This window comes from Providencia sp. Marseille-Q8014, from assembly GCF_965112055.1.
In genome coordinates this window covers 1,672,473-1,903,158 of the sequence record NZ_CBCOPT010000001.1, presented here as the reverse complement: position 1 = coordinate 1,903,158, position 230,686 = coordinate 1,672,473, and the positions used below count along the sequence as shown (strand labels likewise).

Annotated in this window: 188 protein-coding genes, 11 tRNA genes and 6 pseudogenes (1 of these 205 running past the window's edge); 80 read left to right on the top strand and 125 right to left on the bottom strand. The window is 40.4% G+C overall.

Going from position 1 to position 230,686, the window contains the following annotated elements; translation table 11 throughout:
* Both rne and ACWPW6_RS08295 read left to right on the top strand, forming a co-directional pair.
* On the top strand, positions 1 to 52 hold the 3' portion of the coding sequence (rne, locus tag ACWPW6_RS08300; protein WP_163861351.1) for a ribonuclease E. Its footprint begins 3,224 nt before the window's first position; only the last 52 of its 3,276 coding nucleotides appear in the window; its start codon lies beyond the left edge, outside the window; its stop codon occupies positions 50 to 52.
* Positions 53 to 188: 136 nt separating this feature from the next.
* Entirely contained in the window at positions 189 to 815 is a 627-nt protein-coding gene (locus tag ACWPW6_RS08295) for an NAD(P)H-binding protein (protein ID WP_154624454.1), read from the top strand.
* A 45-nt stretch (positions 816 to 860) separates the two neighbouring features.
* On the opposite strand, the gene tmaR is transcribed toward ACWPW6_RS08295, so the two are convergent.
* From tmaR to ACWPW6_RS08280, 3 genes are all read right to left on the bottom strand, one after another.
* The gene (tmaR, locus tag ACWPW6_RS08290) at positions 861 to 1,193 is read right to left on the bottom strand and encodes a PTS system regulator TmaR (protein WP_154624455.1); all 333 of its coding nucleotides are present in this window, start codon (positions 1,191 to 1,193) and stop codon (positions 861 to 863) included.
* A gap of 288 nt (positions 1,194 to 1,481) precedes the next feature.
* Positions 1,482 to 2,750, bottom strand: a complete 1,269-nt coding sequence (locus tag ACWPW6_RS08285; protein ID WP_250000384.1) for an MFS transporter — start codon at positions 2,748 to 2,750, stop codon at positions 1,482 to 1,484.
* A gap of 264 nt (positions 2,751 to 3,014) precedes the next feature.
* Positions 3,015 to 3,212: a hypothetical protein gene (locus ACWPW6_RS08280; protein ID WP_272682917.1), complete on the bottom strand. Its 198-nt coding sequence runs from the start codon at positions 3,210 to 3,212 to the stop codon at positions 3,015 to 3,017.
* Between the two features lie 409 nt (positions 3,213 to 3,621).
* On the opposite strand from ACWPW6_RS08280, the gene sbcB reads away from it, so the two are divergent.
* Positions 3,622 to 5,049 carry an exodeoxyribonuclease I gene (gene sbcB / locus ACWPW6_RS08275; protein WP_154624457.1) on the top strand — a complete coding sequence of 476 codons (1,428 nt, stop codon included), beginning with the start codon at positions 3,622 to 3,624 and terminating at the stop codon, positions 5,047 to 5,049.
* A gap of 45 nt (positions 5,050 to 5,094) precedes the next feature.
* Here sbcB and dld read toward each other — a convergent pair whose 3' ends face one another.
* The 9 genes from dld to yieE form a co-directional block, all read right to left on the bottom strand.
* Positions 5,095 to 6,828, bottom strand: a complete 1,734-nt coding sequence (gene dld, locus ACWPW6_RS08270) for a D-lactate dehydrogenase (protein ID WP_154624458.1) — start codon at positions 6,826 to 6,828, stop codon at positions 5,095 to 5,097.
* Positions 6,829 to 7,052: 224 nt separating this feature from the next.
* Complete coding sequence (locus ACWPW6_RS08265) at positions 7,053 to 8,435, bottom strand: APC family permease (protein ID WP_154624459.1); 1,383 nt, start codon at positions 8,433 to 8,435, stop codon at positions 7,053 to 7,055.
* Complete coding sequence (locus ACWPW6_RS08260) at positions 8,425 to 8,640, bottom strand: hypothetical protein (RefSeq protein WP_154624460.1); 216 nt, start codon at positions 8,638 to 8,640, stop codon at positions 8,425 to 8,427. Before ACWPW6_RS08260 ends, ACWPW6_RS08265 begins: the two co-directional genes overlap by 11 nt.
* A gap of 387 nt (positions 8,641 to 9,027) precedes the next feature.
* Positions 9,028 to 11,001, bottom strand: a complete 1,974-nt coding sequence (locus ACWPW6_RS08255) for a ligand-gated channel protein (RefSeq protein WP_163861347.1) — start codon at positions 10,999 to 11,001, stop codon at positions 9,028 to 9,030.
* A 254-nt stretch (positions 11,002 to 11,255) separates the two neighbouring features.
* The gene (locus ACWPW6_RS08250; RefSeq protein ID WP_154621899.1) at positions 11,256 to 12,044 is read right to left on the bottom strand and encodes an ABC transporter ATP-binding protein; all 789 of its coding nucleotides are present in this window, start codon (positions 12,042 to 12,044) and stop codon (positions 11,256 to 11,258) included.
* On the bottom strand, positions 12,041 to 13,135 hold the full coding sequence (locus tag ACWPW6_RS08245; RefSeq protein WP_154621898.1) for a FecCD family ABC transporter permease: 1,095 nt from the start codon (positions 13,133 to 13,135) through the stop codon (positions 12,041 to 12,043). The genes ACWPW6_RS08250 and ACWPW6_RS08245 overlap by 4 nt, the downstream gene beginning before the upstream one ends.
* A gap of 22 nt (positions 13,136 to 13,157) precedes the next feature.
* Complete coding sequence (locus tag ACWPW6_RS08240; protein ID WP_230085770.1) at positions 13,158 to 14,258, bottom strand: ABC transporter substrate-binding protein; 1,101 nt, start codon at positions 14,256 to 14,258, stop codon at positions 13,158 to 13,160.
* Between the two features lie 471 nt (positions 14,259 to 14,729).
* Complete coding sequence (locus ACWPW6_RS08235; protein ID WP_154624241.1) at positions 14,730 to 16,220, bottom strand: amino acid permease; 1,491 nt, start codon at positions 16,218 to 16,220, stop codon at positions 14,730 to 14,732.
* A gap of 220 nt (positions 16,221 to 16,440) precedes the next feature.
* On the bottom strand, positions 16,441 to 17,304 hold the full coding sequence (gene yieE / locus ACWPW6_RS08230) for a DNA-binding transcriptional regulator YeiE (protein ID WP_154624863.1): 864 nt from the start codon (positions 17,302 to 17,304) through the stop codon (positions 16,441 to 16,443).
* Positions 17,305 to 17,531: 227 nt separating this feature from the next.
* Here yieE and ACWPW6_RS08225 point away from each other — a divergent pair, with 227 nt between their 5' ends.
* Both ACWPW6_RS08225 and nfo read left to right on the top strand, forming a co-directional pair.
* Complete coding sequence (locus tag ACWPW6_RS08225; RefSeq protein WP_250000380.1) at positions 17,532 to 18,611, top strand: YeiH family protein; 1,080 nt, start codon at positions 17,532 to 17,534, stop codon at positions 18,609 to 18,611.
* Positions 18,612 to 18,716: 105 nt separating this feature from the next.
* The gene (nfo, locus tag ACWPW6_RS08220) at positions 18,717 to 19,559 is read left to right on the top strand and encodes a deoxyribonuclease IV (RefSeq protein WP_154624865.1); all 843 of its coding nucleotides are present in this window, start codon (positions 18,717 to 18,719) and stop codon (positions 19,557 to 19,559) included.
* A 66-nt stretch (positions 19,560 to 19,625) separates the two neighbouring features.
* On the opposite strand, the gene fruK is transcribed toward nfo, so the two are convergent.
* Entirely contained in the window at positions 19,626 to 20,561 is a 936-nt protein-coding gene (gene fruK / locus ACWPW6_RS08215) for a 1-phosphofructokinase (RefSeq protein ID WP_154624866.1), read from the bottom strand.
* Between the two features lie 161 nt (positions 20,562 to 20,722).
* Here fruK and ACWPW6_RS08210 point away from each other — a divergent pair, with 161 nt between their 5' ends.
* From ACWPW6_RS08210 to yeiP, 3 genes are all read left to right on the top strand, one after another.
* The gene (locus tag ACWPW6_RS08210) at positions 20,723 to 21,160 is read left to right on the top strand and encodes a nucleotide triphosphate diphosphatase NUDT15 (RefSeq protein WP_163861334.1); all 438 of its coding nucleotides are present in this window, start codon (positions 20,723 to 20,725) and stop codon (positions 21,158 to 21,160) included.
* A 163-nt stretch (positions 21,161 to 21,323) separates the two neighbouring features.
* Entirely contained in the window at positions 21,324 to 22,568 is a 1,245-nt protein-coding gene (gene mtr / locus ACWPW6_RS08205) for a tryptophan permease (protein ID WP_154624868.1), read from the top strand.
* Between the two features lie 132 nt (positions 22,569 to 22,700).
* Positions 22,701 to 23,273, top strand: coding sequence for an elongation factor P-like protein YeiP (yeiP, locus tag ACWPW6_RS08200; protein ID WP_154635581.1), 573 nt, complete (start codon positions 22,701 to 22,703; stop codon positions 23,271 to 23,273).
* A 97-nt stretch (positions 23,274 to 23,370) separates the two neighbouring features.
* On the opposite strand, the gene ACWPW6_RS08195 is transcribed toward yeiP, so the two are convergent.
* Positions 23,371 to 23,709, bottom strand: a complete 339-nt coding sequence (locus ACWPW6_RS08195) for a hypothetical protein (protein WP_250000376.1) — start codon at positions 23,707 to 23,709, stop codon at positions 23,371 to 23,373.
* A gap of 318 nt (positions 23,710 to 24,027) precedes the next feature.
* Between ACWPW6_RS08195 and ACWPW6_RS08190 the strand changes: the two genes are divergently transcribed.
* Both ACWPW6_RS08190 and mepS read left to right on the top strand, forming a co-directional pair.
* On the top strand, positions 24,028 to 24,651 hold the full coding sequence (locus ACWPW6_RS08190; protein ID WP_154635579.1) for a YrbL family protein: 624 nt from the start codon (positions 24,028 to 24,030) through the stop codon (positions 24,649 to 24,651).
* A 574-nt stretch (positions 24,652 to 25,225) separates the two neighbouring features.
* Positions 25,226 to 25,807, top strand: a complete 582-nt coding sequence (gene mepS, locus ACWPW6_RS08185; protein ID WP_154624342.1) for a bifunctional murein DD-endopeptidase/murein LD-carboxypeptidase — start codon at positions 25,226 to 25,228, stop codon at positions 25,805 to 25,807.
* 88 nt (positions 25,808 to 25,895) lie between these two features.
* Here the strand turns inward: mepS and ACWPW6_RS08180 are convergent, their stop codons facing one another.
* From ACWPW6_RS08180 to rsuA, 3 genes are all read right to left on the bottom strand, one after another.
* Complete coding sequence (locus ACWPW6_RS08180) at positions 25,896 to 26,237, bottom strand: YejG family protein (protein ID WP_163861328.1); 342 nt, start codon at positions 26,235 to 26,237, stop codon at positions 25,896 to 25,898.
* 680 nt (positions 26,238 to 26,917) lie between these two features.
* The gene (locus tag ACWPW6_RS08175) at positions 26,918 to 28,105 is read right to left on the bottom strand and encodes a Bcr/CflA family multidrug efflux MFS transporter (protein ID WP_196713197.1); all 1,188 of its coding nucleotides are present in this window, start codon (positions 28,103 to 28,105) and stop codon (positions 26,918 to 26,920) included.
* A 105-nt stretch (positions 28,106 to 28,210) separates the two neighbouring features.
* Positions 28,211 to 28,915 (bottom strand): 16S rRNA pseudouridine(516) synthase RsuA, encoded by a 705-nt coding sequence (gene rsuA, locus ACWPW6_RS08170; RefSeq protein WP_154622296.1) that lies wholly within the window; start codon positions 28,913 to 28,915, stop codon positions 28,211 to 28,213.
* Between the two features lie 225 nt (positions 28,916 to 29,140).
* Here rsuA and ACWPW6_RS08165 point away from each other — a divergent pair, with 225 nt between their 5' ends.
* Positions 29,141 to 30,901, top strand: a complete 1,761-nt coding sequence (locus tag ACWPW6_RS08165; RefSeq protein ID WP_454209565.1) for a DEAD/DEAH box helicase — start codon at positions 29,141 to 29,143, stop codon at positions 30,899 to 30,901.
* Between the two features lie 163 nt (positions 30,902 to 31,064).
* Complete coding sequence (rplY, locus tag ACWPW6_RS08160) at positions 31,065 to 31,346, top strand: 50S ribosomal protein L25 (protein ID WP_154622298.1); 282 nt, start codon at positions 31,065 to 31,067, stop codon at positions 31,344 to 31,346.
* A gap of 87 nt (positions 31,347 to 31,433) precedes the next feature.
* On the opposite strand, the gene yejK is transcribed toward rplY, so the two are convergent.
* The gene (gene yejK, locus ACWPW6_RS08155) at positions 31,434 to 32,435 is read right to left on the bottom strand and encodes a nucleoid-associated protein YejK (RefSeq protein ID WP_163861321.1); all 1,002 of its coding nucleotides are present in this window, start codon (positions 32,433 to 32,435) and stop codon (positions 31,434 to 31,436) included.
* A gap of 242 nt (positions 32,436 to 32,677) precedes the next feature.
* Between yejK and ACWPW6_RS08150 the strand changes: the two genes are divergently transcribed.
* The 3 genes from ACWPW6_RS08150 to ACWPW6_RS08140 all read left to right on the top strand — a co-directional run bounded on the left by ACWPW6_RS08150 (position 32,678) and on the right by ACWPW6_RS08140 (position 34,794).
* Positions 32,678 to 32,905 (top strand): YejL family protein, encoded by a 228-nt coding sequence (locus ACWPW6_RS08150; RefSeq protein WP_154622300.1) that lies wholly within the window; start codon positions 32,678 to 32,680, stop codon positions 32,903 to 32,905.
* Between the two features lie 21 nt (positions 32,906 to 32,926).
* Positions 32,927 to 34,645: an LPS biosynthesis-modulating metalloenzyme YejM gene (yejM, locus tag ACWPW6_RS08145; protein ID WP_163861318.1), complete on the top strand. Its 1,719-nt coding sequence runs from the start codon at positions 32,927 to 32,929 to the stop codon at positions 34,643 to 34,645.
* Positions 34,646 to 34,717: 72 nt separating this feature from the next.
* A tRNA-Pro gene (locus tag ACWPW6_RS08140) sits at positions 34,718 to 34,794 on the top strand.
* Between the two features lie 197 nt (positions 34,795 to 34,991).
* Here the strand turns inward: ACWPW6_RS08140 and ACWPW6_RS08135 are convergent.
* Positions 34,992 to 35,318: a hypothetical protein gene (locus tag ACWPW6_RS08135; RefSeq protein WP_154622302.1), complete on the bottom strand. Its 327-nt coding sequence runs from the start codon at positions 35,316 to 35,318 to the stop codon at positions 34,992 to 34,994.
* Positions 35,319 to 35,764: 446 nt separating this feature from the next.
* Between ACWPW6_RS08135 and ACWPW6_RS08130 the strand changes: the two genes are divergently transcribed.
* Positions 35,765 to 35,968, top strand: a complete 204-nt coding sequence (locus ACWPW6_RS08130) for a thiamine biosynthesis protein ApbE (protein WP_163861175.1) — start codon at positions 35,765 to 35,767, stop codon at positions 35,966 to 35,968.
* A gap of 15 nt (positions 35,969 to 35,983) precedes the next feature.
* On the opposite strand, the gene ACWPW6_RS08125 is transcribed toward ACWPW6_RS08130, so the two are convergent.
* A complete protein-coding gene (locus tag ACWPW6_RS08125; RefSeq protein WP_154635578.1) occupies positions 35,984 to 36,403 on the bottom strand; it encodes a hypothetical protein in 420 nt (139 codons plus the stop codon).
* A 251-nt stretch (positions 36,404 to 36,654) separates the two neighbouring features.
* Here ACWPW6_RS08125 and ACWPW6_RS08120 point away from each other — a divergent pair, with 251 nt between their 5' ends.
* Positions 36,655 to 37,332, top strand: a complete 678-nt coding sequence (locus tag ACWPW6_RS08120; protein WP_250000374.1) for a DUF1345 domain-containing protein — start codon at positions 36,655 to 36,657, stop codon at positions 37,330 to 37,332.
* A gap of 294 nt (positions 37,333 to 37,626) precedes the next feature.
* On the top strand, positions 37,627 to 38,043 hold the full coding sequence (locus ACWPW6_RS08115) for a GNAT family N-acetyltransferase (RefSeq protein ID WP_250000373.1): 417 nt from the start codon (positions 37,627 to 37,629) through the stop codon (positions 38,041 to 38,043).
* Positions 38,044 to 38,064: 21 nt separating this feature from the next.
* Here the strand turns inward: ACWPW6_RS08115 and ACWPW6_RS08110 are convergent, their stop codons facing one another.
* Positions 38,065 to 38,598: a GNAT family N-acetyltransferase gene (locus ACWPW6_RS08110; protein ID WP_250000371.1), complete on the bottom strand. Its 534-nt coding sequence runs from the start codon at positions 38,596 to 38,598 to the stop codon at positions 38,065 to 38,067.
* 258 nt (positions 38,599 to 38,856) lie between these two features.
* Here ACWPW6_RS08110 and ACWPW6_RS08105 point away from each other — a divergent pair, with 258 nt between their 5' ends.
* The gene (locus tag ACWPW6_RS08105) at positions 38,857 to 39,117 is read left to right on the top strand and encodes a DinI-like family protein (protein ID WP_154623476.1); all 261 of its coding nucleotides are present in this window, start codon (positions 38,857 to 38,859) and stop codon (positions 39,115 to 39,117) included.
* An 84-nt stretch (positions 39,118 to 39,201) separates the two neighbouring features.
* On the opposite strand, the gene ACWPW6_RS08100 is transcribed toward ACWPW6_RS08105, so the two are convergent.
* Both ACWPW6_RS08100 and ACWPW6_RS08095 read right to left on the bottom strand, forming a co-directional pair.
* Entirely contained in the window at positions 39,202 to 40,002 is an 801-nt protein-coding gene (locus tag ACWPW6_RS08100) for a MipA/OmpV family protein (protein ID WP_154623475.1), read from the bottom strand.
* A 22-nt stretch (positions 40,003 to 40,024) separates the two neighbouring features.
* Entirely contained in the window at positions 40,025 to 40,267 is a 243-nt protein-coding gene (locus ACWPW6_RS08095) for a hypothetical protein (RefSeq protein WP_250000369.1), read from the bottom strand.
* A gap of 175 nt (positions 40,268 to 40,442) precedes the next feature.
* On the opposite strand from ACWPW6_RS08095, the gene ACWPW6_RS08090 reads away from it, so the two are divergent.
* The 3 genes and pseudogenes from ACWPW6_RS08090 (at position 40,443) to ACWPW6_RS08080 (ending at position 43,149) form a co-directional block, all read left to right on the top strand.
* Positions 40,443 to 41,120: a response regulator gene (locus tag ACWPW6_RS08090; RefSeq protein WP_154622388.1), complete on the top strand. Its 678-nt coding sequence runs from the start codon at positions 40,443 to 40,445 to the stop codon at positions 41,118 to 41,120.
* A pseudogene (locus ACWPW6_RS08085) lies at positions 41,110 to 42,470 on the top strand (ATP-binding protein). The gene ACWPW6_RS08090 and the pseudogene ACWPW6_RS08085 overlap by 11 nt, the downstream one beginning before the upstream one ends.
* Before the next feature lie 97 nt (positions 42,471 to 42,567).
* On the top strand, positions 42,568 to 43,149 hold the full coding sequence (locus ACWPW6_RS08080) for a cysteine hydrolase family protein (RefSeq protein ID WP_250000366.1): 582 nt from the start codon (positions 42,568 to 42,570) through the stop codon (positions 43,147 to 43,149).
* Positions 43,150 to 43,168: 19 nt separating this feature from the next.
* Here the strand turns inward: ACWPW6_RS08080 and ACWPW6_RS08075 are convergent, their stop codons facing one another.
* Positions 43,169 to 44,017 carry a D-amino-acid transaminase gene (locus ACWPW6_RS08075; RefSeq protein WP_250000497.1) on the bottom strand — a complete coding sequence of 283 codons (849 nt, stop codon included), beginning with the start codon at positions 44,015 to 44,017 and terminating at the stop codon, positions 43,169 to 43,171.
* A 318-nt stretch (positions 44,018 to 44,335) separates the two neighbouring features.
* On the opposite strand from ACWPW6_RS08075, the gene ACWPW6_RS08070 reads away from it, so the two are divergent.
* The gene (locus ACWPW6_RS08070) at positions 44,336 to 44,911 is read left to right on the top strand and encodes a DUF308 domain-containing protein (RefSeq protein ID WP_154622390.1); all 576 of its coding nucleotides are present in this window, start codon (positions 44,336 to 44,338) and stop codon (positions 44,909 to 44,911) included.
* A gap of 309 nt (positions 44,912 to 45,220) precedes the next feature.
* Here the strand turns inward: ACWPW6_RS08070 and ACWPW6_RS08065 are convergent, their stop codons facing one another.
* The gene (locus tag ACWPW6_RS08065) at positions 45,221 to 45,724 is read right to left on the bottom strand and encodes an anti-virulence regulator CigR family protein (RefSeq protein ID WP_250000364.1); all 504 of its coding nucleotides are present in this window, start codon (positions 45,722 to 45,724) and stop codon (positions 45,221 to 45,223) included.
* Between the two features lie 335 nt (positions 45,725 to 46,059).
* On the opposite strand from ACWPW6_RS08065, the gene ACWPW6_RS08060 reads away from it, so the two are divergent.
* From ACWPW6_RS08060 to ACWPW6_RS08045, 4 genes and pseudogenes are all read left to right on the top strand, one after another.
* A complete protein-coding gene (locus ACWPW6_RS08060; RefSeq protein ID WP_163861162.1) occupies positions 46,060 to 47,325 on the top strand; it encodes a mechanosensitive ion channel family protein in 1,266 nt (421 codons plus the stop codon).
* 293 nt (positions 47,326 to 47,618) lie between these two features.
* Positions 47,619 to 50,046 (top strand): annotated as a pseudogene (locus ACWPW6_RS08055) (DMSO/selenate family reductase complex A subunit).
* A gap of 11 nt (positions 50,047 to 50,057) precedes the next feature.
* The gene (locus ACWPW6_RS08050; RefSeq protein ID WP_154621931.1) at positions 50,058 to 50,675 is read left to right on the top strand and encodes a DMSO/selenate family reductase complex B subunit; all 618 of its coding nucleotides are present in this window, start codon (positions 50,058 to 50,060) and stop codon (positions 50,673 to 50,675) included.
* A 1-nt stretch (position 50,676) separates the two neighbouring features.
* On the top strand, positions 50,677 to 51,453 hold the full coding sequence (locus tag ACWPW6_RS08045) for a dimethyl sulfoxide reductase anchor subunit family protein (RefSeq protein WP_250000362.1): 777 nt from the start codon (positions 50,677 to 50,679) through the stop codon (positions 51,451 to 51,453).
* A 251-nt stretch (positions 51,454 to 51,704) separates the two neighbouring features.
* On the opposite strand, the gene ACWPW6_RS08040 is transcribed toward ACWPW6_RS08045, so the two are convergent.
* Complete coding sequence (locus ACWPW6_RS08040; protein WP_154621933.1) at positions 51,705 to 52,247, bottom strand: DUF924 family protein; 543 nt, start codon at positions 52,245 to 52,247, stop codon at positions 51,705 to 51,707.
* Positions 52,248 to 53,527: 1,280 nt separating this feature from the next.
* On the opposite strand from ACWPW6_RS08040, the gene ACWPW6_RS08035 reads away from it, so the two are divergent.
* Positions 53,528 to 53,797 carry a hypothetical protein gene (locus ACWPW6_RS08035; RefSeq protein ID WP_154621934.1) on the top strand — a complete coding sequence of 90 codons (270 nt, stop codon included), beginning with the start codon at positions 53,528 to 53,530 and terminating at the stop codon, positions 53,795 to 53,797.
* Between the two features lie 46 nt (positions 53,798 to 53,843).
* Here ACWPW6_RS08035 and ACWPW6_RS08030 read toward each other — a convergent pair whose 3' ends face one another.
* Genes ACWPW6_RS08030 through ACWPW6_RS08010 form a run of 5 tightly spaced genes read right to left on the bottom strand, consistent with a single transcriptional unit; the run spans position 53,844 to position 60,035 of the window.
* Positions 53,844 to 55,589, bottom strand: a complete 1,746-nt coding sequence (locus ACWPW6_RS08030) for an acetyl/propionyl/methylcrotonyl-CoA carboxylase subunit alpha (protein ID WP_250000361.1) — start codon at positions 55,587 to 55,589, stop codon at positions 53,844 to 53,846.
* Positions 55,576 to 57,189 carry a 5-oxoprolinase subunit B/C family protein gene (locus ACWPW6_RS08025; RefSeq protein WP_250000359.1) on the bottom strand — a complete coding sequence of 538 codons (1,614 nt, stop codon included), beginning with the start codon at positions 57,187 to 57,189 and terminating at the stop codon, positions 55,576 to 55,578. Before ACWPW6_RS08025 ends, ACWPW6_RS08030 begins: the two co-directional genes overlap by 14 nt.
* Positions 57,190 to 57,198: 9 nt before the next feature.
* Complete coding sequence (locus ACWPW6_RS08020) at positions 57,199 to 58,005, bottom strand: putative hydro-lyase (RefSeq protein WP_163861161.1); 807 nt, start codon at positions 58,003 to 58,005, stop codon at positions 57,199 to 57,201.
* A complete protein-coding gene (locus ACWPW6_RS08015; RefSeq protein WP_250000357.1) occupies positions 58,002 to 58,775 on the bottom strand; it encodes a LamB/YcsF family protein in 774 nt (257 codons plus the stop codon). Before ACWPW6_RS08015 ends, ACWPW6_RS08020 begins: the two co-directional genes overlap by 4 nt.
* A gap of 15 nt (positions 58,776 to 58,790) precedes the next feature.
* Positions 58,791 to 60,035 (bottom strand): NRAMP family divalent metal transporter, encoded by a 1,245-nt coding sequence (locus ACWPW6_RS08010; RefSeq protein WP_154621939.1) that lies wholly within the window; start codon positions 60,033 to 60,035, stop codon positions 58,791 to 58,793.
* 391 nt (positions 60,036 to 60,426) lie between these two features.
* Here ACWPW6_RS08010 and ACWPW6_RS08005 point away from each other — a divergent pair, with 391 nt between their 5' ends.
* The 3 genes from ACWPW6_RS08005 (at position 60,427) to ACWPW6_RS07995 (ending at position 64,280) form a co-directional block, all read left to right on the top strand.
* The gene (locus ACWPW6_RS08005) at positions 60,427 to 61,089 is read left to right on the top strand and encodes a GntR family transcriptional regulator (RefSeq protein WP_247047768.1); all 663 of its coding nucleotides are present in this window, start codon (positions 60,427 to 60,429) and stop codon (positions 61,087 to 61,089) included.
* A gap of 525 nt (positions 61,090 to 61,614) precedes the next feature.
* Entirely contained in the window at positions 61,615 to 62,922 is a 1,308-nt protein-coding gene (gltP, locus tag ACWPW6_RS08000) for a glutamate/aspartate:proton symporter GltP (RefSeq protein WP_250000355.1), read from the top strand.
* Positions 62,923 to 63,326: 404 nt separating this feature from the next.
* Complete coding sequence (locus ACWPW6_RS07995; RefSeq protein ID WP_154623201.1) at positions 63,327 to 64,280, top strand: glycoside hydrolase family 6 protein; 954 nt, start codon at positions 63,327 to 63,329, stop codon at positions 64,278 to 64,280.
* A gap of 112 nt (positions 64,281 to 64,392) precedes the next feature.
* Here the strand turns inward: ACWPW6_RS07995 and catA are convergent, their stop codons facing one another.
* Positions 64,393 to 65,034, bottom strand: a complete 642-nt coding sequence (catA, locus tag ACWPW6_RS07990) for a type A chloramphenicol O-acetyltransferase (protein ID WP_250000353.1) — start codon at positions 65,032 to 65,034, stop codon at positions 64,393 to 64,395.
* Positions 65,035 to 66,727: 1,693 nt separating this feature from the next.
* On the opposite strand from catA, the gene ACWPW6_RS07985 reads away from it, so the two are divergent.
* On the top strand, positions 66,728 to 67,015 hold the full coding sequence (locus tag ACWPW6_RS07985) for a DUF2645 family protein (protein ID WP_154635564.1): 288 nt from the start codon (positions 66,728 to 66,730) through the stop codon (positions 67,013 to 67,015).
* 287 nt (positions 67,016 to 67,302) lie between these two features.
* On the opposite strand, the gene ACWPW6_RS07980 is transcribed toward ACWPW6_RS07985, so the two are convergent.
* Positions 67,303 to 68,226: an SEL1-like repeat protein gene (locus tag ACWPW6_RS07980; protein ID WP_250000351.1), complete on the bottom strand. Its 924-nt coding sequence runs from the start codon at positions 68,224 to 68,226 to the stop codon at positions 67,303 to 67,305.
* A gap of 35 nt (positions 68,227 to 68,261) precedes the next feature.
* Between ACWPW6_RS07980 and ACWPW6_RS07975 the strand changes: the two are divergent.
* Positions 68,262 to 68,741: pseudogene (locus tag ACWPW6_RS07975) on the top strand (Hcp family type VI secretion system effector).
* On the opposite strand, the gene ACWPW6_RS07970 reads toward ACWPW6_RS07975, so the two are convergent.
* Entirely contained in the window at positions 68,738 to 69,655 is a 918-nt protein-coding gene (locus ACWPW6_RS07970) for a hypothetical protein (protein ID WP_163861156.1), read from the bottom strand. The pseudogene ACWPW6_RS07975 and the gene ACWPW6_RS07970 overlap by 4 nt on opposite strands.
* A gap of 82 nt (positions 69,656 to 69,737) precedes the next feature.
* Positions 69,738 to 69,997: pseudogene (locus ACWPW6_RS07965) on the bottom strand (ISNCY family transposase); the annotation flags it as partial.
* A 1-nt stretch (position 69,998) separates the two neighbouring features.
* On the opposite strand from ACWPW6_RS07965, the pseudogene ACWPW6_RS07960 reads away from it, so the two are divergent.
* Positions 69,999 to 70,550: pseudogene (locus tag ACWPW6_RS07960) on the top strand (site-specific integrase); the annotation flags it as partial.
* 58 nt (positions 70,551 to 70,608) lie between these two features.
* Here ACWPW6_RS07960 and ACWPW6_RS07955 read toward each other — a convergent pair.
* Both ACWPW6_RS07955 and ACWPW6_RS07950 read right to left on the bottom strand, forming a co-directional pair.
* Positions 70,609 to 70,684: transfer RNA gene (locus ACWPW6_RS07955), tRNA-Thr, on the bottom strand.
* Between the two features lie 5 nt (positions 70,685 to 70,689).
* Positions 70,690 to 70,777: transfer RNA gene (locus tag ACWPW6_RS07950), tRNA-Ser, on the bottom strand.
* A 215-nt stretch (positions 70,778 to 70,992) separates the two neighbouring features.
* Here ACWPW6_RS07950 and rcsD point away from each other — a divergent pair.
* Together rcsD and rcsB are read left to right on the top strand one after the other, a co-directional pair.
* Entirely contained in the window at positions 70,993 to 73,704 is a 2,712-nt protein-coding gene (rcsD, locus tag ACWPW6_RS07945) for a phosphotransferase RcsD (protein WP_196713207.1), read from the top strand.
* 1 nt (position 73,705) lies between these two features.
* Positions 73,706 to 74,356 (top strand): response regulator transcription factor RcsB, encoded by a 651-nt coding sequence (gene rcsB, locus ACWPW6_RS07940; RefSeq protein WP_154624744.1) that lies wholly within the window; start codon positions 73,706 to 73,708, stop codon positions 74,354 to 74,356.
* Between the two features lie 89 nt (positions 74,357 to 74,445).
* Here the strand turns inward: rcsB and rcsC are convergent, their stop codons facing one another.
* Positions 74,446 to 77,226: a two-component system sensor histidine kinase RcsC gene (gene rcsC, locus ACWPW6_RS07935; RefSeq protein WP_250000495.1), complete on the bottom strand. Its 2,781-nt coding sequence runs from the start codon at positions 77,224 to 77,226 to the stop codon at positions 74,446 to 74,448.
* A 194-nt stretch (positions 77,227 to 77,420) separates the two neighbouring features.
* Positions 77,421 to 80,018 (bottom strand): DNA topoisomerase (ATP-hydrolyzing) subunit A, encoded by a 2,598-nt coding sequence (gene gyrA, locus ACWPW6_RS07930; protein ID WP_163861152.1) that lies wholly within the window; start codon positions 80,016 to 80,018, stop codon positions 77,421 to 77,423.
* 241 nt (positions 80,019 to 80,259) lie between these two features.
* Between gyrA and ubiG the strand changes: the two genes are divergently transcribed.
* The 4 genes from ubiG to yfaE all read left to right on the top strand — a co-directional run bounded on the left by ubiG (position 80,260) and on the right by yfaE (position 85,023).
* Positions 80,260 to 80,982, top strand: a complete 723-nt coding sequence (ubiG, locus tag ACWPW6_RS07925) for a bifunctional 2-polyprenyl-6-hydroxyphenol methylase/3-demethylubiquinol 3-O-methyltransferase UbiG (RefSeq protein WP_247047129.1) — start codon at positions 80,260 to 80,262, stop codon at positions 80,980 to 80,982.
* A gap of 335 nt (positions 80,983 to 81,317) precedes the next feature.
* The gene (gene nrdA / locus ACWPW6_RS07920; protein ID WP_154624740.1) at positions 81,318 to 83,609 is read left to right on the top strand and encodes a class 1a ribonucleoside-diphosphate reductase subunit alpha; all 2,292 of its coding nucleotides are present in this window, start codon (positions 81,318 to 81,320) and stop codon (positions 83,607 to 83,609) included.
* Between the two features lie 11 nt (positions 83,610 to 83,620).
* Complete coding sequence (gene nrdB, locus ACWPW6_RS07915; protein WP_154624739.1) at positions 83,621 to 84,757, top strand: class Ia ribonucleoside-diphosphate reductase subunit beta; 1,137 nt, start codon at positions 83,621 to 83,623, stop codon at positions 84,755 to 84,757.
* 2 nt (positions 84,758 to 84,759) lie between these two features.
* Entirely contained in the window at positions 84,760 to 85,023 is a 264-nt protein-coding gene (gene yfaE, locus ACWPW6_RS07910; protein ID WP_154624738.1) for a class I ribonucleotide reductase maintenance protein YfaE, read from the top strand.
* A 61-nt stretch (positions 85,024 to 85,084) separates the two neighbouring features.
* Here the strand turns inward: yfaE and ACWPW6_RS07905 are convergent, their stop codons facing one another.
* A complete protein-coding gene (locus ACWPW6_RS07905; RefSeq protein WP_163861148.1) occupies positions 85,085 to 86,425 on the bottom strand; it encodes an anaerobic C4-dicarboxylate transporter in 1,341 nt (446 codons plus the stop codon).
* A 486-nt stretch (positions 86,426 to 86,911) separates the two neighbouring features.
* On the opposite strand from ACWPW6_RS07905, the gene tyrP reads away from it, so the two are divergent.
* Complete coding sequence (gene tyrP / locus ACWPW6_RS07900) at positions 86,912 to 88,072, top strand: tyrosine transporter TyrP (RefSeq protein WP_281506360.1); 1,161 nt, start codon at positions 86,912 to 86,914, stop codon at positions 88,070 to 88,072.
* A 79-nt stretch (positions 88,073 to 88,151) separates the two neighbouring features.
* On the opposite strand, the gene ACWPW6_RS07895 is transcribed toward tyrP, so the two are convergent.
* A complete protein-coding gene (locus ACWPW6_RS07895) occupies positions 88,152 to 88,700 on the bottom strand; it encodes a YfaZ family outer membrane protein (protein WP_154622143.1) in 549 nt (182 codons plus the stop codon).
* 299 nt (positions 88,701 to 88,999) lie between these two features.
* On the opposite strand from ACWPW6_RS07895, the gene ACWPW6_RS07890 reads away from it, so the two are divergent.
* The gene (locus ACWPW6_RS07890) at positions 89,000 to 90,439 is read left to right on the top strand and encodes a catalase (RefSeq protein WP_154622142.1); all 1,440 of its coding nucleotides are present in this window, start codon (positions 89,000 to 89,002) and stop codon (positions 90,437 to 90,439) included.
* Positions 90,440 to 90,541: 102 nt separating this feature from the next.
* Here ACWPW6_RS07890 and menE read toward each other — a convergent pair whose 3' ends face one another.
* From menE to ACWPW6_RS07860, 6 genes are all read right to left on the bottom strand, one after another.
* A complete protein-coding gene (gene menE / locus ACWPW6_RS07885; RefSeq protein ID WP_154622141.1) occupies positions 90,542 to 91,957 on the bottom strand; it encodes an o-succinylbenzoate--CoA ligase in 1,416 nt (471 codons plus the stop codon).
* Positions 91,945 to 92,916, bottom strand: coding sequence for an o-succinylbenzoate synthase (gene menC / locus ACWPW6_RS07880; protein WP_154622140.1), 972 nt, complete (start codon positions 92,914 to 92,916; stop codon positions 91,945 to 91,947). The genes menE and menC overlap by 13 nt, the downstream gene beginning before the upstream one ends.
* Positions 92,916 to 93,773 carry a 1,4-dihydroxy-2-naphthoyl-CoA synthase gene (gene menB / locus ACWPW6_RS07875; RefSeq protein ID WP_154622139.1) on the bottom strand — a complete coding sequence of 286 codons (858 nt, stop codon included), beginning with the start codon at positions 93,771 to 93,773 and terminating at the stop codon, positions 92,916 to 92,918. The genes menC and menB overlap by 1 nt, the downstream gene beginning before the upstream one ends.
* Before the next feature lie 2 nt (positions 93,774 to 93,775).
* Positions 93,776 to 94,549 (bottom strand): 2-succinyl-6-hydroxy-2,4-cyclohexadiene-1-carboxylate synthase, encoded by a 774-nt coding sequence (gene menH, locus ACWPW6_RS07870; RefSeq protein WP_250000349.1) that lies wholly within the window; start codon positions 94,547 to 94,549, stop codon positions 93,776 to 93,778.
* Complete coding sequence (gene menD / locus ACWPW6_RS07865; protein ID WP_250000348.1) at positions 94,549 to 96,222, bottom strand: 2-succinyl-5-enolpyruvyl-6-hydroxy-3-cyclohexene-1-carboxylic-acid synthase; 1,674 nt, start codon at positions 96,220 to 96,222, stop codon at positions 94,549 to 94,551. The genes menH and menD overlap by 1 nt, the downstream gene beginning before the upstream one ends.
* A 118-nt stretch (positions 96,223 to 96,340) precedes the next feature.
* Positions 96,341 to 97,675, bottom strand: a complete 1,335-nt coding sequence (locus ACWPW6_RS07860; protein WP_163861139.1) for an isochorismate synthase — start codon at positions 97,673 to 97,675, stop codon at positions 96,341 to 96,343.
* Between the two features lie 872 nt (positions 97,676 to 98,547).
* On the opposite strand from ACWPW6_RS07860, the gene ACWPW6_RS07855 reads away from it, so the two are divergent.
* Positions 98,548 to 99,753, top strand: coding sequence for an alpha-xenorhabdolysin family binary toxin subunit A (locus tag ACWPW6_RS07855; RefSeq protein ID WP_154635739.1), 1,206 nt, complete (start codon positions 98,548 to 98,550; stop codon positions 99,751 to 99,753).
* 10 nt (positions 99,754 to 99,763) lie between these two features.
* On the top strand, positions 99,764 to 100,771 hold the full coding sequence (locus ACWPW6_RS07850; RefSeq protein WP_250000346.1) for an alpha-xenorhabdolysin family binary toxin subunit B: 1,008 nt from the start codon (positions 99,764 to 99,766) through the stop codon (positions 100,769 to 100,771).
* A gap of 65 nt (positions 100,772 to 100,836) precedes the next feature.
* Here ACWPW6_RS07850 and nuoN read toward each other — a convergent pair whose 3' ends face one another.
* The 14 genes from nuoN to ACWPW6_RS07780 form a co-directional block, all read right to left on the bottom strand.
* Positions 100,837 to 102,300, bottom strand: a complete 1,464-nt coding sequence (gene nuoN, locus ACWPW6_RS07845) for an NADH-quinone oxidoreductase subunit NuoN (protein WP_154622112.1) — start codon at positions 102,298 to 102,300, stop codon at positions 100,837 to 100,839.
* 6 nt (positions 102,301 to 102,306) lie between these two features.
* The gene (nuoM, locus tag ACWPW6_RS07840; protein ID WP_154622111.1) at positions 102,307 to 103,827 is read right to left on the bottom strand and encodes an NADH-quinone oxidoreductase subunit M; all 1,521 of its coding nucleotides are present in this window, start codon (positions 103,825 to 103,827) and stop codon (positions 102,307 to 102,309) included.
* A gap of 19 nt (positions 103,828 to 103,846) precedes the next feature.
* Entirely contained in the window at positions 103,847 to 105,709 is a 1,863-nt protein-coding gene (gene nuoL / locus ACWPW6_RS07835) for an NADH-quinone oxidoreductase subunit L (protein WP_154622110.1), read from the bottom strand.
* Positions 105,706 to 106,008, bottom strand: coding sequence for an NADH-quinone oxidoreductase subunit NuoK (gene nuoK, locus ACWPW6_RS07830; protein ID WP_004921109.1), 303 nt, complete (start codon positions 106,006 to 106,008; stop codon positions 105,706 to 105,708). The genes nuoL and nuoK overlap by 4 nt, the downstream gene beginning before the upstream one ends.
* Positions 106,008 to 106,553, bottom strand: coding sequence for an NADH-quinone oxidoreductase subunit J (gene nuoJ, locus ACWPW6_RS07825; protein ID WP_154622109.1), 546 nt, complete (start codon positions 106,551 to 106,553; stop codon positions 106,008 to 106,010). Before nuoJ ends, nuoK begins: the two co-directional genes overlap by 1 nt.
* Before the next feature lie 12 nt (positions 106,554 to 106,565).
* The gene (gene nuoI / locus ACWPW6_RS07820; protein WP_154622108.1) at positions 106,566 to 107,108 is read right to left on the bottom strand and encodes an NADH-quinone oxidoreductase subunit NuoI; all 543 of its coding nucleotides are present in this window, start codon (positions 107,106 to 107,108) and stop codon (positions 106,566 to 106,568) included.
* A 14-nt stretch (positions 107,109 to 107,122) separates the two neighbouring features.
* Positions 107,123 to 108,100, bottom strand: coding sequence for an NADH-quinone oxidoreductase subunit NuoH (gene nuoH / locus ACWPW6_RS07815; RefSeq protein ID WP_154622116.1), 978 nt, complete (start codon positions 108,098 to 108,100; stop codon positions 107,123 to 107,125).
* A complete protein-coding gene (gene nuoG / locus ACWPW6_RS07810) occupies positions 108,100 to 110,823 on the bottom strand; it encodes an NADH-quinone oxidoreductase subunit NuoG (protein ID WP_154622107.1) in 2,724 nt (907 codons plus the stop codon). The genes nuoH and nuoG overlap by 1 nt, the downstream gene beginning before the upstream one ends.
* A gap of 102 nt (positions 110,824 to 110,925) precedes the next feature.
* Entirely contained in the window at positions 110,926 to 112,284 is a 1,359-nt protein-coding gene (gene nuoF, locus ACWPW6_RS07805) for an NADH-quinone oxidoreductase subunit NuoF (RefSeq protein ID WP_154622106.1), read from the bottom strand.
* Positions 112,281 to 112,823, bottom strand: coding sequence for an NADH-quinone oxidoreductase subunit NuoE (gene nuoE, locus ACWPW6_RS07800; RefSeq protein ID WP_154622105.1), 543 nt, complete (start codon positions 112,821 to 112,823; stop codon positions 112,281 to 112,283). The genes nuoF and nuoE overlap by 4 nt, the downstream gene beginning before the upstream one ends.
* Before the next feature lie 2 nt (positions 112,824 to 112,825).
* A complete protein-coding gene (gene nuoC, locus ACWPW6_RS07795; protein WP_257759822.1) occupies positions 112,826 to 114,625 on the bottom strand; it encodes an NADH-quinone oxidoreductase subunit C/D in 1,800 nt (599 codons plus the stop codon).
* A 73-nt stretch (positions 114,626 to 114,698) separates the two neighbouring features.
* Positions 114,699 to 115,373, bottom strand: a complete 675-nt coding sequence (locus tag ACWPW6_RS07790; protein ID WP_154622104.1) for a NuoB/complex I 20 kDa subunit family protein — start codon at positions 115,371 to 115,373, stop codon at positions 114,699 to 114,701.
* 18 nt (positions 115,374 to 115,391) lie between these two features.
* Positions 115,392 to 115,835 (bottom strand): NADH-quinone oxidoreductase subunit A, encoded by a 444-nt coding sequence (locus ACWPW6_RS07785; protein ID WP_070929231.1) that lies wholly within the window; start codon positions 115,833 to 115,835, stop codon positions 115,392 to 115,394.
* Positions 115,836 to 116,596: 761 nt separating this feature from the next.
* The gene (locus ACWPW6_RS07780; protein WP_154622114.1) at positions 116,597 to 117,526 is read right to left on the bottom strand and encodes a LysR family transcriptional regulator; all 930 of its coding nucleotides are present in this window, start codon (positions 117,524 to 117,526) and stop codon (positions 116,597 to 116,599) included.
* 771 nt (positions 117,527 to 118,297) lie between these two features.
* On the opposite strand from ACWPW6_RS07780, the gene ACWPW6_RS07775 reads away from it, so the two are divergent.
* Positions 118,298 to 119,512: a pyridoxal phosphate-dependent aminotransferase gene (locus tag ACWPW6_RS07775; protein WP_154622103.1), complete on the top strand. Its 1,215-nt coding sequence runs from the start codon at positions 118,298 to 118,300 to the stop codon at positions 119,510 to 119,512.
* 541 nt (positions 119,513 to 120,053) lie between these two features.
* Here ACWPW6_RS07775 and ACWPW6_RS07770 read toward each other — a convergent pair.
* On the bottom strand, positions 120,054 to 120,428 hold the full coding sequence (locus ACWPW6_RS07770; RefSeq protein ID WP_244316494.1) for a hypothetical protein: 375 nt from the start codon (positions 120,426 to 120,428) through the stop codon (positions 120,054 to 120,056).
* 211 nt (positions 120,429 to 120,639) lie between these two features.
* Between ACWPW6_RS07770 and yfbR the strand changes: the two genes are divergently transcribed.
* Positions 120,640 to 121,221 (top strand): 5'-deoxynucleotidase, encoded by a 582-nt coding sequence (gene yfbR / locus ACWPW6_RS07765; RefSeq protein WP_154623041.1) that lies wholly within the window; start codon positions 120,640 to 120,642, stop codon positions 121,219 to 121,221.
* 43 nt (positions 121,222 to 121,264) lie between these two features.
* On the opposite strand, the gene ACWPW6_RS07760 is transcribed toward yfbR, so the two are convergent.
* The 5 genes from ACWPW6_RS07760 to yfbV all read right to left on the bottom strand — a co-directional run bounded on the left by ACWPW6_RS07760 (position 121,265) and on the right by yfbV (position 125,515).
* The gene (locus ACWPW6_RS07760) at positions 121,265 to 121,681 is read right to left on the bottom strand and encodes a hypothetical protein (protein ID WP_195848629.1); all 417 of its coding nucleotides are present in this window, start codon (positions 121,679 to 121,681) and stop codon (positions 121,265 to 121,267) included.
* A gap of 143 nt (positions 121,682 to 121,824) precedes the next feature.
* Positions 121,825 to 123,654 (bottom strand): SLC13 family permease, encoded by a 1,830-nt coding sequence (locus ACWPW6_RS07755; RefSeq protein ID WP_154622731.1) that lies wholly within the window; start codon positions 123,652 to 123,654, stop codon positions 121,825 to 121,827.
* Between the two features lie 87 nt (positions 123,655 to 123,741).
* Positions 123,742 to 124,416, bottom strand: coding sequence for a sugar phosphatase (locus ACWPW6_RS07750; RefSeq protein ID WP_163861130.1), 675 nt, complete (start codon positions 124,414 to 124,416; stop codon positions 123,742 to 123,744).
* A gap of 21 nt (positions 124,417 to 124,437) precedes the next feature.
* Positions 124,438 to 124,932: a YfbU family protein gene (locus ACWPW6_RS07745; protein WP_154622734.1), complete on the bottom strand. Its 495-nt coding sequence runs from the start codon at positions 124,930 to 124,932 to the stop codon at positions 124,438 to 124,440.
* 127 nt (positions 124,933 to 125,059) lie between these two features.
* Entirely contained in the window at positions 125,060 to 125,515 is a 456-nt protein-coding gene (yfbV, locus tag ACWPW6_RS07740) for a terminus macrodomain insulation protein YfbV (RefSeq protein ID WP_154622732.1), read from the bottom strand.
* A 606-nt stretch (positions 125,516 to 126,121) separates the two neighbouring features.
* Here yfbV and ackA point away from each other — a divergent pair.
* The 3 genes from ackA to ACWPW6_RS07725 all read left to right on the top strand — a co-directional run bounded on the left by ackA (position 126,122) and on the right by ACWPW6_RS07725 (position 130,834).
* The gene (gene ackA, locus ACWPW6_RS07735) at positions 126,122 to 127,324 is read left to right on the top strand and encodes an acetate kinase (protein ID WP_163861128.1); all 1,203 of its coding nucleotides are present in this window, start codon (positions 126,122 to 126,124) and stop codon (positions 127,322 to 127,324) included.
* 83 nt (positions 127,325 to 127,407) lie between these two features.
* On the top strand, positions 127,408 to 129,552 hold the full coding sequence (pta, locus tag ACWPW6_RS07730) for a phosphate acetyltransferase (RefSeq protein ID WP_163861126.1): 2,145 nt from the start codon (positions 127,408 to 127,410) through the stop codon (positions 129,550 to 129,552).
* 181 nt (positions 129,553 to 129,733) lie between these two features.
* Complete coding sequence (locus ACWPW6_RS07725) at positions 129,734 to 130,834, top strand: hypothetical protein (RefSeq protein ID WP_163861124.1); 1,101 nt, start codon at positions 129,734 to 129,736, stop codon at positions 130,832 to 130,834.
* A 169-nt stretch (positions 130,835 to 131,003) separates the two neighbouring features.
* On the opposite strand, the gene ACWPW6_RS07720 is transcribed toward ACWPW6_RS07725, so the two are convergent.
* The 4 genes from ACWPW6_RS07720 to yfcD form a co-directional block, all read right to left on the bottom strand.
* On the bottom strand, positions 131,004 to 132,458 hold the full coding sequence (locus ACWPW6_RS07720; protein WP_154622642.1) for a sodium:solute symporter family protein: 1,455 nt from the start codon (positions 132,456 to 132,458) through the stop codon (positions 131,004 to 131,006).
* On the bottom strand, positions 132,455 to 132,652 hold the full coding sequence (locus tag ACWPW6_RS07715) for a DUF3311 domain-containing protein (RefSeq protein WP_154622643.1): 198 nt from the start codon (positions 132,650 to 132,652) through the stop codon (positions 132,455 to 132,457). Before ACWPW6_RS07715 ends, ACWPW6_RS07720 begins: the two co-directional genes overlap by 4 nt.
* Positions 132,653 to 132,670: 18 nt before the next feature.
* Positions 132,671 to 133,906, bottom strand: a complete 1,236-nt coding sequence (locus tag ACWPW6_RS07710; RefSeq protein WP_154622644.1) for a M24 family metallopeptidase — start codon at positions 133,904 to 133,906, stop codon at positions 132,671 to 132,673.
* Positions 133,907 to 134,121: 215 nt separating this feature from the next.
* Entirely contained in the window at positions 134,122 to 134,664 is a 543-nt protein-coding gene (gene yfcD / locus ACWPW6_RS07705; RefSeq protein WP_163861122.1) for an NUDIX hydrolase YfcD, read from the bottom strand.
* A gap of 297 nt (positions 134,665 to 134,961) precedes the next feature.
* Between yfcD and ACWPW6_RS07700 the strand changes: the two genes are divergently transcribed.
* Together ACWPW6_RS07700 and ACWPW6_RS07695 are read left to right on the top strand one after the other, a co-directional pair.
* Positions 134,962 to 135,864 carry a TIGR01777 family oxidoreductase gene (locus ACWPW6_RS07700; protein ID WP_154621982.1) on the top strand — a complete coding sequence of 301 codons (903 nt, stop codon included), beginning with the start codon at positions 134,962 to 134,964 and terminating at the stop codon, positions 135,862 to 135,864.
* 275 nt (positions 135,865 to 136,139) lie between these two features.
* Positions 136,140 to 136,874, top strand: a complete 735-nt coding sequence (locus ACWPW6_RS07695; protein WP_163861118.1) for a methyltransferase family protein — start codon at positions 136,140 to 136,142, stop codon at positions 136,872 to 136,874.
* 113 nt (positions 136,875 to 136,987) lie between these two features.
* Here ACWPW6_RS07695 and ACWPW6_RS07690 read toward each other — a convergent pair whose 3' ends face one another.
* From ACWPW6_RS07690 to ACWPW6_RS07635, 12 genes are all read right to left on the bottom strand, one after another.
* The gene (locus ACWPW6_RS07690) at positions 136,988 to 137,560 is read right to left on the bottom strand and encodes a UbiX family flavin prenyltransferase (protein WP_154623566.1); all 573 of its coding nucleotides are present in this window, start codon (positions 137,558 to 137,560) and stop codon (positions 136,988 to 136,990) included.
* A gap of 73 nt (positions 137,561 to 137,633) precedes the next feature.
* A complete protein-coding gene (locus ACWPW6_RS07685) occupies positions 137,634 to 138,458 on the bottom strand; it encodes a YwqG family protein (RefSeq protein ID WP_250000342.1) in 825 nt (274 codons plus the stop codon).
* Between the two features lie 763 nt (positions 138,459 to 139,221).
* On the bottom strand, positions 139,222 to 140,739 hold the full coding sequence (purF, locus tag ACWPW6_RS07680; protein ID WP_154635736.1) for an amidophosphoribosyltransferase: 1,518 nt from the start codon (positions 140,737 to 140,739) through the stop codon (positions 139,222 to 139,224).
* Between the two features lie 14 nt (positions 140,740 to 140,753).
* A complete protein-coding gene (gene cvpA / locus ACWPW6_RS07675; RefSeq protein ID WP_154624027.1) occupies positions 140,754 to 141,257 on the bottom strand; it encodes a colicin V production protein in 504 nt (167 codons plus the stop codon).
* Positions 141,258 to 141,436: 179 nt separating this feature from the next.
* Positions 141,437 to 142,111, bottom strand: a complete 675-nt coding sequence (dedD, locus tag ACWPW6_RS07670) for a cell division protein DedD (RefSeq protein WP_250000340.1) — start codon at positions 142,109 to 142,111, stop codon at positions 141,437 to 141,439.
* Between the two features lie 5 nt (positions 142,112 to 142,116).
* The gene (gene folC, locus ACWPW6_RS07665) at positions 142,117 to 143,406 is read right to left on the bottom strand and encodes a bifunctional tetrahydrofolate synthase/dihydrofolate synthase (RefSeq protein ID WP_250000493.1); all 1,290 of its coding nucleotides are present in this window, start codon (positions 143,404 to 143,406) and stop codon (positions 142,117 to 142,119) included.
* Positions 143,399 to 144,382 (bottom strand): acetyl-CoA carboxylase, carboxyltransferase subunit beta, encoded by a 984-nt coding sequence (accD, locus tag ACWPW6_RS07660; RefSeq protein ID WP_154624025.1) that lies wholly within the window; start codon positions 144,380 to 144,382, stop codon positions 143,399 to 143,401. The genes folC and accD overlap by 8 nt, the downstream gene beginning before the upstream one ends.
* Positions 144,383 to 144,534: 152 nt before the next feature.
* The gene (locus ACWPW6_RS07655; RefSeq protein WP_154624024.1) at positions 144,535 to 145,221 is read right to left on the bottom strand and encodes a DedA family protein; all 687 of its coding nucleotides are present in this window, start codon (positions 145,219 to 145,221) and stop codon (positions 144,535 to 144,537) included.
* 47 nt (positions 145,222 to 145,268) lie between these two features.
* Positions 145,269 to 146,084: a tRNA pseudouridine(38-40) synthase TruA gene (gene truA / locus ACWPW6_RS07650; RefSeq protein WP_154624023.1), complete on the bottom strand. Its 816-nt coding sequence runs from the start codon at positions 146,082 to 146,084 to the stop codon at positions 145,269 to 145,271.
* Positions 146,084 to 147,094 (bottom strand): aspartate-semialdehyde dehydrogenase, encoded by a 1,011-nt coding sequence (locus ACWPW6_RS07645; RefSeq protein WP_154624022.1) that lies wholly within the window; start codon positions 147,092 to 147,094, stop codon positions 146,084 to 146,086. Before ACWPW6_RS07645 ends, truA begins: the two co-directional genes overlap by 1 nt.
* A 94-nt stretch (positions 147,095 to 147,188) precedes the next feature.
* Positions 147,189 to 148,319 (bottom strand): 4-phosphoerythronate dehydrogenase PdxB, encoded by a 1,131-nt coding sequence (pdxB, locus tag ACWPW6_RS07640; protein WP_247046786.1) that lies wholly within the window; start codon positions 148,317 to 148,319, stop codon positions 147,189 to 147,191.
* Between the two features lie 126 nt (positions 148,320 to 148,445).
* On the bottom strand, positions 148,446 to 149,240 hold the full coding sequence (locus ACWPW6_RS07635) for an AraC family transcriptional regulator (protein ID WP_154624021.1): 795 nt from the start codon (positions 149,238 to 149,240) through the stop codon (positions 148,446 to 148,448).
* Positions 149,241 to 149,339: 99 nt separating this feature from the next.
* Here ACWPW6_RS07635 and ACWPW6_RS07630 point away from each other — a divergent pair, with 99 nt between their 5' ends.
* Together ACWPW6_RS07630 and ACWPW6_RS07625 are read left to right on the top strand one after the other, a co-directional pair.
* A complete protein-coding gene (locus tag ACWPW6_RS07630) occupies positions 149,340 to 150,269 on the top strand; it encodes a DMT family transporter (protein WP_154624020.1) in 930 nt (309 codons plus the stop codon).
* Positions 150,270 to 150,567: 298 nt separating this feature from the next.
* The gene (locus ACWPW6_RS07625) at positions 150,568 to 155,235 is read left to right on the top strand and encodes a tetratricopeptide repeat protein (protein ID WP_250000337.1); all 4,668 of its coding nucleotides are present in this window, start codon (positions 150,568 to 150,570) and stop codon (positions 155,233 to 155,235) included.
* Between the two features lie 87 nt (positions 155,236 to 155,322).
* Here ACWPW6_RS07625 and ACWPW6_RS07620 read toward each other — a convergent pair whose 3' ends face one another.
* Together ACWPW6_RS07620 and tctD are read right to left on the bottom strand one after the other, a co-directional pair.
* Complete coding sequence (locus tag ACWPW6_RS07620; RefSeq protein ID WP_163861103.1) at positions 155,323 to 156,756, bottom strand: sensor histidine kinase; 1,434 nt, start codon at positions 156,754 to 156,756, stop codon at positions 155,323 to 155,325.
* A complete protein-coding gene (tctD, locus tag ACWPW6_RS07615; protein WP_154624017.1) occupies positions 156,753 to 157,421 on the bottom strand; it encodes a transcriptional regulator TctD in 669 nt (222 codons plus the stop codon). The genes ACWPW6_RS07620 and tctD overlap by 4 nt, the downstream gene beginning before the upstream one ends.
* Before the next feature lie 291 nt (positions 157,422 to 157,712).
* On the opposite strand from tctD, the gene ACWPW6_RS07610 reads away from it, so the two are divergent.
* From ACWPW6_RS07610 to ACWPW6_RS07595, 4 genes are all read left to right on the top strand, one after another.
* Positions 157,713 to 158,687 (top strand): Bug family tripartite tricarboxylate transporter substrate binding protein, encoded by a 975-nt coding sequence (locus tag ACWPW6_RS07610; RefSeq protein WP_163861102.1) that lies wholly within the window; start codon positions 157,713 to 157,715, stop codon positions 158,685 to 158,687.
* A gap of 12 nt (positions 158,688 to 158,699) precedes the next feature.
* Positions 158,700 to 159,131 carry a tripartite tricarboxylate transporter TctB family protein gene (locus tag ACWPW6_RS07605; protein WP_163861100.1) on the top strand — a complete coding sequence of 144 codons (432 nt, stop codon included), beginning with the start codon at positions 158,700 to 158,702 and terminating at the stop codon, positions 159,129 to 159,131.
* A 10-nt stretch (positions 159,132 to 159,141) separates the two neighbouring features.
* Positions 159,142 to 160,662 (top strand): tripartite tricarboxylate transporter permease, encoded by a 1,521-nt coding sequence (locus tag ACWPW6_RS07600; RefSeq protein WP_154624015.1) that lies wholly within the window; start codon positions 159,142 to 159,144, stop codon positions 160,660 to 160,662.
* Between the two features lie 193 nt (positions 160,663 to 160,855).
* Positions 160,856 to 161,284, top strand: a complete 429-nt coding sequence (locus ACWPW6_RS07595) for a hypothetical protein (protein ID WP_154624014.1) — start codon at positions 160,856 to 160,858, stop codon at positions 161,282 to 161,284.
* Between the two features lie 63 nt (positions 161,285 to 161,347).
* Here the strand turns inward: ACWPW6_RS07595 and fabB are convergent, their stop codons facing one another.
* On the bottom strand, positions 161,348 to 162,562 hold the full coding sequence (gene fabB / locus ACWPW6_RS07590) for a beta-ketoacyl-ACP synthase I (protein ID WP_154624013.1): 1,215 nt from the start codon (positions 162,560 to 162,562) through the stop codon (positions 161,348 to 161,350).
* Between the two features lie 204 nt (positions 162,563 to 162,766).
* On the opposite strand from fabB, the gene mnmC reads away from it, so the two are divergent.
* Complete coding sequence (gene mnmC, locus ACWPW6_RS07585) at positions 162,767 to 164,818, top strand: bifunctional tRNA (5-methylaminomethyl-2-thiouridine)(34)-methyltransferase MnmD/FAD-dependent 5-carboxymethylaminomethyl-2-thiouridine(34) oxidoreductase MnmC (protein WP_250000335.1); 2,052 nt, start codon at positions 162,767 to 162,769, stop codon at positions 164,816 to 164,818.
* A gap of 203 nt (positions 164,819 to 165,021) precedes the next feature.
* Here the strand turns inward: mnmC and ACWPW6_RS07580 are convergent, their stop codons facing one another.
* The 9 genes and pseudogenes from ACWPW6_RS07580 to hutU form a co-directional block, all read right to left on the bottom strand.
* The gene (locus ACWPW6_RS07580; RefSeq protein WP_250000333.1) at positions 165,022 to 165,543 is read right to left on the bottom strand and encodes a GNAT family N-acetyltransferase; all 522 of its coding nucleotides are present in this window, start codon (positions 165,541 to 165,543) and stop codon (positions 165,022 to 165,024) included.
* Between the two features lie 58 nt (positions 165,544 to 165,601).
* The gene (locus ACWPW6_RS07575) at positions 165,602 to 165,874 is read right to left on the bottom strand and encodes a YfcL family protein (protein ID WP_154624010.1); all 273 of its coding nucleotides are present in this window, start codon (positions 165,872 to 165,874) and stop codon (positions 165,602 to 165,604) included.
* Positions 165,875 to 165,903: 29 nt separating this feature from the next.
* Positions 165,904 to 166,452, bottom strand: coding sequence for an elongation factor P hydroxylase (locus ACWPW6_RS07570; protein ID WP_154624009.1), 549 nt, complete (start codon positions 166,450 to 166,452; stop codon positions 165,904 to 165,906).
* A 16-nt stretch (positions 166,453 to 166,468) separates the two neighbouring features.
* A complete protein-coding gene (locus ACWPW6_RS07565; RefSeq protein ID WP_163861094.1) occupies positions 166,469 to 167,272 on the bottom strand; it encodes a TSUP family transporter in 804 nt (267 codons plus the stop codon).
* A 177-nt stretch (positions 167,273 to 167,449) separates the two neighbouring features.
* Positions 167,450 to 168,544, bottom strand: coding sequence for a chorismate synthase (gene aroC / locus ACWPW6_RS07560; RefSeq protein WP_154624007.1), 1,095 nt, complete (start codon positions 168,542 to 168,544; stop codon positions 167,450 to 167,452).
* A gap of 74 nt (positions 168,545 to 168,618) precedes the next feature.
* Positions 168,619 to 169,551: a 50S ribosomal protein L3 N(5)-glutamine methyltransferase gene (prmB, locus tag ACWPW6_RS07555; RefSeq protein WP_250000331.1), complete on the bottom strand. Its 933-nt coding sequence runs from the start codon at positions 169,549 to 169,551 to the stop codon at positions 168,619 to 168,621.
* Positions 169,552 to 169,708: 157 nt separating this feature from the next.
* The gene (locus ACWPW6_RS07550) at positions 169,709 to 171,106 is read right to left on the bottom strand and encodes an amino acid permease (protein WP_250000329.1); all 1,398 of its coding nucleotides are present in this window, start codon (positions 171,104 to 171,106) and stop codon (positions 169,709 to 169,711) included.
* Positions 171,107 to 171,301: 195 nt separating this feature from the next.
* Positions 171,302 to 172,834 (bottom strand): annotated as a pseudogene (gene hutH / locus ACWPW6_RS07545) (histidine ammonia-lyase).
* An 11-nt stretch (positions 172,835 to 172,845) separates the two neighbouring features.
* Positions 172,846 to 174,531 carry a urocanate hydratase gene (gene hutU, locus ACWPW6_RS07540; RefSeq protein WP_154624003.1) on the bottom strand — a complete coding sequence of 562 codons (1,686 nt, stop codon included), beginning with the start codon at positions 174,529 to 174,531 and terminating at the stop codon, positions 172,846 to 172,848.
* Between the two features lie 375 nt (positions 174,532 to 174,906).
* Between hutU and ACWPW6_RS07535 the strand changes: the two genes are divergently transcribed.
* A complete protein-coding gene (locus ACWPW6_RS07535) occupies positions 174,907 to 175,476 on the top strand; it encodes a hypothetical protein (protein WP_250000327.1) in 570 nt (189 codons plus the stop codon).
* 47 nt (positions 175,477 to 175,523) lie between these two features.
* Here the strand turns inward: ACWPW6_RS07535 and hutC are convergent, their stop codons facing one another.
* Both hutC and hutI read right to left on the bottom strand, forming a co-directional pair.
* Positions 175,524 to 176,267, bottom strand: a complete 744-nt coding sequence (gene hutC / locus ACWPW6_RS07530) for a histidine utilization repressor (RefSeq protein WP_154624001.1) — start codon at positions 176,265 to 176,267, stop codon at positions 175,524 to 175,526.
* A gap of 566 nt (positions 176,268 to 176,833) precedes the next feature.
* Positions 176,834 to 178,072: an imidazolonepropionase gene (hutI, locus tag ACWPW6_RS07525; RefSeq protein ID WP_154624000.1), complete on the bottom strand. Its 1,239-nt coding sequence runs from the start codon at positions 178,070 to 178,072 to the stop codon at positions 176,834 to 176,836.
* A 336-nt stretch (positions 178,073 to 178,408) separates the two neighbouring features.
* Here hutI and smrB point away from each other — a divergent pair, with 336 nt between their 5' ends.
* Positions 178,409 to 178,951, top strand: coding sequence for an endonuclease SmrB (gene smrB / locus ACWPW6_RS07520; RefSeq protein ID WP_154623999.1), 543 nt, complete (start codon positions 178,409 to 178,411; stop codon positions 178,949 to 178,951).
* A gap of 88 nt (positions 178,952 to 179,039) precedes the next feature.
* Here the strand turns inward: smrB and sixA are convergent, their stop codons facing one another.
* From sixA to ACWPW6_RS07500, 4 genes are all read right to left on the bottom strand, one after another.
* Positions 179,040 to 179,522: a phosphohistidine phosphatase SixA gene (sixA, locus tag ACWPW6_RS07515; RefSeq protein ID WP_154623998.1), complete on the bottom strand. Its 483-nt coding sequence runs from the start codon at positions 179,520 to 179,522 to the stop codon at positions 179,040 to 179,042.
* Positions 179,523 to 179,894: 372 nt separating this feature from the next.
* On the bottom strand, positions 179,895 to 182,072 hold the full coding sequence (gene fadJ / locus ACWPW6_RS07510) for a fatty acid oxidation complex subunit alpha FadJ (RefSeq protein WP_163861081.1): 2,178 nt from the start codon (positions 182,070 to 182,072) through the stop codon (positions 179,895 to 179,897).
* The gene (gene fadI, locus ACWPW6_RS07505; protein ID WP_154623996.1) at positions 182,072 to 183,391 is read right to left on the bottom strand and encodes an acetyl-CoA C-acyltransferase FadI; all 1,320 of its coding nucleotides are present in this window, start codon (positions 183,389 to 183,391) and stop codon (positions 182,072 to 182,074) included. Before fadI ends, fadJ begins: the two co-directional genes overlap by 1 nt.
* 413 nt (positions 183,392 to 183,804) lie before the next feature.
* Entirely contained in the window at positions 183,805 to 184,101 is a 297-nt protein-coding gene (locus tag ACWPW6_RS07500; RefSeq protein WP_250000325.1) for a YfcZ/YiiS family protein, read from the bottom strand.
* Between the two features lie 352 nt (positions 184,102 to 184,453).
* Between ACWPW6_RS07500 and fadL the strand changes: the two genes are divergently transcribed.
* Positions 184,454 to 185,779 carry a long-chain fatty acid transporter FadL gene (gene fadL / locus ACWPW6_RS07495; RefSeq protein WP_250000324.1) on the top strand — a complete coding sequence of 442 codons (1,326 nt, stop codon included), beginning with the start codon at positions 184,454 to 184,456 and terminating at the stop codon, positions 185,777 to 185,779.
* Between the two features lie 843 nt (positions 185,780 to 186,622).
* On the opposite strand, the gene mlaA is transcribed toward fadL, so the two are convergent.
* Positions 186,623 to 187,375, bottom strand: coding sequence for a phospholipid-binding lipoprotein MlaA (gene mlaA / locus ACWPW6_RS07490; protein WP_154623994.1), 753 nt, complete (start codon positions 187,373 to 187,375; stop codon positions 186,623 to 186,625).
* Positions 187,376 to 187,928: 553 nt separating this feature from the next.
* On the opposite strand from mlaA, the gene ACWPW6_RS07485 reads away from it, so the two are divergent.
* Positions 187,929 to 188,003: transfer RNA gene (locus ACWPW6_RS07485), tRNA-Arg, on the top strand.
* Between the two features lie 675 nt (positions 188,004 to 188,678).
* Here the strand turns inward: ACWPW6_RS07485 and ACWPW6_RS07480 are convergent.
* The 3 genes from ACWPW6_RS07480 to ACWPW6_RS07470 all read right to left on the bottom strand — a co-directional run bounded on the left by ACWPW6_RS07480 (position 188,679) and on the right by ACWPW6_RS07470 (position 190,792).
* A complete protein-coding gene (locus ACWPW6_RS07480) occupies positions 188,679 to 188,945 on the bottom strand; it encodes a MafI family immunity protein (RefSeq protein ID WP_196713244.1) in 267 nt (88 codons plus the stop codon).
* Between the two features lie 444 nt (positions 188,946 to 189,389).
* Positions 189,390 to 189,992, bottom strand: coding sequence for a DJ-1/PfpI family protein (locus ACWPW6_RS07475; protein WP_154624807.1), 603 nt, complete (start codon positions 189,990 to 189,992; stop codon positions 189,390 to 189,392).
* Positions 189,993 to 190,285: 293 nt separating this feature from the next.
* A complete protein-coding gene (locus ACWPW6_RS07470) occupies positions 190,286 to 190,792 on the bottom strand; it encodes a P-loop NTPase family protein (RefSeq protein ID WP_163861055.1) in 507 nt (168 codons plus the stop codon).
* 871 nt (positions 190,793 to 191,663) lie between these two features.
* Here ACWPW6_RS07470 and ACWPW6_RS07465 point away from each other — a divergent pair.
* The 4 genes from ACWPW6_RS07465 to ACWPW6_RS07450 all read left to right on the top strand — a co-directional run bounded on the left by ACWPW6_RS07465 (position 191,664) and on the right by ACWPW6_RS07450 (position 197,233).
* A complete protein-coding gene (locus tag ACWPW6_RS07465) occupies positions 191,664 to 192,896 on the top strand; it encodes a YjgN family protein (RefSeq protein ID WP_250000322.1) in 1,233 nt (410 codons plus the stop codon).
* The gene (locus ACWPW6_RS07460; RefSeq protein WP_196713247.1) at positions 192,893 to 193,933 is read left to right on the top strand and encodes a M48 family metallopeptidase; all 1,041 of its coding nucleotides are present in this window, start codon (positions 192,893 to 192,895) and stop codon (positions 193,931 to 193,933) included. Before ACWPW6_RS07465 ends, ACWPW6_RS07460 begins: the two co-directional genes overlap by 4 nt.
* 853 nt (positions 193,934 to 194,786) lie before the next feature.
* The gene (locus tag ACWPW6_RS07455; protein ID WP_163861049.1) at positions 194,787 to 195,452 is read left to right on the top strand and encodes a hypothetical protein; all 666 of its coding nucleotides are present in this window, start codon (positions 194,787 to 194,789) and stop codon (positions 195,450 to 195,452) included.
* Between the two features lie 467 nt (positions 195,453 to 195,919).
* Positions 195,920 to 197,233, top strand: coding sequence for an NAD(P)/FAD-dependent oxidoreductase (locus tag ACWPW6_RS07450; protein WP_250000320.1), 1,314 nt, complete (start codon positions 195,920 to 195,922; stop codon positions 197,231 to 197,233).
* A 126-nt stretch (positions 197,234 to 197,359) separates the two neighbouring features.
* Here ACWPW6_RS07450 and ACWPW6_RS07445 read toward each other — a convergent pair whose 3' ends face one another.
* From ACWPW6_RS07445 to ACWPW6_RS07430, 4 genes are all read right to left on the bottom strand, one after another.
* The gene (locus ACWPW6_RS07445) at positions 197,360 to 198,079 is read right to left on the bottom strand and encodes a hypothetical protein (protein WP_250000318.1); all 720 of its coding nucleotides are present in this window, start codon (positions 198,077 to 198,079) and stop codon (positions 197,360 to 197,362) included.
* Positions 198,080 to 198,377: 298 nt separating this feature from the next.
* Positions 198,378 to 198,908, bottom strand: coding sequence for an MltR family transcriptional regulator (locus ACWPW6_RS07440; RefSeq protein WP_154621775.1), 531 nt, complete (start codon positions 198,906 to 198,908; stop codon positions 198,378 to 198,380).
* A gap of 104 nt (positions 198,909 to 199,012) precedes the next feature.
* Positions 199,013 to 200,164: a mannitol-1-phosphate 5-dehydrogenase gene (locus ACWPW6_RS07435; protein WP_250000316.1), complete on the bottom strand. Its 1,152-nt coding sequence runs from the start codon at positions 200,162 to 200,164 to the stop codon at positions 199,013 to 199,015.
* 10 nt (positions 200,165 to 200,174) lie between these two features.
* Positions 200,175 to 202,130: a PTS mannitol transporter subunit IICBA gene (locus ACWPW6_RS07430; protein ID WP_154621777.1), complete on the bottom strand. Its 1,956-nt coding sequence runs from the start codon at positions 202,128 to 202,130 to the stop codon at positions 200,175 to 200,177.
* Between the two features lie 597 nt (positions 202,131 to 202,727).
* On the opposite strand from ACWPW6_RS07430, the gene ACWPW6_RS07425 reads away from it, so the two are divergent.
* Positions 202,728 to 203,972 carry an ArsB/NhaD family transporter gene (locus ACWPW6_RS07425; protein ID WP_247047618.1) on the top strand — a complete coding sequence of 415 codons (1,245 nt, stop codon included), beginning with the start codon at positions 202,728 to 202,730 and terminating at the stop codon, positions 203,970 to 203,972.
* 43 nt (positions 203,973 to 204,015) lie between these two features.
* Here ACWPW6_RS07425 and ACWPW6_RS07420 read toward each other — a convergent pair whose 3' ends face one another.
* The 4 genes from ACWPW6_RS07420 to ACWPW6_RS07405 all read right to left on the bottom strand — a co-directional run bounded on the left by ACWPW6_RS07420 (position 204,016) and on the right by ACWPW6_RS07405 (position 207,626).
* Positions 204,016 to 204,810, bottom strand: a complete 795-nt coding sequence (locus ACWPW6_RS07420; protein WP_250000314.1) for a MoaF C-terminal domain-containing protein — start codon at positions 204,808 to 204,810, stop codon at positions 204,016 to 204,018.
* 9 nt (positions 204,811 to 204,819) lie between these two features.
* Complete coding sequence (locus ACWPW6_RS07415) at positions 204,820 to 205,599, bottom strand: SDR family NAD(P)-dependent oxidoreductase (RefSeq protein ID WP_250000312.1); 780 nt, start codon at positions 205,597 to 205,599, stop codon at positions 204,820 to 204,822.
* A gap of 190 nt (positions 205,600 to 205,789) precedes the next feature.
* Positions 205,790 to 206,527, bottom strand: coding sequence for a cyclase family protein (locus tag ACWPW6_RS07410; protein ID WP_154621781.1), 738 nt, complete (start codon positions 206,525 to 206,527; stop codon positions 205,790 to 205,792).
* Between the two features lie 211 nt (positions 206,528 to 206,738).
* Complete coding sequence (locus tag ACWPW6_RS07405; RefSeq protein WP_154621782.1) at positions 206,739 to 207,626, bottom strand: MetQ/NlpA family ABC transporter substrate-binding protein; 888 nt, start codon at positions 207,624 to 207,626, stop codon at positions 206,739 to 206,741.
* 171 nt (positions 207,627 to 207,797) lie between these two features.
* Here ACWPW6_RS07405 and ACWPW6_RS07400 point away from each other — a divergent pair, with 171 nt between their 5' ends.
* The 5 genes from ACWPW6_RS07400 to ACWPW6_RS07380 all read left to right on the top strand — a co-directional run bounded on the left by ACWPW6_RS07400 (position 207,798) and on the right by ACWPW6_RS07380 (position 214,279).
* The gene (locus ACWPW6_RS07400) at positions 207,798 to 208,922 is read left to right on the top strand and encodes an alkylhydroperoxidase domain protein (RefSeq protein WP_250000310.1); all 1,125 of its coding nucleotides are present in this window, start codon (positions 207,798 to 207,800) and stop codon (positions 208,920 to 208,922) included.
* A gap of 4 nt (positions 208,923 to 208,926) precedes the next feature.
* The gene (locus tag ACWPW6_RS07395; protein ID WP_250000309.1) at positions 208,927 to 210,387 is read left to right on the top strand and encodes an NAD(P)-binding domain-containing protein; all 1,461 of its coding nucleotides are present in this window, start codon (positions 208,927 to 208,929) and stop codon (positions 210,385 to 210,387) included.
* Positions 210,388 to 210,390: 3 nt separating this feature from the next.
* Positions 210,391 to 211,404, top strand: coding sequence for a methionine ABC transporter ATP-binding protein (locus tag ACWPW6_RS07390; protein ID WP_163861037.1), 1,014 nt, complete (start codon positions 210,391 to 210,393; stop codon positions 211,402 to 211,404).
* A complete protein-coding gene (locus ACWPW6_RS07385) occupies positions 211,401 to 212,069 on the top strand; it encodes a methionine ABC transporter permease (RefSeq protein ID WP_154622346.1) in 669 nt (222 codons plus the stop codon). Before ACWPW6_RS07390 ends, ACWPW6_RS07385 begins: the two co-directional genes overlap by 4 nt.
* 482 nt (positions 212,070 to 212,551) lie before the next feature.
* Positions 212,552 to 214,279: a potassium/proton antiporter gene (locus tag ACWPW6_RS07380; RefSeq protein ID WP_154623655.1), complete on the top strand. Its 1,728-nt coding sequence runs from the start codon at positions 212,552 to 212,554 to the stop codon at positions 214,277 to 214,279.
* A 317-nt stretch (positions 214,280 to 214,596) separates the two neighbouring features.
* Here the strand turns inward: ACWPW6_RS07380 and ACWPW6_RS07375 are convergent, their stop codons facing one another.
* The 7 genes from ACWPW6_RS07375 to ACWPW6_RS07345 all read right to left on the bottom strand — a co-directional run bounded on the left by ACWPW6_RS07375 (position 214,597) and on the right by ACWPW6_RS07345 (position 217,660).
* Positions 214,597 to 214,890 carry a helix-turn-helix domain-containing protein gene (locus ACWPW6_RS07375; protein WP_154635756.1) on the bottom strand — a complete coding sequence of 98 codons (294 nt, stop codon included), beginning with the start codon at positions 214,888 to 214,890 and terminating at the stop codon, positions 214,597 to 214,599.
* Between the two features lie 1,943 nt (positions 214,891 to 216,833).
* Positions 216,834 to 217,064 (bottom strand): hypothetical protein, encoded by a 231-nt coding sequence (locus ACWPW6_RS07370; RefSeq protein WP_250000307.1) that lies wholly within the window; start codon positions 217,062 to 217,064, stop codon positions 216,834 to 216,836.
* A 63-nt stretch (positions 217,065 to 217,127) separates the two neighbouring features.
* A tRNA-Lys gene (locus tag ACWPW6_RS07365) sits at positions 217,128 to 217,203 on the bottom strand.
* A gap of 30 nt (positions 217,204 to 217,233) precedes the next feature.
* Positions 217,234 to 217,309: transfer RNA gene (locus tag ACWPW6_RS07360), tRNA-Lys, on the bottom strand.
* Between the two features lie 52 nt (positions 217,310 to 217,361).
* Positions 217,362 to 217,437: transfer RNA gene (locus ACWPW6_RS07355), tRNA-Val, on the bottom strand.
* Positions 217,438 to 217,471: 34 nt separating this feature from the next.
* Positions 217,472 to 217,547 (bottom strand) — tRNA-Val (locus tag ACWPW6_RS07350).
* A 37-nt stretch (positions 217,548 to 217,584) separates the two neighbouring features.
* Positions 217,585 to 217,660 (bottom strand) — tRNA-Val (locus ACWPW6_RS07345).
* A gap of 456 nt (positions 217,661 to 218,116) precedes the next feature.
* On the opposite strand from ACWPW6_RS07345, the gene gltX reads away from it, so the two are divergent.
* The 3 genes from gltX to ACWPW6_RS07330 all read left to right on the top strand — a co-directional run bounded on the left by gltX (position 218,117) and on the right by ACWPW6_RS07330 (position 219,946).
* The gene (gltX, locus tag ACWPW6_RS07340) at positions 218,117 to 219,538 is read left to right on the top strand and encodes a glutamate--tRNA ligase (protein ID WP_154625124.1); all 1,422 of its coding nucleotides are present in this window, start codon (positions 218,117 to 218,119) and stop codon (positions 219,536 to 219,538) included.
* A 218-nt stretch (positions 219,539 to 219,756) separates the two neighbouring features.
* Positions 219,757 to 219,832: transfer RNA gene (locus tag ACWPW6_RS07335), tRNA-Ala, on the top strand.
* Positions 219,833 to 219,870: 38 nt separating this feature from the next.
* Positions 219,871 to 219,946 (top strand) — tRNA-Ala (locus tag ACWPW6_RS07330).
* A gap of 46 nt (positions 219,947 to 219,992) precedes the next feature.
* Here the strand turns inward: ACWPW6_RS07330 and gcvA are convergent.
* Positions 219,993 to 220,895 (bottom strand): transcriptional regulator GcvA, encoded by a 903-nt coding sequence (gcvA, locus tag ACWPW6_RS07325; protein ID WP_250000305.1) that lies wholly within the window; start codon positions 220,893 to 220,895, stop codon positions 219,993 to 219,995.
* 113 nt (positions 220,896 to 221,008) lie between these two features.
* On the opposite strand from gcvA, the gene ACWPW6_RS07320 reads away from it, so the two are divergent.
* On the top strand, positions 221,009 to 221,632 hold the full coding sequence (locus ACWPW6_RS07320; protein WP_154625126.1) for a glutathione S-transferase family protein: 624 nt from the start codon (positions 221,009 to 221,011) through the stop codon (positions 221,630 to 221,632).
* A 9-nt stretch (positions 221,633 to 221,641) separates the two neighbouring features.
* Entirely contained in the window at positions 221,642 to 222,661 is a 1,020-nt protein-coding gene (locus ACWPW6_RS07315; protein ID WP_231131775.1) for an LLM class oxidoreductase, read from the top strand.
* A gap of 68 nt (positions 222,662 to 222,729) precedes the next feature.
* Here the strand turns inward: ACWPW6_RS07315 and ACWPW6_RS07310 are convergent, their stop codons facing one another.
* The 4 genes from ACWPW6_RS07310 to zipA form a co-directional block, all read right to left on the bottom strand.
* Positions 222,730 to 222,945 carry a DUF3820 family protein gene (locus ACWPW6_RS07310; protein ID WP_163861035.1) on the bottom strand — a complete coding sequence of 72 codons (216 nt, stop codon included), beginning with the start codon at positions 222,943 to 222,945 and terminating at the stop codon, positions 222,730 to 222,732.
* Between the two features lie 67 nt (positions 222,946 to 223,012).
* Positions 223,013 to 224,197 carry a NupC/NupG family nucleoside CNT transporter gene (locus tag ACWPW6_RS07305; protein WP_154625128.1) on the bottom strand — a complete coding sequence of 395 codons (1,185 nt, stop codon included), beginning with the start codon at positions 224,195 to 224,197 and terminating at the stop codon, positions 223,013 to 223,015.
* Positions 224,198 to 224,514: 317 nt separating this feature from the next.
* Positions 224,515 to 226,530, bottom strand: a complete 2,016-nt coding sequence (gene ligA / locus ACWPW6_RS07300) for an NAD-dependent DNA ligase LigA (RefSeq protein WP_154625129.1) — start codon at positions 226,528 to 226,530, stop codon at positions 224,515 to 224,517.
* Between the two features lie 57 nt (positions 226,531 to 226,587).
* The gene (zipA, locus tag ACWPW6_RS07295; RefSeq protein WP_195848206.1) at positions 226,588 to 227,601 is read right to left on the bottom strand and encodes a cell division protein ZipA; all 1,014 of its coding nucleotides are present in this window, start codon (positions 227,599 to 227,601) and stop codon (positions 226,588 to 226,590) included.
* Between the two features lie 348 nt (positions 227,602 to 227,949).
* Here zipA and cysZ point away from each other — a divergent pair, with 348 nt between their 5' ends.
* The 3 genes from cysZ to ptsH all read left to right on the top strand — a co-directional run bounded on the left by cysZ (position 227,950) and on the right by ptsH (position 230,579).
* Positions 227,950 to 228,714, top strand: a complete 765-nt coding sequence (cysZ, locus tag ACWPW6_RS07290) for a sulfate transporter CysZ (RefSeq protein ID WP_154625131.1) — start codon at positions 227,950 to 227,952, stop codon at positions 228,712 to 228,714.
* Positions 228,715 to 229,015: 301 nt separating this feature from the next.
* Entirely contained in the window at positions 229,016 to 229,969 is a 954-nt protein-coding gene (cysK, locus tag ACWPW6_RS07285) for a cysteine synthase A (protein ID WP_154625132.1), read from the top strand.
* 352 nt (positions 229,970 to 230,321) lie between these two features.
* Complete coding sequence (gene ptsH, locus ACWPW6_RS07280; RefSeq protein WP_008910625.1) at positions 230,322 to 230,579, top strand: phosphocarrier protein Hpr; 258 nt, start codon at positions 230,322 to 230,324, stop codon at positions 230,577 to 230,579.
* Positions 230,580 to 230,686 lie beyond the last annotated feature (107 nt).

Genomic DNA, 230,686 nt, shown 5'->3' with positions numbered 1-230,686 from the left:
GGCAACTAACCATGCAACATCTGGAATGGCAAAACCCGCAAGTTTTGAATAACCCTTCTCTTTACGACAAAAAGCCCTGCTAATTGCAGGGCTTTTTTTATTTGTAGATAAATATTAATGCATTGTTAATAATACCAACCTAAACCATCACATTCCTATTTAATGAATATTACCGCAAGGAAAATGACATGGCTCATTGGGTAATTTTTGGTGCGACAAAAGGTATTGGTCTGTTATTAGCAAAATGGGGCGTAGCTCAGGGTCACCGCGTTTCCGTCTTAGTTCGTCATCAAGTAGATGCTGAAACATTAGCAGCAGCAGGCATGCAAGCCTTTATTGGTGATGCCACTGATATCGCCTCTTTAGAGTCTCTTTTCGCTGACACAACAACCGATAGCATTATTTTTACTACGATAGGCGGTGGCCAAGCCGATTTTTACGGTAACTACAATATCATCCGCAAGGCAGAACAATCTCAGATAAGTCGTTTATTACTTGTCACGTCAATCGGTTGTGGTGACAGTTGGTCAACCTTATCCCCTAGAGCAAAATCACTTTTTGGTCAGTCAGTTCGCCAAAAAACCATGGCTGAATCTTATTTAAAAACAAGTGAGATAAACTACACTATCTTAAGACCGGGTGGCTTAATGAATACAGCAGCGACTTATAACGCCAAGCTAGTCAAAGGCGAAGCTCATGGTGTTGTCAGTCGAGAAGATGTGGCGATGTTACTCGCAAATCTTGTGGATGATAAACATAGCTACCAGCAAGTATATGCGGTTATTGACCCCGATTTGCAGCCGAATTGGCGCTAAGGCCAATATCAAATGAGCCGAGTTAAACTCGGCTCTCATACGGTATTATTTGACGTCTTTTTTATTCAGCTCGCCCATCTCTTTGAGTTTATTCGAGATCTCACGGCGTTCTTTAGAAAGCTCTGCGTTTTTAATAATATAGTCGTCAACGCGGTCATCGTAGTCACTGCGCATATTCGCAATAATGGCTTGAATTTCCTCAATCGTCATACCTGGCTTAATATAGTCACTCAGGTTATCAAGCAATAAAACACGTTTTTGGTTATCACGAATTTTCTTTTCATTATCCGTAATTTCACGGCGAATTTTATTTTTACGACGATACATACGCACAAATTCCAACACATTTTGGAAAGACGGCTTGCTAGCGTTGTCCATGTTTAAAAACCCTCTGTTAGAAAAACAAAACGCATTTATTTCTATACCCTAAATAATTCGAGTGATATGTCAGCAACACATAAGGCTATTCGATGAACATCGATCATATTCGCTATTCCAACCCACTGGATATTGCTAGCTAACATACAACTAAAACTACGATAGATATAACACAATACCTTCTAACAGCCTTATGTGACAACCCTATTTCACATATTCATTGATATAAAAACAGAGAAAATGGCATTTTTACTCAATGAATGCTATCAATAGGCTGAATTGTTTCAGTTAAACCTTTTGCGTTAATGTTTCCGAATGGTTTTCTTGTAAATTGACAGTTTGCTCAACAGGCTCCATTTTGTCGCTACGTAAACAGAAGACAGACAATATGGTTGTCATTACCACAAAGCCACCCATGATTAAGTAAGTCTCCGCAAAACCAATTTTATCATAGCCCCACCCGGCTAATGGCGACAGAATACTGGCAACAATTGAGGTGATACAACTAAATCCAACTAAATACAGGGTAGAAGATAGACGTTTATCAAAATGGCGGCTGTTATATTTAAAAATGGCGATCAATAATATCGGTAACTCAACAGCATGTAGGAGTTTCATAATAGAAATCATAAGCGGGCCTTCAACGAGTCCGGAACCAATGATTCTTAACGCCATGACACTACTCGCAAACAACAAACCATTTTTAGCACCTATACGATTAACAATATATGGCGCAAGAAACATTCCCCCAGCCTCTAAGAAAACCTGTAATGAATTCAGATAGCCATACATTTCATTACCGGTTTTTTCGTCTTGGAACTGATGCGCAAAATAAACCATAAATTGCTGATCATAAACACTATAAATACAAGTACCCAGCACAAATAGAATCAGCGCCCAAAACCGTGGAAGGACAAATAATTGCAAGGCATCGTTGATAGTAATATTTGAAGGCTTACCATGTTCTAAATCGTTAAATGCATTGGCTTTTGCGGTTTTTAGCCTTAAAAGAATAACGAAGAAACATCCACCGGAAACCATGGCCATAATAAAATTATAGTTAGGATCGATATTAATATTGCGCCCAGCAAAAAATGTGGCAACAGCCCATCCTAATGACCCCCACATCCTTGCTTTGCCATACTCAAAATCGCGCAGTCGGCTGATACGCTCAGTATAAGACTCGAGTACGCCAATCCCTGCATGAAAAGTCATACCAATAAATAACCCACCAACCAAACTGCCAACGACCACATTCCATTGTAGTAATTGACCAAATACCATAAAAAATGGTCCAGATGATATTAATAATACGGCAATGAATAGCAGTAAATTTTTGCGTAAGCCGAGTTTATCTTGTAAGAAGCCATAAAGAGGTTGGGCACAAAGTGCAACTATTGAAATACAAGAAAAAATTATTCCTGTATCTGTGCCTTCTAAACCCACATATTTTCGAAGCCAAATAGCAACAACAGAAAATGTGGATGACCAAGTAAAGAAGAAAAAAAACAGCAGCGCACTCAATGAAGCATAATATTTTTTCGATTCACTATTCATTAAAATTTTGCCTACACGTTCCCTTAATTAACTAAAATGTTAAGGTTAACATTCTTAATAGACTACTGATTCACCGTTATATTGTGATGTTAAGCACAAATGTTAACGTTAACAATTATGTTTTGTGAAATAGATCACTAAAACTAGCTGAATGATTTACACCTAACGGTGGCATTGCTTTTATTATGGTTCCGATATGTTAGAGAATATCAAGGAAAACGCAGGCGATACTATCCCTAGCCCTCATTTGAGGGCTCGTGTTATCTAGATTTGGCTATTAAGGTAGTTGACGGCATCATCAAGGATACTTTTGCGAGCCGGGTTATCTTCTTCTTTTGCATCATTTTTCAATTTATCTACGATACTCTGTTTAGTCACTCCATCGCTAGCCAGCAGCCCCAATGTGACTCGACCTATTTCAGCTAAAATTAAGCGCGTTCTTTCATCATATGTATTCATCATACGTTCCTTTTTTGTCTATGATCTTAAAAATAATAGATCAAAAAAACCGCATTTACGCATATTTTTACGCTGATTTACCGACTTTTTAAATTTCCAAAAACAAATTTTTATTATTAATTTCATTTGAAATCAAAAAGATAAATAAAAATAAAGCGTCGATAACTGAGATATAAATTAAAAGTTAATACAGTGATTAACATTCTCTGATTTGCAGAGCCGACGATAGCTTAGGTTCAGGTTTTGTCACGTATCAGGTATGATAGGCCATAAAATATTTGTGTAGTGTGAAGTTACAGTGTTCCTTCTGAGCAGTATTGTGACATACCGCTTTTAGCGTATATTTTCTGTAGATAGCCATCACAAATTATTTTCATCGCTAAAATAGCAATAAGGCTAACGGAGAATCACGTTGCAAGATACTAAAAAACAGCCTACATTTTTTATTCATGACTATGAAACCTTTGGCAAGCACCCTGCACTTGATCGCCCAGCACAATTTGCGGGTGTAAGAACAGATCTCGATTTCAACATCATTGATGAGCCAGAAGTCTTCTATTGCGCCCCATCTGATGATTATCTCCCCCAACCTGAAGCTGTGATGATCACAGGTATTACTCCGCAAATAGCATTAGCCCAAGGGGTTAATGAAGCTGAGTTTGCGAAACGTATTCATCATCAATTTAGCCAGCCGAACACCTGTATCATGGGCTACAACAATATTCGTTTTGACGATGAAGTCACTCGTCATATTTTTTATCGTAATTTTTACGACCCTTACGCCTATAGCTGGCAACAAAATAACTCACGCTGGGATTTATTGGATACATTGCGTGCTTGCTTCGCACTTCGTCCAGAAGGCATTAATTGGCCTGAAAATGAGGATGGACTGCCGAGTATGCGTCTTGAACACCTTACTAAAGCTAATGGTGTTGCCCATGAAAATGCTCATGATGCTATGTCTGACGTTCTAGCAACAATCAATATGGCTAAGCGACTCAAAGCAGCGCAACCGAGAATGTTTGATTATTTCTATCAATTGAGAAATAAAAACAAAGTTAGCCAATTAATTGATATTGTCGAAATGACTCCATTAGTGCATGTTTCCGGTATGTTTGGCGCATTACGTTCTTATGTTAGCCTTGTCGCACCGTTAGCATGGCACCCTGATAATCGTAATGCGGTTATTATGTGTGATTTATCCGCTGATATTTCACCACTCATCAATTTAACTGTCGATCAGCTTCGTGAACGCCTGTATACGCCAAAAAGTGAATTAGGTGATGCATTACCCGTGCCGATAAAGCTAGTGCATATCAATAAGTGCCCAATACTTGCTCCCGCTAAAACGTTGCGTAACGAAGATGCCGAGCGAACAGGCATTGATCGTGACATCTGTTTCCGTAACTTAGAAATCTTACGCAAACATCCTGACATCCGTAATAAGGTCATTGAAATTTTTGCTCAAGCTCAACCATTCGATGAACCTGACGATGTCGATGCTAAGCTTTATAGTGGTTTCTTTAGTAGTGCTGACCGCGCTACCATGGAAATCATTCGAAAAACATCGCCACAAAACCTACCAGCCCTTGATCTAACCTTTGAAGATCCACGGATGAAAGCGTTATTCTTTCGCTATAAAGCACGTAATTATCCAAGCATTCTCTCATATGAAGAGCAACAACGCTGGTTGCAGCACCGCAGGGAGTACTTTACCGAAAGCCGGTTAATGGAATACATGCAATCCATTGAATTATTGATGGTAGAACACCAAGAGGATGTTGAACGCTGTAAGCAATTAAAAGCGCTCGTCAATTACGCCGCTGATTTAGCAAGCTAATAATAGTTGGGCAGGTTACCTGCCCAACTAATCAATAACGCTCAGTTAGTGGTCATGTGGGCAGCCACAATCCCCTTCCCAATGTTTGCGTTTCGTGGTCTTACCTAAACCAGGATTCATGGTATTAGTCGGATCCGCTTGTTTATAAAATGATTTCAGCTGAGGCTGAGCTTTATATAAATGACCGACATTATGCTCAGCTGGATATTGCGCCCCGCGCTCATCTAACAAGGCCAACATTTTTTCTTTTAACTCTTTAGGGTCAACCCCTTTTTTCAATACATAATCTTGGTGCATGACATGACACATAAAGTGGCCACAGTACAGTTTATGCACTAACAATTTCTCAATTTCTGGTGGTAATTTTTCAAACCAATCACGATCATTTCGACGTAAAGCAATATCCAATGGTAATACATCTTCTACGTCTTTATTATGAACCGCATGGTAACGCACAGCAGAGCCAGCCGCAGCAAAACGATGTAAAAACGCTTTTGCTCCTTCTTCTGCCGTACATTCGAAATAATCGCCATCCGCCGTTGCAAAGAATGATTTTAACCACACCTTCGCTTCTTCAATCCCGTCGCCTGCCATTTTCAGCATTAAATGGTGCTCATATTTATCGCGGAATTGTTTCATACGAGGTGGTAAATGAGATGGCCATAGCTTGCTTAGCGCTTGCATTGTACGGTCTACCAGATTGGATGGTAACAATGGCACTTTATTCAAGACCGCATCAATGCGCCCTTTGATGGTAAAAAAGAGCGGCATTTTATCTGTACCAAACTTATCTATCATCAAGAAAGTATCTTTACCGTAAACTTCGGCAATATCAAAGCAGCCACGGTGCATATATTCACCCGCAACAGGCAAGTTTTTAAATTCACTCAAAATATGGCGTCGAATATCTTCAAGTACGTCTGGGTTATTGGAGCCAATATAAAATACCTGTGTTGAGGTATCCGCGGGGAAAGTATCAAGACGCACAGCAAAAACAGCTAATTTACCGGCACAACCCGACGCTTCAAATAAACGTCGTTCATCCGCATTAAATCGTGATGGTGTATCCGCATCAACATCACGCACTCGTTCTGCATATTCGTGATCTGAAGCCAGTTTTTCACTCAGTTCGATATCTTCTGTGCGGTAACGTCGATTTTGCAAATTCGTTAATATTTCTTCTGGTGTCTCACCTAAATGAATACCTAGATGATTAATTAATTCAACATTACCTTCCTCGTTGACACGGGCATACAGCGCTAACTCGGTATAGGCTGGCCCCCGACGTACTAATGAACCTCCGGAGCTATTACAAATCCCTCCAACAACAGAAGCACCAATACAGGATGACCCAATCAGTGAATGTGGCTCACGACCTAATGGTTTTAATAATTTCTCAAGGTCATATAACGTACTTCCAGGCATAGCAACGACTTGGTTAAACTCAGGTAATACTTGAATCTGATTTAATTTTAGTGTGCTGATAATGACAATATCACGGTCATAATCGTAACCGCTGGGGGTTGAACCTTCGGTCAAGCCTGTATTAGCTGCTTGCATAATGACAATTTTGTCAGCTTCAACACAGGCTTTGAAGACATACCATTGTTCTAATAAGGTTGTCGGAAAGACGACTGCAATAGCATCACCGAAACCCGAGCGAAAACCTTTACGATAACGTTCCGTTTTGTGCGGTTCAGTCAGGATATTTTTTTTACCTACAATATTTTTCAATGTAAGCAATAATCGTTGATTTTCAGGGCTGTTTACTGCATTCATTTCTACGCCTTCTTGTCAGGATGATTATCAATAAATTGTGAATAGCTTGTCATGTTATAGTGATCTACTCACCATACCACATTATGAAAAGTTTTAGTTTGGGATATTAATGCAGTTTTACGATTAGTTGTTGAATAAATTTGCGGGAAAGACAGATAAGTGCATTGATTTATACATAAAAAAAACAGCGCTTAACAGCGCTGTTTTTTATTCTATTGACTCAATTAATAATCACTCATTTGAGGCATTGGTCGACGGAACATACGCGTCAAGATAGCCATATAAACTAGGCCTACCGCGGTCCAAATTAAGCCATATACCATTGAATCTTCTTCGATATTTAACCAGAGTACACATACCGTTAGTGTACCAATAACAGGTAATATCAAATAATTTAGAATGTTTTTAATTCCATTGATACGGCGTTCACGAATAAAGAACTGGCTGATCACGGAGATATTCACAAAGGTAAAGGCAATCAATGCACCAAAGTTAATCAATGCCGTGGCGAAATCCATCTCAAACCAGATAGCGCCGAGTGCGAGCACCCCAACCATCAGGACGTTATAAGAAGGTGTACGCCATTTTGGACTTACATGACCAAAAATTTTCTCAGGGAATACACCATCACGCCCCATAACGTACATCAAGCGAGCACTACCTGCATGAGCTGCCATTCCTGAAGCCAATACTGTAACACATGAGAAAACCAAAATGATTGACTGGAAAAATGCGCCAGCAACAAATCTCATAATATCAGGCTGAGTTTCATTAATGTTCTTAAAGCGTGAAACATCAGGGAAAAACTGCTGCAAGAAAAATGATACTGTAATGAATATAATCCCACCGATTAATGCGGTTAAGAAAATAGCGCGCGGGATCACTTTACCTGCATTTGGCGTTTCTTCTGATAGCGAACTTAATCCATCAAAACCTAAGAATGAGAAACAGAGTATCGTTGCTCCTGCAATCAAAGGGATAAGTTCGGTATGCTCATCAGCAAATGGACGGAAGGTCCACACCTCTCCCGTCCCTTCACCGTTAGATACACCATGAATAACGATAAAGGTAAAGACAACCATTACCCCTACTTGAATAATTGCGATCACGGTACTTAGGTTTGCAATAACGTTGATGCCACGTAAGTTAGCCGCTGTCATTAAAATGACTAATCCCACAACAAAAATAGCAGGTTCAACGGTTGGGAAGATGTCTTGTAAATAAATCTTCGCTAATAATATGTTGATCATTGGCATAAAGATGTAAGACAGCAACGAGGTCCATCCTACCAGAAAGCCAATATGTGGGCTCATTGATTTTTGAGCATAAGTATACGCTGAGCCAGCAGATGGAAAACGTTTGACCAGTTTACCGTAGCTCAGCGCAGTAAATAGTATCGCAGCAAGTGCAATAATATAGGAAGTCGGGACGTGACCACCGGTTTTATCCGATACCATGCCAAATGTATCGAAAATCGTCATTGGCTGAATATAAGCAAGACCAATCATCACCACTTGTAATAAGGTGAGTGTTTTTGCTAGTTCAACACGGTTGTTGGCACCTGTTTGGTTGCTACCGATGGATAATGGCGTTGAATTATTTGGCATGATAAAGCCCTCCCATAACTTTCGATTGAGTATTATTTGACCTACTTAATCGACAGTTACTGGGAAGACTTTGCATCTGCCTATAGGCAGAAAAGAACGATGAAAGGTTGAATGGTGAAGTTGCGAAGCAACCAACTGCTCCGTAGTCATCAATGCGGCAACCACGGCCACCAGGCCCTGCTGCGAATGCGAAAAAGTAAGCCATGCAAGCATTCCTCAAATCGGTAGCATATTTTCTTTGCTACACGTAAAAATATAAATTTATCTATCCGGCCTATTATCCGGCCCCGCGAAATAGTTCGAACTTAACAAGCAAAAAAAAACCGATACCAGAATTAAGGTATCAGTCATTTTTTTAGTTCGCGCATTTTGCACTTCACTTGCTGAAATAGCAATAGCTATTGTAAAAAAACGGCCAATATTTAATGAGAATTTTTGATAAATTCCCAGATTTTGCTGCATGCGCTAATAACTTAGTTTTTTCTATAAAAATTAGCGATTAAAAGGCATTTTTTATGTGCATTTATCCTAAAAACAATAAGGCCTTCTTAATCAAGATAAGAAGGCCTCAATCAGTCAATTACGGTATCGATTAGAAGTTATAGTTAATACCAATATTGTAACGACGACCTTCTAATTCAGCACCATAGTTTGTCGAATCAATACGACGGTCAAGAATGTTATAAACACCACCAACAATGTTTGCATTCTTATTCAACTTATAGCTTGCGCCTAAATCAAACAGTGCATAGGATGCTGTACCGTTATTCATGCTTTCACCACGGCCTTGGTAATCAGACGTTTTACCGCGAAAATTCATACGAGTCCACGTTTGCAACTCTTCTGTGGTATCCCATGTTAACGTCGCATTCCCCATATGTTTAGGTTGTTTGTTTAACGGCTTACCTTTATTGACACCACTTTTTTGCTCTGTATCAGTGTAAGTATAGTTTGCAGCAAAGGCTAAATTATCCAGAATTCCCCAGTTGAATGTTAATTCAACACCACGCATTCTTGCCTTATCCACGTTTGCACGATCGCTAACAAAACGATATGGTTTACCATTATCACCAATACCATCATCTAATGTACAGTCTCTGATATTCGGATTGCTATTATCACAACGTCTCACTTCTGTAATTTTATCTTTGAAATCTGTATTATAGATCGTGATTCCGGCGGTAATATTGTCTTGGTTATTCCAAATAACCCCGATCTCTTCTGTAACACTTTTCTCCGGTTTCAAATTCGGGTTACCGTAAATAACCGCGTTACCTGCGCGTCCACCCGTTGATTGTCCCCATTCTGCGGAAGATTGGCGTAAGTCAGGTGCTTTATAACCAGTAGACACACCACCTTTGATGGTCCATTGGTCATCTGCATGCCAAACACCGTAAAGACGAGGAGTCCAATGAGAACCATAGTTTTCATCTTTATCCATACGGATCCCGCCAGTTAATGCAAAGTCATTAGTCATTAACCATTCATCTTCTGCAAACAGTGCCCAGCTATAGCGGTCAAGTTTGTTTAGTGCAAATTTATTATCACCTGCTTCTAATTTTTCTTTACGGTATTGACCGCCTAAACTTAAGCTGTGATCACCTATTAAGAATACACTTTGATTACGTATGACGAGATCATCAAATTTCATCTTACGAGTTGGGTTTTTAGTTTCATCGTATTGAATATAAGTATCAGTGTTAGCTAGGTCATAAACCCCTGTATGAGTTAATGCTGTATGGGTCATCTCATATTTACTAAAGCTGCTACTGTCACCTTCTTTATACGTATAGCCTTCACGATAATCCCTATGCTGACTATCTTTTTTGAAATCCAAATCAAAGGTATTCTTTTCATCTGGTGTTAATGAAAGTGTTCCACCGCCACTTGCAATGATTTGACGACCGAAACCATCAATAATTTTATCTTCACCACGATGTGAATATTGGCCGTTAAGTTTCACGCCTAATAATCCATCAATCAGTGGACCAGAAGTATAGAAACTGCCTTGTCCTGTATTTCCTGAATCTCTACGTTCAGTAATTGTCGTATCTGCACGTAAACTTGTCGTCCACTCTTGCTGCACACGGCGAGTGATAATGTTAATGACCCCGCCCATCGCATCTGAACCATAAAGAGAAGACATAGGACCACGAACAACTTCGATACGTTCAATAGCAGGCAGTGGTGGCAACCAACCTTGCTCAATACCAGACCCATCACTATTTGGTCGAGTTGTACGCGTATCAACACGCTTACCGTCAATCAAAATCATCGTATACTTAGCATCCATACCACGGATACTAATATCGGAGCTACTACCACCACCAGTTACAAGAACACCAGGAACATCTTTCAGTGCATCCGTGACATCACGGTAAGCTTTATTTTCAAGTTGCTCACGAGTCACCACTGAAATCGATGCAGGCGCATCTTCGATTTTCTGTTGGAAACCAGATGCGGTGGTCACCATGATGGTATCCTTGCTATCATCCGCAAATGCAGGTGCTGCTGTAATTGCTGCGATAATACTCATTGCAATTTTTCTTTTATTAAAAACTACCATTCCCAACTCTCCAAGAGATAATTTTGATTTGAATTTATTGATATGACATCAGCTCAATATTCAGGTATATAACCTTATACTTACTGTTATTATTTTTTTGATTATTAGATAATATCAATTACCTATAGAAAATTTACGGTTATTACTGTTTTTCATAAATTTTCTATAATTAATGACTATTCCAAAATATCATCTTACTTGTCTATAAGATGCCTATTGATATTATTTAATAGACATCTTTAAGACTTATAAAATTAACTCGCTAATTTCTCAACTAACCCATCAATAAGGACTTGTGGCACACCTTGCGAACAACGCTCTATACGACCACGCACGCCATAGACATCGGCTAAGCTGCTTGGCGTAATGACGTCCTCAGGTTCTCCTTGAGCAATTAACTTACCTTTTTTTAGCATTAAAACATGCTCAGCGTGTCTTAAGGCTATATTAATATCATGCACCACTACCACCGTAATAATATTACGTCGTTTTGTTTCTTTCGCGACTAAATCCATTACATGATATTGATAATTTAAATCTAATGCACTTAATGGCTCATCTAATAACAATAAATTAGGCTGACGAATTAATGATTGTGCCAAACCCACTAATTGTTTTTGCCCACCAGATAATTGGTCTAAATAACTTAATGCTAAATGTTCAATACCTAATTGGCGTAATAAACGCATCACTTCATCTTTACTATTTTCATTACTGAGTCCGCCTGACGCTCTTTGAGCAACAATCACTGACTCTAAAACATAAAGATGTACTCCAGCAGGCAGGCTTTGTGGTAAATACACCACATTTTGAGCTCGCTGAGCAAAATTCTGTTTTGTTAAATCCACCCCATCTAACAATAACTGTCCCGTTGATTTATTTAATCCGGCCAACGAACGTAATAAGGTTGATTTACCGCTGCCATTCGGCCCTAACAGCACCGTTATTTTGCCTCTAGGTAAAGCATGTGTGCTCAACCCTTCAATCACAGGATTTTTCGGATAACCTGCATTAAATTGATCAATAATCAGGCCATCTGTCATGACACGTTACCTCTATGACGCAAAATAATACTAAGGAAGAACGGAACACCAACCAATGACGTGACAATTCCAACTGGAATAATGACACCCGGTATAATATTTTTAGATGCAATAGACGCCATTGATAAAACTAATGCACCGATCAATGCACTTGCCGGCAAATAGAAACGATGGTCTTCACCAAACATGAGTCTTGCAATATGTGGAGCGACCAAACCGATAAAGGCAATCGGCCCAACAAATGCCACGGCTAAAGCAGACAGAATACTGATACGAAGTAACGTGGTTAAACGTAAACGACGTACATCAATACCAAAGCTGATTGCGCGATCTTCCCCGAGTCTTAACGCTGTCAGTTTCCACGAGCTCATCATCGCTATAGGGAAAATCAATGCGAAGACTAATGCCATTACACCCAGTTTTACCCATGTCGCTTTGGATAAACTTCCCATTGTCCAAAACACTAGGCCTTGCAGCGTATCTTCTGTCGCAATGAATTGCATCATGGATACGAGTGCGTTAAACGTGAATACCAGTGCAATACCAAATAACACAACACCTGACGTTGCAACACGCGTCCAGCGGGTCACGGCATCCAGCATCAATGCAGCCAACAACGCAAAAATAAACGCGTTGGCAGAAATGACCCATTGATCAGGTACACCTGGGATAGCAATACCTGAAACAATAGCTAATGCCGCACCAAATGCCGCAGCATTTGACACCCCCAGTGTAAATGGACTGGCTAATGGGTTATTCAAGATGGTTTGCATTTCAGCCCCTGCAAGGCCAAGTGACATACCAATAACCACAGCCATCAGAGCATATGGCAGGCGAATATCCCACACAATCACTCTTGTACCTGCTTCAACAGATTCCGGAGAGATAAGCGTCTGCCAAAGTTTTTCTAAGGATAAACCTGATGGACCTAAGGTAAAATCAATAACCAGCGACAATAAAATTGCAGCGATGATAACGGCTATCCATGCAATTCGACGTCGTAACATGTGTTGATAATGTTGTTTTACACCATTATCACTTTCTTGAACTGACTGCTTAACAGTTGACATTGTCTCGGTAGTAAGACTCATTATTATAATTACCTAAAAAATTTTACTTCTCACTGACCCAATAAACGCCTGACGGCTCAACGGCAAGGAATTGACGATGCAATTCATTTAACGTTTTTTGTGGATCAAGTTCAGCGAACTGTTCTGGATAAAACCATTTCGCAAACACCTGAGTCGCTAGCACGTTATAGGGTGAGTTATAGTAGTTATGCCAAATCGCATAATCTTTACCGTCTTTCACGGCAGATAATGAGCTAATCCCCTTGCGTTCAGTAATTTTTTTCAGGCTTGCTTTCGCTTCTTCGATGGTGCCTTGTGCACCTAACTGCACGCCAACATCCTGACTTCCCGGTGCTTTAGCACCTGTTGCAATATAGATTTGAGGATCTACCGCAATAATTTTTTCAAGATTCATGTTACCCAAAGCCCCCGGTAACACCTCTTTAGCAATATTCTTACCACCCGCTAGATCAATAAAATTGCCCATATTTCCATTGCCTGCGGTTCCACAACAGTCTTCAAACGCACCTGCTCGTAGATCAATAAATACCGTTGGTTTTTTATCTTCAGGGATCTTACTGGTGATATCAGTCACTAACTTTTGATTTTTTTCATAAAAATCAGCGAATTTCTCTGCTGTTTGCTCGCGATTTAATGCTTTCCCAAGCATGCGGATACTTGGCAAGGTATTTTGTAATGGGTTATCCCTAAAATCGACAAAAACAACAGGCACCCCCGCTTTTTCAAGCTGGTTCACCAATTCACTATTTTTACCGGGACCATGACCAGATAGACCAAAAATGGCAATGTCAGGGTTAAGTGTTAAGACTTTTTCAGCACTGACGCTGTCTGCACTTGTATTGCCAATCAGGGGGATATTATCGATTTGAGGAAATTTTGCTTTATAGGTCGCGTAAGTTTGTGGGTCAAGTTTACGTAAGTCACCTTGCCAACCAACGATTCTATCAAGGGGTTTGTCACCTTCAAGTAAGGCTATCGCACTCAATAAACGGCCTTCACCAAGTAAGATGCGATTCACATTGTCAGGAACTTCAACAGTCCGCCCAGCAACATCTGTCACTGTTGCTGACAGAGAATGGAAGCTAACACTCAACATTGAGCTTGCAAATAAAGCTAACCCCATTCCCTTCCCTAACGATTTCATCATCAACTTCACAACGTACCTCTTTATCCCCATTTTTTGTGCCATAACAATAAAGCAAATAAGAATACTTATCAATACGATTGCCAATTTAATTCCATATTGGTATTGAAGTGTGATCTTACACGAACTTTTTGTTAATTAATTGAAAATTAATATTTTCATTTATGAAATAAGAATAAAAAGGACCAAATATTGACTCTATCACCCAAGCACTTAGTGACAATTGGGCAACCCTACTTTCAGTGCCATTAGGCTAAACACCTCTTCCTTGTGCTATCCAAACGACGATGGCTTGTTACTCATTTCACGACCCGTCGTAAGTCAGTCATAAGAACGCGCGTTTTCTTACACCTCAAAAAATGACCATTTGATATCGCTTCTCAAGCTCATAAAAAAAGAGCCAACCTATAACTAGGTTAGCTCTTTCTTTGGCTGCCAACGCAATCTTAATTATTTATTCAAATTTTCGCGATAGCTTGGGAAATCCATGTCTTTATAGCGAATGAATGAGGTTTTCTTGACAATCTTATAACCAAACCAAATTGCTAAGAATAATGGAATACCGATATACGTCGCGGTCACCCCTACCCAATCAATCTTATCTTCTAAAAATGCTTGATAGTTTTGCCCTAACGTAATGATTAAGCAAAGTACGAAAGCAAAAATAGGTCCAATTGGGAAGAAGCCTGAACGGTAAGGCAAATCCTTGAGATCTTTACCTTGCGCAATATAACCTTTACGGAAACGATAATGGCTAATCGCGATCCCCAACCAAGCAATAAATCCTGTCATACCGGAAGTATTCAACAACCACAAATAGACGGTTTGGTTACCAAACATGGAACTTAAGAAACACAAACCAGCAATCACCGTTGTCGCAACTAGGGCATAACGTGGCACGCCGCCTTTTGAAAGGCGAGCAAAAATACGTGGCGCTTTTCCTTCACGCGCTAAGGTATACAGCATACGCGTCGATGCATACATCCCTGAGTTACCCGCCGATAATACCGCGGTCAAAATAACGGCGTTCATTACCGCTGCTGCCGATAGTAACCCTGCATTCTCAAAGACCAATGTGAACGGGCTGACACTAATATCTTTAACATCATTACGCAGTAAGTTTGGATCAGTATAAGGGATAATCAAACTAATGATTAAAATCGCAAAGATATAGAATAGAAGGATACGCCAGAAAACTTTACGCACCGCTTTAGGGATATTTTTCGCGGGATCTTGTGACTCACCTGCTGCAATACCGATCAATTCCGTTCCTTGGAACGAGAAGCCGACGATCATTGCAACACCAATCATCGCAGAGAATCCCCCCGCAAAAGGAGCGTCACCAATTTCCCAATTGTGCCACCCTGCATTTTCAGCGCCGCTCATGATGCCAAAAATCATCAGCACACCAACAACAATGAAAATAATAACCGTGGTAACTTTAATTAAAGAGAACCAATATTCTGCCTCACCGAATCCTTTTACTGAGATATAGTTCAGCAAGAAGATAATGGTTAAGAAGATTGCACTCCAAATCCAACCTGGGGTGTCTGGGAACCAATAGGTCATCACAAGTTGCGCAGCAACTAAGTCAACGGCAATGGTGACAGCCCAGTTATACCAATAGTTCCAGCCTAATGCGAAACCAAATCCTTCATCGACATACTTAGCGCCATAGGTTGCAAAAGAGCCTGAGACTGGCATATAAGCCGCAAGTTCTCCTAAACTGGTCATCAAGAAATAGACCATTAAACCAATAATCGCATAAGAAAGAAGTGCCCCGCCGGGGCCAGCTTGTGCGACGGTCGCACCAGATGCAACGAAAAGGCCTGTACCAATCGAACCACCGATAGCGATCATTGCTAGGTGGCGGGCTTTTAACTCGCGGCGTAATTTTTGAGGTCCGCTACTTTGTACCGTAGTGGTATGTTGTTCTGACATCTGTTCCCTGTATTTCTTTATTTAATCAATATTAAGAGAATTCTAGCAAAACATCCTGTCAGAACTAAGTAACTCTTAGCTGTTATAAGATACCTTCATAATCCACACAGAATTATTAGTAAAACACTTATACTGAATGAAGGTAATCTTTGTTCAAATAGTCATCGCATTTGGCATAACACTGATATAAACCCTATATTTTTATATAATATTCAATATGTTATTTGCAATATGCCAATAGATTTTTTATCGCGTTCGATAAATGTTTCTGACGGTGATAAATCAAATACAGTGTACGTTGCAATTGCAGATCGGCAACTTGTAGCTCAACTAAAGAACCATTTGCCAGTTGTTCATCGATAACACGCCTTGATAAACAGCTAATTCCCATACCAAAACGCACGGCATGCTTAATCGCTTCGGAATTTCCGAGTTCCATGAAAATATGAAAACCAGGGAGATGAGCAAACAAAAGCTGGTCAAGGACATCACGCGTTCCAGAACCCCGTTCACGCAATACCCAAGGGGCATCACGCAACTCTTTTAATGTTAACGGTTTGCCAGCTAAAGCGTTATTTGGTGCAGCAAAGATAACTAGCTCATCTTTTAGCCATGGCTCTGTGATTAATTCTGGGCTATGGCATACCCCTTCAATTAACCCGACATCGGCACGAAATTCCATTACCGATTTGATAACTTCTTCCGTGTTACTAATGTTCAGCTCGAGTGGGATGGTGGGGTGATCATGACGATACTCTGCCAACAAAGGCGGTAGCATATAGTTGCCGATAGTGGTACTGGCGGCAAGGCGCACAGCCCCCATCTCTTTTTTAAAGAGTTGCTCAACTTCAAGGGCTTGTTCAAGTAATGCTAGCGCTTTTGGATACAATAACCGCCCATGCTCATTCGTTACAAGACGTTTACCAACACGATCAAAAAGTTGCACTCCGAGTTGCCCTTCCAGATCAGTTAAAGAAGCACTCACTGCTGATTGTGACAAAGCGAGTAACTGAGATGCCTGCGTGGTGGAGCCACTTTTCAGTACTTCCGTAAATACTTCGAGTTGCCTAAGTGTTATTCGCATACAGGTAGCTCCCACATTGTTCACTTGAGTTTGTAATAATATTGTTAATATTAATGATTTATTACCAACTTACCAGAAGAAACTTATAACCTGTTTTTTAGATTGATTATATACAAACAATCAATTTAAATTATTAAAAGTTTTGTTATATGCTTATTCCAAAATTATCTATACCCATAATTAGCAGCTTTTGTTAATGGGTATCAGTAGTAACAAAAGGTAAAGTTATGGATAAAAGCAATACAAAAACATTAGTACAGAGCACAAGTCATCCCGCTCTCAAGCTAATTCCAGGTGTTATTTTAGCGGGGATCTTAACCGCTCTTTCGATGTATCTTGGTGAACAGCAATGGTTTATTGATGTGGGTTTAGGGGCGCTAACTCTCGCAATCCTCTTAGGTATTATTGTGGGTAACACCGTTTACCCTGTGATGAGTGCGCGTTGTGATAACGGTATAAAGTTTGCCAAACACTATTTTTTACGAGCCGGTATCATACTGTATGGCTTTCGCTTAACTTTTCAACAAATCACCGATGTGGGTGCCACAGGGCTACTCATTGATGCTTTAACGCTTACCTCCACTTTCCTCTTGGCTTTCTGGTTAGGTAAAAAAGTCTTTGGGCTCGATGATGAAACGACCTTTTTAATCGGTGCGGGTAGTAGTATCTGCGGGGCTGCGGCGGTAATGGCGACAGAGCCTGTCGTAAAGGCTTCTGCGAGTAAAGTTGCCGTTGCAGTGTCTACCGTGGTCATTTTCGGTACTATTGCGATTTTTGTATACCCATGGCTTTATCAGCTTAACGCACATTTCGGTTGGTTTACCCAAACACAAGATACTTTTGGCATTTATGTAGGCTCAACAGTCCATGAAGTCGCTCAAGTGGTTGCTATCGGCCATACTATCGGTCCTGATGCTGAAAATGCTTCCGTCATTACAAAAATGATTCGTGTCATGATGTTAGCGCCTTTCTTAATTCTTTTATCCGCCTATTTAAGCCGTCGTTCAATCGTCACTAACAGTGAAAATACACAAAAAAGCAAAATTACTATTCCTTGGTTTGCGGTGATTTTTATCTTAGTGGCTGCATTTAATTCCTTTGATTTATTACCTACAGTCATCGTGAAACACATTATTACTTTAGATACTGTATTATTAGCAATGGCAATGGTAGCACTCGGCCTCACCACACACGTTAGCGCAATACGTCAAGCAGGTATTAAACCTTTATTAATGGCGCTGATCCTATTTGCATGGTTGATTGTTGGTGGCGTCATCATCAACGCGATTATCCAAATGATACTTTAATTACCTTCCCAGCTCTTCTCTAAAGGCCGCTATTTATGCGGCCTTGTTTGTTCATTTCATTTATTCCCCTATTAATGGCATACTTCCTTAAAAAAGGAGTCAATAATGAAATATATTGGAGCACATGTCAGCGCCTCCGGAGGTGTTGATCAAGCCGTCATTCGCGCCCATGAAATTAACGCCACGGCATTTGCGTTATTCACAAAGAATCAGCGCCAGTGGAAAGCCCCTCCACTGACCGAAGAAATCATTGAAAAGTTTAAAGCTAACTGCACCAAATATGGCTATGGTAAGCATCAAATCTTACCTCATGACAGTTACTTAATTAATCTAGGTCATCCAGAAGTCGAAGCCTTAGAAAAATCACGCGCTGCCTTTATTGATGAAATGCAACGCTGTGAGCAGTTGGGCATTGATTTACTCAATTTTCACCCAGGTAGCCATCTCAAAAAAATTGAAGTTGATGATTGTTTGGCACGTATTGCGGAATCCATCAACATCGCATTAAATGAAACGCAAGGTGTTATCGCTGTTATTGAAAACACCGCGGGCCAAGGCTCAAATTTAGGTTATCGGTTTGAGCATTTAGCAAAAATTATTGAAGATGTGGATGATAAAAGCCGCGTTGGCGTTTGTATTGACACTTGCCATGCCTTTGCCGCTGGTTACGACTTACGTACGGAAGACGCTTGCGAAGACACCTTTCAACAGTTTTCAGACATTGTCGGGTTTCAATACCTTAAAGGCATGCATCTCAATGATGCAAAAAGTGAATTTGCCAGCCGAGTCGATCGCCACCACAGTTTAGGTGAAGGCAACATTGGCTATACCCCTTTTAGTTATATTATGAAAGACCCACGTTTTGATGGCATTCCTCTGATTTTGGAAACCATTAATCCTGATATTTGGCCTCAAGAGATTGCGTGGTTGAAGTCACAGCAAAACTAATCAATAGAATCAAGGCGGTAAGTTTCCTTAACCGCCTTGAAATTATGCATCTTGTAATGGGGTTATTTACAAAGACTCCATTTCAATTTTTGCCATCATATCCGCAAGTTTATTACGATTTTTTAAGCCAACATCCGGTTGTGAGACCGATAGTGCTGAAATTGCCGTTGCCATACGGAGTGTGTGTGCGCTCGACTCACCATTTAACAATCCATACGCTAGGCCCGCTACCATCGAGTCACCAGCACCAACGGTACTGACAACTTCACAATGTGGTGGCTTAGCCAACCAAGAGCCTGAGGCATTGACCCATAACGCGCCTTCTTCACCTAACGATATCACCACATGAGAGATGCCTTTATCGCGAAGTTCATGTGCCGCTTCAATGACATCTTTCAGATCGGGTAACTTGCGCCCAACCCACATTTCCAATTCATGGCGATTGGGTTTAACTAACCATGGCGATGCTTTCAAACCCGCTTTTAATGCTTCACGGCTGCTATCAAAAATAATACACGGGCACAATTGACGCAGTCGGCTCATCCAGCGAGTGAATTCCTCAGCTTCAATACCATTCGGTAAGCTTCCACTGACCACCACCATATCAAAATGGCCTAACCAATTGAGTGATTCCGTTGAGAAACGATTCCAGTCTTCTTTACTAACATCAAAACCAGAAAAATTAAAATCGGTCGATTCACCGTTATTTTCCGTCAATTTAACGTTAATTCTTGTCCTACCTGGCACCATATGAAAACGGTTTGCCATTCCGTTATCACTGAAAAAATGTTGGAACTCTTCTTGGTTATCTTTTCCCATAAAACCACTTACGGTGATATCGATTCCAAGGTCTCGTAAAACTTTTGCGACGTTAACCCCTTTGCCTCCTGCATTGAGGCTAGCTGTTTTCACTAAGTTGACTTCACCGACTTCGATTGATGGGCACAGCCCAACAAGATCATAAGCAGGATTTAATGTAATTGTAGCAACCCGGCGAGTCATAACCTCGAATCTCCCTTATCGTTATTGTCGTATACATGCTAACCATAGTTATACCATTAAAACACAATGGCTTCAGTGATATTTGTAGTTTTTCCTGATTGTTTTTCTAGACTAAACTGGCAATATTAGCCGGCTTAAAATAAAGAATATAAGGAGAACTCATGTCTATTGTTGATGGTGTTGTCGTTGGTGTGGGAGTCATTATCACGAATCAACAAGGCCAAATTTTAATGGGGAAACGCAGCAGCCAACACGCACCGTACTGGTCTATTTTCGGTGGGCACGTCGATGCGGGTGAATCATTCGAGGCATGTGCTATTCGTGAAATAAAAGAGGAAATTGGTATTGATATTACTACCCCAACTGTTTTTGGTATTAGTAATAATGTGAATACCTATCAACAGGAAGGCAAGCATACCGTTTCTATTTGTATGCATGTTGAATACAACGGTGACGTAGAGCCGCAAATTATGGAGGCTGATAAGTGTGAAAGCCTAATGTGGGTTGCGCCTAATGAGTTGCCTGAACCACACTTTGAAGCTAGCCGCAATGCTATCGACCTATGGTTGAACCAACAATTTTATCACCATCCCGCTTAAGGCTTCCTTTTGTGCAAATGGCATTGCGTCATTTGTACAATAATCATCCAACTCATTATAATTACTCTTAATTTTTTACATTTGTCCGTTAATTATTATTTACATCAACACACACCGCCTGTATCATTAAGCTAGTACAAAGAAACATTAATCGGGAGTTCCCATGTCTGTTGATACAACAAAAACAATCAAACAGCCCTCCATCTTAGGTGGCGCAATGATTATCGCGGGTACAGCCGTTGGCGCTGGTATGTTTTCAATCCCCATGGTGACCTCTGGTGTTTGGTTTACAGGCTCTATCGTGCTTTTAATCTATACCTTTGTTTGCATGCTGCTTTCAGGGTTAATGATTTTAGAAGCCAATATGAATTACCCTGCTGGTGCCAGCTTTCATACTATGGTCAAAGATTTATTAGGACCGATATGGAACTCACTTAATGGTCTATCCATTACTTTCGTGCTGTATATTTTGACTTATGCTTATATATCCGCGGGAAGCTCCATTATTTCTGAGAACTTATCTAGTTACATGGCGGTTCCTCAAGCCGTTTCTGGGTTGTTCTTTGCGCTTCTGGTCGCTTTCTTTGTTTGGTTATCGACACGTGCCGTTGACCGTTTAAGCACGATTTTAATCGGCGGTATGGTCATCACCTTTGTGATGTCTATTGGTGGCATGGTCACAACAGCATCCCCTTCAATTCTACTCAACCAAGTCGATCAAGGTAATGCCCACTATTTACCGTATGCACTCGCTGCATTACCTTACTTATTAACGTCATTTGGTTATCACGGTAATGTTCCAGGTCTAGTTAAGTATTACAATAAAGATAGTCGTTCTGTTGTACGTAGTCTTGTGTATGGCGCTATTATTACTGTTGCGATTTATATCCTGTGGCAGTATGCGGTTCAAGGTAACATCCCACGCTCCGCGTTTATTCAAATTCGTGAAGAAGGCAATAACATTGGTGCATTATTGAAACAAATGAATGCATCGACGAATAGCGATTTCATTTCCCAATTTTTGACGCTATTTTCCTATATGGCATTGGCAAGTTCATTTTTAGGTGTATCACTTGGTTTATTTGATTTTATTGCTGACTTCTTTAAATTTAATGACAGCAAACAAGGTCGCTTTAAATCTGCCCTAATCACATTTTTGCCACCAACTGTCTTTGCACTCGTTTTCCCTAATGGTTTTATCTACGCGATTGGTTTTGCTGGTCTTGCCGCAACAATTTGGGCTGTCATCGTACCTGCATTAATGGCTAAAGCGAGTCGTAAACGTTTTCCAAACAACAGCTATCAGGCTCCTGGTGGTATCAGTATTATTCTGTTTGTCATTCTATTCGGTGTCATTAATGCTGTAGCACACATACTTTCCTTATTTGGGTTACTCCCAGTCTATTAATTGAACATCCCTCCCCAGCTAAGTCACTGGGGAGATTTTTTTGCTGAAAAATGTGTTTACTATCTTGCCTAATCGCCTATCTGCGAGTAATTTTGTCGCACTCTTTTATGAAGACAATCAAGAAGGTTATATATGGCAAAGGCCAATGAAATCAAACGCGGTTTTGCAGTGAATTACAATGGCAAACTGTTGTTGGTTAAAGACATTGATATTCAAGCGCCAAGCGCTCGTGGTGCCAGCACTTTATACAAAATGCGCTTTACTGACATTAAAACAGGGCAAAAAGTCGAAGAGCGTTTTAAAGGTGATGATATTTTAGAGACTATCTCACTCACTCGCCGAGCTGTTAGCTTCTCTTATATCGATGGTGATGAATATGTCTTTATGGACAATGAAGACTATACGCCTTATCTATTTAAACGTGCGGATATCGAAGAGGAATTATTGTTTATTCCTGAAGAAGGCCTACCTGGCATGCAAGTGCTAACAATGGATGGTCAAGTCCTTGCACTCGAATTACCTCAAACTGTCGATATGGTCATCGTAGAAACCACTCCCGCCATTAAAGGGGCTTCTGCGAGCGCACGTACAAAGCCTGCAACAATGGCTACCGGTTTAACGGTTCAAGTTCCTGAATACCTCACCAGCGGCGAAAAAATTCGTATCCATATTCCTGAGCGTCGTTATATGGGTCGCTGCGATTAATTGTTGTTATCACCTATGGGCGGACGCCCATAGGGCTTTCGAACTTTATACAATTTGAATTCGCTTTCCTGCTTTAAATCATATGACTCTTTTCAAATCAGTTATATATCAGTGTATACACACCCAGAGTCTGTGCTTTATCTATCCATTTAAAGCTTTGAGTCCCTTTGTTATTTGGCAGCTCTTGAGTGCCTTTTTTTAAGGTCTTTAGGGAGATTTGCGTTGTCACGGGCTTACCGCTATCGTTCCAGCAAGTGGTTTGAACATTTTCCTGATATGTCCCGATTTGACATGGCGATGCAACGATAGCCCCCGTAAATGTAATCGTGCCACTACCGATTACTGTTTTTTCTTTCGCTTGTGCTATTGGTAAATAGTTAATGACTGTGATTGCCAATATTGCTGCTATGGAAATTTTATTGACTATAAGTTTCATAAAAAGCATCCATTAAAAATTAAGTTATCGTCATTTGTAATAAATTATTTATATTTAAATTGTTTTTTATTTTTATCACTGAATGACGAGATTCTAATTTGAATGAATGAAATGATATTTAACTGATAGCCGTAGTTTTTTATTTTTCTTTAACTCTAAGAAATAAAATATAATAAGATAACCTGATCACAAAATAACAAGCGATCACACAGATTGCCACTTTCCTTCTTTCTTATCCATTAAAATTAGCCTGTTTATTTTTATAAATAAGGCAACAGCCTTAGTCGACCTAATCCACATTCACTTAATGGCTATAATATGAAGACATTACTTGCAAAGCCTATCGTACTTAGTCCATCGCAATTGATTGCCAGTGGACGGCAACGAGCGTGTTATCATCATCCTGAACGTGAGGATTTATGCGTAAAAGTGCATCATGCAGATAGAGATGATAAAGAGACGATACGCGAAATAAAATATTACAAACGGATTTATCGAAATAAATCGTCGTCAGAGACAATCTCCGATTATTATGGTACTCAGGAAACTAACATGGGGACGGGTTATGTATTTCAGTTAATTAAAGATAAAACAGGGGCTGTATCTAATACACTTGATTATTTTTTTAAAAATAAAAACTATTTTTTAAAACATCAAAAAAATATGCGAATTGCGTATGATATTTTTAAAAAAACGATATTTAAAGACGCCATAGTGACAATGGCATTAAAGCCTTACAATATTGTCTACCAATTAGGTTATAAGCCTCATGGTCAATTTGTGATCATTGATAACCTCGGCAGTGCGAATTTAATTCCCGTCGATTATTTTTCGTCAACGCTAGCGCGAACAACACTCTCTCGCCGATTTGCTGATTTTGAACGACGAATATATAACGAATACCATATTAAACTCGCCAACATGCAGATACTGACTCGCTAACTTGGTATGCCTACAGTATAGTGATGGTTAACGATAATGAGTTTGCCATCACTATTTAAGTTGGTCAGCTTAAGTAAATTTAAACTTCTTTACATTTAAGAGTGTCTTAATCGTTAATAATTGCAGCAAGCCAGCTTAAAATGTGATCTAGATCGTTATTTTTATTATATTCTTTGTTCACTTAACAGTTAAAGTTCTATTTTTTTAACAAAAAGCCGCCAAAACCCTTACTCTATTCGTATTTAATATAATGTTTTGTAAATTATCCCCTTATTAACTCGCCATTTCAGTTCTGTTTATGTATGCTCTCTATGTTTGGCGAAATAAGTATGCAACTGCCAAATTTTAACGATGAGTGTCTGCCTAGCTGGCTGTTATTGTGTTTACATATCACACATCTTCTTCTACGGCGTGCAGTTTATTTACATTCATATACAAAGTTTAGTTGTTCTGTATTAAACACTTTCTGTGAAAAGCTAGTGTTGCATTTGATAAAATGCGTTTTTCACAGGGATAAGTTTACGTTTATTGTGTGGAAAAACACAAAACAAAATGGCAAGGGATATCGAGAATAATGGCAACATCTGAAAAATTTAAGCGCAACATTTTGCGCATTATACCAGCAATCGCGATTGCCGCGGCACTTTCAGCTTGTACTACCCCTAATTCTTCAAAGAATGCTCAACGTACTCCCCACTCTGAACCTCGCATGTTAAATGGTTCTTCTGACTCTTTAGCGATGGCTTCGCAAGATGAGTTTGAACAACTCGTCCAGAGCGTCGATACCAAATCGAAAATTATGGACCAATACGCTAACTGGAAAGGGGTCAGCTATCGCCTAGGCGGTACAACAAAGAGTGGTATTGATTGTTCAAGTTTTGTTCAGCGCACCTTTATCGAACAATTCGGTGTTGCTTTGCCTCGCACCACCTCGGAACAAGAGTCTTCAGGACAGAGCGTCAAACGCAATAATTTAAAAGCAGGTGACTTAGTTTTATTTAAAACAGGTCGTCGCATGAAACACGTTGGCATTTATATCGGCGATAATAAATTTGTTCACGCTTCTACCAGTAGCGGTGTTATCGTTTCTGAAATGACCAATGAGTATTGGAGCAAAAGATACTACGCGGGCCGTCGTGTTATTAATGGCTCATAAGCTGTAAAATCTCATTAATCCCTTGCCAATAAAAAAGCTTCCAAGTTTACAAACTGGAAGCTTTTTTATTGTATTCAATACGGTTTTATTAAGACGAATAGAAACCTGATCCAAGCTCGGCAATAGCAACGCCATCGGCCTTTAAGCGACACATTGCCGCAAGCTCATCATTTGCATGAATAAAGAGGCAAACTTCTTTTTGCCACTCTAAAATTGCACTTTCAATTTGCAATTCAGACAATGATTCTGATAACTGCTTCATTGCGATGCAATCTGTCGCACAGTCATGACTGAGTAATTTCAGCCCCACAAGTTTATCGCTACCAAAATCATCTGTAGGTACCACTTCAACATCAGTCCCTATTTTTCCAGATAACCAGCGGTAGCTTTGCGGCAGCCTGTGCACTACCGAAAGACCTGATTTTTCCACAACAAATTCCTATTGCTACCTAACCATCATATTATTTGCTGAACGAGATCCATTTACCTAATCAACGCTGAGTAGAGTTTTTTCCATAAATCCCCCCTACTCCTAAGCAATTTGATTCTCCCTCCTCTAAGTTAATCCTTAGAGCTCAGTAAACTTCATCAAACCTCGTTCAAACCGAATTCGCTACAACTCACAAAAGTAACGTGTTTGTTAAATTATCATACCTAAATATAACATTAATTATTGCTCGTGTCGTTAAATTTTTGTGACACAAATCCTTGCATACGAATTTTTTTACCCAGAATGTTAAACTTTAAATTTTTTTTACTATTGAAATTCAACATTAAGACTAACTATTAGCCATTTTTTTTACATTACTAAACGGAGGTTAATAATAAACTGAGTTATTTTGAATAAAAATCATCATCTCAACCAATTTTTCACTTAACTCCAATCAGCTTAGTTTAATACATAAATTTAACAAACGTTAATCAAATGATAGTTGACCCAGATCATTTTTATACAGAAATTCTAATTTTACTGAGGATGAATTCGGTTTTATCGAGTAGTTAATTTTTACTTAACACTATTCAAATAAATATGGTGACTAACTGAAATTAATGCGGGTAAGCGGCTTAAAACAACAGAAGCCGCTTGACATGATAGAAACTGATCGTCGTTTATTTTTTAGCGCGTTTAGCTAATAAAACAAATAACATAGAAAAGGCAACACAAGCGACCATCGAGCCAACCATCGGCCACGCGGATTTAGCCGGAATCAACGATATCAATGAGCCAATTAACGCCGCAATCGAAAAGCGAATCGTTCCCGCTAATGAAGATACGGTTCCTGCAATATGTGGGTAGTTATCCAAAATCACCGCCATCGCATTAGACGTGATCATCGCAATGCCACTGACATAGACAGCAACACCAAGCACTAAAGCCCAGAAACCGACATCAAGTGCTGTTGTGGCTAATAACCAAATACCCATGGTAAATTGCACAATAATTCCAAGGTAGAGCATATGCTCCGCACCAAAGCGTCTTACATAACGGCTATTTAAAGTTGTCATTAAAAATAAGAAAACAATATTAACACCAAAAAAGTAACCGAAATCTTGAGGAGATACACCGTTAAGCTCAATATAGACAAATGGCCCTGCATTCAAGAATGAAAACATGCCTGAAAATGAAAATGAACTTGCGAGGATATAAAATAGAACCTGCTTTGCACGAAACAAGGTCGCAAATTGTTTTAAGGTATTACCTAAATGGAATGGCTGACGTTTCTCAACAGGCAACGTTTCACGTATAAATAAGCTAACTAGAATAACAGCTAAAACAGCAGCAATCGCAATACTCCAGAAAATAGCGTGCCATGAGAACCAACGCATCATTTCTCCGCCGAGAATTGGCGCAAGTAAAGGCGCAATCGTCATCACTAACACGACAAAAGACATACTTCGCGAAAATTCATCGCGTGTAAACATATCTCTCATTAATGCGTTAATCACAACACTCGCTGCCGCTGCCGCAAAACCATGTAGGAATCTAAACAGAATGAGTGAATCGATGGATTCAGAAAGTGCACAAGCTGCCGATGCGATAGCAAATACAATAACACCACCTAAAATGACAGGCTTACGTCCTAGGCTATCCGCCATTGGTCCATAAAACAGTTGCCCTATCGCAAAGCCAAATATATAGCTATTTAGCGTCATTTGGATGCGCCCTTCATCGACATTGAAGTACTCACCCATAGCTAAGAAACTCGGTAGGTACATATCAATGGCCAAAGGCATAAGCATCGATAATAAACCTAATATTAATATCAATCCTAAGTAGGATGATGTCTGCTGTTGCACTCTTTTAAACTCCTATCTCGTTCCGCTTAAGGCGCACGAGCCAATGACACAGTAAGCGTATATAAACTGCGCATGACTAAACTTCTTTTGTATTACGTTTGGTATTTAGCGCGGAACTGTCACGCTATTAATTTCATCTTCTGTCAGCACTCGATATTCCCCCGGTGCCAACTCAGCATCTAGCCATATATCACCAATACGTTCGCGATGTAGGCCACAAACATGATTTCCAACAGCCGCAAACATCCTTTTGACTTGATGATAGCGACCTTCGCTGATCGTCAATAAGACTTCTTTGGGCGTGATTATTTCTAATTGTGCAGGTTTAGTTGGATATTTTTCACCATTAAGCATGACGCCTTCAGCAAAGCGCTGTGCGACATCATCGGCAATATCGTGTTCTAATTCGACCCGATAGGTCTTTTCACAATGATGTTTAGGTGACGTTATACGATGCGACCATTGACCATCATCCGTTAATAGCACAAGCCCTGTTGTATCGATATCAAGGCGTCCTGCCGAATGCAGCTTATCGGCTAACGGTTCATCAATAAAATAGAGAATAGTCGGGTGTGTCGGGTCGTCAGTTGAACAGACGTAGCCTTCAGGCTTATGCAGCATAAAATAACGAGGACCTGTAACATGGACTAAAACACTGCCTTCATAAGCAACCGACTGTTCAGGGCTAATCTGTAGCGCACCTGATTTAACAATTTCATCGTCGACAGTGACTTTTCCTGCACGTAGCTCGCGAGTTACCAGACTCCGACTAATCCCTAATTGCTGGGACAAAAACTTATCCAGTCGCATAAATTCTCTTAATTTGATGGAATAGCAACTCAACCCTATAAAGCGGCCAAGTTGTTAGAAATAAAATTGAAAGGTTATTGTGATTATGTTCACATCTTTTATTATATCAATAACTAATCACAAGTGATAGCGTCTCAAAATTATGTGGTGTTTTTAGCTCATGCCATTGTGTTAACCTAAATTTAACACTGAGAGACTCACTATTTTTAATTAATGCTGAATAATATGCCTTTTGTTCTCCGCCCCTATCAACAAGATGCTGTCGATGCGACGATTCACTACTTTCGCCAGCACACGCAACCTGCTGTTATTGTGCTACCTACAGGCGCAGGAAAAAGCCTAGTGATAGCCGAACTTGCTCGCTTAGCTCAAGGAAGAGTGCTTGTGTTAGCTCACGTCAAAGAGCTTGTTGAACAAAATCATGCTAAATATAGGGCTTATGGCCTAGAAGCGGATATTTTTGCTGCGGGTTTAAATCGTAAACAATCCCACAGCAAAGTGGTCTTTGGCAGCGTACAATCTGTCGCGCGCAACCTAGAAAGCTTTCATGACAACTTTTCACTGGTCATTATTGATGAGTGCCACCGTATTAGCGGAAATAAAAAAAGCCAATACCAACAAATTATCAATAGCCTTAGCCAATATAATCCAACGCTAAAAATTCTAGGGCTGACCGCTACGCCTTATCGACTAGGTTCAGGCTGGATTTACCAATATCATTATCATGGCATGGTCAGAGGTGATGAAAATTGCTTTTTCCGCGAATGTATTTACGAATTACCGTTACACTATATGATTAAAAATCATTTCTTAGTACCGCCTGAACGTCTCGACATGCCTGTACTGCAATATGATTTTAGCAAGGTGTCACTCAGTTCCGCGGGCATTTTCAATGAACATGAACTCAATCTTTCTATCCAAAAACAAAAACGCATTACGCCGAAGATTGTGGCTCAAATCGTTGACTATGCGACACCACGACAAGGCTGCATGATTTTTGCTGCAACTGTCGAACACGCAAAAGAGGTACTCAGCTATCTCCCCCAAAATACTGCCGCCTTAGTCACCGCAGACACACCGGCGATGGAACGTGAAGCGATTATCCAACAATTTAAAAATAAACAATTGCATTTTTTAGTTAACGTCTCCGTATTAACAACCGGTTTCGATGCCCCTCATGTGGATGTTATCGCCATTTTACGCCCTACTGAATCGGTTAGTTTATACCAACAGATTGTTGGACGTGGTTTGCGATTATCACCTAATAAATCTCAGTGTTTGATTTTAGACTACGCGGGTAATCCTCATGACTTATTTCGCCCTGAAGTTGGTTCAAGCAAACCTAATTCGAATAGTGTGCCTGTACAAGTTTTTTGTCCACTCTGTCAATTTGCGAATACTTTTTGGGGAAAATGCACAGAAGATGGCCAAATTATTGAGCACTATGGCCGCCGTTGCCAAGGTTGGGAAGAAAATGCGTTAGGACACAAGCAACAATGTGAATTTCGTTTTCGTTTTAAGCAATGCCCTCACTGTGGAGCAGAAAATGATATCGCTGCACGACGCTGTCAAAAATGTGATGAGGTGCTATCGGATCCTGACGATATGCTAAAAGCCGCATTGAAACTAAAAGATGCTTTAATTTTACGTTGTGGTGGAATGGAGATGACAACAGGTCGCGATAATAAAGGTGAATGGTTAAAAATCACCTATTATGATGAGGATGGTACTTCTGTCTCAGAACGTTTTCGCCTTCATACAACACCACAACGTCGTGCATTTGAGCATCGTTTCTTGCGTGAACACTTACGAGCGCCTGGCGTTCCTTTCAAATGGTCGTCAGCCCATGATATCGTTACCCAACAGTCCGCATTACGATACCCGCAATTTATTGTTGCTCGTAAAAAAGAAAGTTATTGGGAGATCCGCCAAAAAATATTCGATTATCAAGGACGCTTCCGCGTTGCTGACCAACTCTATTCTTGATGTTAATTAGATTATGATTGCCGTTGTAGGCATTTTCCGTTAAAATGCCGCCCGCTTGGATGTTTCGCATTAGCGTATTTCAACAACACCAAGCCAAATATCGAACCTGCTGCTGGGTCGCCTGTAGCAGGATTTTATTTTTTTCTTGTATAGAGAAATAGTAATGTTAACTATCAATGCAATTGCACGTAAAGAGCAGGGTAAGGGTGCGAGCCGCCGCCTGCGCAGAGCAAACCAGCTTCCAGCTATCGTTTACGGTGGCAACCAAGAAGCTATCTCTGTGACTCTTAGCCACGATGAAGTGATTAACCAAGAAGGTAAAGCAGAATTTTATGAAGTTCTGAACCTGGTTATCGATGGTAAAGAAACTAAAGTCAAAGTTCAGGCTGTTCAACGTCACCCGTTCAAACCAAAAGTGACGCACATTGACTTCCTGCGCGTTTAATTAAAGCCACAAGCCGAGCTTTAGAATTTATCGGGACGCCGAGTAAATAACGCCGCAATTGCGGCGTTATTTATTTTCAACATACGCTTATTTTCCACCACGACGCTGTAGCTGATCACGTAAATTCGGTGGTGTACCACGAATAGTCAGAGTATCCGTCACCGGATCCCAAAAAATACGTTCTCCCATCAACATCGCATCAAAACTGATCGTGATTCCCCCGCCACTCCCCGAGAATTTAGTCAGCTGTTTTAATGTGCCTCTATCCGCAGGAAAACTGTCTTCTAACTGATAATCATTTTGACGGGCAAAATCACCAAAACTCTGTTCTTCTACTATTGGTAATTCATTAGACAGTGCTTGTAACTCAATTTCTTCGCCGGATTGTAACTGTTCCGTACAATATGCATGCACTTGCTGACGATAAGCTTGACGTGTGTTCTTATCCATTTGCGCATTATCGCAAAAATCATCGAGCGCCTGCACTAGCCCTTTATTCTGTACTTTTGCATTCAAGCCTTCTGACGCAGCCAAGAAATCCATAAAAAAATCAGATACTTTACGACCAACACGCCCTTTTAAAAAGGTTAAATAGCGTGTAGATTCGGGATTGGTTTCCCATTCCGTTAAATCGATACGAGCAACAATGTCTGCATGAGGAATATCGAGATAATGCGTGGTCGATAAATCGAGGCTGTCGGTTACAAACATACTATCGCAACTACTGAGCACCGCGATTAATAAATATTCAACAGCAAGATAACGGTATTGGCAAAATAACACGACCCCACCTTCAGCAAAGGGATATTTAGCCAATTCATCTTTTAAACGCACGGTCATTGCTCGACTAAAGCCAAGAAATTCTTCTTCACCTTTACGCAACAGTTTCAACGCATCGGCCAGTTCGCTTTCTTCATTAAACTCACCAAAAGCTTTACTTTTTGCGCTATATACTCGGTGTAATTCTGCCATCATGTCTTGTACAACGTTATCGGTTGACAATAAAGAATCGCGCAACATCACTTCAAGTGTCTGTTCATCACGTTTAATCAACTGATGTAAAGCTATCTGGGAAATTTCCAGACTCATTGTAGGCTCCTTATTCAAGCAGAAATATTCTCGCGCGTATTCAAACACTGATACTATTTATCTGCAACCGAAACTGTCATTTGCGCCTATTTTTACACCTAAATGCTGAACTAATACTCATTCGAATAATCTTAATAAGCATTATTATCACTCAAAGATAAATTTCTTGCTAAGAAAGAAGAAAATCATCCCGCTATACGCTATCATAGGTGGGCTTTTACTAATTTAGGATGTCAGAATTTATGCCACAGTCATCTCGCTATAGCGATGAAAAAGTTGAAACTCTACTTGCTGAACTTGTCAGCGTGTTAGAAAAAAACCATACTCCTGTAGATCTCTCACTTATGGTGTTAGGCAATATGGTGACCAATCTGCTCAACACGTCAGTTGCACCAGCACAGCGTAAAATGATTGCAGACTCTTTCGCCAATGCTTTACTGTCTTCTGTTAAAGATGACAAATCCCACTAAATAGATAATGAAATAAACAGTATGGTGACCCATCAGCGCTACCGTGACAAAGTCTCCCAGATGATCAGTTGGGGGCACTGGTTTGCTCTTTTCAATATCCTACTTAGTCTGGGACTAAGTAGTAGCTATCTGTTTATTTTTGATTGGCCCGACACACTTGCTGGGCGTATTTTTGCCTTCGTCAGTTGGATAGGACATTTTAGCTTCGTTGTCTTTGCTTGCTACTTACTCATCGTTTTTCCACTGACCTTTATTGTCATGTCTCAGCGGTTGCTGAGGCTAATTTGTGTTGCCCTTGCGACTGCTGGCACCACATTGCTAATCTTTGATATTCGTGTCTTTAGCCAATTTGGCCTGCATCTAACACCACAAGTATGGGATCTCGTCATTAACCCTGAACAAGGGGAAATGGCACGTGAATGGCAACTTATGTTTATTGTTATTCCGATCATCTTCTTAGTGCAAATGTTATTCGCAACTTGGAGTTGGCAAAAATTACGTAGTCTGAACCGACAAACTTTTGGTAAGCCTTTAGCCGGATTTTTCATCGCGACCTTTGTTATGTCTCATTTGATGTATGCATGGTCAGATGCCAATTTTTATCGTCCTATCACGATGCAGCGCTATAACTACCCACTGTCTCAGCCTATGACCGCCAGAAAACTCCTTGACCGATATGGACTGTTAGACTTATCCGAACATCAAAATCGTGTATTCCAACAAGGTAGCCCTACGGCGTTAAAAGTCCAGTACCCATTGAAACCACTTAGCTACTATGACCAAGGTATAGGCTATAATTTACTGCTCATTGTGGTGGACGATTTAGGCGATAAAAAGCAGCAAGATGACATGTCATCGTTGAACGCCTTTAAAGATATGAGTACCGAGTTTACTAACCATTATACGACTGGTTTACGTAATGATACGGCTCTATTCGGCCTGTTCTACGGTATTTCAGCTAGCTACTTTGATAATATTCTGAATGAACGTAATGCTTCTGTACTCATACAGGCGTTACAACATCAAGGCTATCAATTCGGTCTGTTCTCTACCGATGGGTTTAATTCACCGCTGTTTCGTCAAGCTATCTTGGCGGATTATTCGTTGCCAGCAAAAGCAGCCGATAGCGACGCGCAGACCATTACACAATGGACGTCATGGCTGACTAATTTGAAAAACGAATCGCCTTGGTTCTCATTTTTGAACATAAAAGGCCAGCCAGGTAGTCAACAAACGGATGCCCAAATCAATCAAGTTATTGAAACATTGATACGTGATGGGCGGATGAAAAATACTATCGTGGTGATTACCGCGAATTATAATGGTGCTGAGCAATCCGAAACCACTGACTGGTTTAATCAGAAACGTTTTGCACGTGAAAAAATGCAAGTTCCATTATTTATCTATTGGCCGAATACACCTAGCCAGCAAATTGATAAGCTCACCAGTCATCAAGATGTATTGACAACAATTATGCAACGGTTGCTGCATGTCTCTAACTCCCCAGATGACTACAGCCAAGGCGAGGATTTATTCAGCCCAGAACGTAAATTCCCTTGGATCATTACTGGGGATGATAACGATGTCGTGATCACAACGGATGATGCAACCTTATATATGGATAAAAATGGTCAATTTAGTATCTATGACTTGCAGGGTAAAGAAATGAAAGACCAAAAACCGGATCTTGCTCAGCTACTAAAAATCTTTACTGAGCTTAAGCGATTTAATGAAAATTAACGTTTAAAAATCAATCAGTCGTGCAACTCAAGTCTTGCTTTAATGGGGAAAATGAGTACTATTATGGCAGTTCGGCATGTAGCGCAGCTTGGTAGCGCACCGTCATGGGGTGTCGGGGGTCGGAGGTTCAAATCCTCTCATGCCGACCAGAATTCCCTAAAAAAACCAACCGTAAGAGGTTGGTTTTTTTGTGCCTGAAATTTTCAAAAGGTAAAATGGCGGCAAAAGTCCTGACATGATTACACCAACGTTTCATCCCACTCAGCCCAAGGACAGACTAGCCCCCACTCAGTGTTAGCTTGGCGGGAATGCAAATTGAAGTAAATAAAAAGCCTGCCGGAGTGGATTATTCATTAGGGCTTAAGTCACTTATTAGATTCTCAGCTTTCCCACAAAATTCATCAATCTTTGGTACTTTCTTGAACTCAGGATCATCAGCTTTTTGCTTGCACTTCACACTCACCTGCCCTTGGAAATATGCCATGGATACCATGTTATCAACCAAGCGCTTGCAGGTACGACTTTTAACCGCTTCCTTAAATTCACCACAGAGGAGCGCTTTTTGACGATTAATACTTGCAGCCATGTCTGGCACTTTGTCATCTTCTGTGATTTCAGCAACTGAGCCAAATGAAAGCAAACCTAAAAATAAAATGACTAATCTCTTTTTCATACATCACCATCTTTAAGTTAAGTATGTGAATATTAGGATAAATGCAGAGCTCAGGCAATAAAACACCAGCGCCTATTTTGGATGATGAGTCGTGACTTTAATAATTATAGAAACCACGCCGTGAGATCATCAAAATAAGATAATCCTCGTTATCCATCATTATGAATATCAATTTTTATTTTCACTAAACACTTAACTCAAATAAAAATTATTGAACCACTTTTATGCCCTTTATTATTTTTTTCATTTTAATATACTCATCATATTAAAATGACTACAATAAGTTGAATAAGCGTATTGCATCATCTAAATATATAGTCAGAGCAAGGCTCTTATTAAGATGGTCATTATTGTTTAGTTGATTTTTATTAAAACTAACAATATATTTTTCGATTTATTAAAGTATTTATAGCAAATTTATTACTTCCATTGAAAGAGTCAAAACCGTGAATATAAAAACTTCATGCATTCTAATTGCAGTAACCCTAATGTTAGGTTGCTCAACAGCAACGAAACAAGTGTCTGATCAAAATGGATGCACGATTCAAATTGATCCTCCCGAAGGAAAGTTACCTGCCAAAATTGAGCAAGCAACAGGGACTTCCCCTGTCTGTAAATCGATTGAAAAATCAATTGATAAAGCTATTTAGAGATAACTATCGCCATCACGCAGGTAAATCTGTTGACGGTCCCTTGCAGAACTTATTCCATAAATTATCAATTTGCTCTTCCGTCAACATTTCATCTACCCCATCAATAATTGGGATGGAAATATGGACTGTGCCGTCAGGGCGTATATAGGTTTTTACGATAAAGCGCTTATCTTCTGTTTCTCTTGAAAAATCATAGTGTCGTGATACAAAACCACAAACATACCCTACCTCGCCACCATTATGTGATATTTTGTCAAAATAATAGGTGACGTTTTTAAACGATTCCGCTTTAGGGTTATCTAAATAACCTAATACTGCACGCTCGACCCGTTCTATCATACTAATTTCATTTTTATAGACGACTGACATGCCAAATAAAAATGCCGCACCGAGCAGGAATAATCCAATGATGATATAAAATATTTTATTCATAAAATGATCATCTAAATAATAATAAAATAACGATACTGACGATTCAAAATAGCAAATAGATTCTGCTATCGATAAATTTATAACGTAACACAGTCCTATTTTCCACATAAAGTAAATTTAATGTGTCGATATAGTTTATTGGCAATGTATTTACTTGAAATCCCCCCCTATTATGGGCTTGTATTATTGCTACATAGGCTCAAACATTTGATATAATAAATATTATTTTTATATTTATTAAGGTATGTGTCATGTTACATTACGCGATACGCGTTATGCGCCTTTTTCGTCATGTGTTTCTCTCTCGCCCACGCTTTATTATTTCATTATTTGTTGCCTTCGCTACTTTTATCGCACTACTCTCTTATCAAAATACTATGATGAGTTTGATCATCAGCTGGAATGCTTTTGCCTGGATGTATTTATTATTTCTTTTTGTGCGTATTATGAATCACAAAGCTAAAAACATCCGTGAAATCACGAAAGTTGAAGACGAAAGTGCTCAAATGGTTATTTTCTTTTTGGTTGCAGGATGCTGTGTAAGCTTATTAGTTTTATTTTTTGCATTAGGCGGTCATGGTGATTTCTCTAAGTCAGATAAATTCATCCCTTATGCACTCACAGCGTCGACTTTAATTTCATCATGGCTACTTCTTCCCACCGGTTTTACGATGCACTATGCACACTTATATTATAGTAATGCTAATCCGCAGCAGCCATGGTTACGTTTTCCAGATAAATTACTCGAACCGAGCTACTCTGACTTTATGTATTTTTCTTTTACTATTGCTGTTGCATCACAAACAGCAGACATTGAGGTTGCATCGACACCTATGCGCCGTGCTGTTTTATTACAATCTATCATCTCTTTTATTTTCAATATGGCTATACTCGGATTATGTATCAATATCTCCGCAAGCTTGTTCTAACTGATTTAAACTGAAAATGCGAAAACATCCCCAAACTGAGCAAGTAGTCAGTGCAACACAATTTTATTTATCGTTTTGCATCTCTTTTTCACATTCAGATGGCGGCACACCAAAGATGACTATCATAAAGACAGTAAGACAATAACCAACATATTGACTAGTTTTTTGATTATTTTCATAGAAATAACCCATTGTGTTTTATTTATTCACTAAATTAGCACTGTTTATCATCGCAGCCATACCTCATTTAAGCACATTTACAATTCAGTCATGTTTATCAATAAGGAATACTCATTGCACATATTTCGACTAGCAACCCCCCCTGATATAGCATCCCTCATTCAGCTTGATAGTGTCACAACGGCAGAACGAGCGCAAAAAATATCTCAATGGGTCAACAACAAACATTGTTACCTGATTGAACAACAGAACCAAATTATCGCTTATGGGGTATTACACTACCAGTTTTTTGAATGTGCTTTTATTGAAATGATAATGGTTAATCAAGCCTTTCGACAGCAAGGTGCTGGTCTTTCATTGCTACAACAACTTAAACAGACTTGCCTTACTCAAAAAATATTTACATCGACTAACCAGTCAAATACTCCGATGCAACGATTACTCGATAAAGCCCAATTCAAACCAAGTGGCTTCATCGATAATCTTGATGAGGGGGATCCCGAACTTATTTACTTTTGCCAATTAACCTAGTTAATTGGCAACATCTTATTTTTAGAGTAAAGAAGGTTGCATAACAACATTGATTAATTTTTGATAAAATCGTTGATATATTTGCGGGTTGATTTTTATTGGATAACTCAATATTTCCAACTGATGAGGTTTAAACTCTGGGTGATAACTAGGATGAATATGTGCATATTCATTTTGTTTAAATCCACAATGCAGATAAAAACGTAATCGCTTTTGACTAATTTCATCAATGACAGGATCAATTTCCAAGATAATGTTGTTCACCTGTTTAGCAAATAACTGTATGACCTTTTGACCATAACCCTGCCCCCTTAGAGCCGATGAAACTGCAAGATGTTCAACATAAAAGAAATCATCGACTCTCCAACTGCCTATAAAGCCAATAAAAATACCGTTATCAGAAAAATAGTATAAATAATAATCCTCATGACTAAGGATACTTTGCCGCCCTTGATAACTTCTTTTTTCATGAGCGGGGAATGCTGAATCATACAGTTGGTTTACATTTGCTATTTCTAAAACGTTTCTGCTAGTCAACCTTGTTACTGTGAGCATGCGACCTGAACCTATCCTATCATCTTAAAAAAACCTATTTAGCATACTTATTCTCTTTTTCTAGGCAACTCATTTTAAGTTTTTATCCAGTGTTAACCCTTACTAGCGCATTGTTTTATTTTAACTTTAAAAAGTAAAAAACCGTGGTTGCACATATTCTATGTGTCATTGAAAAAATATTATCGATCTGATATTGACTTTATTCGTGACTCAATCTAAAAATACTGTATACAAACACAGTATTAGTTAGAGGCGACTATGTTACGCATTGAAATTTTATTTGATAAAAATGCACCACAAAAACCTAGTGATATTATGTTGCAAGCTCTTGAGTCTGAGATAACGCGCAAACTCAGCCCACAATACCCAGATATGGTGACTCGGGTAGGTTTTAGCTCTGGTCAACGTATTAATATTTCTGGAACCAAACTTGCCCAAGACAAGGTTCGTATCGAAGAGATATTAGAAGAAATATGGATGGATGATGGCTGGATCCCAGAACAAACGTTAGAGGATTAAGCATGCATAAAATTAAAGGAATGTCTGGATATCGTCTATCGTGTCCAGCATTCCTTTATTGTTTATCATCAACAGAATGATAAATTAAAAAGTATACCTTACTCCACCTAAACCTACCCAACCTAGGCGTTGCTCCGTGATGGAACTTTTTGCTGCATCACCGACAAGATAATAAGCCCCAACCCCCGTGTAAAAGGTTATATTTTCATTCCAGTTATAGTTTAGGATAGCGCCTCCATGAACATCTTTAAATCCACTCCCCGCATCATATTCACTAAAACGGGAACGGCTCGCCTGTAGTGGAGAAACGCCAAAATAAGCTTGATTGTAAGCTTTATTCCCCCAGGTGGTTGCTAGCGTATATTCGATATCCCACCGATGACTAAACTGATAATAACCAATCCCACCCATTTCAACATTGACAGTTCTACCAATATTTCGTCCACCATAATGGCGATCTTTCGTTGCCATATTGGCAGAAAGGTAAAGCTGAAAATTATTAATAGAATAATTAATTTCTGCCCCCACGAGCATGGAGCTATCTAGGTCCCCCATACCTTTTAAATCTTCATTCTTATGACCCAAAATACCTATTTTTTCATCTCGTCCTGCGTCATAACCTAACCGACTGGAAACCGTTAAGTTTTCGGTTAAACCAATAGCCCATTCTGCTCCCTCTAACCCTAAGCTAAATACGCCGTAATCATCGGAAATATATCCGTAGTTCACATCAACGGTTGGCGAAAATAAGTATTTATTAGATCCTTCATAAGCAGGCATAACAGAACCCCCTGCCCCCAAAACTATGACACTCTCCCCTGCGACGACAACACTGTAGGGTGACAAGGCAGTGACTAATATTGCCGCTGAACACAAACGTTTCATTAAAATATCCTATCTGGTTCTGTTAATAAATTTTTTGTCGAATAAATGCTTTAATTTCTTTTATGGGCTTCAAATTCTTTTTAAATTCGTCTTTTATCCTTTCGTTTTCAATACCATTTCTAGTATGTGTATTCTCAGCTAACTGATTAAATGAAAGCGTTGGCATGAGCATTTTCTTTGAAGGACTAAAGTTTTTTCCCATTAAAAACATTGAGATAAGAATAACAGTAACGAAAATAGGGAGTTCAATTAATTGTAATTTCATTTTAGTTATTCCAAGGATTGCAAAGATGTTAAAATAGTAATCCTATTCGCGCTTCGTACCTTAAAAATGGGTTAAACAAACCTTAAGAGATCATTAAATCTCTCATTGAATTTACCTTAGTTATATTGTCGGAAAAATATTAGCTGCTTATACTGCACGCTAGAGAGGTGATAAAATGAATATCTTATTAGTTGAAGATGATCTCCAACTAGGCAAAGCATTATGTCGTGGTCTAGAACTTGCTGGTTTTAATCCCCTTTGGGTACGATTACTTAACGATGCTAAACAACAATTAAATTCACGTAATTTTGATCTCATGTTATTAGATTTAGGTTTACCTGATGGTGATGGATATGAGGAATTAATTGCTTGGCGTCGTTCTGGCCAATCAATTCCAATTATTATTCTGACCGCTCGAAACCAGATGGATAATTTAGTGGCCAGTTTAGATTCCGGTGCCGATGATTTTTTAACAAAACCGTTTGCTATGCCTGAGCTTATTTCTCGTGTTAAAGCCGTAAGTCGTCGTATGGCAGGATTTTCTTCAGAAATTTGGCAATTGGATAATTTGCAACTAAACCCAATCAACCATCAAGTTCTATTAGATGATCAGCTATTAATGCTTTCAGGAAAAGAATATCAGCTATTATATGAATTAGTAAAAAATGCAGATAACGTGGTACGTAAAGCGGATCTCGAACAACGTTTATTTGGGTTAGATGATAAAATAGAAAGTAATTCACTTGAAGTTCATATTCACAATTTACGGCGCAAGATAGGTAAAGATCGTATTATTACTATTCGCGGCATCGGTTATTTACTTAAAAAAGAAGCGCAATCAAGTGAAAGTTAAATCCTTTTTTATCTATACTTTTTCTTACAGATAAGCTCAGTGATTCTGTTATGGGTATTATTAGTAGGTTGGTTACAATTTTTTTATTTACCTGATATTGATGATGATTTTAACCTCCAGCAGCAAATCGTTACTGAAGGTTTTGCGTCTACTTTAGGTACCGTTGCTAATAACCCAGAATATTTTGAACGTATCATGACCTCATTGCAAAAAATGTATACTGACGCAATGGAAAATGGTTTAGAGGTATCCTATAGACCATTTGTTGCCGTGCGTAACCAACATGGTGATGTGTTATATCGCAATAGTGACCAAATCAAAATAACCGATAATATTTTGTTCAATGACCTCAAAAAACAGTATCCTAATTGGCACTTTACCTTCGCATGGAATGATGAACACTCCATCGAGGTGATCCTTGGGGAGTCTTACTTTGACAGGAAATCAATAATAGGTAGCCCCGCTGAAGGTACTGCAATACCTTTATTATTTATATTAGGCATCATGCTAATTGCAATTATCATCACCGCTTATTTTAGTTTAAGACCGCTAAGACAAGCTGCAACGATTATCGCTAGCCGCAAACCGGGGAATTTAACTCCCATCTCAGTAAAAGAGCAGTATAAAGAAATTCGTCCTATTATTACGGCAATCAATAATCTCATGTCACGCGTTGATGCTGCAAACCAACGTGAAAAACGATTTATGGCAGATGCTGCACATGAACTCCGTACCCCCATTGCCGCGGTCATTGCTCAGCTTCATTTATTGATGCAAATACAGAATGTAAAAGAGAAAGAAGAAATCGTTAACGACATGCAGGCAGCATTAAATCGAGCGTCGTCGTTATCACACCAGCTTATCGATTTAGCACGCTTAGAGGCTGAAGACTTTTCTGTGAATAAAGAGCAGATTAACTTACCTGTATTAATTTCTCATATTACTTCATTGCATGTACCACATGCTATAAACCAAGATATCGATATCGAACTACAAAGTGCAGATAATGTCTTTATTACCACTGATAAACTAGCATTAACAACAATTTTTACCAACTTACTGGAAAATGCGATTAAATATAGTGATAAAAAAGGAAAGATTAAAATCACAATTAAAGATTTATCGCCTTTCGGCGCAACGATTACCGTACAAGATAATGGTCGAGGCATTCCAGAAGAAAGCCGCCAATTAATATTTTCACGTTTCTATCGTGTTCCGGGTACATCAGAAACAGGTAGTGGACTTGGTCTATCCATTGTTCATAACCTCGCAACAAAAATAGATGCAGCGATACGTGTCACCGATGGACTAGATAAAAAAGGGGTTGGTTTTATTATCGATTTGCCTTAACGCCCTTTTTGCAACTAGGTTAACAGAGTCTTAAACAGTGTTTAGTCTATACTTAAACACTGTAAGTCTTTTTACTTATTTGTTTGAAGGAAAGCTCATGTCCCAAGCACTCATTATTATCGACCTAATTCAGGAAATCGTTGGCAAAAATGGTTTATTAAATACCAGCTATCCACAAACTCAAGAACGCCATATTATCGACAGAGCGAATCAAGCCGCCGATTTTGCCCGTAAAAATAATATCCCTATTATCTGGGTAAAAGTGGGCTTTGCGGATGATTATCATGATATCCCAGCGGGTTCCCCTATGTTCCATCATGCAAAAGCGATCGGTGCATTAAAATTAAGCTCTGCTGGCTGCCATTGGGCTGAAAAATTAGATGTTCAACTCCGTGACGTCATCATAGTAAAAAAAGGTGTCAGCGCATTTACAGGTAACCAACTCAACCATTGGTTAAAAGAAAATAACATTAAACATGTTATTTTTGGTGGGGTCAGTTCAGTGATGACCATTCAAAGCAGTGCTCGCCAAGCTCATGATTTCGGTTATCAAGTTACAGTCATTGATGAACTATGCGCCGCAGCAACATTAGAGCTACATCATCAAAGTATGCAAGCATTACAAGGAATGGTCACCGTTTCCTCCCTAGCCGATTTCCTGCAAGGAAAACTAAAGTGAATTAACTCTTTTTCATGTCTTATACAACTAACATCTTTTGTATATAAATTTCACGCAACCGGTGTGTTAGTGGTCCAGGCTTTCCGCCGGCCACTTTCCGCCCGTCAATTTCAATAACAGGCCAAACGAATGTCGTTGATGAAGTAATAAAAGCTTCTTTTGCTGCCATTGCCTCTTCAACAGTAAAAGTACCTTCTTCAATAGCTAAATGCTGCTCCCGAGCAAGCGTTAAAATTGCTTGCCGCGTAATACCGGGTAATATTTCATAACCTAAAGCACGAGTTTTGATTATATTTTCATGTGTAATGATAAAAAAGTTGCTTGAACTCCCTTCTGTGATATTGCCATTTGACACAAAAAGTGCATCATCCGCCCCTTGAGAATGCGCATAGTCTTTTGCTAAACATGCCGCCAGCAAAGCAACGGTTTTAATATCGCATCGTTGCCAACGAATATCGTCAAATGTTACGACACTAATCCCTGTTGTAGCGCGTGGATTATCAATAATCGAAGCTTGTTGGGCAAATATCACTAATGTGGGTGTAATCGTTTTATCGGGAAACAAGAAATTGCGCTGTCCAGCATTGCCCCTTGTGAGTTGTAAATAAATTAACCCTTCAGTGAGATTATTTTTTTCAATGATCTGTTGGTGAATTTTTAATAACGACTCTTCTGTATAAGGTAAAGCTAATTGCAATTCATGACATGAACGTTGCAAGCGTGTCATATGATTTTTAAAATCAACCAAACGACCATTAACAACAGCGGTAACTTCATAGACTGCATCAGCAAACAAGAAACCACGGTCGAATACGGATATTGATGCTTGTTCTTCTGGCACAAATTGACCATTTATGTAGGTAATCATAATGTTTACTTCCTTTTCAAGCTTATAAATACCAAGTTTCACGATGCGATATATCTGTTTTCACTCATTAGTATTACAAAAACACTATTATTTGAGTTATTGACTTAACCACTCATTATTTGAGTATTGTATTGTTCAATTTTATTCTTGCCACTTTAATTCATCATATTTGGACTTAATCGCTAGTATTAACAATAGCCACGATTAGTGTTTTTGTGAAATAGCTATTGAATTAAACACTAATGGTCTATATTTTGGATATTAACTCAAATCGACCCATACAGTTGCCACTCATTTGATTTAAGGGGAAATTTTATTATGCTTAATCTCAATCAAAATCAACTTAAAAATCTTGCAGATTCACAATTAAAAGGTCATAGAACGCTTATCTATTTGGTCGCCTTATTGCTTCTCATTGGGGGGGTGGTCTGTATAACTAACCCGATTGTCTCTGGTATCGCATTTAGTTCATTGATCGGTGTTATGTTATTGATTAGCGGTATAGCCGTCATTTTAAATATTGTATTCAATCGACTGTATGCAAATGTATCTGTCTTATTCAGCTTAATTGCAGGTATTGCTTACTTAATCTTAGGCTATGCTTTTATCACTGACCCCTTACAAAGCTTATTATTCTTAGCGGTATTTGTCGCTATTCTCTTCATAATTGGTGGTGTGATCCGTATCTTCGTTGGCGCTAAACTTTTCAGCTCTGCGGCGGGAATGATGAATATTTTAATTGGTATTCTCGATTTTATCATTGCCTACATGCTGTTAAGCGGTAATGCGCAAACGTCAATCACATTGTTAACGCTCTTTATTGGTATTGAATTACTGTTTAGTTCTTTTAATTTATTCCTACTGGCTGGAGCGCTAAAAAATAGCAGTAAGTGATTGATAATTCAAAAATATTGAACTGAAAACTGCTGATATCAAAATTTTTTTAAAGATTCAAAAAATGTTTAGCTAGGTGCTTGACATTCTACAGCCAAAAGCTAAAATGCATTCAAGTGATCTAGATCACACTTTAACTTTTGGAGTTTCCATGAATAGCATCAAAGAATTTATTAGCAACGTTCAAGAAGTTATTGAATTACTTGCTAAGCGTTTTATGTAAAAAACGAAAGCCTTTATTACCTCACCTTTAGCGTTCTATGCATATTATTTAGCAATACAGCCTTAAATTGTTTTAAGGCTGTTTTTTTATTCAAATACATCTTGAATCACTTTAACCACAACCGCTGTGCTGACTGCGACGAGTAGCAAATCGCGTCCACTTATACGCCATTCATACCCTTCATAAACAGGTAATTGGGATACAAACCCTCTCGGTAAATGATGCCTCCCTATACCAGCAGGTAATGGCTGACCAACAATAATTTGTCTTGCCATTTTAGGTGGTAAACGTGAATAGCCTGTAATTCCATAATCAATTGCAATCGGTCTAATCGACGCAACATTTAAATTAACACTTAAAACTGGTATAGCAGGACTTGGTATTATCATTCCGTAATTAGGATAATAACGAGGCGCATTAGGGTGTTTTCTATGCTCTTTATACTTATGTTTATGCGGTCTATCGTCATAATATTGATGATGACTATGACCTTCCCAGTGGTGATTCCGAGCATCTGCCTGAATGCTATAAGGTATTATCATTAATAAGATAGAAAGAGTGCATCTTCCCATTTTCAGTTTTTTCATCATTGCAACTCCGCCGCTAATCATCCCGCTTAAAGTAATCAGTCGTTCGAAATTCAACAATCGGAAATTGTCTTATATTAGGTAATTATACGTAAATTCGCTATTGGTGTTTTTTATTAATTTATAATATTCTATTAAATACATAATTTTTTTATTTAAAACTTAATTTCATCCATTGAATTGTACTTTCAACTTAATTTTTTGCCTATCCCAGTTTTTTTATCCACTATAGATGAGATTGAGTCACATTTATGTTATTGTCTATGCGTAACTTATAGTGAAATACTTTAACCAAAACATTTATTTGTACGTTTGATGTCAATAAAAAAGGAGAGCACATGCAGCAGCAACTGCTAGACTGGGTACGCCAGTTTAATCAAGAATATGCCGATATTGCTTCGCTTTTAATGGTCTTAGGCTTAATTTTAATCGTTGCCCTCGTTTTGCATTTTATTTTGCATAAAATTATTCTTCCTCGTATCGAGAAAAGTGGACAGCAAAAAGACAGTGGATGGCAGCGCCAATTAACCCAATTCAATTTATTTAACCGCATCGCTTTTGTTATCCAAGGTGTTGTTGTTAATATTCAAGCCGTGTTATGGCTACATGCTGGCTCAACCGCACAGCAAATATTAACCGTGGCATCACAGGCTTGGTGTTTACTTTTCGGTTTGCTCACCTTTTATTCTATTCTCGATATCTTATTAAGTATCTTACAACGAGCAGCAAAAACAGCCCATTTACCATTACGAGGCATTTTTCAGAGCATAAAACTGATCGCTACCGTGCTCATTGCCATCATGATCATTGCATTATTGATCGGTAAATCTCCACTTATCTTACTTAGTGGTTTAGGTGCAATGACGGCCGTCATGATGTTGGTCTTTAAGGATCCCATCATGGGGTTAGTTGCAGGTATCCAACTATCTGCAAATAATATGGTGAACATTGGTGATTGGCTTGAAATGCCAAAATATGGCGCTGATGGTGCAGTCGTCGATATTGGTCTAACAACAGTTAAAGTTCGCAATTGGGATAACACCGTTACCACAATTCCAACTTATGCTTTGATTTCGGATTCATTCAAAAACTGGAAAGGCATGACTGAATCAGGTGGTCGCCGTATTAAACGTAGTATTCGTTTAGATACCACCAGCATCCATTTTCTTGAACCTGAAAAAATTACCGCTTTAGAAAAAGCGAATTTACTTGAGCCCTATATGGGACAAAAAATATCTGAGATTCAAGTGTTCAACTCTGCGATTCCAGACGATAAAGCAACACCATTGAATCAACGCCGGCTGACCAATATCGGTACGTTTCGTGCTTATGTTGAGGCGTATATGAAATCGCATCCGAATATTCATAAAGGGATGACAATCATGGTAAGGCAGCTTGAGTCTGACTCAAATGGTTTGCCGATTGAAATTTATGCCTTTACGAACACAACGGCATGGGTTGAATATGAACGTATTCAATCGGATATTTTTGACCATATTTTTTCCATCCTGCCACAATTTGATCTACGCGTTCATCAATCACCAACGGGTACAGATATGCGCGCGATTGGTCAAACCATAGCAAATTCAAATACCCAAGAGTAACTAATTAATTTATCTAATGGTATTACAACTTTGGTAGTACAGTAAAAGAGGGAAAACACCCTCTTTTACTGCTTTTAGTACGCCTCATTATATAAACAAATACATATCGATAGATAATGTAAATCGCTATATTTCCCTAAATTGCCGAAAAAACCCTTTTAATATTAATGTGATAAAACATGATAGCCTTTGATTTATCATGGATATTGTTGATGTAGGTCATGTTGCTTTGTTACAACTTTTTTTAACATACATAGGAAAGTGATATCGAACTTTACATATAGGCAATGTCAATGCATAAAACAAATAAAAATACTCATTTTGGAGAACTGAGCAGAAGGGAGTTTATTCAAACTTCCGCAACAGTGGCTACCGCAGCTGCTGTCGCAGGCTCAATCACCTTACCTTTTGCTGCTCAAGCAAAAACACCAGAAATCATGCCTGATGAAATCAACGAAAAAATCAGTTATAGCGCTTGCTTAGTTAACTGTGGTAGCCGTTGTCCACTCAAAGTCCATGTTAAGGATGGTGTTATCAGTCGTATTTCTAACGAAACCATGTACGACGACTCTACATTAGGGGAGCACCAAATTCGCCCATGCTTACGTGGCCGTTCAGTACGTTGGAAAACCTACAATCCTGATCGCCTGAAATACCCAATGGTGCGCGTTGGTAAACGCGGTGAAGGCAAATTCAAAAATCAGTTGGGATGAGGCAACAACCATCATTGCTGAAAAACTCAAATACACCATTGATAAATATGGCAGCGATGCAATTTATTACCAATACGGTACAGGTTCAACAGGGGCTAACTTGCATGGTCGTGCGGCATGTAAACGTCTTCTCAGCCTGACGGGTGGGTTCCTTGGTGACTACGGTACCTATTCCTATGCTCAGTTAATGGAAATCACACCATATGTTTATGGTAGTGTGGAAGAATCCCTGCTTTCTGAGATCCAAAACTCAGACCTCGTTGTGATGTTTGGTCATAACCTTGCTGAAACACGTATGTCTGGTGGCGGTCAGTTCTATGAAACATTGAACGCATTAGACAAGAGTAAAGCGAAAGTCATCATCATTGACCCTCGCCGTACTGATAGTGTGACCACACTTGGCGCAGAATGGATCCCTATCTATCCGGGTACCGATGCTGCACTAGTTGCAGCGCTAGGCTATGTCATGATCCAAGAAGGCTTAACCGATGAAGAATTTTTGAAAAATTACTGTGTCGGTTGGGATGAAAGCACACTGCCCGCTTCCGCACCACGTAATGGTTCTTACAAGGATTATATCCTTGGTAACGGTCCAGATGGCATCGCTAAGACTCCTGAATGGGCTAGTCAGCTAACCGGTATTTCGGTTTCACGTATTATCCAATTAGCTCGCGAAATTGGTAATTCAAAGCATGCGTGGATTTCACAAGGCTGGGGTTTACAACGTACTGAAAATGGCGAACAAGCCTGCCGCTCTATCATGATGCTTCCTATCATGTCAGGTAATATTGGTCGCCCAGGTACCAATACAGGCCTTTGGGGCAATAGTATTGCTTACCCTGTTGCTGGTTTCGCTTTACCAAACCCTGTTAAAGCGACATTACCTTCATTTATGTGGACTGAAGCTATTGTCCGCGGTAAAGAGTTAACTGCTGAAAATGGCGGTATCAAAGGGGCAGATAAGCTCAATAACGACATCAAATTTATGTGGTGCTACTCAAGTAACGTGATCGGTAACCAGCACGCTGACTTGAATAAAACCCACGATATTTTATCTGATGAATCAAAATGTGAATTTATCTTAGTTTGGGATAACCACCACACGCCATCGGCACAATATGCTGATTTGCTGCTGCCGGATGTTACCCCCGTTGAGACAAATGATCTTATCAATAACTCCTATGCAAGTGGCGCCTATCACTATTTAGTCCGTTTGCAAAATGCGATTAAACCTCTGTGGGAAAACCGCCCTAACTATGATGTATTAGCTGACATTGCAGAGAAAATGGGAGTAAAAGAACAATTCACTGAAGGTCGTACTTATGAAGAGTGGATTGAATATTGCTACAACAAAACCCGTGAAAAAATGCCTCATTTACCTGAGTTCAGTGAAACCGATGGTGGTGGCATTATCGACCGTCAATTTGCCGATACGTCAAAATACATTGCACTGAAGGATTTCCGTGATGATCCTGTCGCAAATCCATTAAAAACACCTTCTGGAAAAATTGAAATTTATTCAGAGCAATTAGCAGAGCGTGTTAAAAATTGGGAACTTCCAGAAGGCCAGCGTATACCGGCAATTCCGGAATATTGCGTCAATAAAGAAGGCGTTGAACAGCAACGTAGCCAACAAAAATTCCCATTATTAATGACGGGCTTCCATGATAAAGGTCATGTTCACTCAAGCTATTTTAATGTTGAGATGTTACGTGAAGCTATTCCACACCAATTCTGGCTCAACCCTATTGATGCCCAAGAACGTGGATTAAGCAATGGTGATGTCGCTGAAATATTCAATGACCGTGGTCGCATTCAGATTAAAGTTAAAGTGACTGAGCGCGTATTACCGGGTGTTATCGCTGTTCCACAAGGTGCATGGCGTACCTTAGATACAGCGGGATTAGATACGGGAGGCTGTATCAACACCCTAACCTCACAAGTTCCTTCTCCACTGGCAAAAGGAACACCACAACATACTAACCTTGTTGAAGTGAAACGCGCTTAAGGAGTTAATTGATGAAACAGTATGGCTTTTATTTTGACTCCACAAAATGTACTGGCTGTAAAACGTGTCAGGTCAGTTGTAAGGACGAAAAAGATCTCGATTTAGGCCCTAAATTCCGTCGTGTATACGAATTTGGTGGTGGTAGTTGGCAGAAACAAGATGGTATTTGGCAGCAAAATGTTTATAGCTACTATTTATCCATCTCTTGTAACCACTGTTCGAACCCAACCTGCGTGGAAGGTTGTCCAACAGGAGCGATGCACAAACGTGCAGAAGATGGCCTCGTTGTTGTCGATCAATCCGTCTGTGTTGGCTGTCGTTATTGCGAATTGCGTTGCCCGTATGGCGCGCCTCAATATGACGAGAAGAAAAAGCTGATGAGCAAATGTGATGGTTGCTACGAGCGTGTCGCTAAAGGTATGAAACCTGTTTGTGTTGAGTCATGCCCACAACGAGCGCTGGATTTTGATGATATCAATGTCCTTCGTGAGCTTCATGGCACGGAATGCGGTATTGCACCAATGCCAGACCCAAGCCTGACTAATCCAAATATCGTCATTAAGCCACACAAAGATGCCAAACCATCTGGCGATAAAAGTGGCGAACTCAAAAACCCAGCGGAGGTGTAAAATGCATGAATTACCATTAGTCTTTTTCACCGTCCTAGGGCAATCGGCGGCAGGTCTATTTTTATTTGCGTATTTGAGCAAAAAAATGGGATCTATTGATGAAAAACAATTGAAAAATGCCAATATTCTCGCATTTGTGGTGATGATTATTGGATTAGCTATTGGTGGCTTACACGTTGGCCAACCGCTACGCTTTTTCAATATGCTACTCGGTGTTGGTCGTTCGCCAATGAGTAATGAGGCGTTCTTAAGTGGTGTTTTTGTCACTTTTGCCGCAGCAACACTGTTTTTCACGTTATTTTATAAAAAACCGCTGTTACGCGAACTCGCGAACATTGCTGCGGTGATCTCTGGACTCGCTTTTGTTTGGTCAATTCCACAAGTTTATAATATTGCGTCCATTGCAAACTGGAATACTAGCTACACCACATTACAAATGTGGATGACCATGTTAGTCGGTGGCGGAGCCTTGGCGATTGCTATCGGTGCTCGTGGTTTAGGTATTACGGCTTTCTTAGTCGGTGCTGTCGTTATCTTCGCAAGCCGTGCTGGTTATCAGGCCTTTTTATCCGAAACAGGCCCTGCACTTAGCGCAGAACAGACTGGTTTTTGGGGATTCCAAGTTGTTGTACTGGTGATCGCATTAGCTGGTTTTGTCGGCATGGCATTAAAACAACGTGCCCCAAAAGCGACTCTCGCAACCTGTGCGGGTGCCGTTTTACTTGCAGAACTTGCTGGGCGTATCGCTTTTTATAACCTGTGGCAAATTACGATGTAATTCATCATTACACCTGTTTTCCCACTAAAGAGAAAGCCTGCAAAATTGCAGGCTTTCTCTTGTCGTTGCCCATTATACAAAATAACACTGACAATTTTATTCTGTGAGCTTTGTAACACTGAGTATGAATTACAGATTATCAACGTCAAATCACCGCCAAGTCATTTCACTCACCCAAACAGAATTGAAGCTAAGCGAACGCTATTAATACTGCGGTTAGAGAGCCTCAAGCACAGCACTACAATTGATGATTAAAAAGATGAATTAGGTTGCTGTAAAAATGCAATTTCTTCTTTCGTTGATACCCGCCCTAATATCTCATTACGATGCGGATAACGCCCAAAACGATCAATAATGGCTTTATGCTGCATTTCATAATTCAATGTATTGTCGTCGCCTAATCCTCGAAATAACTCCACCGCTTGTTGATGAATAAAGCTGGATTCCGAATGCATAAACGGCATGAGAATGAATTTTCGTTGAGATAAAGGCAATAAATTATAGTCTGGCTGTTTGATCGCTTCTTGAGCTAACACTAAAGCCATTTGGTCTTGTGCAAACGCTTTTGCCGTATCACGCCAAATATTTCTTGAAAACTGGTCTAGAACGATAATTTCAGCGAGTCGACCACGGATAGAAATTCGCCAGTAAGCAAGTTCGCCTTTTGCCGCACGTTCTAAGGTTCCGGCAAAACGTTGGGTAATGACCGCATCAAATTTTGCACTTTTTTCAAACCACTGTTTTGGTGTCGATTCTTCGAACCAAAATGTCAAAACGTTCTCCATGGTATTCATAATCGTTAGATACCCAATTTCTGTAGTGATAAGTTATTTTTTATCGTAAATAAAACCCATTATCATTGTTATGAGCTAGCTCTTAAAACAACAATCATAAGACAAATATTTTACGTTTTTGCGAAGCGGTTCCAAAATTAGCGACCAATCGTGGTTATAAATCAATCAGCCTGATAGGGTTCTCCTATCGCTATTCAATAAAAATAATTAAAATCTATCAATCCACATAGCCTAAGTAAATTAACCTAAAAGATACCGATGCCTTCATTAAAAAATGAACAGTTAAATGATTTAGTGAATACATCGCTATTTTTCACGACAAATAACACCAAACCAATATTATATTCGTATAGGCTATAAACTCAGTTATCCATATTTACATGCGCCAGGTGTTCTCGTTTGAGAAATTGATTATTATCATAGTGTTGTAATTAATCAACTAGCTAAAATGAGTCATAGTACTTTATCAATTCATCAGTATTTTTTAAGAAACCTTTATTTAAAACAAAACAGACAAGTCTATATTTTAATATTCAACCCATTGCCTTTATCGATTTTCATTCTAATTTAGAGCGTCTATTGTGGACTTTACATTTCCCCATAAAAGATTTGACATTATTGATATATCATAAATAAAAATGGTTAATAATAGTGGTGGACACTCAACACAGTCTAAATAAGACATTACCGAACGCAATTTGTGACTATCCCATGATATTTGTTACTTTCGATATCAAACAGGCTGAACAACAATAACGAATATAAGCAAAAAACATCTTATAGAATAATGCTACTCCGCCTCATCCATCCCCTTCCATTTAGCCTATTACCTATTTATTTTCTTACACCAAGTCCAAAAATGTCTTTGGGGGGTGACATTAACTGAATCATAATTAGAATGCTTATTATTTAGATAGTGATAATAACATCTATTTTGTATTGCTAATTTTGAAAAAATATTTTTTACGACATCATGACGCATTATTAACGCCTTTTAATTCATAATATTAACAATGATAGGTCTCTAATAGAGATTATTACTTGTTACAATCTTAACTTATTGATTTGCTATTTAATGCCAATTTACAATGATTATTCACGACATTACATACATTTGCTGAATCCAATGATAACATTTGTGTTCAATCTATTAATTAATGCTCGCTTTTTACACTTATCGTCGCTAACAGATGCCGTCAAGTGAGTTAATTTGTCATCGTTAGTGCAGCCACTCGCTGTGGCCCAGTGTTACTTTCATACTTGTTGGAGGAGCAGTTCGAATGGCAGGACATATGGTACTCATTGGATGGGCCTTATGGGTAAGCCCTTGCGGCACAGATGCATGTGATGCGCTACCTGTTACTGAGACCATTTTTACGCAACAAGAATGTATCAGCCGTAAATCTTACCTCGAATCCAAACGCCCAAACCTGTACTTTATGTGTGGTGAAGTCTATCGAGATAGCGACGAAATTAAAAAAGAGGACCAACACAGTGTGCCTGCGCCTAATCCTCCACTACGTTCATTACCAACGCGTATTTCTCGATAACATTGGCAAACGTGGGAGCCCGTTGTAACTTGCTCCCATCAAACAGCTAGGCAATTTCAGCGATGGCACAATCTGCGTTAATATAATCACCTTTTTTAGCAATATATTTCAATTTACCTGCACGGTGTGCTATTACCTGAACCTCCATCTTCATGGCTTCCATCACACCAATCACCTCCCCTTGAGCCACCTCATCACCTTCAGCAACTAACCAGTTAAATAACACACCTGAAATTGGCGCATTCAGCAAATGATCCTGCTTGTCATTGGCTTGTGTTGTCGTAGAGGCTTGCTCAGTAGATTGTAACGATAACCCTGCTAATAATTGTGCGGGCAATCCTAATTGGCAACGTTTACCATCAATTTCAATAAAAGTATGAGTTAACGGCTGCTCATTTTGAGGGAGCTGACGTTTTGCTGGCGGAATTTGTACCCTAAACTCGGTTTCAATCCAACGTGTATGCACGTTAAATTGCTCACAAAAGTCCATTTGTTCTATCACTGCACGATGAAAAGGCAATACCGATGCTACACCTTCAATAGTAAATTCGGCTAAAGCACGGCGAGCACGCTGAATGGCCTGTTCTCGTGTGCGGCCAAACACAATCAATTTCGCCATTAGTGAATCAAATGTGCTTGGTATAGTTGACCCTGCCATAACACCACTGTCTAAACGAACACCTGGGCCAGATGGTGGTTCAAAACGCTGGATCACGCCCGGTGTAGGTAGAAAACCATTTCCCGCATCTTCAGCATTGATACGAAACTCAAAAGCATGACCTCTGGGCTTAGGTGTTTCATTGATGCTTAATGGTAACCCTTGGGCAATACGTAATTGTTCAATGACTAGGTCTATACCTGTCGTTTCTTCCGTCACAGGGTGTTCTACTTGTAAACGTGTATTCACTTCAAGGAAAGATAATTTACCATCTTGGCTAAGTAAAAACTCGACTGTAGCAGCGCCGATATAATTTGCTTTCGCACAAATATCGACAGATGCTTGAATGATTTGTTGCTGTAACGCTTGCGAAAGAAAAGGCGCTGGCGATTCTTCCACCAACTTTTGATTACGACGCTGTAAAGAACAATCACGAGTCCCGACGACGACAACATTGCCATGCTGATCAGCAATCACTTGTGCTTCAATATGGCGAGGATTATGCAGAAATTGTTCAAGGAAACATTCTCCGCGTCCAAATGCTGCTGTCGCTTCCCTCACTGCCGAGTGGTAGAGCTCTTCCACTTCCTCCATCTGCCATGCCACTTTTAAACCTCGTCCTCCGCCACCAAATGCAGCTTTTATAGCAATGGGGAGACCATTCGCGTGAGCAAACGCCACGACTTCCTTCGCCTCTTTCACTGGCTCTTTTGTTCCTGCGACCAATGGCGCGCCCACTTGCATGGCCAGTTGGCGAGCTTTTACCTTATCACCTAATATTTCAATAGTTTCTGGATTAGGTCCAATCCAGATAAGGCCATTCTCTTGCACGGCACGTGCAAATTCTGCACGTTCTGAAAGAAATCCATAACCAGGGTGAACCATCGTAGCCCCTGATTTTTTCGCGATCCTAATCAGTTTGTGCATATCCAGATAACTGTCAGTGGGGGTATTACCCGCTAAACCATAGGCCTCATCCGCCATTTGGACATGTAATGCCGCAATATCTGCATCTGCATAAACGGCCACAGACGTAAACCCCATATCACGACAAGCACGAATAATTCTTACCGCTATTTCACCGCGATTCGCGATCAACACTTTATGTTGAATATTATGATTAATTGTAGGCATAAGTGTCCCGACTCCCTTCAAATTCGTTGAATACCTTTATTGGATTAAATTGTATTTTTGCGTTAACAGGGATTTGACCCGCTAGGTCTAAATGATATTCACACACTGCCCCGATAACCGGATAGCCCCCCGTTAATGGGTGATCATTCAAAAATAGGACCGGTTGACCATTCGCGGGAATTTGAATTGCACCAACACAAGTCCCTTCACTCGGTAATTCTTGATGTTTAGCGCGCTCGATCCCCTTATCCCCAGCTAATCGCAAACCGATACGATTCGATGCCGCAGTCACTTGCCATAATTGCGATGTTAATAATCGTACCGCTTGCTGTGTAAACCAGTCAGTTCGAGGACCTAAAACAATATCTAATACAACAATTTCATGAGCGCTTGGATAATTTAAAACGGGCAGTTCATTGAGTGAAATGACAGTTTGCTGCTTAAGGCTTTTTACGGCTAAGCACTGCCCCGCCTTGAGTGGCGCTGGGCCAACTTGAGCTAAGGTGTCGAAAGAACAACTTCCTAAAATAGGTGTCATCTCAATGCCACCGCGTATAGCCAAATAACTACGAACCCCTTTAGTCGCCGTCCCCAAATGGATAATGTCGCCCTTGGCGAGTTGAATTGGCTGATATTGCTGCGCAAAATAGTGGATCCCTTCCGCTGTGGTGATTTCAACATCACAACTGGCTCCGGTTACCCCGACTAATAAAGGTCTGTTTGCCTGCGCTTTAAAGCCACCTTGAGTGATTTCTAATGCAGCTTCATGAATATCATTCCCAACAAGGCGGTTAGCGCTACGTAATGCCCCTTTATCCATCGCTCCCGACTCGGAGATCCCCAAAGCCGACAATCCCATTCGTCCATAGTCCTGTACTAATGTTTGTAAGCCTGTTGCTAGCACCGTCAAATCATCACTCAGGACCATTTTTTCATGACTTTTATGGTGATGAGTCGGCTGAGGTAAACTGTAAGTCGTCTCTGCTCTGGCGGCATCAACAAAATTGACTCGATAACCCGGTTTTAACAGCGCGGGTTCCTCTCGATACAAATCCCAAACAGCCGTTTCCGTGACACCGATGAGCTGCCATCCCCCAGGGCTAGCCTGCGGGTAAACACTACTAAACTCTCCCGCTAATGCCACTGAGCCGGCTGGAATACGGATCCTCGGCGATGGCCTTCTAGGTACATTCAACTGTGCATTTTTCGCCACCATATAAGCAAATCCGGGAGCAAAACCACAAAATGCCACTTGGTATTCATTCTCCGTATGTCTCCTTATGACATCTTCAATCGATGTACCAAGATGCTCAGCCACATCAGCAAGATCTTCCCCATTATAATGAACGGGGATCGTCACGAGCGGCCCCGATTTCAGCTCCGTTGCTGAAATGTCTAAACGGCCAATTTGGTCAATTAACTTATCAATATTGGTGAGCATTGAATTAAAACGAACAAGCACTGTTCTTGCCGCTGGCGTTATCTCTTCAATTGCCAGTTTGTGTGCCCTATTGCGCAGTAAATGAGTCAATGCCATCGTCTCTTCAAGACTGTGTAGCTCGATCATAAAAGCGCTTAAATTGACCGGTAAGAATCGCATTAACCCCTCCTATACATGGTAGGCAGCATCAGGTATATCAGTAATAAACATATGTCCCGGTGCATGGCTAAGCGCAAAGGGAACTCCCGATTTCATCACCGCAGCTTGCGGCGTCACACCACAAGCCCAAAATACGGGGATCTCACCATTTTCAATACGGACTGGGTCGCCAAAATCAGGTGCCATCATATTTTTGATGCCTAATTGTTCAGGCGCCCCGATATGAACAGGAGTGCCATGAACCGATGGAAAACGCCCTGTAATACTGACGGCATCGGCTACCCGCTCCGCCAAGATAGGTCTCATCGAGACAACAAGCTCACCTTGTAAACGCCCTGCTGGGCGGCATAAGCGATTCGTTTTATACATGGGTACATTGGTGTTATCCGTAATATGGCGGACATCAATCCCCGCTTCCATTAATGACGTTTCAAAGGTAAAGCTACAACCAATTAAAAAGGTTACTAAGTCCGGATGTTCCTGATAAATATGGGTCGCGTCCGTTACTTCATCAACTAAATTGCCGTTTTGCCATACACGATAACGTGGGATATCTGTTCGTAAATCAGCGCCTTCAGCTAAAATTGTTTGCCAACTTCCCGCTTCGCACACGTCTAAAACAGGACAGCTTTTGGGGTTACGCTGGGCATACAATAAAAAATCAAATGCCCAATCACGAGGTAATGCGATCATATTAGCTTGTGTCAAACCTGCCGCTAAACCTGCTGTTGGCTTGTCAAAACCTTGGCGGATCGCCTCCCTTGCTTCTCTCGCCGCGGCGATTGCTTTTTCTGAGGCTTTAAATAACCTAGTCATTGCCCTCTCCCCGCAAAAGCAGTAATTTCAACGCCATTTTGTTGCAACAGTTCTCGAACCTTTTGCGCCATAGCCAGTGCACCGGGGCTATCGCCATGTACACAGATCGAACCTGCATCAATCGGTGTAAAGGTTCCCTCAATCGACATCACGCCACCTTCATTGACAAATTGCAGCATACGCTGTGCTACTTGCTCAGGATCATGTAGAACTGAACCGACTTCTTTACGCGAAACTAAGGTACCATTCGCGTGATACGCTCTATCTGCAAACGCCTCTGCAACGACAGTAAGCCCACTTTCTTTCGCCCATTCAATCAACGGTGAGCCAGCAAGTGCAACCAAGACCAATTGAGGGTCAATAGCGCAGATCGCTTCAATAACTGCCATTCCTTGACGTTTATCATGGGCGATGGTGTTGTACAGTGCACCATGAGGTTTGACATAATCAACGTGACAACCCGCAGCTACCGCTAACCCTTTCAGCGCCCCGATTTGATAAATCACATCTGCAATCAGTTCATTCGATGAGATATCCATATTCCGACGGCCGAAACCAACTAAATCTGGATATCCGACATGAGCACCAACTACAACATGGTTGGCTTTAGCCTCAATTAACGTGTTAAAGATCCCTTCAGGAGAGCCAGCATGAAATCCGCAGGCAACATTGGCGCTGCTAACCACTTTCAGCATGGCGTGATCATTACCCATTTGCCATTGACCAAAACTTTCCCCGAGATCACTGTTTAAATCGATAATTTTTTTCATTGTTCTATTTGACCTCTACTTCAAATAATTAAAGATAGCTTCAACCGACATGGCGCCCATATACCATGTCAGGGCACAAATAATAACGCCAGACCATAGCAACCAACGCGGATAATGATATCCGGACATCAAATCAGCACGCTTCCACCCGATATAAACAAAGATAGTTAAACCAATCGGTAAAATTAATCCATTGAAGCCACCAGCAAATACCAATAAGGCTGCTGGTGCCGTTCCCATCATTAAATAAACAGCTAATGAAATTGCAATGAATATGATTGTGGCAATGTTACGCTGCCTTTCTGTAATGGATTTTTTAAATGCGGTAATAAAGCTCATTGAGGTATAAGCAGCGCCTATTACACTCGTCAAAGCCGCTGCCCATAAAATCAATCCAAAAATACGCAATCCAAAATTACCCGCAGCAGCTTGAAACGCTTGAGATGCAGGATTTGCAGCCTTACCTGAAATATCAATGGTCACACCGCTTGCTACCACGCCAAGAATAGCGAGGAATAAGATGTAACGCATGAGGCCAACAACTAGGATCCCCTTAGTCGCAGCACTTGAAACAACATGAATATTTTCAACACCCACCGCACCTTTATCTAATAAGCGATGCGCACCTGCATAGCAGATATACCCCCCTACTGTACCGCCCACAATCGTTGTGATCATTGCAAAATCAACAGTATCTGGCAGGACACTTTGGCGTAATGCTTCCCCAACTGGTGGATTAGAGGCAAAGGCCACAAATAGTGTCAGCCCTATCATGACTAACCCCAACACAATTATTACACGGTCAATGAATGTACTCGCCTTACGAGAAGAGAAAATATAAATCGCTAATAATGCACTGATTAGTCCTCCCCATTTAGGATCTAATCCGACGAGGGCATTTAACCCTAACCCAGCGCCCGCAATATTTCCGATGTTAAAGATGAGCCCTCCGAATATGACTAATACAGCTAACACATAGCCACTGCCAGGAATGGTCGCGTTGGCTATCTCAGAGGAGTGCATTTTCGTTAATGTCACTACTCGCCAAATATTTTGTTGGACAACAAAGTCAATAATAATTGACGCGAGGATCCCGAAAGCAAATGCAGCCCCTAATGTAACGGTAAAGGTTGCAGTTTGAGTGATAAAACCGGGACCAATTGCGGATGTTGCCATTAAGAAAATCGCACCAATTAATGAAGTGCGCCTATTTTTTACAAATTCAGCACTGCTGGTGGTTGTGTTTTCTTGAGCTGCCATATGCATACTCCTTTCGAATTGTTTTTGTCGTTATTGATGTTGTGATAGTGATAAAGGCAAAAAACGTGCCATTGTTCTACTAATAAAATTAATTGTTAATCTATCTTTAATGCATTGTTGAACAATTAATAGTGAATGGCGAATAAGTAAGCAATAAAAATCGTGGTTGGTAGGTTAAAAATCAAATGGTGATCACTTTTTTAACAAAACGTGCAAATAATTAACATAAGTTGAATGCGTTCCAAGAGGTAGATGCACCAATCAAGTGCAAAATAATGGGTTACCATGTCATAGTGCACCAAAAGGAACCTTGAAGCCCTTTAGGGAATATGTGAAGATATTCTTTTATGGCACGCTTTATTGGCTATTCATCCATAACAAACCGACTTATATGACTAAACAACCTGTTGCGCAGACCTTATCCGTCACTATCGCCGAAACGATCCGCCACAAAATTACGGTTGGAGAACTCACGCCAGGCCAACGCTTATCAGAAGCGGCTCTTAGTGAAGAATTAGCGATTTCTCGAAACACATTACGTGAGGTATTTCGGGTTTTAACGCAAGAAGGATTACTGACTTATGCACCAAATAAGGGAGTATTTGTTTCTATCCCTGACATGGCGGCAATCATCGATATTTACCAAGTTCGCCGATTGATTGAATGTGATTCATTAAGGCAAGCATATGCAATGCATCCAGCTGTACAAAAAATGAAACAAGCCGTCAGTGAAGCTCACGAACAAGAGAAAATTGAAAATTGGGTTGGCGTTGGAACTGCAAATATGAAATTCCATACCGCTATCGTTGAATTATCTGATAGTGAAAGACTGATTAAACTTTATCGTAATATCGCCGCTGAGTTAAGACTGGCTTTTGGTCATCTGAATGACCCTAAAATTTTATATGCGCCTTATATTGATAAGAATCAGTCCATCTTAGAATTATTGAATGCAGGTCATAATCTTGAAGCCGCTGAAAAATTACACCAGTATTTAGATTTATCGGAGCGTACCCTACTTGCGGCCTACAAGCGTCGTCAATCCGGTTATTAATTTTTGCTCTATTAATTTTTGTTCTATTAATCCATCCCTATTAGCGAGGCTTTTCAGAGCATAAAGAGCTAATGACTCTATTTTATGAAATATCCCCTTCATGTCATCACGATACTGATATCCCACCAATTTATTTAGAATATTAATTATAAAAATAGTTTCTATTTATAGATTAATGGCGCCTTCATTTATTTAATATCTCCATTCTATTAATGTCTTTTTTTAGAATACTTTTCATCCATCTAATAACATTTAAGTTACAGAATGAAAACAATAAAAAAACATTATCTGTTTAAAGTTCGTATTATCGATTCTCCATACAATCCCTTTCTTTATGAGTAACTGAAAGATACTGTTACAAATATATACAAATCAAAGATAAAAAATGATTGCTAACATCAATCACTCAACTAAATGATTCAATATTTACGAATCAATAGTTGTAGTTTTAACGAATATTAGTTATAAGAATTGCGATCGTAAAAACACAAACATAAAAAATATTAATATATTTGAGATTTCATTATGACTTCAAACCACATTTCCACGAAGAAAACATTTAAGTTTGGCCTAGGATGGCAAATATTAATTGCACTGATTTTAGGGGTTATTGTCGGCGCCTTTTTGCATGAAAGCGTAGAATATAAAGATTGGTTAATTGTGAATGTTTTATCCCCAGCGGGAAAAATATTTATTCAGTTAATTAAAATGATCGTCGTGCCAATTGTTATTTCAACGCTTATTGTGGGTATCGCTGGTGTTGGTAATACTAAACAACTCGGCTCATTAGGATTTAAAACGATTCTCTATTTTGAAGTGATTACAACGATTGCGATAGTTGTCGGGATCAGTTTTGCCAATATCTTTCAACCCGGTGTTGGCATTGATATGTCACAACTCACGCAAGTTGATATCTCACAATATGAGAAAACCACGCAAGAAGTAGAAAGTCACCCTTCCGGTATCATTAATACCATTTTAACCATGGTACCAAGTAATATATTTGCTTCTATGGCGAGTGGTGAAATGTTACCCGTGATCTTCTTTGCCGTATTATTCGGATTAGGGCTCTCTTCATTACCTAAAGAGAAAAAGCAACCCTTACTGGATGTGCTACAAACGTTCTCAGAAACGATGTTCCGCGTCACTAACATGATTATGCTGTACGCTCCTATCGGGGTATTTGCTCTTATTTCAGTCACCGTTGCCAACTTTGGTTTTGCCTCACTCGTTCCATTATTAAAATTAGTGATCCTTGTACATTGTGCAATCTTATTTTTTGCAATCGTTGTGTTAGGACTCGTTGCTCGCTATTGTAAAATTAATATTTTTACTTTAATGAAAATCTTAAAAGACGAGTTATTATTAGCCTATTCAACAGCAAGTTCTGAAACCGTATTGCCACGTATTATGGATAAAATGGAAAAATACGGGGCGCCTAAATCTGTTACCAGCTTTGTTATTCCTATTGGTTATTCATTTAATCTTGATGGTTCAACACTTTATCAGAGTATTGCGGCTATCTTTATTGCTCAGTTATATGGCATTGAATTATCTATCGGCCAAGAGTTAATTCTTGTATTTACGTTAATGATTACATCAAAAGGAATTGCTGGTGTACCGGGTGTATCTTTCGTTGTCCTACTCGCCACTTTAGGCAGTGTAGGTATCCCATTAGAAGGATTAGCCTTTATTGCGGGCGTTGACCGTATTCTTGATATGGCACGAACCGCCTTGAATGTTATCGGTAATGCCCTTGCTGCATTGGTTATTGCTAAATGGGAACATAACTATGATGAAGTCAAAGCTCAAGAATATGAAAAAACATTCTAACTATTGAGTGTATATGCGAAAACACCAAGCTAACACTTGGTGTTTTTTTAGTTATATCCAATCTATCTTTAATAACTGAATTAAGACATCATTATTATTGATAATTTCTATTAATATAAACAATGAGAACTCAGTTCAAGAATCACCACACCAAAATAACTAAGTATATTTACTTTATCACTCCGTCATGTTAAAAATTCATCTTATTAAAATAATAATATTGATACTGTCTATTATTCCTTTTCGTTACAGACCATATCAAATCATGTTGTTAATCTAAATTATTCAATCCGGTTTAGCAGGGTAAAACTAAATGATTAAGCAGCTAATGCATTAATAAATATGTTTAATATTTATATCAACTGATTACGCTATTACATCTTATTAAAACCGGAGTTGATACTATGAATAAAATCATTTTTCCATTTTTAATTTCAGCTTGTTATATAGGTAAGCTCATGGCAGCAGACTATTTTATTGACCCAAAATCTTCAGCTGCATTATGGGTAGAAAAAAATAAGCATGACCCAAGAGCCGTACTCATCAATACAAAAATTGCCTCTGTTCCTACCGCAATTTGGCTATCCAAAATTCAAGAAAATGAAACAGAATTAACTCAGCAAATTTCAGGCTATATCACGCAGGCCAATAAACAAAAAACTCAATTGATGCTTGTTCTATACGGGTTACCTAACCGAGATTGCTCTGGACAAGCGTCAGCGGATAACAGTGCCAACACTCAAAAGTATCAAACATGGATTAATACACTCGCTAAAACAATTTCAGATACTAAGGTGACGATCATTCTTGAGCCTGATGGCTTAGCCGATATGAGCTGTTTAACGCCATCACAACGTAAAGAAAGGATTGAATTACTCAATTATGCTGTCACTCGCTTTAAAACACTAAGTCCGAATGTTTATCTATATATAGATGCTGGTCATATGCGATGGCAGCCAGCAAAAGAAATGGCAACACAGTTGGTCAACGCGGGTATAAAAGACGCTTATGGTTTCTCATTAAATGTTTCTAATTATCACCCTACCGAGCCAACTATCAAATATGGCGAAGAGATAAATCAATTTATCGCCGCACTTTCTAATGCTCGCCCGAATATCATTATTGATACTTCTCGTAATGGTAATGGAGCCTCATCACTACCTAACCAATGGTGCAATCCAATGGGTCGTAAAATTGGTGAAGGCCCGAAAGATATCTCTGCTACTGTTAAAACAGCATGGATTAAACCACCTGGAGAATCAGATGGGGATTTTTCACCTAAAGCAGATTGCCATGGTGGCCCTAAAGCGGGTGTATTCAGTCCTGATTTAGCCGTGCGATTAGTTAATGGGGATTAATCTACAATCAGAAGCACCGTGATGATGAGTCAGTTTCTCTAGAAATATAGAAAGTGCCGATAATCATCGTTATCAGCACTTTCTTTTATACTAATGAATAACGACAGCGATACTAATATTCAACGTTATCACACAGTGTTTGTATTTGATTCACCATTCTCGCCATATGAAAACCATCAATAGTTGCATGGTGTACTTGCACTGAAAGAGGCAATAGCACCTTTTCACCTGAATAATGATATTTTCCCATCGTAAAAATAGGTGGAAAATAATCAGTGAAATTAGCCACATTTAAATTGAACCCTTCAAAGCTCACCCATGGGATCATCGAAATGCAAAAATGATTTTCCGGGTAGTCTGGTTTAGCCATCAAATCGAGACAATCTTTATATAATAATTGGTCTTGCTGGTAATGAGATAAAAATATCGACCAGTCATCATTATATTCAGTCCATAACTGTGAAAATGTTTCTGTCTGCTGATGAAAAACCGTATAAGCAGGGTTGACCTGATCCCACAGTACAAGCTCCCCCTCTTTTATGGCCATACGTGATTCAGGGTAATGGTTGACCGCTTTAGAGATAAGGTAAATCATAACAGGATAAAGTTTATAACCTTGCTTAACAATTACCGATTTTAGCGTACTAATATCTAGCTGAGTCGTTAAACTAAACCCACATGGCATCGCCTGACGGTAAAATGAGAAATGTTGTTTTCTATTCCACTCATCAATATTCACTTTAGTATAATTCATTTTATTGCCCTTCTCGTTGATTAATAATGTTTTTTAACGAAGAAGGGCGACTCTCTCTGCTTTACTAAGCAACATATTTTCTGCTCCATATCATGACATAATGCATACATTTATTGCTGTCAGATCCGATTAACTCGGAACCACTCAAATAAGGTGTTTATTATAATAAAGCTAGTCTCTAAAAAATGCATCATTTTTGCCCTATAGAAAAAATTTATAACATTTACCCCCGATAAAAAGCACAATCAACGATGTCTACTATTTCAATCCAATAACATTTACATTATCTTTTTAATCAAAGAGATAAAAAATAAACACCAGAATTTAATGACTGTTTTATAACAATGATGCCCCTTTCTGTCATCATTTCCCCTATAAAAATTTGACTTAATACTGTAAAATTATTCGAAATAGAGAAATGATGGAAATAAGGAATAAATATGGACTCTCTTATAGAAGCTATTGTGGGAATTTTTAGTTTTCTTTTCGAGTTACTCTACTCTCTTTTTAATCTTTTCGGCTTTAGAATAACCGCACTAATTATTAGCTTTGTTGGTGTTTATGCCCATGACTTCCAATTGAGCTGGATATTCGGGTATATCGCTTTAGCTATTATCCTATATAGCCCATTAATCTATCAGCGAATTATAAAAAAATAACCCGCTTATCACTAAACGCTTTATCCAGAGCTCATAAACTGACGTATTAACCATACGTCAGTTTAAAACTGTCATGTATTATCTATATTAAAGCCAAAAATATTGTCACCTGCTGGTGATTGTATTCATAAATAAATGAAAATATCCCAAAGCGGCATGCTACCCGCTGCTAATCTGCACTAAAAACGCTCAAAACAGCACAGTCGTTGTTTTTGATTGCGCCAATATACTCATAAATAATGTTAACTATCACTAATACCGGCAAACCGCCGTTCTATTCTCTTTAACCTAATATCGCCTACAGAGCATTAAGATACTTCGGGGGGCATTTTTGTTTGAGCCGTTTACTCCTGAAAGTGTGTATCTTTAGTGATATTTAACCCAACCATCTATTTTCGATGCTCAATAACCTTTATTGGATAAATGTTTCTATTTGTTACAATAGGTATTAAGATTAAGTCATTATAAATATGGAAATAATGTAGATATGTTTTTTAAACTTGGAAATTTTTTTATCTTTTTAGTTTGTACTTCCATTCTTATGCATGATGACGTTTCGGGTGTAATTGATGTTCTCATTAGATATTTAAGGAATGAAGTCATCTAAACCTACAGCGAGGAAATGGCCTGTTTATTGACAATTACGCATTTACCATTCTGACCCTACACTGCTAATTGGTAACGCTTCGTTTCGAGATGAGAACTGTGATTTGCAAAGGTTTCATACTGCCAACGGTGATCTGCCACCCATTGAGTATGAACAAAATTCCTTAAGAAAAGTGTCCTGATTCAGTTGTGCAGAACAATTTTCCTGATTACCCTAAATGGGATTTACTAGACACAGTATGGTGGAAAACATTTGGTGGTGCTGATTATTTAACCAAATATAAAGAGAGGAACGGCTAGAAAACTAGATGATTTTATTCAACCTTATTACTCAAACAAAGGAGAACCTATTAGAGAGTGGACATCTTATGGTAGGAGGATTTTAGAAAATAGAGATAGAATTAGAAAGCTTCTAGGAATTCCTTGATATGAAAATAATACTAAAAATAGGCGCGTTTCTGTATTTAATCTTTTTATTACTATTAATTAATATCCTTTCAACATCTGACTATGAATGGATGGTTGGTGATGGGGATGTAGATAATCTTTGTCAACTTCCCCTTGGAGGTAGGTATATAATTGAGCCTATTTTAATATTAATACCATGTATCTTATTGTTCTTTTTTGAAAGAAATAAAAAATTAAGGTGGTCCTATGTACTAATTGTCATTATATATATTATATGGTCATTTTTTCTTCGGTTTACTTTTTGCTAAGAAATATTCTACCAGTTCCTCCAAGATCCATGATGTTAAACAGGCAATGCTGTTAATCGAATCCAAGTTACCGCCCCTCCCCCCCGAAACAGCCACACCTATACCAACCCAAAAATCTTGGCAATTCTGGAAAAATAGCCGGTTGGCGTTATTTTTACCGTGAAACCGAAACCGCCATTTTGATAACAAATGAGCAACACAAAATGGTCTTTTTTACGGTAGGAAGATGGGAATTTTGAGTGCCTAAGCATTGGGTAGCTTAAGCACCTTTATGTTAAATTCATACATTAGTTATTTTTTTTATGCATTTTTTTATCTAAGTAGTCAATCCGTAATTGAATATCGGTGTAACCTAGTTGATAAGCTCTTTTGTATAATTTGACAGCTTTCTCATAACTTTGAGGCACACTAAGTCCTTCCTCATACATCAATCCCAAGTTAATTAAACCACCAAGACTATCTTTATTGGAAGCATCTTGATAGAGTTTTACTGCTTTATTGATATCACGTTGAACACCAAAACCATGCTGATAAAGCAACCCCATTGAATTCATTGCCGCAGGATCCCCTTTGATGATGGCTTTTTCATAGCATTTTATTGCATCATCATAATTTTCTAAATCACCGTACAAATAACCTAATCGAGTAATCGCAAAATCATTACCGAATTTTATCGATTCTTTATACCATTTTTCAGCTAAATCAGTGTTTATCTCTCCCCCACGACCATTACGGTATAGGTCACCCAGACTCATCATTGCACTACTTGATTTATGTTTTTTAATTGCAATTTCATACATCTCTTTCGCTTTGGTATAATTATTATCCAACTCGTATAATATGCCTAAATTATAGTCAGCCGAAGATGATCCAAGCTCTGCCGCTTTTTGATAAAGCAAAATAGCCTCATTTTTTTTTCCTTGGTCTTCTTTTAGCATCGCTAAACGATTCATCCCGTTTGCATCGTTCTTATCCGACAGTCTCTGATAAATTTCTTCTGCCTTTTCGATATTTTTTTCGACACCAGTGCCCGTTTCATAAAAACGCCCGACAATTAATAATGCCTCATCATCCCCTTGGTTTGCTAAAGCCTCACACGCCGGAAAATTATTTTCCTCAGGAATACATTTGATCGTTGGTTCAGAATAAGACCATACGGGATTGCATAAGAGTAGGAATACAGTGACCATTATAATTTTATTACTTAGCATAACCAAAATTCACCTAATTATGGATTTATTTATTAATGGCTAATTTAATCTATCTAACGTTAGAAGGAAAACAACAAGCTTTGATATCACGCGGTTGTGGAACTTTAGATTCAATCGGAAACCGTTATCAAACAGATAAAAAAGATGCGATATTTGTCACTGAATTAAATTTTTCCATATCCAGATCGCAAAATTTGCCGCACCAACCTATCCAATTTACCAAATAGATAGATAAATCATCGCCATTATTGTTAATTGCGGTTTCAAATAATGAAACGCTCAATCTCGTCTTCAATTATTATCGAACAGCTCAGAATGGCGGAATTGAAAAATATTTCACGGTAAAATTAAACGAAGCATCGATTATTGATTACTCTCATCAATGCTCAAACAATATTTTACGTAATGATATCGAACCGGAAGAGCGATTGACGATCCGATATCGTGATATTACAACAGCTCAAATTATGGCTGGCACATCTGGCTACAGTATATCTAATGATAGTGTATTCTAATTTTTATACTTATTAATTAAGTGTCGAATTTCAGCAACAAAAGCATCATCACTCGCGGCATTACTTGGGCTTGCAGCTAACGTGATTAATGGGCTTAATTCCTCTTCAACGAAATAATAGGCCATGGTAATTTGACTTTTGTCCATCGCGTCATAGACGGCGCGATTCTTATTCTTCAGTCGCTTTGCCGCTTCCGCCATTTTTTCAATGGTCCCATAGCTGTATATCAGAGTGGCTACAATGACTGTTCGACTGATCACCGCACGGGGACCACCTAAAGGTTTAAAAAAAGACGGGGACTTTGTGATAATGAACGCAACAATACGCGTGATTATTGCTGCCACAATAAATTTCCGAATCTGTGATTCCGTCATGATATCAATCGTCACGCCTTCGGCAAAATTTCTAACCGATACATTCACTTGTTCATCAATTTTAAATCTATCATTAAAATTAATTGGTTTATTTATATTAGAAATAGCACCTGCCATTTGAATATAATCCGATAGCTTTCGTTTTCTCGTTGGCGGCATTTGGTTAACGATAGACCCAATGATAATATTGATAACCTCAGAAAGATTTTCATAGGGGTCATAAACAAACCGCAATAAATAGATAGCTTCAACATTTTCTTTCATGATGCGAGGACTTTGAGATACCCGAGATTTAAGAAGAAAATTCATACCTTGCAAAGGCGGAGGTAACACACCAAGTTCAGCAGCAGTATTTATCGAACGTTTAACACCTTTTGTTGAGGTTATGGCAAAATCCTCAGTTCCTTTTACCCAAGGATTACTGAGTGCCGTTTTAACCGAAGGTTCATCACCCTCACTCCGATAATAAATTGATTCATCTAATCCTCTAGGAGGTAAACATTCATTGGAGCGATTATGTACACTTTTAAGGTTTTTCAAAATTCGACGATAATAGCCAATCGTTTTTCCATGGCTTCATTAGCATCCATGATTTCACCGTTATAGCACGCATAATATTATTTTAAACTTTGCTTCCAAATATTTCTTCTGAACGAATCTGAAGTTTTGTTAAAGTCTCAAGCATATCGTCGTTATTGAGTGTACATTGGGGTTTCTTTTCTGTCGGTTTTTTATGTCTTCGAGATGGGCGATTGCCTGCTGGGACGGCTTGAAAGCGGGTATTATCACGCTTATCTTGAACCATTTTTACTAGTTCTAATGTGCGGCCTAAGCGTTTATTATCAACGATAGCGCCTGGTCAACCTCTGACAGCCGATCATATATGCCTGAAATATTTAGACCGGTTGTTATCTTTGTATTAGCTACAGTGTTAAGACGTTCAAACATACTCCATCTTGAATGATCACAGATAGATCTAGCTTGGATCCACCCTGAAGATGCAAAGGGAGGGAAAGCGATAGGTGTTGCCCTAAATAATACCGCCTGCAAGGTATTGAGAGAACAAATAGGAAAACACCAGCGCTTTGTATTTGTTCATACTGAAGCATGGCATAGGTCAGATGGAACGCCCACAGCTAAAGTTAGCAAAATGAGAATTAACCATAATACAGCTTGGAAAACAGGATTGCGCAGAGCTGGCATAGAAAACTTTCGATTTCATGACTTGAGGCATACTTGGGCGAGTTGGCTTGTTCAGTCCGGAGTGCCATTATCTGCACTTCAAGAAATGGGCGGCTGGGAATCCATAGAAATGGTCAAGAGATATGCGCATCTTGCCCCATCCCATTTGAAAGAACACGCAATGAAAATTGATGCTCTTTTTGATGAAGATGTCCCAAATATGTCCCATCAGTTATTAGAGGTGGTTAAATGACATGAATTACAAAAAAGAAAAAACCCGCTATCTGGTTGAGAGATAACGGGTTCTTATTTGGTGCCGGCTACCGGAGTCGAACTGGTGACCTACTGATTACAAGTCAGTTGCTCTACCAACTGAGCTAAGCCGGCGAATATGGCGGAAGGATAGAGATTCGAACTCTAGGATGGTTTCCCATCGGCGGTTTTCAAGACCGCTGCCTTCGACCGCTCGGCCATCCTTCCATGGGGCGCGATTATGGAGGAATCGACGCAGCTTGTCTACCCCTGAAAGTAAAAAAATTGATTTTTTTATTCTGTTTGGCTAATCTTCACTCAATTGTTCTCTATTTCATAATAAAAGTGTTAATATCTGTGCAAAATCGGTGTCTCACATTTTCATAGGCGTATGATTTTTAATCAATTAATATATTTTTGCCGACAGGACTGCTCACCATAATATGTACAGACAATTACTAATAAAAACGACATTGCTTTCACGCCTATTTTACGTCTTTATCCTGTTACTGGTCGTGATGCTATCTCTGTCGCTTTATAATTCATATCATTCATGGGTTATCAGCCGTAAAGCCGCGTTGGATACCATGGCAAAACAGTTGGCCTATCAGATTGAAGATTACCGTTATCAAGCCAATTTGATGTACAAGCTGGTTAATGAGAAGTTGACGCCACTTTCTGAAGTCACAACGCTTCCCTCGCCCCCTCACCTTACAAAAATCCGCCACGATGTTTTTTGGCTAAGCAGTTCAAACCAAACTATCGATGCCATTTTATTTGGTAATGATAAGGAGCAAAATATTCAGTTAGCAAGTAAGCTTGCCGACTACATGGAAATTGTTTGGGGGGCACGCAATGAATACAACTCAATGTATTTTCTTAATGGTTCTGATAACACACTAGTCTTGGTAACCACACATTCTATTTTAAAACCTGAATTGCGCTTTAAAGAGAGCTATCTCACGTTAACCGCGGAAGAAAAGCGTACAGACATGTTAACCCAGTCGACACTGTTAGATAGAAGAGAGATTATTTCTAATCTACAAAAACTGACACCTGAGCATATCTATTACTATACCTACCGTTTGATGTTTAACTCGCCTGGGCAGTTAACCAGTGTTATTTCTTTTGATATATCAATCAACTCTATACTGCCAACCAACCTTAAAGGCGATAATATTTCCTTATCACTACGCAACAGTGACACAAATAAGCTTTCTAATGTTGAACTTCGAGGCACTAGTATCGTTTTTGCACAACAGATAGAAGGTAGCAATTATCAGGTTTATTATCGTGTTCCCTTAAAAGATCTGGTTGTTGGTATCATTGGTTATAACCTTTGGCTGTTGACTTGCATCATTATTGTGACATTACTGGCTTTCTTTACCAGTATCTTTATTCGTAAACGGATTATTTCACCTAACTCGATTATGCAACATGAGTTGAAGCTGAAAGATACGCTTAATCACGACATCATTAACAACATTAGTTACGGTATTTTGGTGTATGACTTTACAACCAATAAAAAATTGCTCAGTAATAATGCGGCCAACTCCTTATTACCGTCTATGGATCTTAACCATATCAAGGAATTGGCTACAAATAACCATGACATGATCCAAATCTCGATTGAGAACAACGTTTATGAAGTCATTCTCGTTAAAATTAATATGCTAGAAGATACTTATCTTTTCATTATTATTGATAAAGATAAAGAAGCATTGACACAACGGCGACAAGAACTCGCTAACCGTGAGTATAAGAAAAATATTCAGTTAAGAAAGGTTGTCTTTGAGAATATGCAGAAGGAAATTCAACCTTCCTTAACGCTGTTAAATAACGCCGTTGAAGGACTTATTGAATCTCCGACAGCAAATAAGCAAGATTTCATTGATACCATCGTCCTGCAAACAACTCATATTAGCCGCTGGTTTAATAATATTAATTTATTAAATTCACTTGAGTCATCTGCCAGTAAATCATCTGCTGAGAAAATTTCCGTTAGTTCACTACTCACTCAATTTTTAAAACAAAATCTTTTTCGTCTTAGAAGTAAAGGATTAACGCTTTATTTTTATAATAACATTAATCCTGAATCTATGTTTTCATTAGATCCAACCTATCTAAGACATCTTTTACAACTCATTTTTGAGTACTCCATCGATACCACCTCTTTTGGAAAAGTGTCTATTACCCTTAATTATCAAGAAGATAAAAACCATATTATCATTGATATCAGAGATAGTGGTATGGGGCTCACCAAACACGAACTGAGTAATCTTCAGCATCCATTTTCGGGGCAAGTACTTACCTCATCACGATTTAGCCGTTCCGGCATTACCTTCTATTTATGTAAAGCAATCAGTAAAAAGATGAATGGGACTTTTACAATTAATAGTAGCCCTGCTATTGGCTCTCATTACCAACTTATTTTGCCTGTTAAATCAGCAACAATGGCCGATAGCTATCCGACTTTACTTGAAGATATACATATTCGTTTAGCTATTCATAATGCTGATGCTTCAAGAATAATCAGAAACACACTAACACATTACGGCGCTGACTTTTTAGACTTACATGAAAGTTCGCCACACTCGGATTGGGATTTATTGATCACTGATAATGATGAAAACCAGTTTAAAAACATCATAAAAGTTTCTGGAACGGTGCTAGGTGTCAACTCAATCACATCACAGCATTTAGAAGTTAACTATAACTTTGCAGATGAGCTGATTGATGCTATATCTTTGCTTATCGAACACGCAGCATCTGATGATAATAATTTAGAGTCCATTGGTCATATTCCATTTGCTAGCCAAGAGCTTGCTCAAACCAATGATGAATCAATGGAAAGTATACTTCACACTTATCAACATATTTTATCAAAAAGCGATTATAAGGAATTGTTCATAACAACAGTACCGATAGATATTAATAAACTGTATAATAGCGAAAGTGTTGAGGATTTGACCGAATTGAAAAACACAGCACATCGTTTAAAAGGAGTTTTTGCTATGCTAGATTTTGGGTTCCTTCACAAGCTTTGTGAAGATTTGGAACTTTACATAGCAGAAGAAAATAGCTTAAAAATAAGTAATTGCATTAGAGAACTGGATATTTCAGTGAAAAAACTAATGCTAGAAGGTAACCAATAATATGAATAACCTAAATGTCATTGTTGCCGATGATCATCCTATTGTTCTTTTCGGTATCAGAAAGTCACTCGAACAGATAGAATGGGTCAATATCGTTGGTGAATTTGAAGACTCAACATCTTTAATTAATAATTTAGCACGTTTAAATGCTGATGTTTTAGTCACTGATTTATCGATGCCAGGTGATAAATACGGTGATGGTATTACATTAATTAAATACATTAAACGCCACTATCCGGACCTTTCGGTTATCGTTCTGACAATGAACAATAACCCTGCTATCTTAAGTGCTATCCTTGAATTGGATATTGAAGGGATTGTTCTGAAGCAAGGTGCTCCCGCTGACTTACCTAAAGCATTAGCCGCATTACAAAAAGGTAAAAAATTTACCCCTGAAAGTGTGAGTAAACTGCTTGAGAAGGTCAATGCAAGTGGCTACGGCGACAAACGCTTATCACCAAAAGAAAGTGAAGTTTTACGCCTATTTGCAGAAGGCTTTTTGGTGACAGAAATTGCTAAGAAGCTGAATCGTAGTATTAAAACAATCAGTAGCCAAAAGAAATCAGCGATGTTGAAGCTTGGTGTTGATAATGATATCGCATTGCTTAACTACCTATCTTCTGTCAGTATTGATAATTCACCTAGCGATTAACCTATTGAATTATCTTTATATTATTGATGAAAAACCCTATAAAATGGGTTTTTCTCTTCTCTCTCGATACCGCTAGCTTCATTCTATACCTATTGGGCAATCACATATTTTAATAATGTTTCTTTCAGTATTGTGATTTTTGTCGGTTTTGATAAACAATCATTCATTCCCGAATCTATACAACGCTGCTTTTCATCTGCCATTGCATTCGCCGTTAATGCAATAATCGGGACCGCTGAACCCCGTTTTCTGAGTTCCTTAGCAAGCTCATAGCCATCCATATTAGGCATATTGACATCTGTCAAGACAATATCAACCGTATGATTTTCTAAGTATTTTAGCGCATCTAGGCCGTCAACCGCAGTCGATATACAAAAGCCAATATTGGCAATCTGGTCGCTCAATAACACCCTATTAATTGGATGATCATCAACAATTAATACTTGATAAGCAGATAGTGAACCATCAATTTCAAGTGAATTCGCTTTGATTGACTCTGCTTTTGCGACTTGCCCCTCAACTGTTTTTGAAATCACTTTATCAATAATAAAGGGTAATTTTTCATTTTGATAAGTGTTATATAGCCATTTATTAGGCGCTATTTCACGTAAGTCACCCACATAAAAACCACTGAGTTGGATTTCCTTTTTCACATTACACTTATGTGGCTCTTCACTATCAGTAATAAGCAAATCATAACTTTCTGTTTTTTCTATTTCATCACCGGAAAATACCACAAAATGATGGTATCTGAGTAATTTGGCTAAAAAGTCGGCTAAAAATTGATTTTGGCAATTAATTGCTATCCGATAACTAAAACGATACTCCGGTGTTTTTTGTTCAATATATTTTTGCCCATAAAGAGGTATTCGAATAATAAATGAACTACCTAGCCCCGTTTGTGAATTAACTTCGATATCACCATCCATCAAGCTAATCAATTTTTCACAAATGGCTAAGCCTAGACCAGTCCCTTTATGACCCACATTATTCTGATCATAAACTTGAAAGAAAGGGTCGAATAGTTGCAAAACAACCGCCTGAGACATCCCTATTCCAGAATCTTTAATTTCAATCTTTAAATAGTTTTCATCACGCCAAACATAAAAAATCACAAAACCTGAGTCTGTAAATTTAATGCTGTTATTAACAATATTAGAGATGACTTGTTGTAGCCTAACAGAGTCATTCAGCAATAAATCCGGTACATTGGGTTCAATAAAGGAATAGATTGCAATCTGTTTTTTGGCAATTAAAGGCAAATAATTGGCTAAAACAAAAGCAAAAACGTCACGGCAATTAAATAGTTTATTTTCAATTTTTAACTGTTTGGATTCTATTTTAGAAAAATCCAAAATATCGCTGATAATCTGTAATAACAGTGATGATGAATTATCCATCGTTGTAACCAACCGACTAGCTTTATCTGATAATTCAGCTCGCTGTAATAATTCAATATTACCAATAATTCCATACAACGGTGTTCGTAATTCATGGCTTACCGTCGCTAAAAACATTGATTTGGCATGGTTCGCTTGCTCTGCGGCATCCGCGACATCTTGCAACGATTTTTCCATTTGCACACGAATGCTAATATCGATAAGCACGCAAATCGCCACATCTTCGTTTTGATAACGTGAATTCACAAAGCTAATTTGTAGATGTGTACTACTCGTTGTCACCACATCAATATAATTACTCGATTTTTGTCGAATAATCGTCAGTATACGCTGCTTATCATCTTCACTTAATAAACGGAAATAGTCATGAGCCAGTTCATTACTCAAGATATTACCACCATCACTGAGCCTTAGAATAATAATACCGACAGGTGCTGAAGCTACGATTTTATGATTAAATTGTTCGTGTTCTTCGAGGCGAATAGCCGTATTCGCCGCGGGTATTAGCATTTTTCGTTCTAACAGCAAAATTAAGAAAAAGATCATCCCTCCTGTAATAATGTTAATAATCACACTATAAAAGATGGCTACCTTGTGCTCTGCTAATATCTCACTGGTTGGTACTGCATAAATAACCGTCATTAAGGAAGGCGTTAAGCGCTTTTTAAAAATTAGCTTTGAATAATCGGAATTAAAACCAAAAAAGCTTGGCTCTGAAATAGATAATAGACTGGAATTTTTTGGGTTAGAGTCCGCAGTGCTGTATAAAACGGGTTGGTTATAGGCGTTAACGACAACCGATTCAATTGACTTATTAGAACGCTGATTAAATTGGTTTAAGCTAATCGTTCTTTCTAAACCGATAAATCCATACAAACGGCCGTCAACATAGATAGGTTGGATTAAATAAAGTTGTCCTGAATCCGTTTGTGCGCCATGAACCACCGTATATAAATTGCGTTCTTGCCCTTGTAATCTAAGGCTTTGGTATGACCTGATATTCTCATAGCCAATTTTCTTAAGCATTTCGATATCTGATACTGTCGTTCGGATCGAAAAATCCATCATACAGTAGCTCTTAGAACCAATCACAAACACGTGATTTAACCCTTGAGGCGCAGCAATACTGTCTTTCCAAAAATAAATTAATTGCTCGAATGCCGTAAGATAATTCGTTGTGCTATTTTCGAAATATACACAATCGGCTTCAGGGGATAAGGGATATAAGGTATAAGAGCCGGTCACAGGTAGTGTCGGATAATTAGGTTGATTAACCAGTTTCTCCTCATGCTGTTCCGTCATAAACTGAATAGAACGTAAAGTTGTTCCTGTCTGTAAGATAAATGCCTGCATATTCTCAAAACTTGAATAGAATTGCTGGCGTATATCGGATTTACTTTCGTTGAATTGAGTGTAGAGAAAGAACAGAGTAATAAATACCCCCATTCCCCATAGCATTAAACCAAGGATACGAAATAAATCACGTGATAAACGTAATGATGTTCTAAATGATGGTAAGTATCTCAAGTTTTATCCTACACCAGCTATGTAACGACGATTAAGTATACTCGATACAACTGATAAAAAGCGATAAATGTCAGACCTGCTAGTTATAGATAGCAAAACGGGCGGTAAACCGCCCGTTAAATTATTCAGCTTCACATTTATTCGGCTGAATCTGTATCAGCATCCGCACTATTCTCTATACTATCTTCATCAGAGGTTTCATCCTCTTCCGTTTCAGCGACACGTTGTAAACCAACAACTTTTTCATCTTCAGCTGTTCTAATCAGAGTGACACCCTGAGTATTACGGCCGACAACACTCACTTCTGAGACGCGTGTACGCACTAAAGTTCCGGCATCGGTAATCATCATAATTTGGTCGGTTTCATCCACTTGGATAGCCCCGATCACATTACCGTTACGTTCACTCACTTTAATGGAGATAACACCTTGAGTGGCACGAGATTTCGTTGGGTATTCTTGCTCAGCCGTACGTTTACCATAGCCATTTTCAGTCACCGTTAAAATATGACCTTCACCGCGTGGAATAATCAATGAAACCACTTTATCTTCATCCACTAAACGGATACCACGAACACCTGTTGCGGTACGCCCCATTGGACGAACAGCATCTTCAGCGAAACGAACGACTTTACCTTGCGCCGAGAACAGCATCACTTCATTTGAACCATTGGTTAAATCAACACCAATCAGCTCATCACCGTCATTGAGGTTAACCGCAATAATACCGGCACTTCTTGGGCGGCTGAAGTCTTGCAGAGGGGTTTTCTTCACCGTACCGCTAGCGGTTGCCATGAAGACATAATACCCTTCTTCGTATTCGCGAACTGGCAAGATCGCTGTAATACGCTCATCCTGCTCGAGTGGCAGCAGATTAACGATTGGACGACCACGAGCCCCACGACTTGCTTCAGGTAATTGATAAACCTTCATCCAATATAGGCGACCACGGCTGGAGAAACACAAAATCGTATCATGGGTGTTAGCCACCAGCAGACGTTCAATAAAGTCTTCTTCTTTAATACGTGCCGCAGATTTACCTTTACCACCACGACGTTGTGCTTCGTAATCAGACAATGGCTGATACTTAACATAACCTTGGTGAGATAAGGTAACGACCACATCTTCTTCACTGATTAAATCTTCAATATTGATATCAGCAGAGTTTTCAGTGATTTCTGTTCGACGAGCATCGTTATAGATTTCGCGAATAGCTTCTAATTCTTCGCGAATGACCTCCATTAAACGCTCAGGACTACGTAGAATATACAGTAATGCTTCAATTTGTTTCAGAAGATCACGATACTCTTCCAGCAGTTTTTCATGCTCAAGGCCAGTCAGTTTTTGCAGACGCAAATCCAAGATAGCCTGAGCTTGTTGTTCTGTCAGGTAGTACTTACCATCATGAACACCAAATTGCTCTTCTAACCATTCAGGACGTGCAGCGTCATCGCCAGCGCGTTCTAACATGGCAGCGACATTACCCAGATCCCAAGGGCGTGCAACTAAGCCTGCTTTCGCTTCAGCAGGCGTTGGTGCCTGACGAATGAGTTCGATAATAGGGTCAATATTCGCTAATGCTACGGCTAATGCTTCAAGGATATGAGCGCGTTCACGTGCTTTGCGTAATTCAAAGATAGTACGGCGTGTCACCACTTCACGACGATGGCGAACAAACGCGGCAATAATATCTTTTAAGTTAAGGATCTTCGGTTGGCCTTGATGCAAAGCAACCATGTTGATCCCAAAAGAGACTTGAAGTTGTGTGAGTGAATAGAGATTATTAAGCACAACCTCACCAACCGCATCACGTTTAACTTCAATCACAATACGCATGCCGTCTTTATCCGACTCATCACGTAATGCACTGATCCCTTCGACGCGTTTTTCTTTAACGAGCTCAGCAATTTTCTCGATAAGACGTGCTTTATTTACCTGATAAGGAATTTCGCTAACAATAATGGTTTCACGACCATTTTTCTCATCGACTTCAACTTCTGCACGGGCACGGATATAGACTTTGCCGCGGCCAGTGCGGTAAGCATCAATAATTCCACGACGGCCATTAATGATGGCAGCGGTCGGGAAATCAGGCCCAGGAATATGCTCCATTAAGCCTTCAATGCTGATATCTTCATCATCTATATAAGCAAGACAACCACTAATGACTTCCCCTAAGTTGTGTGGAGGAATATTGGTTGCCATCCCTACAGCAATACCCGACGAGCCATTAACCAATAGGTTAGGTATTTTTGTCGGCATTACTTCTGGGATTTGCTCTGTACCATCATAGTTTGGGACGAAATCAACGGTTTCTTTTTCAAGATCCGCTAACATTTCATGGGCAATTTTCGCCATACGGATTTCCGTATAACGCATTGCAGCTGCGGAGTCTCCGTCAACTGAACCAAAGTTCCCCTGACCATCTACCAGCATATAACGCATAGAGAAAGGCTGCGCAAGACGAACAATCGTCTCATAAACAGCGATATCACCATGTGGATGGTATTTACCGATAACGTCCCCGACTATACGGGCAGATTTTTTATAGGGTTTATTCCAATCATTTCCCAATACATTCATCGCAAACAGTACTCTGCGGTGTACTGGCTTCAGTCCATCTCGAACATCTGGAAGTGCGCGGCCGACAATAACGGACATCGCATAATCCAAATACGAACTTTTTAGTTCTTCTTCGATATTGACCGGTGTGATTTCTCTGGCAATGTCGCTCATGGAACCACTGTCCCTCATAACTTCGGATTCAAAGGTTTAGAACTATACCACAATTCGCCAATTTAATAAAAAAAATGAGAAGTGAGTATTTGTCTTTCAAGCTATGTATAATAGCGGAAAAATGTCTTTATGTGTCCGGATACTTTGAGTTTATTGCGTAAGAGCAACAAAAATGTTTCATAGTCACCATAAATTCACGTATTACGGCTCGGACACCTATTTCGTAACAGGAGCTCCACTCATGAATGATACTTCAACTTCAGCGTATCAAAATGTCGATAAGCAGGAAATTGAGAAATTTGAAGCGATCGCCTCTCGCTGGTGGGATCTAGAAGGTGAATTTGCCCCACTTCACCGCATTAATCCTCTGCGCCTCGGCTATATCATGCAACGCATCGATGGTTTATTTGGTAAAAAAGTCTTGGATGTTGGTTGTGGCGGTGGGATCTTATCAGAAAGTATGGCACGAGAAGGAGCCGAAGTGACAGGCCTTGATATGGGAGCAGAACCCTTGATGGTCGCACGCTTGCACTCATTAGAATCAGGTATCCCTGTTGAATATGTGCAAGAAACCGTTGAACAGCATGCTGACAAGTATCCACACGCTTATGACGTGGTGACCTGTATGGAGATGTTAGAGCATGTCCCTGATCCTCAATCCGTAGTGCGTGCATGCGCTAAATTAGTGAAACCGGGTGGACATGTTATTTTTTCGACCATTAATCGTAATAAAAAAGCATGGTTGATGGCGGTGATCGGGGCCGAATATGTGATGAAAATGGTACCTAAAGGAACTCACGATGCGAAAAAATTCATTCGCCCTTCTGAGCTGATAGGCTGGATCGATGAAACCCAATTAAAAGACAAACATATCATTGGGTTACATTATAATCCCTTGAAGGATAAATTTTACTTAGGCCCTAACGTTGACGTCAATTATATGCTCCATACTGTAAGCGAATAAATAGCAAGCGTTACGTTTAAGAAAGCAGCAAACGATCTCATTTTACAAAATTAATTTTTATCACCATGTGGCGAGTTTCGATTAATAGAATTCCTTTTATATTGCAGCTTACCGACATGGTGATCATTTTTATCCCTAAAGTTATCCACAGAAGACTCAGATTTGTGCACTTGCTAAAGCTGCACATTAACATTATCTTGTTATAGTAAAATCAACAAACCACTACATATAGTATGTAATTTAAATCTAACACTACAAGTCTCATGGAGTTAATCTATGAGCTTTTTTATGTTAGCGATATGCTATTTTGTAGGTCAACCAAGGTGTACTTGCTCATGAACCAGAGTCTGTTAGTCACAAAACGTGATGGACATAAAGAACGCATTGATCTCGATAAAATCCACAAAGTGATAACTTGGGCTGCGGAAGGCCTAAATAATGTCTCAGTTTCTCAGGTGGAGTTACGTTCACAGATTCAGTTTTATGATGGGATCAGAACCTCTGATATCCACGAAACCATGATCAAAGCAGCGGCTGACCTGATTACAGGTGATACCCCTGACTATCAGTATCTTGCAGCGCGTCTTGCGATATTTCACCTACGTAAAAAAGCGTATGGTCAATTTGAGCCACCAGCGCTGTATAAGCACGTCCAACGCCTAGTCGAAATGGGTAAATATGATAAGCATTTGCTGGAAGACTACTCACAAGAAGAGTTCGAGCAAATGGACAGTTTCATTGACCATTGGCGTGATATGAATTTCTCCTACGCTGCGGTGAAGCAACTTGAAGGTAAGTATTTAGTGCAAAACCGCGTTACGGGTGAGATTTATGAAAGTGCTCAGTTCCTGTATATTTTAGTTGCTGCTTGCTTGTTCTCTCATTATCCGAAAGAGACGCGTCTTGACTATATCCGTCGCTTTTATGATGCCGCATCGACATTTAAAATTTCGCTACCAACGCCAATTATGGCGGGGGTTCGTACACCAACCCGTCAATTCAGCTCTTGTGTGTTGATCGAATGTGGCGATAGCTTAGATTCTATCAATGCGACATCCAGTGCAATTGTTAAGTATGTTTCTCAACGTGCGGGTATCGGTGTGAATGCAGGCCGCATTCGTGCATTAGGCAGCCCAATTCGTAGCGGCGAAGCCTTCCATACAGGCTGTATTCCGTTTTATAAGCACTTCCAAACTGCGGTAAAATCTTGTTCGCAAGGTGGTGTTCGTGGTGGTGCAGCGACACTCTTCTACCCACTATGGCATTTAGAAGTAGAAAGCTTATTAGTGCTGAAAAACAACCGTGGTGTTGAAGGTAACCGTGTTCGTCATATGGACTATGGTGTTCAAATCAATAAGTTGATGTATGAGCGCTTAATCAAAAACCAAGATATTACCCTGTTTAGCCCATCCGATGTGCCAGGCTTATATGATGCCTTCTTTGCTGATCAAGAAGAGTTTGAACGCCTGTATACCACTTATGAGCAAGACGATAATATCCGTAAGTCTAGTGTTAAAGCGGTTGATCTGTTCTCGTTAATGATGCAAGAACGTGCTTCAACAGGCCGTATCTATATTCAAAACGTTGACCACTGTAACACTCACAGCCCATTCGACCCACAGATTGCGCCAGTGCGTCAGTCAAACCTATGTTTAGAGATTGCACTACCAACGAAGCCATTGAATAACATCAATGATGAAGAAGGTGAAATTGCACTCTGTACGCTATCTGCCTTTAACTTAGGTGCAATTGAAAGTCTTGATGAGTTGGAAGAACTTGCGGTGCTCGCTGTACGTGCGCTAGATGCCCTGCTCGATTATCAAGATTACCCCATCATTGCAGCTCAGAAAGGCGCCATGGGCCGTCGTACTTTAGGTATCGGTGTCATTAACTATGCTTACTACTTGGCGAAACACGGTGTCCGTTATTCTGATGGTAGTGCCAATAATTTGACCCATAAAACGTTTGAAGCGATCCAATACTATCTATTGAAAGCCTCTAACGAATTAGCAAAAGAACAAGGCGCATGTCCTTGGTTCAATGAAACAACCTATTCGCAAGGTATTCTACCTATTGATACCTATAAGAAAGAGTTGGATAAGTTAACCAATGAGCCGCTGCATTATGATTGGGAAGCGCTACGCAAAGATATTCAACAATATGGTTTGCGTAACTCAACCTTGTCTGCTTTGATGCCGTCAGAAACATCATCACAGATTTCTAACGCAACTAATGGTATTGAGCCACCTCGTGGTTATATCAGTATTAAAGCATCGAAAGACGGTATTTTACGTCAAGTTGTTCCTGATTATGAAAATCTAAAAGGCGCGTATGAGCTGTTATGGCAAATGCCTTCAAACAGCGGTTATCTACAATTAGTCGGTATTATGCAGAAGTTTATTGATCAATCGATCTCTGCAAACACCAACTATGACCCTACACGCTTTGCAACTGGCAAAGTACCAATGAATCAATTGCTAAAAGATTTATTGCTCGCCTATAAGTTTGGTGTGAAAACACTTTACTACCATAACACTCGCGATGGCGCGGAAGATGTTCAAGGTGATCTGGAAGAAGTTGTTGAGTCAGCGGATTCAGATTGTGAAGGCGGCGCGTGTAAAATTTAATAGGAATTGTTATGTCACATACTTACACCATCTTCTCACAAAAGAGAAATGACCAACTGTTGGAGCCGATGTTTTTCGGCCAACCGGTTAACGTTGCTCGTTATGACCAACAAAAATACCCGATTTTCGAAAAGTTAATCGAAAAGCAATTGTCATTTTTCTGGCGTCCAGAAGAAGTTGACGTTTCTCGTGATCGCATTGACTATAATGCATTGCCTGACCATGAGAAGCACATCTTTATCAGTAACCTGAAATACCAAACGCTACTTGATTCTATTCAAGGTCGTAGCCCTAACGTGGCATTATTGCCACTCATTTCAATCCCTGAGCTGGAAACTTGGGTTGAAACTTGGTCATTCTCAGAAACAATTCACTCACGTTCTTATACGCATATTATTCGTAATATCGTCAATGACCCAGCGATTATCTTTGATGATATCGTTGAAAATGAGGAAATCCTCAAACGTGCGCGTGATATCTCTGCTTATTATGACACCTTGATTGAGATGACGAACTATTATCATATGTTCGGTGAAGGGACTCATACCTGTAACGGCAAACAAATCACAGTGTCACTGCGTGCCCTAAAGAAACAACTGTATTTGTGTCTGATGAGTGTTAATGCGTTAGAAGCTATCCGTTTCTATGTTAGCTTTGCATGCTCGTTTGCTTTTGCAGAACGCGAACTAATGGAAGGCAATGCTAAAATCATTAAACTGATCGCTCGTGATGAAGCGCTACATTTAACAGGCACTCAGCATATGCTGAATCTGTTACGTTCAGGTCAAGATGACCCTGAAATGGCTGAAATTGCAGCAGAGTGCGAAGACGAGTGTTATAAACTGTTTGTGGATGCGGCAGAGCAAGAGAAAGAGTGGGCAGAATATCTCTTCAGTGAAGGCTCAATGATTGGCTTGAACAAAGATATTTTGTGTCAATACGTTGAGTATATTACTAATATTCGTATGCAAGCTGTTGGGTTAAAACTGCCATTCGAGACTCGCTCAAACCCAATACCTTGGATCAACGCATGGCTGGTCTCTGATAACGTGCAAGTCGCCCCACAAGAAGTTGAAGTCAGTTCCTATCTGGTCGGTCAGATTGACTCTGAAGTCAATACTGATGACTTGAGTGATTTCGAACTCTAATCATGGCAAGCCATAAAGTCACCCTGCGCTTATCGCAGGGTGTACAAGTCCCCTATCACACCGAAGTCCATGCTAGCTTACTTGATGCTCTTGAAGATAGCCGCATTCCTGTGGAGTATCAGTGTCGAGAAGGTTACTGTGGTTCGTGCCGAGTGATGCTGCTGAAAGGAAAAGTCGGTTATAAACAAAAACCACTTGCCTTTGTTCAAGAAGGTGAAATTTTGCCTTGTTGCTGTCACCCCCTTTCTGATATCGAAATCGGCTAACAATAGCAGCGATAACGCTAACACAATGTCATCGCTGCTAATGACTTAACCTGCTCAGTTGTTATAAATAGCCATATAATCCAGCAAATACCCAACCGAATACACAGGACACACCAACCCCAATCAAACCCGGCAAGATAAAGCTGTGATTAATGACAAATTTACCTATTCGTGTTGTACCTGAACGGTCAAATTGGATAGCGGCTAAGTCACTGGGGTAAGTTGGCAGTATGTAGTAGCCGTAACAAGCAGGCGCTGATGCAATAATATACGCAGGGTCAACACCAATGCCTAACGCAATCGGAACGACAGCAGCCAATGCAGCCGCTTGTGAATTCACAAATTTAGAAACCAATAATAGGATCACCGCATAAGCCCAAGGGTAATCTTTTACCAATGCCCCTAAAGTCCCTTTGATCTGATCCATGTGGGCACCAAACATGGTTTCAGCCATCCAAGCAATCCCATAGACCGCCACAATCGCAATCATCCCAGAACGGAAGACTTCATTTTTCGAAATTTGCCCTGGGTTAGTTTTACAAATAATGATGATCAGAGCACCCGCCAATAACATAAACATCTGGATTACAAGCACCATCGATAATGGCTTACCATTCACCAGAGGTCTTAACTCAGAGAATGCGCCCAACACAGCCACCACCGCTATGGATGCTAAGAAGATCCACATTGCTACCCAATTAATTTTTGGCAATTTTTTATCGAGCAGTGTGGCACTATCGCCATATACATACTCATAGTTTTCATGCACTGAAATAAATTTTTGAAACTCTGGGTCCTTATCGAGATCCTTCCCTCTAAACCAGCTAAAAATACCGATTGCCAATATACCAATCAGAGTCGATGGGATAGTGATGGCTAATAAGTCTAAAAACTCAAGAGATTGACCATTAATGGTGATGCCATTCAGCATTGCGACGAGCGATACCACTGCAACAGAAACGGGGCTAGCAATGATCCCCATTTGTGCACCAATACTACTTGCTGCCATTGGTCTTTCAGGACGAATATTATTTTTAATCGCGGCATCATAGATAATTGGCAGGATGGTATACACCACATGCCCTGTACCACACAAAATGGTTAAAATGCAGGTGACAAAAGGTGCCACAATAGAGATGTATTTTGGGTTTTTACGTAGTAGCCGTTCTGCAATTTGTAGCATGACATCCAAACCGCCTGATGCTTGTAACGTCGCTGATGCTGCAACAACAGCGATGATGACAAGCATGACATCAACAGGCGGTTTTCCTGGAGGTAAGCCAAAGCCGAAAACCAGTATCACAAGACCGACACCGCCTAACAGCCCTAATGCCATTCCTCCTTTTCTCGCGCCATAAAACAAGCAGACGAGAATAATGGCGAGTTGTATCAAAAAGTCCATAAGTTCATCCTTTTCATTAATGTATCCTTACATTATCCGGATGAAAGATTGACAGATTTTTGATTTATATTAATGAGTGAAAAAATTTAATATTATTTTTCCACACTATTTTCCTGCCTTGTCACAAAATTAATTTTAATTTATTGAGACACTGTCCCGTTAAATCAAAAACCACATTAAAATCAATTCATTAATTAACACCATTAACATAGTTAACCACATAAATTCACTTTTGATAGTTAATATTCATAACTGAAATTAATTAACAATCAAAATTTATTCGCTGTTATTTTCAGCAGTCATAATAAAAAAAACCGATCGCTGTAAAATTATATTTACACTCATTGTAATTTAGATTTGACAGATAAATCATGATCGCATAACCTGCACAACTTATTAATCTACGACTTTTAATCAGAGGAATTTGTGAAAAATCGTACGCTAGGTAGCGTTTTAATCGTTGCAGGAACAACAATCGGTGCAGGGATGCTGGCTATGCCACTTGCCGCAGCAGGTGTCGGTTTCACAGGTATCATATGCCTACTTATCGGTCTCTGGATGTTAATGAGTTATACCTCATTACTTCTCGTGGAAGTCTATCAATATAATCCACCCGATATGGGTTTAGGTTCAGTCGCTAAAAAGTATCTCGGTCCCGTAGGGCAGATTGTGACTGGGTTAAGTATGTTATTATTAATGTACGCTCTTACCACAGCCTATATTGGCGGTGCTGGCGTACTGATCTCTGATAGCTTACTGTCTTGGTGGGGATTACATCTCTCAACAAAATCCGCAATTATTTTATTTACACTCATCGGCGGCGCCGTGGTATGTATCGGTACCCATTCCGTCGACTTTATTAATCGTCTCTTATTTACAGCTAAAATTATCTTTTTAGTGATTATGTTGGCGGTAATGTTACCCCATGTCGAAAGCGTCAATTTAACCAATATGCCTGTCGAGAAAGGCTTACTGCTTGCGGCCGTTCCGGTTATCTTTACCTCATTTGGTTTCCATGGCAGCGTTCCAAGCTTAGTGAACTATATGAATGGTGATGTCCGTAAACTGCGTATTATTTTTATTACAGGTAGTGCAATCCCTCTCGTCGCTTATATCTTATGGCAAATCGCTACGTTAGGTTCCATTCCAGCCAATACCTTTTTAGGCATTTTAGCGCAAGAAGCTGGGTTAAATGGCTTACTGACGGCTATTCGTGATGTTGTCGCAACTCCACGGGTTAATATTGCGGTAAGTTTATTTATGGATCTTGCTCTAGCGACTTCATTTTTAGGGGTGGCTCTTGGGTTATTTGATTACCTTGCGGATCTCTTTAAACGCAGTAATCGTCTATTTGGGCGTCTACAGACAGGCGTATTAACCTTTTTACCGCCTCTACTTTCTGCCTTGTTTTTCAGTAGTTTTGTGCAAGCCTTAACCTATGCGGCAGTGGCGTTGTCTGTATTGGCGCTTATCATTCCTGCTTTACTGACTCTACGTGTCAGAGCGATTGAAAAGCCTACCACTAATCAAGCCCACTACCAAGTGAAAGGTGGCTCTGTTGTGTTGGGTATTGTGCTACTTTGTGGTGTCGCTGTTATTGCGATTCAATTCGCTATTGTTGCAGGATTCTTACCTAATGTCGGGTAATTTTGAGCCTGCACTAGCCAACAAAAAACCCGTACCATGTACGGGTTTTCTCTATTTAGCTCAATAAAGTGCTAACTCATTAGAAGCTTAAACCTGCTCCAACATACCAACCATCCGCAATTTTGTTGCTTGGATTGTTATGATTGCCTTTAATGTCAATGATACGATAGCCCGCATCAATTGATAATGGTTTAAACACAGTATAAGTCGCCCCTACTTTCGCTTCAGTATAAGCATCACTACCTGAAGTCAGTGACGCTGGCGCACCGTAAGCTTCACCATAAATGTTCAGTGACGGCATAACTTGCCAACCTAACCCTGCACCCGCGGCAAGAGCCATACCATCTTTGTTGTCTTCAGGTGAAAGATATAATGCTTTACCACCAACATAGGCTGAAAACGGCCCTAAAGGCAAACCAAAGGTTGCGCCTAAGCTCCCCATTTGGCCATCATGGTCACTACGCGCCCATGAGCCATCAAATGCAAGCCCTGAACCTTTAGTTCCGATCCCAGCACTTAATTCAGTGTAATGCTCACCAGCACTCGCATTGACAGATATCGCTTGAGCAGTGCCCACAAACATAAGTGATGATGCCGCTGCGGCGACAAAGAATAATCCTTTACGCATATTATTGCCCCAATAAATAGAAATTATGCGTTAATATTACAATATATAAATCCTATTCTCAGTAGTTATTACTGTTTTTTACTTTTCATGCCACCAAGGCGACTTTTCTACAACATAGGCGGGTGTTTCTATTTATTTTTAATCAGTTATCACAGCAATCGGTACCATGTATTAGTTATTATCCAACCAATCAACTATAATCGAATGATAATACGGAATTATCTGCACTTACCGTTTATTTTGATGCATATTAAATGCATTTTATAGTTTTATTGTCTGTAAATTACTGGAGTATTGTGATGAAAAAGAAAGGTCTCACTACCGCATCTGGCGCCCCTGTTGTGGATAATAATAACGTAATGACAGCTGGCCCACGTGGTCCAATGCTATTACAAGATGTGTGGTTTTTAGAAAAACTCGCTCACTTTGACCGTGAAGTCATTCCTGAGCGTCGTATGCACGCTAAAGGTTCAGGTGCATTTGGTACTTTTACGGTTACCCATGATATTACTCGCTATACCCGAGCAAAAATATTTTCTTCTGTAGGCAAAAAAACGGATATGTTTGCTCGCTTCTCAACGGTAGCCGGTGAGCGTGGTGCCGCAGATGCAGAACGTGATATCCGTGGCTTTGCATTAAAATTCTATACAGAAGAAGGAAACTGGGATTTAGTTGGTAACAACACCCCAGTATTCTATCTTCGTGACCCACTGAAATTCCCTGACTTAAACCACGTCGTTAAACGCTGCCCTTATAGCAATATGCGCTCAATGGCCTATAAATGGGATTTCTTCTCTCACTTACCTGAATCACTCCACCAATTGACCATTGACGTCAGTGACCGAGGCATTCCACGTAGCTATCGTCACATGCACGGTTTTGGTAGTCATACCTATAGCTTTATCAATGACAAAAATGAACGCTTTTGGGTTAAGTTCCATTTCCGTTGCCAGCAAGGCATTGAAAATTTGATGGACGATGAAGCAGAAGCGATTATTGGTAAAGATCGTGAAAGCTCTCAGCGTGACCTATTTGATGCAATCAATAAAGGTGACTATCCGCGTTGGGCGCTACAGATCCAAGTCATGCCTGAAAATGAAGCGTCAAAAGTGCCTTATAACCCATTTGACCTCACTAAAGTATGGCCACATAAAGATTACCCATTGATTGATGTTGGTTATTTTGAGCTAAACCGTAACCCTGCTAACTATTTTTCAGATGTTGAACAAGCCGCATTCAACCCAGCCAACATTGTGCCTGGCATCGGATTTTCTCCTGATAAAATGTTACAAGGACGCTTATTCTCTTATGGGGATACTCAACGTTATCGCTTAGGTGTGAACCACTATCAAATCCCAGTTAACTCACCGCGTTGCCCATTCCATAACTACCATCGTGATGGGGCAATGCGCGTTGACGGTAACAGTGGTAACGGCGTAACTTATGAGCCGAACAGTGCAGGTATGTTCCAAGAACAACCTAATTTCAGTGAGCCTCCATTAACCCTTGAAGGTGCAGCTGATCATTGGAACCATCGTGAAGATGAGGATTATTTCAGCCAGCCCCGTGCATTATACGAGCTGTTGGATGATGCAGAGCATCAACGCATGTTCCAACGTATTGCTGGTGAATTGATTGAAGCCTCTGAAGAAACCCAGAAACGTCAAATCGACCTCTTTAAGCAGGTACATCCTGAGTATGGCGCGGGTGTCGAAAAAGCACTGAATAACCTTAAATAATTTGGTTATCTAATCGAAAAATCAGGCTTTATTGCTAGAGCCTGATTTTTTTATTACAGACGCCAATGAAGCTGATTGACTCTCCATAACAATCGGTTGTTATTAAGAGGAGAATATTTGTTGGTGTACCCAACTTTTTACCTGCTGACGAGAGACTTTAATACCGGTATTTTTTAATTCGGCGTCTAAAGGATAAAAGTGCACAGGATATTGGTATGGAGCCAGTTTATCTTTTAACCAATCAGCAATACCCGCTAATACGCTTTTGTCGATTAACTCAATGACGGCAACAGGCCTTTGACCAAACTCCGCATCATCAATAGGAATAATAAAACTCTGGCTAACTGCGGGGTGGCTATTGATAATGCTTTCAATGTCTTCAGGTTGTACGCATTCACCACCACTAATAAACAAATTATCCAAGCGCCCAATCACATGGTATTCTCCATCGATATATGCACCTTTATCATTGGTTTTAAACCAACCATCTTGGGTTTTTAACGGTTTGATTTCCCCATCAAACCAATACCCCATGGCTTGACTCTGTGATTGGATTTGTATTTCACTATCCATCAAGCGAACCTGTTTACCTATCAGGGGCAATCCTACGCCCTTTTTGCCATCAGCGCGTTTTGCACAAACGGTTGAAGCCATTTCGGTCATGCCATAACCACTCCAGCACTCAATACCTTGGCTTGATGCCAAATTGGTTAGTGAGGTGGGTATTGTCGCCCCGCCAAGTAATACTTGCCGTAGCGTTAATGGCGGATTTTCCTCCTGATTGAGAAGTCGCCACAGTTGTGTTGGTACCAATGAAGCATGGGTAATACCTTGCAACGCTTGTGTTAATGGAGAAGATTTAATCGCTAATCTCGCCCCTCTTCCTAACCATCGCCACAATATTCCTTGCCCTGAAACATGAAATAACGGTAAAGAAAGTAACCAGCAGTCACTCTGTTGATAGTCCATCGCCTGTAATACGCCATTAGCACTATCAAGATGAGCAAACATGGAATGAACCGCGGCCTTCGGTAACCCCGTAGAGCCGGATGTCAGAATTAAGGTTGCAGGTTGCCGAGTTAATTCACAAAAGCATGGCAGATCATAGTGTGTTAATTTTTGAGAAACAGTGAGATCAGGCGGCAGCGTTAAAGTCGAATAATGAAATGCATTTAGCAGGCCATCTGCAAAATCAATCACAAAATCAATATTCAGATGCGGTAGCAATTCTTCAAGCAATAAGATGGGCAGGCGAGGATTGAGCGGCAAAACTTTCGCCCCACAGCGCAAAATAGCGAGTTGACTTAATAACAATTCAACACTGTTTTTGCCCCGTAAAATGACCGTTTGGCCTTTTTTGAGTCCTTGTTTATCAAAATGATAAGCAAGATTTATGACGTTTAAATTCAATTGTTGCCAAGTCAGTGAAGCAACATCGGTTATCAACGCAATTGCATCAGGTTGATGGCTGGCCCAGTGTTGCCAAGGCCAGTCTTTAAACGGTGTTAACTCTGCCATTCGATAATAAGTTCATCTAGTTGCATAACAGGCAGCGTGCTATTTGGCCAAGTACGTATAAGTTGAGACTGGATAAGATCTAACGTATCGAGCCCAGGTATCGTATTCGGTGTTAGTTGATGAGCAATTCGTGCCAACTGGGTTAACCCAAAACTGGTCTCAATTGATGAACTGATCACCGCTTGCAAACCATGGTGATGAGCTTCTTGAACCAGCTGCCGACAATAGGCAAGGCTTCCCGTTAACGTCGGTTTGATCACAATCGCTGCTACGCCCGGTTGCGCTTCGACTTTAAAACCTTCTTCGCGAACGCTCTCATCCCATGCGATCGCAATACCGGTATCCGCGGCATATTGCAGTGATTCTTCACGGGTTTTGCACGGTTCTTCGAGAAAAGCGATTCGATCACGATAGTCTGGGTTCACATATTTGGCAAAGCCATCGGCTTTCGCTCGCGTCCAACTACGGTTAGCATCAAGGCGTAACGTTAAGTCAGGTACAGCTTCCAGCAACAAATTAGCGACCATGCCATCACGTACCGCTTCATACAATCCAACTTTAACCTTGGCGATTTTTTCACCTTCCATAGCATCAAGGCGTAAGATTAAATCGTCCGGATCGCCACTACATAATGGTGCTTTTCGATAATCAGCTTGTTCAGGCAATTCACCTGATAATTCCGCCAATGCACAGCTACAACCGAAAGCAACTGAGGGTAATGCACTATCCGCCAATGGCTGACCGCTGACCCATTCAGTCAGTCTCTGCTTGGCTTCCTCAGTCGCTTCTAGCAATGTTTCTTGACTAAATTCGGGGAGAGGAGAAATTTCTCCCCATCCTTCGTTATCCCCATCTTGTAAGCGAACCAGCAATCCATCACGAGTTTTCAGACGTTGGTAACGCAGGATAACGCCTGCCTCCATCGGCAGGCTAAATGTATAAAGTGTTGCTTTACGCATTACGGATTACGCTTATATTTAGAAAAGTCTGGCGCACGTTTTTCATTAAATGCGTTACGCCCTTCTTGGCCTTCCTCTGTCATATAGAACAACATAGTTGCATTACCGGCCAATTCTTGCAGCCCTGCTTGACCATCACAGTCTGCATTCAGTGCCGCTTTCAAACAACGCAGTGCCATTGGGCTATTTTCAAGCATTTCACGGCACCAACGGACTGTTTCTTTTTCGAGATCAGCGTAAGGCACTACGGTATTCACTAACCCCATATCCAAGGCTTCTTTTGCATCGTATTGACGGCACAGGAACCAAATTTCACGTGCTTTCTTTTGTCCAACAATACGCGCCATATAAGATGCACCCCAACCCCCATCGAACGACCCCACTTTAGGCCCAGTCTGACCAAAGATCGCATTATCGGCTGCTATTGTGAGGTCACACATCATATGCAAGACGTGACCGCCACCAATAGCAAAGCCTGCTACCATCGCAACCACGGGTTTCGGACATGTACGAATTTGGCGCTGGAAATCTAGAACATTCAGGTGATGAGTGCCACTCTCGTCACGATATCCGCCGTAATCACCGCGAATTTTTTGGTCACCGCCTGCACAGAATGCTTTTTCCCCTTCACCCGTTAGAATAATGGTACCAACTTTATCGTCATAACGCGCATCAGATAAGGCTTGGATCATTTCTTTAACGGTTTGTGGACGAAACGCGTTACGCACCTGTGGACGATTAATCGTAATTTTTGCAATCCCTTCCGGTGACTTGTGATAAAAAATATCATCAAACCCTTCAGAGCAATCTTGCCATTCGATTGGGGCATAGAGTTTTTCTTCGTTAGGATAAATCATTATCAAGTTCCTTTAACCACAGATGATAGAAAATACTGAAGTGCAGTGGCATAGCCATTCGGGTTTTCCCGATGCGCATTATGCCCTGCATTCTTAATTAGCGTAATCGGCAAAGCATATTGTTGCGAAACGCCTCGAAATTTTTGGTCTTGTTCACCACAAAAATAGCGAAATGGAAGTGTTAACTGTTGCAGTTTATCGGCTAAAAATGGTTGTTTAGACAATGACGTGCCTTCTAGCATATCGGCAATACGACGGGGATCATTGGCTTGTCGTAATAAAATTAATTGCTGACGTTGGCTATCGCTTAAACTAGCAAATACAGGTTGTTGATACCAATCGTACAATACGCTTTCGATTGGCTCATGGCGAAACCGTTGCGCCCAAGAGTGGTCATTCAGGTAACGGGCATCACGTTCTGATTGTGTCTTCAGGCCAACACTTCCCCCTTCAACAACTAAGCCACATAAACCTGTAGGCTGACGGTAACATGCCGTGTGCATAGCCAGCCGCGCCCCTAAAGAATAACCAATGAGGTAATAATTTTCGATACCATGGTATTGCAGGAGCTGGATGAGGTATTCATCAAAATCAGCAAAACTTGAGCAAGTTATCTCCTGAGATCGCCCATGTCCAGGTAAGTCGATACATAATGATGGCAAATGTGGATACAGTTTAATAATCGGTAGCCACTCATCCGCGCAACCCAGTAATCCATGTAACCACACTAGCCAAGGCCCTGTTTGGTTCTCATTGTAACGATATGCCGCTAACATCAAAGATTACCGACTTCATCGAGTAATTGTTTTAATGTACGAGCGCCCTCGTCACTATCAACAATCAATTCGATTAACAAACAACCTTGTTGGTTAAACCAAAATTGTTCAACCAAGGTTTTGAGTGATAACCAGTCTTTAGGCGCCGCATACTGTAACCCAAACATCAAGGCCGCATGCTCAAAATTCACATTCTGCGGCATGCAGTAATAAGGTTCCCTCGCCTCTTCTGGTGTAGGTAACATCGAAAAAATTTGTCCGCCATTGTTATTCACCACGATCAAAATAGTCGGTGCTGAAGGCGCACGTAAGAGGGCAAGACTATTGAGGTCATAGAGGGCGGAAAGATCACCGACAATCCCTAATGTAGGTTTTATTGTGGCGCGTTGCACACCAGCCATGGTGGATATCAATCCATCAATACCACTTGCCCCACGATTACTATACACAGGGTAACCTTCAGGCAGCTGTGCCAAAGCATCAACCAACCGTACGATCAGGCTATTACCAACAAATAATTGTCCTTTAGGGGGTAACAGTTGAGGTAATTGATGAGCGACCGCCGCCTCAGAAAACTGGTTGTGTAACTTCGCGGTGACATGCTGTTGAGTGCGTTTTGTCAAAGCCCATAGCTTTTCACACCATGGGCTTCTAGGCTGGGCGGGATGAGCATCCAACCAACCTTTAATTGAACAAGTCAATTTGCGTCCATAATGGTTTGCTGGGTCAAGGCGTCCTGGGATCATATCAATAATCCAGTACTCTTGTGGTTGGCATTGTGCTTGCCACTGTAATAACCGTTTGCCAGTTAAACTCGAACCAAATTGTATCACTAACTCAGCCTCATCGAGCCACGCTTTAGCTTGCGGATGGGCGAGCCATAAATCAGCACAAGGATGAATTTGCCCTGTTTGTGATAAAACATCACTAATCAATGGCCAACCTAATGTTTTCGCCCAATTCGCGACATGCTCACCCTCTTGGGCGTTCATTCGCCCCGCAATCACAACCCCTTTTTTTTGTCGCCAAAAATACCAATCCGCAATATGCGCTACTGTATTCGTTAAGAGTTCGCTTAACCAAGGTAACTGAGAGTTCCACCAATTACCGAGCTGCTGCTGCCAGTCATAATCGCCTTCCGTCTCGCCATATAAAGGCTCCGCAAACGGACAGTTAATATGGAAAGCGCCATGACGCAATTGATTCATACCATTATCAATGGCGCTTACCAGCCATTTGGGTGAAATATCACGGGTTGGTCGTGGCAACATCAAGCTTTGAGCTGGGTGCGATGCAAAAATATGCGTCTGGCGAATCGCTTGATTAGCACCACAATCGATTAACTCAGGCGGCCTATCCGCCGTCAAAAAAATGACTTTCTCTCCCGTCAAGCCTGCTTCAATTAATGATGGATAGAGATTTGCCACCGCCGTGCCCGATGTCACAATGACGCCTACAGGTTCAAGACTTGCCTTCGCTAACCCTAACGCTAAGTGTCCTAGACCTCTTTCATCAAAATGTGTATGGCAATGCAACTTATTATTCTTTGCCGCGGCAAGAGTTAAAGGTGTGGAACGCGAACCAGGCGCAATACAAATATGTTTCATGCCATGACGAGTGAGCGCTTCGATAATAATCTCAGCCCAACGCAGATTAAAAACAGAATTCGACATAATGAGCTCAATAAGTTATTTATTATCAGTTAGTGTAATGCGCTTAATATAAATTTCTTGATCTTAGAACAATTTTTAATGAACTAATTGAAACCAAAAGAAAATAACCCTGTTATGACTAAGGTTTTTCGCTACGCTCCAGCAGAGATTTCAACCCAGCTGCTTTATTTTCAATCTCGATCCACTCTTGCTCAGGATCTGAATCGCTGACGATCCCTGCTCCTGAAAATAACGAGAGTTGTTGATTTTCAATTTGCGCACAACGTAGCGATACCGCAAACTCGCTTTTATTTAGACTCACAAAGCCACCAGTACCTGCATACCAACGACGTGAGAAAGGCTCGTGTTCACTTAAAAATTGCCGAGCCACCGTACGCGGTAAACCACAGACTGCTGCTGTTGGCTGTAAACGCTGTAAGCATTCGCTGTCGGATGGAGAAATCAGCGTCGCAGCAATCGACCGGTAAAGATGTTGAATTTTACGTAAACGAATAACTTTTGCCGCAGAGACATCGATACCCGTCACCACGCCTTGTAATTGTTGGCAAATATCATCCACCACCACTAAATTTTCATGTTGATTTTTACTATCTTCCAATAACCACTTTGCATTTTCTGCTGCAATCGTATCATCAAGATGATTCGCCACCGTACCAGCAAGTGCTTCAGAGTGTAATTGTGTGCCTTGACGTAAATACAAACGTTCAGGCGTCGATGATATAAAACCCGATTCTTGACTAAACGCCATCATAAAATGATAGCACTGAAAATTGACTTGTTGACTCGCAGACAAAAATTCAGCCGCAGCGATTGGTTGGGATAAGCTCAATTTTGTTTCACGGGCCATCACCACTTTTTCCATATGACCCGCTTTCATTCGTGTAATGGCCTCGGTCAATAAGCTGCACCACTGCTCTTTTTCAGGAAAATGTTCATGACCGACGATTTCCGTATGTAATGTAAGAGGTTGTGTTGGTGCGGGTTTTATTTGCTGTAAAAATTCAATAGCCGATAAACGGTCTTGTTCCCCTTGGATATTTAGGTAAACAGATACCGATGAACGGACACGATAAATTTCTAAACGAGGTAAAAAATAAAAAGTGGCATGTTGCTTATCTTCAAGCGAAATACCTTCACCTACGGCATTCCAGCCGTTGAGTCCCCATAAACGCATGTCGGGATATTCAGTATGCTCAGATAAAAATTGTTCAGCATCAACAATGGAATGAAAGGTTTTTACTTTGCCTATCGTGCTGCATTCATCACTTCCTGTACGGTGATACCAATAAAATTGAGGATAGCAGGATTGTTCAGATAGCCAAGCTAACCCAGGAAATGTAGCAGACTCACCTAGTTGCCAGTGTAAACGAATGAATTCTTGGTTGCCCAATGCCAAAGTTGACAGTTGATGAAGAATTTCAGTTATTAAATTATCTATTTTTTTATGTACCACTTTCGATCCCTACTGCCACACTCAACAAAGACTATTCATAATTATATAGTGCAATATAATTTATTAATACATTGATTATTTCTGACAATAGATGTAACTCATAATAAAATCAAATTTGTCTTCGTTATTGATGATAAACACAGCAATAAAAACATACTTATCTTATTGTACAATATAATAAATTTAACTTTAAATACCCCTTTAGTAGGTATCAAACGCTTGCGCTGTAATAGCTTAAAAGATAAACAAATTTATGTATGCTGATCATTTATTAAACATATTTATCTATAATAAAGCCACTCATAGTAACCTCGTCATATTACAATATGCTTAAGACAGCACTTTATGTGAAATGCCATTGATTCTTGTTAATTGATTAAAATAAAAATAGCGCTTGATAAGAATAATGATCATCCTTTATGGTGAACAAGCTAACTCAAATAGCAATAAGATTAAAAATAATCGCTTAAATTTAATTCTATTCTTAATAGGATTTTTTGATTCTGCTAATCACCCTAAACCGTGAATAATTAGCAGCAATTTAAATAGAGTCTTACTGTATAACTAAAAACAAAAATAATTATTTATCGTTTAATATTAAAGCTAAAATCGATAATAAACTTCACATTAATTATATTAACATATCAATTTCTAATATATTTTTTCATATTTTAGTATCTACTTTTACCGCATGCTTCAAGTAGCTTATTCACTCTTACGCGGGTAAATGAAAATCTAATGTTGTTAAATGGACCATTTGATTAGAGATTATATTATTTCTATTTTATCTTTCTCAACGTGGCAACCATTTAGTGATTTTCTGTTGTATACCTTTTATTTAACCCCTAATGTTAAATTGGAAATTAACCATTATGAGTGACATAGCTTATGATAAAATAATTGAAAAAGAGAATATTGGAACAGCAACTCTTGCATTATTAACTAATCAAGATCCCTATTCTGCAAGGTCAGCCGGTATTTTTACTCACCAAGACCTGTCAAATATCCATAAATATATTCACTTTGCGCTATCATTACCCACTTCTACACTAGAAATATTATCTTGGCTTAAAATTGGTGAGTCCACAAACTTACCTATAGAAACGAATGTTCTGACTGAAACTATCCAATTGATTCACCGTCATGCAAGTCATTGGGACAGTATTGAACAAGAGGTTAAACAGCAATCTGTTAATTTATCATTAATTAGCAGAAATATTGTCCAGACTGGAAATCAAATTATTCATTATATAAATGACATGCCTATTATCCAACAAATAGCGAATAGTGTTGAGGGCCTTTCTAATGAAGATCTTGATGGCATTACTTACCAAAATGACGACCAGCAAATTGCTACTGAGCTATTAAGTATACTCGGTCTTATCCACGATGATATTAAAATACAAGCCAATAAAACAGCGAGCATAAAAAATAGCATTTCAGATTTTCGCATTCACATTATTGGTGGAAATCTATCCAATCGACAACATGTTGACTCACTCCTTTTTAAGGTAAAATCTATTTATATGCAGCTAGACTCCACAGATGCAACTGACTCTGAAACCTATCATCTTGAAAAAATAGCGTTACTCAAAAAAGAAATTTTTCAATTAGAAAAAGAATATAGCCATTTTGTTAAATTGAGCTTTACAGGGCTTGCGGGTGGACTCATTGGTTTAGTGATTACTGGCGGAATTTTTGGTAGCAAAGCAGAAAAAATCCGCCATCAAAAAAATGAATTATTAAAAGAGATAAGCAACATTAATGACAAAATAAATCAGGACCGTTTTATAAAGAAAACTATCTTTGACATTCAAATTAACCTACAAAAAATTGAAAGTCATTTTAAAGATGCTCGCTTAGCAATTGATCACTTAGATTATATGTGGCTAGTGATTTTAACTGAAATCAAGCAATCGATAGAGACCTTCGCTCGCATTGATAATGCCGCTAATCTTTTAAAATTTATTACTCGTTTTAAAAAAATTATCACCGCCTGGGCTTCTGTGCAAACTTATTCAGAACAACTCATTGAGTTATTTGACATTCAATTAACAAAAAACACTCATCTATATTAAAGGTCACATTATGAAGCTCACTGCCAAATCCCCAACCTTACCTTCTATTGAATTTTATCAGATGAGGATGTGTATTAATAAACTCAGTGCATTTAATCAAAACATTCTAGATTATGACCCTGTTATTTTTAATCGTATAAAAAACATCTCTGATAAAGCAGAAATACTTAATGAGTTAGTGAGAGACTCATTACCTATAATGAAGTTAAAAACACGTTATATAATCAATAGCACAATTAACGAATTATCTCCCATAAATACAACGTTTGAACTTCATCATAAACATCATGATTTAATACTTACAGAATTTATCGATGATTTTTCTGAAGTTAAGACTGAAATAGAAAAACTAAAATTATCAATGCGAAGTATCACCGATTACCTAACAGCGGTACAACTTAAGGAGGAAAATCAGTTAAAAAGTGAATATTATCTAGCTCATCAAAACAAGCTTATCGGGTTAGCGACCAAGAATAAAAAAAAGATACAAGAACTTAATCAAGAAATTAATGCGATTGTAGCCGCCGAAGAGATCATTTTAAACTATAAATTATCTGATATGTTTGAAAAGTTTTTTCCAGAAATAGCGTTTATTGAATCGTTAAATATTCCGCCGTCCAAAAAAGATTTATTAAAAATCGCTATTGATTGTGCAAAACGCTTACTGGTCATTCTTGATAATGGTTTGGATTTTATGAAATTAGTGGATGTGCGTTTATATTTAATCGACCAAATGGCTATCTTACATGAAAAATCAAAACAGTATGAAGAAAGAAATAACCGATTAACCTATTTTCTTGTATTAGGTAAAGAAGTCACGCAAATCGATCATCAGCGGCAGGAGATTGCTGCTAACTTTCAACAGCTACAACGCTATTTTCAGCAATGGATCGATTATATGGCTGATTGTTTACATGAAGAAACATTCAATGTCTATAATGCAATAGAATCCTGTGAAGTATTAATGGAATTTCTTGTAGAAACTGAGTACCAATATCAACGCCAGTTAGCAGATTAAAAAATAAAGAGCGGTAACCTTTCGATTACCGCTCTTTTACATGCTATGTCTGTGCTACGTTGTTATTACAGACTAATGACTGCTAATGCACTTGAAGCGATATTGATCAGCGGCTGTGGCCATACCCCCATTAAGATAACGATGATGGCGCAGATCACTGCCACGACGGTACCAAATGTTGCCTTTTCTGGGCCTGTATAGCGGTCAGCGTGCTCTGCATCACGGCTATATAAGCTAGCCATAAAGCGTAGATAATAGAACAAGCCAATTGCACTCCCCACAACCACGGCTCCGGTTAACCACCACAATTCAGCATTCACAGCAGAAATGATCACATAGAATTTACCAATAAACCCTAATGTGATTGGCACACCTGCCAATGAAAGCATCATCACTGTCAATACCGTTGCCAGTACTGGCTTGTGCCAGAACAGACCACGGAAAGCACTCATGTCGTCTTGGTCATCACCACGGTATGGGCTAGAGACAATACTAATCGCGCCGAATGCACCTAAGCTTGCAAACAAGTAACCTGCTAAATAAATCGCTACGGTAACTTGTGATGCTATGGGGTCGACTCGTAGTGCTACCAATGCAACTAATAAGTAGCCCATATGTGAAATCGATGAGTAACCCAGCAGGCGCTTTGCACTTTTCTGAGTGATAGCCAGAAGGTTACCAAACAGAATCGACGCAATCGCAATAACACTGACAACAATCGCCAATGTATGACTTTGTGCCGCTGGTGCTTCCATAAAGATACGCATTAGTACCGCGAAGATACCAATTTTACTGCCTGTCGCAAGGAATGCAGATACAGGGGCTGGCGCACCTTGATACACATCCGGAGTCCATAACTGGAATGGAAACAGTGATAGCTTAAAGCCAAAACCAACAATCAGCATCCCCAAACCAACCAAAATCAATGGAGCATGAATTTGGCTATCTGTTAGGCTTTGACCAATCGCGGCAAAACTCAGGCTACCTGATTCCGCATACAGTAATGCAATACCAAACAACAAGAAAGAAGAGGCGGCAGCAGATAGCAGCATATATTTAATGCCTGCTTCTAATGAGCGTTTGCGTTCAAAAGTATAAGCCACTAAGCCAAACAACGGCAGAGAGATTAGCTCAATACCGATGAACATTGACGCCATGTGGTTTGCCATTGAAAGTAGCACACCACCTGCTACAGCGATAGACAGCAGTAAGTGAAACTCTTCTTTATTATCCTTGAAGCCTTCCAACCAATGAAAAGCAAAAATACTGGTCGCCATACCCGCAATGAGGACTAACGCGGTGTAAAACATGGCGTAGCCATCAACACGAATAAGCGGAGTGACTTCCATTGGTAAACTCCCTGCAATAAAGAACAGAGAGAGTAACGCAACTGCGAAGCCGAATACTGTCAAAGTGGCACTTGTTAGATGATCGCGTCGCCACGCAATGGACAGCATCACAACCACCGCGGTCAATCCGACGATCAACAGCGGGAGTATTGCGATCAATTGTTGAGGTGTTATTGTCATGGCGAATTACGGCCTTAATGTTGTAAGTGAAACAGTGTACAGGTTATGTAATGTTTCCATCGCACCCGCTGAAGTATCCAGCAGTGGCTGCGGATAGAAACCGATAATAACCAGTAATACAGCCAGAGCCAGCAGCACACCAAATTCGCGCGCTGTTAACCCTTTCATTTCGCTATCTGATTTCGGTGTTCCGTAATAAGTTTGCTGCATCATCCACAGTGAGTAGACCGATGCGAACACAACACCGAAGACCATTATGCAAGTCACGAGAGTGAATTGGCTGAATGTTCCAAATAGGATCATGAATTCACCAATAAAGTTACCGGTTCCTGGCATACCTAATGTTGCAGCGGCAAAGAACAAAGACAGGCCCGGTAACCACTTAATACGTTTCCACAATCCTCCCATCATGCGCATATCACGAGTTTGCGTACGCTCATACAGCTGACCACTGATAATAATCAATGCCGCACCCGATAAACCGTTCGTGATCATTTGGATCACCGCCCCTTGGTACGCAAGCACTGAACTTGCATAGATAGCAACGGTTACAAACCCCATGTGAGACAAGCTACTGTATGCCGCTAAGCGTTTGATGTCAGTCTGTTTGAAGGCTAACCATGCACCGTAGAAGATACTAATTACACCAAGTGTCATGGCAATTGGTGTGAACTGGATAGACGCTTCAGGGAATAGAGGCAAGGTAAAACGCAGCAAACCATAAGCTGCTGTTTTCAACATGATACCTGAGATATCAACAGAACCCGCTGTAGGCGATTGCTCTTGGGTATCTGCCATCCAACCATGGAATGGAACTAACGGCATTTTCACTGCAAAGGCAATAAAGAAGCCTAACATTAGCATAAAGCTAACCGTGCTAGACATCTGAGTACCAAGCAACTCATTGTAGTTAAATGTCCACACGCGAGTATCATTGAAGTGGACTAATGCTAATCCAACAATCGACACTAACATAATCAAGCCACTGGCTTGCGTGTAGATAAAGAACTTAGTTGCTGCATTAATGTGTTGTCTGTTTTCTGCCCCTTTGTGCCCCCAGTTAGCAATCAGGAAGTACATTGGGATCAACATCATTTCCCAGAAGAAGAAGAATAAAAACAGGTCAACTGCCGTAAAGATCCCCATCACCCCTGCAATAATCCACAACAGGTTAAAGTGATAAGCACCTTGGTTAGCTTGGTTTTCGCTCCACGAACTGAGAACTGAGAAAGCGCCCATAATCGCGGTCAATACCACCATCAGTAGCGATAACCCATCAATAGCAAGATGGAAATTAATACCCAGCGATGGGATCCATGGCATAAAGAATACGGCTTGCCATTGTGGAATACCTTGTGGGTTTGCCAGAGAGTAATTTCCCTGTAGCCACAACTGGATTGATAATATTAATGTTATTCCCATTGAAGCCAGCGCAACCCAACGAGGTGCGCGATGGCTGAACCGGTCAGCCTGCCAACTTAGCAGGCCACCGATGAAGGGAATGAGTATTAGCCAAGGTAATAGCATGGCGCAATGTGTCCCTTAATTAAACCAAAAGCAGCAGAGCAAGAATCAGCACTGCACCCAGCCCCAATGAGGCAACATACCAACGGACTTGACCGTTCTCACTTACTGCTAACCCTTTGTTTGCCCAACGAGACAAGCAAGCTGGCAAGTTCATCAGTGAGTTAATAGGATCGCTTTCCAGTAGCCATGCAACCCCTTTGAAAGGTTTCACAAAGACCACGTCATACAACCAGTCGAAGCCCCATGCATGGTACCACCACGTAGAGAAGAAACGACCCGGTGCACTTTTCGCGATTGCTGTAGCGATAGAACGTCTGAACAGATAAATGAATGTCACAATCAACAGACCGATAACGGCTAGGCTACCCGACAGAATTTCCAGCTGTAACTTACCTGCTTCATGTTCCAGTGGATTAACCGGGAATACCCCCTCTAACGGCTGGTGAATCTGTGCACCAACGAATGTCGCTAAAACGGCCAGAATGCCCAAAGGTACAGAGTGAGTAAAACCTTTGACCTTGTGCGCTTGGATTTTCGCTTCGCCATGGAATGCGATGAAAATCATACGGAAGGTATACATTGCAGTCAGTAGTGCCCCGATGAGACCTGCCCATAACAGTACAGTTTGCCCATCCACTTCTGCTCCCCATAAAATTGCGTCTTTACTGTAGAAACCAGCGGTAAACAGAGGCAATGCAGCCAATGCGCTTCCACCGATTAACATCACCGCGTAGACGTAAGGGATTTGCTTACGTAACCCACCCATTTTGAAAATATTTTGTTCATGGTGGCAAGCAATAATCACAGAACCTGCGGATAAGAATAACAACGCTTTAAAGAATGCGTGTGTCATCAGGTGGAAAATTGCCGCATCCCACGCCTGTACGCCAAGAGCCAAGAACATATAACCAATTTGGCTCATGGTTGAGTAAGCGAGTACCCGTTTGATGTCGGTTTGTACCAATGCCGCACAACCTGCAAACAGCAGTGTCACACCACCAACGATGCCTACCAGATGTAAAATTTCAGGTGCCATCAGGAACAAGGCATGAGTACGAGCAACAAGATAAACACCCGCGGTTACCATGGTTGCTGCGTGGATCAGTGCAGAAACAGGTGTTGGACCCGCCATCGCATCGGCCAGCCATGTCTGTAGTGGAAGCTGTGCAGATTTACCTACCGCACCACCTAAGATCATTAAGGTTGCCCATGTAATTGCCGTGCCGCCTTCAGCCATTTTCTGAGGTGCCAAAATCGCCATTTCACTGAAGTTCAGAGTACCCAGTTCATTCCACAGAATAAACATACCGATAGCTAAGAACACATCACCAACACGGGTGACAAAGAAAGCTTTCATCGCCGCTTTGCCATTATCTGGATTGGTGTAATAAAAACCAATCAACAGATAACTACACAGCCCTACCCCTTCCCAACCGAGATACATCAGCATCATATTATCGGCGAGAACTAAAACCACCATACTCGCGATAAACAGGTTCGTGTAGGTAAAGAAACGTGAATAGCCTTCTTCGCCACGCATATACCAAGAAGCATAAACGTGGATCAGGAAACCCACTCCCGTCACTACGCCAAGCATAGTGAGAGATAGACCATCAAGGTGCAGTGTGAATGGGATGGTAAAATCACCCACTGACATCCAAGTCCACAGCGGTTGTGTATAAACATAAGCATCATTGGCATTTGCCATCAACGCCTTGTGTTCTAGGAAATCAATGCCTGCATAAGCGGCGACAATAGCAGCCAAACCGACGGCACTAATACCAACAATTGCTGAAACATTTTCTGACCAGCGACCACGGGAAAATGCTAATAACACAGACCCCAGTAGCGGAAACAGAATTGTTAAATAGAGTAAGTTCATCCGCGCATCTCACTGACTTTATCAATATTCAGGTTCTGACGATGACGATGGAGTTGCAGTAACAACGCCAATCCAATACTCGCCTCCGCTGCAGCCAGTGCAATGGCCAAAATATACATAATTTGACCGTCTGGTTGCCCCCAGAAACTCCCTGCAACGACAAATGCCAAAGCAGTTGAGTTAATCATGATTTCCAGTCCGATCAGCATGAAAAGCAAGTTACGGCGAATAACAAGACAGCTTAGTCCCATTACAAATAAGATCGCCGCTAAAATCAGACCATGTTGAAGAGGTATCATTATTGTTCCTCCGCATTCGCTTTGGTGCTACTCACAATATCAGCACCATTTTCATTACGGTCACGACCGACGTGGAACGCCACCACAAGACCAGCGAGTAGCAACAGTGATGCTAATTCAACGGCTAGGACATAAGGTCCAAACAAGCTGATAGCCACTTCTTTCGCACTAATCATTGTGCCAGCAATACCCTCTTGGTATGACAGACTCATGATGCCGTAAACCAGAAGTGCAAGAAGTACTGCTGATAAAATAGCAGGACCAATCCAGTTCTTCGGCGTTAGCCACTCACGCTCTTGTTCTTGTACAGAGCGACCGAGGTTAAGCATCATCACTACGAAAACGAATAGCACCATAATGGCACCTGCATAAACGATGATCTCCAACGCACCCGCAAAATAAGCGCCAAGCGAGAAGAACACCATCGACAGAGCCAGTAGAGAAACAACCAGATACAACAACGCATGTACCGGGTTAGTATTGGTTATCACCCTCAAAGTTGCTAAAACAGCAACCAGACCGGCGATATAAAATGTAAATTCCATGAATATCGCTCCTTATGGCAACAGGTCTTTGACGTTAATTGGTTTGGCTTCGTTATCCGCTTCACCTTTGTCTTTACCTGCAATCGCCATACCCGATTTACGGTAAAAGTTATAATCAGGATATTTACCCGGACCTGAAATTAATAAGTCATCTTTCTCGTAAACAAGATCCTGACGACGCCATTCACCCATTTCAAAGTCAGGCGTTAATTGAATGGCTGTTGTTGGGCAAGCCTCTTCACACAACCCACAGAAAATGCAGCGAGAGAAGTTAATGCGGAAAAATTCAGGATACCAACGCCCATCTTCATGTTCAGCCTTTTGCAGTGAGATACAACCCACAGGACAAGCAACTGCACATAAATTACAGGCAACGCAACGCTCTTCGCCGTCAGGATCGCGGGTTAATACGATACGACCACGGTAACGGGGCGGCAAGTAAACCGGTTCTTCGGGATACATTTGCGTTTCACGTTTTTGGAACGCATGCAAACCGACCAACCAAATACTGCGTACTTGAGTGCCGAAACCGACCAATAAATCTTTCAATGTCATGGTTCAATCACCCCTTACTGAGCGTTGTATAAAATGACTGCTGCGGTACCCAGCAGGTTAAGCAAAGTCAGTGGCAAACAGACTTTCCAGCCAAAGGACATCACTTGGTCATAACGCGGACGCGGTAAAGATGCACGGATCAAGATGAACATCATCATGAAGAAGGCAGTCTTAATGGCAAACCACAAGAATGACGGCAAGAACGGCCCATGCCAGCCACCAAAGAACAGTGTGACAATCAATGCAGAGACAGTAACAATACCGATATACTCACCGACGAAAAATAGGCCGAATTTCATACCTGAATATTCAACGTGGTAACCATCCGCAATTTCTTGTTCTGCTTCTGGTTGGTCAAACGGGTGACGGTGACATACCGCAACACCTGCAATCGCAAACGTCACAAAACCAAAGAACTGAGGAATGACGTTCCACATGCCTTCTTGAGAATTGACGATATCAATCAAATTGAAGGAGCCAGCCTGAGCCACAACCCCCATCAATGAAAGTCCCAAGAACACTTCGTAGCTCACTGTTTGAGCCGATGCACGCATTGCGCCCAGCAGTGAGTATTTGTTGTTACTTGACCAACCGGCAAAGAGCACCGCATAGACAGCAAGACCCGCCATCATTAGGAAAAATAGGATCCCAATGTTTAGGTCTGCAACATGCCATGTCGGGCTAACAGGAACGATAGCAAACGCAAGGAACAGTGAACAAAACGCAATCACGGGTGCCAGCGTAAAGATTTTTTTATCGGCAAACTGTGGGATCCAGTCTTCTTTGAACAGCATTTTGAACATGTCGGCCATTAACTGCCCCATGCCAAACGGTCCAACACGGTTAGGACCATAACGATTTTGGAATAAACCGAGAATACGGCGTTCCCCCAAACTCATGTATGCCCCACAGATCACAACAACCAATAGGATGACAATCGACTTTAGGATAGAAATCAGGATTTCCATCACTTCTGGGGATATCCAATCCATCATGCCCCCCTCCGTAGATTATTGACTGACACACCCGCCATGGCTGGTGCAATACCCGGCATACCTAGAGGTAGACCAATTTGGCCACAAGACAAGTTTTGACTAACACGAACTGTCAAATTGAAAGTTTGCCCTTCGTGACTAAATTCAGCTTTAGTCCCCGCCGCAAGCCCTAGCGTTGCGGCATCTTGTGCATTCAACATAATGTAAGGTTCAGGCATACGCTGTTGGATCACATCAGAACGTTGTGACATTTCATCACTACCGAACAAGTGATAATAAGGCGCAACAACCCACTGCGCTTCAGTCGCTTGATACGCGGTTGGAATGTCAGTGAAGTAGCCTATTTTACTTTCTGTTGAATTGAACAAACGAACACCAGGGTCACCAAAACGCAAGTGCCCGCCTACCTCGCTTTGGAACTTGTTCCAAGCTTGTGGTGAGTTCCAACCCGGAGCCCATGCAAATGGAATTTGCTGGCGCGGTGCGGTTGGACTATTGTTCCCTTCCATAGAGAAAGCAAATGCCGTGTCTTTATCCTGAGGTTGACGCTGCTCATGAACAGATTGGTTCGCTAGCATCGCGGTACGACCGCTGTAGCGGTGCGGTTCACGTGCTAACTTCTGACCACGAATACGGAAAGACGCTTTTGGTGCAGCATCGACTATACCGGCGAACTGAGGTAAAGCGTTCACGCATTCCGCAATGACATGATCAAGTTGTGACCAATCCGCATCGCGCTCTTGTGCTTCGGTTTGTAGTGAGTGCAACCAACGCCAACTTTCGTTCATCACGATAGCTTTATCGTAGAAAGATGGGTCAAAGACTTGGAAGAAACGTTGTGCACGACCTTCTTGGTTAATCAGCGTACCATCTGCTTCAGCAAAGCTTGCTGCTGGCAGGATCAAGGTTGCTTTATCCATGATGGCAGTATGTTGATGGTCAACCACAATCAAATGCTTCAACTTAGCCAGTGTGCTATCAACCTTATTGACACTACTGTGACGGTAAAGGTCATTTTCCATCACGATAGCCACATCCGCTTCATCTGCGTTGATACGCGCAAAAGCACTATCGAGTGAAGGCGCTTTCATCATCGCTAAACCAAAGCTGTTCGCGTGTGAAGCTAGATAAGATAAGCCAACTTGTGCCCCTTTCGCTTTCAGCGCAAAAGCAACGTTAGCGGCTGCTTGGATCATTGCATCACTTGCCGAATGGCTACCACTGATAATCAATGGTTTCTTGGCACTCGCCAGCGCGTCTGCGATGGTTTGTACTTTTGCTTTTAACTCGCTCGGTAAATCCGCGACTGCGGGCGCATCACCATTAATCATATTCGCAATAGCAAAACCAAAGCGAGCTTGATCAGCAACAGGCGCACGGTAGTTAAATGCCGCGATATCATCTAAACGTGTATCATCTACGTTAGTGATAAACAGCGGATACTTGGCATGTTGACCAATATTCATGATCGCCGCGATTTGCCAATCAGCCACTTTTTGAGCTGCTGCCATTTCACGAGCTTTACCTTTCACTGCTTGACGAACAGACAGAGCCATACGAGCGCCCGTCTGAGTGAGGTCTTCCCCCAGAACCAAAACAGCATCATAACCTTCTACTTCACGTAGGCTTGGTGTATAAATACCGCCGTTTTCTAGGATATTTTGCATCAGTTCAAGACGGCGTTGCTCATCCGCTGATACACCTGAGTAGAAGTTTTCTTCACCCACTAAGGCACGTAATGCATAATTACTTTCAATGCTTGCACGAGGAGAGCCAATACCAATCACCTTCTTCGCTTGATTGATAATCTGAGCACCACTTTGCATTGCTTCGATAGCGGAAATAACTTGCTTAACACCATCTTTATTCAGTAATGGCTGACGAGGTCTATCTTTACGATTCACATAACCATAACCAAAACGACCGCGATCACATAAGAAATAGTGGTTTACCGAACCATTATAACGGTTTTCAATACGGCGTAGCTCGCCATAGCGTTCACCTGGGCTGGTATTACAACCGAGACTGCACTGCTGGCAGATACCCGGTGCAAATTGCATATCCCATTTACGGTTATAGCGCTCTGAATGCGTCTTATCTGTAAACACACCTGTTGGACACACTTCAACTAAGTTACCTGAAAATTCGCTTTCCAGTGTGCCATCTTCAGTACGACCAAAGTAGACATAGTTGTGTGCACCATAGACACCCAAGTCGGTACCATCTGCGTAATCTTTATAATAACGAACGCAACGATAACAGGCGATACAGCGGTTCATTTCATGATTAATGAATGGCCCTAAGTCCTGATTAACGTGTGTACGTTTAGTAAAACGATATTTACGCATATTATGACCGGTCATCACCGTCATATCTTGCAAATGGCAGTTGCCCCCTTCCTCACAGACTGGACAGTCATGAGGGTGGTTGGTCATGAGCCATTCAACAACACTTTCACGGAATTGTTTGGCTTCTTCATCATCAATAGAGATGTAAGTCCCTTCCGTTGCCGGTGTCATACAGGACATAACAAGGCGACCACGGGTGTCATCCGCGTTTTGATACTGCTTAACCGCACACTGGCGGCAAGCGCCAACGCTTCCCAGCGCTGGATGCCAGCAAAAATAAGGAATATCTAGCCCCAGAGAAAGGCAGGCTTGCAACAGGTTTTCAGACCCGTTTACATCATATTCTTTGCCGTCTACATATATTGTAGCCATAGTCAGCATGCTTCCCAAAGGCCCGCTTCACAGCAGGCGTTAATCAAAAATACGTTCTTCGTGAAAAATCGATTTTTTGTGGTTGCTCATTCACAAAAAATATTACCAACGCTGTTTTAACAGGTTGGGCTGAATACCTGCTATCTGGGCTATATTGCGCAGATCTTTTTGCGAGATACCCGCTTCAAACTCTTCACGGAAATATTTGATAGCGCTCTGTAATGGCTCAACCGCACCCGGTGCGTGAGCACAGAAAGTTTTGCCCGGACCTAAGAAACGGCATAGCTGTTCCAGCGTTTCAATATCACCCGGTTGCCCTTCCCCGTTTTCCAACGCTTGTAAAATTTTTACGCTCCATGGCAAACCATCACGGCAAGGCGTACACCAACCACACGATTCACGAGCGAAAAAGGTTTCAAGGTTACGAACCAGAGACACCATATTAATTTCGTTATCAACGGCCATTGCTAATGCAGTACCTAAACGGCTTCCTGCTTTACCGATAGATTCGAAATCCATAGGTAAATCAAGGTGATCTCCCGTTAAAAAGTCAGTACCTGCACCACCTGGTTGCCATGCTTTAAGCGTGAGGCCATCGCGCATACCGCCCGCGTAATCTTCCAGCACTTCGCGCGCTGTCGTACCAAACGGTAATTCCCATAATCCCGGATTTTTGACGCGACCAGAGAAGCCCATCAATTTAGTACCTGCATCTTTACTTTTGCCTGCACTGAGATTGATATACCACTGCTCTCCATGCTCTAAAATGGCAGGAACGTTACAGATAGTTTCCACGTTATTAACGCACGTTGGCTTACCCCATGCGCCAGATGTTGCTGGGAAGGGTGGTTTTGAACGAGGGTTCGCACGGCGGCCTTCAAGGGAGTTAATCAAGGCGGTTTCTTCACCACAGATATAACGTCCAGCGCCAGTATGTACAAACAGTTCAAAATCAAATCCTGAACCTAAAATATTTTTACCGAGTAAGCCCGCGGCTTTCGCTTCTTCGATAGCGTGTCGTAAATGCTTTGCCGCTTCGACATATTCACCACGCAAGAAAATATAACCACGGTAAGCTTTTAGGGCATAAGCCCCGATGATCATACCCTCAACTAATAAATGTGGTAATTGCTCCATCAATAGACGGTCTTTATAGGTGCCCGGCTCCATTTCATCCGCATTACATAAGAAGTAACGCAGTTTCATGTTTTCGTCTTTTGGCATCAGGCTCCATTTCAGCCCGGTGGAGAAACCTGCACCACCGCGTCCTTTTAATCCAGCATCTTTAACTAGATTCACCACTTCATCCGGTGCCATGCCTTTAAGCGCACGTTCCACACCTTTATATCCATTTTTACTGCGATACTCATCCAGCCAAACAGGCTGTTTGTCATCACGCAAACGCCATGTCAACGGATGTGTTTCCGCAGTACGGATCACTTGTTTAAAGGAGTTTGTCATGGATACTGCTCCAGTAACTTTTTAATATCTTCAGGCTGTACGTAACTGTGCGTGTCCTCATCAATCATCATGGTAGGACCTTTATCACAGTTCCCCAGACAACAGGTTGGCAACAGCGTAAAGCGGCCATCTTTTGTTGTCTGGCCTGGGCGAATATTCAGCTGATTAATGATTTCAGCTTCTAACCCTTGATAACCTGTAATATGACAAACCACACTATCGCAATAGCGAATAATGTGACGACCTACAGGCTGACGGAAGATTTGGCTATAGAATGTCGCCACACCTTCAACATCACTCGCGGGAATACCCAGCACTTCAGCGATAGCGTGGATGGCACCATCTTCAACCCAGCCACGGTTTTTTTGCACAATTTTCAGTGCTTCAATGGAGGCAGCGCGCGGGTCTTCATAATGGTGCTTTTCACCTTCAATTTCTGCACGTTCAGCTTCCGTTAACACAAAGCCGTGCTGTGCTTCTTGAGGCTCAAAAACATTGACTCCATCAAGACTGGTCTGCTTATTATGTTCATTATGCATGGTTAGCGATCCACATCCGACATTACAAAATCGATACTACCCAGATAGACAATCAAGTCGGAAACCAGACTACCCCTAATCACCGCTGGAATTTGCTGCAAGTGTGCATAGCTCGGTGTACGGATACGAGTACGGTAGCTCATCGTGCTGCCATCACTCGTTAAGTAGTAACTGTTAATTCCTTTGGTTGCTTCAATCATCTGGAATGATTCATTGGCTGGCATAACCGGACCCCATGACACTTGTAAGAAGTGATTGATCAGGGTTTCGATATGTTGTAGCGTCCGCTCTTTTGGTGGCGGCGTCGTCAATGGGTGATCGGCTTTGAAAGGCCCTTCAGGCATGTTCTTCAGACATTGCTCAAGAATACGCATACTTTGACGCATCTCTTCCACTTTAATCATCACACGGTCATAGCAATCACCGTTATGTGCGATTGGAATATCAAACTCAAAGTTTTCGTAACCTGAATATGGACGCCATTTACGTACGTCAAAATCAATTCCGGTAGCACGTAAGCCTGCCCCTGTGACTCCCCAAGCTAAAGCTTCTTCTTTAGTGTATGAAGCAACACCGATTGAACGGCCTTTTAAAATGGAGTTTTTCAGGGCTGTTGTCACATAGGAATCAAGACGTTTTGGCAGCCAATCTAATAATTCACGTAATAATTTATCCCAACCTCTCGGTAGGTCGTGCGCAACCCCACCAATACGGAACCAAGCTGGGTGCATACGGAAACCCGTAATAGCCTCAACGACGTTATACACTTTTTGGCGGTCGGTAAACGCAAAGAATACCGGTGTCATCGCTCCCGTATCTTGAATATAAGTACTGATGTATAGCAAATGGCTATTAATACGGAACAATTCAGATAGCATGACACGAATCGTTTTAACACGATCAGGGACTTCAATACCGGCCAGCTTTTCAACGGCCAATATGTATGGCATTTCATTAACGCAACCACCGAGGTATTCGATACGGTCGGTATAAGGAATGTAGCTATGCCAAGACTGACGTTCACCCATTTTCTCTGCACCACGATGGTGATAACCAATGTCAGGTACACAGTTTACGATTTCTTCGCCATCAAGCTGTAATACAATACGGAAAGCACCATGCGATGAAGGGTGGTTCGGTCCCAAGTTCAGGAACATGAAATCTTCATTTTCGTTCCCACGAGCCATGCCCCACTCTTCTGGTTTGAAAGTCAACGCTTCCATTTCCAGATCTTGTTTTTGCTTGGTCAACTCAAATGGGTCGAATTCTGTTGCACGGGCAGGATAGTCTTTACGTAATGGGTGGCCTTCCCAACTCGGTGACATAAGCAGGCGACGTAAGTTCGGATGACCTTGGAAGATTATACCAAACATATCCCAAACTTCACGCTCATACCAGTTAGCATTTGGGAATAATGACACCATGGAAGGCACATTTAAGTCTTTTTCACTTAATGCGACTTTCACCATAATATCACGGTTACGATCGATAGAGATGAAGTGATAGAAAACACTAAAGTCTGCCTCTGGCAAACCTTGTCTATGTATTCTTTGACGTTCATCCACCCCATGTAAGTCAAATAACATCACATAAGGTTTTGGTAGTTTTTTCAAAAAGTCTACGACTTCCAGTAGCTGCTCGCGCCGCACCCAGATAACTGGCATGCCAGTACGGGTCGCTTGAACAGAAAAGGCATCCGGGCCAAATTGGTTGCGCAGTTCCAGAAGTACAGGATCATTTAAGTGATCCTGTGTCTGCCATCCAGGCAGGGTACTTTCTTGCGCTATCTGATCTGTCATCATTCTTCACCATAACGCTTGATCAGGTTTATTATTTCGCAACACATTGCTCTGTTACGCTGTATGGCTTTAAGCCTTAAATTTCGTCTGGGGTACGCAGGTTAGTCACTGCAATACGTTCACCGTGCTTTCTTTCTCTTTCTGATTGCATATTGGCACGATAAACCCCTTGGTCACCCACAACCCACGAAAGCGGACGACGCTCTTTCCCGATAGATTCTTGTAATAGAAGTAATGCTTGCATATAAGCTTCGGGACGTGGTGGGCAGCCTGGAATGTAGACATCCACAGGGATAAACTTATCTACTCCCTGAACAACGGAATAAATATCATACATACCACCAGAGTTAGCGCATGCCCCCATGGAGATAACCCATTTTGGTTCCAACATCTGATCATAAAGACGCTGGATTACCGGAGCCATTTTAGTAAAGCAGGTTCCTGCAACGACCATAAAGTCGGCTTGACGAGGTGAAGCACGGAGTACTTCTGCCCCAAAGCGGGCTACGTCATGAACTGCTGTGAACGACGTTACCATTTCAACATAGCAACATGAGAGACCAAAGTTATATGGCCAAAGAGAATTTTTACGTCCCCAGTTAACGACATCATGTAACGCATGAGAAAGTTTTCCCATGTAAACACTGTTTTTAACTTGCTGCTCAAGTGGATCTGTTACAATTTCTTGAGTTTGCAGGGGGTAACGGTCGTTCTCACCGTTCGGATCTATGCGGGTGAGCGTATAATCCATTGTATAATGCCTCGCTTTTTACTGCGGATGACGATTGCTGATTTTAATAACTTCACTAGGACCTTTTACTGCGCGACGTGAACGGACAGGAGTCCAATCCAATGCACCGACGCGAATCAAGTAAAACAGTCCCGCCAACAATACCAGAATGAAGATTGCTGCCTCGATAAAGCCCAACCAACCTACTTCACGGACTGCGACAGCCCAAGCAAAGAGGAACATAGCTTCAACATCGAAAACAACGAAGAACATGGCAACCAGATAGAATTTGGCTGACATACGAAGACGGGCACTACCTACTGAATCGATACCTGATTCATAAGGTACATGTTTTGTTCTGGCTTTGGCACGGCTGCCGAGAAAATGACCAGCAACCAACATAAACGAACAAAGGGCGATGGCGCCGACAAAGAATATCGCAAAGGCCCAGTTGTGGGCTAACGCTAGGATAGATTCAGACATACTCGTTGCTTACTCATTACACATGGTGCGTAATCTGCTCTTATCAACATCACGGCAGTATTGCACCATAATTGCCCAGTTAACCGAGAAGAAAGACCAAAAATCATCACCAAACATAAAAATCAGCCTGAAGACTGCGTTTGGTTTGTCCTCTCTCTGACTATTTACTTTGCTTAAATTAAGCAAAATAACCCGTAATTGTTACAATCCACCAACCAGTAAAAAACAAGATTGCAACAAAAAGTACTCAAAAGCAGCTAAAACGTGTCAGTGTGATAATACACCTAGTAAACACAATGACTAGTCTAACTGATTATTCGCTTTTACTACACTATTATCTCAGGAAAAACCTGTCTTACTAGATGAAAACTTGCTCTTTTTTTTTGATCTAGCGCACATTTTTATTGAAAATATGCGCATACTGTTTACAGAATATTCAAATTTAGGCTAAGTCATATTAACGATTTTTTATTCACTAAATCAAGTAACTGCCTGACCCAGCAGCGCTATTTTATCAATTCAGCAAAATATGATTGTTAACAACATAACAATTTCGTAACTAAAAAACGAAATTCATGTTCTGCCATCTACATCACAATTATTTCACGTTACATGCTTTTTAACCATACTTATTAAGTGGTTAATACGTTCTTTTTTTATTCTTTTTTGGCTTTTTGGGCCTAAAAAAAACCGCGAATTTTTCGCGGCTTTTCTCTTGAGTACATATTAATCATTTAATAATCATCAATAATGATTAATGCTTAAAATGCCCCTTCATTTTCATTTACAACGGCTTCATCATTCATGGGTGCAACAGCATAAGGAATTTTCTTGTTCTCAATTGCACTAAACACCGTGAGGACAAAATCCTTTTGCTCATCCGCATTTTTGTATAACCAATACTGAATGTCGGGTAAGCGAGGTAAACCGTCAGCTTCACCAAGAATACGCAAATCCGCATTTTGCATTTCCATCGGACGTGCTGTGACCCCTACTTCCGCATTGACTGCTGCTCTCACGGCTGGCAGCGATGCGGCTTCATAAGCGACATGCCATGCAAGACCCGCATCATCCAAAGCATCGGTGCTCAATTTGCGGAATGGATTCGTCTCATCCATCACCACCAGGGGAATAGGTTCATTTGTTCTTAATTGGAAATCAGGTGCACTGTGCCATAACACAGGAACTGTTCTGAGCGCTGTTTTCGGATGGTGACTAATACGTGCCGTTGTCAACGCCAAATCGATTTCATGGCTATCTAGCATGGACTCAATAAAGTGTGCACGCTTGATTCGGACTTCTACCGCAAGGCGAGGGAAAATAGATGCGATACGGTTAAGTAAGAATGGAAGTAAGATATCAACAGTGTCATCGGATGCACCGATTCTCAGCTCACCTTCTGCATCGTTATAAGTCAATGATGCTGTTGCATCATCATTAGCTCGTAAGATCTGTCTTGCGTAACCTAGCAATTGTAAACCATGAGCCGTTAATAACTTATTCCTACCGTGACGAGCAAATAATTCACGGCCAACTAATTGTTCTAAACGTTGCATTTGCTGACTAACAGCAGACTGAGTTCGACATACCGCAGCGGCTGCCGCGGCGAATGTATTCAGATCGGCAACTGCGACAAATGTCCTCAGTAAATCCAGATCAAGGTTCATTATTGGACGATTGGAATTTATCATCATGAATTCTCTTATATAATTTTATGATACCTGGTGTTCCTGCTCTCCTCCCTGAGATCAGATTATTTAATAACTTAAATAACTTGTTTAATGCTTATCAATCCTTAGACTCGCATTTATTGCACTTTATCTTAATAGGCACCTCCAAAAACGAAAGCACCACCAAATGACAAAAAAAGCTTTTTAAACAGTCGATTTAATTGAAATCACAAATACAACCTTCTTTTTTTGCCATCCTCTAAATAGTAACATATTTAATGTAATTGCAATTATTTTAATGTAAACGCCTTTATACACATACACCCAACTTGATAAAAATATCCTTATTTCAATGCATTAAGATAAATTCTTTCATTTTTATTCATTATTCTCTCACTAGAATAATCAATATTGCTAACAAAAAGAGCTTATTTTCGTTAAAAAACCGCGGAAATCTATGAATTTTTATTTCTATACATCCAATTTCGTCATCAATCTTACAATTTGATACAATGTTTTTATGATTTGCCTTTATCTGTACATTATTGATATTTTTTCCTCCAAAACAGCCCCAATTGTTAATATTAAATTCCAAATTAACCGATACAATTGAATGTAAAACCCAAACTAAGTTATATCTTTAGATATCAACAATTGGATTACAACATAAACCAACCTTTTACACCAAAAATTATCTACTATCTTCAAAAGCTTCCGAGGTAGGAGTAGAGTAGATGCTAAGCCGGAGTTCCCCCTACTTATGTCTTCCCAAATAGGGTAATGAGAGAAAGAATGAATAATGTAAAGAAATCCAATAAGCTTGATAATGTCTGCTACGACATACGCGGGCCTGTATTAAAAGAAGCAAAACGTTTAGAAGAAGAAGGTAATAAAGTTCTCAAGCTTAATATTGGTAATCCGGCACCATTTGGTTTTGAAGCCCCTGATGAAATTTTGGTAGATGTGCTACGTAATCTCCCTAGCTCACAGGGTTATTGTGATTCAAAAGGATTATATTCTGCGCGTAAAGCGATTGTTCAGCATTATCAAGCACGCGATATTCGTGAAATGACTGTTGAAGATGTCTATATCGGTAACGGTGTTTCTGAATTAATCGTGCAAGCAATGCAAGCGTTACTCAATAATGGCGATGAAATGCTGGTTCCAGCACCTGATTACCCTCTTTGGACAGCTGCGGTTTCCCTGTCTGGCGGTAATGCCGTACATTACATGTGTGATGAGCAACAAGGGTGGATGCCTGATATTGACGATATTCGTAAAAAAATCAGCCCTCGTACTCGGGGTATCGTGATTATCAACCCAAATAACCCGACAGGCGCGGTCTACAGCAAAGAGCTTCTACTGGAAATTGTTGAGATTGCTCGCCAGAACAACCTTATTATTTTCGCCGATGAAATTTACGACAAAATTCTTTACGATAATGCCGTTCATCACTCTATTGCCGCATTAGCTCCAGATTTACTTACTGTCACTTTTAACGGTTTATCAAAAACCTATCGTGTAGCCGGTTTCCGACAAGGCTGGATGGTCTTAAACGGACCAAAACAACAAGCTAAAAGCTATATCGAAGGACTTGAAATGTTAGCATCTATGCGTTTGTGCGCTAACGTTCCAATGCAGCATGCTATTCAAACCGCTTTGGGAGGCTATCAGAGTATTAGTGAATTTATTCAACCTGGTGGTCGTCTATATGAGCAAAGAGAGCGCGCATGGCAGCTAATTAATCAGATACCTGGGGTCTCTTGTGTCAAACCACAGGGGGCACTTTATATGTTCCCTAAAATTGATATTAAACGCTTTAATATCCATGATGACCAAAAAATGATCCTTGATCTGTTACTACAAGAAAAAGTTCTTTTGGTACAAGGAACGGCATTTAATTGGCCTGAGCCAGACCACTTTAGGATCGTCACCTTACCTTATGCAGATGATCTTGAAATGGCGATTAATAAATTTGGCCGTTTTATCGAGAATTATCGTCAGTAATGGACAGTGACTGTGCAACTTCCTCTTGTGAGGGAGTTGCCATTTTTATGGCAAATAGCACGATAAGCAAATGCAATAGTGGATAATAAATAACAAGCTCTCACTCACTATCAAAGCAAATAAGAGCCCCGTCTCATCAAATAATGTTGAGTAACAATCTAAAATCATCTCATCATGATTGTACTATCTTTCTCATTGGTATTCTTTAAAAGACAATACACATAAATTGATTGTTGATGACTAATCGTTAGATAATGGAAATAAAATAAACAGCAGCTAAGAAAAACAGCAATAATATAATTGGAAAGTATTTCATGATGTCCCCTACTATTATTTATTAAGAATGTTTATGCTGATTATAGATTTTTATCACCGCAGATCAAACAATAATTAAAAACAAATATACAGGCAATTAAAGAGCATCCATAATAGAAGCTCTATAAATGATGTTTTTAATTTATTATGAACCCAACATTCGCTATCTTTTTTAGATTGGTATCACACCATTGATTTATTTTTATAACAATTTAAATTAACATCATTAAACTTTTAATAATTTAGTTTTACATCCACTAGAGTGAGAAAATGCAACATACATTGTTCTTGCATCACCATTAATACCGATAATAACTTCCGGATCATCTTCTTCTGTTATCGTACAATAGAAGTTATTTTTTGTTATAAACTTCTCTCCTCTCTCTGTAATAATTTCTAATCGCCAATAATTTAGCTGACCATCATATTCAAATGAACCTGCTTTTTTGATAATACTCCCATGTTCAACATGATACAGTGTCATATCTGTTGGCTTACCATTATCCGTCGTGTGATATAATCTCACATATTTTAATTTTTCATGCCAAAAATTTTCAAATGTGATAAACCCCAAATTCCAGCCTAATTCAACCCCCATCATTTACCTCCATTAATTTAACAACAATGAATTGACTCCGTGAGATTAAACAGTGTCACGTTTAAACAATAATAAAATAAATGAATGATGATATTCGTAAAGCATTTTAATTATTAATTAGATTTGATTTTCATCTTATTAAGCTTTAATAAACCAATATCTATTTTAAATAAACTATATTATAATTCCCTTTTTACCTGTTTAATGAGGTTATATGAGCTACTTCTTTGCCCACCTTGCACGAATGAAACTCATCCATCGTTGGCCACTCATGCGTAACGTACGCACTGAAAACGTCTCAGAGCACAGTTTACAGGTAGCGATGGTCGCTCACGCACTGGCCATCATCAAAAACCGTAAGTTTGGTGGTCATGTCAATGCTGAGCGCATCGCCTTGTTAGCCATGTATCATGACGCAAGTGAAGTGATTACGGGCGATCTCCCAACGCCGATTAAATATCACAATTCACAAATTGCCCATGAATATAAAAAAATCGAGCAATTTGCTCAGCAAAAGCTATTAGATATGTTACCTGAAGAATTACAGGAAGATTTTAAACCGCTGCTTATCGAAGAATTACAATCAAATGAAGAACATAGTATAGTAAAACAAGCAGACTCACTCTGTGCTTACTTGAAATGTCTAGAAGAATTATCCGCTGGAAATAGTGAATTTAAATTAGCCAAAAAGCGTCTTGAAAAAATTCTTGCGCAAAGAAAAAGCCCTGAAATGGATTATTTCATCGACATTTTTGTTCCGGGATTCAAACTTTCACTGGATGAAATTAGTCATTAACTTTCTAAGCTGGAATGCGTCTTACCATTCCAGTTTTGTTTGTTTAATCCGCTTCATTTAAGGCCGTTGAACAATTCGATGAACTCGGAAAATCTAAATACAGTCTTCTCGACTCACCGTTAACGCCCAATATCACTTTTCCATGGTCACTTTCTCTAATAGAACAATAGAAATTAGTTTTTGTTTTATATACTTTGCCACTTTTAGTCTTAATTTTGACATACCAATAATCATAAGAATTATCTATTCCTATTTCATATAAAAAATAAAACACATTCTTTAATATTGTTTTATCGGGTATATCATGATAAACCTTCTCAGTTAATAGTCGGCTATTATTATAAATAGCATGGCTTTCTACATGATGCCGTATGACTACTTCACTTAATTCCTCTCCCCAAAAATTTTCAAAATCCGCTTCCCCATAATAGGTATTTCGTCTATGTGCGCTATTTCTCATTCTCCCCTCCGTAGAATCGCTATTTATTTTCAATAGAGAATATCGCCTTCTCCGGTGATGAGAAAATCTTTAAGGTGTTAAACATTAAGTTTTTTCATTAATATAAGAAACTAGCAGCCCTCGTTAAGAGGGCTTCATTATTATTAGAAAGGAAAAAGAATAGGTACAATCAATACACTGATTATCATTACCACTATCGTGAAAGGAACACCTATTTTAACGAAATCGCCGAATTTATAGCCTCCTGGGCCAAGTACTAATGTGTTGACTGGTGAGGAAACAGGCGTCATAAATGCAGCAGAAGCCGCAATACCGACAATCATAGCAAAGGGTAAAGGAGAGACTTCCATTTGACGAGCTGCCGCGATAGCGATAGGCGCCATTAAAACAGCGGTCGCGGTATTTGAAATAAACAAACCTATAGAGGCACAAAGTATAAATAAACACAGTAACATCACATGTGGTCCCAAATTACCGGCTATTTCCATCAATGCATCTACTGCTAAGGCGATCCCTCCAGTTTTTTGTAATGCTAGCGCAAATGGCATCATCCCGACAATCAGTATGATACTTGGCCAGTGAATCGATTTATAAGCACTTTCCATATCGATACAACGAAATTTTCCCATCAATAAACAAGCAATTAATGCGGCAATAAAGTTGGGAATTTCATTAGTGACCATCATGGCAACCATTAAGGCCAAACAAAATAAAGCATGCGGTGCTTGTGACGAAGCAGGAGCGACGGCTTCAACCTCTGCGGCCAGATTCAATACAATAAAATTACGAGGTTTGGTTGATAAAATACGAATTAATTTCCAATCCCCAATGACTAATAAGATATCACCAAGGCGTAAAGGTTCATCAACGAGCTTACCATCCATCGCTTTACCATCACGACGAATCCCCACCACATTGAGGCCATAGCGAGTACGAAACTTAATATCGCGTAAGCTTTTACCCAATAATTCAGAGTCAGGGTTCATAGAAACTTCAGCCATGCCAACATCACGGGACTGATCTGAAAAGTAATCACCACGTAATATCATTGGTTCTAATTTCTGCTCAAAACAAAATTGACGTAGTTCATCGTCACTCACAGAAATGTCCACCAGCAATACATCTTGCTCTCTAAGTTCTGTGCCACCAGTTGCACTCACCATAACACGGCGGAATTTACGCCAACGCTCAATCCCAACGACGTTAGCTTCATAGCGAGAACGCAAATGTAGTTCATCGAGAGAATGTCCGATCAAGGGGGAACCTTTACGAATAGCCAGACGACGCGCCCTACCCGTTAATTTATAGTCACGAATCAAATCACGGAAACTACGTTGGTAACGCTCAGGAAGTTTGTCTGGTTCACTGCTACCTAACCAACGGCGCGCAACCCACATATACGCGATACCGGCCAGTAAAATCACCAAACCAATCGGTGTAATTGAAAAGAATTGAAAGCCTTTGATACCTTCTCTGACCAACTCACTGTTAACCACCATATTCGGTGGTGTTGCGACCAACGTCATCATACCGCTGATCAGGCCGGCAAAGCCTAAAGGCATCATTAATCGACTTGGAGAAATTTTCATTCGTGCTGCAACACTCAGCACGACAGGAATAAAGATAGCGACGACACCAGTAGAGCTCATAAAGGCACCAAGCCCAGCAACGGTGATCATTAAAAAAACTAACATCTTGCTTTCGCTGCTACCAGCCACTCGTACTAGCCAATCCCCCATTTGATAGGCGATACCGGTTCGTACTAAACCATCACCAATAACAAATAAAGCCGCTATCAATAATACGTTAGGGTCCGCAAAACCCGCGGTCGCTTGCTCTAAAGTTAAAGTATCACTTAGAACAAAGGCCACTATAACGAGTAATGCCACCACATCCATCCGAATTTTGTTTGTGGTGAACAGTACAATTGCGATCAACAGGAGGGTTAACACCCACAACAATTCTCCGTTCAAAATATCCCCTTTTGACGAAAAAAATAGTGTTAGTCATTTTCCTTAGTTAATCATGTTTTACGGGGAAATTCCTTGATTAATTCGCTGTTAAACATTTTTTGACACTAATAGTGTAAAAACACCATTTTTGTCTGAGTGAGTTACCGAAACTTGCGTTAATGAACTGATTATCGCATGAATTTGTTCTCTTCTTGGCATACTCTCTGGTGCATGGACCGCCACCACTTGACAACCGGCATCAAGAGCTGAATAAATCCCAGCTTGAGCATCTTCAAACGCAATACAGTCTTTTGGATCTAAATTTAAGGCTTTCGCCCCTAATAAAAAAGGTTCAGGGTCTGGTTTACCTTTAGACACTTTTTCAAACGTAACCCAGTGTTTAGGTTCTGGTAATCCTGCGGCCTGTTGACGACCATGGGCAATCGGTACGGTTCCCGATGTCACAATGGCCCAAGGTACCGCTAACTCATCTAATCGCTGAAGTAATGCCACAGCACCAGATAGGGCTATAACACCTTCAGTATCCGAGGCTTCCATCTCTTCTAACCAGCGAAAACGCGCTTTAATTTCATCTTCGCTGGCTTCAGGCATAAAGTGTCGTAAACTCGTTAAAGCAGGCTTTCCATGGATAAAATGAATAATTTCATCACGACTTACGCCTATCTCTTCACCAAATAAACACCAGCAACGCTCTACAACGGCTAATGAATCGACTAAGGTACCATCGAGATCAAATAAAAAACCTTTTGCTTTTAACTCCACTTTTACCCCTTAAACAACACATTATGCATTGATAATTTGACTAATTTCGACTGCCGATAAGTGGTATTGACGAGGACATGCACGCCAGATTCCCAACATTCGCACATATTTATCCCACATAGGCGTTTGCGAGTTGAAACCATGAGTTCCACTATCGAAATGCGTGTAACGACCTTCAGTGTTCACCATAAAACGAACATAACTCAAATAACGCGCTTCTGTCGCAGCATCAAAGCCTAAGAATTGTACACGACGAGGGTCAACGCCTTGAGCGTCGCTCATATTACCATATGACACCTGCAATGCGTGATACATCTCCATAATATCAATTACCGTGCGGCAAGTACTTTCACTTAACTCACCAAAGTCTCTATCAAGCTCACGCATTTGTAAGCCAAAGCCACGCTCAATAATCGTTTGTAAACGGCGATAACGATCCGCGTTTTCAGGATCAAGCATAGTCATCATTTTATATTGATTGGATAGAATTAAGCGTTGTGCATTGGTCATTTCCATCATGATTCTCCTCGGAAAATGTTTAACTTATCTTCGCATTCAATATTCATGATGGACAGTGAAAACATCACTTTTATTGATCTAGACAACCTTTTTTCATTACTTGTTGTTAAATCGAGCTTTTCACTTAAACGTCATCCATGAATGACTTGTCTAATTGCTTAAATGCTCGCTTTAATAATTGCGCTAACGCCAAGTAATCAGGCTGCTGTTCGATAGGGGCTATTGCGATACCTGCTTGAGTAAATTTCTCACGAATTTCATGAAACCAATTCAATAAACTGGCAGGAAGCGGCGTTGATGCTCTCTTACCTAACCACCACAATCCTTGCATAGGTAAACTACAAGCAAATAAGGCTGTCGCCACTGCTGGCCCGAGTTCCCCCCCTAAGGCTATTTGCCAAGTTAAGGTAAATATCGCAATTGGCGGCATAAAGCGGATGCCAAAACGTGTCGCTTTGATCATACGCAGCTCAGGAAAAACGGGAGATAATTTTTTCTCCATAGGAAATGTTTTTAGGTACAGGTTCCCCAACCTAAAGCGTTTAAAAAAACCTGGCGGTGAGTTTTGCAATGTACTCATAATGACCTTCCTGCAACTAACAAATCTATATCACGAAATAACAAGTCTTGTTACCTACCTTACGCTATTTTATCAATAATGCCTATGTATACACACTAAGAGATAATTTTGAATTATTTAAGCATAAACATGACCATTTTCGGCGAAATCAGCTATTCTGATTGATAGGTAAATTTGCATAAAATGCGTATTTTTCACGATGCTTATGATTTTAATCAATCAAAGCGGTTATTTCTAAAAAAAACGTACAAAATATAAAATATTTTTAGTAGAATTGCCGCGTTTAGCATTGCTGGAGAATTTTTGTAGCTAATATTTGGCTTTTATTCATCGACAGCTTTGATATAGATTGGGGTTTTTGCGTATTATTTCAACACCTGGCGTTAAGTTAACTCAAGAAAACTTAGCACCATAACAACATCGCCTTTTAACCCCTTAATTAGACATCGATATCTTTATGTATTCATCATTATCATGATATCAATCATGAAATATCAGGTGTTAAATGCGCTAGGCTCTACTAGCTGCTCATAATTTTTTACAAAGTCTTTTTATGCAGTCTGCTAATTAAAGGCTTCACAACAACAATTAACGATAGGTATTTCCATGTCAAGTAAGCTGGTACTGGTTCTAAACTGCGGTAGCTCCTCACTGAAATTCGCCATCATCGATCCAACTAATGGCGATGAATATTTATCTGGATTAGCTGAGTGCTTTAATTTGCCGGAAGCCCGTATTAAATGGAAAATGGATGGCGCTAAGCATGAAGCGGAATTAGGTGCAGGTGCTGCACACAGTGAAGCGCTAAATTTCATTGTTAACACGATTCTTGCAGCAAAACCTGAATTGTCTGCTCAAATTTCATCTATTGGCCATCGTATTGTTCACGGCGGCGAAAAATTCACTTCTTCTGTGTTAATTACTGATGAAGTTGTTGAAGGTATTAAAGCAGCCATTCCATTTGCACCTTTGCATAACCCAGCTCACTTGATTGGTATCGAGGAAGCGAAAAAGGCATTCCCTGAATTAGTGAATAAAAACGTCGCGGTTTTCGATACGGCGTTCCACCAAACAATGCCTGAAGAAGCTTACCTCTATGCACTGCCATATGAATTATATGAAGAGCATAGCATCCGTCGTTATGGCGCTCACGGCACGAGTCACTACTATGTGTCACGTGAAGCGGCTAAAAAACTCAACAAACCTGTTGAAGAACTTAACGTTATCACTTGCCATTTAGGTAATGGCGGTTCAGTCACTGCGATTGTTAATGGTCAATGTGTAGATACTTCTATGGGGCTAACACCATTAGAAGGCTTAGTTATGGGAACGCGTAGCGGTGATATCGATCCTGCTATCATTTTCCATCTGCATGACTCATTAGGCATGAGTGTCGATCAAATTAACAAAATGCTGACTAAAGAGTCTGGCCTTTTGGGCTTAACGGGGGTCACCAGCGATTGCCGTTATGTTGAAGATAACTACGAAACTAAAGCAGACGCAAAACGTGCAATGGATGTTTTCTGTCACCGCCTAGCGAAATATGTCGGTGCTTATAGCGCACTGATGGAAGGTCGCCTTGATGCAATTATCTTTACTGGTGGCATCGGTGAAAACTCAGCACAAGTACGTGAATTAACACTGAAAAAATTAGCGCTACTTGGATTCGAGTATGATCATGAACGTAACTTAGCAGCACGCTTCGGTAAAGAAGGCTTAATCACCACTGATAACAGCCGACCAGCTCTGGTTATTCCAACCAACGAAGAGCTCGTAATTGCCCAAGATTCTGCTCGTTTAACAGCTTAAGATCCCATACCGCCAGCCTAACCCGCTGGCGGTACTACTTTATAATACTGTTGTTTATTAGAGTAACCGATAAAGAGGTTCCCGTGTCTCGTACAATTATGTTAATTCCTACCGGCACTAGCGTTGGTTTGACTAGCGTCAGCTTAGGTGTCGTTCGTTCAATGGAACAAAAAGGTGTCCAGTTGAGCGTGTTTAAACCTATCGCTCAGCCACGCATTTCTGGTAACAAAGATCAAACCACTGAAGTTTTACGCTCTCATTCCAGTCTTACTACCATCGTCGAACCATTAAAAATGGAATATGTTGAGTCATTATTGACCTCTTCAAAAAAAGACATTCTGATGGAAGAGATTGTTGCGCGTTATCATGAGCAAACTAAAAATGCTGAAGTGGTCTTAATTGAAGGTTTAGTGCCGACCCGCAAACACTCTTTTGCACAATCACTAAACTATGAAATTGCGAAAACACTGGGAGCTGAAATTGTATTTGTCACAGCGCCAGGTAATAGCAATATTACTCAGATGAAAGAGCGTCTTGAGTTAGTACGTAACGAATTTGGTGGTCAACGCAATAAAAACATTATTGGTGTGATTGTCAATAAAGTGAATGCCCCTGTCGATGAACAAGGCCGTACTCGCCCTGACCTTTCTGAAATCTTTGATGATTCAACGAAAGCAACTGTCGCGAATATCACGCCTAAAGATTTAGAGTGCTTAACCCTACCGGTTTTGGCTTCTATTCCTTGGAACTTTGACCTGATTGCGACTCGTGCCATCGATATGGCAAAACATTTGAATGCTGAAGTTGTTAACGAAGGTGAGATTACAACTCGTCGAGTAAAATCAGTCACTTTCTGTGCCCGTAGTATTCCTCATATGCTTGAGCATTTCCGCCCAGGCTCACTGCTCGTTACCTCAGCAGATCGCCCAGATGTTCTCGTATCAGCGTCTTTGGCTGCGATGAATGGCGTAGAAATTGGTGCGATCCTATTAACTGGTGGTTATCAAATCGACGAACCTATTCGTCAACTTTGTGAGCAAGCATTTGAAACTGGCTTACCGGTATTCATGGTCAAAAGCAACACTTGGCAGACGTCACTGAACCTACAAAGCTTCAGCTTAGAAGTCCCTGCCGATGACCATGAGCGTATCGAAAAAATTCAAAACTACGTCGCTCGCCACATTAGCAGCGAATGGATTGAGTCTCTGGTCGCTGATTCTGAGCGCCCTAACCGCCTGTCTCCGCCTGCATTCCGCTATCAATTAACTGAGCTTGCACGTAAAGCAGGTAAACGTATCGTTCTACCTGAAGGTGATGAACCACGTACTGTTAAAGCGGCTTCTATCTGCGCTGAACGCGGTATCGCAACTTGTGTTCTGCTAGGTAACCCAGAAGATATTCGCCGTGTAGCGGCTGCTCAAGGTATTGAATTAGGTACAGGTATTGAGATTGTTGATCCTGTTAAAGTTCGTGAAAATTACGTTGCTCGTTTGGTTGAACTACGTAAGAACAAAGGGATGACTGAAGTTGTTGCTCGTGAGCAACTCGAAGATAACGTTGTATTGGGCACACTGATGCTAGAAAAAGGCGAAGTTGATGGCCTTGTTTCTGGAGCAGTCCACACCACAGCGAATACTATCCGTCCACCGCTACAGCTGATCAAAACAGCACCTGGTAGCTCATTAGTCTCATCGGTATTCTTTATGCTGTTACCTGAGCAAGTTTTTGTTTATGGTGACTGTGCGATTAACCCAGACCCAACCGCAGAACAGCTGTCTGAGATTGCTATCCAGTCAGCGGATTCAGCCAAAGCATTTGGTATCGAACCACGCGTTGCGATGATCTCTTACTCAACCGGTAATTCAGGTGCGGGTAGTGATGTTGAGAAAGTGCGTGAAGCAACACGTTTAGCACAAGAAAAACGTCCTGATTTAATGATCGACGGTCCATTACAATATGACGCCGCTGTAATGGCTGATGTGGCTAAATCAAAAGCACCAAATTCGCCTGTTGCAGGTAAAGCAACGGTGTTCATCTTCCCAGATCTGAACACCGGTAATACCACCTATAAAGCTGTTCAGCGTTCAGCTGACCTTGTTTCTATTGGTCCAATGCTGCAAGGTATGCGTAAACCAGTTAACGATCTGTCTCGCGGTGCGCTGGTGGATGATATTGTTTATACCGTTGCACTGACTGCTATCCAAGCCGTACAAAATGAAAACGCTTAATATCAAATAGTCTTTTTATTTTAATACGCAAGTCAGCCAAATAACATTGGCTGACTTTTTTATTGGCCAAAATCTGCATTCTGTTTAAGCGCCCTTCTTATAACTGCTGAAAATTGCAAGACTAATTACTATAAATAACAATAATAAAGGCACTTAAGACATTAATAACATGGAGATTGATATGTTAGGTGCTACCGCATACCCAATAAAATTTGATCAAGCTAATATTATCGATTATTACAAAGATACGCATAAAAATATTTTCACTAGAAAAATAGTGGGAGTTAATAACGTGAATAGCTTCAAAAAAGGCATATGTTACGGATTAACGAATGCATTTTTATATTATGCTCATGCAGGACAAGAAGAAACGTACATCACAGAAACCTATAAAGCCTATAAAAATATCACGCAGAAAAACCCACTTAATTACTTAAGGCCGTCCTATTACAAATCGTTAAAAAAACATAGCAAAGCGGTATTAAACCAAAATTTCAATAAAGCTTACAATATTCAGAAGCACTACCAAATAGCTTATTTTATCAATAATATTATCTCTGAATTCAACAGGTCAAGAAAACACTCACATGAGAGTGTTCATGAGTACATCAATAGATTATTTAAGATCAATATATCGTCAGTTAAGGAAGATGAAGCAGAGGCATATTTTGAACTATATGAGTTCACTAATAAACTTTATCAAGATACTCTTAACCCTACTGATGATAAAGTAGATAATAATAAATATTATCAGTTAGTTAAGAATGTCCAAGACTTTTGTTTCAATGAGAGAAATGAGATAGATACCGGTTTGTTTTTTATGTTTTTTTCTTTAATAAAGAATTATTACCTAGACCTTACAAAAAATAGATTCATGCAAGCTGAAAACCTTAATAGCATAAATTACGATTCAATTGAACTTATTGATGATAATATAAAGTTCACCTCAAAAAGTTTAAAAAAACACATTGACCACTGCCTGGAAAATAAAAAAAATATTATTGGAAATATGAGTAGTAATACTCACTCTATGGGAATAGTCGTTAAATACAACAATGGCAATCCCCTCTTTGAATTTTTTGAACCTAATGAAGGTCTCTTCAAAACCACGAATAAACAGCACTTTTTTAAGTTTTTAGATAAGTTTTTTCATAATAAATCTTATTCATTTATGACATTAGATGGGGAGAATGCTGTCAGTTTATCCAGCTCATTAGTGGCAGATAAAACATTCGATGATATTCAAGCGCCTAGAGTAGAAAAAAGCTTGATAGCCAATTAATGGCAAATGCCCCGTGAAGAACGCTATGTAAAAAAATAAGAAACAGCTTAACCAGTGAGTGCTAAGCGTAACCTTGTCATCGCGATTTAAATAAAAAACCGTTTCCAATACGTTTGAGAATATAACATTAGCGATAGAGCAAACATGTTTGCTCTATCGATTCTAACCTTTAAGCGGCTTTGTGTTTTTTACCCACGGCTAACGATACAATAGTGGCAACAATAATGTTCAATATAAAGGCAGCAATACCGATATTCATAAATTCAAACCCTTTCCCTAACCAAGGAAACAGTTGTGATAATGAAATATGCTCAATATAGGTTACTGCAAGGAAAATAACACCCGCGATGATTCCCGCAATAGCGCCTACCGCCGTCATTGGGTTATTTTTCCTAAAGCTCATCAATAATGCAGGGAAGAATTGCGCAACTATATTAACCCCTAACAGCATGATAGCCACTAAGGTGTCATTACTGTGGAAAATAAAATACAAGCTAACTAATGCAACCAACGGTACCATAAACCGTGCATAAATACCTGATTGACGTTTTTCTTCACTCACATTCAATGCTTTTTGTACAACACCTGCTAACATATTTGATGTCGTCAACAATAACATTGAACCTGGCACTAAGGCAGTTAACATACCTGCTGCCCCAATAAAGCCAACAATAATAGGTGAGAATGTCGATTTAGAGATCTCGAATAAAGACAAATCAACCATTGAACCATCAAGGTGCGGTATTTGTAATATCGCTGCATAACCGACAAAAAAAGCGAATAGCATGATCAGACTGTATGCCGGAATTAAAATACTATTACGTTTTAATGATTTTTCATCTTTAGCGGTAAATACAGCGGCCATATAGTGCGGCCAACAAAAATAAGCCACCACAGATAAGAAGATCGTTGAAATATACCACGGGATATTGAGGCCTTCATCTGAGAAAGTCAGAAAACCGGGGCTTGCTGTATCAATTGCACGAAACATATCACCAAAGCTACCGTAGTAATGCAATGGGATATAAATACCAATAAATAGTACAACAATTAAAATCATCAAATCTTTTAAGGCTGATGTCCATGCTGAACCATGAATTCCCGATATCATCACAAATAATGTCACTGCGATGATCCCAATCCAAATCGCCATATCTGCCGGAATTGCGCCATAAGAGGCTTGAGAAACAATAATGCCAAGCCCTTTAAGCTGTAATACAAAAAGAGGAACCATTGCGGCAATGGAAATTAAGCTAATCAATAATGCTAGGCCTTGGCTCTGATATTTAGCCCCAAAGAAATCAGAGATAGTTCGAACATCATTTTGTTTCGCAAAACGCCATACACGCGGGTGAACCCAATATAAAAATATTCCCATAAACGCATTCACAGCTAAGGTATATAATATTGCAGGTCCTTTACCGTATGCCCAACCACTCCCACCTAAAAAGGTGAAAGTGGTGTAAATCTCTCCAGCGCTGAGTAAAAAGACTAATAAAGCGCCATAACTACGCCCACCTACAGACCACCCCTCGTGATCCATAGTCTTGCCTTTTTTCGCCCTTAAGGCCAAATAAATACTCAATAGGAAAAACAGCGTAATAACAATTAATGCTGAGCTCATTGTTTTTCCTTAGTGTCTTTTGCATCCAACACATTAATTAGCAACATAATTAATGCGCTAATAACCACCCAAATGACTATCCAAAACATTAAAAAAGGCAGTCCCATCACAAAAGGCTCAACCCGATTGGCATAATAAATACCAACGGTCAGCGCTAATAATGGGAAAATAACCAAAAAGTGATACCATTTCATGAATAGATTCCTTATTGATTAGCCGCGCGAAATTAAATCACGAGATAAATGGCTAAACATTTCAACACCATCATCGGTAATCAGTAGCATATCTTCAATCATAATGCCGCCAATACCTATTCCGTAGTATGGCGTTTCAAGGCTCATCACCATTCCACTTTGGAATACATCCGTCGTTGCTGCGCTCACAAAGGGAGCTTCCTCTAAACCAACAAACACCCCATCACCGTGCCCCAAATGACCACGATTATAGTGTGGCAATCCAGAGCAACGAATGAGAGCCATCGTTTCATTAAAGACATCACTAAGCCGGACACCCGGTGCAACGCGACTTAGCATGTACTCATGGCCTTTATGTATGGTTTGATAAATTTCTTGAACCTTCTCATTGGCTTGACCAACCACGAATGTTCTAGCGATATCCGCACCATAGCCCGCAACATCGACGCCACAATCAAACTTAATTAAGTCACCCTCTTTAGCGGGTATATTTTCAGGCAACATCTTAGGAGAGAAATCACTGCCGACAGAAATTAAATTAAATCGACTATAATTAGTTTCTGGAAATTCCATCACTTTGGCTTTAAAAGCGGCCGTTAATTCCGCTGAGGTACACCCCACTTTAATAAGCTCACTAGCAGCTTGAATGCCTGCTTCTGTAATCTGTGCACTTTTTCTTAAATGTGAGATTTCCCATTCGCTCTTAATCACGCGTAATTCATTAAATAGTGGAGCTGAATCGACTAGATTTAACCCTGGGATCACTTTATCCAACCATACTTTACCCATGTGAGTAATTTGGTTTAGTTCAATCGCTACAGGTTTTCCATAAACACCCGCTTCCGCTAATGCATCTTTCAAAAGAGTGAAGATAGTTTCGATTGGGCTGTTTATTGGTCTTTGTTTAATGACTTTTCCATTGTCGGGATTATAGGGGTCATCGACATCGACCCATATTGGAAATGTATGCATTTGTGCATTTGGCATTTCCAGCTGTAAATTAGCCGCTTCAAACTCATTCATGATCACAAGCGATTTAATCGATGGGTCGCGAAAAATAACGGCGATAGCGGACCCCGTCTGCCTAAAGGTATACATAAAGAAGCTTGCAAAACCTGTTAGGTGATAAAAGTTATCGCTTACTGTCGCAACGAGCGCTTCAATCCCCTCTCGTTCCATAATTTTGCGGGCATTATTCGTTACATTCTCTAGGTGTTGTTGTTTTAAAGAAGATACATCTTTATGAAATGTCATTATTTATTCTCTCGGGTGATGTCTCAAGATGAGTACCAAGAATTTATCTGCGGGAAGGTACAACCCTGCGGGTGCATAAATATAGCAATTAAAACCCTTATTAGTTATAACTAATTATTATAATATAGTATAAGTAAACCTATAAAGCGGAATAGTATGAAGGCGAGCCAAGGAAAGGATTAAAAGGTTATCCTTTCCATTTAGTCTATATGTCACTATGACTGATCAGAACATGAAATAGCTTTATCAAACTCATTATTACGTGTTAGCCATAATGACAACGCTTTTAACGAGTCAGGCGTAAATTCATCGCAACGAGCACTAATTTCATCAGGTGTTAACCAACTGACTTCTGCCACTTCCGACTCTTGCAGTGCAAATGGCCCATGGCTAACACAGCTAAATAAACCACCCCATATACGGCAGTTTTCCCCTTCATAATAAAATAAGCCATGCTCAGCAAAAGGAACACCTGCAATCCCGAGTTCTTCTTCCGCTTCACGTTTAGCAGAATCAAGAATATTTTCACCTTGAGTGACAACACCACCGGCAGTGGCATCTAAATAGTCTGGATAGAAATCTTTTATACTGGTACGTCGTTGTACCAAAATTCTGCCCATTCCATCGTGGACAACAATATAAGTAGCACGGTGACGCAAGTTTTCTGCTCGCATCTGCCTACGTGTAGCTTGGGCGATCACTTCATTGTTTTCATCAACAATATCAACCCACTCAACCACCTCGGTTTGTTCATCCATCCTTAAAACCTTTTTATCAATCTGTTAACACAGTTTTTATGCCATAGAATTATTGCTGAAATCGGTCAAGCGAACAGCCTGTTACAAGGTATTCTTTTCGCGATCAGCTTGCAAGCCATAGCAAGCAAATTTGAGTATGACAATCACAACTTGGCGGTTTTAATCGTCGGTTATTTCTCTATACAACCACCTATTTTAAGAAAATAAAACACAGTCTCAGCAAAATCGCTGAGTTGCTGCTATAGTTAGCTCAAATGAGCCTTATTTAACTCATCCAACTTTTCACAGGAGGCGATTATGCGGATACTGATTACTGGTGGTACAGGACTGATAGGTACCCCTTTGGTTCAACGACTTGTCGCGCGTTCAGACGAGGTGACTGTATTAAGTCGTTCTCCGCAAAAAGTCTATAGCCATTTTTGCAAGGCTGTCGAGTGTTGGACTTCATTGCAAGATAAAACGAATCTGAATGAATTCGATGCTGTTATTAACTTAGCAGGGGAACCTATTGCGGAAAAACGCTGGAGTGAGGAACAGAAAAAGCTATTATGCGATAGCCGATGGAAAATCACACAGCGTTTAACAGAATTAATCGCTGCAAGCGATACCCCCCCCCATACTTTTTTATCGGGATCCGCTGTTGGTTATTATGGCGACCAAGGCCAAGTCGTTGTCGATGAATCAGAGCAACCACATGATGAGTTTACTCATTATTTATGTCAGCATTGGGAAGCACTGGCACAAAATGCACAATCGGATTCCACCCGTGTTTGCCTGCTGCGTACCGGCATTGTCCTTTCACTAAAAGGTGGCGCGCTTGCGAAAGTGCTTCCTATATTCAAGATGGGTGCTGGCGGGCCAATTGGCCATGGTAAACAATTTATGCCATGGATTCATATCAATGATATGGTAAACGCTATCTGTTTCTTACTTGATAATAGAACATTATCAGGACCATTTAATATGACCGCCCCCTACCCTGTGCACAATGACCAATTTGCGGCAATCTTAGGTGAGGTCATTAATCGTCCTGCTTTTGTCCGCACTCCCGCATTCGCGATTAAAGCCATTCTCGGTGAAGCTGCTGCACTCGTTCTAGGTGGCCAACAAGCAATCCCTAAACGCTTAGAAGAGGCGGGTTTTCAGTTTGAATATATTGAATTAAAAATTGCTTTAGAAGACCTATTTAAAAACCAATAAATGAAAGAGCCATAACTGAGTTTATGGCTTAGTCTATTTTCTCATGTTATGGCAACATGTTATTTTGCCAAGCTTTCACTGGCTTTTCTTCTTATTATCTTACGCCGTAGGATTAAACAAGTCTAAAATCTCATAAAAACAATAAATAAATAAAACAATCACCTTATTAATTAATCCTTGTGATTATCAGCCATATACCTTTTATTTTTTTAATATTCGTCTATATATATTTTTGAACATTGAACTATTACCTAACTACACGGGTGGTAATTGATATGAAAAGATTACTTATTTTAATTTACAGTGTTGTCAGCTATCTCTTATTTTTAATTGGCATTGGCTTTTTATTTCTATTGTTAACAAATATTGGCATTCATAATATGATGAGTAATGACAGTATATCAGGTATTATGCCTTGGTTAATAAATATTGGTTTAATGATATTATTTGCTTTATCGCACTCCATACCCGCCAGATTAAAATTCAAACAACGTTACCCTTGCTCACCTGCCATTGAACGTAATACTTATGTGTTTGTTTCGGGTGTCGTTCTGATTTTGTTAGCCATATATTGGCAGCCTCTTCCAGGAAAATTATGGCAGCTACCTAGTCATAGCATGGGCGCAATCCTATTAAATATTATCGGAGGCCTAGGCTGGATAATCTGTATTGCTTCAACCTTTATGGTCAGTCATACTGATTTATATGGCTTACGCCAATCATGGTTACAATGGAAAAATAAAGCATATACCCACATCCCATTTCAAATGAGAGGGTTTTATAAATTAACACGCCATCCTATGATGACTGGCTTTTTAATCGCCTTTTGGTTCACGCCAGATATGACGAGTGGACGATTACTATTTAATATCGGCATGACGATTTATATTTTTTGGGGTATTTATCTAGAAGAAATTGATTTAAAAGAAACCTTAGGTAAGGAATATCACGAATATCTAAAAAAAGTCCCCAAAATCATTCCAAAATTATCGAAAAATCACTATAAATAAACTTGAACAATATGAATTTAATGATGCTATAAATAAGCCTATCACCTAGCATCATCGCTCAACATGATAATGAAGCTTATTGATGAAATATCAACCTCAATAAGCTTTAGTGATTATTTTGCGCCTTGCCAACGGGTAAAGAGCTCTTGTTCTAATTCAATATCAAATTGATCAAGAATGCGATTAACCGTTTGGTCTACAATATCAAGAATCGTTTGCGGTTGATGATAAAAAGCGGGCATTGGAGGCATGATCACCGCCCCCATTTCAGCAGCTTGAACCAGTAGTCGTAAATGCCCTAAATGTAACGGCGTTTCACGAACGCCTAATACTAACTTTTTACCTTCTTTTAATACGACATCGGCAGCTCGTGTCACTAGCGTATCAGTATAGCTATGAACAATACCTGAAAGTGTTTTCATGGTACATGGCATAATCACCATACCTGCTGTACGAAAAGAGCCCGATGAAATCGCCGCGGCAATATCGCGGCTATCGTAATTATGGTCAGCCAGTTGTTGAACCTCTTTGACTGTATAGCGAGTTTCTAGTGATAATGTTTGGCGGGCAGCAGCACTCATCACTAAATGTGTTTCCACATTTTTAACAGGTTTTAGCACCTCTAATAGCCTAACGCCATAAATTGCACCACTTGCCCCTGTCAATCCAATGATTAGCTTCTTCATCCTGCTCCCCGTACGATTCATGTTTATCCATGCTAATAGTAGCAATTATCGCAACGAAAAGCCTCTAAATCTATCAACCACAATCCCAGTTATATACCACTTTACTGAAATCTTTATTTTTTAAATCATCCGGATGAATAAAGAAGTTACCGACACCGATATCTCCCCACAGAATGCCGGTCTCATAATCACTGTCTATTTGCAGTAATAGGACATAATCTTGAATTTCTTCACGATATTCCCTTGGGTCAGTTTGAGTAAAAAATGGGTAACCCCCAAGGCGATGGCCGTTAGAGCCAAAGTATTCATTATATGGCTCTAACCATTCATCGTAAAAATCTTCACCTGCAAACTGCTCTTCATAATCATATAGATTATCAACACCTAACACTTTGCGGCCAAACTGAAAATCTTCCGAACTTATATATTGCGTAGATGGCGTAAATTCGATACTAAATTGCCCTTCAATCGGAGAGTAATACTCATCGTTATAAGCCGATTCAATTGCAGAAAAGTCTTGTTGCAGTTGTGAAGCGTCTTCAATGATATTTTCCCAATAGATAACGCGAAAATCTTTTTGAGCTTGTAGATCATCAAAGTCTGCACCATACAAGTCATCACCACCAATAAAAAACTGCAACAGCCCTGTTTTTGGGTAGTGTTCAAGTGGAGGTATTTGTGCAAAGTTGATTTGCGCTAACAGCTTTAGAGGAACGCCATGACTATCAACGGGAAAATCTGTTCCTACAGGCAAATAAGGTACTCCGCCGATACGACTTTCCCATAAAATGGGATTCTCGACTGACGTTAAAGACATATCCAATGTCGGCTTTTTTGTCGCGGTAATGTTAGCTAAAAAAGGTTTTAATACATCTGGTAAGGCGGTTAAATCCGTCATGAAGAGTTCCTTAAACACATAAGTAATTCGATTAAAATACCCCATCTCGCCAAAGCCTCCATCGGATATAACTGGAAATCTTAATCGTGATTAACTTATCGGTTGCAACAACACATTATTTTTCACGCGAACAACCATATTCATCACTCCATCCTTCGGAAGCCAATGTCTTTTCTTTTGATTTAATATTCTGACTTTGACTGATCGGTTATTAATGTTTATAGCATTACAGCCCAGTGGTGCATCTGTTGAGTCCGCTATTTATCAAGGATGGCTTCCCATTATCGTCATACTCTTGAGCTGATTTAAGGGGCTTAATCATTGGTTTAAGTAGCTCCATCACTCATTGCCATTATATTCCCTCCTCGACTTTATTAGAGGGAATGATTCTCGCTTCTGTAGCAGGCAATACGGGGAGTATTTATGTTTTTCTTGCACTGTGCCTCTACATACAGCTAGCCTCTTGACCTTTGAGCATCGCTTTCGCGTCAGGCCGTTCCCCTTAGGCAAGCCGTGTATCAATTCACCCTTGGAGGATCATTACCGACCCGTTGAAACAGAAGGCACAAGCTAAATGGTGTTCAGCAGATTTCTCGCTGGCATTTATGAATGAGAACATGGCACTGCCTTTGTTTATTCATGTTGTTTACTGAGTTATTTAAACACGGGTAATACCACTGACCAAATGTTGACACTATGATTTTTCTCATAAAAAAAACCAGCCATAATACAATCGGCTGGTTTCTTATTAACCTAGAAATAATTAACCTTCGTTGTAAATTTCTAAATTTTCAATTTCGTTTTGATCTTTAATTTTTAACTCGTCATCTTTACGTAGATTCTCAAGATAATCTAAGTAGCTTTGATCGATATCTTTTGTGACATAAATACCATCAAACACTGAACATTCAAATTCATTGATTTCCGGATTTTCTTCACGAACAGCAGCAATAAGGTCGCTAAGATCTTGGAAAATTAACCCATCAGCACCAATTAATTTACGGATCTCATCAACTTCACGACCATGAGCAATTAACTCATTTGCATTTGGCATATCAATACCATACACATTTGGGAAACGAACTTCTGGCGCCGCAGAGGCAAAATAAACATTTTTTGCCCCCGCCTCACGTGCGAGTTCAACAATTTGCTCGGAAGTCGTACCACGAACGATTGAGTCATCAACTAATAATACGTTTTTATCACGAAATTCAGCACGATTTGCATTCAGTTTACGACGAACTGATTTACGGCGCTCTTGCTGACCTGGCATGATAAAAGTACGACCAACATAACGGTTTTTCACAAAACCTTGGCGGTATGGCTTATCTAGGATATGAGCGATTTCTAAGGCAATATCACAAGATGTTTCAGGAATTGGGATGACGACATCAATTTGCAAATCTTCCCACTCACGCGCAATTTTCGCGCCAAGCTTTTGCCCCATGCGTAACCTAGCATTATAAACCGATATTTTATCGATAAATGAATCTGGGCGAGCAAAGTAGACATACTCAAATAAGCAGGGGGTTAATTGAGGGTTTTCTGCACATTGGCGCGTATACAACTGCCCTTGTTCTGTCACATAAACCGCTTCACCAGGTGCTACATCACGTAAGAATTCAAAGCCTAACGTATCAAGAGCAACACTTTCTGAAGCAACCATGTACTCTTGCGCGCCATTTTCTAATACGCGACGTCCTAAGACCAATGGGCGGATACCATAAGGGTCACGAAACGCTAACATTCCATGGCCAATAATCAGTGCAACACAAGCGTATGCCCCACGTAATCTTTTATGCATCTCTGCAACCGCAGTGAAAACATTATCTGGCTCCAATGGAAAATGATCGAAGCGATCCAATTCATAAGCCAAGATATTCAATAGGATCTCAGAATCTGAGGTGGTGTTAACATGGCGACGAGCGGTTTCAAATAAACGGCGCGTAAGTTCATGCGCATTTGTCAGATTACCATTATGAGCAAGGGTGATACCAAAAGGCGAGTTCACATAGAAGGGCTGTGCTTCCGATGCGCTCGAGCTTCCTGCGGTTGGATAACGTACATGACCAATACCCATACAACCTTGTAGTCGAAGCATATGCCGCGTTTCAAAAACATCTTTTACGAGGCCATTCGCTTTACGTAAACGAATATTATTTTTGCCATCAATGGTAGCAATCCCTGCTGCATCTTGCCCACGGTGCTGTAACACCGTTAAAGCATCATAAATTGATTGGTTGACCGGTGTTACACCGGCGATACCGACAATACCGCACATTTAGTCTTTCCTCATCAGCCAGACGGAGAAATATTCTCCGGTAGGAAACTTGACGCATTTTGCAGGTAGTCAAAAAACCACCTGATTATATGACTGAACTGCGGAATAAGTTCTGAACGTTGCCAATCCTCACTTTGAGGTAAAGGTGTAAAAGTATCGAGAAAAAAGAGTAATGCCGATACAATCAATACCCCACGCAACGCTCCGAAGCAGATCCCCAGAACACGATCTGTACCCGATAAGCCAGTTTTTTGAACTAGAGAACTAATTACATAGTTAACTACTGCCCCGACAATTAATGTAGCAATAAACAAGGCAGCGATAGCGATGCCATTTCTCACGAGTACATCCTCAAAGCGTGTAAAATATTCCGCCAAATAAGGATAAAAAGTACTCGCAACAAAAAATGCACAGCCCCATGTAACCAGCGATAACGCCTCTCGAACAAACCCACGGATCAGGCTTACCAGTGCCGAGAAGCCAATGATGGCAATAATTGCGTAATCTAACCAGACCATATCTTATTCCAAAATTCGCACCCACGGCAGTGGCTGGAGTGCATTCTAACAGAAAACGAAAACGTTTGCGTAACCAATTTACATACAATTTAAAAAAACCAACAGCGAAAAGAAAAATTCTTCTTCGCCGCTGTAATTGATTAAAAGCTCAAGCTTTTTATGATATTCCTATTTAAGCATCATGGTTTAAAAGCCCTAATCTCACCTTGTAAACCGGTTATTGACCTCAATTCAGGTAAAGCACTTTCTAAACGCTGCCTTGATGCTTCTGGTCCAACAAAGATCCGTGTCAATTGCCCATTAACAGGTCGAGAAGGTACCGTATAAACCTGATATCCTGACAATCTTAATTTAGCGACAATTTCCTCCACTTTTGCAGAATTTTTCAACGCACCCAGTTGTACCACAAACGCTTTGCCTTGCGGTGCCTGAACTTCAGGTGGTGCCTGAACTTCAGGTTTAGGCTCCGGTTTTGGCTTAGGTTCTGGTTTAACTTCAGGTTTCGGCGTTGGTTTCGGCTCAGGCTTTGGCTCCACCTTTATTGGCTGCTCAGCAGGAATAGCCGGCACGTCTTGAGCTGTGGAAGCTGATTGACTTTGTTGTTGCTCCTGCCTTTGCTCAGACAGCGCTTCTGACAACATCGCTTCCGATGCTTCTCCAGATGCGGCATTTTGTGTCAGTGGTGCAATGGCTTCAATATCCTGCTCATCACCCGGTTTCGGTATAATAGGAATGGCCGCAAATTCATTTTCATTATATTTCTTATCACCATCCAGTAACGCCGGTAATACAATGATCCCCGCCGCCACTAATACAATGGCACCGACAAGACGATTCTGAAATTTACTTGCCACTGACTCTATCCTTTTGCTTTTTCTAACAACATCATCACATGTGCGACAGTATGAAACGAACCACAAACAATAATGACATCCTCATCCGTCGCATCAAGACAAGCTTTCGCCCATGCATCATCAACAGAATCAAACACCTGTGGAGATTCAAGATACTGGCTCAACTGTGATGCAGGGGCTCCACGAAACTCCGTCAGCGGTGCCACATACCAATCTGTCACTTGCTCAGATAAACACGCTAATGTGCCTTGAATATCTTTATCGCCAAGCATACCGACGACCGCTCTCACCCTACGCCCTTGCACGGTGGGTAACTGTGCTAAACGCGTAACCAGATAACCTGCCGCATGCGGGTTGTGTGCAACATCCAAAATCATCAAGGGTTTTTCATTAATTATCTGAAAACGCCCAGGCAGCTGTGCTGATTTCAACCCTTCATGTATTGCTTGGTCGGTCATTTTATCGGCCAGTGTGCGATCAATCTCTTTCAAGCAGCAGATAACCCCTAATGCCGTTGCTGCATTCGCTAGCGGTACATTAGGCACAGGTAAATTCGACCACTGGCATTGATGACTGTGCCATGACCAGCTGTTATTTTGCTGTTCGAAGGACCAGTCTTTGCCGCGACGAAACAGAAGAGTTCCTATTTTATCCGCATATTCACCGATAGATTGAGGCATATCCGGTTCGCCAACCACGCCATAACGGCCACCACGAAAGATACCGGCTTTTTCATGACCAATATGTTCTCGGTCTGATCCCAGCCAATCCGTGTGGTCAAGAGCAATACTGGTGATTGCGGTTACGTCTGCATCCACAACATTCGTTGCATCTAATCGCCCACCTAAACCCACTTCCAAAATCACAACATCTAAAGCAGCCTGTTTAAATAGTTTCAGAGCAGCTAACGTGCCGTATTCGAAGTAAGTTATTGAGGTATCGCCTCGGGCGGCTTCAATATCTGCAAATGCGCGGCAAAAATCAGCCTCCGACAGCTCTGCACCTTGAATACGTACCCTCTCAGTATAGCGAACAAGATGTGGTGAACTGTAGACCCCAACTTTCAGGCCTGCTGCCATCAAGATAGATTCAAGCGTATGGCAAGTCGTTCCTTTTCCGTTGGTACCGGTGACGGTGATAACGCGGGGTGCTGGTTGCGTTAATGCCATTTTACGAGCGATTTTTCCAACTCGCTCCAGCCCCATATCGATATTTTGACTGTGCAAGTTTTCTTGATAAGAAAGCCAAGCCTCCAATGGAGACTCGGCATTAGGTATTGAAAATGGATTATTCATCATCTTTTTTATGCTTAGCAGAGTCCTTTACTTGCTCAGGAGCATCGATGACAACATCGTCATTAACGATATCGATTTTCACATCCTTTTCTTCAACGACCAAAGAAACGTCAGAGGTGTTAAAGCTTGGTTTGTTGGTTAACATAGCGAGCACATCTGCTAATGTGTCACGCATTTCAGGACGACGAACAATCATGTCGATCGCCCCTTTCTCTAACAAGAATTCACTACGTTGGAAGCCTTGAGGCAATTTCTCACGAACAGTCTGTTCAATGACACGCGGGCCGGCAAAACCAATCAGCGCTTTAGGTTCTGCGACATTGATATCACCAAGCATCGCTAAACTGGCTGAAACACCGCCCATAGTCGGGTCAGTTAACACTGAAATATAAGGCAAACCACGCTCTTGCATTTTGGCTAAAGCGGCGCTGGTTTTTGCCATTTGCATCAGTGATAACAGTGCTTCTTGCATACGCGCACCGCCACTCGATGAAAAACAAACTAATGGGCAATTATCTTCTAGGGCTTGTTCAACGGCACGAACAAAACGTGCACCTACAACGGAAGCCATAGATCCACCCATAAAGGAAAATTCAAAAGCAGCCGCAACGATTGGCATATCTTTTAACGTTCCTTTCATCACAACGATAGCATCTTTTTCACCGGTCTCTTTTTGAGCCGCCGACAGCCTATCTTTATATTTTTTTGAATCACGGAACTTAAGAACGTCTTTTGGTTCAAGTTCACTACCTAATTCTGTGGTCGAATTTTCATCGAGGAAGGTTTCAAGACGCTGGCGTGCATGAATACGCATGTGATGATCGCATTTAGGGCACACTTGTAGATTACGCTCGAGTTCCGCCCCATACAGGACTTGCCCACAGCTATCACATTTAGTCCAAACACCCTCTGGGATGTTGACTTTGTTTGATTGGGTCAAGTTACCTTTTTTTAATATTTTTTCAATCCAGCTCATTAATGGACCTTTTCGTCTGATTGATTTCTGGCTATTCCGTCAGGGTAACTGTCGTAAAGATTACTCAATTCCTTCAGGTAAAACGCCAGTATGTTATTTTGTGCCATTAAACCACAATGAAACTTCACTGTGGATAAAAACTTTTTAATCCGTTATGGATTACCATTTTTTTGTGCAGTTACACGTTTTTCTTTTGCCGCTTTACGGCGATGACGAATCACTTCAATCACCCCCGGAAGAATTGAGATAAAGATAATAGCCACTATCAATAATTTCAAATTCTGTTGTACGAAGGGTAAGTCACCAAACAGATAACCTGCATAAGTGAATGATAATACCCATAATAACGCACCTGTCACATTATAAAAGGCAAAATGACGATAAGACATTTTTCCCATTCCCGCAACAAATGGTGCAAACGTTCGAACAATAGGCACAAAGCGCGCTAAAATAATGGCTTTACCACCATGCTTTTCATAAAAAGCATGTGTTTTTTCTAAATAAACACGTCGGAAAATTTTCGAATCAGGGTTCTTAAACAATTTTTCGCCGAAAATTCGTCCAATCGTGTAATTAACCGCATCACCAATAATCGCTGCTGTAATCATTAATGCGACCATTAAATGAACATTTAAATCGTTGCTATCGAGTGCAGAAATTGCCCCCGCGACAAAGAGTAGTGAATCCCCAGGCAAGAATGGTGTTACCACTAACCCCGTTTCACAAAATAAGATCAGAAATAAGATACCGTATACCCAAGTTCCATATTCAGCAACTAACTCTGCGAGATGGACATCGATATGCAAAATAAAATCGATTATAAAACTGATAAACTCCATAAAAACCCTCATTATGAATAGCATCCGTGCTATGTATAAAATTAGATTTACATCAGTTCGTCTGCTAAGAAAACCGGCCCCATGGTATTTTGAGGCAAGGCAAATTTTTCAGGATAATCCACTGCAACTAAATACAAACCATCAGCCTTCGCAGTTGCTGCGGCTTTTGTTCTGTCTTTAAGTTCTAGCAATTCAGCCATCCAGTTAATATCCTGATTTCCGCAACCAATCTCCAGCAAACTTCCCACAATATTTCTGACCATATGGTGCACAAAAGCATTTGCTTTAATATCCACCACAACATAATTGCCGTGGCGAGTCACTTGCACATGCATCACGTTACGCCAAGGGGTTCGTGATTGGCACTGCACTGCTCTAAAGGACGTAAAATCATTTTCTCCCAGTAGAGCTTGTGCCGCTTCATGCATTCTTTTTTCATCAAGTGGATAGTGAAAATGCGTGACTCCACTCGATAAAATGGCAGGACGATAACGATGATTGAAAATCACATAACGGTAGCGGCGTGCCGTCGCGCTAAACCTTGCATGAAATTCGTCATCAACAGGCTGACACCAACGAACCGCAATATCCTCTGGCAAATGGGTATTTACCCCCATTGTCCAAGCAGCTTCTTTGCGAATGACAGGTGAATCAAAATGCACCACTTGCCCCGTTGCATGCACACCTGCATCTGTACGGCCTGCACAAAATACATGAATAGGATGGTTCGCCACTTTCGATAACGCTTCTTCAAGGCAACCTTGAACGCTCTTTACCTCTTGTTGACGTTGCCACCCATAATAACGACTGCCATTGTATTCGATGCCTAATGCAATACGAGACAACTGCGTTGAATCTGACATCAGTAAAACAGCTCCTGAGCCAGCTTTTCAGCGGTTTCAACGGCCATTAATGCACCACCAAAGCGTACATTATCGGCAACAGACCAAAACTGTAAAATTTCAGGCATACCATAATCGTTACGGATACAGCCAATGCTTAAGTAATGATTACCAGAAGCTTCAGTCACCTGAGTCGGGTAATCCCCCTCCTCTGAGACCTGAATATCCTCAAAACGTTCAAGTTCATCTTGAGCTTCTTCAACACCTACCGGACGTAATGTCTCCAGATATACCACCTGTGCATTTCCATAGAATACAGGAGACTGGATAAAGCTCACCGCAACAGGGATCCCTTCATCTTGCAAAATTTTACGTACTTGATCGACCAAACGGCGCTCTTGTTGCACACTCCCTGCGGTATCCGCCAGCATTGGCAGCATATTAAATGCTAATTGTTTATTAAATCGCCCCTCTTCCGCTGGGATACCATTTAACAAACGTGCACTTTGTCCCGCCAACTCATCCACCGCCGCTTTACCATAAGAAGAAACAGACAGCATGTTAGTTAACGTGATACGTCCAAGGCCTGCGGCCTCAATCAATGGTTTGATCGCACTTAATAATTGACTGACATAGCTATCTGCTAACGAAATAATATTTCGGTTGCGATAATCCGCAAGAACATGTGGATTGACGCCGGGAACCACTAACGGCACATCTGGCTCAAGTGCAAATACACCACTCGCATCAATCACAATACAGCCTTCTTGTGCAGCAAGCTCTGCATATCGCAAACTCGCTTCTTCCCCAGCAACAAAGAAAGCAATTTGAGCTTGTGACCAATCAAAATCGGCAGCATCTTGCACCCTGTAGCTTTTACTATTAAAACGAATGCTCTCCCCAGCCGTTCGTTCGCTCGCTAACAGATGTAATTCGCCAACAGGAAATTCGCGTTCTTGTAATAGTGCTAAAATAGCTTCACCAACAGCACCGGTGGCGCCTAATAACGCAATATTCCAACCTTCAGTCATTGCTGTTTCTCCAAAAAATATAACTATTAAATGAAATCATCCATACGTATTAAATGAAAGGCAATATACCCCTTTCTCGTAATATTTAAGAAGATCACTTAATCAAATGTGCATTAAAACCCAGTGCGGTTAATTGAGATACCGTTTGTGGATCATCACAACTGACTGTCAAAGATGACCATTCACGACGTTCTTGGTAGTGTTTTCGTAGCTTGTCAAATTCACCAGGTATTGCGGCGACTTCACGTAATGCTGCGTCATCACGACGCACATCATACACCAGATGCACCAACCTTTTGAGTTGGCTTTGCGTTAATTTACCCTGAAAAGTGATAGCACTCATTTCAGGAATAGGTAGTAGCGACGCCAGTGCAATACTATCCGGCTGCCCCAAAAATTGGCAATAAGCTTCATAGACTTGCGTGGTACCGCGGGCTTTACCTTCAAGAGTATAGCCGGCAATATGCGGTGTGCCGATGTCAACCCACTGCAATAATTCTGTATCCAGATTAGGTTCAGGCTCCCATACATCTAACACGACACTTATTTTTTTGCCTTGCTTTAACAAAGCTAATAAGGCTTGATTATCAACTACTTCACCACGGCTAGCATTAATTAAAATGGTGCCGTCACGTAAATGAGATAAACGCTGAGCCTCCATTAAATGGTATGTCTTATCGGCGCCATCCATATTCAGCGGTGTGTGGAATGTCAGTACATCTGCTTCATTCAACACGGTTTCTAAAGGTAAAAAGTCTCCTGTGTCTCCACTTCTCGCGCGGGGAGGATCACACAATAGTGTTTTGACCCCCCAAGCCGATAATCGCTGAGCTAGGCGACCTCCAACATTTCCGACCCCAATAATTCCTACCGTTTTGTCACGTAAATCAAAATGATCACGCTCAGCTAACATCAGCAGTGCCGAAAAAACATATTCCACAACCGCAATCGCATTACAGCCCGGTGCTGACGAAAATGCGATATTGGCTTCATTAAGCCATGCCGTGTCGACATGGTCGAAACCGGCCGTGGCAGTACCAACAAATTTTACTGGCGTTTCATTCAATAACGCACGATTCACTTTTGTAATCGAACGAACCATTAATGCATCCGCGTCCAGCAATTCCGCTTCAGGTACTGGACGACCCGGTACAGCTTTAACCTCACCCAGCTTACTAAACAACTGCTGAGCATATGGCATGTTCTCATCAACCAAAATTTTCACTTAATTAGCCCCAATATCTTTATTCGTACCATTCTCAACGAACAAATTATTTTATGGTTGTTTCATTTTATGACCGCGTATTTTGCCACGTTCCGAGTCTATTGCCTATGAACGATTACTTGTGTTTCATTCATCTTTGGCTCGAAAACGGTCTGGTGTCACTCCTGATATTTGTTGAAACATCGCAATAAATGCCGAAGCCGAGCTGTAGCCAACATCCAGTGCGACTTCATGCACGCTTTTACCTTGCTCTAGTGCAGATACCGCATGTAAATAGCGTAACCGCTGCCGCCATTCACTAAATGACATCCCCAACTCTTGCTGACATCGACGTGATAATGTGCGTTCTGAGGTATAACTGCGTTTAGCCCAATCCGCCAATGTTGAGTTATCTGCCGGATCTTTTTGTAAAGCATCTAAGATTGGAGATAAAAATTTATCTTTTGTGATAGGAAGATACGTTTCTTGGCATGGCGAAATCGAAAACTGATCAATTAATACACTTGCTAAACGAATATCTTCATCCGTTTGAGGTTCAACCACGCCTCTCTGATAAAGGTCACTCATAATCGTTTGAAAAATGGGGCTTAACTTGATAACACAAGCACGCGATGACAGTTTCTCACTGAAACGTTGTGCAAAATCGATAATGCGAAATTTCACACTCTGTTTATTAAAACTTGCGTGTTGCGTATTAGCAGGGATCCACACACAAAATTCGGGTGGGGCAAGATAGTGTTTTCCTTCAATCTCCATCTCCATGATCCCACATACCACATATAACAATTGACCAAACGGATGAGCGTGAGATTTATATTCACTCTGCGTATCTATTTGTTCATGGCGTAAGGCAATAAAGGAAGGCTCAATAATATTGCACTCACTAATAAGCCTTGTTGGTGATTTTTGCATTTGTTGCATAGATGTTGTCTGAAAACCGTTATCGAATGTCTGGTTATCAGTATATATAAAAAATCTGACAAAGGTATACTAGCACCACTCATTAGGGAGAAGCTGTTAATGAAAAATTTATTATTTCCGCTGATTGCGGTTTTACTTTGGTCAATGAATGCGATAGTGAATAAAGCCGCGGCAACTGCTATCGATCCTGCCGCAATATCCTTTTACCGTTGGGCGTTGGCGCTGCTTGTCATGACCCCCTTTGTCTTACGTTCAGTGCTACGAAACTGGAAAACCGTGAAAAAGCATTGGTGGCAATTAGCGATTTTAGGCGCCCTTGGTATGATGCTCTATCAAAGCTTAGCGTATTATGCGGCTCATACTGTCAGTGCGACCTTTATGGGGATTATGAATTCCCTGATCCCATTACTTACCGTGGTAATTAGTATTTTTGTACTCCGTGTTATTCCAACGGTTGGGATTTTTATCGGTACTTTATTATCACTCGCTGGCCTTACTTGGTTAGTCAGCCAAGGCAACCCAGCCGCTCTCTTTTCTCAAGGTTTAGGTACTGGTGAATTATTAATGCTCATCGCCTCCGCTGCCTATGCGCTCTATGGCGTATTGACTAAACGTTGGGCGATTCAATTATCGAGCTGGGATTCACTTTACGTTCAGGTTTTCTTTGGTGTTATTTTGTTGATACCAAACTTTTTATTAGCCGACGACGTGACCTTGAATCGTCATAATATCGGCCTAGTTGCTTTTGCAGGAATTGCCGCTTCTATTCTTGCACCAGCATTATGGATCCAAGGTGTGATGCGTTTAGGGGCAAATACAACCTCAATTTTTATGAACTTAGCCCCTGTATTTACAGCTATTATTGCCATCTTTGCCCTCGGTGAAGAACTGAAGAGCTACCATCTGATTGGCGGTGGAATTGTGTTATTGGGTGTCATGCTTGCCCAACAGCTACGTACACCGCTGACACAGCTTTTCAAAAGTAAGAAAAAAATTGAGCAGGAAAAAGATTGCTTAAACGATACCTAGCAGTAAAATTAAACCTCAAGCAATGCAATGTCGTAATTCATATGCCCCACACTTGTGGGGCTATGTTTTTCAATCAACATATTCTTAGCCACTCACTTCCTTTGTCCTTTCTTTTATCATTTTATGATATTTGTCCATAATAAATCAGCATCAATGGTTTATCCTTGAATGAAAATTTCACTTAATATAGCGTTCTTTTTTTAGTTAGACCTAAATTCATTAAACCAAATATGACAGGCTGATATTTAAATAGAATTTTTCTGTTCGTGAATAAAGATCAGTCACAATAGGAATAATAATGACTAAACGCGTTAAAATTGTGTTGATTGTATTCATCGCTATTTTTGTTATTTCAGGGCTGCATTTAATTCAAAAAAAGGCAACTCATTCCGCTCAGATGGGTTACCAATTATATTATGATGGGGATTTTGCCTCAGCATTTAAATATTTTAATCAGCGGGCACACAGTGACCCACAGTCTGCGTTTAGTCTTGCAATGATGTACTGGAATGGTATTGGTACAGCCCAAAATAAACCACTGGCGATAGAATGGCTAATCAAATCTGCTGATCAAAATAATCCTAGTGCCTTGTACAATTTAGGCTATTTTCGTTATTACAAACAAATAGCTGACACCCCGAATGATTTATATGGACTGACATCATTAAATAAAGCCGCTGACCTTGGGGTATTAAATGCTCAAGAACTATTAGGAATAATTTACCTCGATAACCAACATACACAGATTAAAAAAGATTATGAACTTGCTCGATATTATTTTACGCGAGCAAGTCAACAAGGCTCACGGCTCGCCAAATATGGTAGTGCGGGTATCGCTTACCAATATGATAAGGATTATCAAAAAGCCGTTAGTCTATTGGAGCCTTTGATAAAGGATAACTTCGCTATCGCCGCGCTATTGCTCTCACACATTTATCGTGAGGGGGGTTATGGCATAGAAAAAAATATACAGCTTGCTGATAAATATGAACAAAGTATCCAAGATGCTATGCAATACTTCGATTTTAATCAATTATATTTAGAAGCCGCTCCCCTCTCTGTACAGGGTTATCTCACTCCTAAAGAGCAAAATAGGCAACGCCAGCAACTTGAACAGCGCGCGGCTGAAGGTGATGACAGTGCCTATTATACGCTGTTTGAAAGGTTCTACTCTGGCGATGGTTTTCATAAAGATCTTCTTAAAGCTATCGAGTATTTACAACCTTTAATCGAGAAAAAATCGCCAAAAGCCCTCTACCTACACTATGTAATGACAAAGTCAGAACCGCAATACCTTATTGATGCCGCTAATGCAAACTATCCAGATGCCGTCTCTCAGCTCTACCAGATATATTCTGGTCATATTCACGATATTCATTTTAAAACTAATCGAGAACTCGCTGATAAATATCTCGCCATATCCGCTGATTTGGGAAATTTAGATGCAATCCTTGATTTAATTAATCACTCGCTTAATCACTACCATTTTCCGAATAAAGAACTGAATGCCATTGTCACAAAATATACGCTTGAAGGGCTCAATCAGTTTCCGAGCTCAGCGGAAATGCTCATCACCGCAAGTGGCGTGTACGGTAATAAACGCACTGACCTTTATGATCCTAAAATATCTTTTGAACTCAATGCAAAAGCTCGAGATTACTCATCTGAACCCGATATTATCAATCAATTAGCTGATAAATATGCCAATGCGATTGGTACCCAAAAAGATCTCACCAAGGCGGTTGCTCTCTTTAAACAAAGCTTAACTCTTAAGCCAGAAAAAAATATAGCGAGCATTAAATTAGTACAACTTTATTATGATGAACAACCCGTTAATGGCCTAGATGAACAGTTTATCCTTTCACTTTTGAAAGAGGATGCCAATCCACCCTATTTATCAAAATTAGGCTACTATTACGCCGACTACTTACTTCAACAGGATCCACAAAAAAATCACGCGCTAGCTTTTCAACTTTATGAAGTGACCAGTAAATACTCCGGCAAAGCCGCGCTCCATTATGCAAACGCATTATTTAAATACCAAACTGGACAAGAAGAGGCGGCCTTAAAACAGATTATTAATGCTTTCGAATACCACAAATATGATCGTTCACTGAATGAAAAAGAGCTTCACGATGCATATGCCCTCTTATTTAATTACGGTATGCATCATCCAAAAGCCCAAGAATTGGTTATCGCCTTTGCATTGAATGAGCACAATGCCGAAGCAACAGCACTTGTTGAATCATTAGTAGGAAAAGATGCGCATATCACTTATTTATATGCAATAAATCATCTTGCCAAAATTCAAGATATCAGTTCAGCAACAGAGAGTGAACTTAAAACCTATTTCAATCTGCTTTTACAGGCTTCAGACTTGGGGAGTATTGATGCCACCATCTATATTATCCATAACCTTGATGACATTAACTATCAAAATAGTCAGCCTTATAACAAGACAAAGTTTATGTCCCTGACAGGCTTAACTCAGAAAGATTTAGTGACGTGGTACCAAAAGTGCGCGGATTTAGGAAGTAACACATGTTTATTTAAACTCGGTGAAATTTACCAAAAAGGCCTATATGGCATCAATCCTGATTATGAAAAAGCGATATCTTATTACTTTAGCATCAAAACGCCTGCTAATAGCCATATGGCATCACAACTTAAAAGAATTAAAACCGACCATCGTGATTTCACTCAATTACTCGAAAAAGCCAATCACGGTGATAGTGATGCACTCTATAAACTCGCTAATGCCTATAGAAAAGGTCAATATGGGCAGAATCCGAATCAACAAATTTGGCTGAAATATCTCGCTGCCAGTGCACAGCGTGATCATCAGCAAGCATTAATAGACAGCATTCACTTTTACACTAAAAACGATCTGATTGAAAAAAACCAGAACAAAGTACTTGGTTATTACCAGCAACTCATTCAATTAGGCAATCAAGAATACGCTGATAAATTAGCCAAGCAATATTTAACCGGTAGCAAACTGGTTAATATCGATCGCTCCAAAGCTCGAAAATATTATCAAGCCGCAGGTGAAATAGGAGACTATGATATCAAATTAATGGACAATTTTGATATTTATCTCAATGTGATAGATGATAGTCTATTAGCCAAATATGAACTTGCTAATGCGTATTTATACGGTTTTGGCACAAAACGCGATATTGAAAAAGCCGTTTATTATTTTGAACAAGCGGCTAACGAAAACCATGAGCAAGCAATTAATCAGTATATAAGCCTACTCCAGAATGGTTATTATGATCATGAGGAAAAAAAGTGGCTGTTACTTCCTAATTGGCAAGACGCAATTATCTGGTTAAATAAATATCCAAATTCAGAACATGCTGCTGACAGTATTAAATTCTTTAATACCACCGTATCCCCCGCCCTAAATGGTGATACTAAAGCCTATTTTAATATAGCTAATTGGTATCAAGATAATATGCAAAGCCAAGCTGCCCAAATATGGTATCGCAAAAGCGTTGATGCTGGTGATGTACGTGCTATTCCATACCTTGATAAGCTATTAGCGAGGGATGATTATGAGACAAAATATCAACTTTACCAACAGGGCGCCGAAAAAGGTGATATCTATTCACAAGTTCAGCTAGCTTGGTTTGATTTGAATAATGCCGAGATAAAAACATATTCTGAGCAATACCAAACAGCGATTAAATACCTTAATCAAGGTTTAAAATCGAGCGATACGCAAATATCACAGTCTGCTTTTGACTATTTAAGTACGCTTTATCATCAGGGGATTAGTGATAAAAGTAATCAGCAACTACACCCAAGTGATAATCAGCGCTACCTAGCCCTATTAGAAGATGAAGCAGCTCAACGCAATCAAGCACTGATACAGTTATACAACTATTATAATAAACGCGATCCGGAGAAGGCATTAGGTTACCTAAAAATGGCTTATGAAAAAGGCTATCCGACAGCAATGGAATACTTATATCAAGCCAGTTTTTCTAATGAGAATTGTCAAAACAAACGTTTTGATGAAAATGCTGCCACGTTGTATTTAACTCAATGGTTAGAAAAAAGTCATTTCTCAGGCAATGATTATTACCACACGGACAGCCCTAGTGCACTTATAAATAAACTAGGTGATGTCTATTTTTATGGAAACTGTGGTGTTAAAAAAGATCTTGATACTGCGATTAAATGGTATGAAACCTCTTTAGAATACCGTGGTCATCAAGCTATCAATAAGCTTTATGATGCTTATCTTGAAAAAGGTGATGCTAAAAAAGTTTATTATTATGGCTTAATGGCTGGGAAAGATATCCCTGAGATAAAATTGCTTAATACTCTCTCTGATACCGAACGCGAAGCCGTTAAAGCTGAATATGAGCATCAACAAAATGAACAGCAGTATGGTGATTATCGAGATGAAATTATCGACAAACAGCAGAAAGCAGAAACAGGTGACGCCTCCGCGGCTTATTCATTAGCCATCATTTATTCACGAGGTACCCAAGCACCTTTCGATCCCGTGAAAGTTGTTTACTATTATGAGTTATCAGGTAAAAACGGTAACGCGGATGCCTACAATGCGCTTGGCCATCTCTATCTAAATGAAGATGACCTTAATTTTCCAAAAGGTGTTCAAAAGGCGCTCTATTATTTTGACCTAGGGGCTAAGTTGAATGACAGTAACACGGCTCATCTGGCAGGCGATTTACTCTATTTTGAGAGAGATGGTATCGAGACAGATTACGCTCGTGCCGCCCAATATTATGCAATGACTGATTTAGAACAAGGCATACATCATGCTTTAGCAAAATATAAACTCGCAGAATTGTATTACCATGGTTTAGTCGGTTCAAAAAGTAAAGAAGACCAGCAAAAAGCCTATGACTACCTACAGTTAGCCGCGAAATATAAAGTTCCCCATGCAATAAAAGCATTAGAAGAGTGGGATTTTAAACAAATAAACAAATAGAACATTCACGATTAGGGGGAAACTCTCCCCCTAATGCATTGGCTATTTTCGCTAAAAATCAGACAAACATTCTCAATAACATTTGTATTATTTTTTGCCCAGCTCTTTACTGGTTTGAAAAACAACTCGGGCTAATAATCCACCTAGCTCGTTTCCTTTCAAAAGTTGTAATTCTGTACCATGGTAAATGGCAATGTCTTTCACTAGAGCCAGTCCTAACCCTGAACCTTCAAGACTCAATGCATTATTAAGACGAGTAAATGCTTCCATTGAACGGTTAATTTTTTTATCTGGTATACCCGGTCCTGAGTCTTCCACTTCTAATATGGTGTACTTGTTATCTTCACTCAATGACACCCGAACAGTCACAATACCGTTATCAGGGGTATATTTAATGGCATTATCGATGAGATTCGCACACATTTCTGCCAATAATATCGGCTCTCCTTTAATCCATGATTGCTCTTCGCCTTCATAACCAAGATCAATTCCTTTACTTTCCGCTTGCCCTAAGCGAGTAAAACAGGCTTGTTGGGCTAATTCAACTAAGTTAATTGCGCTATATTGACGAATCGCTTCTTTTTCGTGCGCTTTTAAACGCGCTAACTGTAATAAGCGATCCGTTAATATAATCGTGCTGTCTAAGGTGTTGTTTATAGCCTGCAAGCTTTGCTGCCGCTGCTGTTCATCATCACTATTCAGCGCCACCGAAACCTGTGTTTTTAAGACGGTTAAAGGCGTTTTTAATTGGTGTGAAGCATCCGCGCTAAAGCGCTCTTGTCGCTTTACCATTCTTTTAAGCCTTTCAATATAGCGATTTAATGCATCAACAAGCGGTGATAACTCTGACCATGGCAAAATATCAGGGAATGGCGTTAAATCATTAGCCGAACGTCCCATCATCAATTGAGATAGATTTTTCAATGGTGTTAATAACTTACTAAGTAGTAAATACGCTAATACTAAGGTGAGAAAAACGACGGTGCCTTGACTCATTAACGAGGATATTAATAATTGTCTAGCAAATTCATGGCGTGAAGAAACCGTTTCGGCAACACGGATCTGCACCATCCCCATCATCCCACCTTCATTAACTGGTTGGTAAAACGTGGCAACTCGGATAGGTAAGCCTTTATATTCGGCATCATAAAAATAGACAAGCGCTGTATAGTGTTGAGAACGCATCCAATTAGGTGGGATCTCAGGTAAATCATCATAGCCTGAAATAGTCTTCCCATTAGGTTCAATCACTTGATAAAACAGACGGTCATTAATATTACGTTCAAAACTGTCTAAAACAACATACGGGACATCAACAATCAAATGACCATTTTCTACTTTTAATCGCTCTGCAACAGTACGTGCCGATGCGAGCAAGGTTCTGTCGTATGCTTGGTTAGCTGCATTTTTTGCACTGTAGTAGTGGGTATATACTGTAAATCCCCCTAATACAATGAGGGGGATACCGAAGAAGAGCAGCAACTGATGAAAGAGAGAGCGTGGATGAGAGACTAATTTCATACACTACACTGCTCTAATCGGTATCCTAATCCGCGAAGCGTATTGATATTGACATCGGTTCCCGAGAGTTTTTTTCTTACACGATGCACATAGAGTTCAATACTCTGTAAATTGGCTTCCTCTGATAATGAAAACACCTGTTCAAATAATTGTGTCTTTGACACTGGCCGTCCACGACGATGAAACAAGGTATTCAATACGGCAAATTCTCTTGGCGTTAACGCTAACGGTTCTAACCCTATTAAGAAATACCCTTCTTCATGATAACAAAGTGAACCAAAACGTTGGGGTTCATTAACTTGCCCTTGGCTACGTCGTAATAACGCTCTGATCCGTGCTTCTAGCTCAGATAAATCAAAAGGTTTAGTAAGATAATCATCCGCCCCCGCATTTAATCCTTTGACTCTGTCAGAGACATCTGAGTTTGCTGTTAGCAACAACACAGGGGTCTCTTGGCCCCGTTTTCTCATCTGTGCGAGCACATCTAAGCCACTGATTCTCGGCAAAGAAACATCCAATATGACTAACGAATAACTTTCCGTCTGTAATAGCTGGTCGGCAATTGCACCATCACTCGCAATATCAACCGCAAAACCTGTCGCACTCAGTGCTTTTTGCAACCACAATGACAACTCATCATGGTCTTCAACTAATAATATCCTCATTTGCCATGCTCTCAATTCATCCCATGATAAATATACGTTCGCATTAACCCCTGAGAAATGAAATGCTTAAGTGCAATATTTTCAAGCTGGTTCACAAGAATACCCATAAACACAAATTAACATTAAATTAACAATTTAAAATAACAAATAATAAGCAATCTGATATACATCACAAAAAAACAACTTCATTTGTTAATGAAAGGTAAATGAAAGCTTTACTAGCCAATGATAATGATTAGAAAAACAACAATGAAGTCTCTCTTTATCTGATTTTTCGTGAGGAAATAAAGAATGAAAAAAATATCATTAACCACATTAGCTGCTGCACTTTTCTTTGCTGGCCTTAATCAAGCGGTAGCATTACCTGAACGCACTGAATGTATTGCACCAGCAAAACCGGGCGGCGGATTTGATTTAACATGTAAGTTGGTTCAAGTTTCCATGTTGGAAACCAAAGAAATCGAAAAACCGATGCGAGTGACCTATATGCCAGGGGGAATTGGTGCTGTCGCCTATAATGCGATTGTTGCTCAACGCCCTGCTGAACCAGGAACCATTGTGGCATTCTCCGGCGGATCGCTACTGAATCTCGCCCAAGGGAAATTCGGTCGTTATAACGAAAACGATGTACGCTGGCTCGCCAGTGTAGGTAGTGATTATGGCATGATCGCTGTCCGTGAAGATTCACCTTACAAAAACCTGAAAGAACTCATGGACGCTTTCAAGAAAGACCCGAATAGCATTGTCTTTGGCGCTGGTGGCTCAATTGGTAGCCAAGATTGGATGAAGACGGCGTTACTGGCAAAACAAATCGATGTTGACCCACGCAAAATGCGTTATGTCGCTTTTGAAGGTGGTGGTGAAACATTAACCGCTTTACTCGGTAATCACATTCAGGTCATGTCTGGTGATATGAGTGAAATGGCCCCTTACCTTAACGATGGCAAAGTGCGTGTGTTAGCCGTTTATTCCGACAAGCGCCTGGGTGATGGCCTCGAAAATATCCCAACAGCGAAAGAACAAGGCTATGACATCGAATGGCCAATTATTCGTGGTTTCTATATGGGACCGAAAGTGTCGGATGAAGATTATAACCAATGGGTTGAAGCCTTCAAAAAATTACAACAAACCGATGAATTCAAAAAACAACGCGAGCTACGTGGTTTATTTGAATACAACTTAGTCGGCCAAGAACTTGACAACTATGTCAAAGAAGAGATCGAACAATACCGTGAACAAGCTCGTTCATTCGGTTTAGCGAAATAACGGAGGCCGTTGATGAGCCAACGCATATTTGCCATCGTCTGGCTAATATTGTGTGGTATCGGTCTTTATATTGGCTGGGGGATCCAAAGTGAGTTTTCTTATGAACCACTGGGCCCCCGCCCTTTCCCGATAGCCATACTTTCATTAATGGCTTTATGTGCCTTCATCTTGCTTTTTGGTAAACAAGAAGCAATTGAATGGCCAAAGCCATATGTTTTACGTCGCTTAGTATTACTCATCCTGTCATTGGTCATTTATGCTTGGGTGTTTGAGTGGCTAGGCTTTCCTTTATCTACCAGTTTATTGACGATCAGTATTGCGCTGTTGTTTGGCGCGACACCCATAGCCGCCATTATTTCCGGCCCAATATTAGGTGTCGTTCTATTCTATGCCTTCGACAAATTACTGGATGTCACCTTGCCTATTGGCAACCTGTTTAATTAAGGAGATAGCCATGGAAACTTGGATGTATCTTTCGCAAGGTTTTGAAGTTGCATTAATTCCACAAAATTTGCTAATCGCACTTATTGGTTGCTTTATTGGCACGGTTGTTGGCATGTTACCGGGGCTAGGTCCTATCAATGGCGTTGCCATCCTATTACCACTGGCCTTTGCGCTAAAACTTCCCGCAGAGTCAGCTTTAATATTATTAGCGACGGTGTATTTAGGCTGTGAATATGGTGGCCGAATCTCTTCTATTTTACTGAACGTCCCCGGCGATGCCGCCGCCATTATGACAACGCTTGATGGCTATCCAATGGCTAAGCAAGGTAAAGGTGGGGTTGCGCTATCCATCTCTGCTGTCAGTTCATTTATTGGCTCAACCATTGCTATCTTTGGGATCATTTTATTCGCCCCTCTACTCGCCCAGTGGGCTCTCGCGTTTGGCCCCGCGGAATATTTTGCCCTCATGGTGTTTGCCATCGCCTGTCTTGGCAGCATGATGAGTCAGAACCCAATTAAATCGCTATTAGCAGCCTTAATTGGTCTTGCCTTCGCTACTGTTGGCGTCGATGCAAACTCAGGCGAATACCGTTTTACTTTTGGTAGCGTCAACTTATCCGATGGTATCCAATTTATTGTTGTGGTGATTGGGCTATTCTCTGTCAGCGAAATACTGCTGATGTTAGAAGGCACTGCAACAGGGCAAGGTTTAATCCGCAAAACAGGACGCATGCTATTTAACCGCAAAGAAGCTAAAGCCTGTGCAGGTCCAACTTTACGTTCTTCTTTGGTCGGTTTCTTTGTCGGTGTGCTCCCCGGTGCTGGTGCCACCATTGCCAGTGCTATCACCTATATGACAGAGAAAAAAATCAGTGGTGCAAATGGCCAGTTTGGTAACGGTGATGTACGTGGTGTCGCGGCACCTGAGGCTGCAAATAATGCTTCTGCATGTGGATCATTCATTCCCATGCTCACTTTAGGTGTTCCCGGTTCAGGAACCACTGCCGTCATGATGGGCGCATTGACACTGTATAATATAACTCCAGGCCCTGGCATGTTTACTGAGCAGCCAGATATCGTATGGGGATTAATTGCAGCGCTTCTGATCGCTAATATTGTCTTACTCGTTATGAATATTCCATTAATCGGTTTATTCACCCGCATGTTAACCGTGCCCCTTTGGTTCTTAGTGCCTGCAATCGCTACGGTATCCGCGGTTGGCGTGTATGCTGTGCATAGTACAACATTCGATCTGCTTCTGATGATGGGGCTTGGTGTCTTTGGCTATATCCTACGGAAAATGAATTTTCCATTATCCCCTTTAATCCTTGGTTTCGTTCTCGGGGAGATGCTTGAGCAAAGCTTACGCCGTTCTTTATCAATCAGTAATGGCGAATTTAATATTCTCTGGAATAGCCCAATCTCTCAATGTTTGCTCGTGATGGCGGTATTAGTCCTTGTGTTACCCCCTATCGTGAAATTAATTCGTAAAAAACGTCAACATCAAGCGACAACCCGCGAACACTCTTAAATTCGCTCAACAATCAATATCGCTCTTTTTGACTAAACATTGCCCCTTTATATAGGGGCTTTTTTTATTCTAAAGCAGTAGCACAATATAAAAATAGAGAACTTACTTAAAAAATCAGAGAGTGACTCTATTGTTAGTCTCGATTTATACTTTAATATTGTCGACTATAATTTCGAATGGAATCATTCTCACTATGTTAGTTAGCGTATTGCAATCCTTATTAAAATGGCAGCCCAAACCACTTCGTCATAATCAGTTTGCAACGCTATTAAATGATAGATACCAAATCAGTAGTCAATTCCCTTCTACCATCACTGAGATAGATGATAATGGCCGTTTATTAGTGAAAGCCGATGGAAAGATCTATATCTATTGTAATGGCATCTTAATTCTACGTATCAATAAAAATGTGAGTACCATTACGATTGGTATCCTTGAAGATAAATCTAAAATTATTGATATCAGAAAAAATATCTTTCGTTCACAACAAAAGGTTGCCTCATCAAGTCATCAATCTCTTCCAGCGACAACCGCTTCAGATAATTCATCTTCAAGTCATGATTACAACTTTTCTAGCGGTGATTCAGGAGGAGGAGACTGTGGTGGCGGCGGGAGTGACTAATAATAGAAAGCGAGAGCGTTATACTCTCGCTTTCTCATCTCATACATGTCAGCTAGGATTCAATTAGCCTTTATATTTACTCATGACTAAAGTGGCATTCGTTCCACCAAAGCCAAAGCTGTTTGACATGACGGTCTCTAGTGCTTGTTCCGTTGGTTTAGTGACAATATTCAGTCCTTCCGCTTTCGGATCCAAGGTTTCTACGTTGATACTTGGTGCGATAAAACCATGTTCCAACATCAACAGGCTATAAATCGCTTCGTGAACCCCTGCTGCACCTAAAGAGTGCCCAGTCATTGCTTTCGTGGCTGAAATGGCTGGTGATTCACTGCCAAAGACTTCTTGGATAGCTTCGAGTTCTTTAGTATCACCGACTGGCGTAGAAGTACCATGAGTATTGATATAATCGACTTTGCCTTCAATACCTTGCATCGCCATTTGCATACAACGCACAGCACCTTCACCAGAAGGAGCAACCATATCTGCACCATCTGAAGTCGCACCATAACCAACGATTTCAGCATAGATATGAGCACCACGAGCTAATGCATGTTCTAACTCTTCGACAACCACAATACCGCCGCCGCCAGCGATAACGAAACCATCACGATCAACATCGTAAGTTCTTGATGCTTTGCTTGGCGTTTCATTGTACTTCGTTGACAGCGCACCCATGGCATCAAATTCACAGGTCATTTCCCAGCTCAGTTCTTCACCACCACCAGCAAAGACAACATCTTGTTTGCCAAGTTGGATCAACTCTACCGCATGACCAATGCAGTGTGCAGATGTTGAACAAGCAGAACTGATTGAGTAGTTCACCCCTTTGATTTTAAATGGCGTGGCTAGACAAGCTGAGATACCCGATGCCATTGCACGAGTCACCATATAAGGGCCAACACCACGAAGGCCTTTTGCACGCATACCGTCAGAGCCAGCGACTTGGTTGCGTGGAGAACCGCCACCTGAACCAACCACTAACCCCGTGCGTAAATTCGAAATCTGTTCATCTGTTAAGCCCGAATCACTAATAGCCTGTTCCATAGATAGGTAGGCATAAACGGAGCAATCACTCATGAAACGGCGGATCTTACGGTCAATCAAGCCGTCAGTATCCATTTTTACATTACCCCAGACGTGGCTACGCAGCCCCGCCTCTTTGAATTCTTCTGAGAAAGTGATCCCGGAACGACCTTCCTTCAGAGAAGCCAGTACTTCTTCCTGGTTATTACCAATACTGGAAACAATACCCAGGCCAGTGATGACTGCACGCTTCATTCATTACCTCATGTCTTTTAATAATGTGAGTACGGGATTACAGGTTGCCACTTTAGCTTACACTTGTAAGCTGAACAAGTCCGATCAGGGTAAATATTTGTATTTTTTTTTCCTCTAGTACAATAACCTTTTTATTCAAAGGTAGCCTTAACGCTTGTTCAGCGCTAAAATTTAACGATTATTTGCATAATAACAGGCATGAGTGTGAAAAAGTCGGTAGTAGAAGCAGCCCGCCTTAGCTGGAATGAAGAAGGCACTCCAATTTCAGAACAGTTTGATGATGTCTATTTTTCTAATCAAGATGGCCTTGCAGAAACCCGTTATGTCTTTTTGCAAGGAAATCAATTTCCAAGCCGCTTTGAAACACATCCTTTTGAAACCTGTGTTATCGCTGAAACAGGTTTTGGTACTGGGTTGAACTTTCTCACTTTATGTCAATGTTTTGAACAGTTTAAGTTAAATCATCCTCAAGCAAAGCTACAGCGTTTGCATTTTATTAGCTTTGAAAAATATCCTCTTAGTCGAAAAGACCTTCAAGCCGCACACAGCCGTTGGCCTGAGCTTGCTCCCCTATCAAACATGTTATGTGAACAATGGCCTCAACCTTTACCAGGTAATCAACGTATTGTGTTAAAAAATGGGGAAATCATTCTTGACTTATGGTTTGGTGATGTAAACGAACAATTACCTCGACTTAATTGCAATTTAAACAATAAGATAGATGCTTGGTTTTTAGATGGATTTGCGCCTGCCAAAAATCCACAAATGTGGAGCGAACAACTGTTCACTGCAATGGCTAAATTTGCTCGAGAAGGAGGAACATTTGCCACTTTTACCTCAGCGGGTTTTGTAAAACGAGGTTTACAGCAAGCAGGTTTCACCATAAAAAAAATCAAAGGCTTCGGCCGTAAACGAGAAATGCTGACAGGTAGCTTAACGGCCAAACATGACATAAAAATGACACCTTGGTTTACGCGACAGCCAGCTTCACAACCAACTGATATTGCTATTATTGGTGGCGGGCTCGCCAGTTTGGCAAGCGCATACGCCTTAATCCAACGTGGGGCTAATGTCACTATTTACTGCAAAGATCCACACGTTGCCCAAAATGCATCGGGTAATCGCCAAGGTGCAGTTTATCCTTTGCTTAATGGCCGTGATACCCCATTAGAACGCTTCTTTGTGAGTGCATTTCCATATGCGCATCGCTTTTACCATCATCTTTCGGCATTAGGTCTTCAATTTGATGGGCAGTGGTGTGGCGTCTCTGAACTGGCTTATCATGACAGAAGTCGTCGAAAAATTGACGCGATGCTCCAGACTGATTGGCCAGAGGCATTTGCAGCCGAAAAAACACGCGAGCAATTAAGCGAGTTGGCAGGCTTAGACGTCAATCATTCAGGGATCCATTATGCTAATGGGGGCTGGTTATCTCCTGCTCAACTCTGTGATGCCCTTATGCAGTATCTTAATAATAATGGCGTAAAATTTTATTTTAATCATGATATTACACAGTTACAGAACGCTAGTGAAGGTTGGCAATTAACGGCGGAGATCGCGGGTCAACAACAGCAATTTGTGCATCAAACCGTGGTTATTGCTAATGGTCACTTGCTCAATCAATTTCCACAAACTCAGCAATTACCGGTTACCCCCGTCAAAGGGCAAGTCAGCCACATACCAACGACACAGACCCTTAGCCAACTAAATAATGTCTTATGTTACGAAGGCTATTTGACCCCTGTTAATCCAAATAATCTGCAACATTGTATTGGTGCTAGCTACCAACGTGACCAGTTGGATTTTGATTACAGTGAAGCTGACCAACAGGATAATCGCCAAAAACTCATCAATAGTTTAGCCGATGTTAGCTGGCCTGAAGAGGTTGATGTTTCAGGTAAACAGTCTCGTCAAGGGATCCGCTGTGTTATCCGTGACCATATGCCACTGGTGGGCAATATTCCTAACTTTGCACAATTAATGGTGGCCTACGAAAATTTGCCTGAACAGATTAAGCAACAAGCTGACATCCCCCCTGCTCCTGCCTACCCTAATTTGTTTATGTTAGGGGCATTAGGTTCACGAGGTCTGTCGACGGCGCCTTTATGTGCTGAGTTGCTCGCCGCACAAATTTTTGATGAGCCTTTACCTTTAGATGATGAAACACTCGCGGCTTTACATCCAAACCGCTTTTGGGTCAGAAAGTTACTAAAAGGTCGGGAAGTCAAAGTAGGCAAGCCATCATCTAAACCATAAGCTGCTTTGCTGACAATGAAAATACTGACGACGCCTAAGCGATGCGTTGTCATCAACGTTTAAAGATAACAACGCCAATTGAACAGCGGCTTAATCAGCTATTTGTCTTACTTCAGAAAATTGATGATTAAGCCCATCACGAGATATATTCCACTTCATTCGCGAAAAAACGCTTTAATTCAGTATCCAAACTCACAATATGGTTATATTGATTTCAGGCTCATACGCATCGCACAACGTTCTTCAGCATTAAAGCCCGCTTCAACTTCTTGCGCTAAGATAGCTTTCAATTCCGAATTTAGCTCTGAGGTTTCAATCAAAGAAAACCCTAAGCGCTGATAATATGGCGCATTCCATGGAACGTCGCGGAAAGTGGTTAATGAAACAGATGCAAACTGCTGCTGCAATGCATAATTCAGAACATGAAGGATTAACTTCCGGCCGACTCCCTTGCCTTGCCAAGATTGGCAGACTGATACTTCATTGATATGCAGGCTGTCGGTTAACTTTTCAGCGTTGATAAAACCAATAGGTTGGTCGTCATCATTAACAGCAACCCATTCCATATTCTGCTGAATGTGTGTTAAGTGATCTTGTTCTGACTGTACATCATCAGCAGCAATCCAAGCATATTGGTGATGGTCACGAAATAGTTGCGCAGCCGAGCGTTCAATTTCAGGTAACTTGTTGGCATCAGAAGGTACGGCCTGACGAATAAAAAACATAAAAAACCCTATAAAAAAAGAGGAGTTTCCTCCCCTTTAACAAAAAATGACAAGTCGCTTAACGTACTTCATCAAGTAATGATTTCCACATATCTAACACCAATACCTGATCAGGTGGTGTGAGTTCTCCGCCTTTAATGGCCTGTTGAATACTGGCTTCAACACGCTGATAAAGGGCATCCGCACTACTTTCATTTTCTTGTTCAAGTTCTGCTACAGCAAGGGTTAAATGCCCACGCAAATAGCCACCCGCAAAGAGTTCATCGTCACTCGCGTGTTCGACCATATCATCAATTTTTGTCAGTATGCGTGTTTCAAAATCGGCAAGCATGCTTAATCCTTACTGTCGTTAATCTATCATTAGGCAAAAATGTCTTCCGGATAAGGGAAGGCTTCTGCACAAAGTGGTGGCGTATTGTAAAACGATTGTAATGCGTTCACAAAGCGTAATGGCCTTTCAGGGATACCATTTGCTAAATATTCCATCACTTGGGCATGTACTTTACGCTGGAATGCAATACGGTCAGGTTCGAAATCACCTTCTAAATTATCGCAACTGACGTTAAAAGGGATACCTACTGCCACACAAAACAGCCAATCTAAAGCTTGTGGTTTAATTTCAACAACTTCAAATTCACATTGTGTTTTTTCATCACGGCCATCAGGGCAATACCAATACCCATAATCAACCTGTTGACGCCGTGCTTCACCAGCAATGCACCAATGTGAAATTTCATGTAATGCGCTCGTGAAAAAGCCATGTGCGAACACAATACGGTGATAGGGTGTTTGCTCATCGGCAGGCAAATAAATTGGCTCATCGTCACCTTTCACCAATTTAGTATTATATTCTTTGTAAAAGCATTGTTCGAAAATATCGATCAACTGCTGATAATGGTGTTTACTCATGGAAATTCAAATCATCTTAAAATAACGAAACAACCCAAGCTTTAATGGCATCGCCATGGCTATCATGAAGTAATTTAATACTCATCAACAAGGAGATGATGACTATCATTGGTCGGATCAACTTTTGCCCTTTAGTTAACACCAAACGAGCGCCTAACCTTGCTCCCACCATTTGCCCTACAAGCATAACAAAACCTAAGACCCAAAGAACATGACCTCCGATAATAAAAAATATCAAAGAGCCAAAATTTGAAGCAAAGTTCAATAGCTTAGCATGAGCTGTCGCCTTCGCGAGGTTATAACCTAATAACAATACATAACCCAACGCTAAAAATGATCCTGTACCAGGCCCGAATGCACCATCATAAAAACCGATAGTCATCCCGACAGCAACCCCAAAAACAGGCATACTAATGCGTTGTTTACGATCTTGTGCACCAATAGAAGGTGATAACAGGAAATAAAGACCCACACAGATCACCATAATAGGGAGTAGCTGTTTGAGAAAATCCGTGTTAATCATTTGGATGAGAATCGCACCTAACATGGCGCCGATGATTGTCATGATAAAAGGGAACATCTGCTCTCGCAGATTAATCGCCTTACGCCTTACAAAATAAAGCGTCGATGAAAAAGATCCTCCAACGGCTTGGAGCTTGTTGGTTGCTAGCACTTCAACAGGAGTGATACCAACCGACAATAGTGCAGGTATGGTTAATAAGCCACCCCCCCCCGCGATAGAATCAATAAACCCTGCAAACAACGCAACACAAAAAAGTAATAGATAAACTTCAGGTGCAACAACGGTCAGCCAATCCATTTTTTATCCAAATTACAGAATTGCCATGATTGAGATATGTAATATACCCCGCAACACATAACGTATGTTAAGGCTAACAGGGTATCACTGCCCAGATGAGGTATTTTTAAGCAGGCGTCATCCAAACCTTCACATTAAAATAAGGGAGGATATCTCCTCCCTCATACGAATAGGCCATTACAATTCGCTAAATGGTTTCATCGCGGGTACAACATCAGCACACTGGCCACGATGACGTAAATAGTGATCCATTAAAACAATCGCCATCATCGCTTCAGCAATCGGCACCGCACGGATCCCGACACAAGGGTCATGACGGCCTTTCGTGATCATTTCTACCTCTTCACCATCACGATTTAAGGTTTTACCTGCCACTGTAATACTGGAGGTCGGCTTCATCGCAATATGGGCAATGATAGGCTGGCTGCTACTGATACCGCCAAGAATTCCCCCAGCATGATTCGAAGTAAAGCCTTCTCGCGTAATCTCATCACGATTTTCACTGCCTTTTAGGCCGATCACCCCAAACCCATCGCCAATTTCAACCCCTTTAACGGCATTGATGCTCATCAAGGCATGTGCAATATCTGCATCTAGACGGTCAAAGACAGGCTCACCTAAGCCCGCAGGCACATTTTCAGCCACCACCGTGACTTTAGCACCTATGGAATCGCCCTCTTTTTTCAATCCACGCAGAAGCTCATCGAGTGCATCCAGCTGGCTCGGGTCAGGACAGAAAAAAGGATTTTGCTCCACAATTGACCAATCTTTGATTTCGCATTTTACGCTACCCATTTGGGTCAAGCAGCCGCGAATTGTAATACCAAATTTCTCTTGTAAATACTTTTTAGCAATCGCACCTGCTGCAACACGCATCGCTGTTTCGCGAGCAGAAGAGCGCCCACCGCCACGATAATCACGCTGACCATATTTCTGCTCATAGGTATAATCTGCATGCCCCGGTCTGAATACGTCCTTAATGGCACTGTAATCCTGAGAGCGCTGGTCAGTATTTTCAATCAACAGGCCAATACTGGTTCCCGTTGTGATGCCATTAAACACGCCAGACAGAATTTTAACCTGATCAGGCTCGCGGCGTGCTGTCGTGTAACGAGACGTTCCTGGGCGACGACGGTCAAGATCCCCCTGTAAATCCGCTTCTGTCAAGGCGAGTCCTGGTGGTACGCCATCAATGATACACCCCAAGGCTAAGCCGTGAGATTCACCAAATGTCGTCACGCGAAACAGTTGCCCAATTGAATTTCCTGCCATGCCAAATTCCTACTTAATATTCAATGATTGTTATTGTGATGTTGTGATTGATTAGAATGCCGTGCAGGATTCACTTAATCAATATAAAGTTGAAAGTGTGCATGATGCTCAACTAATTGTTCACGAGTTAGCATAAAGACACCATCACCACCATACTCAAACTCTAACCAAATAAATGGGATCTCTGGATATTGTTCAATCAAATGGACCATGCTGTTACCGACTTCGCAAACCAGCACACCATCTTCAGTCAGGAAACGAGGCGCATTAGCTAAGATACGACGAACCAGTTTTAAACCATCACTGCCCGCAGCTAAAGCTAACTCGGGTTCAACACGAAACTCTTCCGGTAAATCATCCATATCCTCAGCATCAACGTAAGGCGGATTGGTCACAATCAAATCATACTTCACGTCTGGCATATCTCTGAATAAATCAGAGAGGATAGGTATAACTCGATGTTCTAAACCATGATTAGCAATATTTTGCTCTGTTACCGCCAGCACATCCGTCGAAATATCAACAGCGTCGACTTCTGCTTCAGGAAATTCATAGGCGCAAGCAATCGCGATACAACCACTACCAGTACACATATCCAGGATAGTTTGAGGTTCATCCGCTAACAACCCAACAAAGTGATTATTGATCAATTCACCGATGGGTGAACGAGGGATTAGCACACGCTCATCCACATAAAATTCGTGACCACAGAACCAGGAGCGATTAGTGAGATAAGCAACTGGAATCCGTTCATTGATGCGACGCAATACACGCTCAACAATACGATGACGCTCCGTCGGAGTCAGGCGCGATGTCAGTAGTTCATCCGGTATATCAAGGGGTAAATAAAGCGTTGGCAATACTAATTGTAACGCCTCATCCCATGCATTATCGGTACCGTGACCATAATAAACATTGGCAGCATTAAAGCGGCTCATTGTCCAACGCAAAATGTCCTGAATGGTATGAAGTTCAGCAACAGCTTCATCAACGAAGATCTTTTCCAAGAAGGGTTTCTCCAGACTGTGTATCGAAAGCCTTCAAGTTTGCCATGAAGTGAGACACAAATCAGCAGATTAATTCAATAAAATAATAAGGAAATGACAAGAAAGAGAATTCACCTGATTAGGCCTCCACTCATGGAGGCCCAAATGAAAACATTCGTTATTCTACCGACTCCGCTTCATAGCGAGTTTGACTGGTGGTTTCAGGTTTTTTCACCCACAGCGCATACGCACCGGCCAAGATGACTAACCAAACAATACCAACATATAAGGCGATACGTGTGTCCTCGAAATAGCCTAATACTCCAAAGATAAACAACATAAATACGATGGCGAGCGCGGGGCCAACCGGCCATAATGGCACAGGAAACTTCAGCTTACTCACCTGCTCCGGTGTCATTTTGCGGCGCATCGCAACTTGTGAAACGAGGATCATCAACCATACCCAAATCGTGGCAAAAGTTGCAATAGAAGCAATAATTAAGAATACTTTTTCTGGGATCAAGTAATTTAATATGACGCCAACGAGCAGTACAAGTGACATAACCAATACTGTCATCCAAGGCACACCATTTTTAGTTAATTTAGTGAAGGCTTTCGGAGCTTGGCCTTCATGGGCCATGCCATACATCATACGACCGGCACCAAAAATATCACTGTTAATCGCTGAAATAGCTGCCGTAATCACAACGACGTTCAATATATTCGCAGCAGATGAAATACCTAAACTATCAAAGATTTGAACAAATGGACTGCCCTGCTGCCCGATCTGATTCCAAGGATAGATACACATCAATACAAAGAGGGTTAAAACATAAAATAATAGGATACGAATAGGTACAGCGTTGATTGCCCGAGGGATAGTGACGTCAGGGTTTTTCGCTTCGCTTGCTGTGATACCTATCACTTCAATCCCACCAAAAGCAAACATGACGACTGCAAATGACGCAATCACACCAGCAACCCCATTTGGCATAAAGCCACCGTGCTCAAATAAGTTAGCGATGCCAACAGCATGATCAGAGGCTTGTCCAAAACCAAACAGCATAATCGCCGCACCACCCACGATCATTGCTACAATAGCGACAATTTTAATAATAGAGAGCCAAAACTCCATTTCGCCAAAGACTTTGACATGGCATAGATTAATTGCCCCAATAAAACAGATGATACTCAAGACCCAAATCCATTGAGCGACGTCAGGGAACCAGAGTTTCATGTAAAAACCAAAAGCTGTCACGTCAGCCAAACATACAATGAGCATCTCAAAGACGTAAGTCCAACCTGCAAAAAAGCCTGCTCGCGGGCCTAAATAATGACTCGCATATTGAGAGAAAGAGCCCGCGATGGGGTTATGTACGGCCATTTCGCCCAATGCGCGCATCACCATAAAGACCGCGGCACCGCCAATAATATAAGCAATCAGCACCGCAGGACCTGCTGTAGAAATTGCTTTTGCCGAACCATAAAATAAGCCTGTACCAATCGCTGCCCCAAGGGCCATAAACCGGATGTGCCGCGCCGAAAGTCCGCGCGTAAGTTTTGTTGTGCTTTGCATGATTTATCCTTCGTATTATTGTAATAATTGTTTTTAATAATGGTCGTGCAGATAAATACTACAAGCGGTCGATACATTGCCGACCACTTACACTCGCGATGCATCAAGATGTAGCCTTTGAGCAAGACTGCTCTACGGCTTAGGCGGCTACATCCTGAATGATTTAGAGTATATTATTTGCGTGATGTATAAGACTTAATTGGAAAAGAGTGAGCCCTCTGTGAATAACATTGATAATTGATGTTCAGCGATGAGGTTAATTGCTGCATCGATATCCGGTGAAAAATAGCGATCCTTATCGTAATAAGCGACTTTCTCACGCAAGATCTTACGTGCTTTTTCTAGCGTTTCACTTGACTTTAAGCCGTCACGGAAATCCATGCCTTGACACGCTGACAACCATTCAATGGCTAATATTCCCGTCACGTTTTTCGCCATTTCTCACAAACGACGCCCTGCCGCTGGAGCCATAGACACATGGTCTTCTTGGTTTGCCGAGGTTGGTAAACTATCCACACTTGATGGATGTGCCAATGCTTTGTTTTCACTTGCTAAAGCAGCCGCTGTTACCTGAGCAATCATAAACCCTGAATTAACCCCTCCATTATTCACCAAGAAAGGAGGTAATTGGGACATGTGAGTATCCATCAGTAAAGCAATCCGTCGTTCAGACAACGCACCGATTTCAGCCAGCGCGAGCGCGATATTATCCGCCGCCATCGCCACCGGTTCTGCATGGAAGTTACCACCAGAAATAATATCGCCATTATCTGTAAAGACGAGAGGGTTATCAGAGACCGCATTTGACTCTATGAGGATCACTTCAGCGGCCTGGCGAATTTGTGTCAAACATGCGCCCATGACTTGAGGCTGGCAACGTAATGAATAGGGGTCTTGCACTTTGACACAATTTTCGTGTGATTGAGCCAATTCACTGGTTGGTGTTAAGACATCACGGAACAGCTTCGCCACATCGATTTGCCCTTTCTGACCACGAACCTCATGGACGCGTGCATCAAATGGTTTACGTGACCCCAATGCTGCCTCGACACTCAATGAGCCACACACAATACCACTTAGCAGCAAATTCTCCGCCTCAAATAGCCCCTTTAATGCAAAAGCGGTCGATACCTGAGTACCGTTTAATAACGCTAAACCTTCTTTAGCCTCCAGCTTTAATGGTTTTAATCCCGCCTTATCAAGAGCCGATTTCGCACTGATCCATTTACCTTGATAATGTGCTTTACCCTCCCCCAATAAAATTAAACTCATATGTGCTAGTGGCGCCAAATCACCCGATGCCCCTACTGAGCCTTTAGCAGGTATAAATGGATAAACTTGGTGGTTCACTAACGCGATCAACGCTTCAATAACCTCTAAGCGAATACCTGAAAAACCACGCGCTAAGCTATTAATCTTTAATACCATAATCAAGCGGACAAGTTCATCATCAAGAGGTTCACCGACACCCGCAGCATGTGACATGACAATTGAACGTTGCAATGATTGCAAATCTTTCGCCGCAATCCGTGTGTTAGCCAACAAGCCAAATCCGGTATTGATGCCATAAGCTGTTTTATCTTCAGCAATAATTTTATTTACCGTTGCCACACTTTTTTCAATTGCCGAATGAGAGCGTTTGTCTAAAGAAACGATGACTTCCTGTGAAAGAACAAGACGCAAATCATTCAGTGTCATTTTACCCGGATGAATAGTTAACTTAGTCATTTTGGCACCTCTTAGCGTGTTTTAAGCATCGGTAGATTAAGATTTTTTTCTTGCGCACATTCAATCGCAATATCATAACCTGCATCGGCATGGCGCATAACGCCTGTAGCTGGGTCATTGTGTAGCACTCGGGCAATGCGTTCAGCGGCTTCATCTGTACCATCACAGACAATCACGACCCCCGAATGCTGAGAGAAGCCCATACCAACACCACCGCCATGATGTAAAGAAACCCATGTTGCTCCACTTGCTGTATTCAGCAGTGCGTTTAATAGTGGCCAATCCGATACCGCATCTGAGCCATCTTTCATCGCTTCCGTTTCACGGTTTGGACTTGCCACTGAGCCTGAATCAAGGTGGTCACGCCCAATAACAATTGGCGCTGAAACTTCACCGTTTCTCACCATTTCATTAAACGCTAAACCTAACTTAGCTCTATCTCCTAAACCCACCCAACAAATACGTGCGGGTAAACCTTGGAAGCTAATGCGTTCACGCGCCATATCAAGCCAACGGTGCAAATGCTTATCGTCAGATAAAAGTTGTTTAACCTTAGCATCGGTTTTATAGATATCTTCAGGATCACCAGATAGTGCTACCCAACGGAAAGGGCCAATGCCACGACAGAACAACGGGCGAATATAGGCTGGTACAAACCCAGGGAAGTCAAACGCATTTTTGACGCCCATTTCGAGAGCCATTTGACGGATATTGTTGCCATAGTCGAAAGTTGGAATACCTTGCTTTTGAAATGCAAGCATCGCTTTAACATGCTCCGCCATCGATGCTTTCGCAGCTTTTGCGGTACCTTCAGGGTCTTTCACACTACGTTCACGGTACTCATCCCAGCTCATACCCATAGGCAGATAGCCGTTCAAAGGGTCGTGGGCACTCGTTTGGTCTGTCACCATATCAGGGCGAACGCCACGTTTGACTAATTCAGGTAAGACTTCCGCAGCATTAGCACATAAGGCAATAGATACGGCTTTCCCTTCTGACGTATATTGTTTAATACGCGCTAATGCGTCATCCAAATCTGTCGCTTGTTCATCGACATAACCTGTACGTAAACGAAAATCAATGCGACTTTGTTGGCATTCAATGTTCAGTGAGCAAGCTCCCGCAAGCGTCGCAGCTAATGGTTGAGCGCCCCCCATACCACCTAATCCAGCCGTCAATACCCAACGTCCGGTTAAATCACCGTTATAATGCTGGCGCCCTGCCTCAACGAAAGTTTCGTATGTCCCTTGGACAATGCCTTGGCTACCAATATAAATCCAACTCCCTGCGGTCATTTGGCCATACATGGCCAAGCCTTTCGCATCGAGTTCGTTAAAGTGTTCCCAATTCGCCCAATGAGGAACGATATTGGAGTTAGCAATGAGCACTCTAGGTGCATTTTCATGCGTTTTAAAAACGCCCACAGGCTTACCTGATTGTACAAGTAAGGTTTCGTCGTTTTCTAAATTTTTGAGGGTTTCAACAATTTTGTCATAGCACTGCCAGTTACGAGCAGCACGGCCAATGCCACCATATACAACCAGTTCATGTGGATTTTCAGCGACATCAGGATCTAAGTTGTTCATCAGCATGCGTAATGGCGCTTCAGTCAACCAGCTCTTTGCACTAAGAGCGTTACCACGAGGTGCCCTAATATCACCATTCCTGTATTTATTATTTATCGTTGTCACATTCATACCCTCTTCGAAAGATTCAGTTTGTACTGATAATGTCTCCCTATAGATATAGTTGTATATACATGTACAATCAATAATCTTTTTAACATGACCATTAAGAAAAAAAGATTAAAAAACCCAATTTTTTATTATTTATCAATAACAATGACTAAAACCACCATGTTTAAAACGGTTAATTTTTCTTCTAATTATGCAGCTCAGATCACATTAATTTTACATTTGGTTCACATCATTTGTTTTTCCGCACACGCAATGTCAGTTTTCTTTTTAAAATGCAAAATTATCTAAAGAGACTAACCAATTCAGACTATTTACCTTATCTATGTGTTTAAAATCTCTAAAGATAAAAAATGCACACCTAAATTCGGATAAATCATGGAAAACAACCTATTCACTCAATTTGCAAAGAGGCGACATGAGACTAATAGTGAGAGGCTAGAGCAATTAACCCAAGAGTTTGCTCATCATTTGAGTGATACTCTATTTTGGATCGCGTCAAAAAAAGTTGGCTCACAAATTAGCTTTGAATTGATTTCAGGGGATAATAGTGACTCTCCCCCCTCCCTATTCGCGTATATGAACAGTGATGGCTCTACGGAATATCCAACAACCATTCTTGATGATATTGAACATCATGGACGTCAATATACGGCGATCCGCGGCAGCTACTTGATTGCCCTTTCACAAAAAATCACCACGACTCTCCACATTTTGGATGAGAATAATGCGTCTATTGTTCTTTCACATGACATGCAACTGAAGTTGCATCAGATCATTAAATCTCTGTGGACAACTGAGACTGAAGTAGACCCACTACCAACAATTCATGCACAGCCCACTGATACGCAACCTGCTTCAAAAAAGCGTTCATGGCTTAAGTTTTTTATTTTCAGTGCAATATTGATAATCGTCTGTGCGACAGGATACTGGCTGTATAGGCATTGATTAACGTGAAGATAGAAAGCAACACAATAATGCGTTGCTTTTTTTAATTAAGAGGTGAAGTGCCCTTTTAATTTATAGCGATGTCCTGGAAAGAGCAGTTTAGTGCTGGTGACAACAAAAGATTGAGACCAAGTCCGCCGAGAAATTAACAAACAGGATGATCCCACAGCAATATTCAATAATTTAGCGGCTCGCTCATCGGCCTCAACCGCTTCCACAATATGCTCACCTTCAGTTAAAGGCGCAACCATCGACAGGTAATCATGGGGTGTGATGGTCGTAAAATTTTGTTGTAAATACTCAGGTGCAGCCAATGCATTGACATATCTATCCTCAATTTGCACCGCAATTTCGTTTTCGTAGTGCACAATGATGGAATGAAATACTGGAGTTTCAGGGGAAATATTCAGTTCACTAGCCAGTGAAATTGAAGCAGGTACCTGCTCTAATTTAATAATTCGACAGCTATAATGATGATTTCTTGCAAGAATTTCAGCTTCAATACTATGGACTTCAAATAATGCCGATTGGCCTTTAGGCTCAGCAACGAAAGTACCTATACCTTGCACGCGGACTAGTAATCCCTCTGCGGTCAGTTCCCTTAATGCACGATTTGCGGTCATGCGGCTACATGCAAACTGTTTGACGAGTTCTGATTCAGAAGGAACGCGATCATTCGCTTGCCATTGCCCTGTATGGATTTTCTCAATGATCAATTGTTTTACTTGCAAGTAGAGTGGGATAGGCGTGTCCCGATTCCCCTTTTTATCGGCTGTCACAATTATTTCCATTTTAAACGTAAAATGCCAAACCCTTCGCGTGTATTTAAAATATAAACACATGAAATATAAGGGTTACCTTCATACCTTTGGGTTGTACTAACAAACAACACAAATACTGACAGTCGCAAATAAAACTTAATAGTTCCACTCTAATGAGTATGCCTATTAAGATTCAAAAACAGCAATTCACCCTATCTTATAGGCTATTAGTTGCATAATACAAAGTATTGATAATACTCATAACATTAAGCAATAAGAATTTTATTATTTAATAAATCACTTTAAAAATCAAAAATAAGGCTCAGTTTACGCGCTCCATAATGCCGCCTGTTGCTAAGCAGTGGGGAAACCTTATCGATATTGAAATTCCCATTCCCCCACTCATCACCACAACCAGCAACCATCAAGCGAACTGTGATAGTGATTTAATACCTTTCATAACCAACAAATAACGGGATAAATGGACGTTTTTCAACTTATTTTTCAGAATCAATAAAAATAATGTGATGGATATTTCCATTGATACCTTAGTTCATTATTAAATAACCCTTAGCACAATATATCCCGCTGTTTAGTTAGTCATTTTGATGGCTAATTCTTCCTTGATAAACTCGCATATACAAAGGCTGACTCCCCTGCTCATAAATCATTTCAACAGGATCGACAGCATTCCACACGACAAAGTCTGCCTGATAGCCCGTTCTTAATTGTCCATGGCTATCTTCACGACCTAAAGCTTTCGCGGCATGGCAGGTCACGCCAGCCCAAATCTCTTCAGGTGTTAGTCTAAATAAAACGGCTGCCATGTTCATTATCATTCGCAACGATGCAAAAGGGCTTGTTCCTGGGTTAAAGTCTGTCGATACTGCCATGGGAACTTGGTGTTCACGCAATAAGTCTATCGGTGGCAACTTCGTTTCCCTTAAAAAATAAAATGCCCCCGGTAACAATACAGCAACCGTACCACTCTCTTTTAATGCGCGAATTCCTTTAAGATCAAGATATTCAATATGGTCAACTGAAAGCCCTTTAAAACTAGCCACCAATTCGCTGCCACCAAGATTTGATAGCTGCTCAACATGGCCTTTGACTGGAATGCCTAACTTTTGAGCCGCAGAAAATAATTTTTGGCTTTGCTCAAGTGAGAAACCGACACTTTCACAAAATACATCTACCGCTTCAAATAGCCCCTGCTCCCACAACTTAGGCATAATGTCACAACAAATCAGGTCAATATATTCATCTGATTTATCTTTATATTCAGGAGGTACAGTATGTGCTGATAATAGCGTGGAACTCACGGTCACTGGATAGGATTCAGCGAGTTTTTTTGCAACCATCAACTGCTTTTGCTCGCTTTCTAAGTCCAAACCATAGCCTGATTTCATTTCAATTGTCGTCACCCCTTCGCGGATCAAAGCTTCTAAACGCGGCTGTGAGACTTGATATAATTGCTCTTCATTGAGCGACCGTGTTGCCCTAACTGTTGAATTAATTCCACCACCTTGCTGGCTAATCGCTTCATAGGAGACACCATTCATACGTTGTTCCCACTCTGCGGCACGATTACCACCAAAAACAAGATGTGTATGGCAGTCAATTAGCCCTGGCGTCACTAAGCGCCCTTCGAGATCGATAACCTTCGCATCACGACTATCAAGTTCCCCCTTTGGAACAATTGCAACAATCAAGTTATCTCGCGTCACCATATCGTGATTTTCTAAAAGCCCATACGCCACATTGAGATTCGCATCCATGGTTGCAATGCGTCCATTTCGCCAAATAACATCATGAGCAAGTGTTTTAAATGACATAATGAGTCCTATAAGGGTTAGTAATACCTTTTTATATTGATAAAACAATTTGTTATGTTTTCTATGACGTCAATCATGCTTAAATGTGATGATAAAAAGTCTCAGTAACACAACAGCTTGATACAGGCGCTACGCCATTAAATATAGCGTTTAGAATAAAAGGTCTATATATGTATATACAATTAGCCTAATAAAACAACGCTTGTCAATATAAACTCGGATATTTAGTTAAAAAATTGTTAGCTAAAGCTTATCTCTCAACGTTATATCCGCCACATCCCAAAATAGGTTACACTAAAGAAAATAAGATTGACGAAAAAAGACAGTTTATAAAAAATGAAAAATAAATTTGGATTACAAGAAGATGATATTCTTCTGTTTAAAGAGGCTATTCGCGGAACCAAAAAAATTCAGCAAGATCAAATGCTGCACCCACCTATTCGCGCTAAAGTGACACAACCTTCTGTAAAAAAAGTACAACAAGAACAAGTTGATGCTTCATTTTACTTTTCAGATGAGTTCCAACCCCAGTTGGAAGATGAAGGTCCTACACGCTATTTAAAACCGGGGTCAAACCCGTATGAGCTAAAAAAGTTGCGTAGAGGAGACTATGTTCCTGAACTATTCCTCGATTTACATGGCCTAACTCAAATGGAAGCTAAACAAGAAATTGGCGCACTAATCGCAGCATGTAAACGCGAAAATGTCTTCTGCGCCTGTATTATGCATGGTCATGGTAAACATATTTTAAAGCAGCAAACCCCACTTTGGTTAGCACAACATCCTGATATTATCGCTTTCCATCAAGCACCTAAAGAATGGGGAGGTAATGCATCTTTGCTACTACTTATTGAAACTCAAGAGCATACTAGACGCTAGCAAGCGACTGTTTAGTCAGTTGAAAAAAAACTTACGTTTAAAAAATTCAAGGCCCCTTAAGGGGCAAATCGATAACATAAATCCGTGATTACTGATTCACAGAAAGCTGTGCTGGACTTAACATCCACTCAAGGTGAGCGTTATGACGTTTCACATCCAACTCAATACATGCAATTGAGGAGGTGATAAACATAGGTGGAGCCTCATGGGGGCATAATTCCGACACCAAATACCCCACCAGCGGTAAATGTGAAACCACCAGCACTGCATTAGCGCCCATTATTGCCAAATCACGAATATGATCAGCCACAAATGCCGCATTACCACCGGGGGTCAACATATCCATGACTGTCGCTTGATGAGGTAAGCTAAGATGTTCTCGCACAACCTGCAATGTTTGTTCAGCACGGACATAAGGGCTAACAAGGATATTATCAATGGCAGGGTTACGTTTATTCAACCATTGAGCCATCAAGGCCGAATCATCTTTTCCCTTCTGGGTTAATACTCTAGCCGCATCACTCGCAGCCTGTAACGCTGCATCACCATGACGCATAATATAAACTTGCATAATCCACCATCTGAGTAGCCTAACGACAAGCATTGGCTAATCTTTTTGTTAATATAATTTGTTGTAAAAGTCACCATCAGTGGGGCGAAGAGTGATTCTGCATCAAACTTCTAGCAAATAAAATGACCTGAGTAGTTTTTTGTCACTGATTTTGTCTGAAAAACACATAAAATTTGGCACACTCTCTTAATCAAGGTATGTCAGGTATTTCATAAACAAATACTATTTTCCAACCGTTTACCTTAACAATAATCGTTCTACTCAACAAATAAAAAGCCTGATAATTGCCAACTGGAGCAAATATATCAGGCCTTGAATTCTGAGTTGTTAATCCGTGCTTTATCTAGTGAGCTAATGATTCTCAATCATCACTTACTGAAAAAATGTCTTATTTTCTTCTGCCATTTTGCATAAAAGCTCACACGGACGGAATTTATCACCATAACGTTCAGCTAGATTATTCATCGTATCCACTGTTTTTTGGATCCCAAGACTATCCATATAACGGAATGGCCCACCAAAGAAAGGAGGGAAACCAATACCAAAGACCGCACCGATATCACCATCACGTGCATTTTGAATAATCTTCTCATCTAAACAGCGAACAGCTTCATTGAGCATAAGCATCACACAGCGTTCAGCAATATCAATTTTACTTAAATGGTTTTTTGGATGCACATTGATTAATGAATAGATGCTCTTATCTACCTGACGTTTTTTAGATTTTTTCCAAAAGCGCAGCTTAGAGGATGGTTGATGTCCATATAAATAAAAACCTTTCCCGTTTTTCTTACCTTTACGGTCATCTTTATTCACTTTGTCTAAAAGATCAGGCGCCTTGAACCTATCACCAAAGCGATTCACTAAAATAGGTAAGATTTTCGTTCCTACGTCAATACCGACTTCATCAAGTAAGTTGAATGGCCCGACAGGGAAACCAAAATCGACTAAAGCACTATCAATATGTTCAATTGATTCCCCAGCCATTAAACATTCGGCAGCTTCACATAAGTAAGGGGCTAAAATACGATTTACATAAAAACCTGCATCATCCCCAACCACGATTGCCGTTTTACCTTGGCGTTTGGCAAACGCCACGACGGTTGCGATCGTTTCATCATCTGTTTTTTGATGGGGGATCACTTCGACTAAAGGCATTTTATCGACAGGACTAAAGTAATGCAGACCAATCACTTTTTCTGGGTGAGCGGCAGGTTCAGCAATTTGATGAATAGGTAACGATGATGTATTTGATGCAAAAATGGCTTTTCCTTGAGTCACATTTTGTACTTCAGTCACCATTTTTCGTTTCAAAGCCAAATCTTCAAAAACAGCTTCAACAACGATATCTGCATGCTCAAAACCTTGATAAGTTAAGGTTCCTGATATTTTCGCCATCACAGCACTACGTTCACGCGCAAGCATTCGCCTTTTATTAACTCTTTGTGTTAATAAATCCCAGCTATACCCTAATGCGTGAGTTACCCCTTTATCATTAATATCTTTGATACGAACAGGAAGGTTACCTTTCATTGCTGTTACAAATGCAATGCCGCCCCCCATCAAACCGCCACCTAAGATACCAATTTGATTAAATTTTAGTGGCTTAGCTGAAGATCCCGTTTCATTTTTCAATGATGTTGTAGCAAAGAATAGACTACGTAAAGCGGCTGATTCTGGTGTCATGACTAACTCGCCAAACGCTTTTGCTTCCGCTTCGTATCCTGCTTTAGCACCTTTTTCAACACCCGTTTTGACCACTTGGATTATCTTTTCTGGTGCAGGATAATGCCCTTTGGTTTTGCGCATCACTGTTTGTTTGGCACTAGAAAAAACTTTATTACGTAATAAACTACTACTGAGTAGCCTTTGTTGCCACGGAAGTGGAGCACGTTGGACTTTGCCTTTTTTAGCCATCGCTATCGCTACATCTAACAAAATGGTGTCCGGTACGACATCATCAACCAGCCCCATTCTCTGTGCCTGTTTTGCGCGTAACTGCCTCCCTGTCAACATCATATCTAACGCATTGGGAATACCAATCAATTTAGGTAAACGTTGAGTGCCCCCAGACCCAGGTAGTAAACCAAGCTGTACCTCAGGCAAACCTAAACGGGTTTTCGTATCATTGGAACAGACCCTAACATGACACGCGAGCGCTAATTCTAGCCCCCCACCAAGACAAGCACCATGAATAGCAGCAACAATCGGCAATGGATAGTTCTCTAACTTATCAAAGAGTTTATGCCCTTCCCGCGATAACTCACTGGCTTCCTCTTTACTTTTACAATCCGCGATCATGCTAATATCCGCACCCGCGATAAAACTGTCTTTTTTACCCGAGGTGATGACTAGCCCTTTTAAGCCAGAAGTCGATTGCGCCTGCTGTAAAATGGCCAAAAATTGTTGTGCAAACTCCGCTTTTAGCGTGTTAACTTTTTCATTCGGCACATCAATGAAAATCACGCCAACCGTTTGAGCGTGAACCTCAAGGCGAAATGCATCTTGGATGCACTCTGCTTGAACTTCGGTTTCCGAATGGTGTGTCATTATTCCACCTCCAAAATCATTGCGGCACCTAAACCGCCCGCAGCACATGCTGTGGTTAAACCAAACCCACCACCACGTCGACGTAATTCATGAAGAGTTTGCGTCACCATACGCGCCCCTGTTGCAGCAAAGGGATGCCCATAAGCAATAGATCCCCCCAACACATTAAACTTATCCATATCTACTTCGCCAATTTCTTTTGATAGCCCCAATTTTTCTTGGGCAAATTGGCGGCTCGAAAAGAGTTTAATATTGGCCAATGTTTGGGCGGCAAAGGCTTCATGCATATCAATTAACGTTAAGTCTTGTAGTGACAAACCTGCCCGTTTAAGGGCTATCGGTGTTGCATAGGATGGACCTAATAACATGTCTTGCCAAACATCGATGGCTGAAAATGCAAAACTACGAATATAGCCTAACGGTGTATAGCCCAACGCTTTAGCACGAGATTCGGTCATCATTAACACAGCGGCAGCTCCGTCTGTTAATGGTGTACTATTCGCGGCGGTGACAGTACCGTGTTTACGGTCAAAGGCTGGTTTTAACTTAGCATAAGACGATAGGATAGAGTTGGTACGAATATTATTATCTTGTGTAAATGCTTGCTTGAATGGAGGCATATATGCCGTCATGACTTCTTGTTGCAACACACCACTTTCCCAAGCTTTAGTCGCAAGCAAATGTGAACGATGGGCAAGCTCATCTTGTTGTTCTCGGGTGATGTGATAGCTTTTTGCCATTTGTTCTGCGGTATCCCCCATGCGCAAACCAGTTGAATATTCAGCAACAGCTGGCGCAACGGGCAATAAATCCTTTAAACGCAATTTAGACATTAATGACAGTTTCTGACCAAAGGATTTGGCTTTGCTCAAAGATAAAAGTGTGGCTGCCAACTTTTTAGATACCCCAATAGGCAATACCGAAGATGAGTCTGCCCCTCCGGCGATCCCGATTGAGATATGCCCTGCCATCATGCTCTCAGCGATGTTCGCCATTGCTTGAAAGCTAGTAGCACACGCGCGTGAAACACTATAAGCATCTGTCGAAACGCTCATGCCTGTTCCTAATACGATCTCCCGTGCAATATTAGGTGCTTCAGGCATCTGTACAACTTGCCCAAATACAAGTTGTTCAATAAGTTGCTTTTCTATACCGGTTCGGGTTAGCAACTCTGCAACAACGGCTTTTCCCAGATCAACTGCTGCAATTCCTTGATATGCTGTCGCTTGCTTGGCAAAAGGTAAACGAAGGCCGCTAATGATTGCGATCCTTTCCTTTGCCGGATAATTGCTTTCACCATGGTGGGAAAGTTGGTTCATGGTAGCTCCTGCTAAAAAGTGATAAAAAGTTTGATGACCTATAAACCTTTCATGTGTACCACGGCAGTAACCTGTTAGACCCATATTTTAAATATGATGGCATATGTGAATAAGCTGTTCCTCTCCCTCTCTTTTAAGAGTTGATAGAGAAAGTGTCACTTTCTTCAACATCACGTTGATAATGTACTACCGCCCAAAGAGGTCTGACCTGTCACCATTGTTAACATAAAATTTACATTCGGAAAATAGCAACATTGAGAAAATGCGAGCTTGCACACAACTTGATGAAGATTAATGAAAGAAAAAAGAAAAGAAACCAAGCGCGGAAAAAGAGATATGTTTACAATAAAGATCCTTCACTATCGTTAAATTTTACCATAGTGAAGGAAATGAAAAGTTAATCATCCGTTTGATTAACGCAAACCTAATTGAAAAATGAGACTTTCTGCTTCACAGCTAAACGTAAAATTAGCCGATAACTCAAACCGACCGTCAACATGGTCAATAGTATGGCTGATAACACAAGGATCTGATTCAACCGACCTTGCTTTTTCTGTCAGTTGTTTCAACATGGATTCTGCCTCTTCTTGGCTTGCGAATACATGCTGATACGACGCAGTGCAATCTTTGTTATCCAAAACTGTACCTACATCTACACAGCAGCAAGCAGCAGTCTCTTCCGCGCTACAACGGTTAATCGCATCAGTCATTTTATTCTCCAAATCAACACACTGTTAAGTGGTTATCATACCGCTGAAAAAGAGGGAAAAACCAGTGTGTCGCCAATAGAATCTCAGACTATCCGCTATAAGTTTGATCTAACCCCATAAATAATCATTAAAAGTAGAATCGCCCTCATCATATGTTGCCATTTTGTTAAATACGTCTCAATTTTGAAAACATTTTAGAGATAAACAAAAAACATACTTGCAACACATGAGGTGGTCAGACCTATACTCTAGTAACTGGTCTGATTTGTCATAGAGGCAAGCGACCCTACAATTCTGCGCTTCTTGCGATAGAAGTCGCCTACTATAAATAATAAACAAGAGGGTTTTGGTCATGAGCCAGAAAAACCTATTTACTCGATCAGCTTTAGCAATAGCAGTGGCAATGATTTCATCCAATGCGGGTGCCGCTGGTTTTTTGCTTAATGAATATTCCACATCTGCGCTCGGACGCGCATTTTCTGGTGCCGGCGCAATTGGCGATAACGCAAGTGAAGGTAGTCGTAACCCTGCTGCAATGATGTTATTCGATCGTCCAGCCATTTCAGTCGGTGCGGTTTATATCGACCCTAGTGTTGATATTAAAGGACGTGGGGCATCTCCTTTAGGAAGTAACTTGACTGCAAATGATATTGCACCAAGTGCACTAGTACCTAATGCTCACTTTATTTTTCCTATCAATGATAAGTGGGCTGTGGGCACATCCATGACCACCAACTTTGGCCTAGCAACTGACTTCAGTAAAAATTATGCTGCTGGCCCTATCGGCGGTAAAACTGACCTTAAAACCGCGAATTTAAATTTAAGTGGGGCATATCGCTTAAATGAGAATTTTAGCTTTGGCTTAGGTGTCAATGCCGTTTATGCCGATGCTGAAATCACCCGCCATGCAGGTGATTTAGGGAAATTAACACCACTACTTGGATTACCACCTATTCCAGCTAGTACCACAACGGCAAAACTCACAGGCGATGATTGGGGTTACGGTTGGAACGCGGGTATCCTCTATGAACTCAATCCGGACAACCGCTTTAGTTTGACTTACCGCTCTAAAGTGACGGTTAAATTTAAAGACGGTAAATACTCAAATGACCTACCAGCCAATTTACCAAGTAACCTGCCATTAGTCGGTACTGGTGGTGAAAAAATCAAAGGTAAACTTGACCTAAACCTGCCTGATATTTGGGAATTCTCAGGTTACCATAAAGTTGCCCCTCAATGGGCACTACACTACAGCGTAGCCTATACTGGCTGGAGCGAATTCAAAGATTTAACAGCATATCGCAGTAGTGATGGGAAAGAATTATTCCACAAGGCTGAAAACTTTAAAGATGCTTGGCGTTTTGCTGTCGGTACCACTTATTACTATGATGATAACTGGACATTCCGTACTGGTATTGCCTATGACGAAAGTCCTGTTCCAACCAAATATCGTTCAATTTCTATCCCAGACCAAGATCGCTACTGGTTAAGTGCGGGGACAACCTATGCATTTAACGAGAATGCTTCTGTAGACCTTGGTATTTCTTATATGTATGGTAAGAAAGTGAATATTTCAGAAAAACTAAGTGAGAGTGATAAAATTCCACTTCCAGCATATCAATTTAAATCTGAAGGATCGGCGTGGCTATACGGTGTGAACTTTAACTATACCTTCTAATCTGCCATTTCAAATATATAACAGGGGGAGTTATTCCCCTGTTATATTTTCTGATACAACAAGATAATCTAAACAACTCAATTGTATTATCAGTAAAAAATTCATCATTGAAGTTTATACAATCTTCCGTAATTTCTTCTACCTATTTCAAAAATTTCTTCACTGTCATTAAACAAAAAGCGCACAAATAAAATAACCTTTTTCGCACTAAAAACACCGTCTTTTCCGAACGATTTAACTAGCATTTGCTTTTCTTGATTAAAAATAAACATGGCATTCTGATTTAAATAGCAAAATACACTACTACGTTCTAGCTAAAAATGGGGATTAACGCCCTTCTAGCCTGAGTTACGCTTGACTTTTACCCAGCTGAATCTATAAATTAAGTTGTAGCTGATTAGTGAAATTCTTATCATTGGCACTATATTCAGCTTACCACTGTAAAACTATTTCAGTTTCTTTTGTATCAATCATTTCGTTGTAAATAGTTTTGCACTTCTTTTTCATAACATCACACACCCTGCATGTTCTTGTCACTATGCTGAGTACAATATAGTTATTGTTTAATTCGGTGTGGTATCACTGACATATAGGCAAAATAAATTAACGTTTAAGCGCTATAAAAAGCTAACCGTTAATGACTAAAGAGGCAAATATGACAACATAGGAGATATTGTATGGGAACATTATTTACGGTTGGCTTTATCGGTGTTTTAGGTGTTATTGCACTTATTGACGCTATCACTTCTCGAGGAAAACGAGGCAATGAATAATACTCTTATCACTCTCTAATGCTTAGTCGCAAAAGAGAGTGATAGCTTCAACTCAGACTTAATCCTTGTTTTAATCAATAGAATCTAATTCGCCTTCAATTGCAGCCGCATTAGGATTTTCTGTAGCTTTCAATTCCCCGCCACTAGACAAGAAATCATTACGCTGGAAATAAGCCTCGCGCATTAGCAAATACGGATCTGATGAATTTTTCAACAACCCGTCGGAATCAAGTAACTGTGACCGCGTTTCAATCCCTTCTAAGGCCCATTTACCTGCTGACATCCAAAATGTTAAATAGCTCAGCATCGGATACAGGTCATCGACTAGATTTCCCCCCTCTTCTCGCGGTGTGAAGCTGCCATACCCTGGCAATACCACATAAGGACCATAACCCACATCATAGTAGCCCAATGTATTACCAAAACGTTTAGGCTCTTCCTTAGCGAGCTGAGGGTTAGCCATTGAAGCAACATCAATAAGCCCGCCAACACCAAATACGGTGTTAAGAAAGAAACGGTTAAAGTGTTTGAAACCTTGAGTGACTTCACCTCGTAGGAAGCTATTTAGCATGCTAGCAGGTTCTTCAAGGTTAACAAAAAAATTGGTTAAACCGTTACGCGCCGGCATAGGCACATAGTCACGCCAAGCAACAGCCACAGGCCTCAACACATAAGGATCTAACACATTGTAGTTAAAATTGAACATTGCTCGGTTAAAACCTTCGAGCGGATCTGAACGCTCCTGAGTTTCAGGATTAATTGAGCTCGAGCACCCAGCAAGCAAGACTCCCGCAAGAAGCATGCCACTCATGCGAAACTTCATAATACTCTCCATTCCCTGTACCACAGTCATGGCACTTTTCTTCGAATTATAAACCAATGTGTTTATATTAAAACCAAATAGATATAATTGTTAACCAATTTGAGTGCTCAAAATGACCAAGCAGCAATAATGTTAATTATACCCTATTTAAGTGAGCTTTTTTTATAAGAAAAGTGATCAAATGCACGATTGGTTAAGTCTGAGACCGTATCGTAGACAATAAATGGGTAACTTACGGTTATTTTGACTAATTATTTTATTGTTTCTGAGCTACAGCCCTGTTGAGTCAGATTGTTTATTTTTCATTCTATTCACCAGACCAATATAAGCCCTGTTTTCTTTCTAAACACATTTTTTACATCACCTAATGGATAGCGACATTAGGAATATGCCGCTAAATTGGCTACTTTTATATCTTAGACATCACATTGAACAAAAGTTAACCTAACGTCTTTTTTTTGCGCTTTTACAAAAGAAATTCAACGTAACAACTTGATTCAATTAGAAGTCAGAAGTAGAATGCCGGACGTTAACATTATAATACTTTCTTTGAGTCCCCTTAGTTAAATGGATATAACGAGCCCCTCCTAAGGGCTAGTTGTAGGTTCGATTCCTGCAGGGGACGCCATGACAAGCTAAACCAAACTATTCCCACCTAAACAAAAACCTTACCAAACCAATCACAGCAACTCTATGCTATACCGAACTAAACAAAGCTAAACTGACATAAACAAACTTCTGGGGGGAGTATTGGGGGTATCGTATATTCTGCTCGATTTCAATACCCCCAATGAAGCTAAAAATTAAACAAGTAAAAACGGCAAAGCCTAAAGATAAATCATATCGACTTTCTGATAGTTTGTTTATCCACCAATTGATAATCACTGTGCATTTCGGTTTCATTAGCATTCACCGAAGCCGTGGTATTCAACTCGCTTCCAATACCGCGGCTTAAACTGCCATCCTGTTGCTTTGAGTTGCGCTTGTCGGTGGCTTATGAAGGTATTTTTGAATAAAAAGAGAAGTCAATAAGAGGATTAGATGCGGCAATTAACACCAACGACTAAAGAAAAATAGGGGTCAAAACCAGACAGTATACAGAGGGTTACGTCCCCAACCAAAGTAAACCTACCCCCAGCCCGCAACTGATATTTAGTGGTAAGTGGTTGAAAGATATGGGGATCTGAGGTAGGCAGTCACTATCCCCTCACTCGGCAAGCCGGACAATTGATTATCCGGCTGACTGAGAGCGAGTTAGATCGCTAAGGAAGCTCCCAGTGTGGAGCTGAGATTTTTTAATTTACTATTTTTTCAATATCAGCTCTTTCATATGTAGCAAGCTAATATCATTGGTATTAATTTTTAGCTCATTACTGATTTGAATTGCTATATCATATTCCTCTGGCGTTATAAGGATTTCGTATTCACTTATATAGTCACAAATAGTTTCAAACGCTAGACCTCTTTCATCATACTCTATGTAATTAATAGCATCTTGTAATAATTCTGTATCTAAACGTTCGAAAAACAGTGATCCAAAATTTTTAATTTGAGCATCTAACTTATTCATGATTTATAGTTCTCACTTAATTGGCTTATATGCTTTAGATACTGGATTTTAATCAGGAAATACAATTATTACTTTACCTGTCTCAGGTAAGTAAACAACTCGAATTCTAACACCATCTCGTTCTTCGTAAGCACCCCATCTAGCAGCCTTTCCTTTGCTAGTAGATTCTCCTCTGGCTCTGGTTTGAGCATACCATTGAGTCGTGGGTGATATTCTTATATCGCCAATTTCATGAATAATTTTTTCTGCTTGCCCGTTAGATGGAATGGCATAGATACGTTAGAGAGTTACAGGCATTTTCTGAGCGAGAAGATTCACAAGTGAAATAAAAAAGGCCACACAATGGCCTGTACCCTTTACGTTAAATTAAAAGCATCCAACTTTTTGGGGCAAATCAAATGCGCCCTATTCTATATTTTAAATACTCACCAACGTAAAATGACACTATATTTTGGCTTCTGCGATCGCATCTACAATCATTTTTTCATATAACTCGTGTTGGTTTGCGGGGAGTATCTGGCGATGCATTTCTCGGCGTTTATTACTATCAAAAAGCTTTTCTGCAATCCATCCCGTTAAATATAATGCCGATAAACAACCACCAGCAGTACCAATATTACCACGAATAACAAGAGGCTTATCTTCAACATCTGCCCCCATGCTTATCAATGCATTTTTTGCATCTGGGTGTGTCGTCGCTTGGGTATTATCCAATAGGCCAAGTTGATGCAAAATAAAGGAACCTGCACAAATAGAACCAATAATTTGTCGCTGACTATCAAGCTTAAAAGATCGCATAAAATCTTCATCTGCAAGGGCATTAGGAATACCTTGCTGGCCACTACTAAATAAAACAACATCAGCTTGGTTTGCTAATGAGACATGTCCATCCGTGTCGACTTTTTGCCCAAGCGTCGAGGTGTGATAAGGCTTGGTTCCCAAAACGCTGACATTCCAGTCCTCACGACAACGACCAAAAATATCCCGCATCAAAAAATAATCAATATCCGTAAACTCATCGAAAATAACAATCGCGACATTAAACATTCTGACCTCTTACTCAATAATTACCTATTTCCATAATAATATTTTATGTCGCAAAAAAAAGTGGATGCTAAAAGTAGAGCATTTTTGGATACGCTGATATTCATTTCCTTTTTATGACGAATATTCAGAATAACCAAGCATGTGCTCTAGACTCGCATAACGCATCCTAATTCACACTGTACACTAATACATACGTTATGTGATTATACGGAACTACTGAAGAGTTGAGCTTATAAGGACCACTTAAAGGTTACTATTTGCAACATAGGAAATGACATTACTCCCCTTTCATACTATGCAGTTTCAATGAAATGTTTGTTAATTGCCAGTGAGCACTGGTTGATATCATTCACTTCAACCACTTTTTGAAGTAGTGATTGATTTGAATTAAAAAAGATATCTAGCTTGTTATCAAATTTCTTTGCAAAACGAAGCAATTCAATTGTGTTTAGCAACGTTTCCTTAGGTTTTTGTCTTGCGATTCTTGCTAATAGAAACCGCTTTATTATTCTGAACGCACATACCCTATATGGGGTCTTTAATCTGATAATCAAAGAACACTCTTCAAAGAATGGGGTCATTCGCCGGTCATAAGCCCCTTCAACTATCCAACCTCCTTGAGATTTTATGTCAGAAATCAGTGAATTCATCACTTCCTGAGTATTCTTAATGTATTCTCCGTTGCTTTTATCCCAGTACACATCATCATACGCATATGCGGGTGTATTAAATTTAATTGATAATTTTTTAGCTAATGTTGTTTTACCTGCACCGGAAATACCAATAATACAAACCTTCACTAAAACCTCACTAACTCATAGTAAATCACAAAACAACAAAGCCTATCTAAGGGCTCGTTATATCCATTTAACTAAAAAGATATAAATTACCTTACAACGTTCGGATGTTTCTTGCTGCTAACTGAATTGACATTTTAAATGGTGAATAAAATTAACCATAATTAATATCTTCTAGTCTAAATAACCTATATCTATTTTTCATGATTCATTAGCTAAGTAACATCAATACAAATCTTCTATCTCTATAAGAGATATCCTTTGTATCTGGTAGCTACTGTACAACCTCTTATTCTATTTCCTTAGATAAATGGAGAGTGACAACTATCCATATTAAACCAACATAATCGATAAATCAAAAATGCTATTGTCGCCAAATATAAAAGAAATACTTATAGTATCGGTACCCTCTATATCTAAAAAGAACACATTCTATTTCATGACAAAACTCATCAAATCCAGATGTGTTTCACATAAAGTATGAGCAATACCGTGTATTCACTCAAAATAGGATAATTCTTGAATTCACTATTTTACCCTATTAATGTCAATAAAATAACCATAAATTATCCTTTTATGAAGATAACCCTCCACATGATGATTTATTTATATTGAGTTTCACTTAATAATAATTTAGATTAAGTCACAAAATTTGTGATTGGTAAAATTGGGAATTTACACCTTTAACGAATAAACTGTTGAGTCATATTTAGCTTACTGTGTTTTATACTGAAAATTCATTTCCACTATTATTTTCATCTAAATATACATCACTATGCGTTATATCTCATTAGTTTCAACCTAATTGTCTACGTGTAAGTTACTTTTTACTCCTCAAGCGTGCTATAAATAAAACATAAATAGAGTGATCTTTATGGAAAATGTAACAAAAAACCTTTTGGATATTGATATTGAAAAGGAAGATATGCGTAGTCAAGTCCATCATGTTAAATTTCATGGTGATAATACTGAGTATTTCTTTATATGGATAGTGAATGTTTTATTGACGATACTCACTCTAGGTATCTATTCAGCGTGGGCCACCGTCAGAACCCGACGCTACTTCTTAGGTAACACTGAGATTAATGGCTCACGCCTTGAATATCATGCTTCACCTGTAAGTATTCTAATATCTAGGATTATTATATTTTTCTGTTTTGCATTATATTTAGTCGTTAACTATATTTACCTACCAATAGCATATGTTATTCTGTTTTTATTTTGCTTGATGCTACCTTACTTTATTATTCGCTCATGCCGTTTCCATGCCATTATGACAAGCTATAGAAATGTAAGATTTAATTTTCTCGGTAGCTATAAAAAAGGGTATTGGCACTTTCTCATTCTTCCACTCTTACTTTTATTAGTTGGCGCAGGTGTTTCTTTCTTAATAGGAAATATTGTAAGTTTAATCATTATATTTAATTCATCGAATAGCTATGACCATTTAAATTATAGTAAATATTTAATCGGCACATACGTTACTTTATTTTTAATCGTTATCTCTATATATGTAGTTTCCGCAATAAGAACAAAACAATTGTATGAGTATTTTGCCAATAACTTTTACTTTGGAAAATCCGCATTTAAGCTACAAATGAATTATCGAGCAGTTGCTAAAATTTATAGTATCGCGTTTTTAATACTGCTCCCTTTCATCATCTTAAGCGGGTTTAGCATCATCTCTATAGCAGAGGCCATTGCAATATACAAAAACAGCGCCAGCGAATCGGAAATGCCTATTTTCATGTTTTTATTCATATATCTGTACTTTTACGTGGGGTTGTTACTCTCTTATAGTTACATTCACCTCATGATGAGACGTGAGTTTTTCAATAAATTAGAGTTCAGTAACGAGCTAAAATTTAGCTCATCCATAACCTATTTTTCTTATCTTATTCTACTGTTCTCTAATAGTCTTATTATTATATTTACGCTAGGGCTAGCGACACCGATTGCTCAAATTCGCTATGCACGATATTTCGCCATAAATACTAAAATTACAGGTGATATGTCTCTAGAAAATGAACTCGCTCATGATGAGACTGATGCCAATTCTTTTCATGATGAAACGCTTGATTCCTTCGACTTTGGATTATCGTTGTGAACATAGCGGGTGAATATACTTATAATAAAAAGGCACTGAAACACAGTGCCTTTATTGAGTTAGATAATGATAAGCATCAAATCATCCTTCATGTAAACGATGAAGTTAAAACATATTCATATCAAGATATTCGTTTATCAGAGCCGCTAGGATCACTACCAGACTCTATCTATTTTTCTGATGGTGGATGCTTTATATGTGAAAAAGAGCAAAAGTTACGTAACAAGCTTGTTTTGAAAAAAAGCAAGCTCCATTTTGGTGTTATTCACTTTTTAGAACGCTATAAAATGGCTAGCCTTTATTTACTCGCCTGTATTATTCCTATGGTATATCTCTTTTTCCAATTCTTTCTGCCATCAATGGCATCGGTTATTGCTAAAGAGACGCCTGTTCAAATTCAAAAGGACCTTGGTCAAGAAACACTTGTCCTGTTAGATAAAAGTGTACTTGAACCAAGTAAATTGCCATTAAAAAAGCAGCGAGAACTTAAAGCCCTATTTGACAGAATTACGCCTAAAGAATTTAATCACTATCAGTTAAAGCCACAGCTTATTTTTAGAGACTATCCGAAACAAGCCAACGCCTTAACATTAACTGATGGTACAATTATTATTACTGATGAGCTAGTTAACTTAATTGAAGATGAAAATGAACTCGTTTCCGTTTTATTGCATGAAATGGGGCACCATTATCATCATCACATAATGAACTCTTTAGTGAATTCGTCATCGTTAAAATTTGTCAGCATGTGGATATTGCGTAAATCATCGGGAATTGAAGAGATATTGTTAAATTCAGGTAATCAATTAATGGCATTGAACTACTCTCGAGATATGGAATTAGAAGCTGACCAATTTGCCATTGAGCATATGTTAAAACAAGAACGGCCATTAGCGATGATGGAGTCAATATTTATAAAGTTGGCTAACATATCACCTGAAATGAATAGTAAGTTATTAAGTACCCATCCTCTATGGAAAGAGCGCTTAAATATGATAAATGCGTCTAAAACCAATAATGAGAGTGAAAAACACTAATAACCTCCCTTGATTAATCACTAAATAGAGAATTCCCGCTAAGATAGGGATTCTCTATTGCCCTATTGGCAAAGAAACCAGCAGATACCTGATGATTAATGGAAGATTTATACATTCGCTAGAGACAGTATTTATGAAAATACTATGCCTCGTTTTATGACTCTATGACCACACGAGTACTCTCTGTTTTCTGTGAAATTAAATTTTCTTCTCTATCAAAAAGTAAATTTATGTTATATCTATGAGCTTTAAATCTTATTTATCCTCATAATTATGCTATTAGTCTCCATCATATATCATCGTTAGCACAAGATGCTATTATGCAAGATTAGATGAAATACGTATCCGTGCCATTTAATCAAAACAAAAATAGTTGGTTAAATGGAATCTTGACTTACTCCCCGATACTCGGCTTTAAATCAAAATACGAGTGAAGATTGATTTGCATTTAGTAGCCTCGCCGACTTGTCATGATTGAATAAGCTGCCGCCTACAGTGCCAATCATCATCGCCCTATTGTGTAGGCTTTTAGCTGCTGTATGGATAGTATGAGTTCTTTACAACATGATCATCCATAAAGCGATGTTTTATGTTTAAGACCCTAACGCGACTTAAACTGGCTAAAGCCATAATAAAAATACTGCGGTGCGACCTATTCTATATTTTAAATACTCACAATTACATTTAGACACTTTTTAAACATTAATAAGTCATTGATAATTAATTAAATAGTCATGATTATGGCCAATGATATGAAATTACTTTTATAGAACATTTTTATATTTAATTTGATTTTCCCTTAATTGTATAACATGATGTAATTAAATAATATTTCTCTCATTGGACTATGAAAATGTCTTTTTTAGAATCATCATTTAAATACATTACAGACAGTAAGAATATAAAATTAATAGTGATTGTAGCAATTTTAAGTTGCGTAGGGTCATACTTTGCTATCGATGAACTGATTATTAAAGAGAAAGTTTCCCGTATAGAAGAGTTAAATAAAGATAAAAATCATTTGGCTAGTCAATTAAAAGACATTCAAAATCGCTTAGAAAAACAAATCGATAGCGAAGACTCTAGGTTAGAAAAAAACGTAGCTAATGTTAAAGCTTTATATAATGAAGTCATTACAGATTTAAACCGAAAGAATAATCAATTAATGCAAGAGAGGGATACTCTTACTTCACAGTTAGCACAAAATGCACATACTACGCAATTAGAAATCAATAAAAGAAATAATGAAAACATTCTTGCGCTCAGACAGACACTAAATTCCGTTGAAAAAAATATCCATACCCTTTATCTGACTCATTCTAGATTAAGCTCAGAATATGGATATTCACAGAAAGAGTGCGAAAAAAGAGGGAGTGATTTTTACGGTAATATTTGTGAGCAATCATCTAAGTATAAAGCTGAATTAGACTCACTGGGAGAACAAATTAAATCTCAAGAGCAACGTCGAAAGTTTATTCAAGAAGAAATATTATCTATTCAACGAGGGGCAATAAATTAGTCAATAACGATAATATATCATATTAAAAATTATTATAGCTTTATTTCCAGATGAAATATAACCTATCAGGGAATAAAGTTTATTTTAATTTAACTGATAATAAATAATTTTAGTTATCAAAATATGACTTACCGGCTACTGGGTAGAGAATGTCTGATAATGCAGGTGTCATCTACTTGCCTATTATCATTGGATGAAATATCGAGTTATAACCAGTTGTTCGTTGTTGATACACGATCGATGTGACACGTTCGTCATAGATACCATTCATTAAAGCGATACGATTTTCTTTGCTTACAGATTATCCTAATAGCGCCTTTGCCTTATTTCAAGTTGAGTTTTCTTCACTATCAAAAAATCAGATTTACGCTATAGTCATGATCTTTCGGTGTTATTTAATCTTTTGATTATGATTTAAACACGTCCATATCAGCTATATCAATATCAGATACTATTAGGCAAAATCGATGAAATACGCTTCAGTGCCATTTAATCAAAATAAAAATGGTTGGTTAAAAGAAGGTTTAGTGATCAATACCTACCCTACTCTAAATAACGATACTGATGCAGATTGGGTCGTTGTTGGTTCAGGCTATGCAGGTCTCTCTTTTGCTAGAAGGCTCGCGCAAAATAACCCGAGCCTAAATATTATTCTGATTGATTCAGCAACCGCGGTTGACAGTTCATCGGCAAGGAACTCCGGATTTATTATTGGATTGCCTCATAATATTGGTAGCTCGACTGCTGAATTAAAAAAGGCACAATTTTATCGTTCATTACTTGAAGAAGGTATAAATCAACTCACGGCATTAATAGCGCAATTTAATATCGAGTGTGATTGGGAAAATGTAGGCAAATATCACTGCCAAGTCGATACCAAAAACCAACGTGTGTTGCAGGAATATGTTGAGAACCTTAATCTTATGCATGAGTCTTATCAACTCTTAGATAAAGACGCTCTGTATCAAAAGCTCGGTACGCATTTTTACAATAAAGGCATCTATACGCCTAATTCAATTTTGGTCAATCCTGCCAGCCTCGTGGTCGGCCTAGCAAATAGCCTTCCGGAAAATATCACCATTTATAATAATACCCCTGTCATGGCGGTTCACACAGCGAAAGTACATACGATTTTTACGCCCTACGGTAATATTCGGACGCCCAATATCATGCTAGCCACCAATGCACTTTCTCGCGAATTGAGACCTATAGCGAATTACCAAGCCGCTATGGCAACGTTTGCAAGCATTAGTGCGCCACTGACCCTTGAGCAGAGACAGAGATTACCTGCAATGAATAGTTGGGGATTAACACCTGTGAATGCTATTGCAGGCGCGACCTTACGTTATACTCAAGATCACCGTTTATTAATTCGTCAACATGTTACCCCTGCTTTAAAAGGCCGTATAACAGCCGAACAAACCTATCAAGTGACGCAACAACACAAGCAGCTCTTTAATAGAATTTATCCGCAATTATCAGATGTACCACTGGTTAATACTTGGTCTGGTACCATTAGTGTCACCCGCAATGGAGCACCTGTTTGGGGGAAATTAATGCATGGGGTTTATAGTGCCGGAGGCTGTAATGGTGCAGGTATATCTAAACAAACGATAGCAGGTACATTACTCGCTGATTATGCTTTAGGCATTGAGCATCCTTTAATTGAAGCCATGAATGCACTTGGTAAGGCAAATTACCTTCCCCCATCCCCCATTTTAGACATTGCAATTAGTACATCTTTAATGAAAGAAAGGTACCTTGGTAGACGTGAAATGTAACAATAATGTCGTTATAAATAATCACATACGCCATACCGTTTATAGAGGCTATTAGGATAGCCTCATAAGATAATCTTATTGGGTTATCTCATAAGCTGAATAATATAAAGTATAGGATTTTTAATTTTATGTATTCAAAAAACCATCAAGATAATCTTTTAATTCATTAACAAGGTTTACTAAGCCATCAGAAGAGCTACCTTTAACCCTATATACATCAAAGCGTTTAATTATTCCCATTAAAGTCTTAATCACCGTTATTATCATAGTAATCAATTCTTTTATTTTTAGAATTAATGATAGTAATTCATTTAACTTTTCTAAAAAATCGTTCAAACGTGAAATTTCTTTGTTAATACGTTCAGTCACTTCATCTAAAAAAGGCAAGAAGTGATTAACGTCCTTTACTTTATCAGTATAAACTGACATGAGTGATGCTTTTTGTAACACTAGGTTATTTAAATTATTTTCAAACCCTCCAATGGATTTTTGTATTTGCGCTTTATAGATTGATTGATGATTTATTTCATCATCAATAGCGATTGCCGAAAAACTGTTTTTTGTCTCTATCTCTAAGTGATTAGCCTTATCACATATCATGTTAATGCTAGCTAATACCGCATCCCCAAGTATCGAGTTTCTCTGTGTTTGTTGGAACATAGGTAGTAAGAGGTTCACATCAATAACGAGTGAGCTTATGACCGTATTCAATCTAAGCATGGCGTCATGGCTATATGCTAACACCTTCGTGGTATAATTTGTTTCTGAATCCGGTAACGTTGAGTTAATCGTGTTAATTTCTTGATAGCGTGTATCAATGTTTATTTTTGTTATTGCCGTTGACATAATAACCTTCTCCTTTAATGATTTAGAATTATGACTCATTACATTTCCCGAGTATTGATGACCAATAAAAAATGATTCTTATCTAAGGTAGCCTAAGACATTTCTCTATATAAAAGTCATATTAAAGCATTAATTCTTATAACGAATAGCATGATTTTTTAACTTATAGATAAGCTAACTCTGGCTTTAAACAGAAAGAGAATATTATCTTTATGGCGAGTTTGTACAGAATAGAAAACATAATAGATTCATCTATTATGATGGTTGTAATAAGAATCACTGAAAAGGTGTTATTGAATTAAAAAACCTCAGTATCTAATATCTGAGAAATTAAAGAGGTCACTGAAAGCACTAATGCTGATTTAACCATCTCTTGATAGCGATATTTTTGTAAGTCAATTAATTGTTGGTCAATTAAATCTTCAGGTAAATTAAACAGCATCATTTCAGGTAAGGGGTCAATGCAATGCAGTGTTTTTATTGGTCCAATAATCTCATCATCAGTAAAAGCCAATGGCAATTGTTCTGTTGAGAGAACTTCATTTAATGCAAGAAAAAGTTCTATATCTTCATATAATTCGCGAGAAATAGCCCCTAAGGCAAATAATAATTTTAAGCGTACAGAGAGTTTCCCTAATGGACCGTTGCCTTCAAGGAGTGGCTCAACAGCATATTTAACCGCATAATCATCTTTGCGAAAAACCTTTAGCATCAGTTGATCAATGGCTTCGGTGATCAGAACAATCACTTCCTGAATAAATGGCCTGATATCTGAATGTTTATTCAGCCTTTCAAGGACTTGATTTTCTGTATACTGTCTATTTTCCATAATGACTCTTTACACCACTTGGTAGCTGAAAATTCAACAACTACCAAGTGATAAGTTGACTACCTTTATAATTTTGAGGCTATAAAAAGAATAAAGCTATCCATTTATTTATTCATGTGCTGGTATTCATGACAAATAGCTTGAACCAACTGTGGGTGATCGACTAACCCACAGAATCGCTTAACAGCTTCATCGACTCCATTTTCGCTAATATATTTAGCCATTTCAACTGCTTGAGGATCAGCTTCACTCCTAAAATGCAAAGCAGCAGCAATACCAATGACTAAATAGTGATTCGCTAATTGGTATTCAAGGGTGCCAAGTAACGGTTTAATTAGCCTATCTTCAGGACTGAGTTTACGCATAGGCTGGCGTCCGACTCGCTCAACATTGTCATGGAGGTAAGGATTAGCGAAACGCTTTAAAATTTTATCTATGTATTGTTGGTGCTTGATAGGATCGAAGCGATAGCGTTGAATTAAGACTTGCCCACTCTCCTGCATGGCTCCTTTCACAATCTCTGCAATCTGCGGATCATTGATCGCATCGTAGACCGTCTGATATCCCTTGAGTTGCCCCAAATACGCTGTAATTGCATGCCCAGTATTTAGAGTAAATAGCTTACGCTCAACGAATGCCAGCAAATTTTCTGTCAGCTCCATTCCCTTGATTTCAGGAATGTCGCCAACAAACTGTGTTTGATCCACGATCCATTCACTAAATGTCTCTACCGTTACATCGAGCGGGTCATCGTTTGCCGCCTCCATAGGAGGTACAATGCGGTCGACAGCAGAATCTACAAAGCCAACATTTTCCTCTACCCATTGATGCATTGAATCGCAAAGATGAGCTAACACATGCTGTTTCAGCTGGCTTGTTCCTCTTACCATGTTTTCACAGGCAATAATATTCAAGGGTTTACTGTTGCCGATTTCCCTTCGTTTCTGTATACCTTTTGCCAATGTTGCTGCAATTTTTTCTAATATTTGAGGCCCGACAGCAGTCGTCACCATATCTGCAATGGCGATATGCTCCACTGTTTTTGGATCCATACTGTTAACCGCATTCACTCGTTGAACTTTTTCAACGATATGTTCTTCACCAACCACATGGACTTGATAGGACTGCTGATGTGCTAATTGGTCAATAAGCTGTTGATTAATATCTGCAAAAATCATTTCTGAATTTGCATCTGCTAATAGTTTGCCGATAAATCCACGTCCAATATTACCTGCACCAAAATGAATGACTTTCATAGCAATCTCCTTAAGCGGCACTTTGTGTTGATAAAATATCGAGAACTTCCTGAACACTCTGAGTTTTGCAGAGTTTTTCAATCATTCCGTCTTCATCAAGTGCAGAGGTAATTTTTGTAATGACTTGGATATGTTCATTATTACGGGCAGCAATTCCTATCACTAAATGGGCAATATCTTCTGGTTCATCACCGAATCGAACACCAGTAGGGTACTGGCAAATAACAATGCCTGTTTTTAATACGCGTGCCTTCGCTTCAATTGTGCCGTGTGGTACCGCGATAGACTCGCCTAAATAGGTTGATGTTAACTTTTCTCTTTCTAGCATCGCCTCCACATATTCAGGTTCAACATATCCCCCTTCAACGAGCTTTTCTCCCGCAAAGCGAATGGCTTGTTCTTTATTCGGTGCGCTTAAATTAAGATGAATATGCTGTGAACTGAGAGTAAACAATGCTTCTTCTTGCTCTTCTGGATCATAATGTTCATCGTTTGCCGCGATTAGCGTTTGTTTAATCAAGCGACTGTCATTCGCGGCGTGTGGGCTTTTTTCAGCAATAAGACGCGTGATGAGGTCATTATACGTTTGGCTATCTAAAAAATTTGTCAGTGAGATATGAAGTGCATGAGGCGCATAGTTTTTTGCTCGTGCAGTTAAATCTCTATGTGTCACAACAATATCTACATCGGCAGGGAGATCATTAATTGCCATATTGGTCACTGCAATTTCATTTAGCCCAGCATCACGCACTTTCTTCGCTAAGACTCCGGCACCCATCGCACTGGACCCCATTCCTGCATCACAGGCAACGATAATTTTGCGAACCTGACTCAAATTTGCTGTCTGGTTTGCTACAGCCTTGTCACTTTTTCCACTTGAAGATTTCGATTGCGCTTTCATTTCACGCATTTTTTGCGTTGCGTTACCAAGCTCATCTTCATCCCCTAAACGCGTTCGTTTTAATAAAATAGCCGACACTAAAAATGAAACTAATGTGGCACTCGTGACCGATAAAATCACACCGATTAATGATGATTTCGGCGTCATCAGCAATACGGCAAAAATAGAGCCTGGAGATGCTGGTGAAACAAGCCCCGCATGAAAGATGCTCATCACAAATACGCCCGTCATTCCACCAAGAATAACAGCAATAATTAATCTCGGATTCATCAACACATAGGGGAAATAGATTTCATGTATTCCGCCAAAAAAATGGATAATCGCGGCACCGGGCGCTGATTGTTTCGCATTGCCTTTACCAAAAAACATATAAGCCAGCAGTACGCCTAAACCTGGACCTGGGTTTGCTTCAATTAAAAAGAAGATGGATGCCCCTGTTTCTGTGGCTTGCTGTATCCCTAAAGGAGAAAAAATACCATGGTTAATCGCGTTGTTGAGAAATAAGATTTTGGCTGGTTCGACAAATATTGAGGTCAACGGTAATAGATTATGGGCCACCATCACATTGACCCCAGCGGAAAGTATTTTGGATAAACCTTCCACTAAAGGACCAATCGCAAGGTATGCAAGAATGGCGAGCAGCATCCCGATAATGCCTGATGAAAAATTATTCACCAACATCTCAAAACCTGTTTTGACTTTGCCTTCAATCCAGCGGTCAAAACGACGGATTGCAAATCCTCCTAATGGACCGGCTATCATCGCTCCCATAAACATTGGCATATCCGCCCCTACGATAACCCCCATAGTGGTGATCGCCCCAACAATGCCGCCACGTTCGCCACCCACTAAGCGACCGCCAGTATAACCAATGAGTAAGGGAAGAAGATACGTGATCATCGGGCCGACAAGTTGCGCCAACGTGTCATTTGGCCACCAGCCCGTTGGAATGAAGAGCGCGGTAATCAACCCCCACGCGATAAAGGCACCAATATTAGGCATAACCATGTTACTCAGGAAGCGCCCAAAATTCTGTACCTTTAATTTGACATTTGATGTTACCATAATAGAACCCCGTGGTACGAAAATGATACGGTTATAACGTTATCGCCAAATAACGTTTGTGATTTTTGAACAGTTTCACTCTAGCATGACCGCTATCGGATGCGTACCACGCGGGCTTTTTGTGATTGATATCACTATTCCCCCCTCACTCCCCCTATGTTTTTAGTGATCAAACTCTCAATAACGGCATGTAGCAAAACTACATTGCGTGTTTTTTGTTCATTAAACCAATTTAACGTGATTTTTATCACATTTTTTACGACGATGTTTTTTGTTAAATAGTGATTCGAATCACAAAATATTTTTAGGTTGCCTACTTTTTAACTCAGTAAAATTCACCATTTGGTCTATTGTTACTGTTATTCAATATTTTTGTAATAAACTTTCATCTCGTTGCATATCGCTCTCGTTTGATTCGCTTTTCTTTTTTGAAGTGAGGAAATTCAATTTCTCAACATCTCGACCCTATTTCATCTCATTAAAATCATCATTAAATGACCTGTTGCAACTTATTATTATTTAAAGGTTATTCTACTTGCTTCATTGATTCTTCACCGCTAAATTAGCCGTAATTTTACTAATAAGAGTGAATAGGTTATGAGCCTCACGATCATTATTTTTCTGCTAGTCTATGTTGCGATGGGGTTTGGTAAGTTGCCCGGTTTTAAAGTCGATAGAACAGGAGCTGCGGTTATTGGTGCTTTGGCCATGATGGCTGTAGGGAGTATTACGCCACCACATGCATGGAATGCTATCGATTATCGTACTATTGGGATGTTATTTGGCTTGATGGTCGTTTCCGCATCTTTTGTCGTATCCGGATTCTATAGCTGGACGGCGAACCGCGTTGCGATGCTAAACGTCAGTGCTCCAGTACTACTTGCTGTATTAATTGCCGTTGGCGGACTACTCTCCGCCTTACTCACAAATGATGTCGTTGTTGTCGCCATGACACCTTTGTTAGTCTCAATTACCTTATCTCGTGGATTAAACCCAATTCCCTTTCTGTTAGGATTTTGTTTTGCCGCTAACAATGGTGCTTCAGGTTCATTAATTGGCAGCCCTCAAAACATGATTGCGGCACAAGGGTTAGATATTTCCTTTATTGGTTTATTACAAGCTTCGGCGATCCCAGCTTTGCTATCATTACCTATTACATGGGCTATTTTAGTTTTTCTCTATCGTAATCGTTGGTATCTCGCTAAAACGGCGACAACGCCCTCGGCCCCTACTGCACCAACTGACTCCGCGACAAAACTTGATGTATGGGAAACCACCAAAGCCGGTATTATCACATTCATTGTGATCATCGCTTTCGTTATCAGTGATATACCAAGAGAACTTATTGCCTTAACGGCTGCGGGCTTTTTACTTTTAAACCGTTCGATAGCCTCAAGTGATATGTTGAAACTCGTTGATGGTAATTTACTATTACTGATTATGGGGCTATTTGTTGTCAATGCCGCCTTTGCATCGACTGGCTTACCACAACAAATGTTAAATGACTTGCGCAGTAATGGCGTTGAATTAAACAACCCTATTGTTCTATTTTTGGTCACGGGAGTATTAAGTACTATTGTCGGGAATAACCCCGCCGTGATGTTACTTGTCCCTTTCCTATCCACAAGTGGCAATGCCGATTCATTAGGTGCAGCCTTAGTATTAGGCTCTGGGTTCTCAAGTAATTTATTTGTATTTGGAAGTCTTGCCGGCATTATTGTCGTTGAGCAAGCTGCCGCTTACGGCGTCAAAATCTCATTTTCAGAATTTGCCAAGTCGGGGGGCATCGTTGCGCTGCTGTGTATGCTTTTAGCGGCCGCATGGATAATGTTAGTCCTTTAAAAAAAAGCCACTCGCTGTTTACGGCGAGTGGCCTATAGAATACTTATTTAGGGTAGTGAGTTTTATTTAAAATGGTAGCATGTGCCCCAACGGGGAATAGGCTAACTGAACTAAATGCCTGATCTTGATACCCCATAATTCCGCCATCCGTTCTCATACCTTGTAAATCAATGAGAATAATACCGAGCGTTGGGATAATCTTTTCGCGCCAAATGAATAAATATAAATTGTCGGATACCTTTATATAATGGCAGCGATCAACATCCGCCAATCCTTTTTCTACGCCATCTAAACAATGCCACGCATAAAATTGTTCATTTAAATAAACATGTTCATAACGCTCTTTAGGGTTATAGGTATACATATTACGCATACCAATCAACTCTGAAGTATAAGCAGGTAGTGGATGTTGAGTATTACTCAGACTACCAAAATGAATATCGATATCAACGTCTGTCAAGGGTTGATTTTGTTCGACTTTTGTAAAAGCTGACATACGGATATCTTGTTCAGTGGGAAGCGTGCCCCGCACTAATACGCAATTATCCTCTGCTTCATTAATAATGATCGTAATACTTGTACGCCAATCTTCTGGTGAAATAAAATTAATAAAATAAATGCCTTCACGAATTGAGGTGATACGACAATCACGTACCACACCTTGCCATTCTATTTGTTGCTCGGTTGGAAAAGAGATTGTTTCCTGAGCTGCTGTCTCGGCAAACGTTAATTGGAATGTTTTACCTGTTAGTTGATTATTGGTATCTAATATATAGCTATCAGGTGCAAATCCATCAGATAATGCGCCAACTTGGATAAATGCCACTTCTTCAATCATAATAACTCCTTAGGTAAAAGCCAGTGTAGGTAGGTCAACAACAGCCGCCCCACCGTCGATAACGAGTGCTGCACCGGTAATCATAGAAGCATCCGCAGAGCACAAGAATCGACACGCTAATGCAACTTCATGTGCGCTAGCAGGACGCTGTAAGGGAACATCTCGGCATACATACTGGTAGGCTTCATCCAACGTGAATTGATGTTGTTCCATCAAAGGTTGCATCTCTTCGTCTGCCATTGGTGTTCTTACCCAGCCCGGACAAATTGCATTTGCTCTAACGCCTTGACGACCATAATCACGTGCGACAGAGCGCATTAGCCCAATTAACGCATGCTTTGCTGTCACATACCCACAGGCCTCTGGTCCTGCGGCTAAAGAGGCAAGCGAACCAACAAAAAGGACATTACCGCGACGCTGTATCAACGATGGTAAGCAGCCACGAACACTGGCAAAAGCACTGTCGAGATTCGCTTTCATTCCTTGGTGCCATTGTTGGTCATTCATATCTTCCACTCGGCCTAGCCCCATTCCGCCCGCATTACAAATCAAAACATCGATAGCATCTGTATGCTGTTTGATTTGCGGTAAGATGATTTCATTCCATGAGTCTCCAGTCGACACATCGGCGACGATGGCAATCGCTCCGGTACGAGCAGCAACGGCTTGTAACGGTTCTGGACGTCGCCCAACAATCAATACGTTATCACCTTGCTCTGCAAACACCTGCGCGCATGCGGCACCAATTCCAGTTCCCCCACCGGTAATGATTACGGTTCTTGAATTCATCCAACCCCCACCAGCATTTGTTAAAATAAAGTTAATTCGAGTATTAATATAGATAGAAATAACTTTGCTTGACTATCGACCTAAGGGACGATATGCGCTGAAGTGCAAGATAGATAATGACTTTTGTGAATATTAAGAGGGGTTATCAGCCTGTTTAAGAACAGATACAGGCTGATAGAGAGAAAATGATTTATGGCAAAATAGCAAAAGAGCGAACAGGGAAACCACTTGCATTGTTAGGTTTAGCAACCAAATTGAAAATAACCGCGCCACGCGTTGGCAATTTATCTAAGTTAGTCATTAATTCAATCTGATAGGTGTCTTGTTCTAAGACATAATATTCACCTAATAGCGCATTATTGTGACGGAAATCTTTCGCTGCATCGGTATCAAAAGTTTCATGGCCGATCGCTTTTACGCCTCTTTCTTCAAATAAAAACTTCAATGCATCCATTCCCCATCCTGGGATTTGATTATGGCCTTCCGCGTTTTTATTCTCCATTGCTTGCTGTGATGGCCAGCGATGGCTCCAATCAGTGCGTAACGCAACAAACGTTTCAGGCTCTATTTTTCCATGTTCCGCTTCAAAATTAAGGGCATCTTCTCGTGAAAAGGCAAAATTAGGATCTTGTTTTGCTCTTGCTGACTGGTCGATAACAATCAAGGGTAACACTAACTCCTTTAGCTCAAGTTCATGCAAGTAACGTTTTCCTTGTACAAAATGACATGGAGCATCAATATGTGTGCCATATTGCCCAGGAAAGGTAAATTGTTGTGCAAAAAAACCATCTTGATAATCAAATAGTGTCTTAAAGTTTGCTGATTCAAACATAAAAAAATGGGGAGAATCTTTATCGAAAGCGTGTGTTAAATCAATCCATGTTTTTGACTTTAATAGATTGAGTGCTGTGATAAGTTCATTCGTCATAACGGTTCCCCTGATGATATCGCTATTACATTTTTTTATTTTCAGTTTGCTTATGTTATTAATTAACCAAAAACACCCTTTTGTCCATATCGATAATAAGAAAAATTTTCATATTAAATTTTAGTGGCTAACAGGGTCATCGAGATAAAATAAAACCACCTAATGGGATATTAGGTGGTAATAAATAACAATGTTAAACATCATAAAAAGACTAGGGTTTTGGATAAGAGGCCCATGCTTGAGGCTCAATAAAGCCATCATAAATACGTTGGGAGCGAATATAATCTGCGTATTCTTTTGATTCGAATGCTTCTTTTAAGTCTTTCGCCCACTGTGAATTCACATCATCTTGCATCACGGTCACAATCACCCGGTGTTCTAATGGTGAGTTTTCGACGACTAATCCATCTGCAATTCGTTGTCCAGCACTTGCAACATAGTTGCCATTAACAACAACGAAGTCAACGTCATCTAATAAGCGTAACCCTTGTGCTGCATCTGTTTCTCGAATATCTAAACGATATTTAGCCGGTTCGATATCATTAACGCTAAATGTCAATGTACTGACATTAGGTTTAATTTTAATCCAACCTAATTCTTCTAAAATACGAGCCCCACGTTCAGCATTCACGGGGTCATTTGATAAAGCGACGATCATACCGTCTTTGACTTCATCAAGAGATTTATGTTTATTCGAACGCAAACTTTGTGGTGCACTAGGCGAATCAGTCAATGCCACCATATTAATATTATTTTTCTTATTATAGGCTTCCATATATGCACGACTTTGGTTCACTGACGCATCAATTGAGCCTTCTTCAAAAGCAGGGTTAATTTGTCTATTTTGAGAGAATTGACGTAAATTCACTTTATAGCCTTTCTTCTCCAAAATAGGCACAACACCTTTTTCGACTTGGTCGATATAATTACCGACACCAAAGCCAATCGTTATTTCTTTCTTATTGGGGTTACCCTTTTCATTATTATCATTACATGCCGCTAACGCGATAACCGCAATACCCATTAGTGATAAAAGTTTTATTTTTTGTTTCAACATGATGTTACGACCCTGTGTCAATAATGTGGTCAGTATAATCATATTTTTTACATCCTATTTAGATCATCTCGTTATAACTTAATACAAAAAGAATATATATAGCCACTTTTATAACTTATAGTTATAAAAATATAATAATTTGTTCGTTCGAATAACCATCTGCTTGAGATGTAATGGAGAGGATAAAAACGTTAAAAACAAGTGAGTTATAAGATGCCTATTTTAAATTACGATTTAGTTAATGCGCTAATAAACCTAACACCAGAATCTACGCTAGCTGAAGCTAGAAAGAAACGTTTAAACACGACAGAAAATACTCAAGCTGCTTTTGAAGCGATTTTTTCTGCTCCCTCGACACAATTAACCGGTGACGTTAAATTTTTATTGGCTCGCTGTGTTGCCGAGCAAACAGGCAGTCCAGCGTTAGCTGATTTTTATCATCAACTATTAGCACAACGTTCACCTGCTCTCGATACTCCAGCACTTAAAGCTGCTACAAAGTATGTAGAAACCTTGGTTAGTCATCCAAAACAAACGCACTATCAGCTTATTCATTCGCTAATAGAAAGCGGATGGAATGAGCAAGATATTATTTTGCTAGCTCAGCTAGTCACCTTTGTGACTTACCAAGCTCGCTTAATTGAAGGGTTGAAATTGCTGCATGATGCAAGTGCAACCAGTAACCAAGCTGAACCTATTACGGCTGGCCCTTGGAACAACCATCCTCTCACTCATCAAGGCAGACCGTCGCCAGTCGCTTTCACGCAAGAACAACTAGGCTGGGAGGCTTGGTTGCAGGCTCGTGATAAACACAGCCTTACTGCTGATGAAGCACAAGTGATGAAAAAATTTGGCCAACTCAATTCCGAATATTTTTTACTGCTTGCTCACCACAGCAACATCTTAGAAATACGTACGATGATTGATCGTGATATTTTTTATACCGCTAATGGCTTACCTCGCTGGGAACGCGAATTTGCTGCGGCTGTTGTGAGTAAAGTTAACGGTTGTATCTATTGTGCTTCGGTGCATGCGCGTAAAGCAAGCCAATATGCTAAGGATCGCCAAACCGATGTAGCAAGGTTACTCGCAACACCAGCGGGAGACGTTTTAGCTAATGGCTATGATGCACGCTTAACAGCAATAACTGACTTAGCGGCCTCACTCTCGGCAACACCAATACAGGCGACTCCTCAGCACGTTAATACCCTTCGTCAGCTCGGACTGACTGAGTTGGAGCTTCTCGATCTTATTCAATCAACCGCCTTTTTCTCTTGGGCGAACCGTCTGATGCTGTCTTTAGGCGAGCCTTTTGAAGTCACGCAAGACAAGGAATAAGTTTATGAAACAGTTAAATGGCTTAAAGGCTTTGGAAGAACACATTATTCAAGACCTACAATATCTTAATTTACCCCTTAACCGCTGGTCATTATCCCCAAACTCTACGGATAATCATCAACTAGATGTCGCGATTATCGGTGCAGGAATGTCCGGGATTACTGCCGCATTTGCTCTTAAATTACAAGGTGTTGAAGCAATTGTTTTTGATCAAGCGCCAGAAGGCAACGAAGGTCCTTGGAAACAGCCTGCTTTGATGGAAACATTACGCTCACCAAAACATGTTGTTGGTCCAGCGCTCGCTTCCCCCTCGTTAACGTTTCAAGCATGGTTTAAAGCTCAGTTTGGTACTGATGCATGGGAAGCTCTCGATAAAATTCCACGCTTACAATGGGATGAATACTTACAATGGTTTAAAAAAATGACCGCACCCACGGTGTTAAATGAGCATCAATTAATTGATACTCAACTCAATTCACAAGGTTGCATACTGACTTTCCAAACTCATCATGGGCAACAGCAATATCAGGCACAACATGTGATCCTAGCAACGGGGATGGAATCCTTTAGTGAACCCAATATTCCTGATTTTATGGATGGCATTCCTCATCGTTACTGGGAACACTCTTATGCAGGTAGCGACTATAGTCGCTTTGATGGATTAGATATCGCCGTTGTTGGTTATAGCGCGGGGGCAATGGATAGTTCAGCAACCGCCCTTGAGCATGGTGCGCGTTCGGTCGAATTACTGATCCGCGCTAAAGATATGCCCAGAGTCAATCGCGGTAAAGTCGCTGGCAACCCTGGCTTCACCCAAGCTTATGAGCACCTAACCGATGCACAAAAATGGCATTACAGTGATTATGTCGTTAAAGCGAAAACACCGGCTCCACACGGCAGTACGCTAAGAGTTTCTCGTCATGACAATGCTTACTTTAATTTCGATACTCAAATTAAACAGATTGATGTCAAAGACGATAAATTACATATCTCGACGACAACCGGTAATTACGTCGTTGATTATTTGATCTTAGCGACTGGTTACCGCATTAACTGGCAGCGACACAACGCGTTTAGCAACATTGCTCCTTTTATTAGAACATGGGCAGATATGTATACCCCACCAAACGAAGAACAGAATGCCGAGTTTAGCGCCTACCCTTATTTAGGCGGACATTTTGAATTCCTGCCGAAAGCGGAATGCGACTTACCAGAACTCAGCAATATCTACTGCTTTAATTTAGCCGCCTCCTTAAGTATGGGCCCCATGATTGGCTTGATCCCCAATACCAATACTAGCGCCCAAAAGTTGGCGGAACATATCGCCGCTAAATTGTATCTCGCTTACCACGAGCAGCACTTACAACAAGTAAAACAGAGTACTGAAGCCGAATTACTTGGTGATGAATGGCAGCCTGCGTTGCCTTATCAGCAACGCGTCAAGCAAACGAGTCATGTGGGGTGACATATGATTAGGTTTCAAAATATTCAAAAGATATACCAGAAGGAAGGACACTCCCTCACGGCTCTACAAGACGTTAATTTGCAAATCAATGAAGGTGATATTTTTGGCTTTATTGGTTACAGCGGTGCGGGCAAAAGCTCATTGATTCGTTTAGTGAATCAGCTAGAAAAACCAACATCTGGTGAAGTGGTCATTAATGGGCAAAACATTGCTCATCATAGTGCATCTGAAATTCGCGATCATAAAAAAAGTATTGGGATGATTTTTCAACACTTTAATTTACTAGAAACCAAAACTGTTGCTCAAAATATTGCGATGCCACTGTTACTCTCTGGCGTTAGTAAAAAAGACATTGAGCGGCGAGTTGATGATATTTTAGCTTATGTTGAGCTCAGTGATAAAAAACACCAATATCCGGGACAGCTTTCAGGAGGACAAAAGCAACGGGTGGGTATAGCTCGTGCATTAATTAATAATCCTAAAATTCTCTTGTGTGATGAAGCTACGTCGGCGCTAGACCCACAAACAACACTTTCAATTTTATCCTTACTCAAAAAGATTAATCGTGAGCAAAAAATCACGATTTTACTGGTGACGCACGAAATGGAGGTGATTGAACAAGTTTGTCATCGCGTTGCGGTGATGGAGGCGGGACGTATCGTCGAAGAAGGTACTGTGTTAGAGATATTTTCGAATCCACAACATCCAACCACCCAAAAATTTGTTCGCACCGTCCTCAATGAAGAGATACCTGAACGTGTTCTCCACAATTTAGAGCATCAAAATAATATTTATCGCTTGGAGTTCTTAGGAAGTTCAGCTCAACAACCTGTTGTGAATGAACTGATCTTACAAGATAAAATTAAAATTAATATTTTATTTGCCAATATGAAGGAAATCAGTGGCGTCGTGCTTGGCAGTATGTTTGTACAACTGATTGGTGACAACGAAAATATTCATCAAGGTGTTGAGTTTTTACGCCAGCGTGGTGTTGCTGTTAGCAAGGGGGTTCTATGACACAATGGTTTGATACCGCATTAACAAGTAAGCAGTTTTTACTTGCTATGTCTGAAACATTCACCATGGTTTCTATTGCGCTGGTGATAGGCTCATTATTGGGTATTTTACTGGGCATTTTGCTTGTCGTGACCCGCCCAGATGGGATTTGGGAAAATAAATGGATTTATCGCATTCTTAATCCAATGATCAATACCATTCGTTCATTACCTTTTATCATCTTACTGGTGGCGATGATCCCATTAACACGCTTTATGGTTGGAACTTCAATTGGCACCACCGCGGCGATCGTACCGCTTGTTATTTATATCGCCCCTTATACTGCACGTTTAATCGAAAACTCGCTGTTAAGCGTTCATTCTGGGATCATTGAAGCCGCGGATTCAATGGGTGCCACTAATTGGCAAATTGTTTGGCATTTTATTTTACCGGAAGCGAAGTCCTCATTAATCCTTAGCCTAACCGCAGCAAGTATTACTTTAGTTGGCGCAACCGCAATGGCAGGTGCCGTTGGCGGTGGTGGTGTAGGCGATCTCGCGCTCAATTATGGTTACCAACGTTTTGACAACGTGGCGATGGCAATCACCGTAGTCACATTGGTTATTATTGTGCAAGGAATGCAAATGATCGGTGATTACCTTGCTAAAAAGGCTCGCTATCACTAATTCTCTTCGGTCGATATACATTTATATCGGCCATACCTGATTTTCATCTGTAAATCGCTTTTTTATTCACTATTCCCGCATGTTTTTCAGGCTTTTTTTACCTCATCACTGTGTTTAACACATATAGCCTATTGATTAGTATTAAAAACATACAAAAAACCAAATTTTAGACACTTTATCGCTCAGTCTTACCAAAAAGCATAAATAAAAGGCTGATTTTTAGTGTTAGTTGCCATTAAAAGGCTATAAAAATAGGCAACAAATGTAAATTTCATTTAATATAATGCAGTTATTTGTCAATTCATTTATATTATTTATTGTATAATCATAACGATAGGCAGATTGAAATGTTTTTCAGCTACTTTCAACAAAAACAGTATCAATGCCATATCAATTTTAATTTTTTATCATATTGCTGATTACGTTATACGCAACACTACTGCATCATCAGCGTGTTATCAACCCCTAACTTAAATCTGATTATGCCGACTATAGAACAACTGATATTACTTACTTCAATCCTCATTTTACTGGGCATTTTTTCCAGTAAGCTCTCAGCTCGATTAGGTTTACCCATGCTTGTTATGTTCTTATTTATAGGAATGCTAGCAGGTGAAGATGGTATCGGCCAAATCGCGTTTAATAATGTTAACGTTTCTTATGCCGTAGGTTCACTCGCATTAGCCCTGATCTTATTTGATGGTGGTTTGCAAACGTCGGTAAAATCTATTCGCCTTGTTTGGAAACCAGCATTTACCCTAGCAACATTCGGTGTTCTGATCACCGCTGGGATTACTGGACTCGCTGCGGCCTATATTCTTGGGATCCCATTACTTGAAGGGCTTTTACTCGGTGCCATCGTCGGTTCTACAGACGCGGCTGCCGTTTTTTCTTTATTACGTAATGCCGGTATCTATCTCAATGAGCGTTTGCAGTCTACGTTAGAAATAGAAAGTGCCACCAACGATCCAATGGCAATTTTCTTAACTGTTGGTTTATTGCAGCTGTTGATGAACCAAACCGCCTCAGGAACAGAGTTGTTGTTACTGTTCGTCAGCCAAATGGGAATTGGTACGATTGTTGGTCTCAGCGTTGGTTGGATATCCATCAAAATCATTAATAAGATAAAGTTGTTAGCAACGGGTCTCTATCCTGTGCTTGTCGCTGCCTGTGGCCTGTTGTCATTTGGTCTTGCGAGTAATCTACAAGGTAGTGGTTTTTTATCTATTTTTGTCACTGGTGTGGTTATTGGTAACGCACGATTTGTTTTCCAGCGTAACACTTTTTTGTTTCATGATGGATTAGCTTGGTTAAGCCAAATCATTATGTTCGTTATGTTAGGCCTATTAGTCAATCCAAGCTCGTTGCTCGAGGTGTGGTTTGAAGGGCTCGTTATTGCACTGGTACTCACCTTTATTGCTCGCCCTATTGCCGTTGTGCCTGTTTTGAGATTTTTTGGCTTTACCCGTGAAGAGATCACGCTAGTTTCGTGGGTTGGACTCAGAGGTTCTGTTCCTATTATTTTGGCGATTTTCCCCTTTATTTATGGGTTGCCAGGCGCGAATCTCATTTTTGATGTGGTTTTCTTCGTTGTACTGATTTCTGCAACCTTACAAGGTTCCACCTTGCCATATGTCGCACGAAAACTGAATTTGATGCAACCCCCTCCGCTGCTACCAGCCGCGACGCTAGATATTACAGCGGTAGACCAAATCGATGCTGACCTAGTGGAATACACCTTAGGTGAGGACTGTTCTGCCGTGGGAAGACGTTTATCTCAGCTCGCACTGCCTGACCAAACGGTCATTGCGATGATAACCCGTGGTAAAGGAGTGCTTCCACCACGAGGCTCAACAAAGTTATTTGCTGACGACCATTTGTTTGTTGTGCTAAAACCAGAAAATCGTCCTTTTTTAGAACGTCTGTTTTCGGAACAAGTTTCTCCGGACCTCAGCCCTATTGAACTGCCGACCTCCGGACTTAGTCTAAAAGGAACAACAAGATTAGATGAAATCTATGAGTCTTACGGCATTTTGATTGATAATGAAAATAACCAAACTCTCGACCAGTTTATTTATAGCATTACCACAAGTGAGCCGACACAAGGCACGGTGATTAGCCTTGCCAGCTTACAGATAAGAATTAGTGAGATGATTGGTTCTCGGATTGTTACTGCTGTATTAGAGCCTATTTCCCAAGAAGAGAATTAGTCAAAAAATTCATAACATCAGTTAATTTGGTGAATAATAAAATTAACTGATGTTGAATCTGTCGCCTTCTTTTATCCACTTATCCATCTCTCCGTTTTTCACTTAGACAATCTCCTGAAATTCTATTGATAAAAAAATAAAAGCCCATAATAGGGCTTTTATTTGATAGCAGATAAATAAAGATAGATACAAGAATTTATCAGTATTCTCAATAGAGAGAATTCTCAATTGCTATTAGTATAATAATGTTCTTAATTGAAACAATTAAGCGTTGTTCACTTAATTAAGTTTCATTTTGAAACATAATTAACTGTTCTTTAAATGAGAGAATAAATAGAGTCGTCAAACCCTTTAGATTCTTTGTCCTCATTAGCATGAGAATCATCTTGTAGAACTTCACTGAAAAACTCGCCCATATTCACATCTAATACTTTTAGTACTCTTACTAGGCAATCAATATCTATACGATTTACTCCACGCTCATAACGGAATAGCTGTTGTTCGCTGATATCAATCTCTTTAGCTAACTGGAAAACGGTATAGCCCTGAGATTTTCTTAACGATTTAATTTTTTGTCCAACTGCACAAGCGACAGGATATTTTGTATTCATAAACATTCTCGCTTCAACTTATATTATTAATGAAATAAAAAATCAGCAGGTGATTCTCTGTGTTTTTCTATTGTTATCTTTATTTATGATATAGCCATTAGGGTGTGTTAACGACGATTCAGCATATATCTTGAGAGGGATGATATACTAGCCATATAATTAGTTTCAACTAATCCAAAAAAGACATTGCAACTATGTAACTAAATATTTTCATAATCACAAAAAATCCACAGCTCGCATATTACTCTTAATTTTCAATTAGTTAATTAACTTAACAATTAATAATTGTTGTTCTGTTCGAACTCAACCCAACAGGTAGCTACAGAGTTATTATCTAAATTAAGCTCATTTAACCGATAAAAAATCTAAAAATAAAAGAAATAAACAGAATAATTTAACACTGTAACAGTATTAATGATTTTTCAAAGTAATATTCATTTTATGAATATACATAATACGATAAATACACTAAAACTGTAAAACTAAGTAAAAAATGGAAATCTTTCCCATATTATCATTTTGATAACTTAAATATCAATAACTTATAACAATAGTCCTTTTGTTACAATCGGCAAAAAATACTCGATTTTTAAAGCAGCATAAAAAATAGACTATAGCCAATGTACTCAACATAACAAAACATTAACCCTAAGTATCATTTTGGTTTGCTATACATGAAGCATATCACAAAAAACAAAAAATTAAATTTCCACAAATACACAGATTTTTATACCGATAAATCCCTCTATATACGATTATTTGTAATTATATTCCTGTTGTAAATTAAACTTGCGAGAATTATATCTATAAAATTTTCATTGGCAGTTTTTTATATCATCAACTTTTATAGAATATTACCCACTATTTTTGATTTTCCTCTTTTTCGCTAGGCAAATGAAATATAAGCACTTATTAGGGAAGATATTTACTATTTTTACGTGTAAAAACACCCTATCAGGTAAAACGAACAATAATAAAAACATCTTTATGTGATACTCTTTTTTTGCACAAAACACACCACAACTGCTCGAAATGATATTTTATTTATTGATTGTTAAATTTAGTATTAATAAGCCTATCTTATAGAAGATTCATTACTCCTATTAAGACTAACATTATCAAGATGAATCATTTTTTAAGCTTTAACATATTAAAGAGCTGACCCAGCCAGCGTTGCTGCTAGACCCACAATGAAATAACGCGGCGTGACAATAAGAAAATCAACTATACATGACCGTTAATAGAATATTCTCTATTCGAGAGGATAAATGAAATAATATGATTAAGAAAAATTTACACTTAACAAGCCCGATTCTGTTGCTTAAAAATAGAGCATCTTTAATTTGAGTGATAAGCAAATAGACTTCCTATTTGTTCCGCGAAAAATACTTCATACTGCATATACTCAGATAAGCGTACTCGCCGATGATATACGCGATATTTAATGAATTCGCCACCGAATTTCCCAAGTAACACGATCAATCTCTCGTCCAGACACTTAATAAAACAAAATCTGGATACATATAGAATAATGCTAAAGAGTTAAACTAAAGCGATATTAAGTATATCCTTAAGGCTATTCCGTACATTTATTAATCGAAAGATAATCATCAATCAAAACTAAATACGCTTCTAAGTTATGTTTTAGGATTGCTGTATTTCTTTTACGCCCATTCATGGCAATACATCATTTCTAACTTCACCATAAATGAGCTTTGAAAGGCGTTGCGGAGTTTCTGTTTTACAGTTTGGAGCTGGATGCTATGCAACGAACTATTATTTGTTTTGCATATTCGCGATGATGTTCCGCTAGACTTAGGTCGATTTCTATGAATAAAAAGCGGCTAGGCGTGTAATAAAGTTAATGTCCATTGGGAAGCACTAGCGCAACGCTGTCTCGCTTCGCTTGGCTCGAGCCTGAATACAGCTTCTCAGCTACACGTTTAGTACAATAGATAATTTAAACCTTTGCTGGGTGATCTAGAGGAGTCGATAAGATGGTGGGTCGTACAGGATGATTCGGCCTTTGGCCTCCCCCTGCGAGTCGTTGTGACAAAAGCAACGCTGCCCTGCTGCGCTCCGACTTGCACTTGCACTTGCACTTGCACTTGAACTTGAACTTGAACTTGAACTTGAACTTGAACTTGAACTTGAACTTGAATGCAGTTTCTCACCTGCACGCTATGTGCAATAAGGAATTTCAACGTTTGTTGGATGATTTAGAGGAATAAATAAGATGGTGGGTCGTGCAGGATTCGAACCTGCGACCAATTGATTAAAAGTCAACTGCTCTACCGACTGAGCTAACGACCCATCTGGTATGACTGATTTTGAATTTTAAAATGGTGGGTCGTGCAGGATTCGAACCTGCGACCAATTGATTAAAAGTCAACTGCTCTACCGACTGAGCTAACGACCCATCTATAAACTTTTGTAATCAGTATTATGAATAATGCGAGTAACTAATGAAGTGGTGGGCGATACCGGGCTCGAACCAGTGACCTCCTCCTTGTAAGGGAGATGCTCTACCAACTGAGCTAATCGCCCACTTCATGACAAGCTTCACATATTTGTAAATAAATGGTGGGCGATACCGGGCTCGAACCAGTGACCTCCTCCTTGTAAGGGAGATGCTCTACCAACTGAGCTAATCGCCCATTTATTTACTTCATTTACTTCTTTTATCGTCGACAGTGGTGGGCGATACCGGGTTCGAACCAGTGACCTCCTCCTTGTAAGGGAGATGCTCTACCAACTGAGCTAATCGCCCTGCCGTCGATGGAGGTGCATTATAGGGATCCCTCGTTCTGAGTCAACGGTTTTTGAATAGATTTTTTCTGTTCGTTGTAAAAATAAGCAAGATGTACCAATATTCGCCAGAAAAGAACCTTATTTAACCAATAAATGGTTAATCCATATCACCCAACAAATACAATACTAGAACAAAAATATTTTTATGCTTGAAAAATCTCCTTTATTTTTCTTTTACGACTGATTTTATTTGCCTCAACTATCGATAACTTGATTGAGGTATCACTTTAGAGTGATAGAATAGAGCAACATTTTAGACTTGTTGACGAGTTTCTCGTGATGAATAACGTGTGCTGCTGACCCCGTTTTCATCAAATGAACCTAAAGTAGAAGATAAGTTTGTGCTTCATCTATCTTCTTAGTCTAGAGAAGCCCAACATGTTAGAAACCACGTATCGCAATTAAGGCAATCTCGATGAGTAAAATTAAAACCCGTTTTGCACCTAGCCCAACAGGCTATTTACATGTTGGTGGAGCGCGTACTGCGCTTTATTCCTGGTTATTCAGCCGTCACAATCAGGGCGAATTTGTTCTGCGTATTGAAGATACCGATTTAGAACGTTCAACCCAGGAAGCTATCGATGCCATTATGGATGGTATGAACTGGTTAAATTTGAATTGGGATGAAGGCCCTTATTATCAAACGAAGCGCTTTGATCGCTACAACGAAGTCATTGATCAAATGCTTGACGCGGGCACCGCTTATCGTTGTTACTGCTCTAAAGAGCGTTTAGAAGCATTACGTGACCAACAAATGGCTTCTGGTGAAAAACCGCGCTATGACGGCTGCTGCCGAGATCACGCCCATAATCACACACCAGACGAGCCTCATGTCGTTCGTTTCCGTAATCCACAAGAAGGCTCAGTTATTTTTGATGATAACATCCGCGGTCCTATTGAGTTCAGTAACCAAGAGCTCGATGATCTCATCATCCGCCGTACAGATGGTTCACCAACTTATAACTTCTGTGTGGTGATTGATGACTGGGATATGGAAATTACTCACGTTATCCGTGGTGAAGACCATATTAATAACACCCCTCGTCAAATTAATATCCTCAAAGCGCTGGGCGCGCCGGTTCCAGAATACGCGCACGTTTCAATGATTTTAGGTGATGATGGGAAAAAACTGTCTAAACGTCATGGTGCAGTCAGTGTAATGCAGTATCGTGATGAAGGTTATTTACCAGAAGCGCTACTCAACTATTTAGTTCGGTTGGGCTGGTCACATGGCGACCAAGAAATCTTTTCTCGTGAAGAGATGATTGAATACTTCAGCCTAGATGCCATTAGCAAATCAGCCAGTGCATTCAATACCGATAAATTACTTTGGTTAAACCACCACTATATTAATCAGTTACCTGCTGAAGAAGTCGCGGTTCATCTTGCATGGCATATTGAACAACAAAATATCAATACTGAAAACGGCCCACAATTAGCTGAGCTAGTGAAATTGTTAGGCGAACGTTGTAAGACGTTGAAGGAAATTGCAGAATCTTGCCATTACTTCTATGAAGACTTTGCTGAGTTTGATGCCGATGCCGCGAAAAAACACTTGCGCCCTGTTGCTCGTCAACCATTAGAAACCGTCAAACAAAAATTAGCGGCAATCACTCATTGGACAGCTGAAAATGTTCATCAAGCCATTGAGCAAACAGCCGCAGAGCTTGAAGTCGGTATGGGTAAAGTCGGTATGCCATTACGTGTTGCAGTGACAGGTGCCGGCCAATCACCCGCGTTAGATGTGACTGTACATGCGATAGGTCAAGCGCGTTCAATCACTCGTATTGATAAAGCATTAGCTTTCATCAGCGAACGCGAAGCGTCTGCACAATAACGCCTCCCCCAAAGCCCTATTTAAAATAGGGCTTTTTGCCATGTTTAGCTTTGTTAATAAATCATTCGCAACGATTAATCACCGGCCAATACCTCACTAAACCCCGTTCTTGATGATTAAATGCTCTATAATTCAGCAGTTAAACTCAATTTCACATTATTTGATTGACACCCTAGCATTGCTTGAATATTATGCCCTCCGTCCAAAGGATTTTGTTTGGGGCTATAGCTCAGCTGGGAGAGCGCTTGCATGGCATGCAAGAGGTCAGCGGTTCGATCCCGCTTAGCTCCACCATCTAATTCCCTGTTAGGTGGTATCAAAATCATTTTGTTGGGGCTATAGCTCAGCTGGGAGAGCGCTTGCATGGCATGCAAGAGGTCAGCGGTTCGATCCCGCTTAGCTCCACCACTCCCTTTTTCAGTCTCCCCCTAAATATTAGAAATTGACCTCGTTATTATTCTATATTCATTGCAGCCTGCTGCTGTATCCAGCAAACAAATGCATCTATTTCAGGTCGTTGCCGTGAGGCTTCCAACATCACTAAATAATACGCGAATTGAGCTGGCCAAGGCTTATCAAGCACTTGAATTAATCTTCCCTCAGCCATTTCCTGTTGAGCATAGGCTTGAGGCACCAACGCAATCCCTTGCCCTGCAATAGCCGCTCGAATCAGTAAATAATCATCATCAAAGGTGCTGCCCCTTTTTGCTCTTTCATCAATTTTAACGCCATGAGCGGTTAACCATAATGACCAGTCTGCACGGTCACTGTCTTGTAATAATGGGTAATTTAAACACGCCTCTGGGGTGACGGGCATTTTTGTGATTTTACCATGAGTGAAAAAATGCGGGCTAGCAACTGGCAGTAACGTTGGCGTCATTAGATGCTCTGTATGCAATCCCGGATATTTTCCCAATCCATGACGGATCGCAATATCAACAGGATCTTTTCTTAGATTAACGAGATTTGCAGAAGCTTCGATACGTAATTCAATTTCTGGATAACGAGTTCTAAAATCGCCTAATCGAGGGATTAACCATGAGGCGGCGAAAGAAGGAACGGTGCTAATGGTTAAACTATTTTTGACTTTCGTCTCTTCCAATTGCCGCATACTACTTTCGATCTGTTCGAATGCCTGTAAAAGCGTAGGATAGATGCGAGCAGCCTCCTCGGTTAGTACCATGTGATAGCGCTGCCGAATAAATAATGGGCGCCCTACACGCGTTTCTAGCAAGCGAATTTGTTGGCTAACTGCACCTGAAGTCACGCCGAGAACTTGCGCTGCCTGTTTTATGCTGTTGTACCGAGCCACCTCGGTAAAAGCGCGTAATGCTAATAGCGGTAATACGGGATTCATAATTTAGTTTCTCTAAACTCAGAGTTAGATTAAATCGTTTTATTTTACTGGTTTTAAACGAAATACTAAAAAGTCTTACATCATATGTTTAGTTTAACTCATCGAGAAATAAAATGATCGAACTCTATACTGACAGCTCACCAAATGGTTTTAAAATCACCATTCTATTAGAAGAATTAGCACTCCCCTACCGTTTGCATACCGTTAATATTGATAAGGGGGAGCATAAACAGGCTGATTTTTTAAATTTAAACCCACATGGACGGATCCCTGTGATAACGGATACGGAAACAGGGATAACTTTATTTGAATCAGCTGCAATTTTGCTCTATCTAGCTGAAAAAACCGGAAAACTTCTTGATAGAGACCTAAGAATTCGCTGGGAAACCATAAAGTGGCTACAGTTTCACTCCGCAAGTGTTGGGCCAATGCTAGGGCAAAGAGTTCATTTTGAAATTTTTAGTGAGTTACAGATCCCTGAAGCCATCCAACGTTATCAACATCTAAGTGACAATGCTTTATCCGTTTTAAATAACCAACTACAACATCACCGCTATCTCGCTGGAGAACAGTATTCCATTGCAGATATTGCTAATTTTGGTTGGTTGCATATTGCACGTATTGTTAATTTTGACTTCAGCCGTTTTGAGCACCTTTGTGCATGGTACGAGCGTATTGCTAAACGCCCTGCCGTCGTCAAAGGCATCACTTTGCCAGCCCCCGCCACTGGAGCCTAAAAGGATAAAATGAATAATATTAACGAAATAAACAATATGGCCTTTTCCAATCATCCAGGCTATCAAAGGATGTTCAAAGCCGATTCATTAACAGTCGGGGTATTTTTACCTCTACGTTTTTACCGCAATGATATTCGTGTGCTGACTGGACAAAGTGTATTGATTCAAGAAATTGACAAGCATAACTTCGCGGCCATCTGGGTACGCGATATTCCCTTATTCACGGCTGATTTCGGCGACGCAGGGCAACTTTTCGATCCCTTTACCTATCTTGCTTTTATTGCAGCCCAAACAAAAAATATTGCTTTAGCCACAGGCAGTGCCATTTTTACCTTACGTCATCCTATCGACCTTGCCAAAATGGCAGTGACCATTGACCAACTATCAGGAGGCCGCCTTGTGCTAGGTGTCGCTTCTGGTGATAGATATATCGAGTTTCCTGCTTATGGTTTGCAACACAATCAACGAGCAGAACGTTTTGCAGAGTCTATACAGCTTTTCCGACAATTGATGCAACACGGGGAATTAACCGTTAATTCATCACTTGGACAATTTACGGGGGTAGAGTTGCTTCCTAAGCCTAGTACAGGAGAAATCCCTTTAATTGTGACGGGTAATTCAGGACAGTCGTTGCAATGGATTGCAGATCATTCAGATGGATGGTTAACCTACCCCGGTTCCACTAGCGATAAACAAGGCCCGATACGACTCGCTGAGAAAATTCGGACATGGCGTAATTTAATACCAGACAATCATTTTCGCCCGCATATCACTAATGAATGGATTGATTTAGTTGATGACCCTAATTATCCAAGAACAGCATTAAATGGGGGTTACGTGCTACGAACAGGACGTCATGGGCTGATCGAATTATTAGAACAATGGCAGTCAGCGGGTGTTAATCATGCCGCCCTTGGCATTCAATTTTCTCAGCGTCCTGCTAAAGACGTTATTGAAGAAATTGCCTTAGACATTTTGCCTCTTTTTCCAACACATCAGACCGTGGCAACACGGCCTATGGATTGGTAGCAAATAATCACTCCATTTGTTTATGTACGGCTCTCACAGACGATGATAGCCGTTAATCAATTACAAGCCTAAGAACGCTTTAAAGGCTTTACAAGGCCATCTAGCCCCTCTATTTTTAAGCCTAATGCCATTTCCATCAATTGCCCTAATCGCCCTTGTGGAAATTCCCCTTTTTTATAGAACCATAAGAGGTATTCTTCTGGAAGGTCAATCAAAACACGACCTTTATATTTGCCAAACGGCATTGATGTGTTTGCTATATCGATCAGATCTTGTTTTTCCATTTGCCCTCCAAAAACAAAGCGGCATTCATCATGAATGCCGCTCAACACTTTAACACTTTTTAGTGAGTTACAGAATCAATCCAACAACAGCCGCTGATAGGAAGCTCACTAAGGTTGAACCGAACAGTAATTTAAGACCAAAACGAGCAACTGTGTTCCCTTGTTTCTCATTCAACCCTTTGATAGCACCTGCAACAATACCAATTGAAGAGAAGTTAGCAAATGAGACTAAGAAAACCGATAGGATCCCCACTGAGCGGGTCGATAGTCCAGCAGCAACGGCTTGTAAGTCACTCATCGCAACGAACTCATTGGTTACCATTTTCACCGCCATAATACCGCCTACTTGTAATGCTTCGTCGGCTGGAATTCCAAGTATCCAAGCGAATGGATAGAATACATAGCCCAACATGGTTTGGAATTTGATATCAAAGATAGCCATACAAATACCATTAACCATGGCAATCAATGCAATAAAACCGATTAACATTGCTGATACGATAATCGCAACTTTAAAACCTGCAAGAATATATTCACCCAGCATTTCAAAGAAGCTTTGCCCCTCATGAATGTTGCTCATTTGCAACTCTTCTTCCGCTTCTGGTGGGTACGGGTTAATCAAAGAGAGAATAACGAAAGTACCAAACATGTTAAGCACTAATGCTGCGACCACAAAACGCGGTTCTAACATGGTCATATAGGCACCCACAATAGACATCGACACTGTCGACATCGCGGTCGCTGCCATCGTATACATTCTACGCTCAGACATTTTGCCTAACTGATCTTTATAAGCAATAAAGTTCTCTGATTGTCCTAAGAGCAGTGAACTGACCGCATTGAATGACTCTAACTTGCCCATTCCATTAACTTTAGATAATACCGTCCCGATGACACGGATCACAATCGGCAACACTTTGATATGTTGTAAAATACCGATGAGCGCGGAGATAAAGATAATGGGACAAAGAACTTGTAAGAAGAAGAATGCTAAATTTTCTTCGATCATCCCCCCAAAAATAAATTTGGTTCCCTCCGCTGCATAACCTAATAAATGGGTAAAGACCCCCGCAACAGCAAGTACGAATGAAGAACCTATATTCGAATGTAAGAAAAAATATGCCAATGCAACTTGGATAACGAGGAGTTGAATAACATAACGTAACCGTATCGCTTTACGGTTACTACTCGCTAATACGGCAAGTGCGCCAATGACTATAAGGGATAAAACAAAATGCAGGATCGAGGTCATATGCGACTCCATACAAATTTAATAATGCGGTCATATGACTATTCTATGTAATAGACGACATTTAAATGCGATAAGCATCACATTAGCATGAAAATGAACACTGTGTATTTTGTGAAAAGACTATATGGCTCACACTTTTAAGGAGAAATTCGATTCTCGGCAGGAAGATTGACGCAGGTCATATCAATACGCATTTTATAGGTAATACACCATTTCTTCAAATATTGATGCAATAAACTTTAAGCAGCAGTGAGTCAGCAGAGGCATAAATACCGCTAACAGCACTGCAACTTAAATACGATACGTCAATAAAAAGATTAGGCACCTAATAACGCAATAAGCTCATCTTCATCAATGACGGGTATACCTAACTCATTCGCTTTCGCCAGTTTTGAACCCGCAGCTTCACCCGCAATAACCAAATCCGTCTTCTTAGAAACGCTACCAGAGACTTTCGCGCCCAAGGCAACTAATTTATCTTTCGCCTCATCGCGAGTGAGTCGACTGAGAGAGCCAGTTAAGACAACGGTTTTTCCTGCAAATGGGCTGTCGATAGTACTCGCATCTACAGCAACCGCTTGTGGCCAATGGATATTCGCTTTATGTACGAGATCATGAATAACAGCTTGGTTGTGTTCTTCACGGAAAAAGTTAACTACGTGCTTCGCGACAACATGACCAATGTCTTGTACGGTTTTTAGGGACTCCTCATCAGCCGTCATCACTGCCTCTAACGTGCCATAGTGTGCCGCTAAATTTGCAGCGGTTGCCTCTCCCACTTCACGAATACCTAACGCATAGATAAAACGAGCTAATGTGGTTGATTTGGATTTGTTTAATGCATCGACCAAATTTTGTGCTGATTTCGGCCCCATACGATCAAGCCCCGTCAAAATCCCCGCGGTTAATTGATACAGGTCAGCAGGGGTTTTCACATATTCTTTTTCGACTAATTGGTCGATGATTTTATCGCCCATTCCATCGACGTCCATGGCTCGACGGGAAACAAAATGTTTAAGTGCCTCTTTGCGCTGAGCACCACAAATCAAACCGCCAGTACAACGTGCAACTGCCTCACCTTCTACGCGTTCAACGTCTGAACCACAGACAGGGCAATGGGTTGGGAAGACAATTTCACGGCTATCAGCAGGACGTTCTGATTCGACGACGCTAACAATTTGTGGAATAACATCACCGGCACGACGGATCACGACAGTATCACCGATATGCACACCTAAACGCTCAATTTCGTCAGCGTTATGTAGCGTAGCATTACTGACGATGACCCCCGCCACTTGAACAGGTTCAAGACGAGCCACAGGCGTAATAGCACCTGTACGACCAACTTGGAATTCCACGTCTTTTAAAAGGGTCATTTGCTCTTGTGCAGGGAATTTAAAGGCTGTCGCCCAACGCGGGGCACGTGCAACGAAACCTAACTCTTCCTGAGTCGCTATGGCGTTAATTTTAATCACTACGCCATCAATATCAAAGCCGAGGGTTGGCCGCGCTTTTTCTATCTCATGATAGAAGTCTAATACGGCCTGAGCACCTGTACGTAATTGGACATAATCGCTGACCGGTAGTCCCCATGCTTTAAATTGCATGAGACGCTCATAATGCGTATCGGGTAAAGAGCCTTCTTCTACCAAGCCGACGCCGTAACAATAGAAAGTTAATGGTCTTTTAGCCGTAATTCGTGGGTCGAGTTGACGTAATGAGCCCGCTGCCGCATTACGTGGGTTAGCAAACACTTTGCCACCTGTACGGCGAGCCTCTTCATTTAAAGCTTCAAAGCCTTTTTGTGGCATGAACACTTCCCCGCGAATTTCCACTCGTGTAGGAATGTTATCACCTATCAAACGTAGCGGAATGGCACGAATCGTTCGGACATTTGAGGTGATATTTTCACCGACAGTACCATCACCACGCGTCGCTGCTTGGACAAGTTCACCATTTTCATACAGCAGACTCACCGCAAGGCCATCTAATTTTAGTTCACAGCAAAATGTTTGTTCTTGATTGTTTTTTAATCTATCTCTGACACGCTTATCGAACGCAAGATAGCTTTCTTCATCAAATACGTTATCCAGCGACAACATAGGCACTTCATGGCGCACCGTATCAAATGCGGCCAATGGTGCAGCCCCTACGCGTTGAGTTGGAGAATCACTGGTGATCCACTCAGGATGTTCTGCTTCGATACCCTTGAGCTCTTGCATCAATTTGTCATATTCAGCATCGGGAATTTCAGGTGCATCCAATACATGGTATTGATATTCATGATGGCGTAATTGCTGTTTGAGTGTCTCAAGATATTGTTTTGTTGTCATGTTTCACCAATAAAGATAAAAAACCCCCAGTTAAGGGGGTTTAGTTAATACTGATTTTTAATTCAATGTATTGCGTATCCGGGCATGATACACCTCGATTTTCTGAGGTGTCAGCATTTTACGTTCATCATCAAGGACGACCCCTCCGACATCGGAGGCGATGCGTTGCGCTGCCTGTAGCATCAACTTGAAATTTTGTCCTGCATCACCATAAGAAGGTACCATCATAAACATCGAGACACCCGGTGTGGTGAAATCAGACATGGTTTCTGGGTCAAATGAACCCGGTTTAACCATGTTTGCAAGGCTAAAGAGGACAGGTCCTGTTCCTGAAGGATGCACATGACGATGGAAAATGCGCATTTCACCAAATTGGAACCCTGCCTGAAGAATACTTTGCAACAGCGCTTCACCTTGTAGAACTTGGCCCTGATGAGCAGCTACATGAAGAACCAGAACCGTCTCCTTGTTGTTCGCTGGAGATTGGTTTTGCGGTTGTTCAGTTTTCTTCTCAGTGTGCGCCTGTTCCTGTTCATGGTGTATCGGCTGTGGCTCCTCTTGGTTGTCGCTTGTATCAAAATCAAATTCAGGTTGTTCTGGTACCGTTGTCGCTCGCTGATTGATTGCTGTGTTTGGCTGAGCCCCTTGCGACGGTGCAGGTTCAGGTTTTACCGCAGTGGGTTCATTAACAGCATGAGGACGCGGAGCAATTTCAGGTTCATTAGGTTCTGAATGCTCGGGCGTTATCGTGAATACGGGCTCAGTATCACGAACAGTAGGTGAAATGGGTGGCAAATCAGGTTCGACACGACGTTCTTCTTTCACCTGACGTGCAGGTTCAGAAACCTCAGGTGACGAGGTCGATGGCTCAACCACATGGGTTTCATTGAATAGTGCAGAATCATCATCATAGTGAGATGATTTATCCTGAGAGTCATGTTTTCGGCGTTTTACGGGACGATCACGAAATAATTTTGAGCGCTCTTTACGGCTAGTCCATAAACCATGCAGTAATAACGCAACTATGGCTATCGCACCTACGACCACTAATATTAGACGCAAATCCTGCATCGCTGCTATCTCTAATTGTTGAATGATAATGCCACCACGGCAAAAAACTAAGTCAAACTCTTTAAGTTGCAAGCTAATGCGCAGCCACCCGCCCTTAGAGCCACATTACCGTGTGATTTTAAGGAATTCAAGTCACTGAACGCCGTCAACTTAGATTCAACTTAAAATATGACGGATATACTTAAGATTATTTGGCAAACGCTCTAAGTGCAACCCTCTGAACGATTTTCTTATAAGAAAGAGACAATTCTGCTTTCGTTTGCTGATTTTTTAAGCAAATACTGACTAGCCAGCCTAAAAACCTATCTATATGATACATGGTCAACCGTAAAGGAGAGAACAAGAAGTATGATTCAATCGACAGATTCGCAACAAAAAAATCACTCTGGTTTTTATTACTTCGCTCAAGGATGGCGTCTTGTCACGCGCCCAGGCATTAAGCGCTTTGTCATTCTACCACTTTTAGCCAATATTATTTTACTTGGTGGCGCGTTTTGGTGGTTATACAGCAAGCTTGGTGGTTGGATTGACCAAATCATGGGCTATGTGCCAAGTTGGTTGCAATGGCTAGATTATCTCATTTGGCCGATTGCTGTTATTTCAATCTTATTAATATTCACTTATTTTTTTAGTACCGTGGCCAACATTATCGCAGCGCCATTTAACGGCTGGCTGGCCGAAAAGCTTGAATCCGAATTAACCGGTATTCCCGCACCTGATGGCGGTATTATTGATGTTGCTAAGGATGTGCCACGCATGGTGAAGCGTGAATTCGTCAGAATTGGCTATTACCTTCCCCGAGCGATTGGTCTCTTAATTTTATTTTTTATCCCCGGTATTGGACAAACCGTCGCTCCCGTTCTCTGGTTCCTATTTGGCGCATGGATGATGTCTATTCAGTACTGTGATTATCCATTTGATAACCACCGCGTTAGTTTTAACGATATGAAACAAGCATTAGCAAAAGATCGCATGAATAACATTCAATTTGGCGGTGCTGTAAGCGTGCTAATGATGATCCCTATCGTCAACTTATTGATTATGCCAGTCGCGGTTTGCGGCGCCACCTTAATGTGGGTAGACCAATATCGTGCGCGTTATGCACGTTATTAATTTGACTCTTCGATAGCCATTCAAAAGCGCGCTAGAGCTCACAACTCTATCGCGCTTTCTCATTTTAACGTCCTATTCAACGTTATACTAAATGTGGTAAGTGATGCTTTTGGCTCATAACCTTTTACACAAAATATTTTCATACATATAGCAATTGGTTATAAAATTAAGATAGCGATTAGTTATAAGCTTATGTTTAATTTATATTTGCAATAATAATGAGTTCACGTATGTTGGGAAGCAATATTCTTTCTCAAACCCAGTTCTAGTTGGCTAATTGCCTTAATTATAAGGATATCCCATGAGTAAAATTTATGATGATAATTCGCTAACCATCGGCCATACCCCATTAGTACGCTTAAAACATTTTGGTAATGGTAATATCTTAGCTAAAGTTGAATCTCGCAACCCAAGTTTCAGCGTTAAATGTCGTATTGGTGCGAATATGATTTGGGATGCAGAGAAAAAAGGACTACTCAAAGAGGGAAAAGAATTAGTTGAACCAACGAGTGGTAACACCGGTATCGCTTTAGCCTATGTTGCAGCAGCCAGAGGCTACAAACTCACACTGACGATGCCTGAAACCATGAGTGTAGAGCGTCGTAAACTGTTGAAAGCCTTAGGTGCTAACCTTGTTTTAACGGAAGGCGCTAAAGGAATGAAAGGCGCTATTGAAAAAGCCGAAGACATTGTCAAAAGCGATCCGAACAAATATGTTTTACTTCAACAATTCAGTAATCCAGCTAACCCAGAAATTCATGAAAAAACCACAGGACCAGAAATTTGGGAAGATACCGACGGTAAGGTCGATGTTGTCGTCGCGGGTGTCGGGACTGGCGGAACGATCACGGGTATCGGTCGTTATTTGAAAAAAACCAAGGGCAAGGATGTCACACTGGTCGCTGTAGAACCGGAAACCTCCCCCGTCATTAGCCAAACACTATCCGGTGATGAAGTGAAGCCCGGTCCACATAAGATCCAAGGCATTGGTGCTGGATTTATCCCTGGCAACTTAGATATTTCACTTATCGACAGAGTATTTAAGATCAGCGATGACGAAGCTGTTCACACTGCCCGCCAATTAATGGAAAAAGAAGGTATTCTTGCTGGCATCTCCTCCGGTGCAGCACTCGCAGCCGCCGTAAAACTCTCAGCGGAGCCTGAATACAAAGATAAACATATTGTCGTCATTTTACCTTCATCGGGCGAACGCTATTTATCAACGGTTCTGTTTGCTGACCTATCGGCTGAATAATATTAAAACCGTTAATTTATCGTTAAAAAAGCACCTCAATGGTGCTTTTTTTGTGGTATGGATCAAACTTTAGCACGTATTGAGATGATTTCTGAACGAGGGTTTAGTATTAAACATAGTAATTATTTTGAGGCGCGAAATTAATCCACCTTAAGTTAAAGATAGTCGCTGTTTACGGTATTCTTTGAAGATTAAAGGGTGTATTTTGCACTGAGAAACTGAAAAAGTGTTGACTCTCGACAAAGTAGGAAACCTTTTTAACAGTTAATAATCTAACTATACGCAAACTCAAGTTTATTCAACTACAATAGCTTGGGTCATTATAAAAAACTAAAGTTATTGAGGAAATAATATGTTCCAGCAAGAAGTCACTATTACAGCACCAAATGGCTTACATACTCGCCCTGCCGCGCAATTTGTGAAAGAAGCCAAAGCATTCACTTCTGATATTACTTTGATTTCTGGTGGCAAATCAGCAAGTGCGAAAAGCCTGTTCAAGCTACAGACTCTAGGCTTAACTCAAGGTACTGTTGTGACCATATCTGCCGAAGGCGAAGATGAAAAACAAGCAGTTGAACATTTAGTTAAACTGATGGGCGAGCTGGAGTAATCTTGCTAGCGAGAGAACCAGTGTTACCGCGTTAATCTTCATCCCTGAATGGCATCATTCAGGGATATCAGTTTACATATTGATAGACTTACTGTTATCTCTTCAAC

Coding starts and splice junctions, on each gene's coding strand:
- ACWPW6_RS08295 (WP_154624454.1), top strand. CDS start 189: ATGGCTCATTGGGTAATTTTTGGTGCGACAAAAGGTATTGGTCTGTTA.
- tmaR (WP_154624455.1), bottom strand. CDS start 1,193: ATGGACAACGCTAGCAAGCCGTCTTTCCAAAATGTGTTGGAATTTGTG.
- ACWPW6_RS08285 (WP_250000384.1), bottom strand. CDS start 2,750: ATGAATAGTGAATCGAAAAAATATTATGCTTCATTGAGTGCGCTGCTG.
- ACWPW6_RS08280 (WP_272682917.1), bottom strand. CDS start 3,212: ATGATGAATACATATGATGAAAGAACGCGCTTAATTTTAGCTGAAATA.
- dld (WP_154624458.1), bottom strand. CDS start 6,828: ATGAATGCAGTAAACAGCCCTGAAAATCAACGATTATTGCTTACATTG.
- ACWPW6_RS08265 (WP_154624459.1), bottom strand. CDS start 8,435: ATGCCAAATAATTCAACGCCATTATCCATCGGTAGCAACCAAACAGGT.
- ACWPW6_RS08260 (WP_154624460.1), bottom strand. CDS start 8,640: ATGGCTTACTTTTTCGCATTCGCAGCAGGGCCTGGTGGCCGTGGTTGC.
- ACWPW6_RS08255 (WP_163861347.1), bottom strand. CDS start 11,001: ATGGTAGTTTTTAATAAAAGAAAAATTGCAATGAGTATTATCGCAGCA.
- ACWPW6_RS08250 (WP_154621899.1), bottom strand. CDS start 12,044: ATGACAGATGGCCTGATTATTGATCAATTTAATGCAGGTTATCCGAAA.
- ACWPW6_RS08245 (WP_154621898.1), bottom strand. CDS start 13,135: ATGAGTCTTACTACCGAGACAATGTCAACTGTTAAGCAGTCAGTTCAA.
- ACWPW6_RS08240 (WP_230085770.1), bottom strand. CDS start 14,258: ATGGGGTTAGCTTTATTTGCAAGCTCAATGTTGAGTGTTAGCTTCCAT.
- ACWPW6_RS08235 (WP_154624241.1), bottom strand. CDS start 16,220: ATGTCAGAACAACATACCACTACGGTACAAAGTAGCGGACCTCAAAAA.
- yieE (WP_154624863.1), bottom strand. CDS start 17,304: ATGCGAATAACACTTAGGCAACTCGAAGTATTTACGGAAGTACTGAAA.
- ACWPW6_RS08225 (WP_250000380.1), top strand. CDS start 17,532: ATGGATAAAAGCAATACAAAAACATTAGTACAGAGCACAAGTCATCCC.
- nfo (WP_154624865.1), top strand. CDS start 18,717: ATGAAATATATTGGAGCACATGTCAGCGCCTCCGGAGGTGTTGATCAA.
- fruK (WP_154624866.1), bottom strand. CDS start 20,561: ATGACTCGCCGGGTTGCTACAATTACATTAAATCCTGCTTATGATCTT.
- ACWPW6_RS08210 (WP_163861334.1), top strand. CDS start 20,723: ATGTCTATTGTTGATGGTGTTGTCGTTGGTGTGGGAGTCATTATCACG.
- mtr (WP_154624868.1), top strand. CDS start 21,324: ATGTCTGTTGATACAACAAAAACAATCAAACAGCCCTCCATCTTAGGT.
- yeiP (WP_154635581.1), top strand. CDS start 22,701: ATGGCAAAGGCCAATGAAATCAAACGCGGTTTTGCAGTGAATTACAAT.
- ACWPW6_RS08195 (WP_250000376.1), bottom strand. CDS start 23,709: ATGAAACTTATAGTCAATAAAATTTCCATAGCAGCAATATTGGCAATC.
- ACWPW6_RS08190 (WP_154635579.1), top strand. CDS start 24,028: ATGAAGACATTACTTGCAAAGCCTATCGTACTTAGTCCATCGCAATTG.
- mepS (WP_154624342.1), top strand. CDS start 25,226: ATGGCAACATCTGAAAAATTTAAGCGCAACATTTTGCGCATTATACCA.
- rsuA (WP_154622296.1), bottom strand. CDS start 28,915: ATGCGACTGGATAAGTTTTTGTCCCAGCAATTAGGGATTAGTCGGAGT.
- ACWPW6_RS08165 (WP_454209565.1), top strand. CDS start 29,141: ATGCCTTTTGTTCTCCGCCCCTATCAACAAGATGCTGTCGATGCGACG.
- rplY (WP_154622298.1), top strand. CDS start 31,065: ATGTTAACTATCAATGCAATTGCACGTAAAGAGCAGGGTAAGGGTGCG.
- yejK (WP_163861321.1), bottom strand. CDS start 32,435: ATGAGTCTGGAAATTTCCCAGATAGCTTTACATCAGTTGATTAAACGT.
- ACWPW6_RS08150 (WP_154622300.1), top strand. CDS start 32,678: ATGCCACAGTCATCTCGCTATAGCGATGAAAAAGTTGAAACTCTACTT.
- yejM (WP_163861318.1), top strand. CDS start 32,927: ATGGTGACCCATCAGCGCTACCGTGACAAAGTCTCCCAGATGATCAGT.
- ACWPW6_RS08135 (WP_154622302.1), bottom strand. CDS start 35,318: ATGAAAAAGAGATTAGTCATTTTATTTTTAGGTTTGCTTTCATTTGGC.
- ACWPW6_RS08125 (WP_154635578.1), bottom strand. CDS start 36,403: ATGAATAAAATATTTTATATCATCATTGGATTATTCCTGCTCGGTGCG.
- ACWPW6_RS08120 (WP_250000374.1), top strand. CDS start 36,655: ATGTTACATTACGCGATACGCGTTATGCGCCTTTTTCGTCATGTGTTT.
- ACWPW6_RS08110 (WP_250000371.1), bottom strand. CDS start 38,598: ATGCTCACAGTAACAAGGTTGACTAGCAGAAACGTTTTAGAAATAGCA.
- ACWPW6_RS08105 (WP_154623476.1), top strand. CDS start 38,857: ATGTTACGCATTGAAATTTTATTTGATAAAAATGCACCACAAAAACCT.
- ACWPW6_RS08100 (WP_154623475.1), bottom strand. CDS start 40,002: ATGAAACGTTTGTGTTCAGCGGCAATATTAGTCACTGCCTTGTCACCC.
- ACWPW6_RS08095 (WP_250000369.1), bottom strand. CDS start 40,267: ATGAAATTACAATTAATTGAACTCCCTATTTTCGTTACTGTTATTCTT.
- ACWPW6_RS08090 (WP_154622388.1), top strand. CDS start 40,443: ATGAATATCTTATTAGTTGAAGATGATCTCCAACTAGGCAAAGCATTA.
- ACWPW6_RS08080 (WP_250000366.1), top strand. CDS start 42,568: ATGTCCCAAGCACTCATTATTATCGACCTAATTCAGGAAATCGTTGGC.
- ACWPW6_RS08075 (WP_250000497.1), bottom strand. CDS start 44,017: ATGATTACCTACATAAATGGTCAATTTGTGCCAGAAGAACAAGCATCA.
- ACWPW6_RS08070 (WP_154622390.1), top strand. CDS start 44,336: ATGCTTAATCTCAATCAAAATCAACTTAAAAATCTTGCAGATTCACAA.
- ACWPW6_RS08065 (WP_250000364.1), bottom strand. CDS start 45,724: ATGATGAAAAAACTGAAAATGGGAAGATGCACTCTTTCTATCTTATTA.
- ACWPW6_RS08060 (WP_163861162.1), top strand. CDS start 46,060: ATGCAGCAGCAACTGCTAGACTGGGTACGCCAGTTTAATCAAGAATAT.
- ACWPW6_RS08050 (WP_154621931.1), top strand. CDS start 50,058: ATGAAACAGTATGGCTTTTATTTTGACTCCACAAAATGTACTGGCTGT.
- ACWPW6_RS08045 (WP_250000362.1), top strand. CDS start 50,677: ATGCATGAATTACCATTAGTCTTTTTCACCGTCCTAGGGCAATCGGCG.
- ACWPW6_RS08040 (WP_154621933.1), bottom strand. CDS start 52,247: ATGAATACCATGGAGAACGTTTTGACATTTTGGTTCGAAGAATCGACA.
- ACWPW6_RS08035 (WP_154621934.1), top strand. CDS start 53,528: ATGGCAGGACATATGGTACTCATTGGATGGGCCTTATGGGTAAGCCCT.
- ACWPW6_RS08030 (WP_250000361.1), bottom strand. CDS start 55,589: ATGCCTACAATTAATCATAATATTCAACATAAAGTGTTGATCGCGAAT.
- ACWPW6_RS08025 (WP_250000359.1), bottom strand. CDS start 57,189: ATGCGATTCTTACCGGTCAATTTAAGCGCTTTTATGATCGAGCTACAC.
- ACWPW6_RS08020 (WP_163861161.1), bottom strand. CDS start 58,005: ATGACTAGGTTATTTAAAGCCTCAGAAAAAGCAATCGCCGCGGCGAGA.
- ACWPW6_RS08015 (WP_250000357.1), bottom strand. CDS start 58,775: ATGAAAAAAATTATCGATTTAAACAGTGATCTCGGGGAAAGTTTTGGT.
- ACWPW6_RS08010 (WP_154621939.1), bottom strand. CDS start 60,035: ATGGCAGCTCAAGAAAACACAACCACCAGCAGTGCTGAATTTGTAAAA.
- ACWPW6_RS08005 (WP_247047768.1), top strand. CDS start 60,427: ATGACTAAACAACCTGTTGCGCAGACCTTATCCGTCACTATCGCCGAA.
- gltP (WP_250000355.1), top strand. CDS start 61,615: ATGACTTCAAACCACATTTCCACGAAGAAAACATTTAAGTTTGGCCTA.
- ACWPW6_RS07995 (WP_154623201.1), top strand. CDS start 63,327: ATGAATAAAATCATTTTTCCATTTTTAATTTCAGCTTGTTATATAGGT.
- catA (WP_250000353.1), bottom strand. CDS start 65,034: ATGAATTATACTAAAGTGAATATTGATGAGTGGAATAGAAAACAACAT.
- ACWPW6_RS07985 (WP_154635564.1), top strand. CDS start 66,728: ATGAAAATAATACTAAAAATAGGCGCGTTTCTGTATTTAATCTTTTTA.
- ACWPW6_RS07980 (WP_250000351.1), bottom strand. CDS start 68,226: ATGCTAAGTAATAAAATTATAATGGTCACTGTATTCCTACTCTTATGC.
- rcsD (WP_196713207.1), top strand. CDS start 70,993: ATGTACAGACAATTACTAATAAAAACGACATTGCTTTCACGCCTATTT.
- rcsB (WP_154624744.1), top strand. CDS start 73,706: ATGAATAACCTAAATGTCATTGTTGCCGATGATCATCCTATTGTTCTT.
- gyrA (WP_163861152.1), bottom strand. CDS start 80,018: ATGAGCGACATTGCCAGAGAAATCACACCGGTCAATATCGAAGAAGAA.
- ubiG (WP_247047129.1), top strand. CDS start 80,260: ATGAATGATACTTCAACTTCAGCGTATCAAAATGTCGATAAGCAGGAA.
- nrdA (WP_154624740.1), top strand. CDS start 81,318: ATGAACCAGAGTCTGTTAGTCACAAAACGTGATGGACATAAAGAACGC.
- nrdB (WP_154624739.1), top strand. CDS start 83,621: ATGTCACATACTTACACCATCTTCTCACAAAAGAGAAATGACCAACTG.
- yfaE (WP_154624738.1), top strand. CDS start 84,760: ATGGCAAGCCATAAAGTCACCCTGCGCTTATCGCAGGGTGTACAAGTC.
- ACWPW6_RS07905 (WP_163861148.1), bottom strand. CDS start 86,425: ATGGACTTTTTGATACAACTCGCCATTATTCTCGTCTGCTTGTTTTAT.
- tyrP (WP_281506360.1), top strand. CDS start 86,912: ATGCTGGCTATGCCACTTGCCGCAGCAGGTGTCGGTTTCACAGGTATC.
- ACWPW6_RS07895 (WP_154622143.1), bottom strand. CDS start 88,700: ATGCGTAAAGGATTATTCTTTGTCGCCGCAGCGGCATCATCACTTATG.
- ACWPW6_RS07890 (WP_154622142.1), top strand. CDS start 89,000: ATGAAAAAGAAAGGTCTCACTACCGCATCTGGCGCCCCTGTTGTGGAT.
- menE (WP_154622141.1), bottom strand. CDS start 91,957: ATGGCAGAGTTAACACCGTTTAAAGACTGGCCTTGGCAACACTGGGCC.
- menC (WP_154622140.1), bottom strand. CDS start 92,916: ATGCGTAAAGCAACACTTTATACATTTAGCCTGCCGATGGAGGCAGGC.
- menB (WP_154622139.1), bottom strand. CDS start 93,773: ATGATTTATCCTAACGAAGAAAAACTCTATGCCCCAATCGAATGGCAA.
- menH (WP_250000349.1), bottom strand. CDS start 94,549: ATGTTAGCGGCATATCGTTACAATGAGAACCAAACAGGGCCTTGGCTA.
- menD (WP_250000348.1), bottom strand. CDS start 96,222: ATGTCGAATTCTGTTTTTAATCTGCGTTGGGCTGAGATTATTATCGAA.
- ACWPW6_RS07855 (WP_154635739.1), top strand. CDS start 98,548: ATGAGTGACATAGCTTATGATAAAATAATTGAAAAAGAGAATATTGGA.
- ACWPW6_RS07850 (WP_250000346.1), top strand. CDS start 99,764: ATGAAGCTCACTGCCAAATCCCCAACCTTACCTTCTATTGAATTTTAT.
- nuoN (WP_154622112.1), bottom strand. CDS start 102,300: ATGACAATAACACCTCAACAATTGATCGCAATACTCCCGCTGTTGATC.
- nuoM (WP_154622111.1), bottom strand. CDS start 103,827: ATGCTATTACCTTGGCTAATACTCATTCCCTTCATCGGTGGCCTGCTA.
- nuoL (WP_154622110.1), bottom strand. CDS start 105,709: ATGAACTTACTCTATTTAACAATTCTGTTTCCGCTACTGGGGTCTGTG.
- nuoK (WP_004921109.1), bottom strand. CDS start 106,008: ATGATACCTCTTCAACATGGTCTGATTTTAGCGGCGATCTTATTTGTA.
- nuoJ (WP_154622109.1), bottom strand. CDS start 106,553: ATGGAATTTACATTTTATATCGCCGGTCTGGTTGCTGTTTTAGCAACT.
- nuoI (WP_154622108.1), bottom strand. CDS start 107,108: ATGACATTGAAAGATTTATTGGTCGGTTTCGGCACTCAAGTACGCAGT.
- nuoH (WP_154622116.1), bottom strand. CDS start 108,100: ATGGATTGGATATCCCCAGAAGTGATGGAAATCCTGATTTCTATCCTA.
- nuoG (WP_154622107.1), bottom strand. CDS start 110,823: ATGGCTACAATATATGTAGACGGCAAAGAATATGATGTAAACGGGTCT.
- nuoF (WP_154622106.1), bottom strand. CDS start 112,284: ATGACAAACTCCTTTAAACAAGTGATCCGTACTGCGGAAACACATCCG.
- nuoE (WP_154622105.1), bottom strand. CDS start 112,823: ATGCATAATGAACATAATAAGCAGACCAGTCTTGATGGAGTCAATGTT.
- nuoC (WP_257759822.1), bottom strand. CDS start 114,625: ATGATGACAGATCAGATAGCGCAAGAAAGTACCCTGCCTGGATGGCAG.
- ACWPW6_RS07790 (WP_154622104.1), bottom strand. CDS start 115,373: ATGGATTATACGCTCACCCGCATAGATCCGAACGGTGAGAACGACCGT.
- ACWPW6_RS07785 (WP_070929231.1), bottom strand. CDS start 115,835: ATGTCTGAATCTATCCTAGCGTTAGCCCACAACTGGGCCTTTGCGATA.
- ACWPW6_RS07780 (WP_154622114.1), bottom strand. CDS start 117,526: ATGATAAATTCCAATCGTCCAATAATGAACCTTGATCTGGATTTACTG.
- ACWPW6_RS07775 (WP_154622103.1), top strand. CDS start 118,298: ATGAATAATGTAAAGAAATCCAATAAGCTTGATAATGTCTGCTACGAC.
- ACWPW6_RS07770 (WP_244316494.1), bottom strand. CDS start 120,428: ATGATGGGGGTTGAATTAGGCTGGAATTTGGGGTTTATCACATTTGAA.
- yfbR (WP_154623041.1), top strand. CDS start 120,640: ATGAGCTACTTCTTTGCCCACCTTGCACGAATGAAACTCATCCATCGT.
- ACWPW6_RS07760 (WP_195848629.1), bottom strand. CDS start 121,681: ATGAGAAATAGCGCACATAGACGAAATACCTATTATGGGGAAGCGGAT.
- ACWPW6_RS07745 (WP_154622734.1), bottom strand. CDS start 124,932: ATGGAAATGACCAATGCACAACGCTTAATTCTATCCAATCAATATAAA.
- yfbV (WP_154622732.1), bottom strand. CDS start 125,515: ATGAGTACATTGCAAAACTCACCGCCAGGTTTTTTTAAACGCTTTAGG.
- ackA (WP_163861128.1), top strand. CDS start 126,122: ATGTCAAGTAAGCTGGTACTGGTTCTAAACTGCGGTAGCTCCTCACTG.
- ACWPW6_RS07725 (WP_163861124.1), top strand. CDS start 129,734: ATGTTAGGTGCTACCGCATACCCAATAAAATTTGATCAAGCTAATATT.
- ACWPW6_RS07720 (WP_154622642.1), bottom strand. CDS start 132,458: ATGAGCTCAGCATTAATTGTTATTACGCTGTTTTTCCTATTGAGTATT.
- ACWPW6_RS07715 (WP_154622643.1), bottom strand. CDS start 132,652: ATGAAATGGTATCACTTTTTGGTTATTTTCCCATTATTAGCGCTGACC.
- ACWPW6_RS07710 (WP_154622644.1), bottom strand. CDS start 133,906: ATGACATTTCATAAAGATGTATCTTCTTTAAAACAACAACACCTAGAG.
- yfcD (WP_163861122.1), bottom strand. CDS start 134,664: ATGGATGAACAAACCGAGGTGGTTGAGTGGGTTGATATTGTTGATGAA.
- ACWPW6_RS07700 (WP_154621982.1), top strand. CDS start 134,962: ATGCGGATACTGATTACTGGTGGTACAGGACTGATAGGTACCCCTTTG.
- ACWPW6_RS07695 (WP_163861118.1), top strand. CDS start 136,140: ATGAAAAGATTACTTATTTTAATTTACAGTGTTGTCAGCTATCTCTTA.
- ACWPW6_RS07690 (WP_154623566.1), bottom strand. CDS start 137,560: ATGAAGAAGCTAATCATTGGATTGACAGGGGCAAGTGGTGCAATTTAT.
- ACWPW6_RS07685 (WP_250000342.1), bottom strand. CDS start 138,458: ATGACGGATTTAACCGCCTTACCAGATGTATTAAAACCTTTTTTAGCT.
- purF (WP_154635736.1), bottom strand. CDS start 140,739: ATGTGCGGTATTGTCGGTATCGCCGGTGTAACACCGGTCAACCAATCA.
- cvpA (WP_154624027.1), bottom strand. CDS start 141,257: ATGGTCTGGTTAGATTACGCAATTATTGCCATCATTGGCTTCTCGGCA.
- folC (WP_250000493.1), bottom strand. CDS start 143,406: ATGAATAATCCATTTTCAATACCTAATGCCGAGTCTCCATTGGAGGCT.
- accD (WP_154624025.1), bottom strand. CDS start 144,382: ATGAGCTGGATTGAAAAAATATTAAAAAAAGGTAACTTGACCCAATCA.
- ACWPW6_RS07655 (WP_154624024.1), bottom strand. CDS start 145,221: ATGGAGTTTATCAGTTTTATAATCGATTTTATTTTGCATATCGATGTC.
- truA (WP_154624023.1), bottom strand. CDS start 146,084: ATGTCAGATTCAACGCAGTTGTCTCGTATTGCATTAGGCATCGAATAC.
- ACWPW6_RS07645 (WP_154624022.1), bottom strand. CDS start 147,094: ATGACTGAAGGTTGGAATATTGCGTTATTAGGCGCCACCGGTGCTGTT.
- ACWPW6_RS07635 (WP_154624021.1), bottom strand. CDS start 149,240: ATGCAACAAATGCAAAAATCACCAACAAGGCTTATTAGTGAGTGCAAT.
- ACWPW6_RS07630 (WP_154624020.1), top strand. CDS start 149,340: ATGAAAAATTTATTATTTCCGCTGATTGCGGTTTTACTTTGGTCAATG.
- ACWPW6_RS07625 (WP_250000337.1), top strand. CDS start 150,568: ATGACTAAACGCGTTAAAATTGTGTTGATTGTATTCATCGCTATTTTT.
- ACWPW6_RS07620 (WP_163861103.1), bottom strand. CDS start 156,756: ATGAAATTAGTCTCTCATCCACGCTCTCTCTTTCATCAGTTGCTGCTC.
- tctD (WP_154624017.1), bottom strand. CDS start 157,421: ATGAGGATATTATTAGTTGAAGACCATGATGAGTTGTCATTGTGGTTG.
- ACWPW6_RS07610 (WP_163861102.1), top strand. CDS start 157,713: ATGAAAAAAATATCATTAACCACATTAGCTGCTGCACTTTTCTTTGCT.
- ACWPW6_RS07605 (WP_163861100.1), top strand. CDS start 158,700: ATGAGCCAACGCATATTTGCCATCGTCTGGCTAATATTGTGTGGTATC.
- ACWPW6_RS07600 (WP_154624015.1), top strand. CDS start 159,142: ATGGAAACTTGGATGTATCTTTCGCAAGGTTTTGAAGTTGCATTAATT.
- ACWPW6_RS07595 (WP_154624014.1), top strand. CDS start 160,856: ATGTTAGTTAGCGTATTGCAATCCTTATTAAAATGGCAGCCCAAACCA.
- fabB (WP_154624013.1), bottom strand. CDS start 162,562: ATGAAGCGTGCAGTCATCACTGGCCTGGGTATTGTTTCCAGTATTGGT.
- ACWPW6_RS07580 (WP_250000333.1), bottom strand. CDS start 165,543: ATGTTTTTTATTCGTCAGGCCGTACCTTCTGATGCCAACAAGTTACCT.
- ACWPW6_RS07575 (WP_154624010.1), bottom strand. CDS start 165,874: ATGCTTGCCGATTTTGAAACACGCATACTGACAAAAATTGATGATATG.
- ACWPW6_RS07570 (WP_154624009.1), bottom strand. CDS start 166,452: ATGAGTAAACACCATTATCAGCAGTTGATCGATATTTTCGAACAATGC.
- ACWPW6_RS07565 (WP_163861094.1), bottom strand. CDS start 167,272: ATGGATTGGCTGACCGTTGTTGCACCTGAAGTTTATCTATTACTTTTT.
- aroC (WP_154624007.1), bottom strand. CDS start 168,544: ATGGCAGGAAATTCAATTGGGCAACTGTTTCGCGTGACGACATTTGGT.
- ACWPW6_RS07550 (WP_250000329.1), bottom strand. CDS start 171,106: ATGCAAAGCACAACAAAACTTACGCGCGGACTTTCGGCGCGGCACATC.
- hutU (WP_154624003.1), bottom strand. CDS start 174,531: ATGAATGTGACAACGATAAATAATAAATACAGGAATGGTGATATTAGG.
- ACWPW6_RS07535 (WP_250000327.1), top strand. CDS start 174,907: ATGGAAAACAACCTATTCACTCAATTTGCAAAGAGGCGACATGAGACT.
- hutC (WP_154624001.1), bottom strand. CDS start 176,267: ATGGAAATAATTGTGACAGCCGATAAAAAGGGGAATCGGGACACGCCT.
- hutI (WP_154624000.1), bottom strand. CDS start 178,072: ATGTCATTTAAAACACTTGCTCATGATGTTATTTGGCGAAATGGACGC.
- smrB (WP_154623999.1), top strand. CDS start 178,409: ATGAAAAATAAATTTGGATTACAAGAAGATGATATTCTTCTGTTTAAA.
- sixA (WP_154623998.1), bottom strand. CDS start 179,522: ATGCAAGTTTATATTATGCGTCATGGTGATGCAGCGTTACAGGCTGCG.
- fadJ (WP_163861081.1), bottom strand. CDS start 182,072: ATGACACACCATTCGGAAACCGAAGTTCAAGCAGAGTGCATCCAAGAT.
- fadI (WP_154623996.1), bottom strand. CDS start 183,391: ATGAACCAACTTTCCCACCATGGTGAAAGCAATTATCCGGCAAAGGAA.
- ACWPW6_RS07500 (WP_250000325.1), bottom strand. CDS start 184,101: ATGACTGATGCGATTAACCGTTGTAGCGCGGAAGAGACTGCTGCTTGC.
- fadL (WP_250000324.1), top strand. CDS start 184,454: ATGAGCCAGAAAAACCTATTTACTCGATCAGCTTTAGCAATAGCAGTG.
- mlaA (WP_154623994.1), bottom strand. CDS start 187,375: ATGAAGTTTCGCATGAGTGGCATGCTTCTTGCGGGAGTCTTGCTTGCT.
- ACWPW6_RS07480 (WP_196713244.1), bottom strand. CDS start 188,945: ATGAATAAGTTAGATGCTCAAATTAAAAATTTTGGATCACTGTTTTTC.
- ACWPW6_RS07475 (WP_154624807.1), bottom strand. CDS start 189,992: ATGTTTAATGTCGCGATTGTTATTTTCGATGAGTTTACGGATATTGAT.
- ACWPW6_RS07465 (WP_250000322.1), top strand. CDS start 191,664: ATGGAAAATGTAACAAAAAACCTTTTGGATATTGATATTGAAAAGGAA.
- ACWPW6_RS07455 (WP_163861049.1), top strand. CDS start 194,787: ATGTCTTTTTTAGAATCATCATTTAAATACATTACAGACAGTAAGAAT.
- ACWPW6_RS07450 (WP_250000320.1), top strand. CDS start 195,920: ATGAAATACGCTTCAGTGCCATTTAATCAAAATAAAAATGGTTGGTTA.
- ACWPW6_RS07445 (WP_250000318.1), bottom strand. CDS start 198,079: ATGTCAACGGCAATAACAAAAATAAACATTGATACACGCTATCAAGAA.
- ACWPW6_RS07440 (WP_154621775.1), bottom strand. CDS start 198,908: ATGGAAAATAGACAGTATACAGAAAATCAAGTCCTTGAAAGGCTGAAT.
- ACWPW6_RS07435 (WP_250000316.1), bottom strand. CDS start 200,164: ATGAAAGTCATTCATTTTGGTGCAGGTAATATTGGACGTGGATTTATC.
- ACWPW6_RS07430 (WP_154621777.1), bottom strand. CDS start 202,130: ATGGTAACATCAAATGTCAAATTAAAGGTACAGAATTTTGGGCGCTTC.
- ACWPW6_RS07425 (WP_247047618.1), top strand. CDS start 202,728: ATGAGCCTCACGATCATTATTTTTCTGCTAGTCTATGTTGCGATGGGG.
- ACWPW6_RS07420 (WP_250000314.1), bottom strand. CDS start 204,810: ATGATTGAAGAAGTGGCATTTATCCAAGTTGGCGCATTATCTGATGGA.
- ACWPW6_RS07415 (WP_250000312.1), bottom strand. CDS start 205,599: ATGAATTCAAGAACCGTAATCATTACCGGTGGGGGAACTGGAATTGGT.
- ACWPW6_RS07410 (WP_154621781.1), bottom strand. CDS start 206,527: ATGACGAATGAACTTATCACAGCACTCAATCTATTAAAGTCAAAAACA.
- ACWPW6_RS07405 (WP_154621782.1), bottom strand. CDS start 207,626: ATGATTATACTGACCACATTATTGACACAGGGTCGTAACATCATGTTG.
- ACWPW6_RS07400 (WP_250000310.1), top strand. CDS start 207,798: ATGCCTATTTTAAATTACGATTTAGTTAATGCGCTAATAAACCTAACA.
- ACWPW6_RS07395 (WP_250000309.1), top strand. CDS start 208,927: ATGAAACAGTTAAATGGCTTAAAGGCTTTGGAAGAACACATTATTCAA.
- ACWPW6_RS07390 (WP_163861037.1), top strand. CDS start 210,391: ATGATTAGGTTTCAAAATATTCAAAAGATATACCAGAAGGAAGGACAC.
- ACWPW6_RS07385 (WP_154622346.1), top strand. CDS start 211,401: ATGACACAATGGTTTGATACCGCATTAACAAGTAAGCAGTTTTTACTT.
- ACWPW6_RS07380 (WP_154623655.1), top strand. CDS start 212,552: ATGCCGACTATAGAACAACTGATATTACTTACTTCAATCCTCATTTTA.
- ACWPW6_RS07375 (WP_154635756.1), bottom strand. CDS start 214,890: ATGAATACAAAATATCCTGTCGCTTGTGCAGTTGGACAAAAAATTAAA.
- gltX (WP_154625124.1), top strand. CDS start 218,117: ATGAGTAAAATTAAAACCCGTTTTGCACCTAGCCCAACAGGCTATTTA.
- gcvA (WP_250000305.1), bottom strand. CDS start 220,895: ATGAATCCCGTATTACCGCTATTAGCATTACGCGCTTTTACCGAGGTG.
- ACWPW6_RS07320 (WP_154625126.1), top strand. CDS start 221,009: ATGATCGAACTCTATACTGACAGCTCACCAAATGGTTTTAAAATCACC.
- ACWPW6_RS07315 (WP_231131775.1), top strand. CDS start 221,642: ATGAATAATATTAACGAAATAAACAATATGGCCTTTTCCAATCATCCA.
- ACWPW6_RS07310 (WP_163861035.1), bottom strand. CDS start 222,945: ATGGAAAAACAAGATCTGATCGATATAGCAAACACATCAATGCCGTTT.
- ACWPW6_RS07305 (WP_154625128.1), bottom strand. CDS start 224,197: ATGACCTCGATCCTGCATTTTGTTTTATCCCTTATAGTCATTGGCGCA.
- ligA (WP_154625129.1), bottom strand. CDS start 226,530: ATGACAACAAAACAATATCTTGAGACACTCAAACAGCAATTACGCCAT.
- zipA (WP_195848206.1), bottom strand. CDS start 227,601: ATGCAGGATTTGCGTCTAATATTAGTGGTCGTAGGTGCGATAGCCATA.
- cysZ (WP_154625131.1), top strand. CDS start 227,950: ATGATTCAATCGACAGATTCGCAACAAAAAAATCACTCTGGTTTTTAT.
- cysK (WP_154625132.1), top strand. CDS start 229,016: ATGAGTAAAATTTATGATGATAATTCGCTAACCATCGGCCATACCCCA.
- ptsH (WP_008910625.1), top strand. CDS start 230,322: ATGTTCCAGCAAGAAGTCACTATTACAGCACCAAATGGCTTACATACT.